At 37.2% G+C, this 230,686-nt stretch carries 207 protein-coding genes, 1 rRNA gene, 15 pseudogenes, 1 riboswitch and 1 other annotated feature (2 of these 225 cut by a window edge); of the genes and pseudogenes, 106 read left to right on the forward strand and 117 right to left on the reverse strand.

What is annotated here, in order from left to right:
• On the reverse strand, positions 1-139 hold the 5' portion of the coding sequence (locus QF028_RS00650) for a hypothetical protein (protein WP_429463727.1). Its footprint begins 23 nt before the window's first position; the window shows 139 of its 162 coding nt (coding positions 1-139); it begins with the start codon at positions 137-139; its stop codon lies beyond the left edge, outside the window.
• On the opposite strand from QF028_RS00650, the gene QF028_RS00655 reads away from it, so the two are divergent.
• The gene (locus QF028_RS00655; protein WP_429463325.1) at positions 66-572 is read left to right on the forward strand and encodes a transposase; all 507 of its coding nucleotides are present in this window, start codon (positions 66-68) and stop codon (positions 570-572) included. The genes QF028_RS00650 and QF028_RS00655 overlap by 74 nt on opposite strands.
• A 1,089-nt stretch (positions 573-1,661) precedes the next feature.
• On the opposite strand, the gene QF028_RS00660 is transcribed toward QF028_RS00655, so the two are convergent.
• The 40 genes from QF028_RS00660 to QF028_RS00855 all read right to left on the reverse strand — a co-directional run bounded on the left by QF028_RS00660 (position 1,662) and on the right by QF028_RS00855 (position 43,762).
• The gene (locus QF028_RS00660) at positions 1,662-1,874 is read right to left on the reverse strand and encodes a hypothetical protein (RefSeq protein WP_429463327.1); all 213 of its coding nucleotides are present in this window, start codon (positions 1,872-1,874) and stop codon (positions 1,662-1,664) included.
• Between the two features lie 53 nt (positions 1,875-1,927).
• The gene (locus QF028_RS00665; RefSeq protein ID WP_429463328.1) at positions 1,928-2,899 is read right to left on the reverse strand and encodes an ROK family glucokinase; all 972 of its coding nucleotides are present in this window, start codon (positions 2,897-2,899) and stop codon (positions 1,928-1,930) included.
• Positions 2,900-3,043: 144 nt separating this feature from the next.
• Positions 3,044-4,228, reverse strand: coding sequence for a Gfo/Idh/MocA family protein (locus QF028_RS00670; RefSeq protein ID WP_429463330.1), 1,185 nt, complete (start codon positions 4,226-4,228; stop codon positions 3,044-3,046).
• Between the two features lie 70 nt (positions 4,229-4,298).
• Entirely contained in the window at positions 4,299-5,120 is an 822-nt protein-coding gene (locus QF028_RS00675) for a sugar phosphate isomerase/epimerase family protein (protein ID WP_429463332.1), read from the reverse strand.
• A 439-nt stretch (positions 5,121-5,559) separates the two neighbouring features.
• A complete protein-coding gene (locus QF028_RS00680) occupies positions 5,560-6,360 on the reverse strand; it encodes an SDR family NAD(P)-dependent oxidoreductase (RefSeq protein WP_429463334.1) in 801 nt (266 codons plus the stop codon).
• A 145-nt stretch (positions 6,361-6,505) separates the two neighbouring features.
• Positions 6,506-6,799, reverse strand: coding sequence for a putative quinol monooxygenase (locus QF028_RS00685; protein WP_429463336.1), 294 nt, complete (start codon positions 6,797-6,799; stop codon positions 6,506-6,508).
• Between the two features lie 39 nt (positions 6,800-6,838).
• Entirely contained in the window at positions 6,839-8,119 is a 1,281-nt protein-coding gene (locus tag QF028_RS00690) for an MFS transporter (RefSeq protein ID WP_429463338.1), read from the reverse strand.
• Between the two features lie 55 nt (positions 8,120-8,174).
• Positions 8,175-9,146, reverse strand: coding sequence for a sugar phosphate isomerase/epimerase family protein (locus QF028_RS00695; protein WP_251565817.1), 972 nt, complete (start codon positions 9,144-9,146; stop codon positions 8,175-8,177).
• Entirely contained in the window at positions 9,143-10,321 is a 1,179-nt protein-coding gene (locus tag QF028_RS00700) for a Gfo/Idh/MocA family protein (protein WP_429463341.1), read from the reverse strand. Before QF028_RS00700 ends, QF028_RS00695 begins: the two co-directional genes overlap by 4 nt.
• Before the next feature lie 468 nt (positions 10,322-10,789).
• Complete coding sequence (locus QF028_RS00705) at positions 10,790-11,800, reverse strand: LacI family DNA-binding transcriptional regulator (RefSeq protein ID WP_429463343.1); 1,011 nt, start codon at positions 11,798-11,800, stop codon at positions 10,790-10,792.
• 613 nt (positions 11,801-12,413) lie between these two features.
• A complete protein-coding gene (locus tag QF028_RS00710) occupies positions 12,414-13,544 on the reverse strand; it encodes a GerAB/ArcD/ProY family transporter (RefSeq protein ID WP_429463345.1) in 1,131 nt (376 codons plus the stop codon).
• A gap of 36 nt (positions 13,545-13,580) precedes the next feature.
• Positions 13,581-14,633 carry a Ger(x)C family spore germination protein gene (locus tag QF028_RS00715; protein ID WP_429463347.1) on the reverse strand — a complete coding sequence of 351 codons (1,053 nt, stop codon included), beginning with the start codon at positions 14,631-14,633 and terminating at the stop codon, positions 13,581-13,583.
• Positions 14,634-14,641: 8 nt separating this feature from the next.
• Positions 14,642-14,782, reverse strand: a complete 141-nt coding sequence (locus QF028_RS00720; RefSeq protein WP_429463349.1) for a hypothetical protein — start codon at positions 14,780-14,782, stop codon at positions 14,642-14,644.
• Positions 14,783-16,390 carry a spore germination protein gene (locus QF028_RS00725; protein WP_429463351.1) on the reverse strand — a complete coding sequence of 536 codons (1,608 nt, stop codon included), beginning with the start codon at positions 16,388-16,390 and terminating at the stop codon, positions 14,783-14,785.
• Between the two features lie 239 nt (positions 16,391-16,629).
• On the reverse strand, positions 16,630-17,331 hold the full coding sequence (locus tag QF028_RS00730; RefSeq protein WP_429463353.1) for an aldose epimerase family protein: 702 nt from the start codon (positions 17,329-17,331) through the stop codon (positions 16,630-16,632).
• A 15-nt stretch (positions 17,332-17,346) separates the two neighbouring features.
• A complete protein-coding gene (locus tag QF028_RS00735; RefSeq protein WP_429463355.1) occupies positions 17,347-17,988 on the reverse strand; it encodes a Gfo/Idh/MocA family protein in 642 nt (213 codons plus the stop codon).
• A gap of 88 nt (positions 17,989-18,076) precedes the next feature.
• Positions 18,077-19,270: a substrate-binding domain-containing protein gene (locus tag QF028_RS00740; protein WP_429463357.1), complete on the reverse strand. Its 1,194-nt coding sequence runs from the start codon at positions 19,268-19,270 to the stop codon at positions 18,077-18,079.
• A gap of 117 nt (positions 19,271-19,387) precedes the next feature.
• Positions 19,388-20,203: a sugar phosphate isomerase/epimerase family protein gene (locus QF028_RS00745; RefSeq protein ID WP_429463358.1), complete on the reverse strand. Its 816-nt coding sequence runs from the start codon at positions 20,201-20,203 to the stop codon at positions 19,388-19,390.
• 46 nt (positions 20,204-20,249) lie between these two features.
• Positions 20,250-20,675, reverse strand: coding sequence for a GlcG/HbpS family heme-binding protein (locus QF028_RS00750; RefSeq protein ID WP_429463729.1), 426 nt, complete (start codon positions 20,673-20,675; stop codon positions 20,250-20,252).
• A 52-nt stretch (positions 20,676-20,727) separates the two neighbouring features.
• The gene (locus QF028_RS00755) at positions 20,728-21,621 is read right to left on the reverse strand and encodes an aldo/keto reductase (RefSeq protein ID WP_429463360.1); all 894 of its coding nucleotides are present in this window, start codon (positions 21,619-21,621) and stop codon (positions 20,728-20,730) included.
• A gap of 37 nt (positions 21,622-21,658) precedes the next feature.
• Positions 21,659-22,897, reverse strand: a complete 1,239-nt coding sequence (locus tag QF028_RS00760) for an NAD(P)/FAD-dependent oxidoreductase (RefSeq protein ID WP_429463362.1) — start codon at positions 22,895-22,897, stop codon at positions 21,659-21,661.
• A gap of 12 nt (positions 22,898-22,909) precedes the next feature.
• Positions 22,910-23,230 carry a MocE family 2Fe-2S type ferredoxin gene (locus tag QF028_RS00765; protein ID WP_429463364.1) on the reverse strand — a complete coding sequence of 107 codons (321 nt, stop codon included), beginning with the start codon at positions 23,228-23,230 and terminating at the stop codon, positions 22,910-22,912.
• A gap of 73 nt (positions 23,231-23,303) precedes the next feature.
• A complete protein-coding gene (locus QF028_RS00770; protein ID WP_429463366.1) occupies positions 23,304-24,458 on the reverse strand; it encodes a fatty acid desaturase family protein in 1,155 nt (384 codons plus the stop codon).
• Between the two features lie 291 nt (positions 24,459-24,749).
• Positions 24,750-26,387 carry an alpha/beta hydrolase domain-containing protein gene (locus QF028_RS00775; protein WP_429463368.1) on the reverse strand — a complete coding sequence of 546 codons (1,638 nt, stop codon included), beginning with the start codon at positions 26,385-26,387 and terminating at the stop codon, positions 24,750-24,752.
• A gap of 497 nt (positions 26,388-26,884) precedes the next feature.
• Positions 26,885-27,697 carry an AraC family transcriptional regulator gene (locus QF028_RS00780; protein ID WP_429463370.1) on the reverse strand — a complete coding sequence of 271 codons (813 nt, stop codon included), beginning with the start codon at positions 27,695-27,697 and terminating at the stop codon, positions 26,885-26,887.
• 135 nt (positions 27,698-27,832) lie between these two features.
• On the reverse strand, positions 27,833-28,633 hold the full coding sequence (locus tag QF028_RS00785) for an SDR family NAD(P)-dependent oxidoreductase (protein WP_429463372.1): 801 nt from the start codon (positions 28,631-28,633) through the stop codon (positions 27,833-27,835).
• Positions 28,634-28,911: 278 nt separating this feature from the next.
• Positions 28,912-29,211: a putative quinol monooxygenase gene (locus QF028_RS00790; protein WP_429463374.1), complete on the reverse strand. Its 300-nt coding sequence runs from the start codon at positions 29,209-29,211 to the stop codon at positions 28,912-28,914.
• Between the two features lie 31 nt (positions 29,212-29,242).
• Positions 29,243-30,076 (reverse strand): TIM barrel protein, encoded by an 834-nt coding sequence (locus tag QF028_RS00795; RefSeq protein WP_429463376.1) that lies wholly within the window; start codon positions 30,074-30,076, stop codon positions 29,243-29,245.
• Positions 30,077-30,184: 108 nt separating this feature from the next.
• Entirely contained in the window at positions 30,185-31,267 is a 1,083-nt protein-coding gene (locus QF028_RS00800) for a zinc-dependent alcohol dehydrogenase (RefSeq protein ID WP_429463378.1), read from the reverse strand.
• Position 31,268: 1 nt separating this feature from the next.
• Positions 31,269-32,093, reverse strand: coding sequence for a TIM barrel protein (locus QF028_RS00805; protein ID WP_429463380.1), 825 nt, complete (start codon positions 32,091-32,093; stop codon positions 31,269-31,271).
• A gap of 272 nt (positions 32,094-32,365) precedes the next feature.
• Entirely contained in the window at positions 32,366-33,535 is a 1,170-nt protein-coding gene (locus QF028_RS00810; RefSeq protein WP_429463382.1) for a substrate-binding domain-containing protein, read from the reverse strand.
• Positions 33,536-33,720: 185 nt separating this feature from the next.
• Positions 33,721-34,563, reverse strand: a complete 843-nt coding sequence (locus QF028_RS00815; RefSeq protein ID WP_429463384.1) for a sugar phosphate isomerase/epimerase family protein — start codon at positions 34,561-34,563, stop codon at positions 33,721-33,723.
• A 57-nt stretch (positions 34,564-34,620) separates the two neighbouring features.
• The gene (locus QF028_RS00820; RefSeq protein WP_307198116.1) at positions 34,621-35,655 is read right to left on the reverse strand and encodes a zinc-dependent alcohol dehydrogenase family protein; all 1,035 of its coding nucleotides are present in this window, start codon (positions 35,653-35,655) and stop codon (positions 34,621-34,623) included.
• A gap of 37 nt (positions 35,656-35,692) precedes the next feature.
• Positions 35,693-36,664: a sugar phosphate isomerase/epimerase family protein gene (locus tag QF028_RS00825; protein WP_429463386.1), complete on the reverse strand. Its 972-nt coding sequence runs from the start codon at positions 36,662-36,664 to the stop codon at positions 35,693-35,695.
• The gene (locus tag QF028_RS00830; RefSeq protein ID WP_429463388.1) at positions 36,661-37,839 is read right to left on the reverse strand and encodes a Gfo/Idh/MocA family protein; all 1,179 of its coding nucleotides are present in this window, start codon (positions 37,837-37,839) and stop codon (positions 36,661-36,663) included. Before QF028_RS00830 ends, QF028_RS00825 begins: the two co-directional genes overlap by 4 nt.
• Positions 37,840-37,964: 125 nt before the next feature.
• Positions 37,965-38,945, reverse strand: coding sequence for an ABC transporter permease (locus QF028_RS00835; protein WP_429463390.1), 981 nt, complete (start codon positions 38,943-38,945; stop codon positions 37,965-37,967).
• Positions 38,926-40,422, reverse strand: coding sequence for a sugar ABC transporter ATP-binding protein (locus QF028_RS00840; RefSeq protein WP_429463392.1), 1,497 nt, complete (start codon positions 40,420-40,422; stop codon positions 38,926-38,928). Before QF028_RS00840 ends, QF028_RS00835 begins: the two co-directional genes overlap by 20 nt.
• Before the next feature lie 59 nt (positions 40,423-40,481).
• Positions 40,482-41,654 (reverse strand): substrate-binding domain-containing protein, encoded by a 1,173-nt coding sequence (locus tag QF028_RS00845; protein ID WP_429463394.1) that lies wholly within the window; start codon positions 41,652-41,654, stop codon positions 40,482-40,484.
• Between the two features lie 193 nt (positions 41,655-41,847).
• The gene (locus QF028_RS00850; RefSeq protein ID WP_429463731.1) at positions 41,848-42,843 is read right to left on the reverse strand and encodes a LacI family DNA-binding transcriptional regulator; all 996 of its coding nucleotides are present in this window, start codon (positions 42,841-42,843) and stop codon (positions 41,848-41,850) included.
• Between the two features lie 202 nt (positions 42,844-43,045).
• Entirely contained in the window at positions 43,046-43,762 is a 717-nt protein-coding gene (locus tag QF028_RS00855) for a LytR/AlgR family response regulator transcription factor (RefSeq protein WP_335401805.1), read from the reverse strand.
• A 225-nt stretch (positions 43,763-43,987) separates the two neighbouring features.
• On the opposite strand from QF028_RS00855, the gene QF028_RS00860 reads away from it, so the two are divergent.
• Complete coding sequence (locus tag QF028_RS00860) at positions 43,988-46,552, forward strand: substrate-binding domain-containing protein (protein ID WP_429463396.1); 2,565 nt, start codon at positions 43,988-43,990, stop codon at positions 46,550-46,552.
• Between the two features lie 235 nt (positions 46,553-46,787).
• Positions 46,788-47,090: a hypothetical protein gene (locus tag QF028_RS00865; protein ID WP_429463397.1), complete on the forward strand. Its 303-nt coding sequence runs from the start codon at positions 46,788-46,790 to the stop codon at positions 47,088-47,090.
• 258 nt (positions 47,091-47,348) lie between these two features.
• Here the strand turns inward: QF028_RS00865 and corA are convergent, their stop codons facing one another.
• Complete coding sequence (corA, locus tag QF028_RS00870) at positions 47,349-47,996, reverse strand: magnesium/cobalt transporter CorA (protein WP_429463399.1); 648 nt, start codon at positions 47,994-47,996, stop codon at positions 47,349-47,351.
• A gap of 443 nt (positions 47,997-48,439) precedes the next feature.
• Here corA and QF028_RS00875 point away from each other — a divergent pair.
• Positions 48,440-49,227: pseudogene (locus QF028_RS00875) on the forward strand (transposase); the annotation flags it as partial.
• Between the two features lie 103 nt (positions 49,228-49,330).
• Here QF028_RS00875 and QF028_RS00880 read toward each other — a convergent pair.
• The 9 genes and pseudogenes from QF028_RS00880 to QF028_RS00920 all read right to left on the reverse strand — a co-directional run bounded on the left by QF028_RS00880 (position 49,331) and on the right by QF028_RS00920 (position 63,347).
• Entirely contained in the window at positions 49,331-50,797 is a 1,467-nt protein-coding gene (locus QF028_RS00880) for an NCS1 family nucleobase:cation symporter-1 (protein ID WP_429463401.1), read from the reverse strand.
• 192 nt (positions 50,798-50,989) lie between these two features.
• Positions 50,990-51,739, reverse strand: a complete 750-nt coding sequence (locus tag QF028_RS00885; RefSeq protein ID WP_429463403.1) for an aspartate/glutamate racemase family protein — start codon at positions 51,737-51,739, stop codon at positions 50,990-50,992.
• 75 nt (positions 51,740-51,814) lie between these two features.
• Positions 51,815-53,233 (reverse strand): NCS1 family nucleobase:cation symporter, encoded by a 1,419-nt coding sequence (gene ncs1, locus QF028_RS00890; protein ID WP_429463405.1) that lies wholly within the window; start codon positions 53,231-53,233, stop codon positions 51,815-51,817.
• 128 nt (positions 53,234-53,361) lie between these two features.
• Positions 53,362-54,606, reverse strand: a complete 1,245-nt coding sequence (locus QF028_RS00895) for a hydantoinase/carbamoylase family amidase (RefSeq protein ID WP_429463407.1) — start codon at positions 54,604-54,606, stop codon at positions 53,362-53,364.
• Positions 54,607-54,630: 24 nt separating this feature from the next.
• Positions 54,631-56,412, reverse strand: a complete 1,782-nt coding sequence (locus QF028_RS00900; protein WP_429463409.1) for a hydantoinase B/oxoprolinase family protein — start codon at positions 56,410-56,412, stop codon at positions 54,631-54,633.
• A 3-nt stretch (positions 56,413-56,415) separates the two neighbouring features.
• Positions 56,416-58,488, reverse strand: a complete 2,073-nt coding sequence (locus tag QF028_RS00905; protein WP_429463410.1) for a hydantoinase/oxoprolinase family protein — start codon at positions 58,486-58,488, stop codon at positions 56,416-56,418.
• Positions 58,489-58,683: 195 nt separating this feature from the next.
• Positions 58,684-60,387 carry a sigma-54 interaction domain-containing protein gene (locus tag QF028_RS00910; protein ID WP_429463412.1) on the reverse strand — a complete coding sequence of 568 codons (1,704 nt, stop codon included), beginning with the start codon at positions 60,385-60,387 and terminating at the stop codon, positions 58,684-58,686.
• A gap of 644 nt (positions 60,388-61,031) precedes the next feature.
• Positions 61,032-61,445, reverse strand: a pseudogene (locus QF028_RS00915) (recombinase family protein); the annotation flags it as partial.
• A gap of 739 nt (positions 61,446-62,184) precedes the next feature.
• Positions 62,185-63,347 (reverse strand): IS3 family transposase gene (locus QF028_RS00920; protein WP_429463414.1). Its coding sequence is split into 2 segments (ribosomal slippage): positions 62,185-63,071 and positions 63,071-63,347, totalling 1,164 coding nucleotides; the frame shifts between segments, so codons are not numbered across the junction.
• 274 nt (positions 63,348-63,621) lie between these two features.
• Between QF028_RS00920 and QF028_RS00925 the strand changes: the two genes are divergently transcribed.
• Together QF028_RS00925 and QF028_RS00930 are read left to right on the forward strand one after the other, a co-directional pair.
• Positions 63,622-63,885: a hypothetical protein gene (locus QF028_RS00925; protein ID WP_429463416.1), complete on the forward strand. Its 264-nt coding sequence runs from the start codon at positions 63,622-63,624 to the stop codon at positions 63,883-63,885.
• Positions 63,886-64,096: 211 nt separating this feature from the next.
• Entirely contained in the window at positions 64,097-65,314 is a 1,218-nt protein-coding gene (locus QF028_RS00930) for an IS110 family transposase (RefSeq protein WP_429463418.1), read from the forward strand.
• Between the two features lie 243 nt (positions 65,315-65,557).
• On the opposite strand, the gene QF028_RS00935 is transcribed toward QF028_RS00930, so the two are convergent.
• The 3 genes from QF028_RS00935 to QF028_RS00945 form a co-directional block, all read right to left on the reverse strand.
• Entirely contained in the window at positions 65,558-66,688 is a 1,131-nt protein-coding gene (locus tag QF028_RS00935; RefSeq protein WP_429463420.1) for an NtaA/DmoA family FMN-dependent monooxygenase, read from the reverse strand.
• Positions 66,689-66,932: 244 nt separating this feature from the next.
• Positions 66,933-68,108, reverse strand: a complete 1,176-nt coding sequence (locus QF028_RS00940) for an MFS transporter (protein ID WP_429463422.1) — start codon at positions 68,106-68,108, stop codon at positions 66,933-66,935.
• A 340-nt stretch (positions 68,109-68,448) separates the two neighbouring features.
• Positions 68,449-68,874: a MarR family winged helix-turn-helix transcriptional regulator gene (locus QF028_RS00945; protein WP_429463424.1), complete on the reverse strand. Its 426-nt coding sequence runs from the start codon at positions 68,872-68,874 to the stop codon at positions 68,449-68,451.
• 492 nt (positions 68,875-69,366) lie between these two features.
• Between QF028_RS00945 and QF028_RS00950 the strand changes: the two genes are divergently transcribed.
• The 11 genes and pseudogenes from QF028_RS00950 to QF028_RS01000 all read left to right on the forward strand — a co-directional run bounded on the left by QF028_RS00950 (position 69,367) and on the right by QF028_RS01000 (position 78,529).
• The gene (locus tag QF028_RS00950) at positions 69,367-69,546 is read left to right on the forward strand and encodes a hypothetical protein (RefSeq protein ID WP_429463425.1); all 180 of its coding nucleotides are present in this window, start codon (positions 69,367-69,369) and stop codon (positions 69,544-69,546) included.
• Between the two features lie 678 nt (positions 69,547-70,224).
• Positions 70,225-70,362 (forward strand): hypothetical protein, encoded by a 138-nt coding sequence (locus QF028_RS00955; protein ID WP_429463427.1) that lies wholly within the window; start codon positions 70,225-70,227, stop codon positions 70,360-70,362.
• A complete protein-coding gene (locus QF028_RS00960; RefSeq protein WP_429463429.1) occupies positions 70,343-70,564 on the forward strand; it encodes a hypothetical protein in 222 nt (73 codons plus the stop codon). The genes QF028_RS00955 and QF028_RS00960 overlap by 20 nt, the downstream gene beginning before the upstream one ends.
• A 52-nt stretch (positions 70,565-70,616) precedes the next feature.
• The gene (locus QF028_RS00965) at positions 70,617-70,790 is read left to right on the forward strand and encodes a hypothetical protein (protein ID WP_429463431.1); all 174 of its coding nucleotides are present in this window, start codon (positions 70,617-70,619) and stop codon (positions 70,788-70,790) included.
• On the forward strand, positions 70,787-72,190 hold the full coding sequence (locus QF028_RS00970) for a recombinase family protein (protein WP_429463433.1): 1,404 nt from the start codon (positions 70,787-70,789) through the stop codon (positions 72,188-72,190). The genes QF028_RS00965 and QF028_RS00970 overlap by 4 nt, the downstream gene beginning before the upstream one ends.
• Positions 72,187-73,671, forward strand: coding sequence for a recombinase family protein (locus QF028_RS00975; RefSeq protein ID WP_429463435.1), 1,485 nt, complete (start codon positions 72,187-72,189; stop codon positions 73,669-73,671). The genes QF028_RS00970 and QF028_RS00975 overlap by 4 nt, the downstream gene beginning before the upstream one ends.
• Positions 73,672-73,894: 223 nt before the next feature.
• On the forward strand, positions 73,895-74,056 hold the full coding sequence (locus tag QF028_RS00980; RefSeq protein ID WP_429463437.1) for a hypothetical protein: 162 nt from the start codon (positions 73,895-73,897) through the stop codon (positions 74,054-74,056).
• A 32-nt stretch (positions 74,057-74,088) separates the two neighbouring features.
• Positions 74,089-74,888: pseudogene (locus QF028_RS00985) on the forward strand (recombinase family protein); the annotation flags it as partial.
• On the forward strand, positions 74,886-75,536 hold the full coding sequence (locus QF028_RS00990) for a zinc ribbon domain-containing protein (RefSeq protein WP_429463733.1): 651 nt from the start codon (positions 74,886-74,888) through the stop codon (positions 75,534-75,536). The pseudogene QF028_RS00985 and the gene QF028_RS00990, both read left to right, overlap by 3 nt.
• 1,541 nt (positions 75,537-77,077) lie before the next feature.
• Entirely contained in the window at positions 77,078-78,025 is a 948-nt protein-coding gene (locus QF028_RS00995; RefSeq protein ID WP_429463439.1) for a DNA-directed RNA polymerase subunit alpha, read from the forward strand.
• 309 nt (positions 78,026-78,334) lie between these two features.
• Positions 78,335-78,529, forward strand: coding sequence for an IDEAL domain-containing protein (locus tag QF028_RS01000; protein WP_429463440.1), 195 nt, complete (start codon positions 78,335-78,337; stop codon positions 78,527-78,529).
• 96 nt (positions 78,530-78,625) lie between these two features.
• Here the strand turns inward: QF028_RS01000 and QF028_RS01005 are convergent, their stop codons facing one another.
• From QF028_RS01005 to tnpA, 14 genes are all read right to left on the reverse strand, one after another.
• Positions 78,626-79,468 (reverse strand): conjugal transfer protein TrbL family protein, encoded by an 843-nt coding sequence (locus QF028_RS01005; RefSeq protein WP_429463442.1) that lies wholly within the window; start codon positions 79,466-79,468, stop codon positions 78,626-78,628.
• A gap of 13 nt (positions 79,469-79,481) precedes the next feature.
• The gene (locus QF028_RS01010) at positions 79,482-79,973 is read right to left on the reverse strand and encodes a hypothetical protein (RefSeq protein ID WP_429463443.1); all 492 of its coding nucleotides are present in this window, start codon (positions 79,971-79,973) and stop codon (positions 79,482-79,484) included.
• A gap of 1 nt (position 79,974) precedes the next feature.
• The gene (locus tag QF028_RS01015) at positions 79,975-81,564 is read right to left on the reverse strand and encodes a VirD4-like conjugal transfer protein, CD1115 family (protein WP_429463445.1); all 1,590 of its coding nucleotides are present in this window, start codon (positions 81,562-81,564) and stop codon (positions 79,975-79,977) included.
• Between the two features lies 1 nt (position 81,565).
• Entirely contained in the window at positions 81,566-82,000 is a 435-nt protein-coding gene (locus QF028_RS01020; protein WP_088090626.1) for a hypothetical protein, read from the reverse strand.
• Positions 82,001-82,040: 40 nt separating this feature from the next.
• On the reverse strand, positions 82,041-82,637 hold the full coding sequence (locus tag QF028_RS01025; protein ID WP_429463447.1) for a hypothetical protein: 597 nt from the start codon (positions 82,635-82,637) through the stop codon (positions 82,041-82,043).
• Between the two features lie 12 nt (positions 82,638-82,649).
• Positions 82,650-83,705 carry a lysozyme family protein gene (locus tag QF028_RS01030; RefSeq protein ID WP_429463449.1) on the reverse strand — a complete coding sequence of 352 codons (1,056 nt, stop codon included), beginning with the start codon at positions 83,703-83,705 and terminating at the stop codon, positions 82,650-82,652.
• 5 nt (positions 83,706-83,710) lie between these two features.
• On the reverse strand, positions 83,711-84,940 hold the full coding sequence (locus QF028_RS01035) for a type VII secretion protein EssB/YukC (protein ID WP_429463735.1): 1,230 nt from the start codon (positions 84,938-84,940) through the stop codon (positions 83,711-83,713).
• Entirely contained in the window at positions 84,900-85,055 is a 156-nt protein-coding gene (locus QF028_RS01040) for a hypothetical protein (protein ID WP_429463451.1), read from the reverse strand. Before QF028_RS01040 ends, QF028_RS01035 begins: the two co-directional genes overlap by 41 nt.
• Before the next feature lie 12 nt (positions 85,056-85,067).
• Positions 85,068-87,038, reverse strand: a complete 1,971-nt coding sequence (locus QF028_RS01045) for a VirB4 family type IV secretion system protein (RefSeq protein ID WP_429463453.1) — start codon at positions 87,036-87,038, stop codon at positions 85,068-85,070.
• Positions 87,039-87,059: 21 nt separating this feature from the next.
• Positions 87,060-87,719, reverse strand: coding sequence for a TrsD/TraD family conjugative transfer protein (gene trsD, locus QF028_RS01050; RefSeq protein ID WP_429463455.1), 660 nt, complete (start codon positions 87,717-87,719; stop codon positions 87,060-87,062).
• Complete coding sequence (locus QF028_RS01055) at positions 87,712-88,110, reverse strand: hypothetical protein (RefSeq protein ID WP_429463457.1); 399 nt, start codon at positions 88,108-88,110, stop codon at positions 87,712-87,714. Before QF028_RS01055 ends, trsD begins: the two co-directional genes overlap by 8 nt.
• A gap of 14 nt (positions 88,111-88,124) precedes the next feature.
• Positions 88,125-88,454 carry a CagC family type IV secretion system protein gene (locus tag QF028_RS01060; RefSeq protein ID WP_256942603.1) on the reverse strand — a complete coding sequence of 110 codons (330 nt, stop codon included), beginning with the start codon at positions 88,452-88,454 and terminating at the stop codon, positions 88,125-88,127.
• A gap of 16 nt (positions 88,455-88,470) precedes the next feature.
• The gene (locus QF028_RS01065; RefSeq protein ID WP_429463459.1) at positions 88,471-89,577 is read right to left on the reverse strand and encodes a hypothetical protein; all 1,107 of its coding nucleotides are present in this window, start codon (positions 89,575-89,577) and stop codon (positions 88,471-88,473) included.
• Positions 89,578-89,722: 145 nt separating this feature from the next.
• On the reverse strand, positions 89,723-90,118 hold the full coding sequence (tnpA, locus tag QF028_RS01070; protein ID WP_429463461.1) for an IS200/IS605 family transposase: 396 nt from the start codon (positions 90,116-90,118) through the stop codon (positions 89,723-89,725).
• A 1,309-nt stretch (positions 90,119-91,427) separates the two neighbouring features.
• Here tnpA and QF028_RS01075 point away from each other — a divergent pair.
• Both QF028_RS01075 and QF028_RS01080 read left to right on the forward strand, forming a co-directional pair.
• Complete coding sequence (locus QF028_RS01075) at positions 91,428-91,724, forward strand: hypothetical protein (RefSeq protein ID WP_429463463.1); 297 nt, start codon at positions 91,428-91,430, stop codon at positions 91,722-91,724.
• A 643-nt stretch (positions 91,725-92,367) separates the two neighbouring features.
• A complete protein-coding gene (locus QF028_RS01080) occupies positions 92,368-93,594 on the forward strand; it encodes an IS110 family transposase (RefSeq protein WP_429463465.1) in 1,227 nt (408 codons plus the stop codon).
• A 165-nt stretch (positions 93,595-93,759) separates the two neighbouring features.
• Here QF028_RS01080 and QF028_RS01085 read toward each other — a convergent pair whose 3' ends face one another.
• Positions 93,760-94,119, reverse strand: coding sequence for a hypothetical protein (locus tag QF028_RS01085; RefSeq protein ID WP_429463467.1), 360 nt, complete (start codon positions 94,117-94,119; stop codon positions 93,760-93,762).
• A gap of 339 nt (positions 94,120-94,458) precedes the next feature.
• Here QF028_RS01085 and QF028_RS01090 point away from each other — a divergent pair, with 339 nt between their 5' ends.
• Together QF028_RS01090 and QF028_RS01095 are read left to right on the forward strand one after the other, a co-directional pair.
• Positions 94,459-95,463, forward strand: a complete 1,005-nt coding sequence (locus tag QF028_RS01090; protein ID WP_429463469.1) for a DUF3231 family protein — start codon at positions 94,459-94,461, stop codon at positions 95,461-95,463.
• A gap of 148 nt (positions 95,464-95,611) precedes the next feature.
• Entirely contained in the window at positions 95,612-95,824 is a 213-nt protein-coding gene (locus QF028_RS01095; protein WP_429463470.1) for a hypothetical protein, read from the forward strand.
• A gap of 147 nt (positions 95,825-95,971) precedes the next feature.
• Here the strand turns inward: QF028_RS01095 and QF028_RS01100 are convergent, their stop codons facing one another.
• The 9 genes from QF028_RS01100 to QF028_RS01140 form a co-directional block, all read right to left on the reverse strand.
• Positions 95,972-96,406, reverse strand: a complete 435-nt coding sequence (locus tag QF028_RS01100) for a hypothetical protein (protein ID WP_429463472.1) — start codon at positions 96,404-96,406, stop codon at positions 95,972-95,974.
• 106 nt (positions 96,407-96,512) lie between these two features.
• Positions 96,513-96,761, reverse strand: a complete 249-nt coding sequence (locus QF028_RS01105; RefSeq protein WP_429463474.1) for a hypothetical protein — start codon at positions 96,759-96,761, stop codon at positions 96,513-96,515.
• A 205-nt stretch (positions 96,762-96,966) separates the two neighbouring features.
• Entirely contained in the window at positions 96,967-97,707 is a 741-nt protein-coding gene (locus tag QF028_RS01110; RefSeq protein ID WP_429463476.1) for a double-CXXCG motif protein, read from the reverse strand.
• Positions 97,708-97,778: 71 nt separating this feature from the next.
• Positions 97,779-98,201 (reverse strand): hypothetical protein, encoded by a 423-nt coding sequence (locus QF028_RS01115; protein WP_088088121.1) that lies wholly within the window; start codon positions 98,199-98,201, stop codon positions 97,779-97,781.
• Positions 98,202-98,485: 284 nt separating this feature from the next.
• Positions 98,486-98,689, reverse strand: coding sequence for a cold-shock protein (locus QF028_RS01120; protein ID WP_214713511.1), 204 nt, complete (start codon positions 98,687-98,689; stop codon positions 98,486-98,488).
• Between the two features lie 288 nt (positions 98,690-98,977).
• Positions 98,978-99,448: a stage III sporulation protein AH gene (locus QF028_RS01125; RefSeq protein WP_429463478.1), complete on the reverse strand. Its 471-nt coding sequence runs from the start codon at positions 99,446-99,448 to the stop codon at positions 98,978-98,980.
• A 270-nt stretch (positions 99,449-99,718) separates the two neighbouring features.
• Positions 99,719-99,931 carry a hypothetical protein gene (locus tag QF028_RS01130; RefSeq protein WP_429463480.1) on the reverse strand — a complete coding sequence of 71 codons (213 nt, stop codon included), beginning with the start codon at positions 99,929-99,931 and terminating at the stop codon, positions 99,719-99,721.
• Positions 99,932-100,111 (reverse strand): terminase small subunit, encoded by a 180-nt coding sequence (locus QF028_RS01135; protein WP_429463482.1) that lies wholly within the window; start codon positions 100,109-100,111, stop codon positions 99,932-99,934. It lies immediately after the preceding gene.
• A 422-nt stretch (positions 100,112-100,533) separates the two neighbouring features.
• Positions 100,534-101,814, reverse strand: a complete 1,281-nt coding sequence (locus QF028_RS01140) for an efflux RND transporter periplasmic adaptor subunit (protein ID WP_429463484.1) — start codon at positions 101,812-101,814, stop codon at positions 100,534-100,536.
• A gap of 103 nt (positions 101,815-101,917) precedes the next feature.
• A riboswitch (cyclic di-GMP riboswitch) is annotated at positions 101,918-102,007 on the reverse strand.
• A gap of 147 nt (positions 102,008-102,154) precedes the next feature.
• Between QF028_RS01140 and QF028_RS01145 the strand changes: the two genes are divergently transcribed.
• Positions 102,155-102,307: a hypothetical protein gene (locus QF028_RS01145; protein WP_429463486.1), complete on the forward strand. Its 153-nt coding sequence runs from the start codon at positions 102,155-102,157 to the stop codon at positions 102,305-102,307.
• A gap of 299 nt (positions 102,308-102,606) precedes the next feature.
• Here the strand turns inward: QF028_RS01145 and QF028_RS01150 are convergent, their stop codons facing one another.
• The 3 genes from QF028_RS01150 to QF028_RS01160 all read right to left on the reverse strand — a co-directional run bounded on the left by QF028_RS01150 (position 102,607) and on the right by QF028_RS01160 (position 103,455).
• On the reverse strand, positions 102,607-102,753 hold the full coding sequence (locus tag QF028_RS01150) for a DUF3231 family protein (RefSeq protein ID WP_429463488.1): 147 nt from the start codon (positions 102,751-102,753) through the stop codon (positions 102,607-102,609).
• A gap of 179 nt (positions 102,754-102,932) precedes the next feature.
• Complete coding sequence (locus QF028_RS01155) at positions 102,933-103,145, reverse strand: hypothetical protein (RefSeq protein ID WP_429463490.1); 213 nt, start codon at positions 103,143-103,145, stop codon at positions 102,933-102,935.
• 7 nt (positions 103,146-103,152) lie between these two features.
• Positions 103,153-103,455: a transposase gene (locus tag QF028_RS01160; RefSeq protein ID WP_429463737.1), complete on the reverse strand. Its 303-nt coding sequence runs from the start codon at positions 103,453-103,455 to the stop codon at positions 103,153-103,155.
• A 1,284-nt stretch (positions 103,456-104,739) separates the two neighbouring features.
• Between QF028_RS01160 and QF028_RS01165 the strand changes: the two genes are divergently transcribed.
• The 4 genes from QF028_RS01165 to QF028_RS01180 all read left to right on the forward strand — a co-directional run bounded on the left by QF028_RS01165 (position 104,740) and on the right by QF028_RS01180 (position 106,939).
• Entirely contained in the window at positions 104,740-105,540 is an 801-nt protein-coding gene (locus tag QF028_RS01165; protein ID WP_429463491.1) for a ParA family protein, read from the forward strand.
• Positions 105,506-106,198: a hypothetical protein gene (locus tag QF028_RS01170; RefSeq protein WP_429463493.1), complete on the forward strand. Its 693-nt coding sequence runs from the start codon at positions 105,506-105,508 to the stop codon at positions 106,196-106,198. Before QF028_RS01165 ends, QF028_RS01170 begins: the two co-directional genes overlap by 35 nt.
• Positions 106,199-106,611: 413 nt before the next feature.
• Positions 106,612-106,758, forward strand: a complete 147-nt coding sequence (locus tag QF028_RS01175) for a ParA family protein (protein WP_429463495.1) — start codon at positions 106,612-106,614, stop codon at positions 106,756-106,758.
• A complete protein-coding gene (locus tag QF028_RS01180) occupies positions 106,751-106,939 on the forward strand; it encodes a hypothetical protein (RefSeq protein ID WP_429463497.1) in 189 nt (62 codons plus the stop codon). The genes QF028_RS01175 and QF028_RS01180 overlap by 8 nt, the downstream gene beginning before the upstream one ends.
• 2,775 nt (positions 106,940-109,714) lie before the next feature.
• Here the strand turns inward: QF028_RS01180 and QF028_RS01185 are convergent.
• A pseudogene (locus QF028_RS01185) lies at positions 109,715-109,882 on the reverse strand (DUF1259 domain-containing protein); the annotation flags it as partial.
• Between the two features lie 831 nt (positions 109,883-110,713).
• Here QF028_RS01185 and yhfH point away from each other — a divergent pair.
• From yhfH to QF028_RS01200, 3 genes are all read left to right on the forward strand, one after another.
• Positions 110,714-110,848, forward strand: coding sequence for a protein YhfH (yhfH, locus tag QF028_RS01190; RefSeq protein WP_429463498.1), 135 nt, complete (start codon positions 110,714-110,716; stop codon positions 110,846-110,848).
• A 1,498-nt stretch (positions 110,849-112,346) separates the two neighbouring features.
• Positions 112,347-112,799, forward strand: coding sequence for a hypothetical protein (locus QF028_RS01195; protein WP_429463500.1), 453 nt, complete (start codon positions 112,347-112,349; stop codon positions 112,797-112,799).
• The gene (locus QF028_RS01200) at positions 112,783-113,409 is read left to right on the forward strand and encodes a hypothetical protein (RefSeq protein WP_429463503.1); all 627 of its coding nucleotides are present in this window, start codon (positions 112,783-112,785) and stop codon (positions 113,407-113,409) included. Before QF028_RS01195 ends, QF028_RS01200 begins: the two co-directional genes overlap by 17 nt.
• A gap of 265 nt (positions 113,410-113,674) precedes the next feature.
• Here QF028_RS01200 and QF028_RS01205 read toward each other — a convergent pair whose 3' ends face one another.
• Positions 113,675-114,094 (reverse strand): hypothetical protein, encoded by a 420-nt coding sequence (locus QF028_RS01205; RefSeq protein ID WP_429463505.1) that lies wholly within the window; start codon positions 114,092-114,094, stop codon positions 113,675-113,677.
• Positions 114,095-114,381: 287 nt separating this feature from the next.
• Here QF028_RS01205 and QF028_RS01210 point away from each other — a divergent pair, with 287 nt between their 5' ends.
• The gene (locus tag QF028_RS01210) at positions 114,382-114,606 is read left to right on the forward strand and encodes a helix-turn-helix domain-containing protein (RefSeq protein WP_429463507.1); all 225 of its coding nucleotides are present in this window, start codon (positions 114,382-114,384) and stop codon (positions 114,604-114,606) included.
• Positions 114,607-115,985: 1,379 nt separating this feature from the next.
• Here the strand turns inward: QF028_RS01210 and QF028_RS01215 are convergent.
• Positions 115,986-117,641, reverse strand: a complete 1,656-nt coding sequence (locus tag QF028_RS01215) for a helix-turn-helix domain-containing protein (protein WP_429463508.1) — start codon at positions 117,639-117,641, stop codon at positions 115,986-115,988.
• Between the two features lie 5 nt (positions 117,642-117,646).
• Entirely contained in the window at positions 117,647-118,126 is a 480-nt protein-coding gene (locus QF028_RS01220; RefSeq protein WP_429463510.1) for a hypothetical protein, read from the reverse strand.
• A 1,914-nt stretch (positions 118,127-120,040) separates the two neighbouring features.
• Here QF028_RS01220 and QF028_RS01225 point away from each other — a divergent pair.
• Positions 120,041-121,159, forward strand: a complete 1,119-nt coding sequence (locus tag QF028_RS01225) for a hypothetical protein (protein WP_429463512.1) — start codon at positions 120,041-120,043, stop codon at positions 121,157-121,159.
• Positions 121,160-122,078: 919 nt separating this feature from the next.
• Positions 122,079-122,624, forward strand: coding sequence for a hypothetical protein (locus QF028_RS01230; protein ID WP_429463514.1), 546 nt, complete (start codon positions 122,079-122,081; stop codon positions 122,622-122,624).
• A gap of 1,104 nt (positions 122,625-123,728) precedes the next feature.
• Here the strand turns inward: QF028_RS01230 and QF028_RS01235 are convergent.
• Both QF028_RS01235 and QF028_RS01240 read right to left on the reverse strand, forming a co-directional pair.
• Positions 123,729-124,013, reverse strand: a complete 285-nt coding sequence (locus QF028_RS01235) for a hypothetical protein (RefSeq protein WP_429463516.1) — start codon at positions 124,011-124,013, stop codon at positions 123,729-123,731.
• A gap of 1 nt (position 124,014) precedes the next feature.
• Positions 124,015-124,281, reverse strand: coding sequence for a hypothetical protein (locus QF028_RS01240; protein ID WP_429463518.1), 267 nt, complete (start codon positions 124,279-124,281; stop codon positions 124,015-124,017).
• Positions 124,282-124,496: 215 nt separating this feature from the next.
• Between QF028_RS01240 and mobQ the strand changes: the two genes are divergently transcribed.
• From mobQ to QF028_RS01260, 4 genes and pseudogenes are all read left to right on the forward strand, one after another.
• Entirely contained in the window at positions 124,497-126,512 is a 2,016-nt protein-coding gene (gene mobQ, locus QF028_RS01245; protein WP_429463521.1) for a MobQ family relaxase, read from the forward strand.
• A gap of 604 nt (positions 126,513-127,116) precedes the next feature.
• Positions 127,117-127,501: pseudogene (locus QF028_RS01250) on the forward strand (VOC family protein).
• A 130-nt stretch (positions 127,502-127,631) separates the two neighbouring features.
• A pseudogene (locus tag QF028_RS01255) lies at positions 127,632-127,894 on the forward strand (tyrosine-type recombinase/integrase); the annotation flags it as partial.
• Between the two features lie 813 nt (positions 127,895-128,707).
• On the forward strand, positions 128,708-129,415 hold the full coding sequence (locus QF028_RS01260) for a DUF421 domain-containing protein (protein ID WP_429463523.1): 708 nt from the start codon (positions 128,708-128,710) through the stop codon (positions 129,413-129,415).
• A gap of 480 nt (positions 129,416-129,895) precedes the next feature.
• Here QF028_RS01260 and QF028_RS01265 read toward each other — a convergent pair whose 3' ends face one another.
• Together QF028_RS01265 and QF028_RS01270 are read right to left on the reverse strand one after the other, a co-directional pair.
• The gene (locus QF028_RS01265) at positions 129,896-130,192 is read right to left on the reverse strand and encodes a hypothetical protein (RefSeq protein WP_429463525.1); all 297 of its coding nucleotides are present in this window, start codon (positions 130,190-130,192) and stop codon (positions 129,896-129,898) included.
• 82 nt (positions 130,193-130,274) lie between these two features.
• Entirely contained in the window at positions 130,275-130,580 is a 306-nt protein-coding gene (locus QF028_RS01270) for a hypothetical protein (protein WP_429463527.1), read from the reverse strand.
• Between the two features lie 262 nt (positions 130,581-130,842).
• Here QF028_RS01270 and QF028_RS01275 point away from each other — a divergent pair, with 262 nt between their 5' ends.
• Complete coding sequence (locus QF028_RS01275; RefSeq protein WP_429463529.1) at positions 130,843-130,968, forward strand: hypothetical protein; 126 nt, start codon at positions 130,843-130,845, stop codon at positions 130,966-130,968.
• A gap of 430 nt (positions 130,969-131,398) precedes the next feature.
• Here QF028_RS01275 and QF028_RS01280 read toward each other — a convergent pair whose 3' ends face one another.
• From QF028_RS01280 to QF028_RS01295, 4 genes are all read right to left on the reverse strand, one after another.
• Positions 131,399-132,637: an NAD(P)/FAD-dependent oxidoreductase gene (locus tag QF028_RS01280; RefSeq protein ID WP_429463531.1), complete on the reverse strand. Its 1,239-nt coding sequence runs from the start codon at positions 132,635-132,637 to the stop codon at positions 131,399-131,401.
• Positions 132,634-132,966: a (2Fe-2S)-binding protein gene (locus QF028_RS01285; protein ID WP_429463533.1), complete on the reverse strand. Its 333-nt coding sequence runs from the start codon at positions 132,964-132,966 to the stop codon at positions 132,634-132,636. Before QF028_RS01285 ends, QF028_RS01280 begins: the two co-directional genes overlap by 4 nt.
• The gene (locus QF028_RS01290; RefSeq protein WP_429463534.1) at positions 132,959-133,234 is read right to left on the reverse strand and encodes a (2Fe-2S)-binding protein; all 276 of its coding nucleotides are present in this window, start codon (positions 133,232-133,234) and stop codon (positions 132,959-132,961) included. Before QF028_RS01290 ends, QF028_RS01285 begins: the two co-directional genes overlap by 8 nt.
• Positions 133,235-133,311: 77 nt before the next feature.
• The gene (locus tag QF028_RS01295) at positions 133,312-134,925 is read right to left on the reverse strand and encodes a sigma-54 interaction domain-containing protein (protein ID WP_429463536.1); all 1,614 of its coding nucleotides are present in this window, start codon (positions 134,923-134,925) and stop codon (positions 133,312-133,314) included.
• 213 nt (positions 134,926-135,138) lie between these two features.
• Between QF028_RS01295 and QF028_RS01300 the strand changes: the two genes are divergently transcribed.
• The 18 genes and pseudogenes from QF028_RS01300 (at position 135,139) to QF028_RS01385 (ending at position 155,045) form a co-directional block, all read left to right on the forward strand.
• The gene (locus QF028_RS01300) at positions 135,139-136,314 is read left to right on the forward strand and encodes an NAD(P)/FAD-dependent oxidoreductase (protein ID WP_429463538.1); all 1,176 of its coding nucleotides are present in this window, start codon (positions 135,139-135,141) and stop codon (positions 136,312-136,314) included.
• Positions 136,314-137,350, forward strand: a pseudogene (locus tag QF028_RS01305) (proline racemase family protein). Before QF028_RS01300 ends, QF028_RS01305 begins: the two are co-directional and overlap by 1 nt.
• Complete coding sequence (locus tag QF028_RS01310) at positions 137,347-138,300, forward strand: proline racemase family protein (protein ID WP_429463540.1); 954 nt, start codon at positions 137,347-137,349, stop codon at positions 138,298-138,300. The pseudogene QF028_RS01305 and the gene QF028_RS01310 overlap by 4 nt, the downstream one beginning before the upstream one ends.
• Positions 138,301-138,331: 31 nt before the next feature.
• The gene (gene dapA, locus QF028_RS01315) at positions 138,332-139,225 is read left to right on the forward strand and encodes a 4-hydroxy-tetrahydrodipicolinate synthase (RefSeq protein ID WP_429463542.1); all 894 of its coding nucleotides are present in this window, start codon (positions 138,332-138,334) and stop codon (positions 139,223-139,225) included.
• Between the two features lie 20 nt (positions 139,226-139,245).
• Positions 139,246-140,748 carry an aldehyde dehydrogenase family protein gene (locus QF028_RS01320; protein ID WP_429463544.1) on the forward strand — a complete coding sequence of 501 codons (1,503 nt, stop codon included), beginning with the start codon at positions 139,246-139,248 and terminating at the stop codon, positions 140,746-140,748.
• Between the two features lie 322 nt (positions 140,749-141,070).
• The gene (locus QF028_RS01325) at positions 141,071-142,675 is read left to right on the forward strand and encodes an APC family permease (RefSeq protein WP_429463546.1); all 1,605 of its coding nucleotides are present in this window, start codon (positions 141,071-141,073) and stop codon (positions 142,673-142,675) included.
• A gap of 384 nt (positions 142,676-143,059) precedes the next feature.
• A pseudogene (locus tag QF028_RS01330) lies at positions 143,060-143,308 on the forward strand (Tn3 family transposase); the annotation flags it as partial.
• 637 nt (positions 143,309-143,945) lie between these two features.
• Positions 143,946-144,398 (forward strand): JAB domain-containing protein, encoded by a 453-nt coding sequence (locus QF028_RS01335; protein WP_429463548.1) that lies wholly within the window; start codon positions 143,946-143,948, stop codon positions 144,396-144,398.
• Positions 144,399-144,454: 56 nt separating this feature from the next.
• The gene (locus QF028_RS01340; protein ID WP_429463550.1) at positions 144,455-144,646 is read left to right on the forward strand and encodes a hypothetical protein; all 192 of its coding nucleotides are present in this window, start codon (positions 144,455-144,457) and stop codon (positions 144,644-144,646) included.
• A 57-nt stretch (positions 144,647-144,703) separates the two neighbouring features.
• The gene (locus QF028_RS01345; protein WP_429463740.1) at positions 144,704-145,414 is read left to right on the forward strand and encodes an SDR family NAD(P)-dependent oxidoreductase; all 711 of its coding nucleotides are present in this window, start codon (positions 144,704-144,706) and stop codon (positions 145,412-145,414) included.
• A gap of 245 nt (positions 145,415-145,659) precedes the next feature.
• The gene (locus QF028_RS01350) at positions 145,660-146,370 is read left to right on the forward strand and encodes a FadR/GntR family transcriptional regulator (RefSeq protein WP_429463551.1); all 711 of its coding nucleotides are present in this window, start codon (positions 145,660-145,662) and stop codon (positions 146,368-146,370) included.
• A gap of 391 nt (positions 146,371-146,761) precedes the next feature.
• Positions 146,762-147,733, forward strand: a complete 972-nt coding sequence (locus QF028_RS01355; RefSeq protein WP_429463742.1) for a zinc-dependent alcohol dehydrogenase — start codon at positions 146,762-146,764, stop codon at positions 147,731-147,733.
• 313 nt (positions 147,734-148,046) lie between these two features.
• The gene (locus tag QF028_RS01360) at positions 148,047-149,381 is read left to right on the forward strand and encodes an MFS transporter (protein WP_429463553.1); all 1,335 of its coding nucleotides are present in this window, start codon (positions 148,047-148,049) and stop codon (positions 149,379-149,381) included.
• Positions 149,382-149,640: 259 nt separating this feature from the next.
• Entirely contained in the window at positions 149,641-149,772 is a 132-nt protein-coding gene (locus QF028_RS01365) for a GapA-binding peptide SR1P (RefSeq protein ID WP_429463555.1), read from the forward strand.
• A gap of 751 nt (positions 149,773-150,523) precedes the next feature.
• Positions 150,524-150,691: a hypothetical protein gene (locus QF028_RS01370; RefSeq protein WP_429463557.1), complete on the forward strand. Its 168-nt coding sequence runs from the start codon at positions 150,524-150,526 to the stop codon at positions 150,689-150,691.
• Positions 150,692-150,859: 168 nt separating this feature from the next.
• On the forward strand, positions 150,860-152,458 hold the full coding sequence (locus tag QF028_RS01375; protein ID WP_429463559.1) for a spore germination protein: 1,599 nt from the start codon (positions 150,860-150,862) through the stop codon (positions 152,456-152,458).
• Positions 152,409-153,686, forward strand: a complete 1,278-nt coding sequence (locus tag QF028_RS01380; protein ID WP_429463561.1) for a Ger(x)C family spore germination protein — start codon at positions 152,409-152,411, stop codon at positions 153,684-153,686. Before QF028_RS01375 ends, QF028_RS01380 begins: the two co-directional genes overlap by 50 nt.
• Positions 153,687-153,935: 249 nt before the next feature.
• Positions 153,936-155,045 carry a GerAB/ArcD/ProY family transporter gene (locus tag QF028_RS01385; RefSeq protein ID WP_429463563.1) on the forward strand — a complete coding sequence of 370 codons (1,110 nt, stop codon included), beginning with the start codon at positions 153,936-153,938 and terminating at the stop codon, positions 155,043-155,045.
• Positions 155,046-155,219: 174 nt separating this feature from the next.
• On the opposite strand, the gene QF028_RS01390 is transcribed toward QF028_RS01385, so the two are convergent.
• Positions 155,220-155,618, reverse strand: a complete 399-nt coding sequence (locus QF028_RS01390; RefSeq protein WP_429463565.1) for a rhodanese-like domain-containing protein — start codon at positions 155,616-155,618, stop codon at positions 155,220-155,222.
• Positions 155,619-156,310: 692 nt separating this feature from the next.
• On the opposite strand from QF028_RS01390, the gene QF028_RS01395 reads away from it, so the two are divergent.
• The 7 genes from QF028_RS01395 to QF028_RS01425 all read left to right on the forward strand — a co-directional run bounded on the left by QF028_RS01395 (position 156,311) and on the right by QF028_RS01425 (position 162,239).
• Entirely contained in the window at positions 156,311-157,144 is an 834-nt protein-coding gene (locus tag QF028_RS01395) for a transketolase (RefSeq protein ID WP_429463567.1), read from the forward strand.
• Complete coding sequence (locus tag QF028_RS01400; protein WP_429463569.1) at positions 157,144-158,094, forward strand: transketolase family protein; 951 nt, start codon at positions 157,144-157,146, stop codon at positions 158,092-158,094. The genes QF028_RS01395 and QF028_RS01400 overlap by 1 nt, the downstream gene beginning before the upstream one ends.
• 31 nt (positions 158,095-158,125) lie before the next feature.
• The gene (locus tag QF028_RS01405; RefSeq protein ID WP_429463571.1) at positions 158,126-158,884 is read left to right on the forward strand and encodes an SDR family NAD(P)-dependent oxidoreductase; all 759 of its coding nucleotides are present in this window, start codon (positions 158,126-158,128) and stop codon (positions 158,882-158,884) included.
• Positions 158,885-159,017: 133 nt separating this feature from the next.
• Positions 159,018-159,683 carry a FadR/GntR family transcriptional regulator gene (locus QF028_RS01410; RefSeq protein ID WP_429463573.1) on the forward strand — a complete coding sequence of 222 codons (666 nt, stop codon included), beginning with the start codon at positions 159,018-159,020 and terminating at the stop codon, positions 159,681-159,683.
• Positions 159,684-160,550: 867 nt separating this feature from the next.
• Positions 160,551-160,910, forward strand: coding sequence for a hypothetical protein (locus tag QF028_RS01415; protein ID WP_429463575.1), 360 nt, complete (start codon positions 160,551-160,553; stop codon positions 160,908-160,910).
• A 111-nt stretch (positions 160,911-161,021) separates the two neighbouring features.
• Positions 161,022-161,726 (forward strand): MFS transporter, encoded by a 705-nt coding sequence (locus tag QF028_RS01420; RefSeq protein ID WP_429463576.1) that lies wholly within the window; start codon positions 161,022-161,024, stop codon positions 161,724-161,726.
• A 204-nt stretch (positions 161,727-161,930) separates the two neighbouring features.
• Positions 161,931-162,239 carry an MFS transporter gene (locus tag QF028_RS01425; RefSeq protein ID WP_429463578.1) on the forward strand — a complete coding sequence of 103 codons (309 nt, stop codon included), beginning with the start codon at positions 161,931-161,933 and terminating at the stop codon, positions 162,237-162,239.
• 340 nt (positions 162,240-162,579) lie between these two features.
• Here the strand turns inward: QF028_RS01425 and QF028_RS01430 are convergent, their stop codons facing one another.
• The gene (locus tag QF028_RS01430; protein WP_429463580.1) at positions 162,580-162,789 is read right to left on the reverse strand and encodes a hypothetical protein; all 210 of its coding nucleotides are present in this window, start codon (positions 162,787-162,789) and stop codon (positions 162,580-162,582) included.
• Between the two features lie 272 nt (positions 162,790-163,061).
• Here QF028_RS01430 and QF028_RS01435 point away from each other — a divergent pair.
• A pseudogene (locus QF028_RS01435) lies at positions 163,062-163,495 on the forward strand (IS3 family transposase); the annotation flags it as partial.
• Positions 163,496-163,816: 321 nt separating this feature from the next.
• Here the strand turns inward: QF028_RS01435 and QF028_RS01440 are convergent.
• Entirely contained in the window at positions 163,817-164,113 is a 297-nt protein-coding gene (locus QF028_RS01440; protein WP_429463582.1) for a hypothetical protein, read from the reverse strand.
• Between the two features lie 1,456 nt (positions 164,114-165,569).
• On the opposite strand from QF028_RS01440, the pseudogene QF028_RS01445 reads away from it, so the two are divergent.
• A pseudogene (locus QF028_RS01445) lies at positions 165,570-166,483 on the forward strand (tyrosine-type recombinase/integrase).
• Positions 166,484-166,753: 270 nt separating this feature from the next.
• On the opposite strand, the gene QF028_RS01450 reads toward QF028_RS01445, so the two are convergent.
• Both QF028_RS01450 and QF028_RS01455 read right to left on the reverse strand, forming a co-directional pair.
• Positions 166,754-167,374 (reverse strand): aminotransferase class I/II-fold pyridoxal phosphate-dependent enzyme, encoded by a 621-nt coding sequence (locus QF028_RS01450; protein ID WP_429463584.1) that lies wholly within the window; start codon positions 167,372-167,374, stop codon positions 166,754-166,756.
• A gap of 44 nt (positions 167,375-167,418) precedes the next feature.
• Positions 167,419-168,332 (reverse strand): annotated as a pseudogene (locus QF028_RS01455) (IS4 family transposase); the annotation flags it as partial.
• A 212-nt stretch (positions 168,333-168,544) separates the two neighbouring features.
• Between QF028_RS01455 and QF028_RS01460 the strand changes: the two are divergent.
• From QF028_RS01460 to QF028_RS01470, 3 genes are all read left to right on the forward strand, one after another.
• Positions 168,545-169,249: a FadR/GntR family transcriptional regulator gene (locus tag QF028_RS01460; protein ID WP_429463586.1), complete on the forward strand. Its 705-nt coding sequence runs from the start codon at positions 168,545-168,547 to the stop codon at positions 169,247-169,249.
• A gap of 482 nt (positions 169,250-169,731) precedes the next feature.
• Positions 169,732-171,063 carry an MFS transporter gene (locus QF028_RS01465; RefSeq protein WP_429463588.1) on the forward strand — a complete coding sequence of 444 codons (1,332 nt, stop codon included), beginning with the start codon at positions 169,732-169,734 and terminating at the stop codon, positions 171,061-171,063.
• A gap of 350 nt (positions 171,064-171,413) precedes the next feature.
• Positions 171,414-172,382, forward strand: coding sequence for an aldo/keto reductase (locus QF028_RS01470; RefSeq protein WP_429463590.1), 969 nt, complete (start codon positions 171,414-171,416; stop codon positions 172,380-172,382).
• Positions 172,383-172,761: 379 nt separating this feature from the next.
• Here the strand turns inward: QF028_RS01470 and QF028_RS01475 are convergent, their stop codons facing one another.
• From QF028_RS01475 to QF028_RS01485, 3 genes are read right to left on the reverse strand one after another with little or no spacing between them, the layout of a single operon-like run.
• On the reverse strand, positions 172,762-173,859 hold the full coding sequence (locus QF028_RS01475) for a GerAB/ArcD/ProY family transporter (protein ID WP_429463591.1): 1,098 nt from the start codon (positions 173,857-173,859) through the stop codon (positions 172,762-172,764).
• The gene (locus tag QF028_RS01480; protein WP_429463593.1) at positions 173,856-174,998 is read right to left on the reverse strand and encodes a Ger(x)C family spore germination protein; all 1,143 of its coding nucleotides are present in this window, start codon (positions 174,996-174,998) and stop codon (positions 173,856-173,858) included. The genes QF028_RS01475 and QF028_RS01480 overlap by 4 nt, the downstream gene beginning before the upstream one ends.
• Positions 174,961-175,347 carry a spore germination protein gene (locus QF028_RS01485; RefSeq protein ID WP_429463595.1) on the reverse strand — a complete coding sequence of 129 codons (387 nt, stop codon included), beginning with the start codon at positions 175,345-175,347 and terminating at the stop codon, positions 174,961-174,963. Before QF028_RS01485 ends, QF028_RS01480 begins: the two co-directional genes overlap by 38 nt.
• Before the next feature lie 400 nt (positions 175,348-175,747).
• On the opposite strand from QF028_RS01485, the gene QF028_RS01490 reads away from it, so the two are divergent.
• The 10 genes and pseudogenes from QF028_RS01490 to rpe all read left to right on the forward strand — a co-directional run bounded on the left by QF028_RS01490 (position 175,748) and on the right by rpe (position 184,513).
• Positions 175,748-176,590, forward strand: coding sequence for a transketolase (locus QF028_RS01490; RefSeq protein WP_429463597.1), 843 nt, complete (start codon positions 175,748-175,750; stop codon positions 176,588-176,590).
• Positions 176,590-177,543, forward strand: coding sequence for a transketolase family protein (locus QF028_RS01495; protein ID WP_429463599.1), 954 nt, complete (start codon positions 176,590-176,592; stop codon positions 177,541-177,543). Before QF028_RS01490 ends, QF028_RS01495 begins: the two co-directional genes overlap by 1 nt.
• A 24-nt stretch (positions 177,544-177,567) precedes the next feature.
• Positions 177,568-178,326, forward strand: a complete 759-nt coding sequence (locus QF028_RS01500; protein ID WP_429463601.1) for an SDR family NAD(P)-dependent oxidoreductase — start codon at positions 177,568-177,570, stop codon at positions 178,324-178,326.
• A gap of 87 nt (positions 178,327-178,413) precedes the next feature.
• Complete coding sequence (locus tag QF028_RS01505; RefSeq protein WP_429463603.1) at positions 178,414-179,124, forward strand: FadR/GntR family transcriptional regulator; 711 nt, start codon at positions 178,414-178,416, stop codon at positions 179,122-179,124.
• A gap of 381 nt (positions 179,125-179,505) precedes the next feature.
• Positions 179,506-180,836: pseudogene (locus QF028_RS01510) on the forward strand (MFS transporter).
• A gap of 69 nt (positions 180,837-180,905) precedes the next feature.
• Entirely contained in the window at positions 180,906-181,862 is a 957-nt protein-coding gene (gene pfkA, locus QF028_RS01515) for a 6-phosphofructokinase (RefSeq protein ID WP_429463605.1), read from the forward strand.
• Positions 181,863-181,936: 74 nt separating this feature from the next.
• Positions 181,937-182,083 carry a GapA-binding peptide SR1P gene (locus tag QF028_RS01520; protein WP_429463607.1) on the forward strand — a complete coding sequence of 49 codons (147 nt, stop codon included), beginning with the start codon at positions 181,937-181,939 and terminating at the stop codon, positions 182,081-182,083.
• Between the two features lie 36 nt (positions 182,084-182,119).
• Complete coding sequence (gene rpiB / locus QF028_RS01525; RefSeq protein ID WP_429463609.1) at positions 182,120-182,563, forward strand: ribose 5-phosphate isomerase B; 444 nt, start codon at positions 182,120-182,122, stop codon at positions 182,561-182,563.
• 180 nt (positions 182,564-182,743) lie between these two features.
• The gene (locus tag QF028_RS01530; protein ID WP_429463611.1) at positions 182,744-183,601 is read left to right on the forward strand and encodes a class II fructose-bisphosphate aldolase; all 858 of its coding nucleotides are present in this window, start codon (positions 182,744-182,746) and stop codon (positions 183,599-183,601) included.
• 258 nt (positions 183,602-183,859) lie between these two features.
• On the forward strand, positions 183,860-184,513 hold the full coding sequence (gene rpe, locus QF028_RS01535) for a ribulose-phosphate 3-epimerase (protein ID WP_429463613.1): 654 nt from the start codon (positions 183,860-183,862) through the stop codon (positions 184,511-184,513).
• 250 nt (positions 184,514-184,763) lie between these two features.
• Here rpe and QF028_RS01540 read toward each other — a convergent pair whose 3' ends face one another.
• Entirely contained in the window at positions 184,764-185,429 is a 666-nt protein-coding gene (locus tag QF028_RS01540) for a cyclase family protein (RefSeq protein WP_429463615.1), read from the reverse strand.
• A gap of 31 nt (positions 185,430-185,460) precedes the next feature.
• Between QF028_RS01540 and QF028_RS01545 the strand changes: the two are divergent.
• The 12 genes and pseudogenes from QF028_RS01545 to QF028_RS01600 all read left to right on the forward strand — a co-directional run.
• A pseudogene (locus QF028_RS01545) lies at positions 185,461-186,688 on the forward strand (MFS transporter); the annotation flags it as partial.
• 204 nt (positions 186,689-186,892) lie between these two features.
• Positions 186,893-187,744: pseudogene (locus QF028_RS01550) on the forward strand (transketolase); the annotation flags it as partial.
• A complete protein-coding gene (locus tag QF028_RS01555; protein ID WP_429463617.1) occupies positions 187,744-188,697 on the forward strand; it encodes a transketolase family protein in 954 nt (317 codons plus the stop codon). The pseudogene QF028_RS01550 and the gene QF028_RS01555, both read left to right, overlap by 1 nt.
• A 24-nt stretch (positions 188,698-188,721) precedes the next feature.
• Positions 188,722-189,480 (forward strand): SDR family NAD(P)-dependent oxidoreductase, encoded by a 759-nt coding sequence (locus QF028_RS01560; protein WP_429463618.1) that lies wholly within the window; start codon positions 188,722-188,724, stop codon positions 189,478-189,480.
• A 67-nt stretch (positions 189,481-189,547) separates the two neighbouring features.
• Positions 189,548-190,258, forward strand: coding sequence for a FadR/GntR family transcriptional regulator (locus QF028_RS01565; RefSeq protein WP_429463620.1), 711 nt, complete (start codon positions 189,548-189,550; stop codon positions 190,256-190,258).
• A 357-nt stretch (positions 190,259-190,615) separates the two neighbouring features.
• Positions 190,616-191,947 carry an MFS transporter gene (locus QF028_RS01570; protein WP_429463622.1) on the forward strand — a complete coding sequence of 444 codons (1,332 nt, stop codon included), beginning with the start codon at positions 190,616-190,618 and terminating at the stop codon, positions 191,945-191,947.
• Positions 191,948-192,012: 65 nt separating this feature from the next.
• Positions 192,013-192,969 carry a 6-phosphofructokinase gene (gene pfkA / locus QF028_RS01575; RefSeq protein ID WP_429463623.1) on the forward strand — a complete coding sequence of 319 codons (957 nt, stop codon included), beginning with the start codon at positions 192,013-192,015 and terminating at the stop codon, positions 192,967-192,969.
• Positions 192,970-193,036: 67 nt separating this feature from the next.
• Positions 193,037-193,183, forward strand: a complete 147-nt coding sequence (locus QF028_RS01580) for a GapA-binding peptide SR1P (RefSeq protein ID WP_429463625.1) — start codon at positions 193,037-193,039, stop codon at positions 193,181-193,183.
• A gap of 28 nt (positions 193,184-193,211) precedes the next feature.
• The gene (gene rpiB, locus QF028_RS01585; protein ID WP_429463627.1) at positions 193,212-193,652 is read left to right on the forward strand and encodes a ribose 5-phosphate isomerase B; all 441 of its coding nucleotides are present in this window, start codon (positions 193,212-193,214) and stop codon (positions 193,650-193,652) included.
• Positions 193,653-194,299: 647 nt separating this feature from the next.
• Positions 194,300-194,803, forward strand: a complete 504-nt coding sequence (locus tag QF028_RS01590) for a hypothetical protein (RefSeq protein ID WP_214718304.1) — start codon at positions 194,300-194,302, stop codon at positions 194,801-194,803.
• Positions 194,804-195,157: 354 nt separating this feature from the next.
• On the forward strand, positions 195,158-195,379 hold the full coding sequence (locus QF028_RS01595) for a hypothetical protein (RefSeq protein ID WP_168244597.1): 222 nt from the start codon (positions 195,158-195,160) through the stop codon (positions 195,377-195,379).
• Positions 195,380-195,426: 47 nt separating this feature from the next.
• Positions 195,427-195,654 carry a DUF2187 family protein gene (locus tag QF028_RS01600; protein WP_088090879.1) on the forward strand — a complete coding sequence of 76 codons (228 nt, stop codon included), beginning with the start codon at positions 195,427-195,429 and terminating at the stop codon, positions 195,652-195,654.
• Positions 195,655-196,254: 600 nt separating this feature from the next.
• Here QF028_RS01600 and QF028_RS01605 read toward each other — a convergent pair.
• The 4 genes from QF028_RS01605 to QF028_RS01620 all read right to left on the reverse strand — a co-directional run bounded on the left by QF028_RS01605 (position 196,255) and on the right by QF028_RS01620 (position 198,805).
• Positions 196,255-196,413, reverse strand: coding sequence for a hypothetical protein (locus tag QF028_RS01605; RefSeq protein ID WP_429463630.1), 159 nt, complete (start codon positions 196,411-196,413; stop codon positions 196,255-196,257).
• Between the two features lie 110 nt (positions 196,414-196,523).
• On the reverse strand, positions 196,524-196,721 hold the full coding sequence (locus QF028_RS01610; RefSeq protein WP_429463632.1) for a YolD-like family protein: 198 nt from the start codon (positions 196,719-196,721) through the stop codon (positions 196,524-196,526).
• Positions 196,722-196,726: 5 nt separating this feature from the next.
• Positions 196,727-196,861, reverse strand: coding sequence for a hypothetical protein (locus QF028_RS01615; protein WP_429463635.1), 135 nt, complete (start codon positions 196,859-196,861; stop codon positions 196,727-196,729).
• Between the two features lie 693 nt (positions 196,862-197,554).
• A complete protein-coding gene (locus QF028_RS01620; RefSeq protein WP_429463637.1) occupies positions 197,555-198,805 on the reverse strand; it encodes an MFS transporter in 1,251 nt (416 codons plus the stop codon).
• A 546-nt stretch (positions 198,806-199,351) separates the two neighbouring features.
• Between QF028_RS01620 and QF028_RS01625 the strand changes: the two genes are divergently transcribed.
• A complete protein-coding gene (locus QF028_RS01625; RefSeq protein ID WP_429463640.1) occupies positions 199,352-200,365 on the forward strand; it encodes a LacI family DNA-binding transcriptional regulator in 1,014 nt (337 codons plus the stop codon).
• Positions 200,366-200,457: 92 nt separating this feature from the next.
• Positions 200,458-200,695, forward strand: a sequence feature (23S ribosomal RNA rRNA prediction is too short).
• A gap of 104 nt (positions 200,696-200,799) precedes the next feature.
• Positions 200,800-200,930, forward strand: a 5S ribosomal RNA gene (gene rrf, locus QF028_RS01630).
• 25 nt (positions 200,931-200,955) lie between these two features.
• Here the strand turns inward: rrf and QF028_RS01635 are convergent.
• The 4 genes and pseudogenes from QF028_RS01635 to QF028_RS01650 all read right to left on the reverse strand — a co-directional run.
• Positions 200,956-201,135, reverse strand: a pseudogene (locus QF028_RS01635) (SOS response-associated peptidase family protein); the annotation flags it as partial.
• A gap of 273 nt (positions 201,136-201,408) precedes the next feature.
• On the reverse strand, positions 201,409-202,587 hold the full coding sequence (locus QF028_RS01640; RefSeq protein ID WP_429463641.1) for an NAD(P)/FAD-dependent oxidoreductase: 1,179 nt from the start codon (positions 202,585-202,587) through the stop codon (positions 201,409-201,411).
• A 40-nt stretch (positions 202,588-202,627) separates the two neighbouring features.
• Positions 202,628-203,086 (reverse strand): DUF1641 domain-containing protein, encoded by a 459-nt coding sequence (locus QF028_RS01645; protein WP_429463643.1) that lies wholly within the window; start codon positions 203,084-203,086, stop codon positions 202,628-202,630.
• 290 nt (positions 203,087-203,376) lie between these two features.
• Positions 203,377-204,549, reverse strand: a complete 1,173-nt coding sequence (locus QF028_RS01650; RefSeq protein ID WP_429463644.1) for a M24 family metallopeptidase — start codon at positions 204,547-204,549, stop codon at positions 203,377-203,379.
• 308 nt (positions 204,550-204,857) lie between these two features.
• Between QF028_RS01650 and QF028_RS01655 the strand changes: the two genes are divergently transcribed.
• From QF028_RS01655 to QF028_RS01705, 11 genes are all read left to right on the forward strand, one after another.
• Positions 204,858-205,892: a LacI family DNA-binding transcriptional regulator gene (locus QF028_RS01655; RefSeq protein ID WP_429463646.1), complete on the forward strand. Its 1,035-nt coding sequence runs from the start codon at positions 204,858-204,860 to the stop codon at positions 205,890-205,892.
• 17 nt (positions 205,893-205,909) lie between these two features.
• The gene (locus tag QF028_RS01660) at positions 205,910-207,394 is read left to right on the forward strand and encodes a sugar ABC transporter ATP-binding protein (RefSeq protein ID WP_429463647.1); all 1,485 of its coding nucleotides are present in this window, start codon (positions 205,910-205,912) and stop codon (positions 207,392-207,394) included.
• Between the two features lie 12 nt (positions 207,395-207,406).
• A complete protein-coding gene (locus tag QF028_RS01665; RefSeq protein WP_429463649.1) occupies positions 207,407-208,396 on the forward strand; it encodes an ABC transporter permease in 990 nt (329 codons plus the stop codon).
• 115 nt (positions 208,397-208,511) lie between these two features.
• The gene (locus QF028_RS01670) at positions 208,512-209,609 is read left to right on the forward strand and encodes a substrate-binding domain-containing protein (RefSeq protein WP_429463651.1); all 1,098 of its coding nucleotides are present in this window, start codon (positions 208,512-208,514) and stop codon (positions 209,607-209,609) included.
• A 39-nt stretch (positions 209,610-209,648) separates the two neighbouring features.
• The gene (locus QF028_RS01675) at positions 209,649-211,139 is read left to right on the forward strand and encodes an aldehyde dehydrogenase family protein (protein ID WP_429463653.1); all 1,491 of its coding nucleotides are present in this window, start codon (positions 209,649-209,651) and stop codon (positions 211,137-211,139) included.
• A 49-nt stretch (positions 211,140-211,188) separates the two neighbouring features.
• Positions 211,189-212,403, forward strand: a complete 1,215-nt coding sequence (locus QF028_RS01680) for an iron-containing alcohol dehydrogenase (RefSeq protein WP_429463655.1) — start codon at positions 211,189-211,191, stop codon at positions 212,401-212,403.
• A gap of 83 nt (positions 212,404-212,486) precedes the next feature.
• On the forward strand, positions 212,487-213,290 hold the full coding sequence (iolB, locus tag QF028_RS01685; RefSeq protein WP_429463656.1) for a 5-deoxy-glucuronate isomerase: 804 nt from the start codon (positions 212,487-212,489) through the stop codon (positions 213,288-213,290).
• A gap of 87 nt (positions 213,291-213,377) precedes the next feature.
• Entirely contained in the window at positions 213,378-214,880 is a 1,503-nt protein-coding gene (locus QF028_RS01690; protein WP_429463658.1) for a UxaA family hydrolase, read from the forward strand.
• 30 nt (positions 214,881-214,910) lie between these two features.
• The gene (locus tag QF028_RS01695; RefSeq protein WP_429463660.1) at positions 214,911-216,383 is read left to right on the forward strand and encodes a tagaturonate reductase; all 1,473 of its coding nucleotides are present in this window, start codon (positions 214,911-214,913) and stop codon (positions 216,381-216,383) included.
• 11 nt (positions 216,384-216,394) lie between these two features.
• Positions 216,395-217,339: a sugar kinase gene (locus QF028_RS01700; protein WP_429463663.1), complete on the forward strand. Its 945-nt coding sequence runs from the start codon at positions 216,395-216,397 to the stop codon at positions 217,337-217,339.
• A gap of 10 nt (positions 217,340-217,349) precedes the next feature.
• A complete protein-coding gene (locus QF028_RS01705; protein ID WP_429463665.1) occupies positions 217,350-218,024 on the forward strand; it encodes a bifunctional 4-hydroxy-2-oxoglutarate aldolase/2-dehydro-3-deoxy-phosphogluconate aldolase in 675 nt (224 codons plus the stop codon).
• Positions 218,025-218,305: 281 nt separating this feature from the next.
• Here the strand turns inward: QF028_RS01705 and QF028_RS01710 are convergent, their stop codons facing one another.
• Positions 218,306-219,337 (reverse strand): type II TA system antitoxin MqsA family protein, encoded by a 1,032-nt coding sequence (locus QF028_RS01710; RefSeq protein WP_429463667.1) that lies wholly within the window; start codon positions 219,335-219,337, stop codon positions 218,306-218,308.
• A gap of 78 nt (positions 219,338-219,415) precedes the next feature.
• A complete protein-coding gene (locus QF028_RS01715; protein ID WP_429463669.1) occupies positions 219,416-219,838 on the reverse strand; it encodes a type II toxin-antitoxin system MqsR family toxin in 423 nt (140 codons plus the stop codon).
• A 292-nt stretch (positions 219,839-220,130) separates the two neighbouring features.
• On the opposite strand from QF028_RS01715, the gene QF028_RS01720 reads away from it, so the two are divergent.
• Together QF028_RS01720 and QF028_RS01725 are read left to right on the forward strand one after the other, a co-directional pair.
• Positions 220,131-221,123: a DNA-methyltransferase gene (locus QF028_RS01720; RefSeq protein ID WP_429463671.1), complete on the forward strand. Its 993-nt coding sequence runs from the start codon at positions 220,131-220,133 to the stop codon at positions 221,121-221,123.
• Positions 221,116-222,045, forward strand: a complete 930-nt coding sequence (locus QF028_RS01725; protein WP_429463673.1) for a DEAD/DEAH box helicase family protein — start codon at positions 221,116-221,118, stop codon at positions 222,043-222,045. Before QF028_RS01720 ends, QF028_RS01725 begins: the two co-directional genes overlap by 8 nt.
• A 478-nt stretch (positions 222,046-222,523) precedes the next feature.
• Here QF028_RS01725 and QF028_RS01730 read toward each other — a convergent pair whose 3' ends face one another.
• The 4 genes from QF028_RS01730 to QF028_RS01745 all read right to left on the reverse strand — a co-directional run bounded on the left by QF028_RS01730 (position 222,524) and on the right by QF028_RS01745 (position 225,807).
• Complete coding sequence (locus tag QF028_RS01730) at positions 222,524-223,318, reverse strand: putative hydro-lyase (protein ID WP_429463743.1); 795 nt, start codon at positions 223,316-223,318, stop codon at positions 222,524-222,526.
• Positions 223,319-223,470: 152 nt separating this feature from the next.
• Positions 223,471-224,940 carry a sodium:solute symporter family protein gene (locus QF028_RS01735; RefSeq protein ID WP_429463675.1) on the reverse strand — a complete coding sequence of 490 codons (1,470 nt, stop codon included), beginning with the start codon at positions 224,938-224,940 and terminating at the stop codon, positions 223,471-223,473.
• A gap of 16 nt (positions 224,941-224,956) precedes the next feature.
• The gene (locus QF028_RS01740) at positions 224,957-225,616 is read right to left on the reverse strand and encodes a carcinine hydrolase/isopenicillin-N N-acyltransferase family protein (protein WP_429463678.1); all 660 of its coding nucleotides are present in this window, start codon (positions 225,614-225,616) and stop codon (positions 224,957-224,959) included.
• The gene (locus tag QF028_RS01745; protein ID WP_429463680.1) at positions 225,598-225,807 is read right to left on the reverse strand and encodes a hypothetical protein; all 210 of its coding nucleotides are present in this window, start codon (positions 225,805-225,807) and stop codon (positions 225,598-225,600) included. Before QF028_RS01745 ends, QF028_RS01740 begins: the two co-directional genes overlap by 19 nt.
• A 165-nt stretch (positions 225,808-225,972) precedes the next feature.
• Between QF028_RS01745 and QF028_RS01750 the strand changes: the two genes are divergently transcribed.
• Together QF028_RS01750 and QF028_RS01755 are read left to right on the forward strand one after the other, a co-directional pair.
• A complete protein-coding gene (locus tag QF028_RS01750; protein WP_429463681.1) occupies positions 225,973-227,628 on the forward strand; it encodes a sigma-54 interaction domain-containing protein in 1,656 nt (551 codons plus the stop codon).
• A gap of 798 nt (positions 227,629-228,426) precedes the next feature.
• Complete coding sequence (locus QF028_RS01755) at positions 228,427-229,185, forward strand: IclR family transcriptional regulator (protein ID WP_429463683.1); 759 nt, start codon at positions 228,427-228,429, stop codon at positions 229,183-229,185.
• A gap of 162 nt (positions 229,186-229,347) precedes the next feature.
• On the opposite strand, the gene accC is transcribed toward QF028_RS01755, so the two are convergent.
• A protein-coding gene (accC, locus tag QF028_RS01760) for an acetyl-CoA carboxylase biotin carboxylase subunit (protein ID WP_429463685.1) crosses the window boundary here: on the reverse strand, positions 229,348-230,686 show its 3' portion. Its footprint extends 20 nt past the window's final position; only the last 1,339 of its 1,359 coding nucleotides appear in the window; its start codon lies beyond the right edge, outside the window — the gene reads right to left on this strand; it ends in the stop codon at positions 229,348-229,350.

Raw genomic sequence — 230,686 nt, forward strand, 5'->3', positions numbered from 1 at the left:
AATTGTTCTTGACAGAAGGATAAAACCATAGGAAATTAAACACGCAAAATATATGATACTCACCATTGATCACACCAAACACAAGATACAGGGTTTGGATTCCTTGCTCATTTAAACGAGTACGAGCATCTAACCGCAGTTTGCCGACCAGTTTATTAAACTGCTCTTATTACGAATGGCATACCCAAAACATTAAGACCTATGATCAGGAAATCGAGCGTATTTTTGTTGAGACAGATGGTTTACTTCTCCTAACGTTTCCAGGTATCGGACTAGTAACGGCTGATGGCTATTATGGCCGTATTTCCAAGCAAGGAAATTCAAATCTACGAAGAGCGATTTACATGGCTGGACGTTCCCTTTCTGCTCACAACAATGCTCTTAAACCCTTTTATTCCGGATTAAAAGATAGAGGAAAAAAAGCAGGTAAAATATACATCGCTATGGGAAATAAGTTCTTAAAAATCGCTTTCGCAATGCTAAAAAATCAGTCACCGTTCAAGTGGGACAATCCTACTTTTAATTACAAAGATGAAGTTACAAAAAAACTAACGTTTCCTCGAGTTGCTTAAAAAAATATAATAGATAGGCGCCATTCTTTTGGTTCGGGTGGAGATCGGATGTTCTTTCCTGAGGCCCTGACCTCGCCTTAATGGCTTTATCCCACTCGGCCTGTAAATGCGAATCAGTACGTTAATTCTAATTTGGACTCAATGCCAGAATGCATCAATGCAGACCAAGAAGCGAGCTAATACCCATTTCTGAATCAAGAAAATGGCGTCTATTTCATTAAAACTTGGTTAATTGTTACTTGTAAAAAAGGAAATTACAGTAAGTGTATTTGAGTTACCTTTAAACTTGAAAAAAGTTTTTGACATTGTACTCTATTAGTTGATTTTGTTTGTCTTGCATTTTAAAATTCATAGTAGGGCTTCCTCCTTAAGACTCTGAGTTAGATTGGACTCCAAATCTAAATTCGGTCATAACAATTCTTTAGATTTACTTACCACTTTTATACCCGTTTCTATTAGATTATACAAAATTCGTTTTAAAATAATTAGGGAAAACTGTCACCATTAAGAACTCTGTTAAGAGATTGCGGTGTGTAAACAGCGTAATCTTACAAACTTCGGCAACATTTGCTCAGAGCTTTTCTTAATTAAACGTTTGATTAAATATCCTTAACCCCTGATATAAGAGGTTACTAAACACATCAAGTAAAAAAGATTGTCGGTATTTACAATTAAATTTTTTATAAAATGAAGCCATTATTTCCTAGAAAATGAGCAATTTCTACTTTTCCTCCATTTTTCGTCTTTTTTTAGCTTTTTCACCATTAATTAAACGTTTGATTAAAAACAGCCTCATCCCTTTTAGATACTGGTTTGTTGAATCCGAAAACAGGAAAAAAATGTCGAGGAGTGTGGCTAATATTCAAGTGGAATGGGTTTGTTTAACAAGAGGCTTAATAAAACTTGATCAACTGGGTACTATCGGAAAAAATAAAAAAGAAGTATTACAATCACAAACCTATTAACGCAAAATCAAAAGGCATGAGCGGTTTAATACCGTACTCATGCCCAGGAAGCTGAAAAAGTGTTAGTTATAACACCGATATGTCGCAAAAAAAGGGACAATCCGTCGCCCCAAACTAATCCATATCAATATAATTCATTACTAATAATCTGGGAAGTATTTGCTTTACCATCCAGTTTTTTCACAACCTCAGGCCAACTTAATTTTAACCTACGGCATATGGTTGTACTTAAAACTTGCCCTTTTCTCTTCAACAAATCATAATCTCTCTGGTTAGTTGAACCAATCCGAAGTAATTCTCTTTTTAAATCTATAAGGGTTTCTTCCTTTGATTTCAATAAAACCACCCCCCATTTATTCCGACTAATCATTGGACATATTGGAGTTTAGACTAATTAATTAGTTTCTCTTTCGCCAACCATGCTCCTCCAATTACCCCTGCATCATTGCCTAGTGTGGCAGTAACAATCTCTAAACCTTGGGCCACTCTTGGAAAAGCAAACGGAAAAAATTCTTCTTTTAAAGGTTTCACCAATGTGTCGCCTGCTTTTGAAACGCCGCCTCCAATGACAATTTTTTCAGGATTTAAGCCATTGGCCAAATTCGCCAGCGCCAATCCTAAATGGAAGGCAACCTGATGAATGACTCGCTTGGCGAGTTCATCCCCTTCGTTTGCAGCATCAAAAACTTGCTTGGCAGTTATCGTTTGATGCTTCTCATAATAGTCTCGTAATTGACTTATAGAATTGGAAGAAGCTAATTCCTCAATTGCCAAGCGGACAATTCCTGTTGCGGATGCTACCGTTTCCAAACATCCCGATTTCCCGCAATTACAAGGTGCTCCGTCTTTAGGAACTGATGTCATATGGCCAATTTCACCACCGGCTCCATTTACACCATGCACAACCTCGCCATTGACGATAATTCCGCCTCCTACACCCGTTCCTAATGTTACACAGATTAAGTTTTTAGCTCCTTTGCCGGCGCCTTTCCACATTTCACCGATTGCCGCAATATTGGCATCATTGTCAACAACTACTGGCAAGGATGTTTCCCGCTCAAGAATAGCTTGTAAAGGGAAGTGCTCCCAGCCCAAGTTTACAGCCACTTCAATGGAACCGTCCTCCGCATTAACAGGACCCGGCGCTCCGATTCCGATACCGATTAGCCGATTTTTGGTATGATTTAATTCGGTTAACTTTTGATCAATCGATTTTGCAATAGAAGTGGGGATGTGCCGACCGCTATCCATTTTGTCCGTATCGATTTCCCAGCTATAAAGGATATCGCCACTGAGACTGATAAATGCCATTTTAATCGTGGTGCCGCCTATATCGACACCTACTAACCATTTTTCTTCCATAACCATTCACTCTTTTCCGCATTATAATAGTGATTTTCTACTGTAGCTAACTAAAAAGAACCTAAAATCCACTTAGGATTTATTAAGATTCCTTTATTCATTTCTACAAAAGAGGCTCCTCGATTGAGAAGCCTCTTTTCGTTTTTATTTGACAGCTGCTGTTTTTTCAAGATTAACCCATTGTTCTTTTTCAGCAGATTCAAGGATCGCATCTGCAATTAGTTCTATTTGGTATCCATCATTGAAGTTTGGTGAAAACTCTGTATCTTCAGCGATTGCTTTAAACAAATCATATGTTTCAATGATTTTTGTTTCGCCGTAACCTATACCTAGAGCAGGGATTGGCCATAATCCTTCACCGTATGGAGTGGCAGGTCCTGTATAAACCGTTCTGAAGCCTTTTGCATCGCTTGGATCATCGGCGAAGCAAACTTGAAGCTCGTCACGGCGCTCATAGTTAAAGTATAGAGAACCTTTTTCACCATGAATTTCAAAGGTTAGGAAGTTGTTGCGGCCCCATGCATTACGTGTTGCTTCAATCGTTCCAATGGCACCATTATCAAACTTGACCATCGTAATAAATTCATCATCTACATCAACGGCAGCTTTCGGTACATCATTTCCGCCATTTTTCACTGTACCTAATTTGTCAATACCGCCAGTTTGAATTGGTCTTTCTGGAATCCATGTTTTTGTCATTGCATTTACATCTGTAATTTCACCAACAAGGTAACGGGCAAAATCAACCACATGTGTTCCGATATCACCTAGAGCACCTGAACCAGCGATTTTCTTTTGGAAGCGCCATGATAATGGTGAATTTGGATCAGCAGACCAGTCTTGTAAATACGTTCCGCGGAAGCTTAGAACTTTTCCAATTCTTCCTTCTTCAATATACTTTTTCGCAAGAGCAACGGCTGGTGTTCTTCTGTAGTTGAAGGCAACCGCATGTTTTACACCTGCTGCTTTTACCGCTTCTAGCATTTCCTTTGCTTGTTCAGCACCTAATGCCAATGGTTTTTCACAGATAATATGTTTTCCAGCTTTTGCTGCTGCAATCGCGATTTCAGCATGCGTATTATTTGGAGTCACAATATCAATCACATCAATTTCCGGATCGTTAACAACAGCTCTCCAATCTGTAGAATAATTGTCAAATCCCAATCTTGCTGCAGCATCTTTAGCCAATTGTTCGTTAACATCTACTACTGTATGGCGATGCGGAATCGCTGGTGCCGGCCAGAAAAACATTGGCATTCCTGCATATGCAAGTGAATGCGCTTTACCCATAAAGCCTCCGCCAATCATACCTACGTTTAATTTTTTCATTTTAGTTTCCTCCCACTATTATCTTCTTGGTTTTTAATGAAGTCTTTGCTATTCCTAATGGATGTAACTTTTATGCTTGATTTACTTTATCGAATTGAGTTAAATAGCTGCGGCTGATTTTTGCCCCTTGCTTCGGATCTGGGTAGCTGTCTAACTCTACCGTAATCCAGCCATCATAGTTTGCCTCTTCTAACGCTTTAACCATTTCATCAAATTTTTGATGACCTTCGCCTAGAGGTAAAAACTCTCCATTTGCATAATCTTTAAAGTGAACATATTTAATGCGATCTACATATTTTCTAATTACCGCAACAGGATCTCCACCGCCGGCTTCAATATGCGCCGTATCCGGGCAAAGATTAATTGTTGTTAATGGCATTAATTTATCTAACTGTTCAGGAGCCTGAACGTTCGTTCCCAAATGAGGATGATAACTTGCAATAAGATTATATTTTTTAGCAATTTCTACCACTTTATTAAGTGCATTACCAAGAGCTGAATAATCGCTTTCAAGGATGCCGTTTGTGCGTACAGCTCCGCCGCCGACAACAAGATGCTCAGCCCCTACTTCTGATGCGAATGCCGCTACACTTTCAATTTTCAATAATTCTTCTTCTAAAATATCCGGGAAAATAAAATTCCCGCCTGTATATACGCCGACCAAAGTTAAAGAGTGATCATTCATTAATTTTAAAAACTCATCTTTTTTATCCTTGTATTGCATCAAGTTTCCATCGAAGATTTCGAAGCCTTCATAGCCAGCTTCCGCAATATCCTTTAATGCTTCTTCTGTTGATCCATAGGCAAGGTAGTAAAGATCCTTAACAGAAGTAACACCTGCTGGATGACCAACTACGCCGCCCCAAGTATTTGTTTGATATCCTAATTTCATGTGATTACCTCCATATATATTGGAATTTAGTATGCCATATTTCATAGTAGATAAATCGAAGCAAACTCACCTCCAAGAATAGTAATCGATTACATTTTTATTAAAAATATCTTTCCGCACTTCCATAAATAACAGTATTTTATACATCTTTAAAGATATCTAGCAAACAATTAAAATGTAATCCATTACATTTTTTCTTAAAGATTAACACTGCTTTCTAAAGGACACAATGATTTAATCTCTCTTTAATTCTAGGAAATAATATCATCTGGCAAGAATAAAAGATTTTGTATCCCTTACACAAATTATTGTAATCGATTACACCCAAAAATGCAACCCTATTTTTCGATTGTCACAGATTGTTCACCAAACATTTATATAATTCGAAATAAATCAGACGACATACTTTTCTTGTTAGGCTCTAAGTATCCTTTTTATCTTAGAGGCTGGCAACTGATCCACCATCAACTCGAAGGTTTACACCATTAATAAAAGAAGCCTTGTTTGATGCAAGGTAAACGACAGCAGAAGCAACTTCCTCTACTGTCCCTGGCCGTTTTACTTCAACATGAGGACGATTTTCCTTTAGAAATTGTTGAATCGCTTCACTGTAACTTATATTCAGCTTTTCCGCGTTATCTTTTAACAAGTTCTCCAGCATACGTGTCATGATAAATGCCGGCGATACCGTATTGGCGAGAATTCCATCTGCAGCATACGCCTTTGATAAGCTTTTTGTAAAATTAATAAGTGCGGCTTTGGAAGCATTATAATGAGGCATGAACCCATCTGGCTGAATACCTGATTCTGATGAAATATTAATGATACGACCAAATCCTGTTTTTTTCATAAAGGGAATAACTGCTTTTGTTACACGTACTGCTCCAAATAGATTTACATCAAATAGATGTTGCCAGTCCTCTATATCCAATGATTCAAAGTCATCAAATCCACTTGCTATTCCGGCATTATTAACAAGAATATCAATCGTATTGTAGCGATTAACGGCTGCAGAAACAAGATAATCCACATCTGCTTGTTTCGTTAAATCCGCTTGAACAGCAAGCACGCTCCCGCCTATGTTCTCAATATCTATAGCAGAGTTATTCAAAGCTTCTGCCTCACGAGCACAAATAATAACATTCGCACCTTCTTCCGCCAACGCTATTGCAATTGCTTTTCCAATACCTTTACTGCCACCTGTCACAAGTGCTGTTTTATTTTTTAATTCTAGATTCACTTTATATCGATTCCTTTCTAAGTAACTTATTATGATAGTAACTCATCTTTATTTTATTCCGATGATATGCTTAAACAATTAACATGACCAAATAAGGATTAACTCTAACCGATACTCGGCTGAATTAATCCTTTACCTGTCCAACTTATTTTTTTACTGATGCCTCAAACAATTCTTCATGTATTGGTTCAGAGATTATTGTTTCAATTTCCTTTACAAATTTCTTAAAGTGCGAGGTTTCCTGATGCTGTTGAATGGCTTGTTCATCCTTCCATTTCTCAACAAAGATAAAGGTATTTGCCTCTTCCGGATCTTCATAGTAATGATAACTAATATTTCCCGACTCAGCTTGAGAAGGTTTTGTTACAAGTCTGGCCGCTTCAAGAAATGTATCGCGATACCGTGAACTCACTTTAATGTTTGCATGAATAATAATCATGTCCATCCCCCTTGACTTGTTCCCTTTATTCGAAATAATTTAACCTGCTTGTTTCTCCACTAGAATTTCTCTTTTATTTTGTTTCTCTTCAGAAGGAAGCTTCATAAATTTCATTAAATAGGCACCTAGGAAATACATACCTGCGAATATCCACATAACCCCATGAACACCAATAATTCCGATGAATAACCCAACGATTGCCGGTGCGATAAAGTAGGACATTCCTGCACCAAAGCTTACAATGGCCATCGCAGATCCTTTTTTCTCAGGTGCCAACGATGCTACAAGAGCTGAAAGTGGGACGAAACCACAAAGAGTAATCCCCATTAGAATACCGACAATATTCAAGGCTAAGAAACTGCTGCCAAAAACCTGCGGCGTGTAAAGCATAACTAATAACATGACACCCATGCCGAAGCTGCCAAGCCATTGAATTGTTTTGCGCCAGCCTAACCATTTATCACTAATGTAAGGAATGATCAGGTTAAAGATGATATTCGCAAACCACATCGTTCCCCACATTTGCAAAAACTGTTCAGTCGTGAATCCATATTCAGAATGCAAATAAAGAGGGAAAAAGATTGGCAGTGAACCGATACCTGTGGAATTGATAATTCGGACCACGCCGCCAATTGCCACTTTCGGTTGTTCGATACAAATGGTAAATCCACTCAATAGGCTTTTTAGTTTTTCCTTCGGATTTCCTTTTTGTTCTTTTCTCATATCATCTTTCACTACGATACAGCCAATAATTCCACCAACCAATACCCATGCCACCGCACTCCACAACAACCCAATATAACCGATCTTCGGAAGCATGTAGGCAGGGAAAAAGCTTCCTACAACATAGAGCCCGCCGCTCCAAGCAGCCCAAAACAATCCAACAGCTGTCGCCAAAATGCGATCAGGACTGCGATACGTAACCCACACTAAGAAGGAATAACAAAATAATGGATAACCCAATCCTCGAATACCATAAGTTGGTAACATAATAGCGTAACTGTTTAGCTTTAAACCATATTCAATGAATAGAACCTGACCGATTAACCAAGTGACCAGTCCAATAAGCATTACTTTCCTTGGACCCCACATTTCGGTGAGTACACCAGAAAAGTAAGATGCAATGGCCAACACGGCTCCATATACTGCAAAAAGAGTGGCAGATTGTTGAACGGTCAGACCCTTTTCAATAAGATACGGAGACAACCATGCGTGTTCAAGACCGTCACCAGCCATAAAAATTAATGTTGCAACAAATCCCCAAACCACTCCCATAGGAAGGCCGCCAAGAGTACGTTCCTGATCTAAAACCGTTTTCATTTTCAACACCTCTATTTTATAATGTTGGGGGATTAAGAGGAAGATTAACTCCTACTTAAGCCCACCACATTTCCGATACTTTCTCTTTAAACAACGTTCCTTTTAACAGTGTGATGGCTTTCATTAAACCTTCATCGGTAGACGCAAGCATATCCTCATGTTCAATGGAAACAACGTAATCATATCCTACAGCCCGAAGTGTACTGATGATGTCCTTCCACATTTTTTCATTATGGCCATATCCGACAGAGCGGAATGTCCAAGAGCGATCCAACACTTTACTGTAATGCTTGGTATCAAGAACACCATTCACCTTAATATTTGCCTGGTCTAAATACGTATCTTTCGCATGGAAATGGAAGATTGCATTTTCCCTGCCTAATTTTTTAATAGCTTCGACTGGGTCGATTCCTTGCCATACCAAATGGCTTGGATCGAAGTTGGCTCCGATGTTCACTCCTGCTTGTTCTCTTAGCTTTAGTAGTGTTTCCGGATTATAGACAACAAATCCCGGATGCATTTCGAAAGCAATTTGATGAATCCCATGCATTTCAGCGAATTTCGCTTCTTCTTTCCAGTACGGAATAACGATATCATTCCATTGCCATTCTAAGACTTCTGCATATTCTGGAGGCCAAGAGCAGGTCACCCAATTTGGAAACTTGGCACCCGGATGATCCCCTGGACATCCAGCAAAACCATTGATAACTGGTACCTCTAACTGTTCAGCCAGTAAAACCGTTTTTCTCCATACATCATGCGCCTCTTTGGCAGCCTTTACATTAGGATGTAGAGGGTTGCCATGGCAGCTTAGTCCGCTGATGGTTAGTCCCCTGCTTTCAATCGCCCGTCGGAACGATTTGATTTTATCTGGATTCCCTAACAATTCATCGGGATTACAATGACTATTCCCTGGATAGTTACCGGTTCCTAACTCAACGGCCTCTACTCCTATTTGGGCTAATTTATCTAACATGGCTTCGAAAGGAAGATTTTGATATAGAACTGTAAACACACCTAGTTTCACACTAAAGCCTCCTTATTCGCACGAACCTTCACCCATTTTTGCTGTTCATGACTTTCCAGAATGGCATCCGTAATCGCCATTGAAGTATGACCGTCTTCAAATGTGGCGAAATTCGGTTTATCCTGGAGCAGATCTTTGCCTTCACGAATAAACGTATAAACATTGAACATCATATTTTTCAGAGCGTCCGGCCAGCCTTCATTATGTCCGCCAGGATGATGGATGGCTGATTTTGCTTCCGGTGAGAAGAGCGCTGGATCGGCAAGCAGGATTTCATTCGGCTTATCCCTGTGTCCCATCCATAATTTTTCAGGCTCTTCTTGATTCCAGAAAGCAGAGCTTTTGCTGCCATTGATTTCAAAGCTTAGTCGGTTTTTCCGTCCTGCACTAACTTGTGAAACGGTAAATACTCCTCGTGAGCCATCCTCGAAACGAACGAGTACGGATGCATAGTCTTCTGTATTGATTGAAACATCTTCATATTCTACATCTTCAGTACTTTGTGTGCTGAAAGTGGCCACACTTCCAATTGCTTTCTTTCTAACTGGAATGACCGTTGCTAAATCAGCAAATACTTCTACAATCTTTTTACCGGTAACAAATTGAACGGTGTCACACCAGTGAGACCCGATATCTGCTACTGCGCGAGATTTTCCGCCGACTTCCGGTGCTAAACGCCAGTTAAAATCCGTTTCATATAGTAACCAATCCTGCAAATAGCTTCCGTGAACCAAATTCACTTTCCCAAGGTCACCGTTAGCAATTTTAGCTCGCAGGTTTTGCACACTCGCATGCTGTCTGTAATTAAAGTTCACACCATGTACAACACCCTGTTTTTGAGCCAATGCCAACAATTCCGCTGATTCTTCACTATTCATCGCAAGCGGTTTCTCTGAGATCACATGTTTACCTGCTAAAATAATTTCTTTATTGATCGCAAAGTGCACATGGTTTGGGGTACAATTATGAACTACCTGAATTTCGCTGTCACGCAGCATTTCACGGTAATCTCCGTATGCTTTCGGAATTCCAAGTTCAGCTGCCTTTCTTTCCGCTTGTTCTTGACTCGTCTCGGCTAATGCTACGACTTCCACGAATCCAAGTCTTCTGATTGCTTCAATATGTGTCGGGCCAATGAAACCTGTCCCGATGATTCCTACTTTTATTTTTTCCATCTTAACTCATCCTCCAAATCTTAATTTTTTTAGAGCCGGGTAACGAGTAGAACGCAATATATAAATGCAATCGATTACACTTAATATCAAAATAGAAATTAAATAGAATGAATAGAGATATTGAAAATTAGTGTAATATTCATAATGAAAATTTAGTAATCAAACCTCAAAATGTAATGGATTACATTTTGGTCGAAAAAATTTCTATTTGTTATTGAGCAAATATGAATTTTTTCTCTTTTTTTCGACACCCTTATTGTAATCGATTACAGAATATAATTCAATATTTTTTTTAACTTCCCTGATTCTTTTTTGTAAGTAGGCATCAAAATCTGTTCTGGAATGATTCAAAATCGTTCCCCATACTGTAATAAACCAGCAAAAGGGAGCAATCCCTTTTCAAGAATTACTCCCTTTTGCTTTTCATATAAATCTTTACTTTTTTAGCTTCTAACAAAAAAGAAAGAACTATCCTTCTATGGTAAGTTCTTTGCATGAATCACGGACAATCAGTTTATCAGGAAGAATAAATTGATATTTATTATCTAATTCTTCATTATTAATTATTCTTAGCAGTAAATGCATCGCTTTTTGACCCATAACGAACGTTGGCTGGGCAATCGTTGTTAGGGCAGGTTCAAAGATAGAGGCAAATTTAATATCATCAAAGCCAACAACAGATAAATCTTCTGGAACTCTAACACCTTTAGATTTAGCGGCTTTAACGGCTCCCATTGCCATTTCATCATTTCCGACGAAAATGGCTGTAGGAGGTTCCTCTAGTGACAAAAATTTCATCATTAAATTAAATCCACTTTCAAAAGTGAATTCGCCTTCCTGTACCAAACTTGGATCAACGGATAGGCCGTGTTTTGCCATCGCTTGATGGAATCCCTTACATCGGTCTCGGCCAACTACAACACTCAAGGGTCCACAGATATGTCCTATTCTCTTGTGGTTTAAGTTAATTAAATATTCTGTTGCCTTTCTTGCACTGCTGACATTATCAATGGAAACCGTAGGCAGCTGGGAGCCCTCATAGTATTCACACGCCAATACTACAGGGTAATCCTGGGATAAATCTTCTAATATTTTTTGATCGGTCCTTGCCGTTAATAATATCAACCCATCTGCTTTTTTCTGACCTAATATCGTTAAAAAACTAGTTTCGCTTTCGACATCGTTTCGCGCATCTCCTAGAAGTACTTGATATCCGTTTTCGATGGAAACGGATTCAATTCCGCGCAGCACCGCAGAAAAGAAAGTATTGGTTATATCAGGAACCACCACAAGAATTGTTTTGGTTTCAGATCTTCTCAATTGTCTTGCCAGCATATTAGGCTGGTAATTTAATTTTTTTATGGCTTCTAAAACTTTTTCAGCTGTTTCTTTTTTTACAGTCCCTGCATTACTTATGACTCGGGATACTGTGGCCGTTGAAACATTTGCCATATTTGCAACATCCGCAATTCTGACCATGTATCTCTTTCCCTTTCAGTGTTCGTTTACATTTATTGTAATCGATTACATGTGGAAATACAATAATTTTTGAAATTTAAATTAAATGTAAAAAAGCCCTTAAGAATTGGGCTTTCGTAACATAAACATCTATATTGTATAAAAAAGCATGAATTAGAAAAGTTTACTAAAGGTGAGGCTGTTTATTATATCTTAGAAAACTCGCCAATTGGCGAGCCCCTAAGGGCGAAGACAGAGGCGTAGTTGCCCTTATGCCTGATAGGAAAGTTATACTTTCCTATCAGCAAAAAAGAATATCTTTTGAGAAAGAATGCATTTTAAGTCCCTTTTGATATTCCATTGTTTTGAACAACTTTTTAAAGGTGGAACTAATACCATGAAAATAGTCTACATCTTTTTCCTATATCTTTTATTAACTATCACTTTTAATTTCGTAATTAATCTTCTCATGGGAATCAACTTTTCAAATGCAATTCGTAATTTAAAAAATCCCTTCTGGGTCATGACATTTCCTGAATACCTAATCATTTTCTCCTTACTATCCACCATGATCATTCTACCTATTGTTTCATTTTTTAAAAATAGGAAGAAAACAAGAAATGTGTGAAAATGATTACTTACTTTTTTCATCAGTGTCAATATTAACGGGTTTCGGTCCAAATCGTTTACGAATCAGATCCACCACAAAAAGTAACACGGGGATTACAACACAAAACAAAGGATAAACAAAAGTAATAAGGAATTTCCCTTGCTCAACTTGCTCTGTCCGACTATTTGATACGATCATTGATATGTAAAAGACCACGATTCCAATCGGCAGCACCAGCTTTTCTTGATTTGGAATCTTGAATAAATCGGCAGAGACAATGATAGCAGCATAACAAAAAATGGCGATCTTAAAAAAAACGCCGATAATCAAAGTGAGGATGACAATGGCATCCACACGTTGCAAGAAATCGGCTATGCTCACTTGGCTGATAGTGTCCAATAACGGAAAGGTAGCCCGTTTATACATATTAGACCCAAGAACAGAGATTTCAACAGCATGTGTAAAGGTTAATACGAGGCCGCTGAACATGATAGCCATGACACCTGTTCTCTTTCCTAAATTGGTTTTATTTAAATGGGGGAGAATCGTTGTAAAACAAATAAACATTTCTGCGAATGGAAATATGAATATATTTGGATAGGCCGATTTCAAAATCGGCCCCCATCCTTTATCTACTATAGGAAACAGATTCTTAATATCGATTATGCCGGAAAATAGAACTAATAAATTGCCTATAACACCCAAGCCAATTAAAATCAACAAGTAGATCTCAGCCATTCTTGCAAACACTTCTATCCCTTTGTACAGTACATAAACAACCGCAATCATCATTAAAACACTTATGAAAAATAGCGGCGTCTGGTCATATAAAGCCGTGACTAATAGGTCACTCCCATCCCTTAAGTTTCTTGCAGCGGTATGTATAAAATAAGGAATATATAATAAACTAAGCGTCCATCCAATATATTTACCGAGAATTTTTCTGGAATAACCACTTAATGTCATACCGGGATATTTACAATGAAAATAGACAATAACTTGATATAAAACCACTGCCCCGAATAAGGAAATTAATATTGAGAGCCAGACACTCCGTATCCCAGAAATTCCAATTGGATAAAGTAGTGACGTACCAGTTGCAAACAACACCATTAAGGCAAACAATTGACTTGGACTAATTCTTTCTTTTTCCATGTTTCTACGATTCACCCTTCTCCGTGACCCTTAGTTCTATTTTTGTTCTAACGGGTTGTTTCGCTTGCCTGAAAGCCGGATGAAAGCTTCCACCTTGACATCTACGCTAATTTCAGCAAACGTCTTGTTCCAATCTTTGTTCATTTTTTCCCAAGCTTTTGGGTTTTCCCGATTCACGGCTTCACCGAAGCCAAAGATGTCGCTTTTCTTACTCTGAGCGGCTTTCACAGCCTCCATGACTTGTTTTTTTGTCTCTCTTTCCCATTCTTTTTCAAGTTTCGTGATTTCCTCTTTCTTAGTCAAATCAATTGGGCATTCCACCTCGCCTAAATACCCTTCTTGTCGTATATTGATATGGATAATGGGTTTCCCGGCTAGTACTTCCGCGGTAACACCAGTTTTTGCTCGGCCAATTTCAATGCTAATGGCCTCTTTTTCATCTTTACAATCAGTAGTAATAATGCTGCTCTCTATTTTATTTTGAATCCATAAGAGACCGCGTACCTTATCTCCATCCAGCCAGCTCTTTAACTTTCCCTCCTTGAAAAGGGCAACCCCTTTGATCTCTGCCGAGGCCGCCATGTCAGTCTGTTCCAAATTGGAATTCTTTTTTCCTTCTTCCAGGTCTCCGACAATTTTTACCCCGCTGATAATCGGCTCTCTTCCCTCGCTTTCCAACGCTTTTACCACATCAATTATTTCGATATTAACGTTTTCTGCCCATATTTTTTCTGCTAACTCATTTTGTTTAGCAATACCATTTGCCGGAATTTTTTCCACTGGAGTAAGGATTTTCAACATAGTTCCCGCTTTAACGTCTCTCGTTACAAATACCTTTGTAGTCATACGAGTTTCTGGATTCCTTTCGAAGAAATCAAATAAATCCTGGATTCCTTCCTTTGCGATTGTCTCTCCAATGATCAGCAGCTGTAAATGTGCAAAAAAAAGCTGCCGCGGCACTTTTTGCGATGTTTTTCGAACCGCTTTGAATATGGTTTTTTCGGTTCCAGAAAAGACTGTAACTGGTGTAGTATTTCCACCTGACCCTCCACCTGTTGCTCCTGTTGCGACAGCCCCCGGATTGACCACTTGGAAAGTTACCCGATATTCACCTGTTTTCTTCGACTTTGTCTATCCCCATTGCCATAACAATGGCCATCTCGTTCAGTTCTCTTTTGTTCCAGCAGCCTGTCAAAAGAGACACCATCCACAAAAGCAAGAATGTTCGAATTACCCATTTAGCTTTCATCTGTATTCCCTTTCTTTTGCTTAGGAGGTAAAGGCTGTTGATCACGCTCCATTCGAGTTATTTTCTTTTGACTAACCAATCGCGGGCGAGTAATAAGTGACCAAAAGGGAAGACGCACTAGGGTGTCCTTCTGATCTGATGGAATAAACGGGGCTAAAGGAGCCATATAGGGAATCCCAAAAGAACGAAGGCTGCACAAGTGAGCGATCATAATCATGTTGATGACCGCAATCCCATAAAAACCGTACGTCGCCGCGCAAATCGTGAGCAAAAATCGGAGCAGACGCACGGAAATCGCCATATTGAAAGTTGGAGTGGAAAAACTGGCAATCCCCGTAATAGCGACCACGATCACCATCGCTGAAGATACGATACCCGCTTGCACTGCCGCCTGTCCCAAAACAAGTGCCCCAACGATGGATACCGCTTGACCGATCGCCCGCGGCATACGAACACCGGCCTCGCGCAATATCTCAAAACTGCCCTCCATTAATAAAGCCTCGACAAATGCAGGGAAAGGCACACCCTCCCGTTGCGCAGACAAACTGATTAATAAAGGAGTCGGAATCATTTCCTGGTGGAACGTAATGGCCGCGACATAAATGGAAGGCCCGAATAATGAAATAAAAAAAGCAAAAAACCGCAGCAAGCGAACTGCTGTTGCAATATCATAGCGTTGATAATAGTCTTCCGAAGACTGGAAGAACATAAAAAACGTAGTCGGCGCAATGAGGACAAATGGTGTTCCGTCCACCAAAATGGCGATTCGGCCTTCCAATAGATTTGCAGCAACACTATCTGGGCGCTCCGTATTGTAAACAGTTGGAAATGGGCTAAATGGTTGGTCCTGAATCAAATCTTCAATATAACCCGATTCCAATACGCCATCAATTTCAATATCATTTAGCCTTTGTTTTACCTCTTGCACTAGTTTATCGTTAGCGATTCCTTTGATATACATGAATGCTACGTCTGTTTGTGTAACATCGCCGATTTTCATGGTCTCCAGCCATAGATTAGGACTTTTAATTCGACGACGAACGAGGGATACATTGGTCCCTATGGACTCCGTAAAACCATCCTTAGGACCGCGGATGACCACTTGTGAAGATGGTTCCTCAACCCCTCTCGATTCCCCCCCTCTCGTGCTGCCACTAATAGCTTCCGCCCAACCTTCAATTAAGATAATCGTATCACCGGACAAAATGGATAACATTAATCCATTCCAATCCTTGATTACCTTTACCGTTCCGATCGTCAAAGCTTTATCCTTAATAACATCAAAGACATTTTTATCCGATACTTTGGAAGTCCCTTGAGAGATATCAACCATCAAGGAACGCATGACAAAATCATCGACTAACTTCTGGTCAACCAAATTGTCGATAAAAACTGCAGCCGCTTGTAATTGCAGGCCTCCAATCTCAAATTCACGGATAACAACATCAGGACTGTTTCCAACCTCCGTCCTAATATGTTGAAGGTTGTCTTTTAAATTCCGATGAAGGAAACTACTGCCATTTTCCTTTAAAATTTCTTTATTTATGCTTAGTTTTTTCGCTTCCTTTTTTTTATCAAATACACGCCTAAAGGACATATTTATCCCACCTTTATATATGCATTTATTCACAGTAATACTTGCTTTTATACTAATAAGAGAAAATCGTCGAAAAATGTCTCCGTAATAATCTACCACAGCAAAAGAGGCTGCCCCTATGATACCTTTGGGACACCCTCTTTTTTCAAATTAATAAATTAATTATTAATTCTTTCGTTTTCTTCTATACCGAACCTATATTTTGTTACTGATGTATACTCCTCATTCTTGTCTAAAATTCATGATGGGAAATGGGAATGATGAATGGCATCAGGCAAACCTTGTGTTTCTAAACAAATTCCAAGGTGTTTCCGGGATGGGACACCACGGATTTCACCCTCTGAGCTTAAGGAATTTCCCGTGTAAATTACGACACAAACCTCATCCGTTTCTATTGTTAGTGTTCGTCCACTTTCTTGATCTTTAAGAGTAATTTCATTGTCATGATTTGTTTTTAATAGAAAGGGATGATCGTACCCGTTTCCGGCAAGTAAGTTTTGCGGATAATCAGAAGCTGCTCCTGATTTAATCAACCTTTCATCATTAAAATCGAAAGGGGTATTTTCAACATCCAAAAGGTTCCCTGTTGGAAGAAGCTCATTGTTTAACTCTAGGAATTTATCACTCTTAATTGTTAATGAATGATTTAAAATATCTCTTTTTAAATTTCCACTTAAGTTAAAATAAGAATGATTTGTAACGTTTAACAAAGTTTTTTGATCAGTTTGACCATAATAATGAATGGAAAGCTCATTTTTATTATTTAGCGTATACGTTACTTTTATGGTTAAATTCCCAGGATATCCTTCTTCACCATCTGGGCTAATGTACGAAAATTGGATTCCAACCTCCTGCTCGTTTTCAATCATTGCTGCATCCCAAACCACTTTGTCAAACCCTTTTATTAACAGTGGCCCATTGGCCTTTTTCGGCTGATTCAAGGATCGCAACTGCAATTAATTCAATTTGATAGTCATCCTGGAAGTTTGGTGAAAACTCGTATCTTCAACGATAGCTTTAAACAAATCATATGTTTCAATGATTTTTGTTTCGCCGTAACCCATACATAGAGCAGGAATTGTCCATAATCCTTCACCATATGGAGTGGCAGGTCCGGTATAAACTGTTCTAAAGCCTTTTGCATCACTTGGGTCATCAGCGAAGCAAACTTGAAGCTCGTCAAGGCGCTCATAGTTAAAGTATAAAGAGCCTTTTTCACCATGAATTTCAAAGGTTAGGAAGTTGTTGCGGCCCCATGCATTACGTGTTGCTTCGATGGTGCCAATCGCACCATTATCAAACTTAACCATAGTAATAAATTCATCATCCACATCAACGGCATGCTTAACACTTGCAGCCTGAACGGCTTCTAACATTTCCTTTGCTTGTTCAGCACCTAATGCCAATGGTTTTTCACAGATAATATGCTTGACGGCTTTCGCTGCGGCAATCGCAATTTCAGCATGAGTATTATTTGTAGTCACAATAACAATGATATCGATTTCCGGGTCGTTGACCAATGCTCTCCAATCGTTTGAATAATGTTCAAATCCCAATCTTGCTGCGGCATCTCTTGCTAATTCCTCAGTTACATCCACTTTACACATTCTTGTGAACCTGAAAAAAAGCTCTAATCTTCCCGTTTTTTTGGAATGATTAGAGCTTTTTAAGTAACGTTATATAAAATTACTTAGCAGAATCTTGAATAACTTTCGGTGCATCAGCTTGATAAACAGTCTTCCAAGAATCCAAAATATTATCTTTCGTCACTTTAAGAGCTGGTACGGCAACATAAGCAGGCGTTTCTTTTCCAAGGAGTGAATAGCCGGCAAGAATAGCTTCGGCAACGCCTTGGTCGTACGGTAATTGCGCACCTAGTCCCTTGATCAAGCCACCCTTCGCAATTTCAAGACCGACATTTGTTCCCAAATCGATGGTAGAAATAGCGAGATCGTTTTTACCTGCCGTACGTGCAGCTGCCATCGCACCTTCCGCTGGAGAATCCCATACTACAAACATACCTTTCAATTTAGGGTTTTTGGTCAGCATAGCCGAAGCAACTTTCTCACCATCGTTCGGTCCCGTGATGCCGCCGCGTGCAACAATTTTGATGTCTGGATACTCTTCTTTTATCGTTTTTTCAAATGCTTCTGTTCTTTGTTTTGTCACAAAGAAATCCGCATCATGGTAAATGACACCAATATCACCTTTTTTACCAATCGCATCTGCCAAAATATGTGCAGCTTCTACACCATTTCCATAATTGTCTGCTGAAACAACAGAGACATAGTCTTTTCCATGTTCAAAACCTTGTGGTTTATTGTCCATAAACACAAGCTTCGCTCCACTTTCGGCTGCCTTTTTGAAAGCTGGTGCCGTTGAAACTGGATCAACAGGAATAGCAACAATGATATCAGGTTTTTTGGCCATAATCGTTTCAATATCGGATACTTGCTTTTCCGATTTGAAGTTAGCATCTGTCTTAGCTACAATTTTAATCCCCATCTTTGCAAAGGTTTCCGTAAGGCCTTTGATTTGTGCAGCAGACCAATCGTTACCCTGATAGTGGAAAGAAACAGCGGCAGTGTAATTTCCTTTTTTGATTTTTTCAATTTCTTCCGGAGTCAGCTGCAAGGTTTTAGCAGAAACTGCACTTTCTCCATTTGGACCTTTACTCAAAATCTCTTTATCTGGCAAATTCAGATTAATCGTTAATGGCCCATTAACAGTAGTGTTTTCCGATTTATTAGTATCAGTAGAAGCATTTCCTTCTGAACCAGCCGAATTACTTCCTCTTGTTTGATCGCTCTTTCCACATCCGGCTAAAATAATTCCAAAAATGAAAAATAATAAAAGTAGTCCTGACCCAAATTTTTTCATGATCGATAACCCCCAATATAAATTGATATTGCTGTTGATAGAAATGCTAATGTTGCTTCTCTATAAAAGTGCCTGTCCATTCAGACTGCACTTATAGACATGGATTATCAAAAACTTTCATTCACAAATTTGTTCCAAACGTTTCTTCATCCATAGGCAAACCTGCCACAAATCAGCAACCGGCTGGTTCGTGAATGGCAGCCTTGGCATATAAGGCGGCGGACCAAACTCTGGTGTGAAAGTTAGCTGGGTGCCTGCAAGCGCTTGTGCTTCGGCAATTTGTTTCCACCAGTGTTCGTGTGAATTTAGCTCAAGCGAGTATTCCGGAGCACCTGGATGAGGAACTTGCGGGCCTTGCGCATAACCTACCCTTGTATGGATATGAATCGTACGCTTAATCGCCATCTCCAGATGTTCCTTCTGATCCTCCAAAAGCGACTCACAAACACATACCCAGTGGCTGAAATCTGCCGTAAGCTTCAGTTCCGGAAATTCACGAAGGAGAGCCCCTGTTGTCCATGGGGTAAACATGGCTCGTCCCCTATGGGTTTCGTGGCCAACTGGAATTCCCACCTTCTGCTCGACGGCCAGAGCTTGTTCGAAAAATTCTGCCTGTTCCTCGAAAGTCATGCTATCCCTGGCACTATGCGAATTAATCATGATCGGGGCCCATTCTGCGGCCCGTTCAACCTGGTCGATAAACGATTGGGCATGATTGATGCCATCAGTGAATACCATCGCAATATACTGCAGACTGTACTGTTCCAACAGCCTCCGAAACTGCTTCTCGTCTGCAGGGAACCCAAAGAATTTTTCGATCATGTTTGGCAGCGGGCTTTCGATGCCGTCGTAACCGGCGGATGCAATGAGCTCAAACTGACTCTCCAGTGATCCTTCCATCCCCCAAAGAGACTTGATGCTTTTTACCTTCATCTATATGCCCCCCTCCGATTATCCTGAAAAGTACTAGAATGATTGCTTATAAATCTACTAGAAAAGCGTTCAAAGCAGTCTGCGCACAAAGGATATCCTGTTCCCCAGTCCCGCCTGAAACACCTATACTTCCGATCAAATGCGTATCATGATAAATCGGTAAACCGCCACTCAAAATGACCATGTCATGAACATGCACAAGACCGTGTAACAACTCCGGCTCATCCTTTATTTTTGGATACCATTCGGAAGTCGGCACCCCGAATCCAACAGCAGTGTAAGCCTTGCTCTGAGCAATTTTCATACACATTAAGGAGGCATCATCCATCCGAAGAAAACCTTTCAGATTTCCCCCATCGTCCATCACAGCAACACTAATCGCAATGTTTAATTCGTTAGCCTTCTGGATGCTAGTTTCCATTAGCTTCATTACCATATCCTGTGTTAATGTTGGTTTTTGTCCTGGTAACACCAAGCAAAGCCCCCCTAAGTCAGTATTCTCGATCCGATTTGATCAGGTTCCTTTATGCATTGCCAATCCAATCAGGCTCTGCAACCGCCTTCCATCTTGCCCTAATAGCTTGGTAAAGCTCCTCAGATAACCCTTGATCCAGCAATTTCGCATTTTCAGCCCACCGCTCCGGTTTAGTAGTACCTACGATTGCCGTATGTACTCCTGGGACGGATAAAGTGAAGTTTATTGCTGTCGCTACGGAATCCTTAACATCCGACTTAAGAAAGTCGTAGTCCAATTTCTGAATGCGGTCCCAATAGACAGGGGTATAAGGATCTGTCGGTCTGCTTGAATTTTTCCAAACTACGTTTGCGATTGGGCGTTTAATGACAATACCCATCCCCCGTTTTGCCGCTTCCGGAATCGTCAATTCAATGGCCTCTTGGTCCGCAATGCTCAGGGAAGTCTCAAGCGAATCGAAGGCTCCACATTGTACGGCATACAAGGCAGCCTTATGATCACCGCTGTAACCGATAGACCTTGTAAGTCCTCTCTCTTTGGCACGCTGCAAGACTTCGATGACTTCGCCACGTCGAAGCATTTCTTCAGAACAGGTATGCAAATAAACACAATCGATATAGTCCGTTTGCATTCGGAATAAACTTCTTTCAATGCTTTGTTCTAATAGCTTGGGATCCCAATCCGGAAGATCAAAGCCAGATGCATGGCCGCATTTTGAAAATAAATAATACTCATCCCTGCGATGGGAAACGGTCCGTCCGATCAATTCCTCACTAATGTTGTAACATTCAGCAGTATCAATCACGTTTAGTCCTGCATCAAGCGCACTGCCAAGCAGCCTTTCAACTTCCCCTACATCAGTCATATTAAAGCCGATTTCGGCTCCGCCGAAGCCAAGTACGCTGACATTCATGCCAGTGTTTCCAAATAATCGTTTTTCCATGCTCTGTCCTCCTATTGTGTAAGTACGTTGATCTTTTTCACCTATCTTTTAACAAGGATTTTAGTTTTACATCAGGTCTTTCAAAAAGCATGAAATCCAGTATTTTTTGCTTTTCAATTAGCATTTCTGCAATCCGGACTTCCTTGGAAATGGCTGTTGTTCCAATCCCGCTTGCCGCTGCCAGCTTACCGTCTTCAGTGAAATGAAAGAATAGCTGACCAGCGTCTCCTAAGTCGCGAATAACCGTTTTCTCCCCACTAATCGGTAAACCAGTGACGTATAGGGTTAAATCATACTGATCGGACCAAAACCATGGAACAACTTCAAATGGTTCATTGAAGCCCAGCATATTGCGTGCTGCTTGAATTCCCTGATCCTGGGCATTCCGCCATGCCTCCACCCGAATTCGCCTTCCATCAAAGAGACGATGAGGAAAAGAACAACAATCACCCGCAGCAAAAATATAGGGATCACTCGTTCGGAGACTTTCATCCACTCGGATCCCATTTTCAATCTCAAGCCCGCAATCTGCAGCTAAAGATGTTTCTGGAATAGCCCCGATTCCAACAATAATAGAATCGCAATGGACGAGTGTCCCATCACCTAGCGTTATGGTTTGTCCGTCAACGTTGTTGTCTATTTTCTCGATGGAGACACCAAACTTAAACTCCACCCCGGCAGCAAGGTGGCGGGCCTCTACTATGTCAGCAATTTCCTTTGGAACAACCCGCATCAGAATACGAAGTCCATGCTCGATAAGAGTGACTGAGCAGCCTTTCTCGATGGCGCTCGCTGCCGCTTCTAGACCGATAAACCCCCCGCCAATTATGGCAATGTGATGACCGGGCTTTAAATTTTCTCTTAAAGTAAGGGCATCTGAAAACGTACGTAAATAGAATAGTTTTGCCGTTTCAGAACCTTTCAAGGTTAGCTTTCTCGCACGGGCTCCCGTTGCCAGCAAAAGGCGATGGTACTTTATCTCTCTTCCGTTATCTAACTGGACTGTACAGTTATTTCTGTCAATCCCCACGGCGGAGGATCCGGACAATAAGTCAATGTCGTACTCTTCCAGCTTCTCGTTGTCGAGAATAAACACCGGCGATGGCTCTTCTTCCGTAAACAATAACCTTTTTGAAAGAGGCGGACGTTCATAGGGAGCCAACCTTTCTTCTCCAATTAGCGTAATGGGGCCGGACCAGCCCTGTGTTCGCAATTCTACAGCGGCCCGGGCACCCGCCTCACCCGAACCAATGATGACCATCCTGCTTTCTGTCATGATACTCCCACCTTAGTCTATTTTAATAAAGACCTTACCCGACTCAATTTTAACGGGATAAGTCTTAATCTTCGCACAAATCGGGGCGCGCTTAGGTTCACCAGTTTTAAAATCGAGCCGGCCATTATGTTTCGGACACTCAATTTGATTCCCCATCACGAGACCATCTGCCAAATGTACCCTCTCATGTGTACAATATCCATCGGTCGCAAAAAACTCGTTTTTGTCCGTGCGATATATTGCAAAGCTAAAGTCTTCATAATCAAAGCGAATGACATCCTCTTCTTCAATATCATCGACAAAACACGTTTCAATCCAATCCATAACTTTCATAGGTTCTTCCCTCCATATGATGTTCAAATATTATGCAGATGTTAAATAATGCCTTCCGCCAAATGGGCGTATGTTATTGGACAGGTATATCGCGCCCAACAGATTCATGTTTTATTAATTTTGATTCTTGTGAAGGCGTCCAGTCTGGAGCCACTGTTCCAAAAGGACTTGGGCCATATAGATATGGACGTGCAGTCTCTGGAAGCTTGCGAACAATCGTATACGTTGGATCTTTACGCTGCTTAACAAGTGCACTAAAGACCTCTTTTAAGGCAGCCGCAATACTTGGGCTTGGCTCAGGGCAATCAGGCTTCATCTCTTCATGGAGAGCTGGCAGCGCATGATACGGTACCATTGGAAACATGTGATGCTCGATGTGATAATTCATGTTGCAATATAAGAATCGAATAAATGGATTCATGTAGACAGTCCGCGTATTCAAACGGTGGTCCAGAACATCTTCATTCAGACCTAAATGCTGTGTCCAGGCAATAAGCATAACGGCGTAAAAACCGAAAAAGGTAGGAAGACCAATAAACATTGCAGGCAAAATGCTTCCGGTGTACACACAGGCTGCTACTACTGCCGCAAAAATGAGTAACCATACACGCGCTTCCCAATAACATTTTTTGAACTCTGAAGCTGGAATATAGTCCATCTCCACTTTATCCATCTTCCCAAAGGCATGCATTACGACTCTCTTCAAGTCTGTTAATCCACCGATAGCATGGAACAATTCTGCCGCTAGTACTCTCCAAACTGGAGGTCTTGGAGCGTGAATCTCTGGATCCAGGCCGACAATATAAGTATCCGTGTGGTGACGAACATGACTCCATCTCCAAGGCGTTGCCGGAAATAGGTTCATAAAAGAGGCAATCTGATAAACTACTTCATTCATCCAACTAGTTTTGAACATCGTTCCATGGCTTGCCTCATGCCATCTGGAGTTCCCAGTCAGCGCATAAACACCGCCATATGCAGCAAATGCCGGGACTGCCCACCATGTTCCCCAGCTATAAAAAGCAATTATGCCAAGGACAATCAGTAAACCAAACCAAAGGATACTATCCCGAATTGCCGGACCGTCCTTCCGCTTCATCAGCTCCTTCATTCTTTTACGAGGAATCGGAGAAGCGTACCATTCAGCTGATGCAATTCCTTTTTCCTGCGCCAATCTACTCTCCGTGCCATTTAGGCTATAGTCCCTACTATTGATCTTTGCAGACATGATTTTTCCCCCTTCTGTCAAGCTTTGTTAGCAAATTCTGTAACCGATTACATTTATTTTTGAAATAGTATTTTCTACCTGTCCTTCAACTGATAGAAAATACTATTTACACCTTTATAATACTTTTATTTCAGTTGATTAAAAATTAACAAAATTGCGAATTGAAATACACATTTTTGTTAACGTTTACAGGATACCTCTTAAAAAACAACATACAAAAGCAATCCTTCTTAATGAAGAATTGCCTTTGTAACGGTTCCTTTAAATCCGTGCTTATTATTCCACTACCGGTTATGGGATCGGTGTAAGTTCTGCCTGCTGAATAATTTTTTCTCCCTCTTCCGGCTCAAGCCAGCGTTCCTTTTGCAGCTTTTTGACCGAGGCCTTCACTTGATTGACATAATTTTGATGTGGTGCGACAGTTCCATAAATTTGCTGCAGTTTCTCGCTGGAGAAATCGTCCTGATGGCCAAACGACCATGCGTACGGATACCCCTCTTTTAACGTCGCATACTCGTAGTAAGTAGCAGTTGGAACGTCAACATATGGGCTGCGGACGCCGCCAAGAACGTTCCCATATTGATCCTTTACAAACGATGCATTGAAGGTCTCTCCAGAAAGACTTTTCGAGGTTCCGACTCCTTCTTGTACCTTCAACGGTTCTGCATGCGGAGGAAGAATGCCGTCAATGACCCAGCGCTCCATATTTTTGTACATTGCCGTCTCTATATAATGGCGCGGCAATTGGTTTGCCTTCGGCTCTACTCCCCCGTAAGCATATGGCACTTGGGTAGGAAGGTTTCCTGCTTTCACGATTTGTTCGGCAGGCGGCTGATAATTTACAATGTAGGCCGGACCATGAGGAGCACTAGCAATTTCATACATACGATAGCCCGCTTTTGGCGAGTCATTGTCGGCTTGGCGCCATTTGTAGCTGGACAACTGGAAGATATCACCCTGAGCATCGATCCTCATAAATGGTACATGCTTGCTCGGTAATTTGCTTCGTGGATCTTTTTCATCTGTTGCCGGTACACATTGATTAATCGGTACAGTCCTGCCCGCCCCAGAAGCGGAGACGAAGCCATCATAGACTGTTTCGCCATTCGGAAGTTTTGCATTTTCTGCAAAATTAGCTGCATACGTATTAAGGTAGAAGCCAGTTTGGGACTCTCCTGTCCCGAATACGTGTTTCACCTTGTAATTGTGCAGCGGGTTGCTTTTATCCTTGCTTTGAAGCAGGGTTCCCACTTGGGTAATCATATCCCATGCAAGTCCGTTCTCATATAACTTGGAGAGGTTTTCATCATAACCGGGTTCGCCAGGCAGTTTACCGCATACTTGCTGCTCAGGCGGAAGCGGGTTTGCCATCGATAAAGGGGCATACCGTTTTGGATCGATTCGCTCCAAAGAAGCAACGACATTTGGTTTAACAGTCAAAGACACCCAAATATCCCCGTCACGCATCGCCTTCTCTTGAACGACAGGCCATTGTACTTCAACATCCCATCCTCGAGATGGGTTATTCAGTTCTACCCAGACATTGCCGCTGTACTTTTTAGGATTTTCCGGTTTCCTAACGATGATTCTAGTGGTGTATGGTGCATCTGCAGTTCGTATCCGCGGTGTCAACGCTTTCCCATCAGCTCCCCAGTCATATATGTTAGCATTACCACTAATAAAATACTCGTCCAAACGATAACCGTGACCTTCAAGGTCTGTTCCCCCTACAGTAAATGGCTGGGAATCTTTAGTCACGGAAATTGGTCCAGTGACCTTTGGAATGGCAACTACTGTCCTCTTCTGGGTTGAAGGAGCTTCCTTAGAACTTTTTGTCGATGCCTGGGCCCAATCAACCGAGAAGATAGATGTTGTTAACACCAAACTAGCAGCTACCGGCAGCCATCTCTTTTTAAAAGAATTTCTCATTTTTTTACCTCCAGAGTGATTAGTTTCTTTTCAAAGAATACCTTCTAAAATAGAAACCTATTAAATTCCTTTAGCTGATTTCCCCCCTCCTTAATGAACTATGTATAAAAATCAATATTCAGGAAACCACCTCCTTTAAGGATTTGTCTAGCATTCGGACTATCTCCAGGCAATTCCTTCTGGCCCTGTCCGAATAAGACTCCCCTTCGGACCCTCTCCTGGCATTTCCTTCTTACCCTGTCCGAATTAGACTCGCCTTCGGATTCTCTCCAGTCAATTCCTTCTGGCCCTGCCCAAAAATGTAACCGGTTACATTTTATGAGATATTCTTTCTCCTTTTCATCTGCAAATGAGAAAATATTATTTTCATAATTTATTTTATATTAAATATAATTATTTAAAAATTAATAAGATTGCGATAAAAGATATACTTTATTGTTAAAATCAGCAATAAAAATGCTCTAATCTTTCCCTAAAGGTTTAGAAAGATTAGAGCATTAGGTTTTTATTTTTCTGAATTTGCCTGGCGGATTACCTGTCATTTTTTTAAAAAGTAAATTGAAATAGTTTGGATTCTCATAACCAATGATGGATGCAATTTCTCTTACAGAAAGATTGGAATGCTTAAGTAATCGTTTTGCTTCTTCTATACGGCAATGAATCAAATATTGTATGGGGGGCAATCCCACTTCTTCTTTAAAAACATGAACTAAATGGTAGGGGCTTACATATACTATATTAGCTAAATCGTTTAAGGTCAGCTCTTGCCGAAAATTTTCTTCAATATATTTTTTTACTTCAAGGCACACAGAAGAAAGGTAAGGATGATGATTGGCATTTTTCAATAGACGAGTAACTTTAATCACTACCGTTTGTAATATTGAGGAAATGATATCTTGGTAACCCGCATGCTTTGTATTATATTCGCTTAATATTACCTTTAAATAACTATGTATCTCCTTTTTTTCTTCCTGCAAATGAATAATAGGGAGATCAGTAGAATCTGTTAACCAGCCTTTATCGTTACCATTGATATGCAGATTTGAAAAACAAATAGAAATCCCTTTAATGGGATCATCGATACAAGATTTTCCTTCGATATGACAAAAAGGATGAAAGATAATAAGATCTCCTTCTTGTCCGATAAAAGGTTTTTCTTCAAAAATAAATTCCCCACTGCCCTCTTGGATGTAGATAATCTTAGTATATTTAGCATGGTCATGTTGTTTCAACCAATTAGGATTATTTTCATTGATTTCTATTGCACTAATAAATAGAGGAGTACTTAATAAAATAGTGGATTTCCCCACGCTGTATGCCTCCTTATAGTAACTAGTTATAAAAATTAAAAGCTCAGCGGGCAAAATCATTTTTTGCTATACCAACAAATAGAAAAGCTAGTATCTTAGAATGAGCATATGCCCGCAAAGGTTATACGTTGTTAGTTATACACTCGCTACAGCGCCGCCATCCACTCGAAGATTTACCCCATTAATGAAAGAGGACTGACTTGATGCTAAATAAACGACAGCTGAAGCCACTTCTTCTACTCTTCCAGGTCTTTTTACTTCCACATGAGGGCGATTCTCCTTTAGAAATGCCTGCATGGCTTCATCAAAGCTGATATTCTGCTCCGCTGCGGAATCATTTAACAAGTTCTCTAATAATGGTGTCATGATAAATGCAGGGGAAACGGTATTGACTAAAATTCCATTCGCTGCATACGCTTTTGATAAGCTCTTTGAAAAATTGTTAAGTGCCGCTTTGGAAGCATTATAATGTGGTATAAACGCATCAGGCTGCTCTGCGCATTCAGAAGAAATATTGATGATTCTCCCATATTCCGCCTTTTTCATATAAGGGATAACAGCCTTTGTTACTCGTACGGCGCCAAAAATATTGACTTCAAAAAGCTTCTGCCAGTCCTCTATTTCCAAAGATTCAAAATCATCGAATCTATTAACAACACCGGCATTATTAACTAAAATATCAATGGTTTTAAAGCAGTTAACCGTTTCAGACACAAGGCGCTCTACATCTTCTTGGTTTGATAATTCTGCTTGTACGGCAATCACCTTTCCTCCAACTTGTTCGATCTCATTTCTTGCTTCAGATAATGCCTCTAATCCTCGGCCACAAATGACAACGTTAGCTCCTTCTGCTGCTAAAGCATTTGCTATTGCTTTCCCTATTCCCTTACTGCCTCCTGTTACGATGGCCGTTTTATTTTTTAATTGTAAATTCATTTCTGATCATTCCCTTATTTAGTAAATTCTCCAAAAGATTCTATCGTTCGTAATGTACTAACTTAACCTAACGTAATGTTAAATTATTAATACTATAAGAAAAGGATTAACTCTTGCTCACACATAAGTAGAGAGTTAACCCTTGTCCTTTATTACCAAACTTTCAAATTAAGAAGTGACTCTTGAGTCTTAACACTGTTGGGGGGCAGATGCCCACTGAGGTTACGTTTCACCGTACTAGGGGTCAGACCCCCACTCAATTAACGCTTTACTTTGAGTTAGGCACCTTTTATTTCGGTCGCTTCAAATAGTTGTACTTGGATTGGTTCGCTTATTAGTCCTGGGACAGCATGGATAAAGTTTTGGAAATAAGCGGTTGCTTCATGAACGTCAATTGCCGCTTGATCCTTCCACACTTCTACAAACACAAAGGTATTGGCCTGTTCTGGATGTTCGTAATATTGATAGCTAATATTGCCTTCTTCCTCTTGAGATGGTTCCGTTACTAGTTTAGCTTCGTCCAGGAATGATTGGCGATGCCCTGGACCCACTTTAAAATACGCATGAATGATAATCATCTATAATTTCCACCTTTATACTTAATCTCTTTTATGATATTGCTCCAACAATTTCTTTCATATGTTCGATAGATTGCTTCGTGAAGTCATCAAAAATAGTAGATTCACCTTGAAGGCCTGATGCTACGTAAGGATTTGACACGGCAGGAAGGAACTCCATCGTAATATAGCCCTTATAACCTAGTTCTTTAAGTAGCGAAATGACTGGTCTAAAATCCGTTTGTCCTAGCCCCGCTGCTTCCCTTGTGTTATCAGCAATGTGTACATGGGCAAGATAACGTGAAATTTTGTTTATCGATTCAGTCATACTACGTTCCTCTATGCTCATGTGGAACAGATCAGCCATGATCCCCAGACCTTCTACATTGATTTCCTCAACAAAACGTACGGCTAAAGTCAAATTATTAACTAAATAGGTCTCATAACGATTCAATGCTTCAATGGCAAGGGTAATTCCTTGTTCCTTCGCATATAGCGCTGCCTCTTTCACACTCAAAATCGCATTATTCCATTCCTCCTCAAGAGTCGTTTCTGGACTTAGTTTACCAACACATGTAGGGACGACAATAAGGGTTGAAGCATTTAAAGCTTTAGCTAAATCAACCGATTTTTTTACATATTCCACAGCATTTTTTCTAATTTCATCATTTGATGACGAAAGATCTCTTTCAGGAGTAAAAATCCCACAAATGGAGCTGCATTCCAATTCATATTTATTTAAAAGTTCTTTGGTTTCCTCAACATCAATGGTATACGGCTCACCAGCTAGTTCGACACCCTGATAACCATATTTTTTCAGCCTTTTTAAGCTATCTTTTAAACTTTCATTTCCGAATATCCATTGTGTAGTACTATATTTGAACATTCTGATAATCGCTCCCTATAACGTAAAATTTTGACAATGCGGAATAAATGAAAGGGATAAAAACTTATTTATCCCTTTCATTCGCTAGAAATATTCCCAGTCCATTTATTATTCAATTTCAACCAAGATTTTAATCGTGTCTTTGTTTTTATCTGCCTCTACAATACCTTCTTCTAATTGATCTAATTTAATTGTCTTACTGAAGATCGCTTTTGGATTAAATCTCTTTGATGAAAGTAATTGAATCGCTTTAGTCCAAGTTCCATAAGTACCTGCATATGAACCTACAATGGTAAGTTCCTTACTAAAGATTTCAAATGGCTTCACATCTAGTGTTGCATCAGCAGGGGCTGCACCGTATGCTACGATTGTCCCGCCTTTTCTAACCATTTGGAAAGCTTGTCTATAAGTTGGCATTGCTCCAACTACTTCGAATACAACATCAGCACCTCTTCCTTCCGTCGCATGAAAGACTTCTTGAATAGGGTCCTTTTCTGATGCATCAATAACAACGTCTACTCCCAGTTCTCTTGCTTTCTGAAGACGCGCTTTGTTCATTTCAGAAATAATTACCTTACTTGCACCATTTAATTTTGCCATAACAGCATGCGCCAGACCCATTGGACCTGCACCAATAATCGCGACGATATCTCCCATGACTACATTTGCCCGCTCCTGCCCGCGAATAACACAAGCTAGCGGTTCAATGTAAGCACCTTCCTCCCAAGACATTCCTTCTGGTAACTTATAAGTATTATTTTCCGGCGCTTTTACAAATTCAGCAAATGCTCCGTTTGTATGAACACCAAGTTGTTTAATGTTCTCACAGAAAAGCTTTTGGCCTGTACGGCAATAATAACAATTTCCGCAGCTAATATTAATATCAGCAGTTACTCGATCACCAACTGCTACACTGGTAACGGAAGCTCCTATCTTGACAACTTCGCCAGCAAATTCATGACCTTGGATTAATGGCATAGGAGCAGGGAAATGACCGTTGTAAATATGTGGGTCTGTTCCACAAATTCCACAAGCTTTAACCTTGATGAGAACCTCGTTATCGTTAATTTCTGGAACAGGTACCGTTTCAATTTTTAAGTCATGTGCTGCATAAGTTACTGCGGCTTTCATTTCTTTTTGATCAAACCCTGAATCTATACCTTGATTGTTAACTAATGTGTTCTGAGCCATTTTATTCTTCCTCCTTAAATAATTTTTTTAGGAAAACGATTGACTCTTCTGTATATTGATCATAAAACTCTTCACATCTTGTTCCATTAAATGGATCTGCAAACGGAGGCAATAGCTCCATCGTTAAATATCCACTATAGTTAATATCGCGCAAAGCCTGAGCGATTGGCTTAAAATCGATATGTCCCCTGCCTGGTGCCGCTCTATTACTGTCAGCGATGTGAAGGTGATATAATTTATCTCCAACCATTCTGATGGTATCCGCAATATCGACTTCTTCAATATTCATATGATACGTATCACCCATAACTCCTACGCTTGGCAGATTAACACGATTAACCAGCTCAAGTGATTGCTCTAATCGATTGATTAAATAGTTTTCGTAGCGATTCCATGCTTCTACTGTCAACCTGACACCATGTTCTCCTGCATAAATACCAGCTTCGCGTATTCCTTCCTCAGCCCACTTTAGCTCAGTTTCTCGATCGGCCTCTCCATAAATTTTCATACAGGCAGTTGGAGTCAGCGAGATTCCTTTTGCTCCGATTTTGCTGGCAAAATCGACGCAGCTTTTTAAATAATTGACTGCATTTTTTCTAATATTTTCATTGCTGGAGACTAAATCTCTTTCAGCGTTATAAATGGCACAAATTGTGGAAGCTTCAATATTATATTTAGCCAGTAATTCTTTAATGCGGTCAGCATCCATTTGTTCTGGCTCGCCAACAAATTCCACACCGTTATAACCAAATTTGGCAAGTCTGGCAATACTAGTTTCAATATCTTCTCCTGCATATACTAGCGTGTTGTAAGAGTACTTAATCATACAAACATCTCCTTAATCACCAATTTTAGATTTTCTACGATAATTGCATTAATTTATGAAAATCCCTTCCCCTAGATCGACAATGACGTACTACATCCACCACATCTCGGTAAAATGTTCCTTGAACATAGCCCCTTTTAAGAGAGAGATCGCTTTTTCAAAACCATATTACATTCTTTAATAGAGGCCGCATGTAAAAGCGGCCTCTATTAAGTTTTTAGTTCTCATTCAGAGAGTTTAGTAATCTACTTTTCTAGTTTTCTAATTGATCATTATTTTGCTGCTTTTTGAATAACTTCTGGTGCATCTTGACGATAAGCCATTTTCCAAACCTTTAAGACATTTTCTTTTGTTACTTTCATCGATGGAACAACATAATATGGTTCTAATTGCTTGCCAAGTAATGAATATCCGGCTACAAGCGCTTGGGCAGCTCCATTTTCATAAGGTAACTGTGCTCCAAGACCTTTTACATTTCCTCCAGAAGCAATTTGAAGCGCTACATTCGTTCCCAAATCAACTGTCGTAATGACTAAATCATTTTTCCCTGCTGTACGAGCTGCAGCAAGTGTTCCTTCCGCTGGTACATCCCAAATCGCGAAAATGCCATCTAAATCAGGGTTTTTTGTTAACATACCAGAAGCTACTTTTTCAGCATCGTTAGGAGTGATAATTCCACCGTGTGCAACAATTTTAATATTTGGATACTTTTCTTTAATCGTTTTTTCGAATGCATCTTTACGCTGGTTATTGACAAAGAAATTAACATCGTGGAAAATAACACCGATCTTGCCTTTTCCTTTTAGTTCTTCACCCATGATTTCGCCGGCAAAGATACCGTTTCCATAGTTATCTGAAGAAACAACGCTTACATAATCTTTTCCAGCTTGGAAACCTTTTGGCACATTATCCATAAATACTAATTTTACACCTGCTTCTGCAGCCTTTTTAAAAGCGGGAGCAGTAGCAACTGGATCAACCGGCAAAGCTACGATAACATCTGGTTTTTTAGCCATGATGGTTTCGATATCTGAAATTTGTTTTTCAGGCTTAAATTGTGCATCAGTAACGGCAACAACTTCTATGCCCATTTTTTCAAAAGTATCTTTCACACCATTGATGATGGCAGTTGAGAAATCGTTTCCTGCATAGTGCATGGAAATAGCGGCTTTAAATTTACCTTCTTTAATTTTCTTTACATCCTCTTCAGACAATTGCAAAGTTGCTGCAGGAGTGGCTGTTTCTCCATTTGGACCTGTACTTAAAATTTTCTGATCGCTTGGTATTTCCGGGTTAATGGTAAGAGGATAAGTAACTTTTTCTGATGCTGCTTTTTCATTTTTTTGCTGCCCCGAAGTATTGGCACTTTGTTTTCCACAGCCCATAAGAGCCAAACTGCTAATTAATAGTATCGTAACGATTAATGAAGTAAGTTTTTTCATGATAGCCTCCAATAATTGATTAATTTAATAATGTTGAATTTTAATATTGATTTGGAAATCAAATAATAGTATTTTAATGCCCTTGCAAAGTTAAAATTTCTTGTTCAAGCGGGCCAACCTTGTAGAATTTTAGTATCTAGGTCAGCCCCGTTATCAATTCATCTTAAAAATTTGAGGTTTAAAGCTTACTTACAGCCAATTTCTTTTAATTTTTCTTTCAAGTAATCAATGGATGTTTTCGCATACCAATCAGGATCCGCTTTTCTGGTACCAAAACCAATTTCCATGGAGAGGTAGCCCTTGTAATCGATTTCCTTTAATGCTCTTAATACGGAATCCCAATTTACGGTTCCTTGTCCAGGCGGTAATCGATCGTCATCCGAAATATGAACATGATGCAACTTATCTTTCATTTTATATACATAATCACTCGGTACTTCACTACGGAATAGGGCATGGAAAGTATCAAACATCACTTTCACATTGGATTCACCTGATTCTTCTGCCAGCTGCAAAGCATCATCCGCGGATTCGATTAAATTACAATCAGCTGCCTGAGGTTCAACTACTAAGGTGATTCCTAGATCTTTCGCATATTTTGCGACATCTTGCAAACCCTCCAGGCTATATTTCCATGCCTCTTGCTTGTTCATTCCAAAACCGAACCAGCCGGCAAGCCACATAACAATTGGACATTCCCAGTCATGTGCCAGGCGAATGACTTCTTTATAATGTTTTATCGTAAATTCACGCTCTTCTTTTAAAGCCGAGGATGGATTGACTCCAGGTCCTCCCCCAGGTGCGGGAAGCATAGCCGCAACATTAAGATTGTTCCGTTTTAAATGTTGAGCTATTTCTTTTCTTCTCTCATTGGAGAGATAATCCGGCCAAGCATGGGGACTCGCACAACCTATTTCAATTCCATCATAACCAAATGCAGCGATTCGATTAATCGTTTCTTCTAATGGATAAAATGGCAACATAGATGGAAAAGAATTATAAACCCAAGTATTAAATGCAAGCTTCATTCATTTATCCTCCTCAAAAATCAAGTTACAACTACTAGTTTTGTTAATCGTTGGTGATTATTCCCAAACAAATACTGCTTTTTCTGTTTTTCTTTCATCAAACATTTGGAATGCAGTTTCCGCTTCTTCCAATTTAAATTGGTGAGTAACTAATTTTTCAACAGGGAGATTTTTTCTGACAATAAACTCAGCAATCTCATCGAACTCTTGAATTGGGAAGTACCATGAACCCATCACCGAAATTTGTTTACGAATTAACTGCTGACTAGGCTTAATCGTTGTCTCTTTGCTTTCGCCGATAAAGGCCACACGTCCATGTGCTCTCACACAATCTAATGCATCATTTTCAGCATACGGGCTTCCGGAGCAATCGATCGCTGCGTCTGCACCGGCACCATTTGTAATACGGGCAATTTCTTCTTGAACATTCATCGTTTTCCCATTGATGGTGTAATCTGCACCTAATTCCTTCGCAAGCTCCAAGCGCTCATCCAGCATGTCAACCGCGATAACCGTTGCACCTAATCCTTTAGCAATCATCACACCGGCACCGCCCATAGGGCCCATTCCAAAAATGACAAGATAGTCTCTGCCGGAAATCCCTAATCTCTTTTGTGCGTGATACAGGGTTCCTACTGCATCTGTTGAAACGGCAGCTGTTACAAAGCTCATGCTATCCGGAAGTCTCATGCAGTTTTCAGCAGGAACTACCATATACTCAGCGTCGCCGCCATGAGAGTCAAAACCAATGCACTTAAATTCCTTACAGAACATTTTGTATCCGCTCTTACAATGAGCACATTCACCGCAGCCTAATGCTAAGTAAACAGCAACCCGGTCACCCGGCTTGAAATTAGATACACCATTACCTACTCCTGTAATAACACCAGCCGGCTCATGTCCAGGAACCGTGCATCCGCATTTTGTTCCTTCAAAAACAGATGTTCCATAGTACAAGCTCATATCACTGCGGCAAATAGCAGACGCCTTTAATTGAATGAGTACTTCTCCTTGTCCTGGTGTTGGGATTTCAACCTGACGAATTTCTACCTTTTTGTCTCCTGGAAAAAATACAGCTTGCATTGTTGTCATCGTACTGCCTCCAATAAGTTAGTTTGAATCACAAAAATTAAGCCCACCACATATCAGTTACTTGTTCCTTAAACATGGCGCCTTTTAATAGAGATATCGCTTTCTTTAATCCCTCGTCCGTTGAAGCCAGCATGTCTTCATGTTCAATGGAAATGACATAATCATAACCAACCGCTCTTAAGGCACTCACAATGTCTTTCCACATTTTTTCATCCGAGCCATATCCTACAGATCTAAATGTCCATGAACGGTCTAAAATTTCGCTGTAATGCTTTGTATCTAAAACACCATTCACACTAATATTGGTTTGATCTAAATAAGTGTCTTTCGCATGAAAATGGAAAATCGCTTTTTCACGGCCAAGGTTTTTAATCGCCTCGACCGGGTTAATTCCTTGCCAGATTAGGTGGCTTGGATCAAAGTTGGCGCCAATATTTTCTCCGGCATGCTCCCTTAACTTCAGTAATGTTTCTGGATTATAGACCACAAAGCCGGGATGCATTTCAAAAGCAATTTGATTAATGCCGTGCTGTTTTGCGAATTTCGCTTCCTCTTTCCAATAAGGAATCACGACTTCGTTCCATTGCCAGTTCAACACGTCTAAATATTCCGGCGGCCATGAACATGTAACCCAATTTGGATTCTTGCTGCTTAGATGATCACCCGGACAGCCGGAAAAACCATTGATAACAGGAACTTCTAAATGTTCTGCCAGTAAAACGGTTTTTCGCCAAACGTCATGTGACTCTTTGGCTATTGTTACATTCGGATGCAGCTGATTTCCGTGGCAGCTTAAACCACTGATGGTTATTCCCCTTGTTTCAAGCGCTCGCAGGAATGCTCTGGTTTTTTCAGGTGAGGCAAGCAATTCATCCGGATTACAGTGATGGTTGCCGGGATAATTTCCTGTCCCCAATTCAACGGCCTCAACACCCATGCCTGCCAGTTTATCCAGCATTTCTTCAAATGGCAGATTCTGATACAGCGGGGTAAATACACCTAGTTTCATGAAAGTACCTTCTTTCCTGCAGAAACCTTTACCCATTTCTGCTGCTGGCTGCTTTCCAAGATGGCGTCTGTAATACACATCGAAACGTGTCCATCTTCAAATGTAGCAAACTTAGGCTTATCTGTTTTCAGGCTCTTGTTATCGCGAATAAAAGAGTAGAAATTCAACATCATATTTTTCAATGCATCCGGCCAGCCTTCATTGTGTCCGCCTGGGTGGTGAATCGCAGACCTTGCTTCTGCCGTAAACAGGGAAGGATCCGCTAACAGAAGTTCATTTGCTCGATCACGATGACCAATCCAAAGCTTTTCCGGTTCCTCTTGGTTCCAGAAAACAGAGCTATTGCTTCCATTAATTTCAAAGCTTAATCTATTTTTCCGTCCGGCACTTACCTGAGATACGGTAAAGACTCCTCTTGATCCATCTTCAAAACGAACAAGAACGGATGCATAATCTTCTGTATTAATTGGAACATCTTCATATTCCATATCTTCTATAGTCTGTGCCCCAAAAGTAGCTACGTTTCCTGTAGGCTTCTTTCTTACTGGAACAACAGTTGCTAAATCAGCAAATACTTCCACAATCTTTTTGCCTGTTACAAATTGGACTGTATCACACCAATGGGACCCAATATCCGCTACCGCCCGTGATTTTCCGCCTACTTCCGGCGCTAAACGCCAGTTATAATCTGTTTCATACAATAACCAATCCTGCAGGTAGCTTCCGTGTACCAAATTCACTTTTCCAAGGTCACTTTTTGCAATCATCGCTTGTAAGTTTTGGACACTGGCATGCTGTCTGTAATTGAAGTTCACCGCATGGACAACGCCGTGTTTTTCTGCTAACTCCAGCAATTCCGCTGATTCTTTACTATTCATTGCTAGCGGTTTCTCTGATACGACATGCTTTCCTGCTAAAATGATCTCTTTATTAATTGCAAAGTGAAGGTGATTTGGTGTGCAATTGTGCACGACCTTAATTTCGGGGTCCTGGAGCATTTCACGATAATCACCATACGCCTTTGGAATTCCAAGCTCCGCTGCCTTTTTTTCCGCCATTTCTTGACTAGTTTCCGACAAACCAACTACTTCTACAAAGCCAAGTCTTCTGATGGCTTCAATATGTGTTGGCCCGATAAAACCGGTACCAATGATACCAACTTTAATCTTCTCCACTTCGTTTCCTCCTGTACATAAGTTTTCTCATGTTGTAGTAACGTACTTTTTAAGAGTGTTACCTCATGCCATTGATTCTTTTTTATAACTAATTGAGCATGAGGTAACTTTAATTTTATAAAAACCTATCGCTTCATCGCTTTCTTACCAAATGCCACAGCCAAGATGATGATAATTCCTTTGATAATCATTTGCTGGCTGACATCCAGACCCATAATAATCAAACCGTTGTTGATCGTACCGATCATTAACGAACCAACCAGTGTTCCGATAATCGTTCCTACACCGCCAAACAAGCTTGTACCACCAAGAATAACCGCAGCGATAACAGAAAGCTCATCCCCTTCACCGAAGGAAAAACGTCCTGCATTCATACGGCCCGCATAAAGAAGACCTGCTAGACCAGCCATTAAACCAGTTCCAAGGAAAACGATCAGCTTAATTTTCATCGTTTTAACACCTGAGAATCTTGCAGCATTTTCATTTCCGCCTGTCGCAAGAATCTGACGACCAAATGCTGTTTTACGAAGTAACACATGAGCAATGACAGTAAATACGATAGTCCAAACAAGAAGAACCGGAATTGGACCAATGTCACCAGATCCAAAAATAAAATTGAAATTAGCATCTACAATCGGTACAGGTGCCGTGTCGGTTACCCACATGGCAAGACCCTTTATAGCTCCCATTGTTCCCAGCGTTACTAAGAAGGATGGAATCGCTACTTTTGTTACAAGCAAACCATTGATTAAGCCAACCACAAGTCCTGTACCTACACCGCCAATGAGTCCTCCCACAATGCCATAACCGGCTTGGATTGCCAATGCACCTACTAGGGAAGAAAGAGCGGCAATGGAACCGACAGAAAGGTCAATTTCTCCTGTACTGATAACAAATGTCATCGCCAACGCCATTAAAGAAATGGTTGCTGTTTGTCTAACAATATTTAATAAGTTTCCTGAAGTTAAAAAACCTTCATTACTTAAGCTGAGAGAAAAATAGATTAATACTCCTACGAAGGCAAAATAGACAATATAATTGCGCCACTCGAAACCTTTCAATACTGGAGTTGCTGGCTTTTGTATATTAGAAACCTTGGATTGCATATTGTAATTCCTCCTCTGATTTAATCTCCCTGCGGGTCATCTCCTTTTTAATTTTCCCATCATGCATGACGACAACACGGTCACTCAAGGCAAGCAGTTCTGGGAGTTCGGAGGAGACCACAAGGATCGCCTTGCCGCTTTCGGCCATTGCTCGAATAATTTCAACGATTTCCGTTTTTGCACCGATATCGACGCCGATTGTTGGTTCATCCAACATGAGTACGGTAGGATCATTCGCCAGCCATTTGGCGAGAACGATTTTTTGCTGATTACCGCCTGATAACAACCTAGCTTGTTTAAAAATATGATCTGTTTTAATATTTAGCTTCCGTACAAAATCCTTACTAATTTCATTGGATTTTTTATCATCAATAAAAGTTCCTTTTTTAACCTTCGAAAGAATTGGAAGAATCATATTATCCTTGACACTATGTTCAAGGACCAATCCTTGCATCCGGCGATCCTCTGGAATCAAAGCTAGACCCGCATCGATTGCATTTCTGGCATTTTTAATGGATTGCTTCTCACCATTTACGTAGATGTCTCCACTGTCAATTGGATCAATCCCAAAGAGACTTCGAAGCAATTCAGTTCTGCCGCTTCCCATCAACCCGGCAATTCCGACAATTTCGCCCGGCTGAATTCTAAGATTGATATCTTGAACCTTCCCCGCACTTAAGTTTCTTACTTCAAAAATTGGCTCTGCCTCATGGGAGTAAGAACGCTCCTTCCATTCAAAGGCCTGGTCAAACTCCATGCCAACGATATGCTGAATGACCGTGTCAAGATTGGTTTCACTGCATGTTTCTGTTGTAATATATCGGCCATCCCGTAAAATCGTAATTCGGTCACATATTTCAAAGATCTCATCCATCCGGTGTGAAATATAGATGATGGAATATCCTTTTGCTTTCAATTTGTTAATAAAGCTAAATAATACTTCTGTTTCATTTTTGGTTAAGGAAGAGGTTGGCTCATCCATAATGAGAATTTTCGCTTCTTGGGAAAGTGCTTTGGCAATTTCCGTCATCTGCCAATAGCCAACGCCAAGATTTTGCACAATATCAGTTGGTTTAATATCTACGCCTAATTCCTCTAACAGTTTTTCCGTTTTCTTTTCACAATCTTTGTCATCGAGCAGTCCTAATGAGTTTTTCTTCTCACGTGTAAGATAGATGTTTTGGGCAACGGTAAGGGTTGGAATTAAGCTAAACTCTTGGAAAATCATCGATATATTATTTTTTTGTGCTTCTTCATAACTTTTAATACTCACAGGTTTTCCGTCAATCAGAATGTCGCCGCTATCTGCGGTATAAACACCTGTTAGAATTTTCATTAACGTCGATTTCCCGGCACCATTTCCCCCCATCAAGGCGTGAACTTCACCTTTTTTCACGGAGAAATTAACATCTTTTAATACGGGAATCCCGTTAAATGCTTTACTAATATTTTTCATTTCTAGAATAGGTTGTTCCATCCAAGTTCACCTTCTTTTCGTGATAGAGGCTGCTTTTCGGGCAACCCCTATCCTATTTTTTATTTCATTGCATCTTGAACTGTTTTTGGTGCTTCTGTCCCGTAGATAAGCTTCCAAGAATCTAATACATTATCTTTTGTGACTTTAATCGATGGCGAAGCAACATAAGCTGGTGCTTCCTTACCTAATAGTGCATAACCTGAAAGAATCCCTAGTGCAACACCTTGGTCATATGGCAGCTGGGCTCCAAGTCCTTTTACGATTCCATCCTGTGCAATCGAGATCGCAACGTTTGTGCCTAAGTCAACAGTTGTAACGACTAAATCATTTTTACCCGCAGTACGTGCAGCTGCCATAACACCTTCAGCTGGTACATCCCAAGGGGCAAAGATTCCATTTATGTCAGGGTTTCTTGTAAGCATTGCAGAAGCTACTTTTTCCGCATCGTTTGGACCGGTAATACCACCTTTTGCTACAATCTCAATATTTGGATATTTTTCTTTCATTCTTGCTTCAAAGGCATCCGAACGATTTTTGGTTACAAAGAAGTTTACATCGTGATACACAATACCAACTTTACCTTTTCCACCAAGTTTTTCAGCCATAATGTCCGCTGCTGTTGCTCCGTTACCCATGTTGTCACCCGACACAATACTAATGTAATCTTTTCCAGGGACAAGACCTTCTGCAGCTCCATCCATAAATACTAATTTAACCCCTTGTGCAACTGCTTTTTTATAAGCTGGTGCCGTAGAAACGGCATCAACCGGAACAGAAATCATGATGTCAGGTTTTTTTGCTAAAACCGTTTCAATATCATTTACTTGCTTTTCTGCTTTGAACTGTGCATCTGTAACAGCAACTACTTCAATGCCCATTTTCTTAAACGTATCTTGCATCGCACCAACTGCAGCATTCATATAGTCGGTACCAGAGTAATGCATAACAATCGCCGCTTTATATTTTCCATCCTTAATCTTTTTAAGCTCTTCTTCTGTTAGTTTTAATGATTTTGCCGAAACAGCTTGTTCGCCATTTGGTCCTTTATCTTTTACTTCTAAATCCGGAATCGCTGGATTAATCGTTAATGGACCTGATGCTGTTTCCGAATAGTTTTTATTCTTTGGTTGCTTTGCTTGTTCACCTGAAGTGGCTTTATTGCCGCCACAACCGGCTAGGACGATACTTAAAATCAATAATAATAAGATCGAAATTGAAAAACTCTTTTTCATTTAATAACCCCCACTATGTTTGTTATTTAGTTGAAGCTCGTTATTTTGTTGGCACCACCTTACAATCTTAAGTGTGGCACCACCCCCTTTACATAAATTAAAGTTTATTGAATTTTGACTAGTAATCGTTTACATTCGAGAAATTTCATGAAATCCAAAAAATGTAAAGGATTACATGTCTTTTTAAAAATTTTTAAATACTTCTTACCGACTCCCTTACAACCAACTGGTCAGCTAAGATAATTTGCTCGCGTTTGACTTCCTCTTTGCTGATGAGCTTCATTAGTAATTCCATCGCGTTCTCTCCGATTTCGAATGCCGGCTGTGCAATCGTTGTAAGACCCGGTTCGAATATGGAGGAAAATTTCAGATTATCAAAACCTAGAACCGAAATATCCTCAGGCACATTAAGACCCCTAGATTTAATCGCTTTAATCACGCCCATTGCCATTTCATCATTTGCAGCGAATATCGCCGTTGGGAGTTGGCCAAGGGCGAAAAACTTCATCATGAGATTAAAACCGCTATCAAATGAGAAGTCACCCTCTTGGACTAACACGGGGTCAACGATAAGGTTTTTCCTTGCCATCGCCTGATAAAATCCTTTGAGGCGGTCTCGGCTCAACACGATATCGAGAGGTCCAGTGATGCAGCCAATTCTTTCGTGTCCCAAGTCGATTAAATATTCCATTGCCTTTCTGGCACCACTGATGTTATCAATCGAAACAGTTGGGATGCTAGAGCCTTCAATATACTCACATGCCAGCACCACCGGAAACCTTCGGGCCACCTCTTCAACAGCTGCTGCATCCATTCTGGCGGTTAATAAAACCATTCCATCTGCTTTTTTTTGCTGCAGGATGTTTAAATACCCCTTTTCTCGTTCCAAATCATTGCCTGTATCGCCGAGTAAAACCTGATATCCATTTGCAACAGCGACAGCTTCAATACCCCTTAACACCTTTGAAAAAAAGGGATTTGTAATGTCCGGGACAACGACTAGGATCGTTTTCGTTTCGAGCCTTCTTAACTGGCGTGCTAGGATATTAGGCTGATAATTCAATGCTTCAATCGCCTTTAACACTTTTTCCGCCGTTGTTTCCCTTACTGTTTCAGGCTTGGTTAATACTCGGGATACTGTGGCAGTAGAAACATTAGCCCTTTTTGCTACATCTACAATCCCAACCATCTTTGTCCTCTTTTCCTTTCCAGTTTCTATACTCAGATTGTAAACGATTACAAATTTGTCGTCTAATCGCCTCCAGACAAGCTTTTTGTCCATTTGACTGTTAATTTCATTCACCCAGAAAGCCCTTTCATTCATTCGAACAAAAAAAGCATTTAAAAAAAAAAAATAAGACCCAGTAATTTTTCATTACTGAGCCTTACTTTTACAACGATTTACATTTTTGCAATTCAACTAGCTTATGCTTAGAGACCCTTGCTGTTTCTTCGTAATTTTTAAAATGTGCTATATACGTTTGACCAGCCACTTCTATTCCTGTTAAATACTGCAAATTAATAATAAAAGAACGATGAGAAACAACAAATCGCGAATCAAGGAGCTCTTCGAGATTCGTTAACGCCTCATTTAATTCAATTTTTTTATCAATCGTATGAATGACGGACTTTCGTTCTGCTTTTTCAATAAAAATAATCTCGTCTAACGGAATAAAGGAATATTGATTGTGCTGCTTGATCATTAAATCTTTTTTGACTGGAGCAGGAGGCGGAACCGTGCCGGTTTGCTTCGAAAGGGCTGCTGCCCGCTCTAAAGCGGAATAAAGCCTGTCCCGTTCAATCGGTTTAACAATGTAATCAATTGCATTTACTCCAAAGGCTTCCAGCGCGTATTCATCATGGCCTGTGATAAAAATAACCTGCAAGGTTGGCAGAATTTTTTTACACGATTTAACCGCTTCCATTCCGTTCAATAAAGGCATGTTAATATCAACTAACACGATGTCAGGCTTTTCCATTAACACCTTATTGATTAAATCCTCACCATTTACTGCTTCTCCGACAATTTGATAGTTCGGAACAAATTTAATCAGATGCTTTAACAATTTTCTAGATGCCGCATTATCCTCTGCAATCAAAACTTTCATAAATCATCCCTCATGTAATTGAAGTTTGGTTAAAACTATTATCACATCGATTGTTACGGAACCTTTCTACGTATTAACTAGATAATATGTGAGAAAATGATGATAAATAGCCCCTTATTATTTATTTAATTTGCAATCGTTTACGAACCTTAACTACTTACAGTATAAGACAGTTCATCTAGTTAACAAAGTTTTTTTGAATCGAAAGGGATTGGTGGAGAAAAAATGAAAGTCAACTATAGGGATAATTTATATAAGGAAGTTCTTCGGACCATGTCCGAATGTGTCATGATTCTTGAAAAGTCGGGGAAAATGGTTGCCTTAAATGAAAATGCAGAAAAAATACTGGGCATTAAATCAGAGTTCTTAACTAAATCCAGCTTAATGCAACTAGAATATGTTAAAGAAGACGGATCACCATTACCCTATTCCCAGTTACCAGGAATAATAACACTTAAACACGGTATTCCTTTCTATAATTTCATATTGGGTATTAACAACGGGAATAGTTATATAAAATGGATTTCAGTAAATTCAACACCTCTTAAAATTTGTGATAATGAAGAACAGGCTGCCCTTGTTACAATTTCTGATATCACCGAATGGAAAAATACGGAACATGATTTAATTCGAGCTAAAGAAGAGGCAGAAAAAGCAAATATGGCCAAATCCGACTTTCTGTCTAAAATGAGTCATGAACTCCGTACACCATTGAATGGAATCCTTGGTTTTGCACAGCTATTAGAAATGGATGAAACCTTAAATAAAGAACAGGGTGATTTTGTCCAAGAAATTTTAGGTGGTGGAAGACATTTATTAAGTTTAATTAATGATATTTTGGATGTATCAAGAATAGAGACAGGCCAATTAAAAGTTTCGATTGAAGAAGTTGATCTGCTGACCATTATCAATGAATGTATCAATATCGTGCAACCGCTGGCCAAGAAAAAAAGAATCAGTATTCATAACCAATTGGATCAATGGCAAACCGTCTTCGTTCTTGCCGATCCCATTCGCCTTAAGCAAATCCTTCTTAATCTTCTCGATAATGCGATTAAATATAACCGGGAAGGCGGAAAAGTCATTATTTTCTCTTATTTGAAAGGAAACGATCAATTCATTCATTTTGTGGATACTGGGGTCGGACTTTCAGATGAAGAATATCAAAAAGTGTTTATTCCATTTTATCGAATTGAAGGGACACAAGAAGAAGGTACAGGCATTGGATTGTATTTAGTAAAACAGCTCGTCCAGCTAATGGGGGGCAACATTAGTGTAACGAGCCAAAAAGGAGTAGGCAGTGATTTTTTCTTTAGTCTGCCGCTTCCGAATGATTTAAAGGCTGTCATGAGATGGGGTGAAGAGGTTGTACTTACTGAGGGAAATTTCCGGAAGGCAGATTGCTACCGTTTGCTGTATATTGAAGATAACGAGTCGAACTTGAACTTAGTAAGGAACATTATGAAATCGCAGCCTTCCTATACGCTTTTATCAGCTCGTACAGGAAAAGAAGGATTAGAAATGGCAGCGAATGAAAACGTGGACTTGATTCTGCTTGATTTAAACCTCCCGGATATCCATGGTTATGAAATATTTGATATGTTAAAAACAATGAAACAAACAAAAGATATTGCGGTAATTGCTGTAAGTGCCAATGCGATACCGCAGGATATTCAATATACATTAGACAAGGGGTTTGATAATTACGTGACAAAACCCTTTAATGTAAAAGAGTTTTTGACCATCATAAGAGAGACGCTGAATAGTACTATTAATCAAAATATTCCGGATGATAAAATTTTAAGCACTGGGCCGCATGGAGAGGAGGCTGTTTCAGCCAAAACACTCCAGTTATCTTTGAAAGACCTGAAAAAGCTTAAGGAAAAGAATTATAAGGCGGCTATTGCGATGCACTATACAGAAAATGATTTTTCAACTGCGATCATTAGTGGTTTGAAAGATACTTTTGAAAAAATGGGTATTGAAGTTGTTGCTGTTACGGATGCACAATTTAAGGTTGCAAAACAAATTTCAGATATCGAAATAATCATGGCTAAAAAACCAGATGTTATCGTAAGTTTACCGGTTGATCCAGTTGCAACTGCTCCCGCTTTTAAAAAGGCTGCAGAAGCAGGAATCAAACTAATCTTTATGGATAGCATGCCTGCAGGATTAGAATTTGGCAAAGATTATGTAAGCGTTGTATCATCCGATAACTATGGAAATGGTACATTTGCCGGCGAGATCATGGGTAAAGAACTTAAAGGAAAAGGTAAGATTGGTGTTATTTTCCACAATATTGATTTCTTTGTAAATAATCAGCGTGTAAAAGCATTCGAAACGACGATTAAAGAAAAATATCCAAATATTAAAATTGTTGCACGTGTTGGAATTACAACTCCAACCGATGCTGAAAAAGTAGCCTCTGGTATGTTAGCAAGAAATCCAGATTTAGATGGTATTTTTGCAATTTGGGATGAACCAGCGGAAGGAGCACTAGCTGCAGCTCGTAAAGCAGGGATAAATGATATAGTCATTACTACAGTTGATTTGGGAAGTAATGTGGCGCTTCAAATTGCTTCTGAAGGAAATATAAAAGGTCTTGGAGCGCAATTACCTTATGAAAATGGAGTTGCTCAAGCAATTATTGCGGGATATTCATTACTTGGTAAGGAAGTAGCTCCATTCTATGTTGTACCAGCAATGAAAGTAACAAAAGAAAATGTCTTAAAGGTTTGGAAACTGGCTTATCGTCAAGATCCTCCGGATGCGATTCAAAAGTACTTTTAATTAGTTCGATTATACCGGTGACAAGAGTCATCAACCCCAATATTACCGTATATGAATTTTTTTATGGGAGAGGCCGGATTCACGCTGAAGCCGGCCTCTTTTCATGGTGACCGTTTTCTCTTTTCGAAAATTTATTTTTGCACCAGAGCCAAAAAACTTACTATTTAGTCTGTAAGGATCAAATTTAGCTTTCAGAGGAGAAAAATCAATATCGGATGAAAGAAATGAAGGAGCATTGGCTGCGGCCCGTGCTGCAGGAAGAGATGATTTGGTCATCACGACGATTGATTTAGGTGCTACTGCAGCTTTAGAAATGGCCAAAGATGGACTTATCAAGGGATTGGGCGCCCAAATGCCATACCATCAGGGAGTCGCCGAAGCAATCTTGGCAGGGTATGCGCTGCTTGGCAAACAAGCACCTGCCTATGTAGCTGTCCCTGCTCTAAAAGTAACAAAAGAAAATCTCCTTGACGCTTGGAAACTGGTTTATAACCAAGATGTTCCGGAAGTCATTCAAAAGTACTATGATAACTACTAAAACCTACAGAGGCTTATAAAAAATGGCTCTTTTCGTAAACTTTGTTGCTTTCTGTACTAATTTTTGCATACTTTAAAGACTCATTCGGACAGGTTTGGTGAATCCAAGGGCAATCCTCTCTGGGACAATACCTCCGTGTGGGACTGGGAACGTGTCTAAAGTGATTCGCGGTCAAAAAGACCGAAGCCAGTTATCCCCAGTTACTTGATGACCTTTCCTTAAAACCAACAAGCTGAGTGGGTCTGACCCCTATACTCGTTACTTTATAAATAGCCAGCCTTTTTTGTTAAACCAAAAAATCATGACTATGACAATGATCGCCATTACCCCAAGAGTGACAATATACCCGTATTTCCAATGTAACTCTGGCATATGATCAAAATTCATTCCGTACACGCCCACGATAAATGTAAGTGGCATAAAAATGGTTGTTATAACAGTAAGTGTCATCATGATGGAATTCATTCGATTGGATTGAATGGACATATAATTCTCCCTCATATCAGAAGTAACATCTTGATTAGAAGCCATCATATCCGTTAACTTCATCAAGTGATCATAGATATCGGAAAAATAATGGTGAAGTTGCCTTGTGTCCTGAATCCGCTTCGAGTTTATCATCCGGTATAACAAATCTCTCATAGGAGCGATCGTTTTTCGCAAACGAATCAGATCTCTGCGAATCTCATAAACCTCATCGATGATTTTTTTGCTGCTTGCTTCCTTCTCTTCATATTCATTAAGTTTGTCCTCAATTTGATGTATTATCGGAAAATAGCAATCAACTAATTCATCTATTATGTTATGAAGAATATATAACGGACCAACCTTTTCCATTTCTTCACTGACAAATAATTTCTGTTTAACCATGTCTTTTGCCTTATCCTTCTCTTTATGGAAAGACACGACATAGTTATCTCCTACAAAAACATCTATCTCCTTGCACCTAATGTTTTACTTAATGAATGAAAAATAAAGAAAAGTACTCCATCATAATAATTCATATTGGGACGCTGGATAAAGTGCAAACAATCTTCAATGGCCAATCTCAATCTTGGTTTACAGCTGAACCTAGACATGTAATTAAATCGAAAAAAAATGTAAAAACAAAACTCTAATAGCTCCAACTAAAAATTTATTTAATATAAAGGAGATCTTTTAGTTCATTTTCCACTTATTTAATCTATAATTAAACTAATACCCCCCTGAGGAATTACTACATACTTTGGACCCCCAAAATCTTGGGGGTCCAAAGTATTGTTAACCAGTAAGTCTATTTTTTAGCTTTTGCTTCTATTGATAAAAGTTTTAGCTGGACTAGCTGGATTCGAACCAACGATCAGTACATGGAAAAGAAGATTGAAGAACAATTGCCCATTAGCCTTGAGACCTTACTAACTGAGGTTCCGTTGGAGCCAAATTGGGGCATCAAGAAAAATAGTGAAGGTAAGAATACCTTTTGGTTCGGATTCAAGGCACATTTAGCAGTTGGAACAAACAGCCAGTATATCTTACAATCTATGATGACTTCCGCTAGTTTGAACGATGGAAAAGCAGCTATTCCTCTTCTTAAAGGGATCAAGGAAAGTCTTCCTTCGCTACCCATTCGTTATGGTCTTATGGATGCTGGTTATGACTATGTACCAATCTACCAACAGCTTCTGAATATGAAAGCTTATGGAATCATTGCTTATAATAAGCGCAATGAAGGAGAATTGATTGGCTTTGATGAACATTTTGCCCCGACATGCGTGAGAGAACATTCTTATCAATACGAAAGATATGATGAAAAGTATCGTTCCTTGAAGTACGTACGACCAAAAGAGTGTGATACCTGTCCGTTATCCAAGGATTCTCTTTTTCAGAAGGTCTACAAGGTGTAGATTGAAACAGATATCAGAAAATATACGCTCCAGGACGAGGTTCTGAAGCTTGGAAAAAACTTTATAAACAAAGAACTGCAGTTGAACGTGTTAATGCATATTTAAAAGAGTTTTTCCAATTAAAAAATGTTCGTTACCGCTCTGGTAAAAAGGCTAAAGTCCATTTTGACTTAGTTACTTTAGTGTACAATTCAAAAAAACTAACTGTAGATCGAATCAACAAGCAAATGAAAGAAATGAAACTAGTGGCCTAATTTTTTAAAAAAAATAACAAATAAAATTGAGCTAATATAAAAATTACAATTAACCATTATGAAATTGACTCAACTATTTGAATCTAACATTTATTTGTTCCATTTATTTTATAGAAGCTTTCTCCTCCACTAAAGATTCAACAAAATGACCTCGTTTTACGGACATTAATAGTAGGTAAGAAAGGCCACCTACTGCTATTCCTAAAAACCAGTTATAGGTATAGAGTGTTTGTAGAGAAGGTATGATTAGTCCAATTAGAGCCACAATTACACCTATTCCCATAGCGATAAACGCCCGTGGGTTCCAACCGTTTCGATAAGTATACTGCCCATCTTTAACAAAGAAACTATTAAGATCATATTGACTACGTCGAACTAAAAAGAAATCAACAATCATGATGCCGGAAACTGGTCCTAAAGTTCCTCCAATAGCCCCCACTATATTAAATATAGTGTTAGCGTTGTTAAACCAGAGCCATGGAGCAAAAAAAACACCGATCACGATTGAAATAATTCCTGCTTTCACAAAATTGAGCTTACTCGGAATTAAATTTATTAGATCATATGCAGGCGATACAACGTTTGCAACCACGTTAACGGAGAGAGTAGCTATTAGTAAAGCGAATGCACCAATCAATACGACAACTGGATGATCCTGAAATTGAAGTAAAAGTTGTACTGGATCGGTTATTGGCTTTCCAAAAGCAATGATGGTTCCTGCAGTGATCATTATGCTCATAAAGGCAAAAAATGTCATCATTACGGGTAATCCTACGGCCTGACCAATAACTTGATCCTTTTGGCTTCGAGAAAAACGGGTAAGATCAGGGATATTTAAAACTAAGGTAGCCAAAACACCAATCATCCCGGTAACGGAAAGGAAGAAACTTTTCCAAAATTCCCCACCATGAATTTTAGAAGGGACTGAGAAAAGTGGACCGAAACCATGTGCGATATTTACTGCCCAATAAACTAACCCTAACCCTAACACAATAACAAGCGGACCTGCCCACATTTCAAAACGTCTTACTCGTTCCATTCCATGTGAAATTACCCAGGCATGAAGCAGCCAAAAGGTCCCAAAAGCAATCCAATCATTTAGTCCCATCCCCAAAAATGTATAGGCACCAAGGGAAACCCATTTAGGATAAACAACAGTTAAAACTGCTCCAACTGCCTTGCTGCCAGCATAAGCCTGAACAGCAAACCAAAAAATCGCCACGAACGCCCGAATTAAGACAGGGACATGGGCCCCTTTGTATCCAAACGAGGCTCTTATCAAAACAGGGAATGGTAAACCATATTTGGCACCCCCAACACTGTTCAAACAAATAGCCACAATCAATGCTATGTTTGAGAGTATAACAGCCCCGAGTGCCTGCCATACACTCATACCCATTGCAATTAAGCTTCCTGCAAGCTCATATGAAACGATGTTGTGGATCATTCCCATCCAAATCATGGAATACGATCCCCACCCCCAATTTCTTCTTTCTCTTGGCACCGGTGCAAGATCTTCATTGTATAATGAAGGATCTGGATTAATAATATTGATAGAATTTGTATCCAAAAGGATCACCTCTCCATTTACGTTTCCTTAATGATTAAATTTTGATAGATGAACAGTGTGTACCCCAAAAAAGAGAATTACATGAAATAGGGCAACTTCACGTGGAGTGATTCTGCCCCCAAAAATTCATTATTCCATACTTTTCATATCATAGTTCTGCGTAAAGTTTTGTATACCAAATAATAAAACTAATTATTTTATTGTTACTTGATCATGCCCAAAATTCTTTAGCACACCAATATATTCTTTTTTCTCTGGATATTTATAGGTTTTTAATTTACTGGTTTTCTTTCCTAGGTCAACAATGGATTCCGCAAATTTTACAGCTGCAACCACTCCATCTATAACTGGAACTCCTAATTCCTTTTCAAGGCTATCAGCAAATTCCGCCATACCTGCACAACCAAGTAAAATTGCTTCTGCATTGTCTTCCTCTACCGCTTTTTTTCCTTCCTGCCTTAACATTTCAATACCTGCTTCTGGATCTCTCTCAAAATCCAAAACACCCATAGGTGTTGTACGTATATTGAGAACACGCTTATGCATTCCATAGGAGTCAACAAGTTCTTCTAACATGGTTTTAATTCTTGGTAAAACTGTAACAACGGAAAATCTAGCAGCAAGAATGGATGCTAGATATACAGAAGCCTCAGCAATTCCTACAACAGGTTTGTCTGTCACTTCTCTAGCAGCATGTAAGCCTGGATCACCATAGCAGGCTATAACAAATGCATCTACACCTTCTTCTTCTCCCTTTTTGACTTCCTCAATAACCCCAGGGATACTTAAATATTCATCATAAAAAGATTCAATTGATACAGGACCCATTTTAGGACTTACTGCAAGAATTTCCGTTTCTGGACGTGCTGCAGACTTTGCAGCGTGTTCAATTCCTTTTGTCATAGCTAATGTCGTATTTGGATTGATTACTTTAATTTTCATAAATGTCTTTCCTCCCTTAATGGAAATACTCTTAAACCTAAAAATTTGATTTTTGATTTTTTTATGAGTTGAGCCTTATGCATCATTTTTAACTACTTGACTTTCAATACTAAAATTTGCATTTGTAATTTCAGGCTGATCATAAACATTGCAAATCCAAAATTTCATTAAGGTATAGTACAAGACGATTGATATTAGCAATGCAGAAACAAATCCATAATCTGGGAAAAGAAGGACAGACAAGCCAGCTGGTATATAAGCAATTAACGCAGCAGGGTTCACGTTTTTCCAATATTTATATTGGCCGTCTACTTTGTACAGTTCATCTACATTCAATCTTCTTTTTCTAAGTAAATAATAATCTGTAAACATAATGCCTACGATTGGTGCTAGTGTTGCTGTTATAACTAGTAATATTTGAGGAACAAACTCCGCATAATTCCAGGGTTGAATAAGCAATCCTATTACTCCGGCAATAATAGCCCCTCTTGCAAATGTAATTTTACGCGGGAAAAGGTTTACGATGATGTATCCTGGAGGTAATAAGTTTGCACTTATGTTTGTAGACCATTGAGCTAATATCACAAAAGCTAAACAAACAATTAAAAGGAATGGATTATCTTTGCCCATCGTTTTGACCATAGCATCAATTGGATTCCATGTACCCGTTGCTACACCACTAGTTAAACCGATAATCGTAAACAATAACATGGATCCTACCAAACCAATTGTGTGAGCCCAAAAGCTACCTTGATTCAATTTCCACCATGTATGTTCATTTCTATCAGACTTTGATTTTAAGAAACGTGTGAAATCTGGGGCATTTAAAGCCATGGTAATATAAGTCCCCATCATAACGACAACAGCATACCCCATTGAAACGCCACCATCTCCTCCATGGGAGAAAATCTCACTGAATGTTAAATGATTCTGTTTCATAATAAACACTTGCAAAACAACACCAATAATTAAAATACTAGGAGATGCCAGCCATTCAAATTTTGTAATAGCCTCCATTCCCATAGCTGTATTAATAATTTGTACCGTACCAAATAAAATAATTAATAAGGTAAGATTCGAGTACCCTGTTAACGTCTTCATGATTACATCTAAAGCATACGCACCCATCCATGTTTGGAAACCAAACCAGAATACTGCGGGAATTGCACGAATCAGAGCAGGAATATGTGTACCTAAATAACCAAAGCATGCCCTAATATAAACTGCATAAGGTATTCCATATCTTACACCAATATCTCCTAATAATGTTAAAAGAACAGCAACGATTAAATTACCAAGAATACAAGCAATAATAATTTGCATAGGGGATAATGCAGGGTATAGCTGAGCTGCCGTAATGGGAGTTACTAATTGTACAGCAATCCCTACCCATAAAACTAGGTAAGCTAGTGATGACATTTTTCTTTCACTGCTCGAAGTGGGCATGATATCCTTACCGATTAAACTAATTCCTTTTTCGTTATCTTGATCCAAGAAAATACCCCCTATATACTTTCATTTATATTAATCGTATCTTTACCGAAAATAAATAATATTCAGAATTATTTATTTGTATACAATCCCTTTGTATGGCAGTCAAAGAAGACCGCCATACTGTGAAATCAGATGTGCTTTAGAACCGTTTCATAGAGTATTTTTGTAGCTGTGAAAATATCATCAATCTCTGCCCACTCTTTTGGACTGTGGCTTATCCCATTACGGCACCTTACAAACAACATACCTATATCTGTTATTTCTGCTAATAGCATGGCATCATGTCCAGCCCCGCTAATCATAATCGGTGCATCGATCCCTAGTTCCTTACATGATTCCTTTAAGGAATTTATAAGATTTCCAGAACATTTGGCTGGTACTGCGTCCACATTTCTTTCAATCTCATAAACTAACCCTCTGGATATACTTACTTGTTTAATTTTTTCTTCAATTTTCTGGATAATATTATTCCGTCTCTCCAAATCGATATCCCGAATATCGAGGGAAAACTCTACTGATTCTGGAATGATATTGCTTCCTCCAGGAAAAGCAGTGATTCTTCCGATAGTCCCAACAGTAGGAGCTTTTGGGTCCATCATACATAGTGTTTCTACTTCCTTAATTACCTCTGCTGCTCCTATCATTGGGTCTTTTCGGAGATTCATTGGAACAGTTCCAGCATGGCCGGCTTCTCCTATAAGCTTTATTTTGAACCACGAAGGTCCGGCTATTCCACTTACTATTCCCACTGGGTAATTATTCTTTTCTAAAAATGGACCTTGTTCAATATGCAACTCGAAATATGACTGAATATCTCCAATACCGCGTACTGATAGTTCAATACAATCAGGATTAATATCAAATCCAAAGGTTTTAAGGGCCTGATATCTTGAGACATTGTTGTCGTCTACTTTTTGTAAATCCTCTTTTTTAATTTTTCCAACCATACCCCTGCTTCCAAATAACCCATCATTAAACCGTGAGCCTTCCTCTTCACAAAAAGCTACCACTTCAATTGGATGATCATGGATAATATTGGACTCGTTAATTGCGTGAACAATTTCAATCCCTGCTAATACCCCGATAACCCCATCAAATTTACCGCCATTTCGTACGGAGTCAATATGAGAACCGATCATAACAGGCGAGAAGCAGGGATTCTGCCCCTCTTTTCGCCCAATTAAATTACCAAAATGATCATGTGTGACAGTGAGTCCGGCTTCTTTCATCCATTTAGAAACGAGCAAAGTAGCTTCTCGATCTTCATTACTCAATGCAAGACGTTGAACGCCGTTATCAATTGTTTCCCCTATTTCCCCCAATTGATCAATATGAGTCTTTAATCTTTCTTTGCTGATGGTTACTGTTTTCATACCGTCCTCCATTTTTTTGAAACATTAACTTTTTCTTAACTCAATTGTTTTCTCGTCATCTACTTTTTCTGAATCAGTAATGACAACTCCATATTCCATAGAGGATTTTTCTTTGGAAATAAATCCGTCTAAGTAATCGGACAGCACCTTTTCCGGATCCCTTTCGAATGGATTGCCGTATCCTCCACCACAAGGACCAACTAATTGAATGGTACTTCCAGATTTTGCGTGTCTGTTCGGAAGTTTAGAAGGCAGTTTTACAAGTTCATTAGTTTCTTTGTCTAAGATAGACAAGCTTCCAACAGAACCTGATTTCCCTTCATCAAAGCCCCAAGGTGCAAATTTATAGCCGTCTGCTTCCACAGAAAAACTTCCATCAGCTAAGAAAGTGACTTCTCGGATAGACCCAATTCCACCACGCCACTTACCAGGAGCACTTTCGTTATCTCTTAGCTCATAACGATTTACTCTTAGAGGGTAGTGGGATTCAATATCTTCAATTGGGTTATTTCTAGTGTTTGCGTATAAAGTATCAACGGCATCCATTCCATCTTTTCCATAGCGGCCGCCGTAGCTTCCTTCCATAATATCCATGTAAACCCAGTAATTTTCATCCTCATTTTTACCACTAAAAGCAACCACTTGAAGGTTACCTACCCCTGCACTTACCTGATGTGGAACCACCTGGGCTAATGCTTTCATTAAAGTATCAGCTACAATATTTCCTGAGTTGAAACGAGCAATAGTTGGCGCCGGAAAAATAGGATTACATAATGTACCTTTAGGAGCTACAATCTTTATTGGCCGTATTAACCCAGAGTTTTGCGGGAAATTCCCATAAACCGTTGAATCTAGTAAGATGGAACGTAAAGTTAGATAGATAGCAATATCCACAGTTCCTACTAAAGGCATATTGATTGGCTTATCTGTCACTTGAGGGGCAGTTCCGGTTAAGTCAACAGTCAAATCACTTCCTTCAACCTTCACTGTTACCTTTATTCGTAAATCTTTCTTGGTAGGATCATCACTGTCTAAATATCCATCTAAAAAGCCTTCGGCACTGTATTCTCCATCTGGGAGCTTTTTAATCGCATCCCTCATCATCTTCTCTGAGTAATTCATTAATTCTTCACTGGCAGCTTGAACAGTTTCTAACCCATATTTCTCAATAATCTCGATATACCTTTGTGCTCCAATTTTAGCGGAAGCAATTTGTGCCTCCATATCGCCGACGACTAATTTCGGTGCACGAATGTTATCCATTAATAAATCCCAAATATAACGATTTTTTACTCCTTTTTCATACACCTTTATGGCTTTAAATTGAAGGCCTTCAGCATATGCATCAACCGCGTCTACAATTCCACAGCTTCCTGGTGTGGATGCTCCAATATCTAGATGGTGTGCAGTGGTAACGGAAAAACCAATCAGCTCATCCTTATAAAACACAGGGATGCAAAACCCAACATCGGGGCCGTGGGAAGCTCCGTGATATGGTGAATTATGCATAATGACATCCCCAGGATTGAAAGTATCATTCCGCTCCTCCATAATTTGACGGATTCCTTTTACATACCCTGGAATAGGTCCGGATTGAAGCGGAGTACTATGTGAAGACTCACATAACTGCTGTCCTTTGATATCTACAAGCGCACAGCCAAAATCTTCAGATTCTCGAATAATACTGGAATAAGACATCCGGGCAAGCTTATGCCCCATTTCTACTGCAACATTTTCTAAAGCACCGAGGACAACCTGAACAGTAATCGGATCGATCTTTTTTACTTGGGTACTAATTTGTGTCATCGCCTATACACCTACCTTGATAATCATATTTCCGTATTCCTCGATATAAGCGGTACAGTTGGGAGGAATGACAGTGGTTGTATCTTTTTGAAGCACGATACACGGACCATTAAATTCCTTACCGACAGGAATCTTTTCTCTTTGATAAAATTTTGTTTCTACTTTTTCAAGGTTTCCCTTGATATTAAAAATCGTTTCACCTGTTTTTAATAAGGCGTCTTCCAACTGATAATCGTGATGGATCGCCTGCTTTTCAATTTTTGGCATATAACCCAAACCAGTTACGCGTATGTTAACAAACTCAATTGGGCTTTCAAGGAAGTTATGTCCATATTCCGCTTTATGACTCTCGTGAAAATTATTCAATGCTTCAATAATTGTTTCTTGGTCAAGCAGCCCACTTGGCAAATCAACCCGAAGTTCATATCCCTGACCTGCATATCGGCAATCAGCACTTCGCAGCACCTGAATATCCGTCTCTTCAACACCGTCTTCTTTTAATTGTTCAATCAATTGATTTTCTAAAACAGTAAAATCTTCATTCAGCGTAAGGAAATCTATATTTGTGCTAAACATAAATTCAGTTTTAATCACGTCATACTTTAAATCAGTCGTTAATAGACCGGTGGCAGAATTAATTCCTGGATATAACGGGACAATGACCTCTGGAATATTCAATATTTGAGCGACATCCACAGCATGCAGCGGACCTGCACCGCCAAAAGCAACCAATGAAAATCCCCTTGGGTCCTCACCTTTTTGAATGGTTTTTTCTCGAATGGCATTGGCCATGTTGTTATTCATGATTTGAAGGATACCTTCTGCTGTTCTTTCTCTGCTAAGCTCTAATTTCTCAGCTAATTCATCAATTACCTTGTATGCGGCATTAGTATAGATTTTCATCTCTCCGCCAAGGAAGTTATGCTCATCAATTCTTCCGAGCACGACGTTTGCATCACTTACTGTCGGCTTTAAACCGCCATGACCATAACATGCAGGGCCCGGACGAGAACCGGCGCTTCTTGGTCCTACCTTGAATGCTCCACCTTCATCAAGGTGAGCGATACTGCCACCGCCAGCCCCAATGGTATGAATATCAATCATAGGTACCATAACAGGATAACCGGCAATCCATGTGTCACGAGCGGAGGATTCACTATAACCACTATCTGTGATAATTCCAATGTCGGCACTAGTTCCTCCAACGTCAAAGGTAATCAACTTTTGACGGTTTGTTAATTCTCCGGCCCACGCTCCTCCCAGGATGCCTGCTGCTGGACCTGATAACAGAGTATTGACAGGCTTTTCAGAAACAGTTTTTGGTGTTGCCACACCACCATTTGAACACATGATATGAAGTTCTGCAGAAACTCCGGAATCCTTCAGGCGCTGTTCTAGGTTTTGGATGTAGTTTTTAACTTTTGGCCCAACAAATCCGTTAATGGAGGCTGTTGTAAAACGTTCAAATTCACGAAATTGCGGTGAAACTTCAGATGATACAGTGATAAATGCTTCTGGATAATCTTCCTCAATAATTTCCTTTACTCGTTGCTCATGTGCAGGATTGATATAGGAAAATAAGAAGTTAACAATGATAGAATCAACCCCCTTTTCCTTTAACTTTGCGACTGCTCCTCGAACTTGGTCTTCTTCTAATGGGGTGATGACTTGGTCCTTAGCTGGACCCATTCTCTCGGCAACCGCTAAACGATTTCTTCGTTGTACTAACGGTCGATCCTGCCAGGGAATTTCCTGCATGATAGAATAATTTTGAGGTCGCTGATGCCGCCCGATATGTATGATATCCTTATAACCCTCTGTTGTAATCATTCCGGTTTTAGCCCCGTCGTACTCAAGGATCGCATTTGTAGCAATTGTTGTTCCATGAAAAACATGATCAATTTCAGTTCTATCAATATTTTGACGCTCACAAAGTTCAAGCATTCCTTGAACAACGCCTGTGGATGGATCATCCAAGGTTGTTGGTACTTTGTGAATAGCTGTCATTCGTTTTTCGGTATCGTTATAAATTACATCTGTAAAAGTTCCACCTACGTCTACGCCAAATAATTTCATAACACTTCTACCTCCTTTGTAATGTCTTCAAACTTTATAATGCAAGAACCGTGCCAAAATAAAATGCGGATAAAACAAGAGATTATTGAAGGAATCTAATTATAAAATTGCAAAACTGCAATTTAAAAATAAAATAAAGGGTGTTTATATTCGTAAAATTCATAAAAATAAAACTAAAAAAGAAATATTGCAAAATCACAATAAGAATTGCAATTTTGCAATATTAATGTTGTACTTTTGAACTTTTCGAGTAATGGTAGACGCATCTACCCCTAATTTTTTACTTGCCTCCTTCATTGTTGATGAAGTTTCTAATGCTTGAATGATCATTTGCTTCTCAAATTGCTCGACTTCATGTTTTAAATTTAGAGTTTTAGCTACTGAACCAGTTGGTTTTCCGGTGGACATAACAAGCTTATCTGGTAGATCCTTTAACTCTATATGCTTTGTTGATGATGTAAGAACTAGTCTCTCTATAGTGTTTTGTAATTCTCTTACATTTCCTTTCCATTCATAATCAATAAAAAATTGTATAACTTCCTTATCAAGTGTTTTATATAATTTATATTTTTGACCAAATGCTTCTAAAAAATGGGTGATCAAGAATGGGATATCCTCTTTTCGTTGAGATAAAGGGGGTATCGTAATAGGTATGACAAATAAACGATAATATAAATCTTCGCGAAAGATTCCCTGTCTTACCATTTCCTCTAAATTACGATTGGTGGCTGCAATAAATCGAACATCTACCTGAACAGGTTTTGTTTCTCCAAGCGGAGTAAATTGTTTTTCTTGTAATAATTGAAGTAATTTAGCTTGTAAATTAAGCGGTAATTCACCAATCTCATCTAAAAATAACGTGCCTTTATGTGCAGCAAGAGCTAACCCCTTTTTGCCATCTTTATTTCCACCGGTAAAAGTACCTTTTCCATAACCAAAAAGCTCAGATTCCATAATGCTTTCTGGGATTGCTCCACAATTCACTTTTATAAATGGTGCATCTTTTCTATTACTCAAATTATGAATCGTTCTGGCTAAAACTTCCTTACCTACACCGGTTTCACCATTCAGAAAAATGGTTGCATCAACATTTGCAACTCTGCATGAAAGCTCATAAATTGCTTCCATGGACTTAGATTTAACAACGAATTCTTGATCTTTCTTTTGGAGAATGCTAAGTTCCTGTTGAAAATAGTCAAGAATATTTTTCGTTTCTTCTAATTTTTTTTGGAGGTTAGATACCTCCGTTACATCTTTAGAAATATTGATGATCTTGCTTAACGTCCCATCTGAATGAAAAATAGGATGTCCTTCAACTATTAACCTACGTCCAGATTTTGTCGTTTGATTCATAGTAATCTTGCGTTTATCCTGAATGACATGCTTGGTTGAGGATTCATCAATCACTCCATTTTTCTCTAAAACGGAAGCAGATCTGCCGACAAGATCAGATTCCTTTACACCAAGAATTTGTTCACAAGCGTTATTAACCCGCAATACCATTCCATTTGCATTCGTAATCGTAACTAATTCACCACTCAAATTCATAATCGCTTCCAGTTCTTGTTTAAGTTCAATTACTTTTGTAGAGTTATTAATAAAGGTCTGATAGATCTTTTTTTCAAAGAAAAGCACCCCTCCGAGTTTTCCTTTTACTAAGCAGCTGCTCCATAAACACATATCAATATTAGAGAAATTATTAGTTATCTCAACATTACCATCTTTGATTAATTTAATAATATTACTACCCGGTAACACATCCTGTATAAATTTCTTGTAAGGCTTTTGCAGATTGAGAATCTTTTCACATAATGGGTTTGCAAAATGGATTACACCTTTGAAATCTACCAATAGAAGGCCGAAGGGAAGATTTTTACCGATCTCCTGCAATGAAAACAAATTGACATCCTCCTTTTATCTTCTAAATATCGACATGGGTAAACATATACATTTAAAATTATATTTGTTCAATAATTCTGCTAAATTCGAGAAAAATCCTTTTTATTTCGGTCTAGATATTTTGTTAATGTTTACCTATAGACTGCTTCTCTTTAGAAAACCAATAAAAAAACGACCTTCATAGTACAAGAATCGCTAAAATTCGTAGAAAACAAAGTTTGAATTTTTAAAAATTTCTCTTAGTTTTTGATATTCCTACCTCTCTATTTTATATGGAATTGTCCATTCTTTTCCCCCCTGGTTTAAAAAAATTTAAATTGCTCTTTACAAATTTGGGAAGAAAAAAATAATTTGTAAACTCCTTTCCTACCTTTAAATGAATTACTAATTAGAATTCAGTTAAAAATTTCTATTCTTTAATTAAGATTCATGCTGAAATCCGCTCTCTAGTGAAATAGAATGTTATTTGGTAGGTAATTATTCACATTCAAAAAATCAACACTTCGAATTTTAAAATAGATATATATATTTAAAACTGGTGATAATAATAATGTATTCCCCATTGTAAATAGCCTTTGCTCCCGTTGAGCAAAGGCTATTTTTTTCGAGTTCTATTATACATTGGTACTTTTCAATTTTATTTCTTACTCCTTAACTAACTTATAAAAAGTGGTTTTTTTAACCCCTATTTCTTGCATGGCCTTCACAGCTGTCATCTCTCCGGATTTCCATTTATGATAAACTTGTTTAAACTCTTCGGTAATTACAGATTTCGGTCTTCCAAAAGCTACGCCATTTTTCAAAGCCACATCAATGCCTTCACGCTGTCGTTTTCGAATTGGATTGCGTTCGTCTTCTGCCTTCCAAGAAAGAATTTGTAATACCAGATCTGCAATGAAGGTGCCTAGACTGTCTTTAAACTGAGTGGTATCCAATAGAGGCATATCCAATACCACAATGTCAGCCTGAGTATTTTTCGTAATGTCATTCCACTCTTGTAAAATTTCTTCTTTGTTCCGACCAAAGCGATCAAGCGAATGAATATAGAGAACGTCCCCACAGAGGAATTAAAGAAAGTTTCTTAAAATTGTTTTATGTTAATAGGTCTTATATAGTATAAAGGATCTTCCAGTCGAAGATCCTTTTATACTGCTTGTTAAACTAAACGTATCCTTAAGCCACCCGTGCATCGCACGCTACACCACAGAAAATGAAATTGGGTACCCTCGGACTATTCTTTTATAAAGATCGGCAAAGCATGTCGTTACATTTTGGTGCCTTAGAGCTCATGTAAATGATAATTAAATATCATTTCTCGAATACATTCTAACATTTCATTTTTTGTTTTTGACATCAAAAAAACCTCCTACATTTTTTAATAATAGAAGGCTACAGACTAACTATATTCACACGGTCTTGTTAAACGGTCTCAACGGACTCGTCAAAAAAGTACAAATAAATCGTTGTGAAACTTATCCGACCAATATGTAAGAAACATTGAGTTGGCGGGACCGCCTGAGAATCGAACCCAGCTAACCTGGCACGCAGGTCACTAGCGGTTTTAAGTTAGATGGCAGTATCTTTTTTGGGATTTAGTGTTTCTAGTAGTTTAAAGTCTTGACTTAACTCCCTTTTTAACTGGTGAATATCATTAAATTATATCTTGTAAGATTAAAAAAACATCTATTCCGTGACCAAAAATGTGGTCATTTTATTGAAAGGTTAGGTTGCTATCGAACAAAGCACCCTACACAATAGACTGTCCTAGTCATTTGAGACAGAGATAAAACACCCTTATTAGGCTGCCATACTCCCAAATTCAATGGGGGTTCGGTAGCCTAATTTTTCTTGAATGCGTTCTTCATTATAATGTTTAACGTATTCATTTACATGATTTCGTACGTCCTTTAAGCTTATTGAGTTGAACTTAATATATTGGAACTCCTCTGATTTCAAGTTGGAGTGAAACGACTCAATAACTGCATTATCCCAACAATTTCCACGTCTTGACATACTACTAATCAGGTTACTCTCTTTCACAAACTTCTGAAAGGCATATGATGTATATACACTTCCTTGATCAGAATGAAGGATGACTCCGGATGGGTTTCTACGTGCACTTAAAGCTGCTTTAAGTGTATCCAACACAAGTGGAGTCTGTTGATGATCATATATCTTATATGCCACAATTTGATTGTTATACAAGTCCACAATAGTCGACAAATACAACGTAGATGGACCATATTGTAGGTAAGTAATATCGGTGACCCACTTTTGATTTGGAGCACTGGCTGTGAAATCTCGTTCTAAAATATTGGGTGCAATAACAACGGATTCTCCCTGCGATTTCCACTTTCGTTTCGGCTTTACACGACATTGTAAATAATGTTTTTGCATAATACGTTGAACAGTATTACGATTCAATTTAATCTTATAGTCACGATATAACATAGCCTTTATCTTACGGTGCCCGTATCGATATTTTGTTTCTTGGCATATAGTTATGATGATTTCTTCCTCTTTAGTTAATACGTCCTTTCCCGCTTTTGCCCACCGATAGTAGGTAGCACGCGGCAAGGATAGGGCAGATAAAATCGCCGTAACCGTGTACTTCTTACGGAACTTTTCAACGATCTGTAGGACTACTTGTTTTTCAACTCCTTTACCATCTCCAAATACTTTTTTAAGATTTCATTCTCCTGTTTCAAGTGAGTAAATTGCCGATCTTTCTTTTCCTCTTCACTCACATTATCTGGTCCAAGCCCGTACGAATATTGTTTGCCAATCGGCTGATCAAAACGATGTATCTCATTCTCTCGGTACCATTTCATCCATGTCTTTATCTGAGAGACATTTTTAATTCCGTACTTCTCCATAATCTCTTGATTAGTTAACTTCCCTGACATCTTATCCTTCACCACTGCCCATTTTGTTTCACTAGAATATACGTTTTTGCCCATGCAAAAACACCTCCGATTTTAGTACTTAATTTCAGTGTACCATTTCGAAGGTGTTTTATCGTGTCTCATTTTATTAGGTTAGTCTACAACTAGAGGCAGTTTTTAATAAACTCCCTCTTTTAAGGAAGTAAAATTAATTGGGGTAATACAGGTTTTCCACCGTTTTGTTCCTGCACTCCACATGTGCGGAGTGTATGTGGCAACACATAGGTGCTGGTGAGTTCGATATTAATAAAGAAACCCTTCATACCAATCGGCTTGAAGGGTTTCTTACTTGGTAGCTTCTACTTTGATAAAAGCCACTGCACTTTATGCAATCTCATTATACCATTTAATGGATAATTTACAAATTTGTATTCGGCAATTAAAAAATGCTATAAATGGCAGTATCTTTTTTGTATGTAAAAAGAGCCAAAATACGCAAGAAATGCATAAAAACTTGCATATTTTAGGCTCTTTAATTTTGTTCCTTATTGTATTAAAGCACCCGTTAGCCATCCATGAAGCGCAAAAATCGGCGCTTCACCACAAAGAATGAAAATATATTGAATCCGGCGATAATGTTCCTAAGGCTGGGAGAGGAAGGTCGATAAACTATGGTGCCTTAGAGCCCATCCGTTAGTCTGACTCCAACGACCACGGTGCACCACAAACTGTCGCTCCCTTACGGGAAGCACTCATGGTAGATTAATCCTAATTCTGATTGTTGCACCAGCCTCCAATATACAAGCCTAGAAAGGAAGTTTTCAATGGATGTAATCATTGAAAGAGCATGTGGTTTGGATGTCCATAAGGACAATATCACTGCTTGCATTATGACTTCACAAGGAAAGGAGATTCAAACATTTTCTACTAAAACGGTTTTTATTTTAAAGTTATTGGACTGGATTAAGGAGAATAATTGTACTCACGTAGCTATGGAAAGCACGAGTGTTTATTGGAAACCTATTGTTAACTTATTAGAGTCCGAAGGAATCGAATTTTTAGTGGTAAATGCCCAACATATGAAAGCTCTCCCAGGACGCAAAACTGATGTTAAGGATGCAGAATGGATTGCCCAACTTCTTCGCCATGGACTACTTAAAGCTAGTTTCATTCCTGATCGGAACCAACGAGAACTGCGGGAACTGGTTCGCTATCGCCGTAGTATTATTGAAGAACGCGCCAGACAACACAATCGGATTCAAAAGGTTTTAGAAGGTGCCAATATCAAACTTGGTTCTGTTGTATCTGATATTATGGGAGTTTCGTCGAAGGATATGCTTCGAGCAATCGCAGATGGTGAGAATGATCCTGAAAAACTAGCAAACTTCGCTCGTCGTTCAATGAAAAAGAAAAAGGAAGAACTTGAATTGGCACTTCAGGGCTATGTTAACCCACATCAACGCTTAATGTTAAAAACGATTTTAACTCATATTGATTTTCTAAGTGAGCAAATTGAAATGTTGGATCAAGAGATAGCGCAAAGAGTAAGCTCTTATCGGGAAGATATAGAACGACTCGATTCTATTCCTGGTATCGCCACAAGAATGGCTGAGCAAATCTTAGCTGAAATTGGTACGGACGTTGGAAATCAATTCCCGACTGCCGCACATTTATGTTCATGGGCAGCCTTGGTCCCTGGTCACAATGAGAGCGCAGGTAAAAGGAAGTCTAGCAGATCTAAAAAGGGAAATAAGTATTTAAGATCCGCATTAACAGAAGCAGCTCAATCAGTAAGAGGGTCAAAAAATTATCTCGGTGCACTGTATAGACGTACAGCTGGACGAAAAGGAAAGAAGAAAGCAGCAATTGTAGTCGCTCATGCGATTTTGCGAATCGCATATTATCTTCTAACCCGAAAAGAAATGTATGTTGACTTAGGCGAAGATTATTTCGATAAACAAAAACAAGTTTCTATTGTACGCCATTCAGTTCGAAGACTAGAAAACTTAGGTTATACTGTGACAATTACCGAAGCATCCTAATCCATTATTCATAGTCCATAAACACCCTGATCAGGCGCTCCTCTCTTTTTTAAAAAATGAATAAGCTGCGTCTATTTAAGTATTGCCATTTTCCGGTTCTCACAGAAGTTAATTTTCATGGTAGTTTAAGTGTAATACTTCACAAAGTTTACATTATATTTGCTAGGTAATATTAAAGTGCCTCTCCCCAAAAGGGTGAGCCACTTTTAATGTTAACCAATCAATTTTCTAAGAAAACAGCTTTTAAATTGAGTATCTATTTTCAGGATAAGGTAGACCCAAATTACCACGTAAAGTGTTTGATTCATATTCCTTACGAAAAATTCCTTTTTCTTGCAAAATAGGAACGACTAAATCAATAAAGTCATCAAATCCTGAAGGATGTTCCTGTCTGATTTTCAATAGGTCCATCGCACCTGCCTCGTACCAGTGTTGAATTTGTTCTGCCACTTTTTCTGCCGAACCAAATAATTTCGGTTTTGGTATTCTATACCCATATGGCATTAAGCTCTCTAACTCCTGAAATTTTACTTCAGCTTCTCTTTCTGTCCTTCCTACAATCGGATTATGTGAGAGTGTAATTATGAAATCATCAGGCGAACGCCCTTCTAATTTCACCCTTCTTCTTAACTCTTTACTGAATGATTTAGCTTCCTCTAAGTCATCAGAAGGGATAAATGCACCGTCTGCATGCTTAGAAGCTAGATTCATGAAATCCGAAGAGGTGCCAGCTTGGAAAATAACCGGTCTTCCTTGTCTGGAACGGCTAATATTCAACGGACCATCCACTGAAAAGTAATTTCCTCTATAGTCTAGAGCATGCATTTTTTGTGGATCAAAGAATACACCGCTTTTTTTATCCCGTATAAAAGCGTCATCCTCATAGGAGTCCCAAAGGCCTTCGACAATCTCTAAAAACTCTTTTTTCATTGGATACAAATCTGCTTTTGAAAGATGGGTGCGGCTATAATTTGCCAATCCTCCCGGATTCGAAGTGATCGCATTCCAACCTGCACGGCCATTACTAATTTTATCTAAAGAAGCCATCTGTCGGGCCACGGTAAATGGGTCTGCATAGGAAGTGGCAATTGTTGCAATAAGCCCGATTGAATGAGTCACCATGCTTAAGGCAGACAGAATAGTTACACCTTCAAACATGCTGAGATAATGTGGAATCATACCAGGTCCAATATGGCTGACATCAGTTAAAAAGATGGTGTCAAACTTTCCTTCTTCTAATCTTTTAGCTTTTTGTACATAGTAATCAATGCTTTCACTTGCATTAGCTGGCATATCTGGGTGACGCCAACCCATGTAATTCCAGCCTACTCCATCTATAGTACCACCTATTTTAAGTTGTTTTTTCTCTGTCATTTATATCTTTTCCTTTCTATGATTTGGTTAGTAAATTAGCGCTAGGGTACATTCTTCACCTTGTAATTATTGTTTAACAGTTGGTGGAAGGCTGAAACATAATAATCATGTTTCAGCCTTCCACTGTTCCACCTCTCTAGTGCGGTTAAGTTTTAAACAAAAAACCTTTATCGGCGAATATGCGAACGACTAAGCCAGGTATTTTTGTTTCAATATGTGGATATTACCCTTTTAGATAATGTTTTCAATTGCTGGTAACTTTGGTCTTGGAACGTAACTGACCTAATGAAATCGCCAAAAAACTAATTGCAATCACAACCGAAGCAGCAGCTATCCAACTGATTGATTGAATTGAAAATCCACTAGTGACGAGTCCTCCGATACCTGCACCAGTGGCATTTCCAAGTTGCAAGAAGGAGCTGTTTAAGCTAAGTACAATTCCGGATGCTCCAGGAGCAAGTGATACGACGTTGAATTGCAAGGTTGGCCCTGATGTCCAAGAGGCAATCGCCCAAACCATAAGTAAAACAAGAGTCATAATATGCGGCCCTGCTATGGTGGAGAGCAGTATAAGGGCGAAGACGTTGACAGACATGCCGAAAAACAGTGAACGGGTAGAGCCTAAACGATCAGTCATAAACCCACCTAGCTTGGAGCCAATTAATGTCGCAATCCCGAAAACTAAGAGAGTAAGACTCACTGCTTGTTCGCTCATCGGCGAGACGTCATTCAGGAAAGGCGTAATATACGTATAAAACATCGAGTATCCGATAAATAAAAAGAATGTCACGCTGAGAGCCATAGCAATCTTGGGATTCTTCAAAAGTGCGAGTTGTTTACCTAAAGGAACTGGCGTTTCTCCTTTTGTTGTAGGGATCATTTTAGCAACGGCAAAAATAGCTAGAAGGCATAAGAGACCGATACCCCAAAAGATTACCTTCCAATCGAATGAAGCAGCGATGATACGGCCTATAGGGACTCCCAGGACAAGAGAAGCACTAAAGCCCATTGTCACAGTAGCAATGGCACTTGCCTGATGACCGGGTGGAGCTATTTTTGTAGCGAGAGAATAAGCAGTGACGACAAAGACGCCCGTTCCTATTCCAAGTACAATGCGCGATACCATCAAAAAGCCGAAACCAGGAAGAGCGGCTGTCATGACACTTCCGATTACGATGAAGCAGAGAGCCATTAGCAACTGCTTACGTTGATCTAACTTCGCTGTTGCTAATATAATGATAGGCGTACCTATTGCATTAGCGAATGCGAATAAAGTAATTAGCTGCCCAGCAGCAGACTCCGTTACACCAGCATAATCAGCAACTTTGTCTAGAATACCCACAAAGACATTTTGCGAAGTACCGGCTATAAGGCTGATCAGAGTCAGCAAGTATATTTTCAGTTTCCAAGATTTATTCACTTTATTTCTCCACCTTGTATTAAATATTTTACAATTCTGTATTTGGAAATTTAGTTTGAATTATGATTACTTGAATCTTCATCGCATTCCCCAATATAAAAACAAACTTTATATACTCATGCGAGAAGGACTGCATGCTTCTTACAAGTGATCCTCAATATGATTTTTTACATCCCCTTTACTTTCTTCACTGTGAAAGGCGCTTAACAGGCCGAACCCGTAAGCGGTTGATACTGCTTAACAAACATTACTAACAATTGAGATAAAGGGAAGAAACTCAAATCACGAAAATATTTAGTATGCTAAATATTAGTATGCTAAATATTTATAAAGAGAAAACTTAGGAAAAGTTTCTCTCCATTCGCTTCATTAGTTGACTTAATACTAAGCGTTCTTCCGGTAAAATTGAATTGAGTAATTTTTCTTGCTGCTGTTTCCATTTTAAATGAACCGGCATCTCTAATTCTTTGCCTTTGTCGGTTAGATAAATTCTCATAACTCTTGCATCTTGTTTATCACGTTTACGGTATATAAATCCGTTTTGCTCTAGTGATTTAACCATATTTGTTACCGTAGGCGGTTCGCATTTTAAATGTTCACATAGTTGCATTTGTGTTACCCCATCGCCTGACCACAAACGAGAGAGTAACTTATCTTGGCCTACATAAAGATTAAGTTCTCCTAGGCTTTCATTATAATCTCGACGCATCTGAAATGAAATTTTATCTAACGACTGACGAATATCGCAATCAACATTATCGTTCATAGATAAACCTCCACTAGATAAAGATATATTTAGCAAGCTAAATATATCATGGTGAAATCTCGATGTCAACTTATCTTGGGACCTATTAAGATGAATTACGTCTTCAACTAAACTGCCCAGTTAGCACAGTAAGCATCGCTTCACAAATATGAATAAATATTAGTGTGTATACAGGTTTACCCCTAAGTTATGATTCAGAAAGATTTATAAACATACTGCCAAAACATACATCAGTCAATTGCCAGAAACATTACAAATTTCCTCTTATTAACTCCTATAATTAAAAACCCTAAGTAAAGTCTTGCAATAAACTTATGAAAAGGTTTTATTAATATCACAACAAACGAGATAAACCCTTAATATGATCAGAGAAGCTTCCTCTGTCAAAACGCTATCGCTTGGTAGTTCCGATATGAGTGAAACTACAGAAAAAAATAACCGTGGGAAATGCCCTTAAGTCACGCTAAATAAGAGGTCAGGTGAGCTGAGCCAATGCGAGAAAGAAAATCAGCACTAGCAATCATTAGTCAAGGTCTTTCTGCTGTTTGGGCCGGATTGCTGGAGAAGGAGCGGGAACGGCTCCTTGCAAGTAACGGTTTCGGTGGAGTTTCGATTGGCTACGGTCAATGGTGCTTGTCACGATATATGCGGGCGAAACTGCATATGCTTTAAAAGCAAATGACAAGGTGAAGAAATTCAGGTATTAAACAGCAGCATCATCCGGGTTCCCAGCTTCGCACTAAAGTATATACCCATGATAGATACCACTCCCCCTGTAAAGAATATCCGTATTCGATATTTTTTAACCTACAGGGGTGGGGTATTTTCATAGTCAGTAACCCGCATAACCTAAAAGTATATATTCCCTCCAATCTATTTTGGAAGGATCATTACGACCAACAAATAAACACTCCTACAATGAAAAGTGCATAAGGAAATCATCTTCCCTTACATATTAGCCACTTGTACTTAGCTCGATTTATAACATCTTCAATAGCCTTTGATCCTTTGATCAGTTGATAGCCATGTTTATGGAGCACCTCCAAATTGAATATACCAAGAGTCACTTAACCCTCCTATCTTCTTTCAAACAACTAAAACACATATGTAGGACTATTAAATTAAATAATTACTACAACTGTCCATATCTTCCTCTCATTCTACATATTACCTCTTGAATTTATTTCTCTAATGGTTATGTTTCTTCCTGTCGGTGGATGAACTACCGAAACAAAAACCAAAATGCAGGAGGAATTACACCATGAAAATGACAATCAAGACCCCTTCAAATAAAATCCGCAACAATACTGAGAAGGCTATCAACCACCTTCAGGAAAGGGGGCTTGCATCATGAGCACAAAACAGCCTCAGTACATCAAGAAGCTCCGACAATCTGTTCAAACTGGAAGTTTATCGCCCTTTATTTTCAATAGCTTCCAAGAATACCAGAAACAAAGGAGGGAACGAAATGGATCAAAAGCTAGATAAGACACTCTTTCCTGGCCAAAAGAAAGGTTTAATTCATGTATTTATTAAACGAGACCAACAGGAACAATTTGCTCAGTCTCACTTTCATTTTTTTGAAGATGATTTGTCAGCAACCAAACCTAAACCAAAAGTGAGCTTGGTCAAAAAGAAGGTATATGAAGACCATTCAGAGCAGTTAAGCTTCGATTTATTTGATGATTAACTAGTATAAAACCAGCCTTTACCCGTCAAAGCTGATGGGTGGAGGTGAGTAGATGAGGAAAAAGATAAAAATCCAAACCGTTTCAGAAAGCAACGGAGCCACGGACGTATGGATTCAACATCTGATCAATCGATTGATTTTAGAACAGTTGTATTTGCCACATCGTTTGCAGGCAAAGCTGCTTTATGAAACATTGCCAAAAATCAAACGAGGTGAATTGAAGTGAATAACGAAAAATACCATGTCTTCTTCCGGCGTGTCAGCACAGCAGGACAGGATCTTGCAATGCAATCTTCGGCGGATGCACCCTATCGTGAAAAATTATTGCCACAAGAAATCGTAATTGTTGACGAAAACGCAATATCGGCTAATAAGCTCTCTGTTTACGAAAGACCCGAAATGCAAAAAGTCATTTCATTGATCAAACAAGGAAAGGTTCATACTTTATACGCGTTTGACCGCACTCGCTTATTTAGAGACTCTTATGAAGCGCAGGAATTTCATGATTTACGAACAAAACATGATGTTCATCTGGTCTATACCTCTGTTGGAAATGGACATATTCAGGCAACGGAAGACGTTTTTCTTGAAGGCTTATTGAACATTTTTAGTGATATTGAAGGAAAAAATATTGCTAGAAGAACAAGGGAGGCAATAAGAAGGTATCCTCCTAAAAAATTTGGATACGAGAAGATAAAAGAAACAAAGCATTTTCGGCATGCTACCAATAAAAAGGAAATATTGAACCAGTTTTTCAATGAATTATTGGAGATTTCCACAGTTGATGAGCTCGCTGAGCTACTCAACAAATATCGGAAAATACTGAAGCGCTCAGATGATGAAATAATTAGAATAGCTCGGGATCCATTTTATGCAGCATATGACCTAAGCAAGGGAGAAAACAAGCTTCATCATGTAGAACCCTACTTAGACCTTTCGACTTTTAATCGTATTCAGGAAAGGTTAGGTTTGGTCTTTAATTCTTATTTAGAGAGAATCGGGAAATTGGCAGCTCAAAATGCTTTCACACCCATTTGCGGATCTTGTCAACAACCAATGAAATACCATATAGACAAAATCAATAATACTGGTTTTTACTCCTGTTCAAGAAACCATGCCAAGGTCTGCATTACTTTTGTTGATCTGGCTAAAGTCGTTCAAATGGTATTAAGCGAGATTGTCCATCATTTAGATTCAAGAAAACTTTTAAATGAATCACTGTTTCGTTTTCGTGAAATACGAAAAGAACTAGAGGCTGAAATGGATACGATTGAAACTCAGCTTAACGAAGTTATGGAAAAAATCATTCTCAATATGGACGATTACTCTAAAAACTGGAAAGAAGATCCTCAATATGCGAAAATGACTCAATTAAAAAATGAAAAAGCGTTTTTGTTAGAGGAACTTTCAGAGAAAGAAGACTTGTTAGAGGAAAACAAGACGACTGTTAAAGCTGTTGAAGACTACCTCCTTCATCAGTCAGGTGCCAATCCTGCTCTTCTTTACACCTTGTTTATTCATAAACTCTATGTTTATCAAAGCCAAATTGATATAGAGGTTACAATGTTCGATTACCTGAAAGACATTCATACTGATTTTATCTATCAAGGAGATGAGATTGCTTGACTACCTTAGCTTTTGGCTATATTCGCCGATCATCCTATAAACAACAAGAAAATAGCAGCGTAGAGATTCAGAAAGCACACATTCAGGAATTTGCACGACGCAAAGGAATGGAAGTGCCTGATGACTTTATTTTTATTGAAGATGTAACCAGCGCCTTCTCCAAGCGTGCCAGCAAACGAAAGGAACTGATGCGCATGCAACAAATGATGATTGAGTCCAATATCCCGCGTGTCATCTTTTATGAAGAATCTCGTATGGATCGCACCGGCTATACCTTTGTATTGGATTTTTATCGCCCGCTAAGTGAAAAGTTGCCCAATATTGAGGTATACACCACGAATTCTGACGAGCCGTTTAACCCGGACCATCCACAAACAAAAATTTCGCTTCTCTTATTTCGACAAGAATCCGAAATCAAATCAGAGCGTGCACTTGGCAGTTTGGTTGCTGACCTTGAAGGTGAAATGGATATTCGCCCCGGCTCAAAGGTGCCTTATGGATACGATCAGATTGGAAAAAAGCTAGTTCCGAATGAAAAGGCTGAAATTGTCACGTTCATTTATTTCTTGCACAGCTGGGGTACATCTATGGCGAAAATTGCTGCTATATTTAACGAAGCGGATATCCCTTCTCCGCAGGGAAAGTATTGGCGCTCCAGCTCAGTTGAAAAGATTCTAAAAAATCCAGTTTATACTGGAAACCTTGTGTGGACGGTTTATAAGGGTAAGAGTAAAAGCAAATCCTACGAGTTTCAAGATTTTCATGAACCATTAATTGATGATTTCTTTTTACACCTAAATGCCAACAACGCAAGACTACAAAATGAATTTGGCCGCCTGGATACTCCTTTTCTCTTTCTTAATAAACTCTCCTGCCAGCATTGTCACGACAAACTCCAAACACAAAACGGAACAACAACCAGAAACGGAAAGAAATATTACTATCAGTACTATGTATGTAAAAACTGCAATTACAAAATAGACATCAATGATATTCACGAACAGCTATTGCCGAATGTCTTTAAGCATGTTCACATTCTGGCATCAAGTGAGGATATTAAAGCCTCTGCCATTAAGTACCTTAATGAAATTGAACTTGCCTTAAATGAAAATATAACCAATATGATTGAACGTATTGACAATTATTCGGCAAAGGGTTGTATTGCAAAAGAACAAGGAGACAGAGAGCTTGAGGTAATGATTGAAAAACTACAATCTCAAACCTTGTCGACTCTGCAATCACTTCAAGACAGCCGGCAGATTCTTGATGAACTAAAAAAAGCTGTTCAATCTGATTTGTTTTTTGAACGGTTCAAGCAAATGCTTCATTTACAGCTTGGAGAATCAGAAAAACGCCTGATCATCCTCTATTTCGTTGATAAGATTCTGGTGTCTCCTGAACAACCATTGCAGGAATTATATCGGCAGAATGTTTTTGAAAGCTTTGGGTTACTTCCTGCTGGACAAAGTACCGAATCTTAAAACTGATTTAGTAGACGGATTACCGAAAATTACTCTACCTTCCATAAAAATCAAATATACGTTACTCAAAATCCCTTTTTTAAGGGATTTTATAAAGGGGTTGTTCGGTAATTCACCCATATTGGTATACCAATATGGATAAATAACAGAAAAACATTCTTAGTATGGTCAAAGTACCGAAAATTATACATCATAGACAAACATCGAGGGAGAGGAAAACAACATGAAAGTCATTCGATCTTATGCTTCACCAAATAAAGCGGTGAATGTGCAGCGGATTCTTCAACAACTCATTGAATTAGAAATGGAAAAAATCGTTAATACTAACCATGTAAACTCACCAGCATCTCATGAAAAAATTGCTCTAGGTGGTGATTGTGCATGAGATGTGCAGTATATGCTCGTGTTTCAACAGAAATGGATTCACAGAGAACATCGATTGACAACCAAATTGACATTTACACTAATTACGCCGCCCAACAAAATTGGGAAATCGTTAAGGTATTCACAGACAAAAAATCCGGTACCAAAAGAAACCGACCCGGTTAAGAGCTTTAATTGAAGCCGGAAAAGCAGGAATGTTTGACGTCATCGTAACAAAAGAATTATCACGGATAGCTCGGAACGGGCAACTTTCCTATGAACTTTGGAACTTATGGCAGGAAAATGGCATTCATTTGGTTTGTCTGGACGGCTCTATTAACAGTGTGGAAGGAAATGTTCAGAACTTCGGATTATTTGCTTGGCTTTATGAAAACGAATCAGCTAACAGCAGCCGCCGTAACAAACAAGCTAAAAAGGTAAAAGCACAACGGGGACTGTTTGTCGGCTCAAATGCTCCATACGGATACAATTGTGAAAATGGGGTTTTAAAAATAAGAAATGATAACTCACCAGACATTGTCCGCCGGATTTTCCAAGAATATTTAGACGGTACTGGAATGGATACAATCGCGAAAACATTAACAACTGAGGGTGTCCTTACTCCTTCACAAGCAGCTAATAAGACGAATGCCTCAAACTTATGGCATGCTTCCAGTATCAAGAATATCTTGAATAACCCCCATTACTGCGGTGATCTTGTCCAGAATCGGACAGAAACGATTTCCGTGACCTCTTCTAAACGGAGAGAGTTAAGCGATGAAAGTGTCGTGATTATCGAAAATACCCACGAGGCGATCATTCCAAAGGAGACCTTTAATGCCGTACAGGTGATGATAGAAAACCGTACAAGAACAGCTACCGCCCCAAAGAAACACCTTTTTACCAACATTCTTTATTGCGAAGAATGTCAAAAAGGCATGTGGTTTAAAGCCAATCAAAAGGGCTACCGCTGCGGCGGAAATATTAGACATGGTGATACTTTTTGTCTTAACAAGGTGGCCGTTCGGGAAAAAGAGCTTATGCATGTGATTATGGAGGACTTAAAAGCACTGTTTAACTCTCTAAAGGAAGAGACCTTCTTAAACTCTTTATTAAATAAGCTTAATGTAAAAAAGCGAAACATTTTAAAAGAGCTAGAAAAGGTCCAATCCGAAATAGAAAAATTAAGAAACAAAAAGCTGGAATATGTAGACCTCTATACTGAAAATATCATTTCAAAAGAAGATTTGGTTGAATATCGGGAATTAACGGACAACAAAATTAAAGACCTTCAAATCAAAAAGGCCGAACTTAATGAGAAACTACAGGAATGCGACAACGAGGACTTCGCCATTAATATCGGCAAAAAATTGAAAGATGTCCTAAACCTAAAGGAATTAACGCCGCATGTCCTTCATTCTCTAGTTGAGAAGGTCACTTGTAAGAATGATGGCACCGTCCATATCCAATACAGCTTTGTAAATCCGTTACAAGACACATAAAAGGCAACTCCCAGTTGGGTTAGTTGCCTTTCTTTAAAATGAGTTGCGAGATACACTCCACATGTGTAGAGTGTGGAAACAAATACTCAAATCTAACTAACCAATAGAATCGACCAGAAACCTATATTTACTTATGGTACGGTTCACCGTAACGGCTCTAACAGCAAATATGTGAACAGAGGAAGGTAGAAGCATATTTGAAAATGAATGCATTTTGGGACCCAAATGCCTCGGAAAAAGTCAAGGAATCTTAAACGGAAGGATTAAGATCAATCATCTTTCGAGTGGCGTGCCTAATAACAATGACCATTATGCTGAATGGTAATCTCCGAATAATTCTCCTAGCCTATATAAATATTGTTATAATCTACAAATTGATTGAGAGGCTTGGCCCAGAAGTCGTTGTTTTATTTGCCGTAAGGTCGCCAGCCAAACATTTCTATTTCTGAGGCATTAACCCAAGAAACTTTCACACCTTCGACATAATATAAATCAAACAAAAAATTTGTACTTCGACCAGTTATTTTAAAAGACATTTATAAACTGCTGCTTTAATTAAGTCAGTTTATATAGTGTGGTGTAATTTAGTCCTACTCCCTCTTTTTAGCAGCAATAAAAGAAGCTAAAATAAAAAGGCGTTATTTTCTTGCTCTCCAAAGAAGATTACTACATGCTGTGGACTCCCAATAACGGGAGTCCAATGTATTTTAGTAAATAAATTGTTTGGGCCTCTTCTCCAAAAATATACCTCCCAAAAGCGATTGGCACAAAATCAAGGAATATACAATTTTTATTTAAAAAGCCATTTGCTCCTAAAACGGATGGCCTTTTTCTTTGGGTTCATTGAATAATTTGAACAAAACTGATGGTTCTTATATATCACTAATATCTTTAATGTCTTGTACACAAATATGAAAATGTACTCTTTATGTAACTTTTTATAAAAATCTTCGAGTTACAGTTTGCTGCCTCCCATAGCACCTAAAGTTACTCTGTCATACTACGGTGAATGACTTATGCTCTATGAAACGTCATGATGAAAAAATGATTTGGTAACAAACCAATGTTACATTTTAAATAAATAAAAGGTAAAGAGACCCTTTTCAAAGGACTTCTTTCCCAGTAAAAGTGCATATCGCATATCCTGTTACTAAAAGAAAACGTTGTTCAAAAAATCATATATTATTATCAATGAAATAAAAAACAACTTATATTATTTATCATAAGTTAAAATTGACATATATGTTGAATTATATTTTAAATAATTGTTTAATTTTAGGAATCGGAAAACATGTACAAACTTGCTTTTCCGATAACTTGACTTCAAAGAGTAGTATTTGAGGGATAAAAAGAAGGGCGACCATCACATCCACTCTTAACTCACGATCCCTCTCTAACTTCCCTGCAGCTGAACAGGAAAAACAATCGTTAAATACATTTTTTACCCGTAAAATTAGCATTCATTATAGTACTAGGAGTATATTAACTAAATATAATAGGTTGTTTTTTGAGTTAATGACTAAAAGGAGTGTATAATTCGGATGTTAAAAATTGAAGTGCCGAGAATTGAAAAGGTTATGATTAGCAAGGATAACAATTATGGAAAGTTTGTCGTTGAACCTCTCATGCGAGGATTTGGAACGACACTTGGCAACACATTACGTCGTATCCTTTTATCTTCACTCCCCGGTGCCGCTGTCACTTCCATACAAATAGATGGGGTACAGAATGAATATTCAACTATTGAAGGGATAGAAGAAGATGTAGCAACCATCATTTTGAACATAAAAAAATTATCTTTGAATATTTTCTCTGACGATGAGAAAGAATTGATGATTGATGTACATAGAACCGGTACAATAACAGCTGCTGATATTTCTCATGAAGGTGATGTAGAGATCTTAAATCCCGACTTACATCTTGCTACACTTGGAGAAAATGTTCATTTTAGAATGCGCCTAACTGCAAAACGTGGACGTGGTTATGTTCCTGCAGAGCAAAACAAACGTGAAGACCTTCAAGTAGGAAGCATACCAATCGATTCAATCTATACACCGGTTTCACGCGCCAGTTATTTGGTTGAAAACACTCGTGTCGGTCAATTGGCTAGTTTTGAAAGGTTATCTTTGGAACTTTGGACAGATGGGAGTTTAGGACCCAGCGAAGCCATTTCTGAAAGTGCAAAAATGTTTAATGACCATCTTTCTATTTTAGTAGGACTTAATCCTGAATCACAAGATAACCAAATTATGATGGAAAGGGAAGATGTATCAAAAGAAAAAGAAATGCTTAACCTGACTATTGAGGATTTAGACCTTTCTGTTCGTTCTTTCAACTGTCTAAAACGCAATGGGATTAATACAATTCATGACTTAGCTAATAAGTCCGAAGAAGATATAAGAAAATTACGTAATTTAGGACAAAAGTCTCTAAAAGAGATCATAGATAAATTAGAAAGTTTGGATATAATCGTACGCAAAGATGATTAAAATCCATCATTATTTTCCTTGTGATTTCCCCTGAAGCAAAAGTTCACCGGTATCTCGAAGAAAGTACTAATGGGCGGTAGTTATAAATGATTTTAAATGTAGTAAGTAGGTGATAATTAATTATGAATACCTACTTACTGCATGGACAGTGCAATTATGTTTTCCTCCATACTCATGAATTGATTCGTAACCAAATATGCATATAAAGTATGTTTCATTTTGTTTCTCTCTCAAATTACCAATTTCAAATATTTGAATAGTCAGAAAATTATTAGTATAATAGAAAAAAGGTCAAGGAGTTGATTTCTTATGGAAAAGAACTTGCTTAATTCACCACAACCTGAAGTAAATGTCATGGATTCTCTATTTGCTGAAATGGTGTTAGACAAAGCCCTGCGTGATTTCCGAAAAGAGAAAATTCAAAAGAAAATCGACCAGTCCTTACGAGACAAAAATAAAGCAGAATTCCTACGATTAACAGAGGAATTAAAGAAAGTTTCTTAAAATTGTTTTATGTAATCGTTCTTAAAAGGATCTTCCAGTCGAAGATCCTTTTATACTGCTTGTTGAACTATTATTGGACTCGGTGTCGCCTTTTTTTTACCTTTTTAATAGAAATCTCCTAGCTACCAGTTTTGTTGTACCACCCATTGCCCCCATCATTCCTCTTCCAGAACCCGTTGAATACCACATGTTCCTAAGTACGGACGGACTCTTAATAAGGAGAATACAACATCCCATGAGTAAAAGAAAATTGAGAAACGTTATATTTTCATTGATTAATATACTTAGAGCTACAACAAATAAAAAGATTTTTGCTATAATTGTTACAATCTGACTTAATAATTCGCGCCACCAGACACCTAAGTATTCATTATCATCAGCAATGACTGATACACAAGCCAAGGGAGATAGTAAATATAGGAACATGATGTCTGCATGGAATACAGCAACTGAGAACAAGAATGCTATAAATGCGACTGCAAATACGGCTAATAAGATAAGAAGTGCAGCACCTTGAAAATGGAGTGTATCAAAGTTATTTGGATCAAACATATCATTGATTTTTTCCTTGCTAACCTTACTTCCTTCTCCAATCATCCAGTTTCCCATATTATAAGCGACTTGTTCTAACAAGATCTTTTGAATAAAAGGCATTGCAGGTAACAGTAAGGCGCTTTTTAAGGTATTTACTATAACAGGTCCGTATGAAACGGCATCTCCTGCAGCATTCCTTGACATAACCTCTATAATCTTATATAAAATAATGGTTACAGCTATTGTGGAGGTTAAGGCTAGCAAGAAATTATTTACTGTAGTAAAGAACTGAATTTCAGGATTTTGTTTTAATAACAAATCATTACACATTAGAAGAGCCCATTCAATGAAATCTTCTAACATACCTTGGATAGCCTCAACAATTTTTTCCTTAAAATTAAACAAGTTTACTCACCTCTTATTCAGGGTCCTCAACTCTTACAATTTTCCAAACATGTTCCTGCTTTTCTAGGGTGATTAATTTATGATCAATCTCGTATCGTTCCATATCAAAAGTGAATCTTTTTTCAGTTTCATTTAAACTGACACTTTTAATTTTTGCACCTTGACTAAATAGTAAGTTTGATTTTGTTTGCCCGTTTGGTAAATCTTCAGCTTTGTTTACAGTCAATATATATAATAGTAGTTTTTGACCATCTTTGCTTAGATCCTTAGAGATTGCCTTAGCATTTTTTTCTTTAATTTTCGCCCATGCAATTTGATTTGCTTCATCACGTGTTTTTGCTTCAGCTAACTTTTCTTCATCATCAAAGGAATTTAAAACACTGTTCATTACCTTTGTTGCTTTTTCTTGCTCAACCTTTGGATTAAATTGATTACCACTGCCATTACATGCAGTAAGAAATGTACATACCATTAATACAAATATAAGCATTACTGTTTTTTTCAATTTAATGACTCCCTTCTTTTGATGGATTAACATCAGTATTTGAATTCATTTGAGAAAAAAAGCTCATGGCAAGTTCTTCCTGGTTTTTAGCCTCTTGCTCAACTTGTTTTTTCTTTATTTCATGCCATTCATCCTCAGCTTTTTGTAAAGCCACTTTTCGATCATAGGAATGAATGTATTGTTGATAGTCTTCTTTTTTCTCTTCAAACCAATCTAAAACCTCTTGTGACGCACTATTTTGATAGTCTAATTGACTAACATAGTATGAGTTCGTAACATTTGGAAACAAGCGATATTGATAAGCTTTTTTCGCTTTTATGGGGTGTTTTCCAGTAATGATAATAATACAATCATCTTTATGCATGGTTAGAATCTCATCTTCATTCATTAGGTTCCGTGCTGTGTATGAGTAACTTGATGATGAAGAAGTACTTGATGATTTCCCTTTTGATTCTGAAGATGATCCTGTCTCTACTTTGGCGGTTGTTTTCCCCATTAACTGTGAAAAGTATTTTGCGGTTGTTTCGTTTACATTACCTAAGCAAATTTTTGTTCCACAGTTACCTAAAATGGATTCAGCTTGTTCCCGCCCATACTTTTCTTGCAATTGAGTAATGTTTTGAACAATTGTTAGAACCCCAATTCCATACCCCCTGCAGGTTGCTAAGAACCTTTCATAGTCCGGAAACTTCCCTAAGTTCGGGAATTCGTCTAAGATAAAAACCACTGGATGAGGGAGTTTTGCCCTGTTTTTAGCACCTACTTTATACAACTCCTGAAACATTTGATTAAAAAACAAATTAATTAGACCTTCCCATGTAGAATCCATTACAGGAATAATGACATATAAAGCTATTTTCCTTTTTCCCACATCTCCTAAGTAGAAATCTGAGAAACTCGTAAACCGTGAAACCGAACTGGAAGTAAAGTCTCCAATTGTTGTCAGCAAAGAGATGATAATGTTTGCGCGAGTTTTTTCTTGGGACTTTTTAAATCCTAACTCATATGCTCTTCTTGCTGGATGCGATTTATCTAGTCTTAAAAATTGCTCATCTAATTCACTAGCACCATCATTGCTTTCCTCTGGATCAAATTCTTGTAAAAAATCCAAAACACCTTTCATGTTCCGTTGATTGGGCGGCAACTCGTGAACCGCATACAAGATTAATGCTTTTAACAAGCTAAATTGAGCATTGTACCAAAAGTCTTTTCGTTTTGGATCATTTTTAGAAGCAACAATCGCATTGGCTACCGTGGATGCCTGGATTTCCTCCCTGACATAATCAAAAGGATTATAGCGATCAGAGTACTCCATTTCTGAAAAATTCACCACGTGTACTTCATAACCTTGCCTTCGTTTAACCTCAGACGTCATTTCATAGACCTCACCTTTGGGATCTGTAACGACTAAGGAACACTCTTTTTCGTGTAACACATTCGTTACCACATACCCTTGTGTTTTGGAGGATCCTGGACCACCGGCTACAAAGTGATTTCTGTTGGGAAGGTTTGAATTTGTAGGCTGGACAATAACCGCATGATTCAAAATACCAGCTATGATTCCGTTATTGTCCATGTAATTTACAGCCATTTTACTTCTCCCCTTTCGTATCTAGCATACTTGCTTCAAGATCTTTCATAAGTTGTTTTATTGGAACCCTAACTGTCTCGCCATGTTTAAATATTTCATGCTTGTGAGCGAATCTACTTGATCCATGAACACCGTATTTGTCTGCTAACTGATATTTACCTTTAGCACCTTTCATAAAAAAAGCAGCATAGAAGGATAAAAGGAGCACTGCCACACTACCTAAGAAGAAAAGCGGATTTTTCTCTTCAATCATAAGCGTAGAACTCTCAATCGGATGCAGCAGGTTTTCTGTTATGAATTCCTGGTATGGGGCACCAGAAATATTTGCCTTGTGTGCTGCAATAAATGGGAGGATTCCAGCTAAATTGATTACGATCAGTTCAAGAAGGACCAATAAAAAGATCGTTAACAATAGTCGAATACCAAACATTTTCATGGGTTTCTCTCCTTTTGCATTACCGTTGATGACTGCTTACTTAGTTCTGTTCAAAGGGTTCGAAAGATCCCATTAATTCTAATTTATCAAGTAACCATTTATCCCCATTTTGAACAAGTGTAACCTCATATATTTGATTTTTTCTTGGGAACTCGCTGCCACCCACCGAGTATTGTGTTTCCATGTTTACAAGAGCTTTTGCTTGGTCTTTTTCTACAGCACTTAGATATACATTTAAAGCCTTCACTTTATTACTAAATTCAATTTGTGTACTACCCATTTCTCCTGAAGCCATAAGTTTTGAAATGACTGACTCTGCTAATTTGTTGCGGACCAGATCAAAACGTGCAGCATAAGTTTTGTTATCATAATTAAATAGTTCTTTAAAGGTTTCATCTACAAAACGTTTAACCTCTTCACTATGTTCAATTTCATAGTAAGATTCATTCTGTCGAAAGGTGGTAAGGGCTTTTTCCTTTTTATGTGATTCGTCTTTTAACTGAACCATCTGCTTTTTTGATTCTACGGTTTTTTCTTCTGCTTGGGAGACCGTTGCTCTTTGACCAACGTACATTAAACCCAAGATTACATTTGCCAGAATGGATATCCCTAAAAAGACAGCCAATACTTTATTCAAGGTGTTTCCCTCCTAATCTGCTACTCTACCAAAACCAACCAGATGGGATTTCCAATAAGGAGAATCGATATCATGCATTCCAATGCCTGAACCATTTGAATCAAACATTTTCCCGTTCCCCATGTAAATTCCAACGTGCGTGATATAATTGTCTGTCTCATATGTACCCGTATAAAAAATAAAGTCACCTGGCTTTGCTTCTGCTGGTGGGATTTTAGAAGAAACATCGAATTGTTCTTGAGCAGTTCGTGGCAACTTTATACCAGCCTTCGCAAATGTCCATTGTGTAAAGCCAGAACAGTCAAATCCTGTACCAGGGTTAGCACCGGCCCACATATAAGGCCAGCCTACGTATCTTTGTGCTTCTGAAATAATCGCTTTAAATGCCTGCTCCCCCATCGGAGAAACATTCCTCCCCCCCACAGCAATATCTAGAGGCATGAGGTTTTTCATTACTTTTTGTACATACGTATAGTCACCGTAACAGTAAGGTGCTCTCCAGTCGGAACAAACCCACTCTTGTTTGGATGCTTCATTCAAAGAAAATTTTCGAGCTAAATCCACTGAATGTTTACCACCATTTGAAGCAACAAAGTTTATGTATCCAGTACCGAAATTGTAAGATTGAACGATCGTAGCAAAATCAACTCCATCTTTTTGCCCTTGTTTTAACACTGATTTAAAATGTTTAACACCAAAATTGACGGACATAACAGGATCTTGTATAGAGTTCGGTGGCAGCCCAGCAGATTCGGAACTTTGCATAATATCTAACGTTTGAGAATTCCCTAATTCTTGATACATAAGAGCTAGAAGGAAATCTGTGTATTCTGGTATTCCATACTTGCTCGTATATTCACTAACTAATCCTCTCCATTGCGCAATATTTGGTGGGACATCAGCTGCACCAAATGGTGAATTAATGTTCTCAATCGGCTGTTGTTCAGAGGTATTCATTCCAAGCAGCAAACCGGCCATGAGTATGAAAGCGAAAACAACTCCTACTGTGATTTCCTTCCAGTTCCTAACAACAAAAACAGTCCCCTTTACAGCGGCTAATGCTGCCACTTATTTCACCACAATTCTTTATTAATTTTCTCTATCTCGGCTATCGCGTTTTTAAGTTCCTTGTTTTTGAAATCAAGCTCTTTTTGTTTGTCTTCTGGTTTTACGTTTTCGTTAATCTCTTTTATTTGTTGTTCTAACGTAGCAACTTGATTTTCCAATTCCTTTTTTCTAATAGTGATCTCTAACTCTTTGCTTTTCAGCTTTTCATTTAAACTTTTAGCATCTTCAAGATCTCCATGTTCTGTAAAAGCTTTGCCCATACGAAGCTGTTGGTCTTTATCTTTTGCAAATGCTTGCATCGATAACAAAGTGCTATAATCATATCTTAGTATTTTCTTTTCAATCTCCAAATAATCACTTTCAGCTTTTAACCCTGGTATTTCATCCTTTTTATTCGCTTTATATAAGGCCTCCACAGTGGGTTTAATTAAACGTTTATCGGTATCAATTGCCTTTTGATACTCACCTTTTTCAAGGTACACCTTCGCAATCTCCTTATTACTGCCATTATTTTTTTTCAAAAAGGAAATGGCTTCATCGAATTTTTCTTCACTTAGCATTTTATAAAACTTAGATTCTTGTTCAGCCTTTTTAAGTTCCATCGCATGGACCGATTGAATTCTATTTACTGCTGATTTGTTAAGAAAAAGGGCTAAAACTAAGGCAGACGCACAAATCCCAAACGATATACCCGCCATGATCCTCTTTTGCTTCTTGGTTTTTTGTTGTTCCGTTTCCAATCCGATGAAATGATTGGTTTCTTCCTTCTGCAGTTTCTTGGAAATCAATCCTTTCAAATCCTCAACAGATTCAGCATTGTCAATTCTAAATAGAAATTCATCTTTTTCCTTTTTTAAGAGATTACCTTTTTCTCGTTTATATTTTTCATAGGTGAAACGTGAGAACATAGAGATAATTAAAATTTTGTACTGTTCCAGCTTTTCTATATGGTCATCATAGGGTAACCATTGATTGCTTCTATATAGGAACTTTAGTGTTTTCATATCTTTAAAGAAAATGTTTCTGGGATGAATCAATACTATCTCTTTTGCTTTATTTAACGGATCCATCTCCAACAACTCGTTTACTAAGGCCAGACGCAATACACTTGAATATTCTTTTGCTGTAATGAGTGATTGGTAATCTTCCTCCATCACATAGTTGAGAATAAATCGATCGTTTTCTTTTTTTATATCACGTAGAGTAAAGAAATAAGGTGAATCTTTCTTGAAGATCTTTTACATCTTCTGATCTTTCGGCCAACACCTTTCTTGCAGGTATTTCCAAACGATAGTGGTTATTTTGATGAATAAATAACGTTCCGAATTCGAATAATTGGATTTTCACCATTATGTCCTTCCTTTACAGAACAAAATTTCGTACTTCCTCTTTTTCAATCGGAGTCATTTCGTTCCTAGCTTCATAGTCTGGGATTTCGTCGGGATCTAACCCATACTTTTCAAAATATCGTTTTTTATTCCAAAGACGAAGTTCTTCTTGTGTAAGCTCCACCCTGATAAAAGCACGTTGAGATCCATATGTAATTAACGCTTCTCCTTGTCGTTTAGCACGTAATAAGGAAATCTCTTCATCAGAAAAGGATAGATTAATCTTTTTCACTACATCGTCTACGCCTTTATTGTCTAGACCAAAAAATACCTTTGTATGACTGTTTTCAATCATGGCTGCCCCCAGGTTATCAGTGGTATCGAGAACATCGATAATTTGTTGTGTTCCTGCAATCGCTCCAGCATTGTATTTCCTAAACCGTTTGTACGCTTGATAGAAAAACCTCATAGAATCAGGATTTTTGGATAAGAAGTGAAACTCATCAATAAATAAATAAATTAACTCATCTTTTGTTTTTGTTACTTCGTCCCATAAGAAACCGAAGATATTAAAGTAACAGGCCGCCTGAACATCTACTTCATTTTGAAGTGATTTTAAATTAAAGGAGAATAAGGAATTATTGATATTCACGTTCGTGTGACCATTAAATAATGAGTTTGAGCCATGAACATAACTTTCCAATATAAAATAAAAATCTTGGATTTTTTCATACCGTTCGATATCATTTTCCTTTAGTTCCCCTAAGTCACTGTAAAAATCTTGTAGAATGGGATAGTCAGTGGCTTTCAGATTTTTAAAATCAATCTCCTCATTGATTGAAAAGCGATTATAAAGATGGGTTAGTGTCTTGTCTAAAATACTAGATTCAACCTGTGTTAAATCAGCTTTTAACACTTTAAAAAACGCCTTAAGACGTTGAACCTTCTGTTTCACAAGGTCTCTGACGAATTCTGCATCCGTATTAAAATCTTCGGTGTCTGTAATTTCTGTAGAAAATATCTCTAAAGGATTGATCTTTGTTGCACTATTACTGCTAAGGTGTACCACTTCTCCACCGAGATTTTTCACGATATGGGAGTATTCACTTTCCGGATCAATAATATACACTTTGATCCCCATTGCGAAGCAACGAAGAATCTTCTGAACCATAAATGTGGATTTACCAACACCGGATGTTCCGATAACGACCATGTTTTGGTTTAATGTGCGCTGCGTTTCTAAATAATCAATTGCTACTAAGGAATTGGTTGTCTTATTAATCCCTTCCACCTGAGCCATTGGTGATAGGTAACAAATTTCGGAATCATCAAATGGAAAAAAAGAAGAGGCTGTTTCACTGTTGCACATCTGATAGGTATAATCTTTTAATTGATTATCCCCTAAGGGTAATGCGGACCAGAAAGCCATTGGCGTAGCATAATGAGGGTTTAAAGCTTTCATTCTTAATTTTGTGCAAATCCTTTGGACATTGTCCTCTAAGGTCTTCAAATCTTCTAGGGTTATCGCTTGAATGAAAATGTACGTGTAGAGATACATAAAGTTAGAACGGTTGGTTAACACCTGATTGAGTTGGTATCTGGCACTATCAAGTTCTGATTGTAATCTGATACGCGTAGCTGGATCTCTTGTTTTTAATAGTTCAGCATCCTTATTTTTAATAGAGTCATTGTAATAACTAATCATTCCCTCAGAGTTAGCAGGTTCTAAATATTGGACAAAAGAAATGTTTCCCTTCAAGCGTTTCAAGTCTGATAGCCAGTTGCCTTTTTGCTCTTTGGGATAAGAAACCACGGCCAGCACTTTAATGAAGTTCCCTCCACTTTCTATGAAACTCTTATTTTCCTTCCAAACAAAGGGATAGATAGAATTAAGTTCCTCTGTCTCTAAAACCCCTTGCAGAAGGTCTGGGGATTGTTGCATCTTTTCTTCTTGTTTATTTTCACGTTTTTTCAATGGAAAAAGTGTTGCTAAAGAAAAGGGCATGATTTTCTCCTTCCCGGGTGGTTAAACGTAAAGTTTCGACATTTCAAAATCAAAGTATCGGTAAAGCAGAGTTAACGTATCTTTTTCAGATAATTTTCTTATCGCTATATCGTAGGCCTCGAAAGTAGATTGTAAAGAGTTTGATATTTCCTCCACCTTTTTTGTTAAAATACTTTCCGCACGTTCTAAATCCTGAAAAGTACGTTTGTTCATTTTCTCCCTTATAACAATAAAGTGTTGTTTGGTGGACATTTCATCTTTAACCCTGATACCTTGGAAGTGATCTATATATGAGGCGATTAATTTTCTCTTATAATCATTTCCGGCATTCTCTTTATTTTCAAGTTCTTGAAGATATCGTTTTTTCCAACCTAAGTTGTACGATCTCAAATCCACAGGTACAGTCATAGAGATGGTTTGTAATTGATCGTGGACTTGGCTCATTAAAAATGATCCATAGTCTTCAAATAAGCGATTCTGTTCATACTCAGCTAATAAATCCATATTGATTCCACTTACTTGCAAAATGGATGCTAAGTACCCATTTTTCAGAAGTACATAATCCTTATATATACCTTCTATCACGCTTAGATCTTGAATCGTTCTTTGTCCTTTATTTACAAGGGTTTCCACTTCAAAGTCAAACTCTGTTCTATCTATTTTCTTTTTATGGCTAGCCATGGAATTCATCCCTTTTATTCGATTTCATAAAGAACAACTTCTGTCTACTGTTGTAATTAAAAATTAGTTTCATATAGTTACTGTAGGTTATATTTGGACGAGATGTAATGGGACGTAAAACTGCAAAAATAAAAGAGCCTAATAGCAACAATGCTACAAAGAACATTTTGACCATCATAAACCCTAATGAGTAGGGTGGAATAAGAATGATTCCTGCCGCAATGACAACTGCCGGCAAAATAAATTTAAAAAAGTTTCCAATCGATAAACCTTTCACTATGTTATAAGATCGGTTTACATTGTCAGGAAAAACAAACGTTTTCCCCTTTCGATTATCTTCTTGCCCTAATAATTCTTTAAGTACTTCTTTCACATCTTCTTTTGTAGTCATACTTACCACCTCGATTAAGCGAATAACCCATATACCCACGGGACAATCCATACAAGAGCCGATGCTAACCCGACCCCTGCAAGTGCCATTCCTACCCCTCGGAACATTTCATTTTTCGTATGCGGATCGTCTACGCCAGGTAATTTTTTAATGATAATCCAGACTCCAACGCAGATACCAACGATCACCACAATGCCAGTTAAAAATGCTTGAATTTGTTTTAGCCCTTCCTTCACCTTCGCCTCCACCTCCCCAGCAGCAAAAGCATGCTCCGGTATGAGATAGAGTCCTACCATAAGAGCTGCAAACAAAAGTATTGGTTGTAATTTTTTTTGTGTTTTCACTATTCCTCTTCCCCCTTCATTGTTTCTCACTTCTACCCATGAATTTGATGGTCGGACCAGATTCTTTATCTATGTATCTTTCATTCTGTATTTCTAATTGAATATATTTAGTCAAATTTTCTAATTGTTTCTTTGCCTCCTCTTCAAAAAAGTAAGGTGATAGTTTCTTTACCCTACCATTCCCACTTAACTTCCCAATGTACGAACCTTCTGCATTTGAAATCACTTCAAAATCATGCTGCCTTGTTTGAAGCTCTTTATTTATATCCATACCATAAAAGGCAAGAAAACCTTCCCCAATCGAACAACTATCCATTATAAGTTCATCAAACGCTACTCTCATTCTGGGATTGTCCCTTACTCTTTCCATCCATTTTTCAGCAAGGTCTGGTAACCTGATGTTCCTTTCTTTTTCAGCTTCTTCAAAGGAGATTCTAATGCCTTCATCATCTTTCGATATTCTGTTTAACGTGACAGTCTTCCCTATAAGATCAGAGGGAATATGATATTTCTCTAATGTTCTACGAAGAGATTGTATCCTTAATTTCGGATCGGTTTTCAGTTCTTCTTTAACAACAAAGGATCGAGCTTGTTCAATACTTTCATAGAATGATAGGGTTTTATAAGGTTTTACTAAATTGAGTCGAAATTGCTTATTATATTGAAGAGAAAAAGCCTTCCCATCTTTCGAAAGAAAGAACGATAGCCCTCGGAACTTTTCGAACTCGGAGGTTCCCAACGTGCTCCCAAGCACTTCCTCTTTGGATTGAAAATCATGAGTGACTTTGTGAGCTTCTTGGGACTCATGCTTATAAACACCATAAAATTGACCATTTTTATGAAAAATCTGAAGAAAACTTTTATCTTTTTCGACGGAAAAGGATTCTACCAAGTCTCCCTTTACTTTAAATAGATCTGGTTGCCTTTCTTTAATTAAAGCATAATACAGTTCGTACTCAGCTTCTTCCCTTTCTTCATTCAATAATGAAAGGTCATCGCCAACCGCGAGCCTTTTTATATCTAATTCTTGTTGCCTTTTAGTCTGTTCGATCATTTGCAAAATGTAATCGGCGATAGTGAGCATGGAATCATTAACGGATCTTTCGATAGAATCGTTTCTCAAAAGATAATCCCCTTTCTGATCAAAACTGATGCTATAAAGGGTCTATAAAAATTGGTCATGTTTGAAAAAGGATAACTTCATAAAGTTATGATTCAATACTGTTCTTATTGAAGTTTAAACCCGACTTATATTGGATTCTTCCTTATTAAGAAAGGCTTTTTTCATCCTTGTAGTCCTGTACCAAGTTATCTAGCAGCCGATTGTCAGTTGAGATAAAATATCTTTGATCCCACAGACTACCACCCTTTTTTATTTTTGTTTCCGGAAACTCCTTATATAAAAACCTTGCTGTTCCACCTTTTAGAGCTTTCATGAGATTGGGTATGTAATGAGTCGTTTTGCAATTGATAACTAGTCTAACGCTGTACCCATGGATCTCCATTCCCACGATTTTAAATTCATGACGAGTGGAGACGTTTCTAAAATAGGACTTTATAAAGTCTATTTCCTCTTTCTCTAGCACTATGTAATTATTTGTAAAAAATGTAATATGATATTGCAAACAACTCACGTGGTATTTGTTTGAATCAATCTCATACATATGTATTTTTCTCTCAACTCCCTTATATGATATTGTTATATAGTACGAATATTTGTTCTATTTAGATTTTAACAAAAATATACTATTTTCGATATATTCAGATAGTACTATCTTAAAACTATATTAAAAATGAGTCATTAGCTTTGAATATGGTAAAAAAGCCCAACAATAGTTGTTAGCTTTAGCAGACTTTAGTCATATTGTTTCGGGATTACTTTTTAACAACCTTTTTTCTTACTTCTATCTATTTCTATTCGTTTTACTTTTAATAGCTACCAACCTTTATTAGCTCTCGTCACCTTAGGTGACTTTTTCTGGACCTTCAGGTTGGCGAATTTTGGAATAATTACAGTATTTGAAATCGGCAAAAATCCTGGCTGAATGCTATATAGACAAAAACTCTAACCGCGATTTTGGTTAGAGTTTTTCTATTTACCTATTCTTCTTTCATTATGATTCGTAATCATCTTGTTAAGTTATTAAAGGGCCAGTACTTTTTTTACATAACAATCGGAATATATGTTTTTTAAGATCCCTTCTCAAGAAAAGAACTATAAATTGTATTAACCACTTATCTGTTGTAGTAAACAATAAAATTAGAGATGATTTTAATAATAAATTATATATTAATATATATGATGATATATGTTTTGATTTTAATACAAATTATGTTTTTATATTATATTTTTACTCAGTAGTTGAAACCCTGGCGTCCCCCTTTTTCATTTGTCATTTGCCCTTTTATATAAAAATTACTAGAATATTATCCCGGGTTTTGAGGCATTTAATTGAGACACTATAAATATATTTCTGCCGTGAGCTGCCAGAGGTCTCATTCGGGTGTACCTAAATGAAACAGTTTTTTCAAAAGGGCTCTGTTAATTTATTGTTGATTATTCACCAAAGAAAAAAGACCAATTTTAGATTGGCCTTGAGTAATGTCTTGTTCAACTAAAGCACCCGTTAGCCATCCATGAAGCGCAAAAATCGGCGCTTCACCACAGAGAATGAAAATGGTTAGGAAGTGTCAATACTGATACTGACCTTAATCCAGTCAACCCTAATCCATAGACTCATTAATTATCGCTCTCCTCTTTTTTTTAACGATTGAGCAGGGTCTTCTTAAGTAATGTCATTTTCTAATCTTGAAGAAACTTATTTTCATGGTAGTTCAACAAGCACCTTCTCATGTATTGCATCATTGGTTCGTAGTGTTCATAAAACGATTGATTGGAATTAATATACACTTGTCTATTGTTTCTCCCTCTTTTAAACTAAATGTATTCATATCAATTAGTGGAGAAAAAACATGAACAGAATACTTGCATTTTTAGCTACTTTTTCGTTATTAATGGCTCTCAATTTTGGTGCAGCACTTCTTTTTCATGCTAATATTATTGACTTAACTTTTCCAGTAGGTATGCTTGGAATCTTAGTTACAGCACCGAATAATCCAATGACCGATTTATTTAACAGCCAAACCTACATGGAGATTGAGGGTAAAAGGCATATTAAATTTGGAAAAATACCAATCTATGCCTCCATTGCTTATACTTTATTTGCGATTATAATCACATTCTTTTATTACAAAAGCTACTTTTTATAGTTCAATAAAATTTTTCTTAATGTGTTGCTATCTTTAGCAGCACTTTTTGTTTTATTACGCAATATGTGTCAAATGCGACATAAAGGAGTCATTTTTCTCTTCAAGTAAACTGCTTACGTTACTTGAATAAGAAAATGGCATTACCCCATTGTTGAAGTAATGCACCCGTTAGCCATCCATGAAGCGCAAAAATCGGCGCTTCACCACAGAGAATGAAAATGGTTAGGAAGTGTCAATACTGATACTGACCTTAATCCAGTCAACCCTAATCCATAGACTCATTAATTATCGCTCTCCTCTTTTTTTTAACGATTGAGCAGGGTCTTCTTAAGTAATGTCATTTTCTAATCTTGAAGAAACTTATTTTCATGGTAGACAACCATGCCGCACTGCGGCACCATCAAATGAATGAAAATGGTTCATAATCCCGTCTAGTTTTCATTGTACCTGTCAATCCTTTTTATAGGCTGGCGAAGGTAGGTCGTTCAACTATGGTGCCTCGAGCCCGCATGGTAGACTGATTTTTAACGACCAGGTGCACCACAAATTGTCGCTCCCTCACGGGAAGCACGCAGGATAGATTAATCTTATATGGTTGTTGCACCAGCCTAATTTACTTCAGCCCGTAGAAAGGAAAATAATAATGGATGTTGTTAATGAACGATGTTGTGGATTAGATATTCACAAGAAGAGCATTACCGCTTGTGCCATTACTCCAAAAGGAAAGGAGATTCAAACATTTGGTACGATGACACACGATCTGATTCAATTAATAGATTGGATTAAAAGTAAATGCTGTTCTCACGCTGCTATGGAAAGTACCGGTGTTTATTGGAAACCAATATACAACCTTCTCGAATTAGAAGACATTCAACCCATGGTGGTCAACGCTGCTCACATCAAGGCTGTCCCTGGACGTAAAACCGACGTTAAAGATGCAGAATGGATCGCAAAATTGCTTCGTCATGGTCTTCTTCAACACAGCTACATTCCGAATCGAGATCAAAGGGAATTACGGGAACTTGTTCGATACCGCCGAAGTCTTATTGAAGAAAGAGCAAGAGAAATAAGTAGAATTCAGAAAGTGTTGGAAGGTGCTAATATCAAACTTTCCTCCGTTGCAACAGACATTATGGGTGTGTCCGGACGATCAATGATTGAGGGACTCATCAATGGGATCGATGATCCTCAAGTATTAGCTGGAATGGCAAAAAGAAGTATGAAAAAGAAAAAGGATGATTTGGAACGTGCCTTATTCGGATCCGTCGGACTCCATCAAAAGATGATGTTAAAAACTCAGCTTTCACATATCGACTTTTTGGATCAACAAATCAAAATGTTAAGTGAAGAAGTCCAACAACGCATGCAACCATATGAAGAAGATATTGAATTACTAGATTCAATTCCAGGTATAGGTAGAAGCCATGCGGAACAACTTTTGGCTGAAATAGGACTAGGAAAAGAAATTGCGAAGCAATTTCCTACGGCAGCCCATCTATGTTCATGGGCTGGGATGGTTCCAGGTAATAACGAAAGTGCTGGGAAAAAAAAGTCCGGTAAAACCAGAAAAGGTAATAAAAAGTTGCGAGCAGCACTTGTTGAAGCAGCACATTCGGCGGCAAAAACCAAAAACACTTATCTCTCTTCTCAATATCAGCGCTTGGCAGCAAGAATTGGAAAAAAACGTACGGCAGTTGCGGTTGGACATACCATTTTAACGATTGTTTATCATTTGTTAAACAAAAGGCAACTTTATGTTGAGTTAGGTGCAGATTACTTTGATCGACGAAAAAAAGAAATAGTGATCAAACAATCTATTAAACGACTAGAGATCCTTGGTTGTAAAGTAACGGTTGAAGCTATAGCCTAATGAAGGACAACATACATTGTAAATTAAGAGCCCAGATCCTTTTTTTTAACGGATTTTAATGGGTCTAGTTTCGTATTGCCTAAAATTCCCCACTGCAGTTTTTATTTTCAGGATAGTGAAAGAAGAACATTTCAACATCGTCTCAGGGTTTAAGATACAAATTTGTCATTTTTCCCGATAAGCTGAACAATGTTCATCGGAAATACGGTAATTTTCCATGCCTGTTAAAGCTGCTACTTCCACTAATTTATGACCGAGACTGTCCCATACCGCAACTGCATTCAAGGATACCCATTCAAGATTTCCCCGTGCAAGCCGAAAGGAATAATAATCATTATCTGTTGTTACCAAGACTTCTTTATAAGTAATCTGCTTGTTTTTTCGGTTTTGAATCACCAAAACAAAGTCTAGCTTTTCTTCTTCTTTGGGTCTCTGGATAATCCGTGCTACAAACATTCCATTAGGGTTCTTCTTTGTTTTATAAATTTTTTCTGCTTCTATTTTTAGTTCTGGTCTGCCCTTCATAATCTCTCCCTCCATACTTATATTTTATCCGATGATTTATACAAATTCCCAGCCAGTAATGATAATCCACTGTTCAACTAAACTGCTTCTTTAGTTGAACAAGAAAAAAGCCTTACCCCTTATTGAAGTAAAGCACCCGTTACTTTAAGTGTAATTCTTCACAACCTTTAAATTAATTTTAGCGTAAAGTAAAATTATTCTTGGAAAAATCGCAAGTGAAAAATCGGCTAATTATTCTAAATTAAACTTTACATCTAATCTTAAAACTGGTCATCTTTTTATAAATCAGAAATTCATATCTCTTGGTGAATTGGTAAATAATATCCAAGAGGTGACAGGATGGAAAAGGATAAATTAAAACTCACATCTTCCGAAATAGGAACTTTGTGGGGAGAGTATGTAAATGGAACAGCCGTTGATATTGTAAATAGATATATGGTTACTATTATTGAAGACGAGCCAATAAAAGCCATTTTTGAGGATGCTATCAAGACTTTCGAAAAGCAAAAGCAACAAATGGTTGCTTTTTTGGAGAACGAGAAATTTCCTATTCCCATTGGATTTACGGAATCCGACCTTTTTAAAGGTAAACCGAGATTGTTCACTGATATTTTTTGCTTAAATTATTTACACATTATGACTTTACACGGTTTGCTAGGACACTCCACTTCATTGGGCGTTTCTGTCAGAGAGGACTTAAGGTTTTTTTACGACTCGTGCGATAACGATGGGAAAAGGATGTATCATCAAACAATTGATTTATTGCTTGAAAAAGGAAGTTTTCAGAGAGACCCTTTATTTTATCCTGCTGAAAACCCTGAATATGTTTCCAGCCGAGATTTCGCAGATGGATTTTTCGGAAAGGGTAGAACGTTAGCAGCGACAGAAATCATAAGTATTTCTTTCAACCTAAAAAAAAGTATTATGGCAAAAACTCTTGCAATTGCATTCAGTCAAGTCACACAAACAAAAGAAGGAAGAAAATTTTTAGAGTATGCTGAAAAAATAGCTAATCAACAAATAAAAGATTTTTCAAAAATTATGCAAACGGATAATTTACCAGTTCCTAAGTCGTGGGAGACTGAAATTACAACTTCAACAGACTCTCCTTTTTCCGATAAGTTAATGTTGTATCATACTGGTTTCTTATTCCAAGCTGCACAAGCGTATCACGGGGTAGGTTTAGCATCTGCAATGCGAACAGACCTTGTATCTACTTACGAAAGCACCATTCTACAAAATCTTATGCTTACTAAAAAGTGGTTTAATATTATGGTGCAAAATAAATGGTTAGAGCAACCTCCACTTGCACCTAATAGAACAGAAATTGCAAAAGAAAAATAATAATGATAGTATTTTGCTTATACAGAAGGAAAGATTTTTACTGCAAATTCCTTTGATAGAAGATATAATCATTTAATTTTAAGAAAATAATTGACTCAAAGGAAAAAACCTCCTTTATGTCTAAAGAATAGATAAAGGGGATGACCCAATGAATAAAGTTGGATTATTAAAAAAACTAAACAATGCCAGTCGAGGTAATTTTTTTTCAATAGAGATTCCTAAGGCTACAAAAGAAGATGAAAAAAAGATTGAAGAATTGGTTGGAGAATTAGAAAGAGAAGGAAAAATTAAATTAAGAGAATGTATACAAAGGGAATACTCCGTTTATTTACATGGAATATGTAAGTATGTATCCGATTAATCGGGTGCATTTTTATTGGGTTGGGTGAAACACGAGTGTACTTCCGAATTCTTCAGCTAACCTGCCACGTTAGTGAAACAAGAAAAAGAGCCGCAGCAGCAACTCCTTTGCTAAACTCTTGCACCCTTTAGTTGAAGAAGAAACCACTCAATACTCAACTAAATTTAGCCATTGACCATCGGGACCAATGGTTATATGAGGAACCTTATTTAATTGAAACATTTTGTAAATGTCCAAATTCCTTTTTGTTAATTTACTTAATTGTTCTGATACATCAGTCTCGGAAAAAATCAGATAATCTATTGTAGTAGACCGTAAATAAAATTCGTAAATATATCGTTTTTGACTGTCCTTTACATAACCCACATAGCCCATTTCCAATGGAAAAGTACGTGGTAACGGGAATTTATTAACTTCAATAAAGTCGTTTGAAATTCCATTTAATAGGTCTTGTTCATATTCAGGAATAATCGCATAGATATAACAATCTTGCTTGTAGAAGCTATTAATTATGCTAACAAACTCTTGTTCATCAATTTCTTCATCGAGTAATATTTCCTGTTTTTTCGGAATGCTTCTCAAAGCCAATCACCCCTTTTTTATGATTATACAATTAGACTGGAGATGTTTCCTTCTTCAAGTAACCTGCGCCGTTAATGCAATAAGAAAAAGGGATCGCCCGCACCTATTATTTCGAATGGTGTATAGCTTCATTTGCCTTGTTTATTGTGTCTCTGAGTACAAATATTTGATATGAGGCTGAAAATCCTTCTCCTCCTCCATATCCACCGCCAAAGCTAATAGTTTTTGTTTTATATTTAATCCCTTTATTATCAAGTCTTCCAAGCATTGTAAAATGCTTAGTAGCGTCCTGGGTTGAATAAACCATTTCCCATTTAACAAATAGACTTTTAATAATTTCTTTGAGTTTGAACATAACCATTTCCCTCCAATGTGAAAATTTGGATGTACAATAATATAATATTTCTATGCTGTTGCGACTCTTTCCTTCTTTCACTAACCTGCTTCGTTAGTTCAATAAATAAAGGCTGCCTTAATTGCAGCCAGTTCTGGAGGAAAAGCAGCTCAAAATTTCCAACCTAGCCTAATTCGTTTTTTATATAGCGGAAAATCCAAACTCATTAAATTGCCTTACAATCGAAATTAGTAAACTTTCCATAATCGAGTATCTCTTTTACCTTCTCAGTAACAATGACTATGTTTGGATTATCGTCTACATAAAAGACATCACTGCCCTCCCAACGGGTTTTATCCACCTTCGAATTCTTTCCCCTAAGAAATTCTTTCCTTCCACACATTGAACAAGCAGTTATCGTTTCAAGGTTACTACCTTCAAGCCACGCTTTTCCATTTACAACGATTTCCCACAGTTCAGGTACAGCTTCTGTGGAATTCTTCATTTTACCAGTCCATTTTAGATTTACTTTGATAAAGGTTATTCCTTGTAGTTTAGCCTCTTCTAAGCTAGCTTTTACTGACTCCTTAACCCATATCAATCCTGGAAAAGGATGCGTAAAATCTTTGACTTTTGTATTCCGAATTAGTCCTTCTGGTGGACATAAATCAACTCCAGGCTCAAGCATTTTTAATGGAATGTTCGTTGCTAATGCTATCTCTTTACAAAGACTTTGGAATTGGTCCAATGGAACTCCAAAGTCTGGGAGATTGTGACTTTGAAGAATATCTGATACTTGTTTGGACACAGTTTCGTTTATTCTAACTCTTGAACTACTTGCCCATAAATCATTACATTTTGGGCAGTATATTCCAGGTAAAAATACAGGATTTATATACTCAACTGGATTAGCTCTAGACATTGCTACGTCACTTGAATAAACAGGTGAACCTAAATTATAAAACACTTCATTTATCTCCAATCATCTGTTATTAACCTAACCCGTTTTTGTAGGGTTAGCCTAATATGAACGTTAATTTAATTGAAATTATCTAAATAAAAATGAAACCAGTTTAACCCAACGATAGATGAAGTTGAAACATAACCCGAAAATTCTACTTGTTCATTCTCATATAATAAAGGACCAACAACTTCTATATCGTGTCCTAATTGATTAACCAAAACAAGAACTTCGAATATTGCTTTTTCTGGTTCACACACCTGAAATGAAGATTCACAATAAACTTCAAAGAGCGAATTGTCTTTCCAATATTGTTCTAATAAACTAATTTTTAATTTGCCGGTAACATTTTCAATTCTCTTTATAACATTTTGAGCTTTTTCTTCAGTTTTTGCATTTATGTAAAACCGCCAACCAATGGTCTCAAACATCGTTATGCCTTCAGCCTCCTTCAATAAATTAAAGAATTCGCTGTTTTTTGTTACTTCTCCTTCTTGCACTAACCTGCTCGATAGTCCAATAAGAAAAGGCTGCCGCAGCAGCCAATCCTCTTAAATTCAAGCACCTGCTTAATTGAATTACACCAAAAAAGATTGACAATTTTAGCCACTCTAAGTGTTTATTCAAATGTAATTAGGAGAATTAGTGATTATGTGATCCACTTTGTTTACCATTTGATTTACTGTTTACATGTGCCCTACTTATTCGTGAGTAGGGTTCCTTGCTTTTAAGGTAAATAAAAAAACAGACTCTATAAAGAGCCTGCTTGAGTTTGGTTTTATTATTAAGCTGCTTTACGCACGTTAGCTGCTTGAGCTCCACGTTGACCTTGCTCAACGTCAAAAGTAACTGCTTGACCTTCGTCTAAAGATTTGAAACCTTCGCCTTGGATAGCTGAGAAATGAACGAATACGTCTTCTCCGCCTTCACGCTCGATAAATCCGAAACCTTTTTCTGCGTTAAACCATTTTACTTTACCTTGTTCCATTTTGTTTCCTCCTGCTGTGTGCTTTGCACACAATGTGTTACTATCCTTGCACTCAGTGATCATCAAGACGAAAAGTTAATCTTAGACTATCCTTTACACCGAACAAAAATAATTCTTCTAAATTTTAACATTTTTCAAAAGTATTTGCAAGAAGAATAAACACAACCATTTTTGCCACTCCTGAATTTTCATATCTGGTTTTCGATTCTTATGTTGTTCTTATTCAAGTAAAGCACCCCGTTAGTTTAAGAACATTTCTTCACAATCTGTCCTACACGAATGTCACCCTCATATATGTTTCAATCTAATACCCATCATTCTTAATTCACTTTTTTCTTCATTACTAACCTTTTCCATATAAAGTTCTTCTTCGTGTGCAGTATTAGATACCCATAATATATTTTCTTCTTTATAAAAAGATAAATCCTCCAACAATCTTGGCTGCTGCCAATCAAACATATTATTAGCATACTCCACTAAAATGGACTCACACTCCTTATGAGAGTGATAGTAAAACACATAGGCACTACTACCTCTAAGTTGTGTATTCGCCCAACTTTTTTGCTTTCGAACATTTATCAGATAGGGTTCTAATTTCTCTAATAACTCATCGATTGTATCACCACAAGGCATATCATTTCTTTGTACAAGGATGAAATAATCACTCTTCTCTATAGCAAAATGAATAAATTTTTTGTATTGTTCCCCATAAATTTCTTTTATCTGATAATTCCTGTAATTTTCAAATATATTGTTCAACAAAGCTCATTCCTTTTTAATATGATACTAATTAAATTCACCACAATTTTATCATTTACCTTCTTGTGCTAAACTGCCACATTAGTTTAAGTACATTTCTTCACAATATTTTTTCTTTATACCTTAAAGTCTCATCCTCATGTTTGAAAAGTCGTACACGTGAGGCAACAACCATTCCAATTACTGTTGCGCCAATTGTACTTATTTCAACAAAAAGCTCAGCAATTATTGCTAGGCTGAATTAAATAACAACAAGCTCGATATCTCCCCTTAATTATCTTCTACGGATGGATCTAAAAATGAGAACTCAATTTTACTGTTGAATCCACCTTGCAATTCCTTTTTCTCTACAAATGCCCCATTCGTTTTGGCAATGAATTCCGATGCTTTTAACCGGTCCTTCATATCCGCATTTCCATCCCTCATAATTTCCGTCCAATACCGCTTTGTTTCCGTAATATCCGCAATAAATTCCACATCCAACTATTCATTCCGCTCAATAATATACTCCAAAACCTTAGCATTTCCTAGCAGGCGGCTGGCGTTTACTTCGGCAGCATTTCCTTCGGATTCATAACCCGCTCTCAAATAACTGGCTGTAGCATTGCCTGTTTCAATGTAATAGTCCGCGAATTTCTTTTGCTTTATATTTAACTCACCCATTAGTAACACCATCCCCACTGTCATATTTCTATTAAAAGAACACGCGTTCCTATGTTTATTTATCACAAGAGCACATAAAAATATTTCTGACTGAATAAAGACAAATAACCGTTAAAGAAAAAATATAAGCCTCCCTGAAAATCAGAGAGACTTTTTTACACACACGGCCAGATCATTTATTTGTCTTTTAATACCAGTAGTGAACAGCACTCCACATGTCCAGAGTGTATGTGCCAACACATGGGTATTGGTGAGTTACTTTGATAAATAATACTATATAAAAAAACAAGCCAGCTAATATTACACTGGCATGTCCATTATACTTGCTTTTCTTAATGTCTAATTTGAAAAATAACATTTGTGTCTACAGCAATATTTTGTTCTTTTTAATCCAATCACTACCATAATTTACCTGTGAAATACTAATCAAAAAGAGAAGTACCAAAGCGAACAATCCAGGATGGATTTTCTTCTAATTTGTCTTCTTCCTTTAACCCCGTAAGTATGGCAACCCATTTGCCTTCATTTTGACCAGTTTCTACCTTTTGTTTCTGAATCTTTCCTTTCTTTTGTACATATACATAGGTCGATTTTCCAAAGCCCATGATGCTCGTTTCAGGAACTGCTAACAACTGCTTTGACTGTACTACTACATCAAGCGTGGTATAGTAGCCAGGATATAGGCCCTTTTGTGAATCTAGACTTGCTTTAAAGGAATAGTATGGAATAGTTTCTTGTTGTGTATCTTTATCCTTATTTGCAGTTGTTTTATATGTAGGATAATCACTAACCTCCGCAATTTTCCCTTTCCATTTCTTATTTGCTACTACTTTAGAAGTTACTGTAATAGATTGGCCTGATGTAATTTTTGCTTTTTCTACTTCTGTGAGCTTTCCTTCAATTTGAAACGGATCATTAGAAGCGATTTGCATGATTGCTAGTTGCTGATTTTCTTTTGCTCGAAAACCTTGACCTACATTTTGGTTCAGGTTTGATATTACACCTGCAGTGTTGCTGATGACAGTTAATGTTTCGAGCTCAGCTTTTAGCTTTTCAGCCTGCAACGTATTTTTTTCTACTTTTAGTTCTGCTGTACGGAGCTCAGCTTTTGCTTTATTTAGTTCAGCTTGAAGTGACTGGATCGTGATAGCTTTAGTAGCTATGTTAGCTGAATCAACTGCATCAGTTGTATCAGTTGTATCAGTTGTATCAGTTGTATCAGTTGTAGTGGTTGTATCAGGTGTAGTGGTTGACACAGCTTCTCGTATATCCTGCTCTAATGAAGTGATTTGCTCTTTCATCTGAGTAACACTTGTTTCTGCTAGCTTTTTATTTACTTCTACTTGTCCAAGCTCAGCCGCGACTGTTGAGCCTTCATAAGAAAAGAGCTTTTGTCCTTTTGTAACTGTTTCCCCTTCTTTTACAAAAATCTCTTGTATAGATCCTTTTGCTGCATTTAAATAAATCGTTTCAGCATGACTTTGTACAACACGACCTGACACTGTTTTTGTTTTAGTAAAATTTTTTTCTGTTGGATTTATTAACACTAACGGCTTAGATTTACTTTTTTTAACTTCTATTACAGCTATGCTTAACATCACAGAAATGAATAAAAGAACAAGGATCCCAAGTAAAATCCATTTCTTCTGACGCGAGGTACGTACTTGTTCATTTTCTATACCAATTCTTTTTGCTGTTTCCATAACCCTACCCCCTACTGTCATCCTTCCAACTAATTGTTACTATTTGCGTGTCCATTATATATGTCCCCTTCAAATTTTATTCATAAATCGTAAGAGACCTGTATTCGGTAACTGGCGGGCATAATCATCCAACATGATTTTAGCCCCTATAGTTTTGCGTCATCATTTTTCAATGATTTTGCCTTTATCGTACAATTTATGGATTATACTAGTATTATAGATAATATTTACTGATATTAGAATTTTTTTGAACTTTGTTCCCATTATTATTTTACTATCGAGACCCTTAAACTTATAATTTTAATAAATAAATATCTGTCCTATTAGAAAGGATATATTCATGAATGATATAAAACTGATTTTATCGGAAGAAATAGGTCGACTAATTGATGAATTATACAAATGTAAAAATGAAACCTTAAAGGAAAAAATTTTAAAGGAAATTCTTCAATTAAATGACGCTATAATGCTTTCAAATGACTATGATTTTTAGAATGGAGTGTAGTACGCAATATGGGTCCTATGTGACATAAAAGAGAGATAGATTTTCATCTTTCTTCTTCTACTAAACTGCCCCGTTAGTGGAACAACGAAAAAAGGCTGCCGAAGCAACAAAACCGTTCTTGAGCTAACGCCCCCGATAGTTTAAGTGTAATATTTCACAATCTTTCTTGTGAAATAAGAAAAAGGCAACCTTCATCTTGAAGAATCGCATTCGTTACATAATAAAATAAGAAGAATTTGATTAAAAAACACTAGTGGAAAATTTATATCTCAAGTGTTTTAGGGCTTTTACTTTTTAATTATTTGCTTTCGTTCTTCCATTTGAGGCGGTTCTTCCATCCAACCATTTTTAATCATTATTTTTGCACCTTTATGGGAATATTCAAAAATGTCTTTCATAAAAATAGACATTTTTGCTGGTAAATCATTTTGCATACTAAATGCTCGCCACCGAGCTGCCTCGGACTAACGGCGCACATTCAGTCTTTAAACCTAGTGCATAGTTGAACATGAGGGTTCTCCTTCCCGGAAGTTTGCCTTCGAGCCAAATCTTCAATTTTCAATCAAAAAGTTACTACTCAATAAATTTCATCTATGACTTACTTTCAATCTACTTAAGCAACATTAAATTCACTTATTTGTTTCTCCTCAATAGAACAAGCAATAGCCCAAATAAAGCCTAGTAATTCTCTAGCAACAGCAACAACAGCTACTTTTCCACCTTTTCCTTTAGAAGAGATGCGATGATATTTCATATGAAGACGGTGTTGAGCCTTCCAAGCAATACGTTTTGCCTCTGGATCTTGATTTTCTTGACGTTTAAGCAATTCACCTTTAATGAGATGGTCGGTGACGATAAGACCAACAAACTTCTACTATGGAACGACGAATTTGAGAGTTTCCGGTTTTGGTAATCGAACCTTGCCAACGACTTGACCCACTGGAATATTCTTTCGGGACGAGACCAGCATATGACATTCGTTGTCTAGGATTTGAAAAGCGAGAGAATTGTCCAATTTCAGCTACTAAGGTAACGGCAGTTACTTCTGCAACTCCTCTTAATGTTTGAAGTGCTTGAATAACAGGAGCGTGTTCACTTTGAAGAGCGCAACTAACAACAATTGTATCTATAGATATATTGTTGAATTATGAATTGAATTCATTGATAGAAACAACGCTAAACTATTATTCAACATATATAATGACATATATATTAATCGTATTTGCTAATTTATATTTTGTTTACTCGAATCATTTCTAAATTATAGAATTGGAAATCCATTTATACATATATATTAATATATATGATAAATTAATTATTAAAAATATTACTATCTTATATTATAATATATATATCAACATATGTTTTAAAAAATATTATCCAATATTTATTTTATCTCAAATATAGGAGATCCAACTTTAAATCCTTGCATATATTGATGTAAACTTTAACAGATATAATGTTATTTTCAATGAAAATAAAGATAAATCATATCATGAAATATTTAATAACATATGTATTAACATATACTTTAAAGTTATTATTAAAATATTTATTTTATCCCGAATACAGAAGGTGTTCTTCACGATCTTTTCATTTAAAAACGATTTATAGGTATTTTATTTATTAGATTTATCTCTCAAAATAATTAGATATAGAAATGACCATATCCTCAACGAAATTAAATTTAATTTATATTTAAAACACTTTACATCATATAAATTAACATATACTTTAAATTCATTTTCAGAATATAAGTGTTTCTCCCTAAATGTGATAATGATTACCATTCTAATCATTAATGGATACATTGGAAACTATTAAAATAATCCTTTCTAAAGACTAAAATAGTGTTCTATATTAATCTTTAATGAATAAAATCAAAAAAATTACCATTGATACAATATGCATTAATATATATAATGACATATGTTTTAAATATATTAATAGAATATATTATTCTCCAACAAGGTGTTTTATTATTATGTACCTCAAATTAAATATTTATACTCGCTATCTCAAATTTTTTTAGTTAATATCTTTTGTATTCACCAATAAAGATAAAAACAATTTATACAACATAATATAAGTTAACATATATAATTATCTCTTATTAATGAACTTAATTAAAAAAATCATTTCTGACATCCAATTTACTAGGGGAAGTTCCTTAAAAGTAGAATTATTTCTTGTTAGCAAGAGAATATATTTATTTAAATATTATCGACGATAAAAATTATGGCTCATTAATAATACATATTTTAATATATATATTGACATATGTTTTGCAAACTCTATCAAATTATGTAATAACATAAAATATAATGTTGTTAATAGCATCTTTTTATATTAGTACAATCATGCTAAAATAGTTAAAGATTTAATATATAACAAAATATACATTGATAGAGGTGAAAGTGTTGACAGCAAAAATAATAACGTTTGGAATCAGTAAAGGCGGCTGCTCCAAGTCGACTAGCAGCGGCATCACTTCTTTTCTCTTAAGTAAAGATGAAAAGGTTTTGGCCATTGACATGGACGGTCAAGGAAATTTAACTAGTTTCCTAACAGGCGAATATGACATATGCAATGCGTTTGAGGAAAAGACCGTTCTTGAGGCCATATTGGAAGAAGATGCTAGGTCTTATATTATCAAAATCAAAGAAAATCTCGATCTGATTCCCTCAAACGATTTCCTTGCTACTCTGCCTAGAAAAATGTTTGAAAAACATCTCAGATTGGATGCTTTGCAGAAAGCATTAGAGCCGGTAATGGAAGATTATGATTGGATCATTATTGATACGCCTCCGGCACTCTCAGAGCAAACTGTAATGCCTCTTAGTACATATTCAGAAGCTGGAAGTTTCGCTGTAGTCATGTTTGATGGTTCTATGTTTGCTTATTATGCCATTCCAAAATTTTTGGAAATTATCGAAGGAGCCAAAGAGCGCTATAACCCTTCATTAAAAACAGCAGGTATCCTATTCTCTTTAATTGATTCAAGAGCCAAAGAAAATGAAGTTATGTTAGAAGCAATTGAGGAGGATTACCCTAATGTGAAATTCAATACGATCATAAAAAGAAAAGCTTCTACTAGACGTTTAGCAATCGAAGGTTTTGAAGGAAATGCAGAATTAAGAAACGCCCTAGAATATTACTTTCCCTTTGTAGAGGAGTTGAAAGAACGTGTCAGCCAAAAACAGCCTCAAGGATCGAATTAAAAAGCCTAATCCTACCCAAGCGTTCTTTAATTCATATGATAAAAATGAAGATGGCACTAGCAAGGTAGATACCAATGAAAACGAAAACAAAGTTATTAATGTTGATGAAAACAAAAACGTTAATAAAAATAACATTAATAAAGATGTTAATATTAAGGATAATGATAAAACATATGTTATTGATGACAATAAAAACAACAATATTGTTGTTGATAATGATGAAGACGAAAACAAAGTCATTAATGTTGATGAAAACAAGAACTATGACAATAAAAACAAAAATATTGTTATTGATAATGATGAAGACGAAAACAAAGTCATTAATGTTGATGAAAACAAGAACTTCAATAAAAACAACAATAATAAAAATGATGATATTAATGATATAAATAAAACATATGTTATAAATGACAATAAAAACAAAAACATTGTTGTTGATAATGATGAAGACGATGATTATCTCCGAGATTTAGCTTCCGGAAAGAAACCTACGAAGAGAAAAAACAAGAAGGTTTTTACCTCCTTTTATATGGATCCAGACTTAGCTATGGAAGTGGACAAAATCGCTTCCAGGGGAGAAAAAGGGGATAAATCCAAACTAATTAACATGGGAATAAGAAAATTGTTAGAAGAGTACGGTGTTATTGAAAAAAAATAACTTTCGAATCACCTTTATATTGCATTTAACCTAACTCAGGTTTAAAAAAGTGAGCCGTTTCCCGGAAACTATTTCTCTTAAGCTAAACTTTCATATTGATAGCAATAAAAAGCTAGACCTATTCACAAAAATAAATAGGTCTAGCTTTTTTTACTCTAAAAATCCATGACTCGCATTTGTAAACACTCCTTTATTCCTCCTATAAATTAAAAATAACTGGTACCATATACCATATCAATAACAACGAAAGTACTACCTTAGATTTAAAAGCATTGTGTAATCATAAAAACAACAAAACGCTAATAATAACGATAACATATGTTATTCATAACATTATGATAAGTCATTTGAGCGATGGTCTGTTTTCCAAGCCTCTTAGTACATATTCAGAAGCTGGAAGTTTCGCTATAGTCATGTTTGATGGTTCTATGTTTGCTTATTATGCCATTCCAAAATTTTTGGAAATTATCGAAGGAGCCAAAGAGCGCTATAACCCTTCATTAAAAACAGCAGGTATCCTATTCTCTTTAATTGATTCAAGAGCCAAAGAAAATGCTTGAGGAGGATTACCCTAATTTTAAATTCAATACGATCATAAAAAGAAAAGCTTCTACTAGACGTTTAGCAATCAAAGGTTTTGAAGGAAATGCAGAATTAAGAAACGCCCTAGAATATTACTTTCCCTTTGTAGAGGAGTTGAAAGAACGTGTCAGCCAAAAACAGCCTCAAAGATCGAATTAAAAAGCCTAATCCTACCCAAGCGTTCTTTAATTCATATGATAAAAATGAAGATGGCACTAGCAGGTAGATACCAATGAAAACGAATACAAAGTTTTTAATGTTGATGAAAACAAAAACGTTAATAAAAATAACATTAATAAAGATGTTGATTTTAAGGATAATGATAAAACATATGTTATTGATGACAATAAAAACAATAACATTGTTGTTGATAATTATGAAGACGAAAACAAGGTTATTAATGTTGATGAAAACAAGAACTTCAATAAAAACAACAATAATAAAAATAATATAGATAAAACATATGTTATTAATGACAATAAAAACAATAACATTGTTGTTGATAATTATGAAGACGATGATTATCTCCGAGATTTAGCTTCCGGAAAGAAACTTACGAAGAGAAAAAACAAGAAGGTTTTTACCTCCTTTTATATGGATCCAGACTTAGCTGTGGAAGTGGACAAAATCGCTTCCAGGGGAGAAAAAGGGGATAAATCCAAACTAATTAACATGGGAATAAGAAAATTGTTAGAAGAGTACGGTGTTATTGAAAAAAAATAACTTTCGAATCACCTTTATATTGCATTTAACCTAACTCAGGTTTAAAAAAGTGAGCCGTTTCCCGGAAACTATTTCTCTTAAGCGAAACTTTCACATTGATAGCAATAAAAGGCTAGACCTATTCACAAAAATAAATAGGTCTAGCTTTTTTTACTCTAAAAATCCATGACTCGCATTTATAATCACTCCTTTATTCCTCCTATAAATTAAAAATAACTATGGTACTTTTATTATTCACTTTTATTTATTGATAATAAAACAACAAAATTGTTAGAACCGCTAAAAGTACATTTCTTAGTTCTTTTTTCTCTGCTATAATTTCTAATTTTTAACTCGCTTTAACTCCAAGAATGCTAATATTCCATTTGAATTGTTGGACGACACACTATGTATTATAGATTATTCCAGTAACGGCGGGAAAAAACTCACAATATATTTGACCTAATAGCTGTGAATGATCAATCTGTAACAGAGCAGCACATTGATTAAGAAATGAAAAGCCTGGGTTTCACCATATGGAATTAGACGGAAATGAAGGAATAGGATTTTTGAAAAAAAAGAAAATCGTCAAATTATGGACGGTTTACATAGAGGGATTTCCAGATGCCTATAATAGACGAAAATTATTTTTTATCACTGGAGACAGTATCCTTTGTTTCATAAGGAATCTTTTCTTCTTGTTGTTCTTCGTTTAGGTCTTCCATAGGGATAGGATCCACATTTCTCCCACTTTCAAATTTATCAAACAAACTTTGATTGGATGTTTCATATTTTTCAGGTTGATCCATTTAATTTGTTTTAAGTGTTTTGCTACTCTCTTTATTTTCCATCCTAACACTCCTAGTTCATTTTCTAATGTTTACCCTGCTTAAAAAAAATAGGCTGATTTTTTGACAAACCACTAAAAATTATTTGTTCTGGGTAACCTAATGAGTCAATATATAAGGTTTAAATGAAGAAAAGATTGAAAATCCCAAAAGATTTCAAAAGCACCAAAATTATACATCATATACATTAACAATATAAAATAAAACAACATTTATAATAACAAAATATATATTTTGACATTAACAATAAAATATATCTCGTCGTTGACAATAATATATATGTTTATTATAACATTAATTATAAATTATAAATTTTCTTTATTATTATCAATAAGACAGTGATTGCCTTAGTATTAGTTTCCGGTAAATAATTTACAATAAAAAGTAAAAAAGTTCGAGAATAAGAATAAAAAATATCTCAAAAGGATTGTCTTTATCTTTTGCGTTTCTTTCTATAGGGGTAGTTTATTTTAATGTATACCCTTTAAACAACTGTGTCCTAAAAGTGTCGTGTCGATATAATACATAAAGTAACATACTTCGAAGCATTATAACTAAGGAATCTTCGGATGCTATAAAAATTTTAAATACGTACTTTTCAATAAAATATTTTATTAATTTGTATGTATAAAAGTTAAATAGATTGGGAAACATATAGATAAGGAAGATATAAAAAGGGGGTAAAAATATCGTTTTTAGAACATAAACCTCTACTATCTAAATTTATTCATGAAGATCGATTTAAGCTAAACCGATATCTTACTTATTTTTTACCAATGTAACAATTCTCAAGTGAAAAGTTGAAAATTATTCGGATAAAAAACAACTAAAAGAAAGAAACCTATAAAAGTAAATAAGGAAAATGTAAGCAGCTAATTTATTTCATGTGAATAAATCAGTTGCTTTTTCTTTTCTCTATTAAAGAACACCCTTAGCGTTATTACCTACTGAAGGAAATATATATATATGTATTTTAAGATATATATTGAATTATATTTTAAGTTTTATCGTAAATAATTCGTTAAATTTACTGGGCTTAGTTAGTTCTATCATATACACCCCATTTTATTTCGTTTGCCTCATTTTAAATGAATTCAGACTTATCATCGGAAGTTGATAAAATAGCTGCAAAGAGAGAAAAAGGGGAGAATTTAAACTGATTATCAAAGAAATAAGAAAATTGAGTAAGGACTTATTGAGGAAAAATAACTTCATACAGTTTCAATAAGGTATGAGTTATTAACTTAGATTATCTCTTAGTTTTAAGAAAAAGGTCAAATGAACAATAGTGTTAAAATTGTATTATATGTTAAAACATGTATTAACATATAATTTATCATATTTATATACTTATTGAACGGTTAGCTTCATTACGAACTCCGTATTAACCAGCTTGCACACCACCTGTTTTCCAACTGAAGAACTCTATTAGTGCATATTCTGTTCTAAATTTCCTTGCGAAAACTAGTGGGTCATCAACCTCCTCGATATTAACATGAATCAAATTCGGCGCATCAAACAACCATTCATAGTGAACAGATGAAACTAATATTCATGGATCGTTACAAATCGCAGCAACTAATCGATTACTATGGTTAGTCAGTTCTAAACATATAACACAACGGTCCTTGAAATTAACATTAATATATATGTTAATTTATAAGTATTTTTATATGTTAATATTGTTTTATATTTTTCTTCAAAATCTTCATTCACCCGATGTATTGAAATTTTAACCTAGGATCATTATGTTAAAAGATCGTTTCAGATAACATAGAAATTATCAATATATTAAATTAGCCAATTAGATGAAAATTGATTTACACATTCATTTTTCAAAGTTCCGATCAAAGCTACTTTTTTCTGTTGCCCATCCTTAATAATTAAATTGAATTTATTTAATAAGTCCCTCTAGAAAAAGTTTGGTAACAAATTACTCAATTATTAAGTATAACCAAAACAGTCAAGTAAAAATAAAGATGTCACGACTGATAAAAAACACATTTACATTCATATTAAAACCAATATCAAAACATATGTTATTAATGACAATAAAAATAATAATGTTGGTGTTGTTAATGGTTAAGATAATCATTATTTCTGAGATATAGCTTCTGGAAAGAAACATTGGAAGTAAAAGAAAGAAGATTTTGTCCTCATTTTCTATGGATCCAGATTTATATGTGGAAATGGAGCAAATTGATACCGGGGAGAATAAGGGGATAAACCTAAAACAATTAACATCTGAAAAAGAAAATTGTAAAATTAAGAATTAAAAAATCTTATTTTTAAAAAAGGTCTACTCATTTTTCCATTTTTCGTTTATACTGTATTATAACAAGAGAAATAAAAACTAACTGTATTAATAAAGGAGGAGATTTAAATGTTAGTTAGTCCGGTTGAATTTTTCCGCAATTTGCAAAAAAAGGAATGTCCTGAATGCAGGCAGCATATGCAAGAGCAAGCAGAAAGTTATTTGATTGAATGTGATCACTGTTTATCCAAAAAAGAAGAGTAAGTTTGTTAACTCTCCAGCATTGCTGGGGAGTTTTTAATTTCATATCAATAAATTACCGTTTAGAGAGAATTAGATAGGTATAAACCCTATGCTGCAGGCAAAACCTTAAATAAGTTTTTTCATAACTTAAAGATTTTGAAGACACAATAAATTAAATAGTGGTGCGCAGCCTTTTTCTGTTTCACAAACAAAGGAAGTTAGTGGATTAAGATTTCCTGTAAAAGAACTATAAAGGAACATAATTAACCGCGTTAAATTAAATTATTTAGAGGTTGGGATTTCAACTAATCTAAAGGGAAATTTTATAAATAAGAACAATATAAAAAACCATGTTGATAACAACAATAAAATATATGTTAATGACACTATCAATTTCTATCAACAGGTTTATTTTTAATGTTTACAAATTGTATACTTCGAACAATATTGATCTTAAAAGTCCAAATATAAAATTTTTATATAAAAAATTACAGTAATGTATTACGAATAACGGATTTCCTAAAAAACCTTAGTATCATGGGCAAACGATAAAAATCATTGTGATAAAAACAATTAATTGAAGGAATCCGGAAAAATGTAAGCAGCTTATTTATTCCATGTGAATAATTCTGTTGTTTTTTAAAATTAAAAGATCCGATTACCTTGAATTGGAGATGTATGGGATGTCCTAATCCGACAAACTGACGTCTTTGCATGAAAAGCTATAAAAATTTTCTAAACATGATGGATTTACTAGCACTAAAAGCTTTTGAAAAATCGGATACCTCAAAGATAAACTCAAAAGTCAGGGGATAACAATAACCAGAAAAAAGTCTTTTTAGGTCTTAATATTAACCCTGATATAAAGAGTTTATATTTTTCAATAAAGGCCTATTCGCTCTTTATTTTGTAAACCTCTGCTCTTTAAATTGTTAAGAATGGAAGGAAAATTCTATGACGTCATTTTAACCAAACACCGATATAATAGACGTTTGAAACATCCACTTGTAACTTGAACCAAAGGTTTAACTCCTTCTAATATATTTATAAAACCGGAAATGTGGAAAAAGAGACATAAAATTGATGTTTCTAAACTAATCTATTTAATTATTAAACAACCTCTTCAAATCTAATCTTTTATTCAACTCTATAATCAATCAAGAATAGGGCAATAATCCTCCTTTTAGCAGATGTTTTCCCTGTGTTTATCTCAAATCTTTGAATTCCTTATCGCACTTCCACTTTAACCAGTTTCACGCCCGCCTTTTTTGCATCTTTGACTGCTTTTTTTAACTGCTTTGATACACTTTTATCCTTCTTTTTATTTGACATGTTCATCTTTCCTTTCTAGAAATTCGTAGTAGCCAGTATTCCCTTATTCTAAAAAAATATACAAAAGAGTTCTAAATTCCCCCTTCCCTCACTATATATCTAATAAAACATGGAAAAGTGGAAAAGTGACCATGAGCTAGATTGAAAAAGTAAGAGGGGGAGAAGGAAAGTGGAGAGCTTAAACCCAATGTTTCAAAACAATCATTCAAAAAAAATTATTTCAAAAAAAGATGAACTAGAAAGTTTCCCTAAGAAAAGACGACAACCTCGTTCGGATAAATGCCACAATATTAAATTCCCTGTAACACCTATCATGCAGATGAAATTGCGCACCCTCTGTAAGCAAATGGAGAGATTTATTCAAACTAAAGAGGGACAACCTTTAAGCCAGACCGCATTTAATACTACCCTCTTAAAGTTCGGGTTAAGTCATATCGATATAGTGGATTGGGTTCAGGATTATAAAGATACCAAAACCTATATGCATACCATGCTGAAAGAAAATAGTTACAAAGTGATTGGAGGTCCGTATGGACTGGCCATTCAAAAACAATCATCAGAACGGAAGGTCGTTTTCCTTATAATGGCAAGCGTCTTGCTTTGGATTGAAAAGGGTGGTTCTCTTGAAGAAATCCTATAGTAAGTTGAATCTCCTTCAAAAAAAATTACAAGGCCTCTCTTCTCCAAAAGGCTTTTTTGACTATATATTAGGAAACCGAAAGTACCTAACCATTGTCACCGGTTACTACGATTATATAAGAGGTGAGGTGTTTATCGATGACATGTTCGATATATTTGATGATGTGCCTCGAGGATTTGATTTAGCCGTCCTGATTCATCTGCTTTATAAGGATTTCCTTACCCAGATCAAAAAAGGTAATGTAAACAAGCAGGTGGCAGGGTTCCTGCTGTCTGGAAAAGCACGATATTTAGGAGAAAAGAAAGCAGAAAGACGAGTGATGAAGGCATTGACAGAACATGTTTTTACGTTCGAGTCCATTGAAGAAGAGATCATCGAGGAATCAGATAAAGAGAAGAAAGCATATATTACGATTCAAATGAAGGAATCTGAAATACTAAGGGGAGAGATCTTTTTACACGACCTCACCCCATATCTTAACAACCAGCATGTAACAATTGAGGATTTGTTGACAATCCTTTATTTGGAATTCATTAACCAGATCAAAGAACAGGGGAATTCAGATAAAATACAGAAAAATATTCTTTCTCACCTGAAATCGGCCCTTTAGAACGATATCAGGTGGGAAACCCTCAAACGAGAACCTTAATTGTAGAATAACTCAAAACTTTTTTTCAATACATATTCTTTGAATACAGCTAGAGTGCTTACAATATAAAAAATTGAACGTCATCAAACAATAATCAGTGTCTTCCTTTTAAAAGCGAGTTCTAAGTTTGCAAGTACCCGTCGTTATATGTAAGATCCCCTTTAATATCCTTCCATTAATCCACCGTTTCTCTTTGAAATAAGCAGCTTATCCTATCCTTTTAATTCTAATCCAGTGTAAAAACCAAGCCTCCTGTAATCTTAATTGGTTCGGAAGGAATTTTAGCCTGTTCAAATCGGATATACCGTTTTTTTTCACTTTCGGGAACTAGTCTCATAGTGTTTTCATTATCCTTGATTATTTCTTCTGCTTTTGTCTGCTCACCATAGACGTCCTTCCCTCCAGTGTTTACTTTAGGGGACTGCTGTAGCCATAAACTGTTCTGTTCTAGCGACCATAAAGGAGAAGGTAGAGGGACGTCACCCCTTTGATACGGCTTTATTAAATCATGAAACTCTTTTGAATGGACAGCCGTAAATAGAGCTGCCCTTATAATCTGATTCCGATCTAAATGAGTAGCATGAAAGAGGGCATCCACATGGGTTCTGAATACTTCATCATAACGAATGGTAGGTCTATATACCATAAGAAAACGCCACCTTTTCATTTTTAGGGTAAGGATACTTGTAATTAATTGAACATCCATAACATTCATTCCTATTAATAATCCATTCGATTTCCATATCCATAAATCTTTTCCGTTCAGTAGTGACCATATAAATCCCCCCTTTAATGACGTCTCTTGACGTCATTAGTACAAGGTATGAGCAATAGCTTGTCCATTATTCCCAACTTTTTTGGAATCAATCGAATATTTTTGGGATTAGGGGTCAAGACTGGGGAATAGGATGAATTAGAAGGGAGAAATAAAGAATGTGGGGTATAGGAAAATCACGGAGTAATCTGGGGAAGTGGTTAGATCAAAAAGGATTAGAACAACAAGATCTCGCCAAGATCGCTAACGTTAGTAAAAATACAGTTACTAAAGCATGTAGCGATAAAGACTACATTCCACGCCAGGACGTCATGAAAAAACTATTAAAAGCGATACGTAAAGTGGATCCACAAGCGAAAATGAGCGACTTTTGGGATATGTGAATGTAAAAGCCTCCCTTTAACCCCAGTGATTCACTAGGGTTTTTCGTTTTTTGAATTATATAGAGGAATAGAAAAATGCTACGATTTTAGAATAAACATAAAGATTAAAGTCATTCTACCGTTTTCCTTATATTCTAATGACAATAAAAGATAACAACAAGTCCAATAATGATGTTGTACAAAACATTATTAAATTACACAATGATAACGAAAATAGCAACAATATATATGTTAATCTTAACACTAATAATGATATATGTTTTAACACATCTAACATTACAAGGGATAAAGAAATTAGGTCAATCAGTTTCCTTCCTTATCCACATATTTGTTAGCATTTATTTATCATCATTGGTTACAAAATAATATTTAACCATCGTCCTTATACCCGTTTTCTGTATTTTCAAAATGTTAATTAATAATTGCAACAAAATAGATTCTTTTATAAAACAACTAATCAATTAATGATGTTATACAAAACATAAATAAGGTATACAATATTATAAATAATAACAACATCATATATGTTAATGATAATAATGAAATATTTTTTCCCATTTACCATTTCAGGAATATGAAAAATAGGTCAATCAAATACTTCCTTATCCACATGTTGTTTAACATTTATTTATCATCCATTTGGTTTTGATAAATATTAAAGATTCTTCCTGATTTTAGTATTTTCAAAGAATAACAGTTAAAAATAAAAATAATGTAGATCAACAGAAAACTATAATTAACGATATTTTGAAAAACAATAAAAAAATATTATCAATGTTGATAACGAAATATATGTCATCCATAACAATATTATTAAATATAAAATCAATAATATTAATAACAATATAATTATTAATTTAGGCAATTAAAAACAAAGAAGAAAAACAAGAAAGAGGTGTAATGGAAATTACCTCTTAATCCGTAGCTCCCCAAAGAAATGGTATCCCTAGGAATAAAAGGAATACAACAGTGTAAATTAACATTATAGATAATAATTCATTAAGCATACATTACTCCTAGTAGGACGCAAAAAAGTCTTACAGACCCCGAAAAAAAGGTTGTCATGACAGTACTATTTTAACGCTATTTTTTCCGCCTTAAGGCGGTTCTTATAACTTAAGTTGGGTCAAAAACTCCGTCTTATATTTATCCTACCAATTGCTACCTTATAGATGGCGTTGATGGGGCTTTAAACCTTCTACCAACAAAGTATTTAACTAAACCCATATTGTTTCATCCCATAAATTTCATTATTCTTAATTCAAGGAGGAGGGGATTGTTGTAATTGTTAAAGCGAATGGAAAAATTCGAATAAATCACCTTAATGATAAATACTTGGAACAATTTTAAATAAAAAAATAAGCACCGAATTTCGATGCTTATTTTGAATTTAGCCATTCCTTCATTTTTTCTAAATTCTCGGTATACGGGCGTTTAATTAAGTTCCTTTCATACCGGGATAAGGTACTGTGGGAAATACCTATTTGATTTGCTGCCATTAATATGCTTAATCCTCGGTCATTTCTTTCCCTACTGATGTTTTCAGGAGTTACCAACTTTTCTTCGGCTGTTTCAATGGAAGCTGCAACCTCTAATTTCGTCAAACCCTTTAACATGGTCGAAAAATTCACCGTTTCATAATCATAGTCTTCAATCATCAATAAATCCCTGTCATCACCAATTCCAGTGATTTCAGTAGGTGGAATAATTTGAACACGGGCCTTCAACCAGGTGTTTGCAAACCAGTTTCGCTCCTGCTCAATTTGTTGTTCTAAGTCTTTTTCTTTATAGCTCCACTCTTTAATGATTCCGTCCTGCTGCAGAGTATCTAATATTTCTTCAAATTGCTCCTTAATTCTTGAACCATATCGAGGGTTTACATCCAAATCCATGACTTTTAACAGCCCTTTATCTCCACCAATATGATAGGCTCTTAGATAGTCTGCACTCTTTTGGCGAATCCTCCACTGCCAGGATAGATACCGTGATAACCGTTTATGGTACTTTTGCTTTGTTGGATGGTATTCGAGCGTCTTTAATGCTAAAAAACCACTGCTTTTTTGGGATCCGTACAAGAAGTTAGCAAGTATTTCCCCTGGACGAATACTGCATTCATAAATACCAATCGGATTTTCTCCCCGATAGGCAACGGTTACGCTATCAATCAAAAACAGGGGATTGAATTGAACTTGCCCTATTTCATCAAAGTTACCCTGATCCTCATTGATGAACCTCAAATTTTCTCGTTCAATCCTGATCCATATGGTCGTCAGTGCTGCCAACCTTTTCATAATATCATCCCGTTCTTTTTTCCGATACGAGGTTTGATAGCCGTCAGACTCTTCGCTCCGCCCTTGCAATCTCCTTAGATTCAAGGCGTCATCCGTGTGGAAATGAATCATTTGATCTTTATGAGTGGCCTGCTGCATCCACAGAATCGAAACGATATCGAAAATGTCTGCCGTTAAGTCATCCATCGAGGTTATGGCTTGAGAGGTGAGATTTTTCCATTGTTCAATCGCTGCATTGGATTTCATTTTTAGATAAGCATTTTCGGATCTTACTTGGGCAGTGGCTTCTAATGCCTTCTCCGCAATCTTTGCAGTGGGTATTTCTGTTGCAATGTCAAATTCATTTTTACTGATGGTCTCCCTTAATTTATGAAATAATAAAGCTGAACCGGACTCTGCAAAATTCTGATTTAACAAAGAATTTATTACTTGCCTATTGCTAGACTTTAAGGAATAGGGGACACTATCTTCCCCAACGATCCGAATGTATGGAAGGACAAAATTTCTTATCTCGTCTTTATAATCTTGGACCCAATTTTCCATACTCTCAAATTTCAATTCATGATCTTTTGCTAAACGATCTATGATCACGAAAAACGCCTTTAAGGATTGGCAAGGTTGATAATCCACTTGACTTGCCATAAGATGACCGATATCATCGGTCCACTCGTCAAAGAGTTGAGGATGATCTGGAAAAATCGTTTTCGTAATTTTTAAAAAATTATTTTGCAAGGTATTTAACATGATTCTTAATCCCGTCCTTCCCTAGTCGGCCCTATGTATTCATATGAGTACTTGTGGATGTAATCATGGAAAACATCCGAATCCAAAATACCCAAATCATGTAGATAGCTGATGGATTCAAAAGAAAGGAACTGAGCAATCGGTTTTTTTTCCAGAATGGCACTTATCAGTTGTTGGATGTCCTTTTCCTGATAAACAATATAATTACCCATACATTCTTTAATTTCTTCAGGTGAATAGTTTGTTTCTTTCATAGGATAATTATGTTTGCATTCATATACTTTTTCTTCATCAATATAATACGTAGTTACACCCAACTCTTTACTAGTCTTATAATATTCAATCTGTTTCCGAAGCCAAATGGGACCACTTGATAAGTTGATTACTGGCTTAGGCAGCACACCACGCAGATGATAGGTAGAGACCTTTCTCCGATCCCAACCAAGGATTTCCCCCGCCTCTTTAACACCTACTAAAAAACCCATCTCTTATTCCCCTTATTTACTAGTCTAAAGTTATTATGATTGAGGAGTGTTGCATTTGTCAACATTCTTTTTCCCTATCTCTCCATTCAAAAAAACTTTTCTTCATCATGTATACCCATTGGAATGTGCAACTCTTTCTTGCTTTGACCTTTCCTCTCACAATGTGCACAGCCTTTTAAAGAACTTTTATTTTAGAATAAAGGAGATATCTACTCACCTTTTATTGGTAGTGCACTTATTTTGTCTACTTTGACGTTTCCTTTCACAATGTGCACAGCCTTTTAAAGAACGTTCATTTTAGAATAAAGGAGATATCTACTCACCTTTTATTGGTAGTGCACTTATTTTGTCTACTTTGACGTTTCCTCTCACATGTGCACAGCCTTTTAAAGATCATTCTTTCTGAATAAGAGATATGCACACCTTTTACTGGTAGTGCACTTATTTTGTCTACTTTGACGTTTCCTCTCACAATGTGCACAGCCTTTTAAAGATCATTCTTTCAGCATAGAAGAGATATGCACACCTTTTACTGGTAATGCACTTATTTTGTCTACTTTGACGGTTCCTCTCACAATGTGCACATTCTTTTAAAGATCTTTCATTCAACATAAAAGAGATATACTTATCCTTTACTAGTAGGTCACTTATTTTCTACTTTGACGGTTCCTCTCACAATGTGCACATTCTTTTATAGAATTTTCATTTTAGAATAAAGGAGCTATCTGCTCACCTTCTACTAGTTGTGCACTTATTTTGTCTACTTTGACATTTCCTCTCACAATGTGCACATCCATCATCTTAAAGATCCTTCATTCTGAATAAAAAGAGATATACCCATCCTAAACTAGTTGTGCACTTTTTTTTACTTTGACGTTTCCTCTCACAATGTGCACATCCTTTTAAAGATCCTTCATTCAGCATAAAAGAGATATACTCATCCTTTACTAGTTGTGCACTTATTTTCTACTTTGACGTTTCCTCTCACAATATGCACACCCTTTTAAAGATCCTTCATTCAGCATAAAAGAGTATCCTCATCCTTTACTAGTTGTGCACTTATTTTTTACTTTGACGGTTCCTCTCACAATGTGCACACCCTTTTAAAGATCCTTCATTCAGCATAAAAGAGTATCCTCATCATCTACTAGTTGTGCACTTATTTTCTACTTTGACGTTTCCTCTCACAATGTGCACAGACTTTTAAAGATCCTTCATTCTGCATAAAGAGATATACTCATCCGTCTAATAGTGCACTTATTTTCTTCTTGACGTTTCCTCTCACAATGTGCACAGAGTAAGCCTAAATCATGTGAAACCTTTCTTTACTCCAAGCGACCTGGTCATTATTAAATGATTGACGATCCCTTTCACGGCAGTACATTAAAAATCCTGTGTGCAACTTTTTTTGCCTGACGTTTGCTCTCACAATGTGCACAAAACCTTCAAAAGACTACATTTTTTGTCTGAATGAACATCCTTGGTTGAATAGTGAAAATTCATTAATTTCTTATAAAAACACAAATTACTGCAAAGTTTGCTCTTTCTTGTGTTTGAAAATGAAGGATAATGACGTTTCCTCTCACACAAACTAGCAAAGATTTCTGTGCAAGTTTTTTAGTTCTGCTTTTGTTTTAATAGACTCTTTTAAAAAAACGTTGATATATCAACGTTTCTCCCAATCCATTAATCAATCAGGTATGACGTTTCCTGTCACAATATGCACAAATTATTAAAAACAATGACGTTTCCTTTCACATAAAAAATTTTAAAGTTTTTTTCAACCCCTTGGGGGACAAGGGATTGACGCCTGTTGTGCAACTTTGAAAATCCCTTAATAAAGGGCATCATTTCCTCTATTTCCATTCTGCTATAATTCAAACTAGGAAAATAGACGAGAGGAGGGCCCCTGGAATGAACAGTAAAATGAGAATCGACGGTTTTCGAATGCATCATGCCATATTGGAAGAATTTCGTTTTCTACGTGATGAGTCATTTGAGCGCCCTCCTGCATCTGCCTATGTTGTATATATGACCATGTTAAAGCAATTGGAAGTAGAACAGAATCAACGCGGCATGCTAAAAGAATATAATCTTTCTTCATGGGCTAAGAAACTTGGAATCTCTTATTCTACTCTTTGGGGAGGAAAGCGATTTCTAGAAGATCATCATTTTGTGAAAGAGGAAATTCACGAAGGATTACCTGTTTTAGTTCTAAAAGATGTCGAAAAGTATAATACACCTGAACATAATGGTGGGGTTCTCAACTACCTGATCATACCACATGGCCTTTTTGACACAAATATATTAGCTGAATTCGTACGCACTTCAAATCCTGAAGGGATCGAATTACTCTTATCCTTGCTTAACCAATTTCGTACTGGTATGTCTTTTAGCAAAACGGGTGAAGTGGAGAAAGTAAAGCAAGAAAGGACGATGAAAACACTCAAGTTTCAATTGAACAAAAATGCAAAAGGAGTCCGAAAAACATTAAGTGTTTTAGAGGCTCTATTTTCCATAGAATTTACTGGGATTGAAATTCGTGGTAAACAAATATGGATTAAGAAAGTTGGCTTTTCCTTGAAGCCGGAATGCGTGGAAGAGAATACAGATGAATTCAACGTGAACCCGCTTATGGCAAAATTATCAAAAGAGCTAACCTACTTCTTGGATGGACATCAAATTAAATATAAACCAAGAGACCAAATTGATGTCATGCTTTCTTTTAAACAGGAAGTAATGAATAAAATGAACTATCTAAAGGATGAAGACAAAGAGAGCTTCACCTTGCGTGATCGTTTCATGAAGAATTTCTTTTTAGAAACAATCGATCAAATTGGAGTCTTAATACATAAAGAAAAACAACGAACCGGAACGTTTCATTTTTACTCAATCGGTGCTTTTTTCAGGATGGCTTTCAGAAAGTATCTTCCTGGTGCTTTAAAAAAGCTGCCTTATGAACTAATCTTTGAAGCCAAAATTAGGGAATTTACTTTAACTGGTCAAGAACCAGCACTTTACAATCTAATTTAATAGAAATAATCAGCCTTGTGAAAAAAATGGACCCTCACAGGGCTCTTCGTATTTGACAAAAATTAAAATCATAGTTCAATTTTTTAAAAAATTCCTTTCTTTTTTCTTCTGTCTTCATCTTTGACAGATTTTCCAAGAAGGAATTATTTTTTTGAGTAAGAGGTTCCGAATATATACTTGTGTATTTGTTGATTTTTAAAATAAACCCTTGTGAATATGTAAATAGTTTAAAAAAATACTTGTGGAGATGTGAATTCTATTTTGTGATCTTTGTGTAATAGTGGAAACTATGTTATTACTACTCTCTTAAAAGTCTGAAACCCTTCTCCCACAACGGCTATACCCCGAAATTTTAAAATGCCTATTAATATTGTTTCTCTTATTAAATATGTATTTTTTACTAACTATATATATTCTTATTAAATATAATTTTTACGATAGAAATCCATGACTATAAAATTCCTGTTAATTTAATACCATTAAATTTATTCCTGCATTAATAAAAACATGAGAGCTTTTAAAAAGAACACAAATGAATTTGCTTGTTCAAAAAATAATATTTTTTGTTAACCTTACCTACTTCTTTAGCATACTTATAAATTAAAAATCGCCTTTAATACCAACACCAATTTGTTTCAAAGCTCGCCTAACACTAAGCAGCCTGCCAAGGCGTGCTTTTTTTCCTTTAAGAAGGTGATGATAGGAAAATTGCTAATCATTCATCGTTAGAACCAAAACAGCAGCTAGATAAAACTCAAAGAAAAAGCAAAAGAAAAAGAATATTCTAGAAAAAAGAATGTTGAGGAATGAATGAGTTACACCGTGATACTTATATAAGAGGATATGGTACTGTAAGAAGGAAATAAGCAGGATTTACTTTCCTTTTATCGAAAAAGTAATGATGAAAGGAAGGATGCAAATGAATTTAGATTCAGAAAATTTGATTAGATGGGGAATACCTGGATGGATGTTCCTGGCTCTATTAATTTCCTATTTTACAATAAGTGATTACGGGGCGATAAAAACGTTCATATATAGTAAGGATGTTCCGATCATTATTTCTTCAATTACACTTTTTATTGGGACTGGAATTATTATAGGTAATTTAATACATCAAATTAGTCTTAGTTTTGGTTTTCTTATTTGGTTAAACAAGAAACAATACTATAAAAAAGAGTATGAGATGGATTTAATAATTATTAAAAATCAGTTCGGAAAAGAAATCCAAAGGATTTATAGTTACAGACTTGGGAATGTTCATGCTTTAAGAGCTTTATCTACTAGTTTATTCCTATCATTATTAATCTTGGTTATATTATCTCTAACGATTACTTTTTCGCTAAAGATAGGTATCTTACTTCTAATAGTTCTTGGGCTTAATTGTATTGTGTTTTATAACTGGATTTATTTTCAAAACAACTTGAATTATTTTATAAAGAAAATTAAGTCTGATTTTGAATTATAGGTTATGGCATCCTTCGGGATGTTTTTTATTTATTAAAGTAAGCTGCTATGTTAGAAAGCTTGTAGATTCTTAATAAAAAATTAGTTCAAATGTAGAATGAAACTTAAGAAAAAAATAGAAATTTAGCATTAAGGATATTGAGATAATGATGAGTATTAATAAGGCGACAAATATTAGAAAAATGGATTCGTGATGAGAAAATTGTTTACTTAAAATTAACAATTAATTAGCAGGATAAAAATCTTTATTTGCTGAAATGTGACGAGGAAGGATAGTGATAACTTTGAAAGACTATGTAACCATGTACGTTCCATCAATTGGTTAATACGCGATTCAGAAGAATTGAATAGAGTAATAGGGGTCTATGCTGAAAACAACTATATCCTTCATTCTGTGGTGCCTAAAATTAGTGAGGGTGATACTGAAGGATATATTATAATTTTTGTCACAAACGTAGCTGGATTTGATCCATCCTTCGTAGTGTATTTTTTTATTTCAAAACAATACCAAATTTGAAATGCATGACTTTTTATTGTATTCTTCTGCCTTGTCACTTCAAATCATCTCTATCATCTTTAAATGAAATAGAGAAAGAACAAAATGCAGAAAGAAGAGAAAAACATGATGGTAGAATAAATGCCAATAACGGAAGACGCTTTTGATAAAAGTTCGAACAATTGAAAAATATTTCTAGGTAGTAGAAGATGTGAATTTCTTAACATAAAAGTTCCTTCTGTTGATGGAGAATCATTCAGATTTTAACAATATTCAAATGAAAATGCTTCCAGGATTGACGGTGCATTCGAGATGTTAAAAGTTTATTTATCTGTGAAAAAACTAGGATATTGATGGAAGTAGAAATTATCGTCAAATGTATTTAAGAATTTTTAAAAATAGTAAATACCTATAAACATAATGATCTGTATAATATTCTTAAAAATTTTTTAGGATTTTACCGGAATAAAAGAATTGATCATTTAGGGGAATAGGTGAAACACTAAATAGATTTTCTTATAGAATTTTTGAATGGATTTCACCGAAGTGGAAAGTGGAGGAGTAATAAAGGTGAGAAAAAAAGCGCATTAACAATTTGTAGAATTTAAATTAATGCGCTTCTCGATCTTCCTGCATGTTTTGAATTTTTCTATCAATATATTCTTTATTTTTATTTTTAAACTCAGCTAAAATTTTCAACAAATCTTCGGTGTCCTTTAGGGATACATTTTCATTTTCATTTTCTAAGTACTTTTCTAAAAGTGCTCCTTTTTGGATCAATCTTCTAGTTCTTTCTCGCCGATCTTCATTAGAAATTTTGTATTCTAAGGCTTTCTTTTTTTGCTCCAGGACTTTTATTTTGTCCTCAAGTTTATGTAACTCTTCATTTGTCATATTAATCACCCGATAGGTTTATATTGATCGTCTCTTCCTCTTTTTGCTCTTCGTTGGATGATGCAACCTCGGAATATACCTTTACTTGATCCTTAAACAAATCTATTAATGTTTTTGCTTCATTTACATCTTCAATTCCCCATGTGTCCATTAAGTACTTACCAATCTCTTTTTGGGAATTGGTTAGAATACGTTTTTGTTTTTCTTTCAGTTTTTTAATTTGTTCTTCGATATCGTTTATTTTTCCCTTTGTATTGTGTTTTGGCATTTTAGCACCCCTTTTGGATAATTTACTATATTATAGCATTTGAACCAAAACATGGGAAGTGATATAATTATCCCGAAAACGAAGTTCAGGGCGCACTTATATACCACTATCGCGGTATTGTGCGTTGAGCCCTTCTCCGAAGGACCCAAATCCGTGAAGCGTCTGAAAAATTCGCTGTGCTCATGTCATTAAAATAAGTTGAGGTGTCTATAACTATGGCAATCTATCATTTCTCTAATCAGATCCTTTCAAGAAAAAAGCAACAAAATACCATAGCAGCTGCAGCATACCGTTCTGGTGAAAGATTGATAGATGAAAGAACGAATGAAGAAAAGTTTTATAAAAGAAAAGTGAAACCGATTACTCATATCCTTGCGCCTAGTCATGTACCTGAATGGGTTTATGATCGTCAACAATTATGGAATGAAGTGGAGAAAAAAGAAAAACAATGGAATGCTCAACTCGCTCGTGAAATTAATGTAGCCTTACCAAAAGAATTATCCCACGCCGAACAAGAGCAATTAGCCATTGAATTTTGTACGGAAATTTTTGTTAATGATGGGATGGTTGCCGATTTATCCATCCATCGAGATGATGAAGAAAACCCTCACTTTCATGTGATGTTAACGATTCGCCCCTTTAATGAAGATGGTTCATGGGGAAATAAACAAATGAAAGTGAAAGAATTGATTGACGGAAAACTACAAGTTAAAGCTTTACATATAACAGATTGGAATACGAAAGAAAAACTGGTTTATTGGAGAGAACAGTGGTCTCATTATGCCAATCGTTTTCTAAAGAAAAATGGGTTTTCTGAAAGAATCACTCATTTATCAAATAAAGGTCGAGGGATTGAAACACTGCCAACGATTCATGAAGGTTTTGTTGCAAGGCAGATGCAAAGCGAAGGTAAAGAATCCGATAGGATTAAAATGAATAATGACCGAAAAGAGTACAACAAAACGGTCATTGAACTTGCAGAAGCGAAGAAAGAAAAACAGATAAAAGAAAGAACAGACAAGTATGTTCGTCGCTTTACTCCTTTAGAGAAAAAGCAATTACGTGAATCAGCAAAACTGTTACGGATGTTTGTCAACTATGAAAATATTAATACTCGAAGATTACAATTAGGAAAATGGAAATCCCGACTTGAGTTCCATCAGGATTCCATTGGTAAATATAAAAAAATAAGCCGGATAGAAAAAGAAACAGAACTATTAAATCAGACAGAAGAAATCTTAAAAATTGAAGCAAATAGATTCTTAGATAAATATTATCCGGATTTAAATAAGGAAGAACTATCTACAGATCAAAAAATTGAAGTTGTTGAAACCACTGTTTCTCAAAATAAATTGTTGAACACCAATGATATCAAAAAAGTACTTAGTGAATTAGAGAAAAAGCATATTGAAAAAGATCTGCATGTTTTATTGAATAATAGACCAAAGTTCGTTTTATCTTTGCAGCAAGAAATACAAAATGCAGAGCACCAATTTGAACATTTACGAGTTAAAAATGGAATTAACTTCACTGATCCATCTACCATAAAGAATGCTTCTGATAAAGATTTAAACCAAATGCAGTTTTTATTAAAACAAAAAGAAAATATGAATAAATCGTTAGACTTAATGGATCAGCTTTATGATCATCAGCTACAAGGTATGTATCTTAATTGGGATGGACGAAATTATTTAACAATTGAACAGAAAGAATTCTTTTTGATGGCAGAAGAGTTTTATGGAAAACCCATTTTGCCAACAGATTTCTCCAACCCACCAAGAAAGTATTCAAAACAGGAACAAAAAGAAATTGTTTTCTCTTTGTATTGCATTAAAAATGTTAAAACTAATTCATCAAATAAGGATAAACATTATGATATTTTACGCTATAAATATCCTGATTTCCAAATTGATAATCAATCTTATATGAAAGTCTTTTATCATGAATGCCTGCGTTATTCAGATGAAATTGGCCCAGATAAAATTAATCAGCTTCACAGTGCGTTTAATGTTCAAACTTTTGAAAATGTCGAAGAATCATCATTTAAAGCTCCTAACACCTTTACACCACATCCTAATCATTATCTAGGTTCTATATCTCCTGATGGAACGGATTTCTTCTCGATTCTTGAAAGTGCAATCCGTGAAGCAGACCGCAAGTGGAGGGAAGATGAATTCGAACAGTATCACAAAAATAAAAAGAAGAAACGACAAAGAGGAATAGAACGATAGAAAGAGATTGAATGGATGAAAAAAGATAGTAACCTTTATAAAAAAAAATCGCCAGCAATAAGTAATTTTATTGTGCAAGCACAAGCTAACTTTATAAGGATTGGAGCTTATGAAGATGGTTGTATATCATTATGAACGTAACTTTAATTTGAAGCCATTGAGAGCTTTGAAAATGTCTTTTTTTTAACTTAATAAATAAAATAATCCTATTACAAGGAGAGAGCCCACTGATTGTGCCAGGATTTTATTTTTTTGACTTCATTTTTCCGTGTTACTAAGGTGTATGAATTAAAAAATTTTTAAGATGAAAGAACCTCTTCTAGTCCTTTATTGAGTTGAGTAAGATAAGTCAAGACAGGCACCATAATAGTGATTTTCTTTAAGGAATTGAATTTGAGTAATAGTGTAAAGGAGAATTCAGGCGGAAAGCTTAAGAAAAGTGAATTGAAAAAAACAACAGAATCTTGGCGTTATTTGGCTTTAGAGGTTGGCAAAAAAGCATGAGTCTTTATGGCAATTAAGAATCAGATATCGCTATCCTAAGTTATTCTATATTTACCTTTAAGAAAAATGGTTGCTAAACACTCTCATAGGGGGTTAGAAAATGACTAGAAAAAGGATTGACCATGTAGGAGTTATGGTACGAAACTTAGAAAATTCCATTAAATTTTATAAAGATGTTGTAGGTTTAACATTAAAAGGCACACTTCTCCATACAAATGGAATTATCCGATTAGCATTCCTTGGGTTTAATGAATCAGATGAAACTGAATTGGAGTTAATTCAAGGCTACAATGATCAACTACCTGTGGAAGGTAAGGTCCATCATTTCGCTGTTACGGTGGACAATATTGAGGAAGAATTTAAAAGTATTCAAAGCTTAGATGTAGAATTAGTGGATCAAGAAATTACTTCATTACCTTAATGGACATCGCTACTTTTTCGTATACGGCTCAGAAGGGGAATGGGTTGAATTTTTTCAACGCTAAGAATTTACAATATCATTAGCAGAAAGAAGAGATTCTTCTTTTCTGCTAACGATATTGTAAAAAACACTCCCATTTAGTTAAGACATTAATCGGTTTCAAAGTTAATCCAGAAAAGATCTTCTATAATATCTACTTGTTTTATAGCCAGCGTTCCCCTAATTTACGGTTCGTGGAATTCAGACCATGATTGAAAGTTACAGCTTGCCGAAGAAAAAATTAACACCCCATATGTTCAGGCATACATTTTGTAAATGGATGTTAAAAGCAACGAATAATGACATTGAAAAAGTTCGAAGATTAGCAGGACATAGTAATATTTCGACTACAGCACGAAATTTAAGAGATTCCTATAGTGATTTGGCGGATGCTGTTGAAGCTATGCCGAAATTTTAATTCTACGAGAGATGACAGTTTTGAAGGCGATGCAAGAAATAGGGGTTAAAAAGTCAACTTTTTATAAGCTATTTAATTAGTACGAAAGAAAATTGAAAAGTATCAATATATATATAGAAGGAACCCATAAAAAAATAGCCCTTGCTCAACGAGAGCAAAGGCTATTTTCAAAGGGGACGCCTTATTATCATTACCAGTTATATTAGATTATATATATCTATTTTAAATATTTATAGCTTAGCGATTATATGCATAGTTAATTTCCTTACAAAATTTATTTAAATGGAGTGGAGGTTTGCTGCTAAAGAGGGAAATTTGTATTATTCAATAAAACGGGCATTTTATTGTAAGAGGGTTGCATAAAATTCCCCTTTCTTATGCAGTTACCAGGCTTCTGAAGAAGCCAAAAATTTTGATTTACCAACGATGTATAAAAACCTATATAAACGATAAAAAATGAATAAACGCCAATCCCTTGGGAACGTAAGGGATTGGTGTTTTTGCTACCTTCATATAGTTATGTTTATGTAAACTAAGAATGAAATGGGTATACAGTATAAAAGCGAGTAAGTTAACGGTTGGTGGTAGCTAGGTACATTTTTAATCACCATTTCATTTATCCCGTTAATTGGTGTAATGATTTTGTTCTTTAAATAATTCTCCGAACAAAAATTGTTTTAGCGTATATTTTCATTAAAAAGTGGGTGATACTCTAAAAAGAAAATCTTTTAACATTAAATGGAATTAACCTTTGTGATGTAAATACTATTGTTGTTGTATAAAAAAACAGTAATTTTTGTAGAGGAAAACCAAATGAATGATATCTTGGAAATTTTAATTAGGACTATTTGTGCAATCGTCTTAATTATGATTATTGCTCGAATGCTTGGAAAACAAACCATCGCTCAAATGACTTATCATGATTTTGTTGCTGCAATAACTTTAGGTGCCATTACAGCAAATTTGGCCTTTAACATAAGTTTGAAATCTTGGAAGCTTGTGTTTTCTTTAATAACATTTAGTGGTATCCTTTATATTCTTACATTGGTCGCTTTAAAAAGTCGAAAAGCAAGAAATTGGATTTCTGGAAAACCAACGGTTATTGTTGAAAATGGCAAAATACTAGAACAAAATTTAAAAAAATTAAAACTGACATCAGATACTATAAATCAGGAATTAAGGGAAAAAAATATATTTGATATCGAAGAAGTCGAGTACGCGGTGCTTGAACTGAATGGAAGGGTTTCAGTATTACGAAAACCTGAATATCTTCCAGTAATTAGGAAGGATTTGGGGATCTCTTCATCGAGTAAAACAGCTTTTCCTATCGAACTAATTATGGACGGTAAAATAATTTTTGAAAATTTAAAACAAAATCAACTAACCGAATGGTTTTACGAAGAACTAACTAAACGAGGATTATCAGTAGAACAAGTATTTTACGCTGTTAAAAGTACTAATGGGAACCTATTTCTCGATCTATATGAAGATAACATTCAACGACCGATTGATAAGGAATAATTTTGCTCACTAAAGCTTAATTTATTGACGTTCGTTGACGAAGCAATATAAAGGATCTTCCGGTGGAAGATCCTTTTTTGCCAATAAGAAGCTTTATGTAAAATATGCAGAAAAAGAAATATGTTATTCTTATTCCGTAATCGGGCGCTATTGTTGAAGAGCGATCAATAAAAAAGTCGATTCCTTATGGTCTTAAGAACTTTTTGTGCTATAGAAGTCCTTTTCTGTTTGGGAACCTCCTAAAGGAATCCAGCATTATTGCCACTTCCTATAAATTTCTCCTTTTATTAGGTATTATTGATAAATACTATTTGTCATTTAAATGGTTTCAATTTAAAGCATTCTCTTATACATAATTGTTATTTTGTATGTTTTTTGCGTTTTTTTGCTCATTTTTATTAATTTTTGTATCTTTTCAATACCACCTTTCTATTGGTGAATTTTGATTCTGGATTCAATCTAAAACAACAAAAAAAGAGCTCAATGGCTCTCAATTAGCAGATATTCAGCTGCTTTCAAGTAGGAATTTAAAGCTTTACGATGTTTCCAAAGAAAACCAATAATTTCATTCTCATGTATGGGGTGCTCCTTCATATCCCAAAATGAATTGTTTTTTCTGTAAAAGGTAAATCCTTCATTCGGATAACTCATAAGGGTGAGGTAGCCCTTATTTTTCGTATCTTCAAAGGTAAGATAATGTTTTGTGCCGTCCCATTCTGAAAAAGCTTGAAAGTGACTTAGGAAGTCTTCAATGTCAGACTTTTTTTTAATAACCATGTGTCCACTCCCTTTCAATTATTTAATTTCAAATTCGACTTAATTGTTGTATGTTCCTGCTTTTGTGGGACAACTTTCACTTTTAAGGTCTGTAAAAATTCAGTGAAAGACGTTGCTTGCATAATTCTAAAGGGGTATGAACCATCAATGGCATAACGTTGATCTGATAGGATGAGGAGGGCGGGAAGACTTTTTTATCTACTGGCTGCAAAGGTTCGTTTTCGATAATCCTGCTATCAAATAAATCTAAATAGCTATTCATTTTAACCTTCATTTGCTTCTCGGAATAGATGCTTTTCTTCACTTCAATAAAAAATGGAGTTCTCCTGTATATACAAAATACATCAGGTTCTGCGGTACCTTTGTTTCCGTATTTCGGTTCTATCAAGAAGGTATTTAACTCCCCAAGTTTGCTTAATCTCCTTGTAAATTGCAACAATAGCTAAGAAATGCCCGATTTTTGCACTGTTTTTCTTCATACTCACTTCCGGTCCAAAGTAAACATAAGGCACAAAGGCTGTAGATAGTTGAACATAACCTTCACGGTGCAGTCTTAATAATAATAAAATATTTAATATCCTCTTTCTTATATAGGTAACAGTTTATACCAATATAGAAAGGGGTTTTATTATGATTTCAAGGGATTTGTTTTGTTTAACACAAAGGAATTTTTAGACCTTTTTTGTTTTGAATTAAGTGAAAGAGATCAAAAGAAAGAAGAAAATCGTGGTCAAAGAAGAAAAGACGGAATAGACCAGGATGATTTATTTGGATAATATCTATGAGGAATTAAATGAGTATATAATTTGGGTTTGTTGGCTTTTTTAGTTTATTTGGAGTGCAATACACATCGCCATATCCTCTTATAGGTTTTGTGTTGTTCTTCTTTCTTTGAGGTGGTGTAGTGGATTTATTCTTAAAAATAAAGAATTAAGCTAATCAAAGGGGGGAAAACAAGATGGCAAAAAGTGTATATGAAATCATTACAGAAAAAATCATCGAAAAATTAGAAAAGGGCATTGTACTTTACCCCTTTATGGGAAATTAACTGCTAAAGAAAATCTGGTGTCTATATAAATGAAGATGGCAATGGAAGAAAGCTTACATCTTTCCCTACAGAGCTTATTCGGATTGGCTAGACTTTTATAACTTAGCAATGAAAAGAACTGCAGTCATTTTGGCTGCAGTTCTTTGCTGGATTTTCTATTATCCTATCTTCTGTAAAGAATCCTGTTCGTTCCCATAAAGATCGTCCCAAAGCTCATAAATTTTCCTGCGTCCGTTTGCAATTTCAGGATTGAATTGGATGGCAGCGTTTTGACGGACAGTATGAACGTTCTTCATTGCCTGTTCAAGCTTTTCGTTGATATCAGTGCTACCTTTTCCAGCGTGTTTAGCAATCGAAATGCCGGCTGTTGTTCCTTGGGCCATGGCGATTTTCCCGCTTTCGATGCCAGTGATATTTCCAGCAACAAATAATCCTTCGAGCGGAGTTTCCATTTTTTCAGAATGATGCGGAACATGTCCACCAAGTTCTGGAACGTATTTGAATGGGCAACCGGCAACTGCTGTAAGCTCTGCTAACGGATACAAGCCACCTGCGATACATACGAAATCTGCTTCATAAATTTTTTCTGTACCTTTGATCACATTTCCATTCACATCAATATCTGCAGTGAGGACGCCTTCTACCTGATCCTTGCCAAGAATTTCAAGAGCTGCTTTTCTAAGCTGCAATGGTGTGCCATTCACCTTAACGCCGCTCTTAGGGAAAAACTTCATTCCTAATTTGCGGAATCCTTCATTTTTCATAAAACCACTACCGAAACGCAAGATTGGTGACGGGGCAAGGTGGGCCGCATTTAGAAGCGACTTCATGACTTCCTCTGGTTCTCCGGCATTTTTGCTGAGAGCGCTCTTTTTTGGCAGAACAATGCGTTCCACATTAATTCCAGCTAATTGCAGCTCGTTTAAAATTGCAAATGCTAGAATGTTAGCACCAATGATGATGCCTTTTTTGCCGACCTCGACACGATGAACATTGGTCATGACCTGTGCAGCCCCAACGGACATAACGCCTGGAAGTGTCCAGCTTGGTACAGGAATTGGGAACTCGGCTGCACCAGTTGCCACTAGCACATAAGGAGCTGTTAATGTCCCTATATTAGTATGAACATTCCATGAATCCTCGTCTTTTTCAAGGTTGTATACAGAAACGCCGCAGCGGATATCTATTGATAGTTTTTGAGCTTCATTGTGCAGACGCTCTGATTCTTTTATTCCATTCCACCATTCACCAGACGGTTCCTGGTGCAATTGGCCGAGTAATCTTCCACCGGGTCTGACAAATTCATCAATGACGGTTACTTTCAAGCCATTTTCAGCACAGGATATGGCACCAGCTAAACCGGCTGGTCCAGCTCCAATTACGATTACATCAATCATCGTTCCTCCACCATCCTTTTAACAATATTAGGATGCTGTTTCCCACTTTCAACAACCATATTTTCCTTCACAACAGTTAAACAGGCTCTTACATTGGCCTGACCATTTACATTTACACGGCATTCCATACAGTGGCCAATATTGCAATAAATCCCTCTTGGTGTTCCATTTCCCTCATGAACACGCAGTGTTCTCACACCGTTTGCCAGCAGGGCTGCTGCAATTGTTTCATTTTCATGTGCCTCATATTCTTTTCCCTCAAATGTGAATGGAATCTTTTGTCTATCATCTAATTTTCCTAAAACTGGATGATCTATAATTCTATTCATGATTTTCACCTACCGTTCCAAAAGTTACAGGGCGAATTGGAGGCTGATATTTTAATGGGATATCTCCTTCTTCTGTATTAGGTACGATACTTTCAATGATCCGATCGACCATGACTCTGCAAGTGCGTCCTCCACAAAAACCCATTCCTGCCCTTGTTCTAAGCTTTAGTTCCCTGGATGTGCATTGATGTTCTTTTGCTGTTGTGAAAACTTGTCCATAGGTAACCTCTTCACAACGACAGATCACAAGTGCTTCTTTGTTATTCATTTGGAAAATCCCCCTCTTCAGCTATATGTTAAAATGTAATGCAAGAATCGTACCAACTTTGAAGTCTATATTTTAAATTAGCTTAAGCTGAGGCGTTTTAGACGATTGTAAAGGGTTGCTCGGGTGATCCCTAGCTTTTTCGAGCATTCTAATTTGTTGCCATGGGTTAATGCTAATGCTTTTTCGAGTACCTTTTTCTCGTGCTGATCCATTTCCTCCTGAAGTGGCAAAATGGTCGTGTTCAATTCAATATTGTTTTCCTGAAGGTCCGTATCAGATTCATCTGGATAGCTCATTACTGAATGAAATGGCAAATATTCTTTTCGAATGACGCCATCTGTCGCAAAAACAACAAGGCGTTCAACGACATTACGCAGCTCTCGGACATTGCCTGGCCAATTATATTGAAGCATCTCTTGCATAACTTCCTGTGAAAAATGGTGGACCGGTCGCTGATAGCGTAGTGAAAAATCCTTTAAAAAATGATAAATCAGTTCAACGATATCTTCGCGACGATCTCTTAATGGAGGAATTTTTAAACTGACGACATTCAGTCGATAATATAAATCCTCACGAAATTGGCCTTCTTTTATTAATTCTTTTAAATCCCTATTTGTTGCGGCAATTACCCGGAAATCAGCCTCAATTTCTTTTTCGCCGCCAACCTTGTAATACTTTCTTTCCTGAAGTACGCGAAGCATTTTGACCTGCATTTCTAAAGGCATTTCGCCAATTTCATCAAGAAAAAGAGTACCGCCTTTAGCGAGTTCAATTTTTCCTTTTTTACCTCTATGATCCGCACCGGAAAAGGCACCGCGTTCATAGCCGAATAATTCACTTTCAAATAATGATTCAGGAATGGCACCGCAGTTGATTGAAATAAATGGTGCGTCTGTCCCTTCGGTTGCCTCATGAATGGATTTGGCAAAGACCTCTTTGCCGACCCCACTTTCTCCTAAGATTAATACAGTTGATCGGACAGAGCACACCTTTTTCGCCATTTGCACCGTTTTTTCCATCGCAGCGCTTTTCCCCTTAATGTCATTAAAGGGATCTAAAGGCCTGTATTTCGCCATCTCCTGTTCTAAACGGCGAACCTCTGTCGACATATTAAATAATTTTTCATTAAGAACAACCTGGTTTGTCACATCGGTTTCCGATACAACTGCCCCGATAATCCTTCCATTAAAGTAAACAGGGTTTGCATTTATATGAACAAATAGATTAGATCTTGCTTGGTGATCCTTTCCCCGAATTCTTTTTCCTTTGTGCAATGATTCCAAGATTTCTAGATTCTGATGTTCAAAGAATTCTATAATTGGTTTGCCTAAAATCTCATCTTTTTTAACGGAGAAAATTTTTTCTGCTCCTTGTGTCCAAGTGCGGACACGCTCATTAGCATCAATCACTGTCACTGAGGCGTCCATCGTTTCAATGACAGTTTCATAGAAAGCCCTTAATTGATTGTAGGAATCATGCAAAAAATCAATGATTTGTTCATTTGTAATGCAGCCAAGGTCTTGACCGCTTGAATCTGTGACGGTAACGGCTGGATAGTGCTTGCAAACATCAGCTAGTACAGAGAAGGAATCATGGAAATGAACCCTTCCTAAAGTGCTTTCATTATCTACTTGGTTTAGGTGGATAAAATTATTTTCAATTATTTCTTTGACTGACGGTAGTTCAAACATAACAGCCTCCTTAATATGTAAAAATATTTTTACACTGTTTAATATTTTATACACTAGTTTATCAAAAAATTTGACAACTACAAACGGATACAAAGAGAATATTCGGAATAATTGTAAAAATAGTTTGGAATTTGTTGTTTTTAGCATTTACAAAAGTTGGCACGCAACTTGCATTAATAGAATTATATAAGAAAACGAAGGGAGGTTGGTTTTGTGGGAAATCATTGTGACGTTTTGGTTATAGGTGGGGGAATCATAGGTTGTGCAATTGCCTATTATACTTCTAAATCTGGACGAGATGTAACAGTTATAGAAAAAGGAGAATTTGTCAGTGGTACTTCATCCCGCTGTGATGGAAATATTTTAGCTATTGATAAAGACCCTGGCTTTGATAGTCAAATGTCACTTGTCAGTCAGAAATTAGTAGATGAATTAAGCAGAGAATTGAAACAACCCTTTGATTATCGTGCTCCTGGGAGCATTCTTGTCTGTGAGACAAAAGAAGAAATGGAAGCCGCACAAAAGTGGGTTGACCGTCAGAAGGAGGCTGGTTTGCCGTTCAGGATGCTGGACCGTCAGGATATTCGCCAAGATTCCAAGTATTTTGCTGATGATTTATTAGGCGGTTTAGAGTGTGCAACAGATTCAACAGTTAACCCATATCTTCTTGCCTTTAACCTTCTTGAGGGTGCAAAGAAAATGGGTGCTAAAGCCCATAAACAAACTGAGGTTACTGGAATGAGAAGGGAGCCGGACGGTACATTTACTGTCGAAACATCTAATGGAGTTTTTACCGCAAACCATGTTATTAATGCTGCAGGTGTATGGGCTCCATATATTGGCGAGATGCTGGATCTGTCCATTCCAATTAAACCAAGAAAAGGCCACATTATTGTCGCATCACGCCAGGAATTTGTAGGGCCAAGAAAAGTTATGGAATTTGGCTACTTAATATCCAAATTTGGTGGCAAGCGCCAGGTTGATCCGATTACTGAAAAATACGGCGTAGCCCTTGTTTTCGAACCAACTGAGAGTCAAAACTTCTTGATTGGAAGTAGCCGTGAATTTGTTGGATTTAATACAAAGATAAACAATGAAATTATTAAATGTATTGCTAATCGTGCAATTAGATTTTATCCGAAAATGGCTGACATGATGGTCATACGTTCCTATGCGGGCTTACGCCCTTGGACGGAGGATCATTTGCCAATAGTGTCAGAAGTTGAGGGAATTCCAAACTATTATATTGCGGCCGGTCATGAAGGAGACGGAATTAGCCTTGCCGCTGTAACTGGAAAAGTGATAGAGGAAATGATTAATAAAAAGGATACTTGCATCCCAATTGAACCGCTGAGCTTTTCCCGATTTAAAGAAAGGGTGTTGAGCTGATGAAGGCAAATCGAGTTTTTACAACAATTGATACACACACGGGCGGAAATCCGACAAGGACATTGATTAGTGGACTCCCAGAGCTAAAAGGAGCAACAATGTCCGAAAAAATGCTACATATGCAAAAGGAGTATGACTGGATTCGTAAGCTGCTGATGAATGAACCAAGAGGACATGATGTGATGTCAGGTGCACTGTTGACAGATCCATGTCACCCGGAAGCAGATATCGGTGTTATATATATCGAAACCGGCGGATATTTGCCAATGTGCGGCCATGACACAATCGGTGTTTGTACAGCATTAGTTGAAGCGGGGCTAATCCCTGTTCAAGAGCCAGTTACTTCAATCAAACTTGATACACCAGCAGGCCTTGTTGAGGCAGAGATTAAGGTAGAGAACGGAAAAGCAAAAGAGGTTTCCTTCTGCAATGTCCCTGCCTTCCTGTTAAAGAGTGTTTCTGTTGATGTTGAGGGAATTGGAATCGTGGATGCAGACATTGCTTATGGCGGCAATTTCTATGGAATCATTAATGCCCAATCTGTTGGCTTAGAGCTGATACCGGAGAATGCATCAAAAATCATTGAAAAAGCTATCAAAATTAGAAATACGATTAACGAAAAAACGGATGTCGTTCATCCGCAGTATCCATATATTCGCGGTTTGACCCATATTGAGTTTTTTACTGAGCCAACCCATGAAGAAGCAGATGTGAAAAATACGGTTATTGTCCCTCCAGGCGGGATTGATCGTTCACCATGCGGTACAGGTACATCGGCCAAATTATCTGTCCTCTATTCCAAAAAGGAGATAGGTATTGACGAAGAATTTGTGCATGAGAGTATTGTCGGCTCTTTATTCCGTGGACGAGTCCTTGAAACAACAGATGTTCAGGGTGTGGAGGCTGTTATTACAAGAATCACTGGTTCAGCATGGCTAATGGGAATGCACCGGTTCTTTTATAACGAGGAAGATCCGCTTAAAGAAGGCTTTTTACTTATACCCCCAATGAACATGAAATGGAGGATGTGAAATGAAAATTCAAAAGAATTACACAGCAACCGATGTACACGTAGCAGGCGAGGCTTATCGTATTATTAAGGATGCGCCATTTGTTCATTATCAAAGTTTAAAAGAGCTGAATGAGCAATTTCTGCTTGTCTATGAGGAGGAAATTAAACTTCTTTTAAATGAGCCCCGCGGATTTGCCGGACTGAATGGCTGTTTGGTCGTTCCGCCTTTTAAAAGCGGTGCCGATGTAGCTGTTGTCTTTTTCGATCATAACGGAACCGTTCCAATGCAATATGGTGGAATTGTTGCTGTCATAACCGCATTGCTGGAGTGCGGCCAATTAAAGGCAAAGCCTTCAAATGAATACAGTATTGAAACAGTCCGTGGTGTTGTTACTGTTACTGCTGTTTTGAAAGACGATGAAGTGAAATTAGTTGAGTTAAAAAGCGAGCGATGCCAGGTTGTACAGACCCATGTGGCAGTGTCTTATTTAGATTTACAGACAGAAGTTGCTCTAGTTCAAGCCGATCAGCTTTATGCGATTTTTGATAAAGTAGAGCTGCCTTTTGAGATTGAAATGGAGAACCTTACTGACATTAATCAATGGGGACAAAAGGCGATTAAAGCCTTAGAAGGCCAACATGCTGTCAGCCGAGTGATCCTGCTTGATCATTCGCAAAAAAGTGAAGGCAAAATCAAAACGGTAACATTCCGTCCGGATTGTTATATTGTGCGTTCTCCAGGATTTGGCACTGTAGCTGCCTGCAGCACCTATTTATTAGGAAATGGCGATATATCTGCAGATAGCCCAATTGAAAATGAAAGCATTTTTAATGGCAAATTGACAGCAGAACTTTCAGCACAAATTGAAACCGGTTACGAGTTTAGTTTTTCAGCCCGCGGATTTATTACGGGTATGCAGACATATTTATTAGACCCGACAGATCCATTATTCGCAGGGTTTTTATTAAAATAAAAAACTATTAAATATACAGGAGGAAAATAAAATGACTACAATTAGAGGAGCTTATCCAGTATTAATTACACCAATGACACAGGTACAAGAAATCGATTGGGGCGGAGTAAAGAATAATGTTAATTACTTCGTGGATCAAGGTGTGGCAGGTATCGTCATCAATGGGAGTACTGGTGAATTTGTCAGTCTATCAAAAGAAGAAAAATACCAAATGGTAGAAACTGTTATGAAGGAAGTAAACGGCCGCACCTCTGTTATTGTGGGTACTGCTGCTGAAACAACAAAAGAAACAATCGAGAATACAAAGCAGGCTGAAGCACATGGAGCTGATGGTGCTCTAATCATTAACCCTTATTATATGAAGCCAAAGGAAAATGAAATCTACCATCATTTCAAAGAAGTATCTAGTGCTGTTAATCTACCAATCATGCTTTATAACAACCCATTTACTTCTGGCGTTAATATGAGCACAGATTTAATGCTTCAGATTGGTAAGGATTGTGAAAATGTGACCCACATTAAGGAATCAAGCGGTGAAATTGGCAAGGTAAGAAATCTTGCAAGAAAAGGCAAGGGAGACTTTGAAGTATTCTGCGGCGCTGAAGAGCTTGTAATGGAGTCTTACTTAGTTGGAGCAACTGGATGGATTTCTGTTGCAGGAAATATCGTGCCAAAGCTTGTTACAGACATGTATAACCATTTCCAAAACGGTGAGTTAAAAGAAGCATGGGCAATCAATGATCGTATTTTACCGCTTTGTGCGTTCCTTGAAGGATCTGGAAAGTATGTGCAGATTGTGAAGAGAGCCATGGAATTAACTGGCCAGGCTGGAGGCCCTTCGCGTTACCCTCGTTTAGGTCTATCACCTGAGGAAGATCAAAAGCTAAAAAGCCTTCTTGCAAGTTTAGAAACAGTAAATAACTAAAATAGTGAAGGAGAGAGAACATGCAAGCGACAAACTACAAATTGAAACCAAAAGTGCAGGAATTTTTAGAAGATGTAAAAGGACTATATATAAATGGTGAATATGTTCCATCGATTGGAGGTAAAACGTTTTCCGTCGTTAATCCTGCAAATGAAGAGGTCATTGCGGAAGTAAGTGAGGCGCAAGAGGAAGATATTAATGTTGCGGTAGCTGCTGCAAGAAAGGCATTTGATGAAGGGGAATGGACAAAAATGGATGCGGCTGAGCGCTCCCATCTAATCTATAAATTTGCCGATCTATTAGAAGAGAACCGAGAAGAGCTTGCACAGCTAGAATCATTGGATAATGGAAAACCATATAAAGTCGCTCTGGCAGATGATATCGATGGAACCATTCAGCATTTTAGATATTATGCAGGTTGGGCAACGAAACTATTAGGTAAGACAACTCCTATTTCAAAGGATTATGTAACCTATACTGTACATGAGCCGGTTGGGGTTGTAGGCCAAATTATTCCATGGAACTTTCCACTTGCCATGGCTGCTTGGAAGCTCGGATCCGCACTTGCTGTTGGCTGTACGGTTGTTATTAAGCCAGCAACTGAAACACCGCTATCTCTTCTATATGTAGGAAAGTTATTTAAAGAAGCTGGTTTTCCAGATGGTGTTGTGAATATTGTGCCAGGAACAGGAAGAATTGCGGGAGAAGCGATCATCACTCATAAAGATGTTGATAAAGTAGCATTTACTGGTTCAACGGCTGTCGGAAAAGAAGTCATGAAAAAGGCTGCAGATCAAATTAAAGGCGTTACGCTGGAGCTTGGCGGAAAATCACCAGCCATTATTTTAGAAGATGCCAATCTTGAAGAAGCAATTGAAGGGGCCTTTAACGGAACGATGTACAATCATGGGCAAAACTGTAGTGCTTGTACACGTGTATTTGTACAGCGGAACATTTATGATCGTGTCGTAGAAGCTTTATCAGAGCGAGCAAACTCCCTGAAGGTTGGGCCAGGTATGGATCCTGAAACAGAAATGGGGCCGCTCGTTTCAGCTAAACAGCAAAAAACCGTTCTTAATTATATTGAACAAGGGAAAAAAGAAGGGGCGCGCCTTGTGGCTGGCGGTGAAAAAGCATTTGAAAAAGGATATTTTGTACAGCCAACCATTTTCGCTGATGTGGAAGATCATATGGTTATTGCTCGTGAAGAAATCTTTGGTCCAGTCATGTCAATTTTCGTTTTCGACACGATTGAAGAGGTAATTAAACGGGCAAACGATAGTGACTATGGCTTAGCTGCAAGTATCTGGACAGAAAGTATGAAAAAGGGCCATTACATTGCAAACAAGCTGCAATCAGGTACAGTCTGGATTAATGATTTTGGTCTTGAATGGGAAACAATGCCTTTCGGTGGCTACAAACAATCAGGAATCGGCCGCGAAATGGGAGGAGAGTATGGCTTACAAAACTATACGGAAGTGAAAAGTGTATTTGTTAACATCAAGCAGGATGAATTAGTCTAAGGAACAACGGGACAGACCCCTTGTCCTATCGGATAGGAGAGGGACAGCGGGTCTGTCTTCCTATATTTACCATTATCTAACGTATAAGGGGGTAAGTGTACATTCTTTTAAAAATAAGTAATAGCGTTTCATATGTGCTGTAAAATGAAAACGCTAAGGTGCATGTGTAAAATTTGCAAAAAAGAAAGGCAGCGGGATAGGAATATCGTAAAACGTAATTAATGTTTTACATATGGAGAAATGCCAACGCAACGAGGACTTTTGATACTCAGAATGTTCTGACTTTTCAAGGGAAAGTAATAATTATGGGAGAGTGATGTTTGTGTCAAGCAATGGCAAATTTAAGAAGCAGCTTTCTTTGTTGGATCTCACGTTTATTGGTTTTGGGGCGATTTTTGGATCAGGTTGGCTTTTTTCCGCGAGCCACGTAGGTTCACTTGCCGGCCCTGGAGGAATAATTTCTTGGATTATTGGCGGTATTGCAATTCTTCTGCTTGGTTTGGTTTACTGTGAACTTGGTGCAGCAATTCCCCGTGCCGGAGGAGTTGTTCGCTATCCTGTTTATTCCCATGGCCCATTAATCGGCTATCTTATTGGTTCGATTACGGTTATTGCATACTCAAGTTTGATTGCAATTGAAGTAGAAGCCGGGCGCCAATATGCAGCGGCCTGGTTCCCAAGCTTAACTCAACACGGGTCAAGTTCACCGACCATTGCTGGATGGCTTTTTCAGTTTGCATTATTAGTTATCTTTTTCCTTCTGAATTATTGGAGTGTTAAAACATTTGCAAAGTCAAATACGATTATTACAATCTTTAAGTTTTTTGTCCCTGCCCTTACAATAATTGTTCTTTTAACGCAATTAAAATCAGCCAACTTTTCAGTTGCCGGATTTGCGCCACAAGGTTTTCAAGGAATTCAAGGTGCTATTTCTGCCGGGGGCGTTATCTTTGCCTATTTAGGCTTAACCCCAATTATAGCAGTTGCCAGTGAGGCAAAAAATCCGCAGCGAACAATCCCGGTTTCCCTAATTTTGTCTGTTGTATTATCCACGATTGTTTACGTTTTATTGCAAGTCGCATTCCTTGGCAGCATTCCAACGGATATGTTGAAAAATGGGTGGTCTGGTGTTGATAAAGTATTCAGCCTTCCATTTAAAGATATTGCGACTGTTCTAGGGCTAACGTGGCTGGGTGTTTTCATTGTTTCCGATGCCATCATCTCTCCGAGTGGAACGGGAAATATTTATATGTCTACCACTCCTCGGACTATTTACGGTTGGGCACGCGGTGGAACTCTATTTAAAATTTTTACAAAGGTTGATGAAAAGTCGGGGATTCCACGTCCGGCTGTTTGGTTATCATTTGTCTTGGCAACTTTCTGGACATTGCCATTCCCGTCATGGGAAACTTTGATCAGTGTCGTTTCTGCTGCCCTTGTATTCAGTTATGCCGTAGCACCAATTTGTGCTGGAGCTTTCCGCAAAAATGCTCCGGATCTGAAACGACCATTCTACTTAAAAGGAATGAGTATTCTTGGACCACTGTCATTTATTATTGCGTCGCTGATTGTTTACTGGTCAGGCTGGAACACTATTTCCTGGCTGTTTGGAACCCAGATTCTAATGTTTGTCATCTATTTATTCTTTAAAAAATGGGTTCCAACTAATACAGTAAGTTTTGCACAGCAAATTAAATCTTCTTTATGGCTAATATTCTATTATGCCTGCATGATGGTTGTTTCTGGTTTAGGGGTATTTGGAGGAAATGGTACTCTTCAACAACCTTGGGATCTTATCATTACCGTAATCATTTCCCTTGTGGCTTATTACTGGGGAACTACCTCATGTTTACCAAAAGCGATTATTGATGATGATGACATCGAATCTGATACATTCGACACTATTTCAAAAAGTGTTGGATTATAATAAACGAATAGGTTTCATCTGAAAAATTAATATTTCATTTTAAGTCCTCCTTGGTTCAAGCTAGAGCTCTGACGCTTCGCAATTCGCCAAGGGGACTTTATTTATTCCAATATTATTTTACTTTAATTATTCCAAGAGGAATTAGGCTCAATCCTACCTCCCCCTTTAATTTTACAAACAGGGACAAGGACTTGTTCATTGGAACTTTCAATAAAATTATAGAGATCTCCTTGAAAGAAATGGAATTAAAGTAGTCTCAGAGGAGAGAATTACTGATTTTCTTGAGGAGAAATTAAAAACTTCTTAAGCGAACATTGGCATTATAAAATGATCAATTTTTTAAAAAACCAAAATTTGCAATGAATACATGTAATCGATGTTCGTGGTGAATTTAGAGAGCGTGGCATACAAGATCAACTACAAAGAGCCAGTGCATTAAATATATTAATCAATGCAATAAGTGTATGGAATACTGTGTATTTGACTGAAGTGACAAAGGAACTTAAGAAAAATGATGTCCTAAAAGAAGAATTACTTCCACATATCTCACCATTAGGATGGGAACATATTAATTTTCTTGGAGAATATAAATTTGATTCAAATAGATTACCAGCTAATTCACTAAGACCCTAAAGCTGCGATTTTTCTTCAGAAATAAGGACTTTTTAATTTAAGTTAAAGGCATACCGAACGACTTTGGGCGGCAGCACTACGGACTGATCAGAAAGGAAAAGACACCCTTTCTGTCATTCCGTACGTGTCGCTTCGGCATTAAATGGACCGATAACCACGGTCTGTACGGCTCACGCCTACATTCCGTAGGTTCCTGTTCCATTTACGGCTATCGCCGCCATACCGAACGAGCCGAAAACCGGAACATCAAAAGATTAAAAGAATAAAAGAATAAAAGACAAAAGGAGAGCAGCCGAAGCGGCTGCTTTTATTATTGATTTTTCCCTTTTGCCTTCCGAATCGTAAAACAGCGCAAGCTTTCTAACCTTCCAGCCGGCAGGACACCCGAACCTTTCCGGCTGGAAGCTAAGAAAGCCAGTCAATCGGTCAAGGGGCAAAAAACTTTTTTGCTTAAAGGCGCTATCGCAACAGCAAAAAACTTTTTGTGCGAAGAGCGCCCTTGACCCATAGCCTATGCGTGTTTTTCGTTCTACTTGCAAAAGGGGAAAAATCATCCCCCTTTGGGGAACGGATTCGATTCGGAACCCAAAAAGAAAAAATGAATGAAAAAACTAAAAAAGAAAGGGAGTTTTGAAAAATGGAATTTATGTCTATCTTTGAAGTCGTACGAATCAAACAAGAAATTAAGGAATCCTCTGAACCGTTTGCACAATATATCATTCGTTCACCGGAAGATGCTCAAAAGTTAGCTGCCTCTTACATTGCGGATGAAGACCGAGAAGTGCTTCTAGTTATGATGCTCAATACTAAAAATCAGGTAGTTGGGTTACATAGAGCTCATGTAGGAAGCTTGAACGCTAGTATCATCCATCCTAGAGAGGTGATGAAATGCGCTATTCTCAATAATGCGGCATCCATTATTGTTAGCCACCAGCACCCAAGCGGAGACCCAACTCCAAGCAAAGAAGATATAGAGGTTACTAAAAGACTTGCAGAAGCAGGGAGAATTTTAGGTATCGACGTCCTTGACCATGTAATTGTCAGCCATACCGGTAAGCATGTCAGCCTAAAGGAGAAAGGCTATCTATAAAAATACCAAAATAGCAATGGGGAGATTTCCCCTTTGCTTTAAAGGGGGGAGTTATCATGACAATTATCGTATCTAATTTTTATAAAGATGAGGCACAAGCAATTGAAAAGGCAGGTCTGAAAGAGGAAATCGAATATCATTTATTTGAATACGGTTGTAAGCCAAAGAAAATCTATATCCTGCCATTTTTTGAGGCATCGAATGAAAAATATAAACCCACAAAAACTACGTTGATTTTATCCGTGTAAAAAATGAAACAGAAACAACATCGGCTGGATCAGCGCCATGTAACAACTTTATTTGTAATGAAACAAATTGGTCGCACAATTGCTTTAACACTTGCAAAACAGGGAGCAGCGGTTGTGGTCGCTGATATTAATATGGATGGAATTCAGGATACCGTTAATGCGATTACAGAAGCTGGTGGAAAAGCTTTAGGGGTAGAATTAAATGTAACCAGCAAAGAATCAAATGAGGCCATGGTGGAAAAGGTTCTTCAAACCTATGGAAGAATTGATATCCTTGTTAATAATGCAGGGATTTCACAAAAAGTCACGGTTCAAGATATGACAGTAGAGGATATAACAAGAGTATTTAATGTTAGCATGTTTGGACTGTTCTTATGCACCCAAGCCGTACTAAAAACGATGAAAAATCAAAAGTATGGCCGAATCGTTAGTCTTTCCTCCGTTTCCGCCAAACGAGGAGGCGGAGTATTTGGAGGGCCACACTATTCCGCTTCAAAGGCTGCCGTATTAGGATTTTCTAAAAATCTTGCTCGTGAAGTTGCTCTTGATGGAATCACCGTAAACTGTGTGGCACCAGGTCTTGTTAATACGGAAATATGGAAGTCACTTCCTGAAGATCAGGCGAAGAAAGTGATCGACGGAATTCCAATGGGAAGACCAGGTGAGACTGAAGAGATTGCCGCAACTATTGCTTTCTTAGTTTCAAAAGAAGCATCTTATATTACAGGTGAAGAAGTAGATATTAACGGTGGTTCACATATGGATTAGTTTATATAATCCCTTACTGTACAGGCATTCCAATCAGGGATGCCTGTATACTATTATAAAGGAATAAGGAAGATTCCATGAATAAAATGAGTTTGCTTAGATTTTGTTGAAAACTTTTCCGTTAAACAATGGTTGATTCTTTAATATATTAAGTTTATTGCCCTTTTAAATAAATTTCTATATAATTAGACATTATACATGTCTAATTACTTACTTAGAATACAAAAAACACAATATGGAAAGAAGTGGTTATTATTAATTTTAATCCAGTATCTAGTAAGAAATTGTATTTGCAAATTTATAATCAAATTCTTTCAGAAATCCAATCGGGATCATTTAAAATAGGTGATAAACTGCCACCTGAAAGAGAGCTATGTGAACAGTTTGGTGTAAGCCGAGCTCCTATTCGACAGGCCCTTAGTGCATTGGAATTGAATGGTATTATTTATTCCCGTCAAGGCGAAGGTGTTTATGTGAAAAGCAATCAGATTGCCCCTGAAAATTCTGAATCAGCCATTTTCTTTAAATCTATATCCCCAGAAGATATTATTGAAGTAAGGATGAATATAGAGCCTCTTATTATAAAATTTGCAGCTCAAAGGGCTACTGATGAAGACATAGAGGATCTTCGTTTGACCATCAAAGAGATGGAGAAAGAAACCAAGGCTGGCGTATATGTACCAGAAACAGACGAGAAATTACATTGTGGTATTGCAAAGGCCTCTCATAATGATTTGTTTATTAACATCATGGCGGCTATTAGTAATGCAATGAAACAACAAGAAATGTGGAAATTTATTCGAGATCGAACCGTAACTCGACCAGACTATCGAGATGTTAATTTTAAAGAGCATGAATTACTAATTAAAGCGATTGAGAATCACAACGAAAAAGAAGCAGTGGAAATCATGACTAAACATATGCAAAACTTATATGATCGGTATTGGAAGGATTAGACTAAGAAATATTGCCACAGAAAGGTAGTTTGAAGGGCATTAAAGAAGCTTAAACAGTATGTAAATATAATCTTACACTCTAAATTCCCGCATCGAAATAATGATGGGGAATTTTTTATTTTTTATCGGTTTAATGCTTCACTGTGATACCAGCTCATGCATCATGCTTGCTTTTTATAGTTATTAGATTGTTTCAAAAACGTATTGACAAATAAAACTAGTAAAAGTATATTAAATATATAACGCACCTTAGTATACAACCATACAAGAATATAAGAATACAAGAACTGTGATAGGGCTGGAAGATTTTATTCGTTCAAAATAGGGAGGAGATTATATTAGAGCAGCAGTCATTGATAAACCATTCTCAGTAGAATTACAAGAGGTCGGCATCCCAGATATCAAGCAAGCGAATGAAGTCAAGATTCAAGTCAAGGTAACTGGAATATGTGGTTCGGAAATTCATGCTTACCACGGAACCCATCCTTTTCGAATTCCACCTGTCATCTCAGGACATGAGCTTGCAGGTGTGGTAATCGAAATAGGTTCAGAAGTAAAAAGTGTCTCGGTGGGCGATCGCGTCACTGTTGAGCCCCATTATGGCTGTGGGGTTTGCAGACACTGTCAAGCCGGAAATTATCATATTTGTAAAGAAAAGAAGGTTTTAGGTACACAGGAATGGATCGGTTCCTTTGGTGAATTTATTGTTGTTCCGGAAAACACAATCGTAAAGTTGCCTGATAATGTATCCTTTGAACAGGGAGCCCTGATTGAGCCGCTTGCTGTTGGTGTCCATGCTGTCAGAAAGGCTAGAGTAGGTCTGGGCGATAAAGTGGCGATCCTAGGAGCAGGTCCAATTGGGTTGGGTCTCTTGCTAGCAGTAAAAAACTCAGGCGCAACCAAGATCTTTATAACAGATGCTGTGGATTTTAATTTAGATATTGCCAAAAAATTAGGAGCCACTTCTCCCATCCATACGATTCATGAGGATGCAGTTCAAAGAATTCTGGACGAGACCAATGGTGAGGGTGTAGATACTGTATTTATTGCGGTTGGAATCCAATCCGTGCTAAATGATTCTTTCAAAATGGTTAGAAGGGGCGGAAAGGTTTCTGAAGTTGCTCTTTTTGGAAAGAAACCAGAGATTGATATTTCCTACATTCAAAATAAGGAAATCCAATTAATCGGTTCCAATATGTATGTGAGAGATGATTTCGAGATTGCTGCGGAGGCCATAGCAGCCAATATGTTTGATACGTCTTTGCTCATTTCAAAGGTTGTGCCCATTGAAGATATCAAGAATGCCATGAAAATTGTTGATGAAAAATTAGAAAATGTGGTAAAAGTATTGCTGAAATTCTAATCTATCCTATACTGTATGCTTTACATACCTCTTGGTCTTTACTTTATCGTATAGTAAGATAAAAGTTATTATGGGAAAACAGTTGAGGAATCGATCGGACATACCCCATCTTTTGTTTCGCTAAACCGAGTGGAATAAAAAGTATTTTTTGAAAGCGTTTTATGTAAGGGGTTGCGATATTTTTAATTCTCGAAATTTTTAAACCTTTTCAGGGAGATTCGTAGCTTCATTGTCAAAAGGAATTTGATAGACCATCAAACTCTAAATGAAAGCTTGTAAAAAGGAAGGCATGAACACATAAGGGGGAATTATTTTGGATCTACTACAATTAGAGCGTTCAACTACTAAAAAGGTTACGTTAAGATTAATCCCATTTCTATTTCTATGTTTTACAATATCGATACTTGATAGGGTAAATATTGGATTCGCTGCACTGCAAATGAACGAAGATTTAGGTTTTTCAAATGCGGTTTTTGGATTTGGAGCAGGGATCTTTTTCCTTGGTTATTTCCTTTTAGAGGTACCAGGCAGCGCCATTATGACGAAAATTGGAGCTAGAAAATGGATTAGTAGAATCATGGTGACATGGGCTATAATTGCCATTTTAATGGCCTTCGTACAAACTCCGATGCAATTTTATACAGCACGCTTTCTTTTAGGGGTTGCTGAAGCTAGTTTTTATCCATGTATGGTTTTTTATTTAAGTGGTTTTTATCAAACGAAACATCATGCCAAAGCGATTGCAGGGTTTATGGTGGCGATACCAGGTGCGAATGCCTTAGGTGCTCCACTCTCTACTTTCTTACTAGGAGTCGACTGGTTAGGTCTGGCTGGCTGGCAATGGCTGTTTATTATGGAAGCGATTCCAGCGGTCATCTTAGGTGTAGTATGTTTCTACTATCTTGATGATAAAATTGAAGATGTAAAATGGTTGAACAAAGATGAGAAAAAATGGCTAATTGACGTTACAACAAAAGAGAAACTTGAAAAACAGCAAGTAAAACACTACACTTTCTGGCAAGCTTTAAAGGATCGTGACGTTCTCATCTTATCGGTAGGGTATTTTTGCTGGATGATTGGTTATTACGGAATTGTCATGTTTTTACCAACCATTTCTCAAGGATTAACGGAGAAAACATCACTAAGTACCCAATCTATGGGGTGGGTTTTAGGGCTAATGTATGTTTGTGCCATGGTGACGATGATTCTAGTTGGTAACCATTCCGACAAGAAGAACGAGAGACGTTGGCATGTTGCGGCATGTTTAACAACAAGTGCCGTTGCAATGGTTATTAGCAGCTTAGTTGCAAATACCAGTATTGTATTATCCTTTGTTTTCCTAACAATCGCTTTATGTGGAGCATTTGGTGCCTACTCTCCATTCTGGTCCATTCCGCCATCTTTCTTAACGGAGGCCGCTGCAGCAGGGGCAATTGCACTCATCAACAGTGTAGGAAATCTTGGTGGATTCTTTGGACCATACATTGTGGGATATATAAAGGATACAACAGGGTCCTTTAATACAGCAATGATTTTCTTAGGTGTCAGCATGATTATTAGCTCCTGTATTATTGTTTTCTTGGTAAAACAGTCGGGAAAGTCTCTAAGTAAGAATGTCGAAAAAGAGTTGGAAAAAAAATCTAGTTAAAAAAGTCTATCAATACATGATTCAACCTTAAATAAAATTCCAGCAGCTTTATTTAGGTGGCTAAAGAATGTAGTACAAGCTGAAAAATATGTAAACGCTATCTAACTGGTTATGATTTGGATTCCTAATCTATTAGGGTGCTATTTACCGCTTTATGGTGAAAGTTAGATAGTGTAATATATCCAACTCTATTGTTTCTTCGATAAATAATAAATTTGAATATCATGAACAAGTATCAGGAAATTAAGGAGTGTAAAAAATGGACAAACAAATAGACCTAAAACAAGGCACTGTTGTATGTCAGGTATGTGGGAAAGTGATTGCCATTATTGACACTAAAGGAGTAAAAACATGGTACGGGCAGTGTCCTAAGGATTGTTCTAAAAAATAGAATTTGTTAATGAAGAAGGGATTCGGTAAGGTTTCTTAATTGGTTCCGTTCTGGGGTGGAAAACACTAAAACACACCATAAATAACAAACTAAAACACACTATAATTACAGTGTAATTAGTAACGCAATTAGCATTAGAAATATTAAAGAACTTTGGAACATTCCAAGTGGTTCTACCCCTGTCAAGTAGACAGCACAAAAAGGTCTAAACAGCCAGTATATTCCGGCACTCTACCGGGGTACACTGGTTTAATTTTTTCTGGAACCGTTCGTGATTGTGTATTGTTCAATGGTATCTAACAGTTCTTACTAGTTTGAGTGGTAAATAGTCTTTTATCATATTACACAGAGCCTTATACTCGCTCAGTTCCTTTTTCCGCTTTCGCAAAAGTAACTCTCGCATTTGAAACGAGGTGGAAGTACAAGCTAGGATTCGAATGGTTGACCGTAAATTTGAGTTTTAATCTGGAAAGGAAGTATGCTCTCTTCTCATCAATCTCCCGAAAGTCCTCTAATGAAAAGTAACAAGGTCTCCTATGCGAAAATCGCCTTTTTATAAGGATTCGATACACTTTGAAACATATACCTGGTCATTTTCTTTCCCTTCGCCTACATGCTAATGAAGCACCTCTCCACTTCATATGTCACACATAATCACGCGATTTAGAAACAAATTGAATAAAGATAAACTAATTGGCTAAATTAACTAAAATATACAAAACAAACATTCAAAACTTGGAAGTTGAAGAATTTGAAAGTGCATGCTCGAATAGTCATTGAAGCAGATCCAGAGGTTAAGAAAATGGTAAACCAACTTAAACAGGTTACTGGAAAATCCATCAAAGAAATCGTTGAAAAATTAATTTGCCAAGAATATAAACGGCTGCCTAAGGTAAGCAGACCCAAAGATTGGATTTAAGCGTAGAAGGTGTATCATTTTTTATTGTTGCTGGTTTGATTACACTGGTTTTCATACTGTTCATGCTTAAATGGTTAGTTGGAGGGAAATAATGTCAATTTGGTAAAATAAAAACTCTCCAGGCGTCGAGAGAAATGGATAACGATTGAGGTGTAAATAGGAGATGATATGCTTTTGGGTATGTTCAAAGTGATCCAGAGAATATTTAAATCTAATTTAAACCCCAATAATCAACGTATAAGGGAAAAAACACCTTTGCAAACTAATCTCCAGGAAAACATTCGAACGATTATGGAACTAGTGGGAAATAGTCCAGATGTTGTCATAAGGGAATTTGGCATCGGAAAGAAAAGGCAGATTAAAATAGCTCTGGTCTTTACAGAAGGTTTGTCTGATGCTCAATCTGTCAATCAATTTATCATGGAATCTTTAATGTTGGATATACAAGAAAGTGATGTGAATTTAGACCATTCATCCAGGCCCTTTACTTTTCAACTACTGAAAGAACTTCTTCCAGTGGGGAGCATCAAGGATGTTTCGGATTTTGAAACCTTGCTTCCATCCATCTTATCAGGGGATGCTGCCATCCTATTAGAGGGATATTCTCAAGGTCTGATGGTCGGTTTGAAAGGATGGGAAGATCGCGGTGTTCAAGAGCCTTCCTCTCAAACGGTCATTCGCGGTCCGAAGGAGGGCTTTTCTGAAAACATACGGACGAATACCGCATTGGTCCGGCGAAAAATTAGAGATCCTAACCTTTGGTTGGAGAACCTAACCATAGGAAGGGTAACCAAAACTGCTGTCAACATCATGTACATTCAGGGGATTGCGAATGGAAAAATCGTTGAAGAGGTACGGAAACGGCTTACCCGGATTGAAATAGACAGCATTCTGGAAGGCGGCTATATTGAAGAATTGATACAGGATGAAACATACACCATTTTTCCAACGGTATTTAATACAGAAAGGCCTGATGTCATTGCTGCCGGGCTTTTGGAGGGACGGATTGCGATCTTTGTGGATGGAACCCCTTTTGTCCTTTTGGTACCGGTCATCTTCTCGCAATTCTTTTCTGCAGCGGAAGATTATTATCAGCGGTCAGACATTGGTACACTCCTGCGTTTGCTGCGTTATTTAGCTTTCTTCATTGCCTTACTGGCACCGTCTTTATATATTGCGATTACAACTTTTCATCAAGAAATGCTGCCCCCCGGACTGTTATTTAGTCTGATGGCTCAACGGGAAGGGGTACCTTTTCCAGCATTTATTGAAGCACTACTAACGGAGGTAATCTTTGAACTGTTGCGGGAGGCTGGGATTCGAATGCCAAGAGCTGTAGGACAGGCGGTATCAATTGTAGGGGCCTTAGTGATTGGACAAGCAGCCGTAGAAGCGGGAATCATATCAGCTTCTATGGTAATCGTAGTATCTCTCACAGCTATTTCCAGTTTCATCATTCCTGCCTATAATTTGGCCATTTCTGTCAGAATTCTCCGCTTTGGAATAATGGGGTTGGCTGCTTCCTTCGGGTTCTTGGGTGTTATTGTAGGGATTATTGCTATCATTCAACACTTATGTCATTTGCGTTCTTTTGGAGTTCCCTATATGGCGCCATTTGGCCCTATGGTGATGTCTGATCAAAAAGATGCGATTTTTCGTGCACCTTGGTGGGGAATGTTCTCTAGACCTCGATTTGTGAGTCAAAAGAATATCAGCCGTGAAGATAATCCTTCTACCCCGCATCCTCGGAAAAAACTTAGAAATTGATACAGAGGAAGGAGGAATAATTACGAAACAAAAGTCGGTCGTATGGTTACTTTCAATAACTATTTTGTTTACACTTACCGGATGCTGGAATCGGGTAGAATTGAACGAACTTGCGGTCACCGTAGCCATGGGGTTGGATAAAAAGGGGAATAAAATTTTGCTTTCTCAACAAATCGTCAATCCAGGAGCCATCGCTGCCAAAGGAGGTGCTGCTTCGAGTGATGCTCCTGTCACTTTGTTTAAAGAAACGGGGAACTCTTTACAGGAGGCTGGTCGAAAAATGACAACTTCGAGTACAAGAAAAGTTTATACGGGACAACTTCAGATGCTTATTATCAGTGAGGAATTGGCAAAAGAGGGGCTAAGCGACGTATTGGATCACATTTCCAGGGACCATCAATATCGAAAGGATTTTTTTGTTGTTATAGCTAGGGGTACAAAGGCTGAGAACATCCTTAAAGTGTATACCCTCATAGACCGAATTCCCCCCAATAAAATGAAGCATTCTCTAGATAACTCATCTAAGGCTTTGGGGACAACAGCCGCTGTCAAAATGGATCAGTTTATGTCAGATATCATTAATAAAGAAAAAGAAGCCGTACTCACAGGCATTAAGGTGTACGGAAATCGTGCGTTGGGTGAAACTACAGAGAATGGGCAACAAATTGATCCCGGTGCTAAGTTACAGTATCACGGCCTTGCCGTGTTTAAAAAAGATCGGCTGGTTGGTTGGTTAAATGAAGAGGCAAGCAAAGGATATAACTATACTCAGGGTGAGATACACAGCACGACCGTTGAATTTCCTTGCCCCCGAGGGAAGAAGAAGATAAATGTGGAAGTGCTTCGTACGCAAGAGAAGACCCAATTCAAGAAAATAAACGGCACACCTCAAATAGATATCAAAGTTAGTCTCGAAGGCAATGTTGCTGATGCGCAATGTGATATTGATTTATCGAGACCGGAAACGATTACTCAGCTAGAGAAATTAACAGAAAAGGATATAAAAAGGACCATTGCAGCAGCACTAAAAGCAGCGCAAAAAAAATACAAATCTGATATTTTTGGATTTGGCCATGTAATCAACCATACCAACCCTAAATATTGGGAAAAGATACAAAAGGATTGGTATCATGAATTTCCGAATTTACAGGTCAATGTAGAAGTGAAAGCCGATATTCAACGCATATTTTTAACTAAAAAATCATTTCGGGAAAGGATGGAGGAGTAATTTGGATGTGGTTCATTGCGGAAATAGTAGTGATAGGGATTATCATCATGTTCATCGAAGTCCCTTCCCTTTTGAAGAAAAATCATAGGAAGGATCTCTGGGTATTTTCTTTTCTACTTCTTCTGGGTATTGTACTAAATATTTTGGAGCATATGGAGGTGAGTATTCCTAACCCATTCAAGGGAATTACAGCCATCTTCCAGCCTTATAGCGAGGTTATTTCCGACATATTCAAGTGAAAAGGTGATAATGATGCAGGAGAACGGTAAAATTGCACCCCGCCAGTTTATGATTTTCATCATCTTATTTATCAATGGCAGTTCCATTCTCTTATTGGCAAAATTTATTGCTGTAGAAGCAAAGCAAGATGCTTGGATAACAGCTATAATCCTTGCAGGATTAGGTCTTTTGCTGGCATGGTTATACAAAGCGTTAGGAAGTCTTTTTCCAGATATGACCTTGGTTGGATATAGCCAGAAAATTTTAGGGAAATGGATGGGAAAAATAATCTCGCTTTTATTCTTTACCTACACATTTTTCCTTTGTGCCATTACACTCCGGCAAATAAGTAATTTTTTCACATCGACGATGATGCCGGAAACGCCGATTGAGTCGATACATATCCTTTTGTTAGGCATTGTCATTATGGGAGTGCGATACGGCTTAGAAAATATAGCCCGTACTTCTGAAATCTTCTTTCCCTGGGTGTGTATTCTTTTTTTTACGATAGTTCTCTTTGTTTCTCCTCAAATAGAGTTTGAAAAAATTCAACCTGTATTTGCAAAAGGGGCAAATCCTATCCTTCAAGCTGCTTTTATGCAACTGGGTTCTCCTTATCTGGAGCTTGTTTTGTTTTTGATGATCTTTCCCTATGTAAACCGGATTAAGAAAGCAAGTAAAGCTTTTTTGGCAGGGAGCCTGATTGGGGGAATCATCCTCTTCTCAATTATCATGCTGACTATACTAGTTTTGGGAGCCGAAGCAACTGAAAATGAACTTTTTCCTAGCTATATACTGGCTCAAAAAATAGACGTCGGTAGGTTTTTCCAAAGGGTAGAAGCCGTTATGGCCGGATTATGGATTATTACTATCTTTTTCAAACTACAGATTTGTTATTATGTATCCGTATTAGTGATCGCTCAAACGTTGGAGATGCATGATTATCGCCCACTGACTCTTCCATTCGCCATGATCCTGATGGTCCTATCCATTGTGATAGCACCCGATATGAGTTATTTGATTAACTTCATCGCAAACATTTGGACACCCTATTCTTTAGTGTTTGGTCTTTGTCTGCCATTATTTCTTTTCGTGGTGGCCAAGGTTAAAATAACGTTTTTGGAGAAGGATAGAAGTTGATATTCTAAATGTAAAATATCTGTGTCTACTCTATTTACTTAATATCAATTACATAGCACCCGAGTTAATTCCACATCCAAACAATAAAAAGAGGAGCAATGAACTCAGCTCCTCCACAATTGGTTTTCATTATTAGGGTGAAGAATAGCGGGCAGTTCCCCTGACAATTTCACCTTATTGTGTGGACTCAACCTCAAATCCAGCAGACTTCCATGCAGTCGTTCCACCTTCAATATAGGCAACATCTGTGAAGCCCATTTGTTTCAGAACATACGCTCCAAGCGCAGCCTGTCCACCAGCACCACATGTCACTAATACAGGACGATTTCGATCAGCTAACTCTGCATTCCGTAAATGATCTGGCAACTCAAGGTCGGCACGGATAGGCAGCATCCCTAGTGAAATATTAACACTGCTTGGAATTAATCCGCATGCGCCAGCATCCGCTGCGTCCTGCACATCGATAACCAATGTGTCTGGATTTTCCTGAATCTTCTCACGTGCTGCAGCTGAACTGATACCTGGTACATCCTCACGAGCTTCTGCTACCATTTGAATAAATGTTTTTGCCATTTTGTAAACCCCCTATGTAGAATATTATCTCATAACACCCTTATGGAAAATAAAACCTTAACTACTTGTCTATTAAGTCACCTTACGTGTTTAGTATACTTTTGCTATTATTGTTTGTCAATGCAATTACGGAACTATTCTAAACCTTAAAGTAGAAAAACATAAACATAGGTAACCATAATATGTATCAACTAAGTTATAGAAGTTAATATCTTTTGTTGGTTATTAGAAAATGTAGGAGAAATAATCTTGAGCAGGGAAGTCCCAACTTACAAATAATAAAGAGAATGTTTGTATTTATTTGGTAAAAAGGCAGTCTCCAATATCCTAACCCCTAGCCGACTCAAACCTCCGGAATAACAAAAACTTTGTTATCCGGAGGTTTTTTATTCTTTAACATGTAACCATGTCCTTTAGTGCCATCTGGTTTGTATATGGACCCAGACTTGTAGTAAGTGATTCCCTCTTTTCCTTGTTAATTCCTTAAGAGAATGACTTTTTAGCGTGCGAAAGCTGAGCTACTTAAAAATAAGGCAATATGATTAATTTAAATAAAATTCGGGTTGACAATTATTAAATTGCAGGTATACTAAATCCATAAGGCCTCTTGGTAGACAAGTGGACAATGTAACAACAAGGTGCCTTTAGTTAAAATCTAAAATGGCAATTCATAATTTAATGAGGTGACTGTTATGAAAAATAGTAGTGTTGAAGAATTAAAACAAAAAGCAATTGAGCTTAGAAAAACAGCTCTGACGATGATTCACGAAGCGCAATCTGGGCATCCAGGGGGTTCTCTATCCGCAGCGGATGTAGTAACAGCACTTTATTTTAGTGAAATGAACATTGATCCTACGAATCCCCAATGGGAAGACCGTGACCGGTTTGTTTTATCAAAAGGGCATGTTTGCCCTATACAATATTCAGCATTAGCTTTACGAGGGTATGTACCATATGAAACCGTTTACACCTTAAGGCAATACGGTTCCCCTTTCCAAGGACATCCTGACATGAAGAAATGTCCTGGAATCGATATTTCAACAGGATCACTTGGTCAAGGTTTATCTTGTGCAGTCGGAATGGCATTAGCTGGAAAGCGTGATGAGAAAGATTACCGCGTATTTGCCATGGTTGGTGACGGAGAAGCTCAAGAAGGTCAAATCTGGGAAGCTGCTCAATCAGCTGCCAAGTATCAACTAGATAACTTAGTTGTATTCGTTGATGACAATGGTCTTCAAATTGATGGTACAACCGAAGAAGTTATGCCAAACCACGATTTAGAAGTTAAATTTGCTGCATTCGGTTTTGAAACTAAGAGAATCGACGGACATTCAATGGAAGAAATCGTAGCTACGTTAGATGAGATTAGAGGTTCAAAGAACGGTAAGCCAAAAGCGATTATTGTAAACACAGTAAAAGGCCGCGGCGTTTCATTCATGGAAAATGTTGTTGATTGGCACGGAGTTGCTCCAAACAAAGAACAATATGAACAAGCAATCGCAGAAGTAGCAGGAGGGTTAAGATAATGACAGTTTTAGCAAAAGATATCCAAACAAAAAAAGCTACTAGAGAAGCATTCGGTGACGAAATTGTAGAATTAGGGAAAAAGAATAAAGACATTTATGTTGTGGATATTGATATCGGTAAATCATGTAAAACAACTAAATTTGCTAAAGAACTACCAAACCAACACGTAAACGTTGGGATCGCTGAACAAAACGCTGCGGGTTTAGCTGCTGGTCTTGCGACAACTGGTAAAATTCCATTCATCAGCACATACGCTGTATTCGGTTCATTACGTATGACTGAGCAAATTCGTCAAGAAGCTTGTTATCCAAACTTAAACGTTAAAATCGCTTGCTCTCACGGTGGATTAACTCCAGCGAATGACGGTGCGAGTCACCAAGCAATCGAAGATATGGGTGTATATAGAACAATTCCGAACATGACTGTGGTTATGGGTGCAGACTATAACTCTACTAGAAAATTAGTCGCTCAAGCTGCCGAAATCCAAGGACCTGTATATCTTCGTTTCACAAGAGACGCCATGCCATTCATCTATGATGAAAGCGAAGAGTTCGTAATTGGAAAAGCAAAAGAAATCCAAAACGGAACTGACGTTGCAATCATCGCAAACGGTGACACTGTTCGTCTTGCGTTAGAAGCTACTAGAGAACTAGAAAAAGAAGGCATCTCAGTTAAGCTATTAGACATTCACACTATTAAACCACTTGATAAAGAAGCTGTGTTAGAGTGCGTAGAAATCGGCAAAATCGTAACAGTAGAAGACCACAACATCCTTAATGGCCTTGGAAGTGCAGTATGTGAAGTAGTGGCAGAAGAAGGAAAGGGTATCGTGAGAAGAATAGGAGTTCAAGATCAGTTTGGACAATCTGCACCATATGAAAAATTGTTAGAGCTTAATGGAATTACGATAGAAAATATTGTAGCAACAGCGAAGGCAATGCTTAAGTAAGGAACTAATAAATCCTAAGGAGAGAAGATACATGTTTGAATTAGATAATAGAGTAGCGATCGTGACTGGAAGTGGTTCAAAAAAAGGAATTGGTCGCACAATTGCTTTAACACTTGCAAAACAGGGAGCAGCGGTTGTGGTCGCTGATATTAATATGGATGGAATTCAGGATACCGTTAATGCGATTACAGAAGCTGGTGGAAAAGCTTTAGGGGTAGAATTAAATGTAACCAGCAAAGAATCAAATGAGGCCATGGTGGAAAAGGTTCTTCAAACCTATGGCAGAATTGATATCCTTGTTAATAATGCAGGAATTTCACAAAAAGTCACGGTTCAAGATATGACAGTAGAGGATATAACAAGAGTATTTAATGTTAACATGTTTGGATTATTCCTATGTACCCAAGCTGTACTAGAAACGATGAAAAAACAAAAGTATGGTAGAATCGTAAGTCTTTCTTCCGTTTCAGCCAAACGAGGAGGAGGCGTATTTGGAGGGCCACACTATTCCGCTTCCAAGGCTGCCGTATTAGGATTCTCCAAGAACCTTGCGCGCGAGGTTGCACTTGATGGAATAACGGTAAACTGTGTGGCACCAGGACTTGTTAATACGGATATATGGAAGTCCCTTCCCAAAGACCAGGCAAAAGAAGTTATAGCAGGAATCCCTATGGGAAGACCTGGTGAAACGGAAGAAATTGCCGCAACCATTGCCTTCTTAGCTTCAAAAGAAGCATCTTATATTACAGGTGAAGAAGTAGATATTAACGGTGGTTCACATATGGATTAGTTTATATAATCCCTTACTGTACAGGCATTCCAATCAGGGATGCCTGTATATTATTACTTAAAACATAATAAACACAATATGGAAAGAAGTGGTTATTATTAATTTTAATCCAGTATCTAGCAAGAAATTGCATATGCAAATTTATAATCAAATTCTTTCAGAGATCCAATCGGGTTCATTTAAAATAGGTGATAAACTGCCAGCTGAAAGAGAGTTATGCGAACAGTTTGGTGTAAGCCGAGCTTCTATTCGCCAGGCCCTTAGTGCATTGGAATTGAAGGGTATTATATATTCCCGTCAAGGCGAAGGTGTTTTTGTGATAAGCAATCAGATTGCCCCTGAAAATTCTGAATCAGCCATCTTCTTTAACTCGATATCCCCAGAGGATATTGTTGAAGTAAGGATGTATTTAGGGCCTCTTATTGTAAAATTTGCAGCTCAAAGAGCTACTGATGAAGACATAGAGGATCTTCGTTCGACCATCAAAGAGATGGAGGAAGAAACCAAGGCTGGAGTATATGTACCAGAAACAGACGAGAAATTACATTGTGGTATTGCAAAAGGCTCTCATAATGATTTGTTTATTAACATCATGGAGGCTATTAGTAATGCAATGAAACAACAAGAAATGTGGAAATTTATTCGAGATCGAACCGTAACTCGACCAGACTATCGAGATGTTAATTTTAAAGAGCATGAATTACTAATTAAAGCGATTGAGAATCACAACGAAAAAGAAGCAGTGGAAATCATGACTAAACATATGCAAAACTTATATGATCGGTATTGGAAGGATTAGACTAATAAATATTGCCACAAAAAGGTAGTTTGAAGGGCATTTAAAGAAGCTTAAACAGTATGTAAATATAATCTTACACTCTAAATTCCCGCATCGAAATAATGATGGGGAATTTTTTATTTTTTATCGATTAAATGCTTCACTGTGATACCAGCTTAAGAATCATAATTTTCTATAAGGTTTAGAATAATCCCATATTCGTATTGACAAACAAAACTAGTAAATATACACTAAATATATAAGATAACCTAGTATACAAGTAGTCAAGAATACAAAAAATACAGAGAGGGTGAATGGGAAGATTTAATCGTTCGAAAAAGGGGATATTATGTGAGCAAAGTCATTGATGAACCAATTGAGATACCTATCTTTTGTTTCGTTATACCGAGTAGAATAAAATTATTTTTTGAAAACGTTTTATGTAAGGGGTTACAATGCTTTTGATTTGTAGTTTCACTGTCAAAAAGAATTTGATTGCATTGTAACCTTCAAACTTCAATGAATTAAAATTTTGAATAAAGGAAGTAATGATAACTTAGGAGGAATTATTTTGGATCAACTTCAGTTAGAGCATTCAACTACTAAAAAGGTTACGTTAAGATTAATTCCGTTTCTATTTTTATGTTTTACAATATCCATACTAGATAGGGTAAATTGGTTTACTATCTCCCCAGGTCACCAATGAATTTTCCCCTACCGTTATTCCCAAAACTGCGATACCATTTTTTGATGTTTTAGGTAAATTTGTCTTTTGATGAACTGAAATTAATCCTCCGCCGTTTGGATTTTTGTGCTTAGCACTAGTTAATTTCCCATTATGAGGATCCAAGTAAATCATATAGATGGAGATTATCTATTCCTGGTGACATGCAAATAACTGATTTAGTTCCAATAATACAAGGAGATAATAATTATCCAGAAATCTCTGTGGCGTTTTATCCAGATATGGTATCTCCTCAAAACAGCGATGCAGAAAGTGCACTTAAAAATTTCCATACAGCAATTCAGAAAGTAGGTTTTGGTGTAGATATTGCACCGGGTCGTCTTATTTATGTAAATAATAGATTCACACTTCATTCACGTGATCAGTTTATTCCTACCTTTGATAAAAGGGGAAATGCTCTTCGATGGGTACAAAGAGTTCTTGTTGCACCAGATTTATGGAATGATAGAAATCTAAGACAGGTTAAGAAAAGGGTTTTTACTCCTGTTACTGTAATAATATAATTCATTAAAGTCTTCCAAAACATATTTTGATATTTTGGAAGGCTTTATATAAATTATCTACATAAGATAAATAATTAAATAAAGATTTAAGTGTTTGAGGAAGGATTAATTATGATATGTAAACAGGGAAGATATAAATGGATTATTTTATTAATAGCAACAATAGCTCAAATGTGTTCTACATTTGTCACATATGGTATGGGTCCCTTAGCAACTTTTTATCAAAAGGAATATAATTTATCTCATTTTGAAACTGGATTAATTGTATCTGCTGTTAATATTGGACCTATACTTTCTATGATTATATTCGGAAATTTAATGGATAAATATGGAGAAAAGTGGATTGTGGGTATAGAAGCAATTATATTAGGAATAAATGTTTTTGCTGTTAATTTAACAGATAAATATCTTATTTTTCTTGGAATTCTTACCTTAGTAGGCATATGGTATGGTACGGCTCAACCTGGTGGTAGTAGTGCAATTGTTAAATGGTTCCCTAAAAAACATAGAGGGGTTGCTATGGGTATTCGACAAACCGGAATTCCTATCGGTGGTGCATTGGCTTCAGCTATACTACCATTCTTTTATTATAAATTTGGATTATCTTCAGCAATAATTGTCCAAGGAACAACTACCATTATAGGTGGTTTAGTATTTTTAATCTTTTATAAAGATTTAAAAATTACAAAAGAACAAAAAAATAGTTATACATTTATAACAAAAATTAAGATCATTAAAAATAATCATGAACTGTATCCTATATTTTTTGTTGGTGGAATAATGGTTTCATTACAACTAATCATTGTTGCTCATTAAATGAACTTCTTTTCGAAAATCTTAGACATTAATTTATCATCTTCTGGACCTCTACTTAGTATTTCATTATTAGGTGGAATGCTTGGAAGAGTGACACAATTTTCAAAGGAAATAGAAGTATCCCTTTACAATTAACAATGTGGATTACTGTAGCACTTATTATATCATTAGCTATAGTTCCTCCCTATCTACCTTTGTGGGCAAATGGATTATTATCTTTCTTTTATTGGTTTTTTTGGCATGGGGTGGTTTAGTCTATTTATAGTGCTTATTTCTGAAAAATCCAATGAGAATTTTATCAGCTTGACGGTCAGTGTTGCATTAACTATAAATCAATTTTTTATAGTAATTGCTCCTTCTTTATTTGGAATATTAATTGATATTTTCAAAGGATATAAAGTACCTTTTTTTCTAGTAGCAATTTTAATTTGTATAGGAAGCATATGGTTAAAAATAAGCGAAAACATTAAGGAAAATAAAGTTAGCCACACAGACACAGACTTATCAAACTAAAAATAAATACACCAAATTTTACCCGTTTGGAAAAGTACACTTTTACGAACGGGGTATTTTTACTTTAAATCGACTGTTTACCGCGTTCGTAAAATTTAAAATACGAACGTTCACTCATTTTCATACACTTTGATAGGCGTAAAGAAGACAACTTTTTATAAGTTGGTTAGGGAGTATGAGGGATCTTCGAAATAAATCGATTATATAATAGAAGAAACTCGTCAAAAAAGAAGCCTTTGCTCAACGAAAGCAAGGGCTTTTATCAATAAGGAGATTCTTTTATTTTTCAACAAACGGGCCAGATTGTGGAGGATGTGGATTTGAAATAAAGTCACGATATTTATAAAAAAGATGCAAAGTTTTGAATAAAGTCGCGACGCCCTTGGATACGCAATTGCTTCGTTAGTTTTCGATAACCATAGGCAAATCCGTTACTTGAGATTTCTTCAAGCAACCATTCTTTTTTTTGTTCATCTGAGATTTTCTTTCCGTTCTCTTGGATAGAATAACCTGGTGCTGGATGCCCCTCACTAACTTGCTTTTCTTCCACGCGGCCATTTTTTTGATAATAGTAGGTTGACCGAGAATTCCTAGAATTTTAAGCACTGTAAGTTTTGCATAGCCTTTTTGGATCCTGCTGTCAACTATTTCAAGTTTTTTCAGTAAGTGAGGGTTTTTCTTTTTTATAAGATCACGAAGAATAGCAATCTCTAAGTCTTTTTCACCTAATAGTTTTTTAGCTGATCGTTTTCTTGGGATAACTTTTTCGTTTCCAGAGGAGTAGAATCAACCCCTAAGCCCGAATTATCATATTTACCGAAGCATCAACATCCAGTAAGTGAAAACGTCTTGGATCGCCAGTTTAAAGCTTGTAAACCAAACCAGTTTTGGGTAATGGATAAAACCATGACAAAGGAATTGGTTATCTCTGCATTAAAGATGGCTTACAAACGTCAAAAGCCTGGAAAAGGTGTTATTCACCATTCAGACCGGGGTGTTCAGTATGTCTCCTATGAATAGACAGGCGCAGCATGAGCCGAAAAGGAAACTGTTATGACAATGCTTGTATTGAGTCATTTCACGGTATTCTTAAACGTAAGCAAGTGTATCAAACGAAGTATAAAACAATAGAAGAAGCGAAGAAATCATTGTTTGAGTATATCGAGTTCTTCTACAATTCCAAGCGAATCCATTCGACTTTGGGCTACTATACTCCTAATGAATTCGAACGTATGTATGGAAATTCCGCAGCTTGATTTCACCTTCATAAAAAAGTTTAAATCATTCTTTATTTAAACTTTTTTATGAAGGTCACCAAGCGAAAGCGCGGTAGAAAATCTGTGTCTATTATCTTGACCGTAGTATCAAACAATCAATTTTCTGACCGAAGTTAAGCTATGATTGAGGCATTTCAAAAGGCAGCTCAATCTATTGTATATAATAAGTCGCCATAATGATTATGAAAAATTGATTGATATTCTAGTAAGACCCTAAAAAAGGTCCTAACTGCTTTAAAGCAGGGATCTTTTTTTAGGGGTCCTACAATAAACTCCATATATTACGCTAAGACGTTTTTATTAATGTTTTGGATATGAATAAGAAGATACGGGTTGTATAAATGGCTGCTGTACTCCTACTTGGGGTTGCCAAGGTTGTTGCTGAGTCCCTATTTGGGACACGCGTTGAACTTCTTGGCTTAATTGAGTACATAATTGGCTAAGATGTTGAATTTGCTGAACAGCAGAAGCTTCATGCTGAGCAATTTGTTGAAGTTGATTAGAAAATTGTCTTAATTGAGACGCATTACTTTGTTCTGAGCTTTGCATTTGTTGTAACGTGCTTTGGATTTGAGAAATGACTTGTTGATTGTACATGAGTGATCACTCCTTAGTAAGTTTAAGTAGGGCTAAACCCTAAAAATTATTATGTGTAGAAATAAAAATAATATGTTCAATGTTAAAAGAGTAATATTTTACCTAATGTGTTAAATTATGATTATGAATAATTTGAATGATTTAGCTCATTATATTAATATCGGGTACGTAACGGTTGAGCCAAGATCTATATAAGCTCTTTTGGGGTGTATATAGGTCGGCCAAAGATTGTATATAGGCCATCTAATCATGGTTTGTGTATAGTCGGAGGGAAGATTTTATATGGTAGAGAAAGGTTTTATTGTAGTCGTACCTCTAGAAGGTATTATTACAATAAGGTCCCAATTTATCATATAGGGTCGAGCGAAGATCGTATCGAGTGCCGCAGACTAAGTTGAGTACATGACTCAATGAAGTTAACGTTCATATATAGCCGAGAGGTTATATATGGGTGTACAGGTATTTTGTACGGTCGAACGAACCATTATTATGGGTGGTAAACTGTTTATTTATGGTCGAAAGATGATAAATAGGTAATCAGCTATTCATGATAGTGCTAGGTAGATCGTTACGTGCTCGTACTAATCAATATAAATTAATTCCTTCACAAAAAGGAAAAATATATAACCAACATGAAGCACTTGGATTTTTATCCGTGTCCATTTTGGTTATTTGTAGGCATAAATAGAAATGAAATGTTCGTAAAAGATAAGCACCAATATTTAAAAATGTAAACTATATTATAAGAAGAGTTTTCAATTCGTATAAATCAAAAAAGAAAATATAAATCACTTATAAAGTAAAAAAACATAAAAACCTTTTTCCTCTATATTAACTTTACACTTATTATTTTTCCACTCATTTATTTTCAAACATGCGATCTATTAACCATTGAAAAACACTTACATCCTCTGTTAATAAAACTGGTAGTAGCGTGATTATTAAGCCTATTAAAATAAATGGTAAAATAGTATAGTTAAAAGTGCTTTTTACGAATGTCATATTAAGTTTAATAAGTAAATGTTGTTCTAATAACTAAAACTAAGAATGAAATTAATCCTATATTTTTTATTTTTTTCATTTTTCGACATCCTCTCTATTTTCCTTGAATTAAATATATAACTTTATGAATCTTCTGTGAACATTTTCGTCAGAATATCTGACAAGGTTTTTCATTTAATAGTTTTGGAGCTTGCCACCACCCGAAATATTTAATCGAAGTAGATAATAAAAAAAATTAAAGTATTCGGTAGTGTCAACCGTCATTCCCATCATGCATTTAATTATATAGGTCTAAAAAGAGCAACCCTTAAAGGTTACTATATGCGCTTGAATTTAACTTAGAATATAATATACATTATATTCATTTAAACTATCAAAATCCTATGTTATACTCGTCTGTGATTTTATGCGTTTTTTTGGTTAAACTCAGCATATAAGTTAAGAGGTGAGGTTCATGCTAGAAGAATATATTGTTAGTCTTGAAAAAAAAGATAAGTCTCCAAAAACCATTATTTCCTATCGGAATGATATACATATCTTTTTGGAATATTTACATATTCAACCGGAACAATTCGTTACAGCGACGGATGTAAGAAAATGGATCAGTAGAATGTTAAATCCACAAGAAGGAAAATCATTGGCGATTACTACCATTAATCTAGGTTAAACGCTTTGCGAAGTTTTTATTCCTGGGCCGTTAAACATAAGAAGCTGCAGCATAACCCAATGGAAGAAATCAATGATTTAAAATCTGCCGATGAAGATTCTGAAAAAATTATGTGGCTCACGGAAGAAGAGTTTGAAGATCTATTGAATCGTGTCAGAAAGACACCGGTCAAAAGCAGAGGAGTGGATCCCGAAGAAAAGTACCGTCGGGATCGGGCCATAATTTATTTATTGACGTACGCAGGTTTGAGGGTGGATGAACTATCCAACTTAAAGCTAACCGACCTTGATTTGGAGTTAAGACGTATTCGGATATTGGGGAAAGGACGAAAGCTTCGAACTTTGCCAATATCAAATACCTTGTGGCAGGAACTGTACGACTGGTTAATGTTTAGGGCAGAAATGTCAAACAAGAAACCCCATGTGGAAGAGTCAACCTATGTGTTTTATAGCCAGCGGTCACCCAAATTTACCGTTCGTGGGATCCAAACGATAATTGAAAATTACAGCTTGCCGAAGAAAAAATTAACACCCCATATGTTCAGGCATACTTTTTACAAATGGATGTTAAAGGCTACGAATAATGACATTGAAAAAGTCAGGAGACTCGCCGGTCATAGTAATATTTCGACAACAGCAAGATATTTACGAGATTCCTATAGTGACTTGGCGGATGCTGTTGAAGCTATGCCGAAATTTTAATTATGCGAGAGATAATCTTTTCGTTATGAAGTAGGAATTTTTGTTAGATACAACACAGTATAAGGATAGCTTAGGTAAATTTGATGGCCAGCTGGACGTGGAAAGGTCCAGAATTGGCGTAATAATAGTCAAAGGATAGGTCTAAATTTTGCTCTTACGAGCAAAAATCCAATAAAAAGGCATCCGAATTTGCTCATTCGAATGCCTTTTGTCTACAATCTGAGCCATACAATATTATAATTGGATGGCAAACAATATTTATTTCACATATCAAAACATTTCAATAATTTTTCTAAGTATAATAAGAGCTTTTTCAAGTTCCTCTCTCGATTCTGGAGCACAAATCCCCAAACGTACGGCATTTGCTGGCGCGACATTACCTACCGCAAATCGCCCTCCACTATAAACTTGTACACCTTGTGCTGCAGCTATTTGTTCAAATTGGTCACCTGTATAATGATTCGGCAGATGTAACCAACGAAAAATCCCTGTTGCTTCACCTAAACAGTTCTCCTTAACTAAATAATGATTGACCAATTGATTGCGAGCTTTTGTTTCCTCTTTATGAAGTGCAACAATGTTTTCAAACTGATTCGGTACAATTATTCGTGCTGTTAACTCCGCAAGTAGTGGCGATACGGAAATATTTAAGTTATAAAGAGCTTTTCGAATCGAATCCAGGAATTTGAAAGGAACTGCCACATAAGCAAGACGGAGTCCAGTTGCCATCGATTTCGATAAACTCGCTATATAAATCGTATGCTCAGGTGCATATGTCGCTACGGCCGGTAACACTTTTTCTTGGATTAAATGATACGTTCCATCTTCAATAATAAATAAATTATACTTAATGGCAATCTCAGCAATAGCCTTACGAATTTCAACGCTCATCGTATAAGTCATCGGATTCTGGTAATCCGGAATAATATATAATCCTTTAATCGGTTGCGAACAAAAACTACTTTGACTGGAACATCATTAGCTTGGATCGTATGAATGGAGCGAAGAATTCTCTTTTTCCCTTGAATTGGTGCTGCTAAACGATAGAGTTCTTTTAAATTCACTGGATCACCGTCTACAAGGTAACGTTGCTTTAAATTCTTAACCATGCCAATGACATCAAGTCATTGTTCTTTGATGTTCTTAATAAGTGGTTGATGGGTAAACCAAGTATCCATCAAAACATAAGAGGCATCAACCCCAGCGTACATAGCACGCCGAATCATATCAGGAATTTGTTCTGGTGCAGATTGTAGACCTTCATGACGGCGCTTGTAACCAGAGCTACGCTTATCTATCTTTGTAGATTCCGTTGATCTGACTCGTTTTTGAGCTCAATAAAGAAAAGTCTACTGGGATAAAAGTAGCTCTATCAGACCAACCGAGCGTAAGCATGCGAAACCCTTTATAGAAACGCATTTTTTGATAAGCATGATCAAAACAACGAGCGAGTAACTCTACCGCTTTACTACGATTTCGATCATACAAACAAAGAATCATCTAAAATCAATACTTTCGGACGTTCGTAATTGGTGAGTTTTGTTACTTTTCCAATCGTATCAGTACTAAAGAATGTTAAAAAACGTCTCCAAGAATAATTAGACTGATTTAAGAACCGATATACAGCATCCTTGGCAGGAAAATCGGTAGATTTCTTACTTTCAAGCGTACGAAACCAGTTCTTGTTTTCAAAGATTAAACAATAAATCACTTGAAAAAGGTACGCACAGGAAAAACCGAAAGACTTTGTAATACCAGCTTTTCTTAGATGTTTCAACACCTGTAATTCCTTAAATGTTGAAGTTAATTCATTTGGTAGTTGCTTATTTAGATGATTATTAGTTATCATATAGGAGACACCTCTTTTGTATGTTTTGTGGATTCTCGACAAATCAACTATACCAAACGATGGGGTGTTTTTTCATGCCTATTTATTTGTAAATGACCATACTTCAACAGCTACTAACCATTACAGCCCGTTGAACGAACTACATTTTTCTAATTGCGAAAGTTGAGTTACTTAGAATACAATAAAAAAACAATAAAGAAAGAGGTGGTTATATGAATTTTAATCCAGTATCTAGTAAGAAATTGTATATGCAAATCTATAAGCAAATTCTTTCAGAAATCCAATTGGGTTCTTTTAAAATAGGTGATAAATTACCGGCTGAAAGAGAGCTATGTGAACAATTTGGTGTAAGTCGAGCACCTATTCGGCAAGCTCTTAGTGCGTTGGAGTTAAATGGTATTATTTATTCTCGTCAAGGTGAAGGTGTCTATGTAAAAAGCAATAACATTACACCTGAAAATTCCGAATCAGCCATCTTTTTTAAATCTATATCCCCAGAGGATATTATTGAAGTAAGGATGAATGTCGAGCCTCTTATTATAAAATTTGCTGCTCAAAGAGCAAATGATGAAGACATAGAGGAACTTCGTTCGACCATCAAACAGATGGAGGAAGAAACCAAGGCTGGGGTATACGTACCAGAGACTGACCATAAATTACATTATGGCATTGCGAAAGCATCTCATAATGATTTATTTGTTAACATCATGGCGGCTATTAGTAATGCAATGAAACAACAAGAAATGTGGAAATTTATTCGAGATCGAACCGTAACTCGCCCCGACTATAGAGACGTTAATTTTAAAGAACATAAATTACTTATTAAGGCGATTGAGGATCACAACGAAAAAGAAGCAGTGGAAATCATGACTAATCATATGCAAAACCTTTATGAACGGTATTGGAAAGAAGATTAGAGGTAAATAAAATATTGCTCCATTAGAAAATTAAAAATGCTTAAAGGTTAAGTGAAAATCTTACATTCTAATCTCCCTCCATCCTGAAATGGAGGGTTTTTTATTTTTCATAGGTTTGATTCAATGCTGTTATTCTGGCTTAAGGATCATGCGATTTCCATAAGATTTAGAATAATTTCGTAATCGTATTGACAAATAACACTAGTAAAAGTAAACTAGTAATGTAAGTTACTTAGTAGACAAGTATCTAAGAAAGCAAAAACATAAAAGGGGTGAATGGAAAGATTTTAATCGTCGAAAAGGGCAGATTAGAGGAAGATGGCCATTAGAATCAATAAGCATAACTTTTCTTTTGTTCAGTGAACAGAGTAGAAAAAAACAATTTTGAAAGCGTTTAATGTAAGGGTTTGCAATTTTAGAATTTTATTATAAATAATAGTTTGAAAAAGGGAAAACATGATAACCTTAAGGAGGTATTTATTTTGGATCAACTTGCATTAGAGCGTTCAACTACTAAAAAAGTTACGTTAAGATTAATTCCGTTTTTATTTTTATGTTTTGCAATTTCCATACTAGATAGGGTAAATATTGGATTCGCTGCACTGCAAATGAACGAAGATTTAGGTTTTTCAAATGCGGTTTTTGGATTTGGAGCAGGGATCTTTTTCCTTGGTTATTTCCTTTTAGAGGTACCAGGCAGCGCCATTATGACGAAAATTGGAGCTAGAAAATGGATTAGTAGAATCATGGTGACATGGGCTATAATTGCCGTTTTAATGGCCTTCGTACAAACTCCGATGCAATTTTATACAGCACGCTTTCTTTTAGGGGTTGCTGAAGCTAGTTTTTATCCATGTATGGTCTTTTATTTAAGTGGTTTTTATCAAACAAAACATCATGCCAAAGCGATTGCAGGGTTCATGGTGGCGATACCAGGTGCGAATGCCTTAGGTGCTCCACTCTCTACTTTCTTACTAGGAGCCGACTGGTTAGGTCTGGCTGGCTGGCAATGGCTGTTTATTATGGAAGCGATTCCAGCGGTCATCTTAGGTGTAGTATGTTTCTACTATCTTGATGATAAAATTGAAGATGTAAAGTGGTTGAACAAAGACGAGAAAAAATGGCTAATTGACGTTACAACAAAAGAGAAACTTGAAAAACAGAAAGTAAAACACTACACTTTCTGGCAAGCTTTAAAGGATCGTGACGTTCTCATTTTATCGGTAGGGTATTTTTGCTGGATGATTGGTTATTACGGAATTGTCATGTTTTTACCAACCATTTCTCAAGGATTAACGGAGAAAACATCACTAAGTACCCAATCTATGGGGTGGGTTTTAGGGCTAATGTATGTTTGTGCCATGGTGACGATGATTCTAGTTGGTAACCATTCCGACAAGAAGAACGAGAGACGTTGGCATGTTGCGGCATGTTTAACAACAAGTGCCGTTGCAATGGTTATTAGCAGCTTAGTTGCAAATACCAGTATTGTATTATCCTTTGTTTTCCTAACAATCGCTTTATGTGGAGCATTTGGTGCCTACTCTCCATTCTGGTCCATTCCGCCATCTTTCTTAACGGAGGCCGCTGCAGCAGGGGCAATTGCACTCATCAACAGTGTAGGAAATCTTGGTGGATTCTTTGGACCATACATTGTGGGATATATAAAGGATACAACAGGGTCCTTTAATACAGCGATGATTTTCTTAGGTGTCAGCATGATTATTAGCTCCTGTATTGTTGTTTTCTTGGTGAAACAGTCAGGAAAGTCTAAGAGCAGCGATCTCGAAAAAAAATTAGAAAAATCAAGTTAAAAAAGGCTATCAAAAAACTATAAAAAATCTTGTTCAAATAATAATAAAGGGTTCCGTTTAGAGGTGCTTATATAGTAAATGACATAGGAAATGGCATATAAATTGACATATGTCATTTCCTTTTATATTGGGCTTTTTGGTCGCATAAATAAAAAATGACACAAAATGTTTGGAGTTTTCCAATGTTAACAATAATTGTTGTACAATAAGAACTCGATACCAATTAGTATGTCAATTTGAACGTCATTTAGGGGGGCAATATGAATTTTATTCAACCTAATAACCGTATTGGTAAAAACTGATTGGTCCTTTTGGGATCGTTCAATAGTCAACATTAAGAGGTGTAGAAATTGAAATATAAAAAATTGGGCAAAGCGGGTTTAGAAGTTTCAAATTTATGCTTAGGTACGATGGCATTTGGAAGATGGATCGATGAAGAATCGTCAAATTTGATATTAAGTACAGCAATAGAAAATGGTATTAATTTTGTTGATACCGCTAATTTTTACGGCAAAGGTCAGGACCAGGAATTCAAACACGGTACAGGCGAATCTGAGGAAATTCTGGGACGTGCTCTTAAAGGAAAAAGAGATCAAGTAGTGTTAGCGACTAAGGTAGGTATGCAGATGGGCCAAGGGAAAACTGAACGAGGTCTTTCTAGAGTCCATGTTATGAGGGAAGTTGATAATCAATTACGCCGTTTGCAAACAGATTATATTGATTTGTACCAGGTGCATATATTTGATCAGAATACATCATTAGAAGAGACATTACGCACATTGGATGACTTAGTTCGTCAAGGTAAAGTGAGATATATTGGGTGTTCAAATTATGCTGCTTGGCAAATTGCTAAATCTCAAGGAATCAGTGAAAAGTTAAATATAGAAAATTATATTTCAGTCCAACCTCAATATAACTTACTTTCTAGGGAAATCGAACAAGAATTATTGCTATTTTGCGAATCGGAAGGTGTAGGAGTTATGGTATACAGTCCAATGGCGAGGGGGATGTTATCCGGGAAGTATAAGAGTCCAGAGGATGTTCCAGCTGAAAGTCGTGCAGCCCACGGAGAAAAATTATTGAAGAATTATTTTACTGAACATAACTTTCAAGTGGTGGAATATTATCGAACATTAGCTGAAAAGTATAGGGTTAATTTATCTCAATTTGCACTTTCCTGGGTATTAAATCAGCCGATAGTTACTTCAGCAATTATTGGAGCAAGTAAACTACATCATATTACTGATGCTGTGAAAATTAGCGATTGGAATTGGTCGCAGGAATTATTAGACGAAGTAAACACAGTTAACGTGTTCTAATTTTAAACAGAGGGCGTTAATCTGTATCCTTCTTTTAATATAACGGCGTGTTTAGTAAAACAAGCGAATACAACTTCTTCGTCGTGAAAATGGCGTGCCAAAACTGTTGTCAGTTTGCCTACCATTACTACTGCCGTTTATATGTTAAGCACTTCAAAACATAACCCCTTATTCGAACAGGAAGTTTTTTTGTTGTGAACAACAATTTCAAGATAAAGAAAAGTAATTAATAAATTTAGACTAAACTATTGTGAATGGATTTCAAAACGACGAAAAAGGTTATATCCTACATATAAAAGAAAATTTCTTTTGAACGGCTTGTATGCACTAACATCTTTTTCATGTCCGTGTCACCCATAGTGAATGCCAATTAAAGTTGTTACTCGTTTTTTCTTCCATTGATTCTTCGAATTGCAGCTAAAGCTAGTAAAAACACCGGTATTCCGATATAGTTTAATGGAAAGAGAAATGGAATCAAAACCTTTTTTGGGAACTCTAGAGCAGCCTCATCAAAATTGTGGAACAACAATGAAATCGTAAAGATAATCGGTCCCACAAACCATATAGTACCTTTCCAATTTTTCATATTCAGCCACTGTGCGGTTCCATAACTAGCCGCGAACAAGAACAGTGATAACTTTACAAAAACACATAATATCCAGAATATTATCAGTAACATTTCCAAATTTTGAATAAACTCTACTGCTGAAATAAAACGAACTACCTCATAAAAGGGAAAAAACATTTTACTGCTCAGTCCAGGACCAAAGGTCAAAATAACCAATAGTATAGAAATCACAAGATACATTGTTGAAAGGAACAGTCCCCAAAATACGCCTAATCCACCTTTCTTTGGTTCATTGATAAAACCAGTCAATAATAACACTATGGTAGAATCCCCTAGAAAACTTAAAGGAAAGATAGAACCTTTCAGTATATTCTTCCAGCCGGAATCCGCATAGATCGGCAGCATTTTGGAGATATCGATGTTGTTTAAACAAAATAGTACAATAATAAAGAAGATGCCATATGTTATAGGTCCAACAAGTTCGCTAAAGCGTCCAACTGATTCTATTCCGCCGACAAAAGTTATATAAATCACGGGAATCAGCATCAGGACAATGACAACGACTATAGGTGTCCTTTTAAATAAGGTTAGCATAATCAATCCTGAAGATTGACGTAGGGTAACAGCAATTCCTAAATACCAGTGAACCAGTAAGGGAATAACGATGATCCTGCCGAGCCATTTACCCAAGATCATCCGGCTGTATTCAATAATTGTTTGATTAGGAAAATGACAACTTAAACGGATAGAGATAAAAGTAATCATAATACTAAAAGTTCCTGCAATTAACATGGAAATCCAAGCATCTTGTTTGGCTTCTGTTATCGCCGGAGAAATAGTGAATAATAAAGTTGTTGCTAATTCGAATGTAGCTGTAAGCCAAAAAATCTGCAACGCATTTATTTTCATGATGCTTTCACACTTTCTTTGATATGATGCGGAATCCCATTTAGCCCTGGATGTTTAATCCCTAATTTAACTTGTACAGTAACATGAACGGTTCGAAATTTGGTATCCCAATCCTGCTTCATTGTTTTCCATTGGTAAGGAAAGTTTCGGTGAAAAGTCTTACCGAAACCGAATATATCTACTCCATATTTTTTTTGAGTTTTTTGAATTAGACTAAGTATTTCTTTTTCCTTGGCAGTATTAAATGATTTTTCCAGTAGCTTTAAATTTTTAGATTGTTTTAAATCTAAAGCCCCTTCATTTTCCTTTACGATCCCCCTTGACGAAAGGGTAATGAGCATCTGAAGGTCGTTCCCGTTAATTTTAGGTTTCATTCTGCATTTTAAATTTGATGCTTCTACACTTACATATCCATGTGATGTAGGAATATATTGAACAAACACCGATTTCTTCAAATAATTCATCAGCCAATATCTGGAGGATGATTCCTTCACATTTAGATAACCCAGTAGCTTTAAATCTCGATTAAAAATCGCGTTACCGTAATAGGAAATAGATGCCTTACTTCTCTCCCCGTTGCTTTTCTTATCAGTCTTAAGAACAGGTAATACAGGAGAACTTACGTCTTCGTTTAAATCTATAAGAAATTCTTTCAGTGATTTATTAACGGGGCCACCGGTATTCTCATAAATTTTAAATGCCGCAATGGATGAAACTCCATCTAACGGATATGAAATTTCCAACAAATCTTTAGCCGATCCTCCTTTAACAATAAACATGTCTGTACGAAGCCTAACATCCGGATTTCTGCTGTATTCATCAACAAATTTAGAAAAACCACTTTTTGCTAACCTTTCGCCTACAAAAATACCTTTGCGGTTTCCGGCGAATACTTCACGCGAAAGTTTGGTTTGAATATTCGTGGTTATATCTAGTAAATCCCTCCCCTTTCCAGATACCATGAAACTCTGTTCCTTCGAGCCTGAACTCCTTTCTCCTCCGCTTCTGGAAGGAGATACTACCTGAGCACTGCCTTCATAATCTCCAGCTTGTGTTAGATCCATTCCCCAGCCTAACACAAACGCACGATCATTTAATTCTTTACGATCCCAGCAGCCTGTTAAAACAAAGGTTAGCAAAAATAGTGCAGCAAATCCCGTCGATAACACCGCGTATTATTGATTCGGTTTGAATTTGTGCAATAGGTACAAGTTTTTGTCTCACAACACGTGAAAAGAAATCTCCCCTAAAATCTTTATCAAGATTTTCAAAAATCAATGGCTTTAATACTGCCTCATCCAGTGCCTTGGTATCACATAAACCATCTATAAAAATGAGGAAAAAGGTTGTTTTTGAGTTTAAAAACAGGGGCCTATATACAATATCAGAGCAATTTTCTAGCTGTTCCTTGATTATTGAAACGTTTTCTGTAAGATCCGACGATAAAGAGTCTAGGTGTTTGCTTCCTCGATTTCGAAATATAGGCATGTTCAGTTTTCTCCCCAAAAGAAAAGTCTAATGAAAGATTTCCCGATTAATGGAACAATTATACTGGAGTGCTTACATTCAATGCAGGTTACCGATCGGGTATAATGCATTTTAATTAAATTAAGCTTGAATGAAATGGTTATGAATATTAAATTATTGGGATAAATATGAAATCGTAAAACTCTTAATTTTTTTGATTACAAACGAAATTGTAAAAATGCTTATTAAGAAGATTATAGGGTTTACAAAACTTTCGGATGATTATCTGGAGGTTTTTTTATTTATAAATAAAATCTAAGTTGACAAATATTAGGCTGGTGCTATACTAAGAGTGTAAGTTAACTTAGTAGACAAGTAGACAATAAAAAGTTGATTAAACTATAATTCAAAATTAAATGAGGTGACTGGTATGAAAGATGTTGGTATTGAAGAATTAAAACAAAAAGCAATTGAGATGAGGAAAACAGCTCTCACGATGATACACGAAGCGCAATCAGGGCATCCAGGAGGCTCCTTATCTGCAGCTGATGTAGTAACGGCACTTTATTTTAGGGAAATGAACATTGATCCGAATAATCCCCAATGGGAAGATCGTGATCGGTTCGTTTTATCAAAAGGGCATGTTTGTCCGATCCTATATTCAGCATTAGCTTTACGAGGTTATGTACCTTATGACACTATTTACACGTTAAGAAAGTTTGGTTCTCCATTCCAAGGACATCCAGATATGAAAAAGTGCCCAGGTATTGATATTTCTACAGGGTCTTTAGGACAGGGGCTTTCTTGTGCAGTTGGTATGGCACTGGGAGGCAAAAGGGATTCAAAGAATTATCGAGTTTTCGCTATGTTAGGCGACGGAGAGTGTCAAGAAGGCCAAATATGGGAAGCTGCACAAAGTGCTGTTAAATATCAGTTAGATAATTTAGTAGTATTCGTTGATGATAATGGATTGCAAATTGATGGTACAACCGAAGAAATTATGCCAAACCAAGATTTAGAAAAGAAATTTGCGGCATTTGGTTTTGAAACGAGAAGAATCGATGGACATTCGATGGAAGCGATTGTTGAAACATTGGATTATATTCGTGAAGCTAAAAATGGAAAGCCAAAATGTATCGTACTTAACACGGTAAAAGGTAAGGGAGTATCTTTTATGGAGCATTCAGTTGGATGGCATGGTGTTGCTCCGAATGATGTCGAGTTTCTGAATGCAATCGAAGAAGTAGCAGGGGGGTTAAAATAATGAGTTTAATGGAAAAGAATATTGTAGTTAAAAAGGCGACCAGAGAAGCATTCGGTGATGAAATTGTCCGTTTAGGGAAAAAAAATAAAAATATCTATGTGGTTGATATTGATATTGGTAAGTCATGTAAGACAACAGAATTTGCAAAGCAATTTCCAAATCAGCATGTAAATGTTGGTATAGCTGAACAAAATGGGGCTGGATTAGCGGCAGGACTTGCGACAACCGGAAAAATCCCCTTTGTAAGCACTTACGCCGTATTTGGTTCGTTACGAATGACGGAGCAGATCAGACAGGAAATTTGTTATCCAAACCTAAACGTAAAAATAGCTTGTTCTCATGGAGGGCTTACTCCAGCAAATGATGGGGCAAGTCATCAAAGTATCGAAGATATGGGTGTGCTAAGAACCATTCCAAATATGACCGTCATTATGGGAGCTGACTATTATTCTACCAGGAAATTAATAGAACAAGCGGCAGAAATGCATGGTCCTGTATACCTTCGTTTTACAAGAGATACCGTTCCGGTTCTATATGATGAAAACGAAGAATTTACGATTGGAAAAGCAAAGCAGATCAAGGATGGGGAAGATATCGCGATTATTGCAAACGGTGACACGGTCTACCTCGCCTTAGAAGCCGCAAAGCAATTAGAAAAAGAAGGTATTTCAGTAAAACTATTAGACATGCATACAATAAAACCTCTGGATCGTGAGGCAGTCGTTGACTGTCTAAATATTGGCAAAATTATCACGGTTGAAGACCATAATATTTTAAATGGTTTAGGAAGTGCAGTATGTGAAGTAGTTGCTGAAGAAGGCAAGGGGATTGTAAGAAGAATTGGAGTTCAAGATCAGTTTGGACAATCTGCCCCCTATGAAAAATTGTTAGAGCTAAATGGTATTACGATAGAAGATATTATAACTACAGCAAAAGATCTAGTAAAAAACTAAAAAATGATTAAGGGGAGAAGAAACATGTTTGAATTAGAGAATAGAGTAGCGATCGTAACAGGCAGTGGTTCAAAAAAGGGGATTGGACGCACAATTGCTTTAACCCTTGCAAAACAGGGAGCAGCAGTGGTGATCGCTGACCTTAATATGGATGGAATTCAAGATACCGTTAATGCAATTAAGGAAGCTGGAGGAAAAGCTTTAGGAGTAGAATTAAATGTAACCAGTAAAGAATCGAACGAGGCCATGGTAGAAAAGGTTCTACAAACATTTGGCAGAATAGATATCCTGGTCAATAATGCCGGAATTTCACAAAAGGTAACGGTTGAAGATATGACGCTCGAAGACATCAACAAAGTATTTAATGTTAACATGTTTGGACTGTTCTTATGCACTCAAGCTGTGCTAGAAGCGATGAAAAAACAAAAGTATGGCCGAATCGTTAGTCTTTCCTCTGTTTCCGCCAAAAGAGGAGGAGGAGTATTTGGAGGTTCCCATTATTCCGCCTCAAAGGCTGCCGTATTAGGATTCTCCAAAAACCTTGCCCGTGAGGTTGCCCTTGATGGAATTACAGTAAACTGTGTAGCACCAGGCTTAGTTAATACGGAAATATGGAAGTCACTTCCTGAAGATCAGGCGAAGAAAGTGATCGACGGAATCCCGATGGGAAGACCGGGTGAGACGAAAGAAATTGCCGCTACCATTGCCTTCTTGGTTTCGGAGGAAGCATCCTATATTACAGGTGAAGAAATAGATATTAACGGTGGTTCACATATGGATTAGTTTATATAATCACTTACTGAGCAGGCATTCCAGTAAAGGAATGCCTGTCAATTTTATTAAATCATAATAAACACAATATCGAGAGAGGTGATTATTATTAATTTTAATCCAATATTCGGAAAAAAGTTGCATGTGTTAGTTTATAATCAAATTCTTTCGGAGATCCGATCGGGTTCATTTAAAATTGGTGATAAGCTGCCAGCTGAAAGAGATCTATGTGAACAATTTGGTGTAAGCCGTACTTCTATAAGACAAGCCCTTAGTGCATTGGAGTTAAATGGTAATATTTATTCTCGTCAAGGTGAAGGAGTTTATGTGAAAAGCAATCAGATTGCACTTGATCGTTCTAAATCGGCCATCTTCTTTAACTCGATAACCCCAGAGGATATTGTAGAAGTAAGGATGAATATTGAGCCACTTATTGTAAAATTTGCGGCTCTAAGAGCAACTGATAAAGACATAGAGGAACTTCGTTCGACCATCAAACAGATGGAGGAAGAAAGTAGGACGGGCGTTTATGTACCAGAAACAGACGAAAAATTTCATTGCGGAATTGCAAAAGCCTCTCATAATGATTTATTTATTAACATCATGGCGGCTATTTGTAATGCAATGAAACAACAAGAAATGTCGAATTTTATTAGTGATCGTATCGTAACTAGACCAGACTATAGAGACGTAAATTTTAAAGACCATCAATTACTTATTAAAGCGATTGAGGATCGCAATGAAAAAGAAGCAATAGAAATTATGACTAATCATATGAAAAACTTATATGAACGTTATTGGGAAGATTAGAACAGTAAAGTAATGCTTCGGTGTGAAATAGGCTTAACAAGCATCCAATTTCAATAAGATTTAGTATAATTCCAAAATCGTATTGACAACCGATATTATAATAGATATAATCGCTGTGTAGTACACTTAGTATACAAGTGGACAAGAATACAAGAAAATAAATAGGAAATTTAATTGTATCTATTTTGCTAAATCAAGTAAAAAAGTATTTTTTGCAAGCGTTTGATGGAAAGGGTTACAATATTTTTAACTCTAAGTAATTTTTAAATCTTCTCAGGGAGATTAGGACTTTATTGTAAAAATGCATTTTATACAATTTTAACTTTTTAATGAAATGAAAGCTTGGAAAAAAGAAAAAATAATAACATAGGAGGGATTATTTTGGATCAACTTGCACTAGAGCATTCAACTACTAAGAAAGTTACGTTAAGATTAATTCCATTTCTATTTCTATGTTTTACAATATCGATACTTGATAGGGTGAATATTGGATTTGCAGCACTTCAAATGAACAAAGATTTAGGCTTTTCAAATGCTATTTTTGGATTTGGAGCAGGAATCTTCTTTCTTGGTTACTTTCTTTTAGAAGTGCCAGGCAGTGCCATGATGGCGAGAATTGGAGCAAGAAAATGGATATGTAGAATTATGGTTACATGGGCTATCCTTGCCATAGTAGTAGCTTTCGTCAAAACGCCCATGGAATTTTATATTGCAAGGTTTCTCTTGGGAGTTGCTGAAGCTAGTTTTTATCCTTGTATGGTTGCCTATTTAAGTGGTTTTTATCAAACGAAACATCATGCAAAAGCGATCGCAGGATTCATGGTGGCAATACCAGGTGCAAATGCACTGGGTGCTCCACTCTCTACTTTTTTACTGAGTGTCAATTGGTTAAGTTTGGCTGGCTGGCAATGGCTGTTTATTTTGGAAGCGATTCCGGCATTTATCTTAGGAATTGTATGTTTTTTCTATCTTGATGATCAAATTGAAGATATAAAATGGTTGAACAAAGAAGAGAAAAAATGGTTAATCGACGTTACAACAAAAGAGAAACTGGAAAAACAGCAGGTAAAACACTACACTTTCCTGCAGGCTTTAAAAGATCGAGATGTTCTTATTTTATCTATAGGATATTTTTGCTGGATGGTAGGCTACTACGGTATTAACATGTTTTTACCAACTATCTCGAAAGGTTTATCTGAGTCTACATCTCTTAGTACTCAAAGTATAGGCTGAATTTTAGGACTTATGTATGTTTGTGCCATGGTGACAATGATTTTAGTTGGGAACCACTCTGACAAGAAAAACGAGAGGCGCTGGCATGTTGCCGTATGTTTATCTATAAGTGCCATTGCAATGATTATTAGCAGCTATATTGCCAATACAAGCATTGTCTTATCATTTGTATTTCTTACCATTGCACTATGTGGAGCATTTGGGGCGTACGCTCCATTTTGGGCCATTCCACCTTCTTTCTTAACTGGTGCTGCTGTTGGAGGTGGCATTGCTCTCATCAACAGTATAGGAAACCTTGGTGGATTCTTTGGTCCATACATTGTGGGATATATTAAGGACACAACAGGCTCCTTTCATACAAGTATGATTTTCCTGGGGGTAAGTTTGATAATAGGCTCTTGTATTGTTGTCTTCCTAGTAAAACAATCAGGAAAGGTTCAAAGCATTATGACGAAAAAAAACTGAAAAAAACTAGTTGAAAAATTCTATCATTACAGGGATTTAAATATTAAATTAAAATCTGAATTCACGTAGGAGGTGTAATGGTCATGAAAAAAATAGGGGTCCTAACAAGTGGCGGAGATGCCCCGGGAATGAATGCCGCGATCAGGGCAGTAGTAAAAACAGCATATCATTATGATGTGGATGTAATGGGCATACAGTGTGGATTCCAAGGTTTAATAGATGGTAAAATCCATCGATTGATTTCTCAAGAGGTTGAGGATATTGCAGATCGAGGAGGAACGATTTTAAAAACGTCAAGGTCCATAGAATTTATGGAGGAAACAGGAAGAAAAAAGGCTCTTGAGGTATTAAAAAACTTTGATATAAATGCTTTGGTTGTTATCGGTGGGGAAGGATCATTAAAAGGAGCCGAGAAATTACATGATCTGGGTATGAAAGTGATTGGTATACCCAGTACGATTGATAATGATTTGGCCTATACAGATTATTCCATTGGATTTGACACCACTTTAAATACGGTATTGGAATGTATCGGTAAAATTAAAGATACTGATTTTTCTCATGATAAAACAACGATTGTCGAAGTAATGGGAAGATATTGTGGTGATCTAGCCTTATACTCTGCTTTGGCAGGTGGAGGAGAAATCATCTCTACTCCTGAACAACCATTAGATTTATATACGATATGTTCAAAATTACGTTCAAAAATGAGTAGTGGAAAAAATGATAATCTCGTCATCGTAACAGAAAGAATGTACGATTTGCAGGAATTGCAGCAATACATTGAAGAGAAGTTAGACATTAGTGTAAGAACAACGGTATTAGGGTTCATACAAAGAGGGGGAAATCCATCAGCTTTTGATCGGGTATTAGCAAGTAATATGGGCGTTACTGCTGTAGAATTGCTGATAAATGGATATTCAGGACTAGCTGTTGGAATAAAAGAAAACAAAATCATTCATAAAGAACTTGAAAACGTAAATGTAGAGATAGCTGATAAACAGGAGAAATATAGATTATTAGAAAAGCTTTTATGCTAGTTAAAATCATTTTATTCCGTTATGTATATCAATCAAAAGGGTTTTTATTAAATGAAAATTTCTGGGGGTAGAGAATGATGGTTGAGCAACTAAAAGTAAAACAAGGTACGGTTATTTGTCAAGTGTGTGAAAAAGTAATTGATATTGTTGAAAGTACAGAAGGCGTTAAAACGTGGTATGGAAAGTGTCCGGATTGTTCCCAGGAGAAGAAAGAAGTTTAATGTCAATTAAGTTTAAACAGGATAGGAGAAATTAAAATGAAAGTAGCAATTGCATCTGACCATGGTGGGTTGAATATTCGCAAAGAGTTGATCTCATTGTTAGAAGAGATGAACATTGAGTATGTCGATTTTGGGTGTGAGTGTAACACCTCTGTTGATTATCCAGATTATGCTATTCCTGTCGCAGAAAGGGTAGCGAACGGTGAAGTGGATCGAGGTATTTTAATTTGTGGTACAGGGATTGGTATGAGTATTGCGGCAAACAAGGTAAAAGGAATTCGCTGTGCGCTGGTACACGATACCTTTAGTGCAAAGGCAACAAGAGAGCATAACAATTCAAATATCCTTGCGATGGGAGAACGTGTCATCGGTCCCGGATTAGCCCGCGACATTGTGAAAATATGGTTAGCTACCCCTTTTGAAGGCGGAAGGCATGAAAATCGTGTCAATAAGATAAAAGTGTATGAAGCAAGTAACTAATTAGTAGAAACATACCTATATGAAGATATGACACATCAAAACATGTGAAATAAACTTTTTACCTATAAAAAATATGGAACCGTGGTTTATATGCAGGTATTGAATAGGATGCCTGCTATAACCTAAGTTCCGTTTATATAAATTATTCATAGTAAATCAATATGTTTAGGGGGAATAATCATGGGGTTAACTTCTATGAAAAAAATGCTAAGTACTGCATTAAAGGAAGGTTATGCGGTTGGGCAATTTAACATTAATAACCTGGAATGGACACAAGCTATTTTAGGAGCTGCAGAGGAAGAAAAGTCACCAGTAATTCTTGGGGTTTCAGAAGGGGCAGCTCGTCATATGGGTGGATTTACTGTAGTTACAGCTATGGTAAAAGCACTTATGGATGAAATGAAGATCACGGTTCCGGTTGCAATCCATTTGGACCATGGATCTAGTTTTGAAAAGTGCAAAGCGGCGATTGATGCAGGATTTACATCAGTAATGATTGACGCTTCCCATCATCCATTTGAAGAAAATGTGAAAATAACGAAGCAAGTAGTTGAATATGCACATGAACGTGATGTATCAGTGGAAGCGGAATTAGGGACGGTTGGCGGACAAGAAGACGATGTAATTGCTGATGGTGTTATCTATGCAGACCCAAATGAATGTAAGGAGCTAGTAAAACAAACAGGTATTGACTGTTTAGCACCAGCATTAGGATCTGTTCACGGTCCTTACAAAGGGGAGCCAAACTTAGGATTTAATGAAATGGAAGAAATTTGTAAAACTATTGAGCTACCGTTGGTCTTACATGGTGGAACTGGTATTCCGACCGAACAAATCAAAAAATCAATCTCATTAGGAACGGCAAAAATTAATGTAAATACGGAAAATCAAATTGCTTTTACGAAAGCAGTCCGTTCGATATTAAACACTGATCCTGATGTATATGACCCTAGAAAATACATAGTTCCGGGTCGTGAAGCTATTAAGGAAACGGTGATCGGAAAAATGCGTGAATTTGGTTCTTGTGGTCGGGTTTAATTTTTTTGCTCTGTTAAATTTTGTTGTTGATCTTCACTCCATCAACACTCAGCAAAATCAACAATGTCCTTTAACAGAGCTTTTTTTTTAACATAAACAAAAATAGATATTTTCTTGGAGTGGTGGGTATGGCAGGTTTTTGGTTCTACATAATCCAACTGGTCAGCCTTGCTAAGACCTAACATGCTCCATAAACTCCAGGTCATACAGTCCTAATTACAGAAGGAAATAACAAAGGAAATCGAGGTATAAAAAAAGATGATTAAAATCGCACCTTCCATTTTGTCCGCTGATTTTGCCAAATTAGGAAATGAAATCAAAGAAGTAGAGGAGGGGGGAGCAGATTATATTCACGTTGATGTAATGGATGGCCACTTTGTTCCGAATATCACAATTGGCCCGCTTATTGTGGAAGCGATTCGTCCTGTCACAACTTTACCGTTAGATGTTCATTTAATGATTGAAAATCCTGATCAATTTATTCCTGTTTTTGCGAAGGCCGGAGCTGACATTATCTCTGTTCATGTTGAGGCATGTCCCCATTTACACCGCACTATACAGTTAATTAAACACCATGGTATTAAAGCTGGTGTTGTACTGAATCCTGCTACATCAGTTGATCAGATTATGCATATTCTTGAAGATATTGATTTAATTTTATTGATGACAGTGAACCCGGGATTTGGTGGACAAGAATTTATTAAAAGTGTATTGCCTAAAATAGAGCACATTTCAAAAATGATTGAAAAGCGTCGATTGTCCATTGAAATTGAGGTGGATGGTGGCATTAATACAGACACAGCTAGACTGTGTGTACAAGCTGGGGCAAATGTACTCGTAGCTGGTTCTGCTATTTATAATCAACCCGATCGAAAAGCGTCGATAAAAGCTATTAAAGAAACGGTTATTTAAAATCGTGAAATGGATTCCTGCAATACGCAACTTTTTATACATGTAACTGCAAACTAGATTAACGGCTTTAGTCTATTAGATTAAAGAGCTAAAGCCGCCAATTTACTTGTTGTCACTGTCTACTATAAAGTGCACTCTTGTAGAAATTTTGAGATACTTCCTTTTAAAAATCCCTCTGCTTTACTTGTATGCTTTGATATTCTTTAAAAGTATTATTGAAAATATTTTCTCAATTACAACATTATATGAATTAGTCTTCACAAATAAATGCGATGGCTCGTCCAGGTCCTCCGCCGCAGCCTTCAAGTTTAATTGGTAAGAAGATAAAATCCCATCTATCATATTCTAGCAATTCTTTAGGAAGGAAGAGTTCTTCGGCCAACCAAATCTCAACTCCTAAAAGAAATTCATGCTGTTCCAGTCCTTCCCCGTCTCTTGGTCCACCAATACTTAAGGAATCAATAGCAATTCCTTTTACTTTTCTGTCATAAAGCCATTGAGCTCCATCTACTCCAAGATAAGGCCAATTATCAACATATTCTGTAGTCCAATTTCTTTTATATCCCCAGCCTGTACAAAGAAGCACAATGTCTCCTTCTTTAATTGTATCTGCATATGGTTCAAGATGCTCTACACCAATTGCAGTATGTGCTTCAATATCGAAAAGATCAATTACAACAGCAGAACCTATATAGCTTTCTACAGGTGTTTGGGCAATTGTTTTTCCATTTGGAAAATGATGATATGGAGCGTCTACATGAGTTGATGTATGAGTATTTAAACTAATCCTTTCTGATGTGTAACCATCCTTGGCTTTTAATGTTTCATAATTTATTTCCGTAAGATGATAAGGAAGATAGCCGGGATTATTGTGATAAAAGGTTTGTGATAAATCTAGTAGTTTTTTGATTTTCATTGAAATTCCTCCATATTTCTTAAAATAGTAAGATTTAGGTTTTTCTAATTCGGTTTTTGGATTTGGGGCAGGGATCTTTTTCTTTGGTTATTTCCTTTTAGAGGTACCGGGCAGTGCCATTATGACGAAAATTGGACCAAGAAAATGGATGAGTAGAATCAGGTTACATGGGCTATCATTGCCATTTTTATGGCTTTTTAAAAACTCCCATGCAATTTTATACAGTACGATTTCTTTTAGGGGTTGCTGAAGCTAGTTTTTATCCATGTATGGTATTTTATTTAAGTGGTTTTTATCAAACGAAACATCATGCAAAGGCAATTGCAGAATTTTTGATTGCTATTCCAGGTGCTAATGCATTAGGTTCACCACTTTCCACTTTCTTGCTAGGAGTCAACTGGTTAGGATTGGAGGGCTGGCAATGGATGTTCATTATGGAAGCGATTCCAGCTGTGATTTTAGGCATCGTATGCTATTTCTATCTTGATGATAAAATTGAAGATGTAAAATGGTTAAATAAAGACGAGAAAAAATGGTTAATTGACATCACAACAAAGGAGAAACTTCAAAAACAGGAAGTCAGACACTACACTTTCTTGCAAGCTTTAAAGGATCGTGATGTTTTAATCTTATCTATCGGATATTTTTGCTGGATGATAGGCATTTACGGAATTGTCATGTTTTTACCAACCATTTCAAAAGGCTTAACGGAAGCAACCTCCCTTAGTACTCAATCAATGGGTTGGGTTTTAGGATTAATGTACGTTTGTGCAATGGATACAATGATTCTAGTGGGTAACCACTCCGATAAAAAGAACGATCGACGCTGGCATGTTGCAGTATGTTTAACAACCAGCGCCATTGCAATGATCATTAGCAGCTTGGTGGCAAATACTAGTATTGTTTTATCATTTGTCTTTTTAACAATCGCTCTTTGTGGAGCATTTGGCGCATACTCTTCATTCTGGTCGATTCCTCCATATTTCTTAATGGAAGCTGCAGCTGCAGGGGCCATTGCACTTATTAACAGTGTAGGAAATCTTGGTGGATTCTTTGAACCTTACATTGTTGGATATATTAAAGATCTAACAGGATCATTTAATGCTAGTATGGTTTTCTTAGGTGTAAGTTTGGTAATAGGCTCTTGTATTGTTGTTTTCTTAGTGAAACAGTCAGGCAAGGTTTTAAGGACGAATGTCGAAAATAAATTGAAAAGTTTAGTTGAAAAGTTTATTAATCTATATCTTCTAGCTATCTAGAACCTTCGGATAACAATTTTTGTTGACCGAGGTTTTTTTTGTCTTTAGATATCAGTTTTTATAGATTTGCCAATTGGTTAATTTTATAAAAATCCTTATTGACAAATATGAAAACGGTGTTATACTGTGTTTATAAGTTAACTTAGTATACAAGTAGACAATAGAACAACAAGGCAAGCTTAAAGCTTAAAAAGGTTATCAAAATTAAATGAGGTGACTGGTATGAAAGATGTTGGTATTGAAGAATTAAAACAAAAAGCAATTGAGATGAGGAAAACAGCTCTCATGATGATACACGAAGCGCAATCAGGGCATCCAGGAGGCTCCTTATCTGCAGCTGATGTAGTAACGGCACTTTATTTTAGGGAAATGAACATTGATCCGAATAATCCCCAATGGGAAGATCGTGATCGGTTCGTTTTATCAAAAGGGCATGTTTGTCCGATCCAATATTCAGCATTAGCTTTACTAGGTTATGTACCTTATGACACTATTTACACGTTAAGAAAGTTTGGTTCTCCATTCCAAGGACATCCAGATATGAAAAAGTGCCCAGGTATTGATATTTCTACAGGGTCTTTAGGACAGGGGCTTTCTTGTGCAGTTGGTATGGCACTGGGAGGCAAAAGGGATTCAAAGAATTATCGAGTTTTCGCTATGTTAGGCGACGGAGAGTGTCAAGAAGGCCAAATATGGGAAGCTGCACAAAGTGCTGTTAAATATCAGTTAGATAATTTAGTAGTATTCGTTGATGATAATGGATTGCAAATTGATGGTACAACCGAAGAAATTATGCCAAACCAAGATTTAGAAAAGAAATTTGCGGCATTTGGTTTTGAAACGAGAAGAATCGATGGACATTCGATGGAAGCGATTGTTGAAACATTGGATTATATTCGTGAAGCTAAAAATGGAAAGCCAAAATGTATCGTACTTAACACGGTAAAAGGTAAGGGAGTATCTTTTATGGAGCATTCAGTTGGATGGCATGGTGTTGCTCCGAATGATGTCGAGTTTCTGAATGCAATCGAAGAAGTAGCAGGGGGGTTAAAATAATGAGTTTAATGGAAAAGGATATTGTAGTTAAAAAGGCGACCAGAGAAGCATTCGGTGATGAAATTGTCCGTTTAGGGAAAAAAAATAAAAATATCTATGTGGTTGATATTGATATTGGTAAGTCATGCAAGACAACAGAATTTGCAAAGCAATTTCCAAATCAGCATGTAAATGTTGGTATAGCTGAACAAAATGGCGCTGGATTAGCGGCAGGACTTGCGACGACAGGTAAAATTCCTTTTGTAAGCACTTACGCCGTATTTGGTTCGTTACGAATGACGGAGCAGATCAGACAGGAAATTTGTTATCCAAACCTAAACGTAAAAATAGCTTGTTCTCATGGAGGGCTTACTCCAGCAAATGATGGGGCAAGTCATCAAAGTATCGAAGATATGGGTGTGCTAAGAACCATTCCAAATATGACCGTCATTATGGGAGCTGACTATTATTCTACCAGGAAATTAATAGAACAAGCGGCAGAAATGCATGGTCCTGTATACCTTCGTTTTACAAGAGATACCGTTCCGGTTCTATATGATGAAAACGAAGAATTCACCATTGGAAAAGCAAAGCAGATTAAGGACGGAAAGGATATCGCCATTATCGCAAATGGTGATACTGTCTATCTCGCCTTAGAAGCCGCAAAGCAATTAGAGAAAGAAGGTATATCCGTAAAACTTTTAGACATGCACACAATAAAACCTCTAGATCGTGAAGCAGTGGTAGACTGTCTAAGTATTGGAAAAATCATTACAGTTGAAGACCATAATATTTTAAATGGCCTTGGAAGTGCAGTATGTGAAGTAGTGGCGGAAGAAGGCAAGGGGATTGTGAGAAGAATTGGAGTTCAAGATCAGTTCGGCCAGTCGGCGCCGTATGAAAAGTTGTTAGAGCTTAATGGTATTACGATAGAAAATATTGTATCAACAGCAAAAGATCTAGTAAAAAACTAAAAAATGATTAAGGGGAGAAGAAACATGTTTGAATTAGAGAATAGAGTAGCGATCGTAACAGGCAGTGGTTCAAAAAAGGGGATTGGACGCACAATCGCTTTAACCCTTGCAAAACAGGGAGCAGCAGTGGTTGTTGCTGACCTTAATATGGATGGAATTCAGGATACCGTAAATGCGATTAAAGAAGCTGGCGGAAAAGCCTTAGGAGTAGAACTAAATGTAACCAGTAAAGAATCAAATGATGCCATGGTAGAAAAGGTTCTACAAACCTTTGGCAGAATTGATATCCTTGTCAATAATGCTGGAATTTCACAAAAAGTAACAGTTGAAGATATGACATATGAGGACATCAACCGAGTATTTAATGTGAACATGTTTGGACTGTTCTTATGCACCCAAGCCGTACTAAAAACGATGAAAAATCAAAAGTATGGCCGAATCGTTAGTCTTTCCTCCGTTTCCGCCAAACGAGGAGGCGGAGTATTTGGTGGACCTCACTATTCCGCTTCAAAGGCTGCCGTATTAGGATTTTCTAAAAATCTTGCTCGTGAAGTTGCCCTTGATGGAATCACCGTAAACTGTGTGGCACCAGGTCTTGTTAATACGGAAATATGGAAGTCACTTCCTGAAGATCAGGCGAAGAAAGTGATCGACGGAATTCCAATGGGAAGACCAGGTGAGACTGAAGAGATTGCAGCAACTATTGCTTTCTTAGTTTCAAAAGAAGCATCCTACATTACAGGAGAAGAAATTGATATTAATGGCGGGTCACACATGGATTAATTTTATCCTTACTGTACAGGCATTCCAGTCAGGAATGCCTGTGTAATTTCAATGAAAAGTGAGAGGAGTGGTTGTTATTAATTTTAATCCAGTGGCCAGTAAGAAATTATATATGCAAATTTATCATCAAATCCTTTCTGAAATCGAATTGGGTTCATTTAAAAAAGGTGATAAACTGCCTGCCGAAAGAGAGCTGTGTGAACAATTTGGTGTAAGCCGTGTTCCCATTCGACAGGCTCTAAGTGCATTAGAATTGAATGGAATTATCTATTCCCGTCAAGGCGAGGGAGTTTATGTGAAAAGTAATCAGATTACTCCTGATCATTCTGAATCCGCCATTTTTTTTAAATCGATATCCCCAGAAGATATTGTTGAAGCAAGGATGACAATAGAGCCTCTCATTATAAAATTTGCAGCTGAAAGAGCAACTGATGAAGACATCGAGGAACTTCATTCGACCATCGAAGAGATGAAGAAAGAAACAATGGCTGGTGTTTATGTACCAGAAACAGACCACAAATTACATTTTAGTATTGCAAAGGCCTCTCACAATGACTTATTTATTAACATTATGGCGGCTATAAGTAATGCAATGAAACAACAAGAAATGTGGAAATTTATTCGAGATCGAACTGTCACTCGACCGGATTATCGAGACACTAATTTTAAGGAGCATCAACTACTTATAAAAGCCATTGAGGATCACAACGAAAAAGAAGCAGTCGAAGTCATGAATAAACATATGAAAAACTTATATGATCGGTATTGGAAGGATTAGACCTATTAAGTTTTCAATCCTAAATCGTATTGACAACCCTTACATGCAAGGATATACTTAATGCGAAAAAAGGGAACTTAGTATACAAGTGAACAAAAGGTATAGGGAGCGACTATGCAGAAATTTTATATTTATATAATAGAAGAATATGAGAGTCGCCATATCTATTTGTGTTGACGGAGTAAGTTTAAAGTTTTTTGGAAGCGTTTGATGTATGGGTTTACAAAAGTTTCAAAATTAGTAATTTTAAATCTTTCTTAGGGGAACTACTTTTTCAAGGAGAATTTAATTCCCTCTAACCTTTAATGAGATGATGGCTTGGAATAAGGAAGGACAACAACATAAGGGGGAATTATTTTGGATCAACTTGCACTGGAGCGTTCAACTACAAAAAAAGTTACGTTAAGATTAATTTCATTTCTGTTTCTATGTTTTTCGATATCTGTACTAGATAGGGTGAATATTGGATATGCTGCCCTGCAAATAAACAAAGATTTAGGTTTTTCGAATGCTATTTTCGGATTTGGAGCAGGGATTTTTTTCCTTGGCTACTTCCTTTTAGAGGTACCAGGCAGCGCGATGATGGCAAAAATTGGACCGCGAAAATGGATTAGTAGAATCATGGTTACATGGGGCATCCTTGCTGCTTTAGAAACTTTCGTCCATACTCCCATACAATTTTATACAGTACGATTTCTTTTAGGTGTTGCTGAGGCAAGTTTTTATCCATGTATGGTATCTTATTTAAGCGGTTTTTATCAAACGAAACATCATGCAAAAGCGATTGCTGGATTTATGGTGGCAATACCAAGTACAAATGCTATAGGTGCTCTATTATGTACTTATTTGCTAAACGTTAACTGGTTTGGTTTGGCAGGATGGCAATGGTTGTTTATTTCTGAAGCGATTCCATCTGTAATCTTGGGTGTTATATGTTATTTCTATCTTGACGATCAAATTAAGGAAGTAAAATGGTTGAACAAAGACGAGAAAAGATGGTTAATTGACGTTACAACAAAAGAGAAACTTGAAAAGCAGCAAGTGAAACACTACACTTTCCTGCAGGCTTTAAAGGACCGTGACGTTCTCATTTTATCAGCCGGATATTTTTGCTGGATGATTGGCTATTACGGGATTAACATGTTTTTACCAACCATTTCGAAAGGTTTATCTGAAAAAATATCTCTTAGTACTCAAAGCATGGGCTGGATTTTATTTCCTATGTATATTTTTGCCATGGTGACGATGATTCTAGTTGGCAACCATTCAGATAAAAAGAATGAGAGACGCTGGCATGCTGCTGTATGTTTAATAATAAGTGCGATTGCGATGATTGTTAGCAGCTATATTGCCAATGTAAGCATTATTCTATCATTTGTATTTCTAACCATTGCACTATGTGGGGCATTTGGAGCATACGCACCATTTTGGGCCATTCCACCTTCTTTCTTAACTGGAGCTGCAGCTGGAGGCGCCATTGCCCTTATCAATAGTATAGGAAATCTTGGTGGATTTTTTGGACCTTACATTGTGGGTTATATTAAAGATACAACAGGTTCCTTTAATATTAGTATGATTTTCTTAGGTGTGAGTATGATTATAGGTTCTTGTATTATTGTTTTCTTGGTAAAACAGTCAGGAAAGGTCAAGAGTAGGAAATTCGAAAAAAAACTGAAAAAAATAAGTTAAGAAAATGAATCCATACTAAATTGAAACTTTCTATAAATTGATATCGTGTAAGAGGTGTATTGGTCATGCAAAAAATAGGGGTCCTAACAAGTGGTGGAGATGCCCCGGGAATGAATGCCGCTATAAGGGCAGTAGTAAAAGCAGCAGGTCACTTTCATGTGGACGTAATGGGGATACAGTGTGGATTCCAAGGTTTAATTGATGGTAAAATTCATCGACTAACTTCCCAAGAGGTAGAAGGTATTGCTAATAGAGGTGGAACGATATTAAAAACGTCAAGATCCTTAGAATTCATGGAGGAAACAGGACGAAAAAAGGCTCTTACTATATTAAAAAATTTGGATATAGATTCCTTGATTGTCATAGGTGGGGAAGGATCTTTAAAAGGAGCCGAAAAATTACATGAACTAGGTATTAAAGTGGTTGGAATACCTGGAACAATTGACAATGATTTAGCTTATACAGATTATTCAATTGGATTCGATACCACTTTAAATACGGTATTGGAGTGTATCGGTAAAATTAAAGATACTGATTATTCTCATGATAAAACAACTATTGTCGAAGTGATGGGAAGATATTGCGGCGATTTAGCTTTATATTCTGCTTTAGCAGGTGGAGGAGAAATCATCTCTACTCCAGAAAAACCATTAGATTTATATTCCATCTGTTCAAAATTACGTTTAAGAATGAGTAGTGGAAAAAATGATAACCTCGTCATCGTTACAGAAAGAATGTATGATTTGCAGGACTTGCAGCACTACATTGAAAAGAAGTTAAACATTAGTGTAAGAACTACCTCATTAGGGTTCATCCAAAGAGGGGGAAATGCATCCGCATTTGATCGGGTATTAGCTAGTAATATGGGCGTTAAGTCAGTGGAACTGTTGATGAATGGATATTCGGGTCTAGCTGTTGGAATGAAAGGAAATAAAATGATTCATAAAGAACTGGGCTACGTAAATTCCGAGATAGCGGATAAGCAGGATAAATATAGATTACTAGAAAAGCTTTTAGGTTAGAAAAAGTATATCCCTTTATTGTTGCGTGGAGATAAGTTTTTATTTAACAAAAGTTAAGGGGGAACGAATGATGGGCGAGAAGCTAGTTGAAAAACAAGGTACGATTATATGTCAAGTGTGTGAAGAAGTAATTGATATTGTTGAAAGCACAGAAGGCGTTAAAACGTGGTATGGAATGTGTCAGGATTGTTCAGAGGAGAAGAAAGAAGATTAACGTCAATGGACTGTTGGAGGGAAGTAAAATGAAAGTAGCGATTGCATCTGATCATGGTGGTATAAATATTCGTAATGAGATCATCTCATTGCTAGAAGAGATGAAAATTGAGTACTTAGATTTAGGGTGTGATTGTGACACCTCTGTTGATTATCCTGATTATGCTATTCCTGTTGCGGAAAAGGTAGCAAGTGGTGAAGTAGAACGAGGTATCTTAATTTGTGGCACGGGAATTGGAATGAGTATTTCGGCAAACAAAGTAAAGGGAATACGCTGTGCACTGGTGCACGATACGTTTAGTGCTAAGGCAACAAGGGAGCATAACAATTCGAATATATTAGCAATGGGAGAGCGTGTCATCGGTCCAGGCTTAGCTCGCGAAATTGCAAAAATATGGTTAAGAACCCCCTTTGAAGGTGGTAGGCACGAAAATCGTGTCAATAAAATAGCGGTGTATGAAGGGATGTAACATAGGAACGGTACGGTTTTTGTACACTTTTAAAAAAATTTATACAAATGACAAAGAACTGTTCCTATAAAATGGTATTTTTATAACAATTCATTATGAGTTTAGTTTCATTGAAAGAGATGTTAAACACTGAAATAAAGTAACGTTATTAACAGAGACAGAGAAGAAAAACTATACATTGTTTAATAAACAAAAGGAACAGATGTTGAAGCCTTTCTACGACCAGAGGAACAAGCAAAGATTCAGTTTGCCAAGTAAGCATTTTGAGGCAATTAATGCAGATGTAGTATTTGAAGGCCCAGAAAAATGATGTTAATGAATTTATGTTGAAAGTATCATCTAAATAGATTCATAGATAAACTTTTAGAACTTCAAAAAAAGTAAAGACTAAATAAAAGTAATGCCAACGCTGAATATTACAGGATGAAAGCTGAAGGTAAAATGTAGATTCAAAGGAGAGAACCTTCTTCTTTGTTTTTTCTTATTTTGTATAATTTCCTCTTATTTAGGCATTGCCCCCAATAAGGCGGCTGCATCTATTCTGCGCATGAATGCAACTAAAAAACAATATATTGACTGTTTTGATGTTGACTAAGTCAACATTTTATTTTATGATTGTGTTGACTTAGTCAATAGGAGGGGATAGGATGAAACGCTCCACTAAACGAATCATTGAAACGTTTCCGAAATTTAAAAGTAAGTTAAAAGCTTATGAGAACATCTTATTGGTGGAAGAAGCAATGAAAGGATTAACAGATGTTGAAGCTGTATTCCTCAAATTAGCTTGGTTTTTTGAAGCTCCTGAACAGGAAAGTTTTAATATCGGATTGTTGTATCACCATTTAGAGAATGATTGGCTTGAACTCGCGTTAGAATTAGTGACCCAGTTCTTTCAAGAAGATACGTATTTAATTCAAAAACCTACCCATTCCATTCTTCGAGAAACGCCCGATGATTATTTTAATCAAAAGCAGTTTGCTGATTTCTTATCAGAACATGGCTTGAATTATGATAAACGGAAATTAAATGTGTATTACAGTCGAGGAAAAATACCGAAAGCGGATGTTGAACTTGCAGGTACCCCCTATTGGAGTAAATCTACAGTCGAAACGTATTGCGAACAGGAGAAGAAACGAACGAAAAAGGAATAAGGTAGGAGCTGTTAACAGCAATGTAGCTTGGGTTTCCAAGCTGTTTTTTTCTTCATATTGTATTGTGAATGAGTCGGTGAACTTTTTGTGAATAAACCAGGGATTTCATATACGGTTTACTGTTTGGTAAGGATGAGAATACACAAGTTAAAGTAAAAGACGATATTCCACACTTTTTCTTCAATTATTTCGCAATTCAAAATAAAACCTACATTCTATCTATCTCAATATCCATAGTTTTGGTAAAATACTTATAAAAGCTAGTTTGAAAGAATCGTAATTAATATCATCATAATGGGTTCGTCATTTTTGATATTTTGCCAATAGGTTGCATTATCAAAAGGGGATTAATACATGTGGATTTGGATTATTGTTTTTGTTCTGTTTATCGTCCTATCGATCGTGATTAAGGAGGCAGGCTATTATCTTTTTAATCAATATTTATACGGGTCTAAATATGAAAAGCAACTAAAATGGAAGAAAAGAATGATGACCCTTTTCACTTTATTTAAGAAAAAATTACAAATAGATATACATCAAACGAAGAGAGCAAGAGTTCATAAGGAAATCATGTAAGAAAGAAAAAGTAATAGGCTAACTGTACTTTTCTGTGGAGGGGAAAAATGATATTCAAGGCAAAAGAAATAGCAGAAGTGGGAAATCATATTCTTTTTAAGAAAGCAATCAAAGGGATTGTTGAGAAGGTAAATGAAAATTCAGTCATTGTGAATATAACCGAAAATAAGACGGAATTGAAATTTGAAGGAAATAGAACCGTTGTGGCACATAAAAATTACAAGATTTTGGTTGTGCATGATGTGAATGAAAACGTCATATATACTCAATTTTAAATGAATGGATTCCTTTTTTGGACAATAATTCGGTTTTTCCAGAGAAGATAAAGGGAGGATTTTGCCCATTTAAATTAACAGTAAATATATAACTATAAGAAAATTTTTCTGAAAATTCAATTTAAATTTGAAAATGTAAGCGTTTTCTATTATAATAAATAGTGGGTTGGATGGCACGCGTGGCCGTCAGCGTATCTGGCGTAGGTGGGGCCGATACTAGGGACAGATGTAGATTGTCCTTATAATAAAATACTTAAATGTTCGTTAAATATGTGGAAAATGGGTGAAGGAGAATAATAAGAAAAACTTCATATCAATAATACGTACTGGATCGATTAAATCGCTATCCAGTTTTTTATTGGGAATTAATACTTCGATATTTAGAAACGACTTTTACGACACCGTTCATTCGCTGAAATTTTAAGATATGAAATGGGAAACGCTTGAAATGATTACCCTCTAATTGTCGATATTATTTGTTATGATTGCACTCGTCCATATAACAGCCCTTCTCAGCTTAAGCGTATGTACTCCACATTTTGCTGGAAGGGCTAAAATATTTTAACTAGCGGAAACACTGAAAACTGTTCACCGTGTCATTCATTGTATTTCATTCATTTTTTCGTTTTGTTCCATTTGATTTAATTTACTCCTTGTGTATCTATTGGAGAAAAATAACACTAGGATGAAAAAAATCAAGCATCCACCCATAATCAACAAGAAATATTGCAACCCTGAAACGAGAACTGAAAACTCCATTCAAATCCCCCTCGTATAATGACTTGTCTTCTATGTATTTCTATGAATGTAAAAAAAATCCTGTCGTTAAAGCGCAATAATGTAAAATTTGGCCTTTTTATGGTAAGTATTTATTTGACTATTACATTGGTTAAGGAAAAGAAATCAAGATTGATGGTGGATTTAAGTTCATCCTGAATTTGAATTCTTTTATTTAGAGGATCAATTTTTGTTACAAAGCCAACGCGTGAAGTAAAAAAACCGTTTGTCCATGTCGTAATTTCTAATAGCATTTTGGTGTCCATGCTTTCAGATAATAGCCGTTCCATCTCTTCTATTTTGTTTCATTGAGATGTGGTCTAGGAGTTTTATGATCATCCTCCCAAAGATCATTCAACATTTTTATGGTTTCGGGCATGAAAAAGCCATTCCATTTCTTCATACCACGATCTTTATGATCTCTATTCATTAAAAATTCCCCCTCTTCTATATATAATAGGAACATTTGTTCTTATAGTTCGAGGAGTATGTTACAAAAATTTTTGATATCCTACATCCCCCTGCAGATTTTTGCCAGTCATGCAGCCTTAAGGCTGCGATTTTTCTTAAGAAAAAAAGGACTTTATTATCCTAAGGTTAAAAGCAAACAGAACTACTTTGGGCGGCAGCACTACGGACTGATCAGAAAGGAAAAACATCCTTTCTGATCAGTCCGTACGTGTCGCTTCGGCATTAAATGGACCGATAACCACGGTTTGTACGGCTCACGCCTACATTCCGTATGTTCCTGTTCCATTTACGGCTTACGCCGCCAATCCGAACGAGTTGAAAACCGGAAAATCAAAAATTGAAAGATCAAAAGAATAAGAGACAAAAGGAGAGCAGCCGAAACGGCTGCTTTTGTTGTTTATTTTTCCATTTTACCTTCCGAATCGTAAAACAGCGCAAGCCTTTTGACCTTCCAGCCGGAAGGTCACCCGAACCTTTCCGGCTTAAATTTAAATAAAATGTCCTGTTGGATATGGAAGAAGCTATACCCCACAGGCTTATTTTAAAAAAACAGAAATCCCTAATTCAAAACTTATTTTTGACCTGGGGTTTGTCATCAGTCTGAAACCACAAGTCCTTAAACTGTTACACAAGGTACTTTAAGATCTTTGGTTTATGATACAACCTGATTGTCATCTTTAATCCCTGAATTTTTTGGACTAATCGTTCGACCATAAAGGTACAGTATAAACCCACTAAGAATTGCTATGAAGCTAATAACTGTAAAACCAGGAATGTAAGATCCAGTATGTTTAAACAAAAGACCGACAATAAAACTCGAAATTGTTCCCCCGAGTCCTACTCCAATTCCGTTAACAATTCCGATGACGGGACCAACATAGCTTCGAGACACACTAGATTGAATGATAGCCCAAATGTTTACTGTGTAAGTGCTAATGAGAATTCCTAAGGATAGCGTAATTAGTATTATCTTTCCCACAGGGCTATTGACCTCTGGGAGGAAAACCAATAAAATACCGGAGATGATTAAACCTACAGTCGCAATTAAGACACGTTTTCCAGTTCGATCACTGATTACGGACATCGGAATAGTTAAAATCACTGCAGCCATGTAAGGCAATCCACTGACGAATCCCTGTGTTAGACCATCATTAAAACCTAGGGAATTGACCGCTAGAGGGATCCAAAGAGTAATCCCCCAAAAAAGCATATTTTGACCTAAGTGAGCACCTATCAACAATAGAAAGCGAGAACCACCTAAAGAATGAAAGGTCAACCTTTCTTGGGAACTTTGTTCCTCTTTGGGCTTGGCTTGAACTCCCTCAGGCTCTTTTTTGAGCAGCCATAAATAAAGAGGTACAATAATAACCAGTCCTGCGGCTCCTAGAATAAAAAAAAGTGGTTTCCAACCAAACGCTGAATTTATAGGTATAAGTATCAAAAACCCTAAACCAAGGGATAAAAATTGACCATAGTGCTGAATGATAGTATTAGCTACAGTTAGTTCTTTTTTAGTAAACCACGCTTCCGCAAATCGAGATTGTTGCGGCCAGTAAATACCCTCTCCAATTCCGAGAATGAGGCGGAAGAAGATTAAAAGTTCTACTGAATTTACCCAGCAGGTTAAAAGCGTAGCAATTGAAAATAATGCATACACGACGATTACAACCGTTTTAGGATTCATTCTATAGGTTAAAATACCACCAAAAAAGTTCGCAAAGCCATAACCAATAAAAAAAGAACTTAATGCCCAGCTGGATGTGACTGAAAAGTTAGATCGTGAGAAGCCAAGGTCTTTAGACATTCCCTGTATCCCTACAGATAAATTAGATCTGTCCAGGTAAGCTACAAACAATCCAAACATAAGCGGGAGGGCAATTCTTATCCATTTTGATTTGAGCATATTTATCACATCCTTCTCTCCGGTTATCACTCATAACAGCGTTATCGAAATTTAACACATGCACCGAATTAAACGAGTCCAATTGTAAATTGTTACTATCGCATATATTATTTTTACGCTGCATTGGTCTCCATGTTGGAAGATTGGTATGACCAGGCCCGGAACTACTAAGTAAGCGGATCCGATTTCGCCGCCGCGGGAATGCGTTACATACTCACCGATTGTTGATTGTTCTATTTCTGTTTTTCCGACTGGCAGTTGTTTAAGCACAGTCAGAATACTGTCATCGGGTAGTAATTGACTTCTAGTCTGATTAAATCTAATTCAGCCTTACTTGTATATAGTCATCCTGTACCACGATATGACCAGCCTCTACAATATGTAAAGCAAGTGATGAATTAAACATTATGTCATGTATCAAGGTTTAGTATATATAATTTCGAGAAAATTTATTTTTGAAAAACTGTATTGACAGCTTGATAGAGTAACTGTTAACTTAATTGTTAAACTGATGCAAGCGTTCACAAAAGAAGGATATGATATGAAATGAAAAAAAAGCTAACGATTATGGATATTGCAAAAATGGCTGGTGTATCACGCCAAACAATTTCCAGAGTTTTAAATAATAAACCAGAGGTGAATGAAGCCACACGAAAACAAGTACTGCGAATTATTGAGGAACATGGATTCCAACCGAGTCTTCAAGCAAGAAGTATGGTTACAAGAAAAACCAATATGATTGCTTTATTACTACCTGATATTTCAAATCCGTTTTTTGCGGAAATTGTACGTGGGATTGAACGTACTCTTCGAGAAAATAGCCTAAATGTCTTTCTCATGACGACAGAAGAGGATGTGGAACTAGAAAATTCGTTTATTCAACTGTCAAAGAATTACAATGTGGATGGAATGATCTTATGCAGTCCAAGACTTGACGATGCGAACCTAAGGAAATTGATACCTGGAATATCACCGGTTGTACTTTTGAACCGTGATGTTGACACAGATGGAGTGGCTTGCGTCGTTGTGGATGCGCATTATGGCGGGTATGCAGCAACCAAATTCTTAATTGAACAAGGACATTCCAAAATTGGAATAATTGTAGGTCCCTCGCGAGCTTACAGTAGTATTCAAAGATTGGAAGGATATAAGAAGGCTCTGGAGGACTTTGGTATTCCTTTAGACAAAGATTTGATCATTCAAGTAGAAGTCGATAATAAAGACATCCATAAAATGACGGAGCAATTGATAAAGAAAAACGTTACTTCGATTACGACCTATAACGATTTAGCGGCCGCACATGTCATTCAAGCATGTACAGATTTGAATTTGAAAGTGCCTGAAGATATATCAATAATCGGTTTTGATGGAATAGCTATATCGAATTTTACGAATCCAACTTTAACAACAATGTCATTACCGCTTTTTGAAATGGGAGAGACAATTGCTAATACTTTGGTGAAAATGATTAAAGGAAATGAACCCTTTGAAAGACTCACAATGGTATATCCTATCTTAAAAAAAGGAAATTCAACTAGATCGGTTAGTTTTTCTAATTGAAAATATCCAAGTGGGTTCTGTCGTGGAGGGAGAAAATTAACTGCAATTACTCATCACTGATGGAAATACGAGGAATCAGTAAAACTTTTTCCGGATATTAGAGGTCTTAAATATATACTTGAGGCTTTTGCTACAATCAGAATTAGGATTAACCTACCATAAGTGCGGTGGGTAGCGGACGGGATAAGTGTTGAAAGGTCTAAGCATGAAGCCCTCCTCAAGATGAGATTTCCCATAGCGTCAAGCTAGTAAGATACCAGATGATCAGGTTGATAGGTAAGAGGTGGAAGTTGGGTACATGTGGTGTGCTGACTGATACTAATCGATCCATCGAGGACTTAACTAAGCCATATTTTATATGGACAAGGTGAAGGCATTCAAACAAACTCTTGTACATTATATAGTTCTAAGAGAATAAGACTTCAAGTTCATAGTCAGGCAGCAATGACGAGAAGGTCACACCCGTTCCCATACTGAACACGGAGGTTATGTTTCTTAGCGCTGATGGTATTGGAAATTTGTCCTTGAAATAGGATTATCAGGAAGGGGTGAGGAATTGCAACATTTATTAGAAAAGGCGACTTCAAATGTTCCCATTGATTAGCCATCGCAAACATGTCATCAGATTTAAGTTTAATACGCATTGGAGTTTTCGTTTTATCATCATGTCGTTTCCATTCGTAGAAACAAACTGCTATTACTAAGCAATGCCTTTTTTTATAGACATCACGATAACTAGGCTTTTCATTTAAAGTTTCAGAAGAGATGATTAGGTTAGGATTTCAGCATAAGCCTTTAAAAGAGGGAAGAAAGGCTTTATTTGAAGAGTGGAGCGTGATAGGATGTCTGTATGGTGAAAGGACTACAATCCCTCATGTCTCTTTCGCAAAACATCAGGCTCTCAGAGGCTCCATCCCAAGCCACTTTGGGTATCAAGATTACAAAGAAGAACTTAACTTTGTCTAAAATATTGACTTTAATCTATATGTTAATAATTTTACCACTAAAAAAGTGGTGTTTTTGTTTTTATTCCATACAGTTAATCAATAAGCCAAACTAAATAGACCTTTGATATGAGAAAGATAACGAACATTACCTGCTTCCTTCATTAGTATTGCAGGCAAACCTTTCAGTTGGGTTTTGTTTTCACCGATTGTACCAATTGCGTCTTTTCGGCCAAGACTACCCAGTGTACCAGAGAATACCGGTACAAACTGTTCCATTGTTCCTCCTTTAATAGCAGCGGAGATATTAAATCCGATTGCTTCCCCCATTTGCCACGCCAATTGTGCTGTAGGTGGATAAGGGCGTCCTTCAGGCCCCATAACAACTGCACTATCACCTGCTACAAACACGCCTTTATGGGATAAAGATTGTAGAAATTCGTCCACCATCGCACGGCCGCGATTCACTTCAATTCCTGAATTGGCCACAACAGCATTACCCTGGACACCACCAGTCCATACCATTGTGTTTGTTTCAATGCTTCGACCATCCTTCAAATGAACTATAGCTTGTTCCATTTGTGTAACAGGTGTACCGGTGATGAACTCTACACCGCGAGCGGATAAGCTTGTTTGGGCACGTTCTACCAATTCAGCCGGGAATCCTGGCAAAATAGTCGGGGCTGCCTCGACACAATACATAGAAACATCATTAATATCGACAGCGTATTTTCGGCACAATTCAGGCAATAGATCAGCAATTTCACCAGCAAGTTCAATACCAGTCAGACCGCCGCCTCCAACAACGAAAGTGGCATCACTTTTGTTTTGTGTTTTGCTATATTCGCGGATACGGGCTTCAATATGATAACGTAGACGATTGGCATCATCCACTGACTTAAGAATGAAGCTATGTTCTTGTAAACCTGGTATACCAAAGTAGGCTGTTTCACTACCTAGCGCGACAACTAGGTAATCATAACTGATACTTGTACCATCCCCAAGCGTAATCTGGTTGTGATCAGGGGAAATCTTTTCGACATTAGCAATCTTTAACTCAATATCTTTGCCTTTTAACAGCTTTTCCAATGGTAGGGCAACTGCCTTTTCAGACAAATAACCCGCTGCTAAACGGTGTAGTTCTGTAATGATTTGATGGGTAGGAAACCGGTTCACGAGCGTAATAGAAGCCTCATTCATTCCTAAATATTGACGGACAGTTAAAGCACTCAGTAAGCCACCGTAGCCGCCGCCTAAAATTATAATTTTTTTCTGCATAATCAATCCTCCGTTCACACTTAATCGAAACTTATCGTTTTTACTGTTCCTTTTGTTTTTCAGCCAGGATATTTAAATAGGCCTGTCCAAAGCGCAACATTTTCTGCACCTGTGGGTCCTTGAGCATTTTTATCAAACCAAATACACCTATTGTCGCTTCCGTGTTATCATCTGCGCGGTCATTTGCTTCAATAGCCGCAGCTGCATATTGCTTCACTTTACCTTCTACCGGTTTTACGAATGCCTGGATACCTGTAACGAAATCATCAACCAACAGGCGATCAGTAAGGACGGACTGTGCCACATCATAGGTTTTTGTGAGAGTGTTAACCATCTCTGTTAGTTTCGGCAAGTTTTCTACGAGCATGGTCAAAGAGTGCTGTACATCTGGTTTCAGCAGTTGATCAAGCAAATCTAATTGCTCTTCCATGGCTCTGGCTTTTTTTTCGGTCCAAACAGCTTCCTCAGCAGGGGAGGATTGAAACGTTAATACTGTCATACAATAAACCTCCTTAGATTTTCATAGTTAAACGAGGGAAAAAAGCAGCCAAGTACTTTTGAATGAGTGCTTGCTGCTTCTTGTTCCTTATTTTAGAAGTAGAAATAGTTTCTATATTTTTTTCACTGATAGGTAAGTGGCAATCTAATTGTGAAAGAATGATTGCTCATCAATTCAGACATAACAATTGTTTGGGGATGGACTCATATTCATAAGTATATATGAGGTAGAGTCTACCAATTTTATGTAGCAACCAATAGACAGTCCACAATTTGATTAAATTGATAACTTTATTTAAAGTTAGATTCGTATTTAGCTTTCATTCCTCTGAGATCATTCACTGGCTCTGCACCATTTTCAGTAATGATTACTGTAGGTTCAACTCGAACACCGCCAAATGGGAATCCGTGAAGGTCGAATTTAATTCCAAAACACATATTCGGTTCGAAAATGAAATCGCTGTTAGGTCCTAAGTCTGGTGTTTCTACTACTTCTAGACCAACTCCATGGCCAATTGCTCTCATTCCTTTTGTATATGGAAGGAAGTAGTCAGCTAAACCAGCATTTTCACAGATGCGAAGGGTTTCCTGGAACAATTGTTTACCTGTCATTCCTGGTTTTATGAATTCAACCATACGTTGATTTGTATCATAGGCGAAATTCATGATTCTAATCTGTTCAGCTGAAGCACCCTCCATGGCGACTGTAATACCGGTATCGGAACAGTATCCCTCCACCATAGGATTAAAATCGAACCATACATACTCTCCACGTTCAATTTTACGCTCCATTGGTCTCCAAGTCGGTAGATTAGTATGGTCAGGACCTGATACTACTAAGTAAGCAGAACCAATTTCACCGCCGCGGGAACGTGTTACATATTCACCGATTGCAGATAGTTCAATCTCTGTTTTTCCAACTTCCAGTTTTTCAAGCGCAGCTAGGATACTGTCATCAGCTAATTTTCCTGCCTTACGGATTAAATCTAATTCAGCTTTACTCTTATATAGTCTTTCCTGTACGACAATATGACCTGCATCTACAATGTTAATGCCATCTTTAACAAACGCTTTTTCCATCTCACGGTATAAAGAGATCGGGAATAATTCTTCACCAACTACACCAACTGTTTTGACTTCATATGGAAGCTCGCTCACATATTTCGGTAAAAGCGCTTCCATTTCATAAATGTTATTAACATTCTTAATCCAAGAGAAACGTTTTGCAGCGAAACGGTTTAGGTTTCCTAAGAAAGCTTGGATTTCACCTTCTAAGGGAATAAAAAGGGCATGTGCAGATTCTTCAATACAGTTAATTGTACGGAAATTTGTGTAATAGAAAGAATATCCTGGGTGGTACTCATCACTATATACGAAGAGAACGTCGATACCCTGCTTCTTCATTTGTTCCCTTGTACGTGCCAACCTTTTTTCAAATTCTGTAGCTAGAACTCCAACTGTCATCACTAATTCCTCCATTCATTTTGTCAATTCCAACTGAAAATTGCATTTTATAAAAGATGAATTCCGCTTAATGTGAACGTTCACAATTTAACCTTATGTGATATACCAGGGGAAAGTCAATATGTTTTTTAAAAATTTATAAAAAATAAAATATTATAAAAAATCGTATTGACACTTCCAAATGTTTAGTGTTAATTTAATTCCATACCCATTGTGAGCGTTCACATTAATCAGCATCCTGTAATGCTATTGTGTAAGGTTTTATGATTTAAATTTATGATAACGCTCACAAAAAAGGAATTGATGCTATGGGAAAGAAATTAACGATTAATGACATTGCAGAGATGGCTGGTGTTTCACGTCAAACGATTTCCAGAGTATTAAACAATAAGCCGGAGGTGAACGTAGCTACCCGAAACCATGTTCAACGTATTATAGAGAAACACGGTTTTCTGCCCAGCCTTCAAGCAAGAAGTATGGTAACAAGACAAACGAATATGGTCGCTGTGTTGCTGCCGGATATTGCAAATCCGTTCTTCGGAGAAATAGTACGCGGTATCGAACGAACACTTCGATCAAATAAACTGAATGTTTTCCTCATGACGACAGAAGAGGATGCTGGATTAGAAAACTCGTTCATTCAGCTATCTCAAAACTACAATGTGGATGGAATGATCCTTTGCAGCCCGAGACTCGATGAAGCGAACCTGAGGAGGATGATCCCTAAGATATCACCGGTTGTACTTTTGAACCGTGATGTTGACACAGATGGAGCTGCTTGCGTCGTTGTTGATGCAAATTATGGAGGCTACACGGCAACCAAGTATTTGATAGAACAGGGCCATACTAAAATTGGAATCATTGTCGGTCCCCCACGTGCTTACAGTAGTATCCAGAGATTAGAAGGCTATAAGAAGGCTTTGCAGGAATTTAATATTCCATTAGAAAGAGATTTAATCATGCAGGTAGAGGCTGATAACAAAGGCGTCCATCAAATTACAGAGCAGCTGGTCAAGAAACAGGTGACTGCTATTACAACCTATAACGATTTGGCGGCCGCACATGTAATCCAATCATGTACCGATTTAAAGAAAAGCGTCCCTGATGACATTTCCGTGATCGGTTTTGATGGGATCGAGATTTCGCAGTTTATGAATCCCACCTTAACTACCATGTCCTTACCGCTATTTGAAATGGGTCAGACAATCGCGAATACTTTAATCAAGATGATTAAAGGAAATGAAACCTTCGATAAGATCACGACGGTATATCCGATCTTAAAGGAAGGAAGGTCTACAACATCCTTTAAGGCTCTTGGAAAAAAACTTAGAGCAAGTAAGTAAATAAGGGGGGGATTAACATGACAGACTCTCATGAAGTACTTTTAGAAATGCGTGGTATAGGAAAAAATTTTCCAGGCGTAAAGGCACTAAGTAATGTTGACTTTTCGATTCGTAAAGGCGAAATAATCGCTCTTTGTGGGGAAAATGGTGCTGGTAAATCTACGATGATGAAGATTTTATCGGGAATTTATAAGCAGGATGCGGGAGAAATTGTCTTTGAAGGTGAAGCTGTTAACATCACTAAACCAGATGTAGCTCAAAAACTTGGCATCGCGATAATACACCAGGAGTTAAGTTTAGTCTCTGAATTAACGGTTGCGGAAAATATTTTTATTGGAGATTATCCTCAAAAGTTTCCTGGTGTAGTTGATTGGTCAAAGATGAGGAAAAACGCTCAAGCTGTTTTGGAAGAAATGGGTTTCAAAATGGATGTAGACCAGCGTGTTGGAGATCTTGGAATTGCTAAACAACAAATTGTGGAAATAGCCAAGGCTCTTCATAAGAAGGCAAAAGTGGTCATCTTAGATGAACCAACTGCCCCACTTGCCAATCAGGATGTTGATCGACTCATTGATTTAGTACTTAAATTGCGTAGTGAAGGCCTAGGGATTGTATACATATCACATCGACTTCCAGAAGTTTTTCAAATCTCAGACCGAGTAACCGTTCTTAAGGATGGTCAGGTTGTTTCCACGAAAGATACTAAAGATTTGGATCGTGACCAATTAATCAAATTAATGGTTGGCCGTGATGTTTTAAAAATGCGGATGGGATCGATCGCTAACAAGAAAAGAAAAGTTTTATCGGTCAGTGATTTAAATACTCCTAAGCTTCTGAGGGATATAAATTTTGACTTATTCGAAGGCGAAGTTTTAGGGATTGCAGGACTGGTCGGAAGTGGAAGGACCGAATTGGTCAGGGCCATTTTTGGGGCAGATCGTTGTATAGCAAAGATGGAGCTATTTGGTAAACCATTTCATGTAAAGTCTCCTCGGGATGCCATAAGGCAAGGGATTGCGTTATTACCGGAAGACCGCAAACACCAGGGTTTGGTGCTAGGGATGTCTGCCCTGGAGAATATGACAATTTCCGGCCTGGATAACTTTTCAAAATTAGGAGTAATTAATAGAAGAAAAGAGCAAGAAGATGGAAATAAGTTAGTTAAAAAACTTCAGGTCCGTGTAAGCGGTTTATCTCAGGAAACAAGAACTCTGAGTGGCGGAAATCAGCAAAAATTGATTATTGCACGCTGGTTATTTAAGAATGTTAAAATTCTCATTTTTGATGAGCCAACACGGGGAATTGACGTGGGAGCGAAAGCTGAAATTTATAACCTTATCAATCAATTTGTTAAGGAGGGAGGTTCTGTGATAGTTATTTCCTCTGAACTTCCTGAAGTTCTCATGTGTGACCGGGTGTTAGTTATGGCGAGAGGAAAAATAGTAAAACAGCTTTCACACGAGGAAAGCTCTGAGGAAAATGTAATCCAATATATGCTATAAGGGGTGAATGGATTGAAGGCAAATTATGAAACATTAAGTGCGCCGGTCTTTAAATCAAAATATTCATTTTTGAAAGTGTTTATAAAAAACTATTTATTTATTTTTCTGTGTTTACTTGTTATTTTCTGCTCGTTTTTATCGTCTAAGTTCCTAACATTCGATAATTTGAGTAACATTCTTCTTCAGAACTCAGTTATTTCTATTTTAGCATTAGGACAATTGATGGTTGTAATAACCGGGGGAATTGACCTGTCAGTGGGTTCGATTGCAGCTCTAGCCAGTGTGTTATCTGCCTCACTTCTAGGGGCGGGGTTTGATCCTATTTTAACCATCATTTTAGTAATGGCGCTTATGGCAATTGCAGGATTAGGAAATGGTCTAGCCGTCACTTATGGTAAAATAACTCCTTTTGTTGTGACACTTGCAACATTAACGATTTATAGAGGATTGGCGTATATTTTCCAGGTGGGATCTTTAGTTACGATAGAAAACAACACATTTCTAGCCATTTTGGCGGGTAAGACAGAAGTTGGAGGAATTTACACTCCTATCATCATTCTCTTTTTAACCCTAGGTATATTTATCTTCATACTGAAGATGACGACATTTGGAAGAAGGCTTTATGCAATCGGTGGAAATTCAGAGGCTGCAAGATTGGCCGGCGCACCAATCAACAGAGATATTGTGATTGCATATGCCATTAGTGGTGCATTAGCAGGGCTTGGCGGATTGATGACGACAGCAAGATTAAGTACAGGCAGTGCCTTATATGGACAAGGGTATGAACTTGACGCAATCGCTGCCGTGGTGGTAGGGGGAGCTTCACTCATAGGCGGTAAGGGCTTTGCTCTAAATGCTGTTCTTGGAGCTTTTTTAATCGGGATTATTCGAAATATACTGAACCTTACTGGTGTTGCGTCATACCCGCAAATGGTAATCCAAGGGTTAATTATTCTAGTAGCAGTTTTACTAACAACACTGGCAGCAAGGAAGAAGGCCTGAAAGAATACCAGTTTAGAACTTAGCACTCTATGATTTTTTTCTTATCAAATGATAGATGTACAGTATTTTGTTAATTCTTGTTATTACTACTTCTAAATGTGTGGGGTGAGGAACTATGAAAGGTAGAACAATTTCTGCAATGAAAATCACGGCTCTGTCTCTTTTGTTAATCGTATTTTTTCTCACAGGTTGTGTCCCAATGAATGGGTCTACCACTACTGTTGCAAAGGAACAAGGAACTACTAAGAATACTAACCAAGAATCAACCTCCAAAAAAATTGAGCCCGCAAGAAAGAAAAATGGTGAAAAAATTGTAATCGGTTTCTCACAAAGGCGGGTAGCCGGAAGTGATTGGTATACCAACCTAATTAGAGGAGCCGAAGAGGAAGCAAAAAGACAGGATGTAAAGTTAGTCGTATTAGATGCCCAAGGTGATGTAGCAAAACAAGTATCTGGTGTTGAAGATTTAATTGCACAAAGTGTCGATGCAGTTATCATGAACCCTCAAGATCCTTCGGGTGTTATACCTGCAACTAACCAGTTAGCACAAAAGGAGATTCCATTAATCGCGGTTAACAGTAACGTTGACCCTAAAGCGAATCCTGTCTCCTTTGTTTCTGACGATCCGAGAGACACTGGATATAAAGCAGGTTGGGAACTAGCTAAAGCTGCTTCAGAAAAATTTGGCGATAAAATAATAAAAGCGGCCATGGTTAGTGGATATCCGAAAGAATTGGTATCCCAATATCGTCGGAATGGTATGATTTCAGGTTGGACAGATTTCATGTTAGAAAAATACGGGAAGTCTAACTTGGAGTTAGTTGCAGAACGTTTTGGTAACTGGGTACCTGATAAGGCTCTTCCGGAAATGCAAGACATTGCAACATCCCATCCTGATTTACAAGTAGTATTTTGTATGAGTGATGTTATGTTGCCTGGTATTTTTACAGCATTGAATAATACGGGTCTGAGCGAGAAAGTGCTTATTGGATCTATTGATGGTACAAAGGAGGCGATTAAAAAAGTTTCAGATCCAAAATCAGGTTTAGTCGTAACAGTTAGTAATGATCCTCGGGTCCAGGGTGCTGATGCTGTAAAAATGGCCATTAAGGTGGTACAAGGGGAACAAATTCCTTCCCTTCATTATATTGCGAATCCGGTTATTAACCGGGGGAATGCAGAGAAAATGTATGATCCAAATTCCTCTTACTAAAATATAATCCTTCAATTTGAGGGTGAAAAGGGTGATTTTATGACAACAAAACAATTAGTGAAAAGTTATCAGTTATTTATTAATGGAGAATGGTCAAACTCTGCTAACGGGGAGACTTTCGTTAGAAGGAATCCGGCAAATGGCGAGATTGTAGCTGAACTAGCAAGAGCTGGAGTTGAGGATGCCAAAATGGCGATTTCAGCAGCACGCCAGGCATTCGACAAAGGCGAATGGCCGAAGATGTCAGGTAGTGAGCGATCCGCGCTTCTATATCGCGCCTATTTAAAAATCGTAGAAAAGACAGACGAAATCGCTGAACTGCTAAGTAAAGAAATGGGTAAACCATTATCTGAAGCTAAAGGGGAGGTTGGTGCTGCTGCAAATATCTTAAACTACTATACAGGATTGGCCAGATCTATTTATGGCCAGACTTCGAACCAAGTCCAAGACGGCCTGCTTGGTTTGACACTGCGGATTCCGGTTGGTGTTGTTGGGATCATTACACCATGGAATTTCCCTTTAGGCACTCTGATGCAAAAACTGCCTGCAGCACTGGCAGCTGGTTGTACAGTAATCATTAAGCCCGCAAGTGCGACGCCTATTACGACTGTAGAGTTCGCAAAAATCTTTGATGAAGTTGGTTTCCCTAAAGGTGTGGTGAACGTCATCACCGGACCAGGCGGAGCAGCAGGCCAAGAGCTTGCAACCAATCCAGACGTTGATAAAATTGCGTTCACAGGGTCTACTGAAATTGGACAGGAACTAATGAGATTGTCATCAAATACATTGAAAAAGCTGTCCATGGAATTAGGCGGAAAGTCTCCTAATATCGTTTTTGCAGATGCTGATCTAGACGATGCTCTAGATGGTGCACTCTTTGGCAGCTTCTTCAATCAAGGAGAGGTGTGTACCTCGGGATCTCGCTTATTAGTACAGGATGAAATTTATGATGAGTTTGTTGGAAGATTAGTTGCTAGAGCAAGCGAAATTAAAGTTGGAAATCCTTTGGACGCTGATACCGAAATGGGAGCTCTTATAACAGAATCACATTTACTCACTGTACTTGGCTATGTTGAAAAAGGAATTTCCGAAGGAGCTAAGCTGCTTACTGGGGGTAAACGTTTGACTGGAGGTATTTATGATCAAGGGTTCTTCATGGAACCAACTATTTTTGGGGATGTATCCCCTGATATGACTATTGCAAGAGAAGAAATTTTTGGTCCTGTGTTGTCAGTCATTCGCTTTAAGGACTTTGATGAGGCGATGGAAATTGCGAACGATTCAATCTTTGGTCTTGCTGGAGCAGTTTGGACAAAGGATATTGATAAAGCATTACTTGCAGCTCAAACGATTAAAGCGGGCACGCTATGGGTGAACCACTACATGGAAGCCCACTCCGAATTGCCGTTTGGCGGATTTAAGCAAAGTGGTTTCGGAAAAGAGCTTGGCACACTTGGCTTAGATGGATTCTCTGAAGTGAAGACAGTGCAAATTCATGTTGGCAAAAGAAATAATTTTTATAAATGGTAAAAACAAACAAACTATTAAAAAACTAAAACTTATTAAGGAGAGGATCATTATGTTAGAAAATTCTCAATTTCTTTGCGCTACTAAAATCGTTTTTGGTAAGAATGCATCACTACAGGCTGGTGAAGTATTAGCTTCAAGAAATCATAAGAAAGCCATGATTGTTACAGATAAGGGAATCATTAATGCTGGCTTATTAAAAGGGATTCTAGAGTCCTTAACTAGTAATAATATCGAATACATCATCTTTGACGAAGTTCCACCGAACCCACCATCTGCAACAGTGGTAAAAGGTGTGGAGGTTTTCCGCTCTAACCGATGTGACTCCTTCATTGCCGTTGGGGGAGGCAGTGCAATGGACGCTTGTAAAACAATCAGTATGATGACGGTTAACGAAGGCGATATCAACGAATATGATATCGGCGGAAAAGAGTTCACTAAAAAAGGTCCAGATGTCATTACAATTCCTACTACTTCTGGTACAGGAAGCGAAGTTACTCAATGGGCTGTTATTACAAATGAAATCAAGAATTGGAAGTCTAGTATTGGCAGCCCTTTGATGGCACCAGTAGTTGCTTTGGTGGATCCAGTAATGACTCTTGGTTTACCACCGGCCATTACTGCAGCTACTGGAGTAGATGCTCTTACACACGCTATCGAAGCCTATACCACTAGAGATGCTCTAAATGGTGCATCCCCGATCGCTGATGTTCTTAATCTAGAGGCAGTGCGCTTAATTGGTGCGAACCTTCGTGAAGCCTATGCTCGCGGCGAAAACTATGAAGCTAGAGAAAAGGTAATGCTAGGCAGCACGATGGCTGGTGTAGGATTCCCACAAGTAGGTCTAGGTAACGCGCACGCGCTGGCGCATCCACTTGGTGGGCATTATGATATCCCTCATGGTGTTGCCAATGCGATTTTGTTACCGTATGTCATGAAATTTAATTTAATTGCTTGTCCAGGTCGCTTCGCGGACATTGCTGTTGCTATGGGTGAAAACATTGACGGTTTATCTCCAATGGAAGCTGCTGAGAAAGCAGTTGTAGCGGTACAAAGATTAGTAAAGGATACAAATATTCCATCACTAAGATCATTTAACATTAAAGATTCTGACTGGAGCATTTTAGCTGATGATGCGTCAAAGGATATGAACAGCCAAACAAATCCGAGAAAAACAAGCTACCAAGATCTTCTTAACCTGTTCCATGAAGCAAATAATGCTGGGGTTACCGAAGAACAGAAAACTCCTGTCGCTCAAACTGTGTAATAATACCAAATTGGGTTTGGTCATTTACTCGAACGCTATTACAGCATGCTAACAAATAGCATAAGCGGAAGGAGAATTCATAGATGGAACGTTTTTATAAAGCGAACGAAGTGGAAGGATATCAAGAAATCTTCCAGGAAGATAGCCCACTTTTAAAATATTTAGCCTTCGGGAAAATATTGCTAAAAGCAGGTCAGGAATACACAAGCGGAACAAACGACTTTGAAACTGCCCTTGTTCTTTTAAAGGGTACTGCCGCCATATCTTGTGAAGGTCAGACATGGGAGGAGTTAGGCGGACGCGAGAATGTCTTCAGCGGCAAAGCAACAACTGCCTATATCCCTTGTTATTCAGAGTATGTAATCAAGGCAGAAACGGATTTGGATGTTGCTGTTTGTAAAGTTAAGGCAGAAGAAAAATTCGAGCCTTTTGTCGTCAGACCAGACGATGTCGTTATCCATCAGCGTGGAAAAAACAATTGGAAACGCGAAGTTCACGACATTATCGCTGATAATGCGGATGGCAGAGTGCAACGGATGATCTTAGGCGAAACGTTCAATCATGCAGGAGAATGGTCCAGTTATCCACCTCACAAGCATGATGGTGAGCATTATCCTGAAGAGCTCAACCTGGAGGAAATCTATCATTATCAGGCGAATCCCAAACAAGGATTTGGCGTGCAGCTTCATTACACAAAAGATGGCAGCATTGATGACGCTTATATCATTCGTAATGGCGACAGCTTCGCGATCGATAAGGGTTATCACCCCGTAAATGCTGCAGGAGGCTACCAGGTTTACTATTTGTGGTTCATGGCTGGAGAGGAAGGAAGAACCTTAAGGCCATATGATGACCCAGATCACAAATGGGTTCATTCTCTAAATTAAATATTTAGGAAATTAGACAATAGACATAGCTAGACTTATCCGGCTATGTCTATTGTTTGTCCAAATTCTATCGAAAAGAGTGTAATCATGAACGATAAAACTACTTATCTACTTATTCATCCAGATGATTCGGTGTGTGTCGCTTTGCAAGATTTACCTGCAGGTGAAGAAATTTTAATCAATAGTAAAAAAATTACCCTGAAAACAGATGTTTCTTTTGGACATAAGATTGCCATCAAAAAAATTCTAATTAACGATAATATCCTGAAGTTTGGATACCCCATTGGCTCGGCCAAATCAGATATTGAGGAAGGAGAATGGGTTCATACGCATAATGTTCAAACCAATTTAGGGGAGAAATTAGATTATCAATACAATCAGAAATCAAACGAAGAAGTCAAAGTGCGGGCTTCTGACTGCACCTTTCAGGGATATGTGCGAACTAATGGCGAGGTAGGCATTCGCAATGAGATTTGGATAATCAATACAGTAGGCTGCATTAACAAAACAGCTGAGCTTCTCGCGAAAATGGGTACGGAAACCCATAAAGACCGTGATATAGACGGAGTGTTTCATTTTCCTCATCCGTTCGGCTGTTCCCAGCTTGGAGATGACTTGGTCAATACACAAAAAATACTGGCCAATCTTGTCAATCATCCGAATGCTGCGGGAATTCTGGTATTGGGCCTTGGATGTGAGAACAATTATGTGGACCTATTTAAACAGTCCATAGGGGAATATGAGAGTGCACGTGTAAAATTTTTAGAAGTCCAAAAAGCTGACGACGAATTGGAAGAAGGACTGACTCTTATTAGTGAATTGGTCGATTATGTGGAAGGATTTAAACGCCAGCAGGTTCCAGTTTCTAAGCTTAAGGTAGGTCTAAAGTGCGGAGGGTCAGACGGTTTTTCTGGGATAACCGGTAATCCGCTTGTCGGGGCTTTTTCTGATCTGTTAGTGGAACGAGGGGGAACGACGATCATGACGGAAGTACCTGAGATGTTTGGGGCAGAAACAATACTCATGAACCGTGCTACGAATGAAGAGGTATTTTTGAAAACGGTCAATTTAGTTAATGACTTCAAGGAATATTTCATCCGTCATGACCAGGTGATATACGAGAACCCATCGCCAGGAAATAAAGCAGGCGGAATTACAACCTTGGAGGAAAAATCACTAGGCTGTGTTCAAAAAGGCGGATTTAGTGAAGTAGTGGATGTTTTACCTTATGGAGAACGGGTTACCAAAACAGGATTAAATCTGGTGGAAGGTCCTGGAAATGATTTGGTATCTGTTACGGCATTAGCGGCATCTGGGGCCCACATCGTTTTGTTTACTACGGGCAGAGGGACTCCCTTTGGCGGTCCGGTTCCAACTGTAAAAATTTCAACAAATACTGCGCTTTTCGAGAAAAAGAAAAATTGGATTGACTATAATGCGGGGCAGCTAATTGAGGGCACAGATATGGATAGCCTGAAACACAATTTCTTTGAGTATATCGTTAAGCTGGCTTCTGGTGATATCCGAACTAATAATGAACAGTATGGGTTTAAGGAAATTGCCATCTTCAAAGATGGTGTCATTCTCTAAGATAAAAGATTCGGGGGAGAGAGTTTTCTCATGAAAAGACTAAGTAAACAATGGTTTACTGAACATAATCAAATGGATCAATTACCAGAACGTATCATTCAGTTTGGGGAAGGGAATTTCTTGCGTGGTTTTATCGACTGGATGGTCCACCAAATGAACAAACAAGGTTTGTTTAACGGGAAAATAGTTGCCATTCAACCAACTCCACACGGGAAAGTGGTTCCGAAGCTGAATGCTCAAGACGGTCTGTATACGGTAGCACTTAGGGGAATGGAAAACGGAGAAATTATCGATGAAGTTGAAGTAGTTTCTTCTATTAGTAGAGGAATCAATCCTTATATCGATTGGCGGGAAGTATTAAAGGTAGCGGAAAATAAGGATATCCGTTTCGTTTTTTCCAATACCACCGAAGCAGGCTTAAGCTATTCGGTAGAGGAATACAATCCAGATGAATCACCGCTTTCGTTTCCGGGAAAATTGACAGCTTTTCTCTACCATCGTTACCAGGTGATGAATGGTGAAGCAGAGGCAGGACTTGTGATTTTTCCTTGTGAGTTATTGGAGGACAATGGGGATCTATTAAGAGAAATTGTCCTGCGCATAGCGAACGATTGGAAGCTGCCGGATTCATTCATTGAATGGGTTCAAGCAAGTAATAAATTTTGCAATACACTTGTCGATCGCATCGTCACAGGTTATCCAAAAAATGGTGTTTATGAGTATCGAACTAGATTAGGATATGAAGATGAATTGATTACGGTAGGGGAGCCTTATCATTTGTTTGCAATTGAAGCCGATGAAGAGACGGCTGAAGCCATACCTTTTCACAAGGCTGGATTGAATGTGTTCTGGTCAGATGTAAGGCCTTTCCGTGATATCAAGGTTAGGATCTTAAATGGCGCACATACGATGATGTTTGCGGCAGGATATCTTTCTGGAAAAAAGACGGTGCTCGAGACAATGGAGGATGAACTGTTGCGAGAATACGTCGGACGTGGGATTTATTCAGAAATTCTTCCAGTAATCAAGATGAATGAGTTTCAAACAAAAGCGTTTGCGGATTCGGTTATCGAGCGTTTCTCCAACCCGTTTAATCAGCATTTTCTCAGTGATATCGGTTTAAATGCGATATTTAAATATAAGAGCAGACTTTTTCCTACACTGGAGGATTGGACGAATCAAAAGAATAAACTGCCCGAAATCGTATCGTTCTCGCTTGCGGCTCTATTCGCCTATTACCAGCCAGAACGATTACAGGGCAGCAGTCAGGTCATCCGTGATCAACCAGAAGTGATTGAATTGTTCATGCATGGCTGGAGTCAACTGAACAATGGAAACGCACGTTTAGAAAACATGGTAAAGACGATCTTATCGACTCAATCCTTATGGGAAAGAGATTTAACTGAAATTGATGATTTACCTGAAACCGTATGTCGTTACCTTTCTACGATTGTGGAGTCAGGAATGGAAAATGCCATAGCTATACTAATAGAAAAGGGATAGGGGTTTAGAATATGGATGTCGTAACATTTGGGGAAACGATGGTATTGTTCGTACCTACAAAGGTTGGTCCGCTCCGGTTTACAAATGAATTTGAAAAAACGATTGGCGGTGCGGAAGCAAACGTAGCAATCTCTTTAGCTAGACTAGGCCATCAGGTCAGTTGGATGAGCCGTCTTGGTAACGATGAATTTGGTTTATTTGTCCGTAACTTTATTCGTGGAGAAGGTGTGGATACCTCACAGGTGAAATTCGATGATCATCATCAGACCGCTGTCTTCTTTAAAGAAAGACAGGTTATGCAAGATCCCAAAATCTATTACTACCGCAAGGGGTCTGCCGCCAGCTATATGACATCTAATGATCTGGATGAGTCGGTTATTTCTCAAGCAAAATTCATGCATCTCACTGGCATTACTCCGGCATTAAGTCATTCATGCAAGAAAATGACACATCATGCCATTACATTAGCGAAACAAAACAAAGTGACAGTTGTTTTTGATCCAAATATTCGTTTGAAGCTTTGGAGCAAGAAAGAAGCACGGTTCGAGCTGATGGACATTGCAAGTAAATGTGATATCGTCATGCCGGGGATCGAAGAAGGAGAAATTCTGACAGGGGAAACGACTCCAGAAAGAATAGCGGATCGCCTTCTGCAGAATGGGGCCAGTGTCGTCGTGGTCAAACTTGGAGAACGGGGAGCCTTTTATGGGACGCCTGAAAAAGCAGAATATATTGAAGGTTTTCCGGTTCAACAAGTTGTTGATACTGTAGGGGCCGGTGACGGTTTTGCCGCAGGATTTTTATCAGGCCTGATTCGTGGCTGGTCTTATGCCGATGCTGTTAAACTAGGAAACCGTGTTGGAGCGTATGCCCTAACAGTTACCGGTGATGTGGAAGGATATCCATTCTGGTCCCAAATTTCACCGGATAAAATTACACAGGAAATTTTACGATAGGAGGCCTTCCATGCTGCCAAAAGTAAGATTAATAGAAAAATTAGTGGATTGTGGTGTTATTGCGGTCATTCGTGGCATCCCAGAAGATAAAATGATGAAAGTCGCAGAAAGTCTAATCGAAGGTGGCGTAACAGCACTTGAAGTGACGATTGACACGCCAGGATCCTTCAAATCTATTAACAGACTCTCGAATCTTTTTAAAGACCGGGCCATCATAGGTGCAGGGACAGTGCTAGATAGTGAGGGAGCACGACTAGCCATCGACAGTGGAGCAGGATTTGTCCTAAGTCCGAGTCTTCACCAGGATGTCGTCCGTACCACATTGAGGTATGGCAAAATTGCCATACCGGGGGTCATGACACCGACTGAAATGATTAATGCCATTGAATCGGGAGCAGATCTTGTCAAAGTGTTCCCGGCAACAGGATTAGGGGTGCAATATATTAAAGATGTAAAAGGGCCCTTTTCCCATGTCCCAATTATTCCGACTGGAGGCATTCATCTGGATAATGTAGCTTCATTTATTGAGGCAGGTGTGGCTGCAGTAGGAATTGGCGGGAATCTAGTAGACCGTAAAGCCATCGCAGCCTCTGACTTTACGAAAATTACCCGTACAGCCAGGGAATATGTATCAATTATCCAGAATGCGCGAGCAGATAAATATGCAGCAACGGAGAAGCGATAGGAGTTAACCACTGATATAATGGAGCGTATAATTGCTCAAAAACCAATTGTTGCCGTCACTGTAACTTCAACCATAATCTTTTAGCATTTCCGATAACAGAGCTCGAACACAACCGGTGCAAGAACAACCAAAAAAGGTCACAAATCCTAACCAAACAATTTGCTTGGGTTGGTATAAAGCAATGTAGTATGTGTAAGACCATAATATAAGCTGTGTGTGTTAGTTAAGTTAAATTGTTAGGCTAAAACAAATCCCCGTATTCATTAATACGGGGATTTGTTTTAAAATTCTTTAATTTTTCCGGCTAGACTATATGGGATGATTTGATTATCTTTTGTATATATATATGCTTCTTCTTCGTGCATATAGTCACTAATTTTTCTACTCCCTACAGTATCAAATTTTCTTATTACTTCATTTAATACATCTAATTCTTCTTCGGATAAATATGAAAGATTAACAGGAGTTTTACTTTCTATTCTATAAGCTATATAGTCGTCAAAATATTCTTCATGAATATTTATTGCATCTCTACTTATATCAAGTATATCCTCGTGTGCAATAGGCACTGCTCCTAAGGGTAGATGTTTATATACTAATCCAGTAATAGAGTTACCATATCTTTTATAAGCTAAAGCATCTGAGTACCATAATAACTTCATTAGTTTAACTTTGTATAATCGAGAACTAAAGTGGGCCAAGTAGTGAATAACATCTTTAATTTTATCTAGGTTTAATCGTGTTCCACCGTTGCTATCTGAAGGCTCATTATAATCTACATAAGAGGCATATACAATTTGTTCTTTATGATATTTAAGTGATTTTTTTTTTATCAAGTCAGTTATCTTTTCTTTAATTTCTAAATATCTTTCATAGTCAAATTTTTCTTCATGTTTTTCCAACTCCTTTAAGGCCATTTGAGGATTTTCGTAGATTAATCGCATCTTTTGATCATAAGTTTCATCTTGTATAGTTTTGGATTCATATCGTTGAACTGTTACATCTCCCCAACCCAACAAATTAGCAAATTCTTTTTGTGTTAGTCCAAACATTTCTCTAATGTCTCTAATTTTTGATGAAGGTAGACGACCTATATTTACTCTATAAGCATCACGAGCTGCTAATAAATTTTGATTCATAACTTTTGCTGGGGTAAACTCTTCGTCCTCATTTGGACAATAATAATAAGTTTCCTCATGCTCAACAATAGTTCCCTCGATTAAAGATTTTGTGTCTTGTACATAAACCTCAACTTCATGATATTGGTCACATTGTGGGCAGTCATAATTGATTCTTTTTACCAAATTAGCCATTCATGTGACTCCTTCCTAATTATTATTGATTATATTCTTTTTATTTTTGGGGTATATAAAGAGGATAGTTAATCCTCTTTATATACCCTCTGCATATGGTTTTTTTGTGATTGCCCATTGTGGAAAGTGAAAAGACATACAATAAATCTTTTTGTTTTCTTCGTTACGGATTTTGAATTTGATGTAGACACTCCGGTTTTGGATAGTCTTTTCAAAAACCCAAAATTCTGGACTTTCTGGTCTTTTTGTATCAATAGTGGTCTTACAATAGTCTTGAAGTTGTAGCGACATTATCTCATTAGCTACATCATCCGAATCGTATTTCAAGGCTAAAAGCGTATTCTTAGTTGAAAATGGGTCAAGAGGATCTTCGCCTTTTCTATTTCTTTGAATGTCCAGGTCGTAATTATCGGAATTTAATATATCCCGCGCCTTTTTGATTAGCATTTCCACTTCATCGATCGGGGCAATTCGATCTCTAACCAATTGATCCTCTGACATCTTATCATTCCCTTACATATTACTGTATTCATTATAACCATCAATTGATTGTTTATTCAAGAAAAAACAATCAATTGATTAATTTTTATTTGAATAATAATAACCATTAGAACAGAAGCATTACGTTGCCCAAGTTCCATTTAGAATCATTAACCATGTTTTAAGTATAAAAAATCAAAACAAAACACTTTATTGGGAAAATCAGTGGAGTGCTTTAATTTTCAATTTATATTTATATCAGTAATTAAAATCGATCCAGGCCGTGTAAACGCTAAACGATGAAGATGGAAAAGTGATTTACATTGAATCTACACATAAAACTGTAGATGATGTATGGCGATTATCCATGTTACAACCAGCAGATAAAATTGAGCCTACGGGCTATCCTACTCAAAAACCTGAGACAGTTATTGAACGCATAATAGAAGCCTCGACTAATCCAGGTGATTTAGTTTTCGATTGTTTTATGGGGTCAGGAACTACTCCAGCAGTAGCTCTAAAAATGGGAAGGAAATTTATTGGGGCAGACATTAACTTAACGGCAGTTCAAACTACTACTAAGAGATTGTTAAATCTTCTTCCGACCTCTGACTGTGGGTTAGAAATATACAATGTTAATAACTATGATATATTTAAGAACCCTACTCAAGCAAAGGACTTATTGTTAGAGGCGTTAGAAATACAGCCTATAAATAGTAGTGTTTATGACGGAGAAAAAGACGGGCAGATGGTGAAAATTATGCCAGTTAATAGAATTGCGACAAAAGCAGATTTAAATAATCTTATTACAAATTTAGATTATAAAACTTTAGAGCAACGCCAAAAGGACAATCCTAATCAATATGTAGAGGATATTCTATTAGTATGTATGGGGCATGAGCCAGATTTAGCAGCCACTCTCAAAAAAGAAGTTCCATATAAACTCAATGTAGAGATAGTTGATATCTTGCGTGATAGAGCAAATATAGAATTTAAGCGTGATGCAGAAGCTTTGATTCGAATAGAAGATAACGAACTAATCATTGAAAACTTCTATCCAATGAATTTGTTACAAAAATTAAGCATTATGAAAGACAATGTTACTGATTGGAAAGAACTTGTTGAATCTGTAATGATTAATTGGAATTATGATGGTGCAGTTTTAGAACCAAAAGAAATAGATGTGCCATCTAAAAATGATTTTGTTAAAGGTGTGTATGTAATCACGAAAGAGGCTGGTACAATTCGAGTGAAAATTACAGACTTATTATCTGAGTCGCTAGAGGTGAGTTTTGAGAGTGAGTAAAAAGAAAGATTTCGCCTTAGATTTCGCATTTTATACGTATCTGTGGGAGTTTTATAATCAAAATAAGAAAAAAATCCGTTCAAAATATAAACTGCTATCTAGAAAGTTTCTAGATTTCAATGATTATAAAAATCCAAATGCATTTTTACGTCAGCCTCAATTTGAAGCTTTAGAAGTATACATCTTCTTAAAAGAGTACCAAGATAATAAAAAGATCCATGAAATTTTTACTGATTGGTATGAAAAGAAAGATGGCTTCGAGAATCGTGGAGATTTAGGTTTAACTGAAGGGGAACAATATTCTTTATTTACTGTGGAAATTGAAGAATACAAGAGTGTTTTCGCTAGAATGAAAAAGTTTGAATTAGATTACTCAAACTACATTTTTTCTTTAACAATGGGTACAGGTAAAACAATCTTAATGGCTACTTGTATATTCTACGAGTTCTTATTAGCAAATAAGTTTCCGAAAGACAAACGTTTCTGTCATAACGCGATTGTATTTGCACCAGACAAAACGGTTTTAGAGTCTTTACGTGAAATCCAAACATTTGATAAATCAAATGTTATTCCACCAGAATATTTAGCTTGGCTAGATAGTAATTTAAAGATCCACTTCTTAGAGGACACAGGTACAACATTAAACACGATAGATCGTTCAAAATATAATATTATTATTTCAAATACGCAAAAGATTATTTTAAAACGCCAACATAAAGAAAAATCAAAAGTTGAAACGCTATTTGAATATTCATCATCAACTGGTTCAGCTTATGATCAACTTGGAGATTTATATGGCTTTGATGAACCTTCTGAAGAGGGAGAATTATTAAGTAATCAGCGATTCTCCAAATTGACGCGCTTAGGTAATCTAGGAGTATTTATTGACTTAAAAGACAATCATTTCCTACCTAATTGTTGACTAAGTCAACGTTATGATGGTGTTGACTAAGTCGACAGGAGGTATAGGATGAAACGCTCAACAAAACGAATCATTGAAAGGTTCCCGACATTTAAAAGTAAATTAAAGGCTTATGAAAACATTTCAACAAATTCTAACGAATTCAAGCCATTCATTATCTAAATGGTGATACAATAATCCGATATTAAAACTTTCATAATCCGGAGCATCAATAAACCAAGCTAATTTTAAGAATACAGCTTCAACGTCTGTTTCCCAGGATTCTTCCTTCGATAATAATTAGATATAAATAATCAGTATGGCCCACCAAATTAATTAAAGAAGAGAGTGCCAAAATTGACACTCATTCCCATAAAAGATTACAGTTTTATCTTTTTAAGTAGGAAACAGATATTTAAGGATTGTGCTAGTTCAATAGAATCTGTTTCTCCACTTTTATTAGAATGATAGGTTCTTTATTTATCTGTCGCATTCAATCCTAAAGAATCGAATAAATACTATCCTTAACATCAGTAATAAACATATGCCCAGGAGCATGTGTAATCATTAAATCAGGTTTACTGGACATGGCAACTGATTGAGGTGTTACACCGCAAGCCCAAAATACAGGAAGTTCGCCTTCTTTTACCGTAACGGAATCCCCGAAATCCGGCTTAGCAAGGTTTTGTATTCCAATTTCTTCAGGGTTGCCAATATGAACAGGTGAGCCATGTACGGCAGGGAATCTGGATGTTACTTCTACGGCGCGAATAGCGTCAGACGCTAAAAATGGGCGCATACTAACGACTAAATTTCCTTGAAACACACCTGCTGGTTGACAAGGAATATTGGTGATATACATCGGAACATTCCGGTTTTCTTCAATATGCCTGATTACAAGGCCATTTTCAATTAAAGAATTTTCAAACGTGAAGCTGCAGCCGATTAAAAAGGCTACCATATTGTCTTTCCAATATTCCCCGATATCATTTAATTCCTCAACAAGAACACCCTTTTTATAGATCCGATATTTAGGTAAGTCAAAACGTAAATCTGCGTTTGGTGCTGTCAGCTTAGGAACAGGTGAGCCACTATCGGTTACTTCAAGCAGTGGACAAGATTTAGGGTTCCGTTGGCAAAACAGTAAAAAGTCATAAGCTAGGTCTTTAGGCAAGATTACCAGATTTGCTTGCGTATGCCCTGGTGCGAATCCGGCGGTTGGACCAGTAAATTCATTTTTTCGTAATAGACTGCGTAATTCTGTAAGTTCTAGATTTTTATCCAATTCAGTCATCTCCATTGTTCAATCTGTTTTCTATGTTCGTTTTAAGAAACCTAGAACCCAATCTTTAAAACAAAAGAAGACTAAAGTAAGATTTGAGACAATAAACCAGGTTAATAAGGTGTATGTGACAAAAACAAATCCGCTTTCGCTTAATACCATGATTAGATTCCTCCTTTACTGACTTTACTGAATGCTGCTTGATACTGGAATTCATGATCAGGTGCAAACAATGTCCCAAGTAACGGAATACCTGCAGCAATAATATGTGAAATGAGATAGCCAATCCATAAAGGAACAATTGGTTCAATGAGTCCAGCCCCAGGAAGTACAGCTAAAATTAGAGCTGAAACCGTCCCGATAATCAAGCCCCAAAAAGCAGCATTTTTATTAAGATTCTTCATGAATACAGATAGGACGAACGGCCACGTCATGGCAAGTGTCAATGCTCCTACAGCGTAATTCAGATACAGTATGGAGAACTGAGCTAAGCTGAAGAGTGCAATACCTAACCCGCAGACGATTACGACGATACGTGCAACTTTAATTTCTTTATTTGGATCCATAGGTTTATTTTTTCGTATATAAGGAAGGTAAATCTCCCGAACAATAAGCGTGGATAATGCATTAAGACAGGAATCCGTTGTTGACAAAATGGTTGCAATCATAATGATGGCCATTGCGTAAGCTCCCCAAGTACCAAGCAGCTCACCGACAACAGCAGGAAATATCTCGGAAGGATTCACTTGAAATCCCTTAGCCAAACCAATCATACCGATTAGTCCTGCTACGGCTGGGATGGGTAACCATAATAATGTCGTCCCAAGAATCAACTTGGATTCAGTTCCTCTTTTGCTTGCGTACACACGTTGCCATACACTTTGATCAATAATCGCGTAGTTAATAAAAGAAAGGATACTAACCAGCAGCCATCCTGTAACGCTTTCTTTTGTATAGAGCATTGTTGCTGTTTTAACAGATGAATGGGCAAGCCCTTGATAAATTTCCGCTGGACCTCCAGCCACCCACAACGTAACAGGGATAACGATTGCAAGTAAAATGAGCAGCATGCAAAACTGAACAACATCTGTACCGATCGATGCTCTTAATCCTCCAATTGCAACATAGATAGTAACAATAAGTGCACCTATTATTACAGCCGCTGCATGAGGAATACCAAACAACACATTCATGACCAATCCGATTGCCGTAATCTGAAGCACTGCCCAAAAGAAGGATTGCAAAATACCAACAATAGCAAAAATTAAATGAGTTCGTGTTCCTAATCGGATTTTCATAAATTCAGGTAAAGTGCTGATTGATGGGGCGATTTTACGTACTCTTTTAAAAATAGGCCATGCAATCAGAATAGATGATAAAAGAACAGAGACACCGTACATATAAAAACCTGCTACCCCAAATTTAAATGCTCCTTCAGCTGCCCCCATGAGGGAACTGCTCCACACCCATACGACAACTAAAGAACTCATTGTAACAGGCAAGCTCATGCTTTCTCTCGCACTTAAAAAATCATCGAGATTATTTTTTCCTTTACGCTTCATATAAGTTGCGACTGCAACCATGATCAATCCAAAAATAATCATCATGGCATATCCAATGAAACTGTTTAACATAATATAGCCCCCTTGTTTAAAATTTTCCATCTAAGGTAGTTATTTCACCCTCGCTCCAGTTGTTCAATTTGAAGGAGACGTATTGACCCCATCCTTGCATGGTCTTACCGTTTCCACACGGTGGACCATAGCAGTAGAACATTTCCTTGTTTAAAGGATCGAGTATTTCCGAACTTACTGTTCCAACTGTTTCCCCATGGTTACACGTCGAGCTTCCCCAATCAGATCCATGCTCCTCAAGATGATGATTGCAAAGAATTGCGTGTAAAAAGAGAAAAGCATCCTTTTGGTCTCCTAGATTGATTGCATTCAGCCCAGATTGATAACGAAGAATCGAACACGTTTCAATGATCTCCTTATCGTTCGCGTATGGCAGATTCAAGAAATGATTTGTGCGGACCACTACTTGTTCAGGGTTCCATTTAAAATACTTCTCTGTAGGATAAATCTCGCTAACTAGTAGATTGCCTAGATCATCAGCAAAGAGAAAATTGCCGTGAACCTGGACGGGTTTATTTCGTAAATAGTCTTCAATTTCACTGAGAGTTTGAAAGCTACCTAGAATGTGATCGCCAAAATCCTTAAAGCCAATTCCGCCCTCATATAAATCAGAATCACAATCCACATAGGCAAAGGTAAAGCTAATTCCCTTCTCATTTATTCCTCTGGTAACCATATTGGACCAGGGCAGGTTATCATCCGGACAAATGAGCTCCCCCCCCCAAAGCCCGTACCGATAAACTTAAAATTCTTTCCTTGCTTAATCCGAACTCTTGTCCTCGTATGCCATGGATTATCGCTGTTGGATGCTAATAGATAGCGCCCATTTTTTCGTATAGCAATAATCGTACATCCTGGTTTAAACATTTACTCACCCCCTACCAATTTTAATTGCAAGTATCGTGCCAATATTATTCTTTTATGAATTATCGTAAAATTCTAATACTTATGATATAATTTAAGTCAGATTTGACTCAGTTAAGTCGAAAGGGAATTTCAATTTCGACTTAACTGTGCATTGGAGGAAATCATTTGATTAACTATCTAGTAGAAAATTACCCCTACTTCGATATTACTAAAAATGAATACAGTAGGGATATAAACTATTGCCATACAACCATTCCTCATGTCCAAAAAGGTGAATATATTGGATTAGAAGTCAGAGACGGAGCTGGGGCGCGGTTTGTTAACGTCCGCCCCCTTATACTCGGTCAGAGCATGGAACAAATTAAAATCATAGATGATGTCTTCTATTATCCTTTAGTAGAACTTCAAAAGGGTCGGGCAATTTATTTAGGTGTTGTATCCCTAGTAGACTTGTATCGTGTTATCCAAAACAATTTGAAAGAATTAGATGCGGTCATCGAAAATTCTTATGATGGAATCTATATTTCTACTCCTGAAGGGATCAATCTACGAGCCAATCAGGCAATCGAACGACTAACCGGCATTAAGAAAGAATTTTTTGTCGGGAAAAGTCTAGAGGATTTAATTTCAATGGGGGTATTTAATGATGTAGTCACTCTTAAGGTGGCGGATACAAAAAAGCCTTATAGTACGATTCAACGAGTGAACACAGGAAAAGAAACACTTGTTACCGGCAGCCCAGTGTTTGATGAGCAGGGGAGATTATTCCGTGTCATTACCAATGTAAGGGATTTATCCGAGCTATTTCAATTGAAGCATGAACTCGAATCAGCGGAAAAAGAAAAAACTCGCCTTGTAAATCAATTAAAACAAACGAATGCGACGATCTTAAATGAAAATTTAATAGCCCAGGATCCGACAATGCTGAAAATGATTCAAATCATTTCAGAAATTAGTCATTTGGATATATCTGTCTTAATTACTGGCGAATCGGGCGTGGGTAAAGAAGTAGTCGCTGAACAAATTTATAAAATGAGTGGCCGGAACAGGACAGGCAGTTTTCTTAAAATTAACTGTGCCGCGATTCCCAAAGATTTAATCGAATCAGAACTGTTCGGCTACGAAGAAGGTGCATTTACTGGAGCAAAAAGGGGAGGGAAAATTGGATTATTTGAGGCTTCCGATAAAGGCACACTTTTTCTTGATGAAATTGGGGATCTTCCACTGGACATGCAAGCAAAACTATTACGAGTACTTCAAGATCAAGAATTTCGACGCATCGGGGGAATGAAGAATATAAAAACCGATTCTCGAATCATCGCAGCTACCAATCATAATTTAAAGCAACTTGTGGAAGAAGGGAAATTCCGGCGAGATCTTTTTTTTAGACTAAACATTATACCGATAGAGATTCCACCGCTAAGAGAAAGAAAAGAAGATATCGCTGTATTAGCTTCTTATTTTCTTGATAAATTCAACAAAAAATATCATAAAAATATTTCACTTCCATTTGATGTTCTAACGCTATTAAAAAACTTCACTTGGCCCGGAAACGTTCGTGAGCTTTCTAACTTAATAGAACGATATGTCGTGTTAGGTGGTGGAAAAGATATTTTGTTGGATTATGTATGTTCTACGGATTATGCAATGATCAATATCGACAACATCACCGATCTTCGAAAAGAAGTCGATTATTTTGAACAAAGAATTATCATAGATGCATTAAATAAAGAAAGAAGCTCCTATAAAGCAGCTGGAAAATTGGGAGTTTCTCAATCGTATATTGCACGAAGGTTGAAAAAGTATGGGGTGGAACAGTGAACGTTCAGTGGTGAGTTCACTGATTAATAAATTTGTATAGATTTAGGATTTATAATGATCATACCAAACAGCTTGGGTAACCTTAGTTATGTTTTCAGATGCTAAAAAATCTGGGATTGAGCTATATGGAGATTTGGGGTACCGCTCTTATAGCCGGTAAAAGGCTTTATAAAATACTAAAGTTAGTCGGGTAGGAAAGGAAATAGCTTCCCAAGCGGATGCAGTACCTGGGCTGGCTGTAAACAAAGGCCAAGAAGACGAGTATACAGTTTTGATGGCCATTAATCCTAAAGTAAATTATTATGTGAAAAGCTTCGCATTTCTGTTGATACCTATTATAGGAATATATTTAAGTGGTAATAAATTCGCAATTGTATGGACTCTAATGTTTAATGCGGGATTGATACTATTCTTTAGAGTGGCTAAATCAAATAAACAGGAGGCTCAAACAAGAAGGAACCAAAAGCAATCAGCTTAACCGTTACGGGACGGCTACAATAGGGTTCATTGTAAATCGAATCGACTTTAATAGTCCTCTATAAAGGAATGTTTCATGTAATTGTAAAATTCATGTGGAATTACGTGCTGCTTTCCATTGACCTGGAAATGTAAAAAAGACTAAGACTTGAGACGTATTTTTAGGCCTTTAGAGCTTCCACCTGATATAGGAAGCAACGAATTAAATATTGTTGATTCTACCTACAATCCCTGCCTAAAATTTGATATTATAGTAAAAAAGCAGAGTAATGGAATTAAAAAAGAAGCTCATAGCTTTTATTTTTAATAAGGAGCTACACTATGAACCATAAAAATAAAACGGTTGTCCGTTCGATGGATATTTTAAATTTATTTAAAGATTATGCAGCATTAACCTTTCAGGAAATAATTGATTTGTCAGGGATTCCGAAAACTTCCGTTTATCGAATGTTAATGTCATTAGAGGAAATGGAGTTTTTAGAAAAGGGGCCGGATAACAAATATCGCCTAGGGCTGCTCTTTCTTAAGTTCGGTCATCTCGTTTCATCCAGGCTGGATATCCGAAAAATTGCCTCTCCGATTATGCAAGAGCTCCATGATGATGTAGGGGAAGCCATCAACCTCATTATCAAGCAAGGGAATGAGGCAATCTATATTGAAAAAATTGATACAAACCAAAAGGTTCGTTTATATACCGCGATCGGCAGAAGAAGTCCGTTGTATGCGGGTGCTTGTGCACGCGCTATTCTATCTTTTTTACCTGAGCAAGAAATTCACACCTATTTAGATTCAGCTGAGTTCAAATCTTTTGCGAAGGGAACAATTACGGAAAAGGATGAGCTGTTTAGGACCATTCGCCAAGCTCAAAAAGATGGATATACGATTAGTTTTTCGGAATTAGAGGAGCATACGGCGGCGATTGCGGCACCGATTTTTGACCATAAAGGTGACGTCATTGCCGGCATGAGTATTGCGGGCATTGAAGCCAATTATCAAAACGAAAACATCCCTATTTTTGCAGAAAAACTAAAAGCAGCGACAGAAGAAATTTCCAAACGGTTAGGGTATAGTCAAACGTAGAAAAGCGGAAGCGCCCTGCACTGGAGCTGGACAATTCTCAAAGTCGAATGTTATACTTTCATATTTTAAAAAAACATCCTCTATGTACCTGGTTTTCAGGAAATAGAGGATGTTTTTTTAATAGATTTGTGTCCAGCCCCCTCGACTGATGGAGGCGGTTATTTAACTTTCTTCTATCTCTAAAGAATAGGTCTCAAGGAAATTCGTATTAAATTCTCCGCTGGTAAAAACCTCATTTTTTAGCAGTGCATTATGGAATGGAATCGTTGTTGCTACGCCTTTTACTATAAACTCTTCTAAAGCACGAATCATTTTCTTAATCGCTTCGCTTCTTGTCCGGCCATGGACAATTAATTTTGCCACCATTGAATCATAAAACGGCGGGATTTGATAGCCGGCATAAATGGCAGAATCAACCCGTACCCCAAAACCGCCCGGTAATCGATATTTTTCTATTTTACCTGGTGAAGGCATGAAGTTTTTAGCGGGATTTTCAGCATTAATTCTGCATTCAATCGCCCAGCCGTTAATGGTTACATCTGCTTGCTTCATCCACAGTGGTTCACCTGATGCAATACGAATTTGTTCTTGAATCAAATCGACACCTGTAACCATCTCTGTAATCGGATGTTCTACTTGAATCCGGGTATTCATCTCCATAAAATAGAAGGTATCTTCCTTGTAATCATAGATAAATTCAACCGTTCCCGCGCCGACATAATCAACCGCTTTTGCCGCTTGAACAGCCGATACCCCCATCTTTTCCCGTGTTTTCGCTGAAATTGCTGGGGAAGGGGTTTCTTCTACGAGTTTTTGCATTCTCCGCTGAATTGTACAATCCCGTTCACCTAAGTGGATGACATTTCCGTGTGAATCTGCGAGGACCTGAATTTCAATATGACGAAAATCTTCAATAAATTTCTCTATATAAACTTCTGGATTCCCAAATGCCGTTTTCGCTTCCTGTTGGGTCATTTCAATTCCTTTTTTTAATTCTTCTTCGGTGTATGCGACCCGGATTCCTTTTCCGCCCCCGCCTGCGGTTGCTTTAATAATAACCGGAAAGCCTATTTTTCTAGATATCTCTAAACCATCCGCAATATCTTTTATTGTTCCATTTGAACCAGGTACAATCGTGACACCGGCGTTTTTCATCGTGTCTCTTGCGACATCCTTGATGCCCATTTTTCGAATCGATTCTGGAGAGGGGCCAATAAATTCAATATGGCACTTTTGGCAAAACTCAGCGAAATCCGCATTTTCGGCGAGAAATCCATACCCGGGATGGATTCCATCCACTTTTGTTAAGGTGGCAATACTTAAAATATGGGCCATATTCAGATAGCTTTCTTTTGAAGGGGACTTGCCAATACAATAGGCTTCATCTGCAAGCTTCACATGGAGCGCTTCTCGATCTGCTTCTGAATAGACAGCAACCGTTTGAATGTCCATTTCTTTGCATGCCCGAATAATCCGGACAGCAATCTCCCCACGATTAGCA

Source organism: Neobacillus sp. B4I6 (genome assembly GCF_050434045.1).
Taxonomy (GTDB): Bacteria; Bacillota; Bacilli; order Bacillales; family Cytobacillaceae; genus Neobacillus.

Bases quoted from the DNA above. Each gene is read 5' to 3' on its own strand.
- QF028_RS00815 (WP_429463384.1), bottom strand. From the start codon at position 34,563: ATGAAGCTTGCATTTAATACTTGGGTTTATAATTCTTTTCCATCTATG.
- QF028_RS00675 (WP_429463332.1), bottom strand. From the start codon at position 5,120: ATGAAATTAGGATATCAAACAAATACTTGGGGCGGCGTAGTTGGTCAT.
- QF028_RS00905 (WP_429463410.1), bottom strand. From the start codon at position 58,488: ATGAAATTATTTGGCGTAGACGTAGGTGGAACTTTTACAGATGTAATT.
- QF028_RS01650 (WP_429463644.1), bottom strand. From the start codon at position 204,549: ATGACAGTTGGAGTTCTAGCTACAGAATTTGAAAAAAGGTTGGCACGT.
- QF028_RS00895 (WP_429463407.1), bottom strand. From the start codon at position 54,606: ATGAAAACAGTAACCATCAGCAAAGAAAGATTAAAGACTCATATTGAT.
- QF028_RS01385 (WP_429463563.1), top strand. From the start codon at position 153,936: ATGATGCAGGAGAACGGTAAAATTGCACCCCGCCAGTTTATGATTTTC.
- QF028_RS00965 (WP_429463431.1), top strand. From the start codon at position 70,617: ATGAGGAAAAAGATAAAAATCCAAACCGTTTCAGAAAGCAACGGAGCC.
- QF028_RS00825 (WP_429463386.1), bottom strand. From the start codon at position 36,664: ATGAAACTAGGTGTATTTACCCCGCTGTATCAGAATCTGCCATTTGAA.
- QF028_RS00795 (WP_429463376.1), bottom strand. From the start codon at position 30,076: ATGTTCAAATATAGTACTACACAATGGATATTCGGAAATGAAAGTTTA.
- QF028_RS00760 (WP_429463362.1), bottom strand. From the start codon at position 22,897: ATGACAGAAAGCAGGATGGTCATCATTGGTTCGGGTGAGGCGGGTGCC.
- QF028_RS00850 (WP_429463731.1), bottom strand. From the start codon at position 42,843: ATGGTTGGGATTGTAGATGTAGCAAAAAGGGCTAATGTTTCTACTGCC.
- QF028_RS01680 (WP_429463655.1), top strand. From the start codon at position 211,189: ATGTTAGAAAATTCTCAATTTCTTTGCGCTACTAAAATCGTTTTTGGT.
- iolB (WP_429463656.1), top strand. From the start codon at position 212,487: ATGGAACGTTTTTATAAAGCGAACGAAGTGGAAGGATATCAAGAAATC.
- QF028_RS01740 (WP_429463678.1), bottom strand. From the start codon at position 225,616: ATGGTTACCAGAGGAATAAATGAGAAGGGAATTAGCTTTACCTTTGCC.
- QF028_RS00835 (WP_429463390.1), bottom strand. From the start codon at position 38,945: ATGCAATCCAAGGTTTCTAATATACAAAAGCCAGCAACTCCAGTATTG.
- QF028_RS01375 (WP_429463559.1), top strand. From the start codon at position 150,860: ATGCTTTTGGGTATGTTCAAAGTGATCCAGAGAATATTTAAATCTAAT.
- QF028_RS01645 (WP_429463643.1), bottom strand. From the start codon at position 203,086: ATGACAGTATTAACGTTTCAATCCTCCCCTGCTGAGGAAGCTGTTTGG.
- QF028_RS00950 (WP_429463425.1), top strand. From the start codon at position 69,367: ATGCGAGAAAGAAAATCAGCACTAGCAATCATTAGTCAAGGTCTTTCT.
- QF028_RS01390 (WP_429463565.1), bottom strand. From the start codon at position 155,618: ATGGCAAAAACATTTATTCAAATGGTAGCAGAAGCTCGTGAGGATGTA.
- QF028_RS01715 (WP_429463669.1), bottom strand. From the start codon at position 219,838: ATGTCAGAGGATCAATTGGTTAGAGATCGAATTGCCCCGATCGATGAA.
- tnpA (WP_429463461.1), bottom strand. From the start codon at position 90,118: ATGTATGAGATTGATTCAAACAAATACCACGTGAGTTGTTTGCAATAT.
- QF028_RS01590 (WP_214718304.1), top strand. From the start codon at position 194,300: ATGAAACGCTCCACTAAACGAATCATTGAAACGTTTCCGAAATTTAAA.
- QF028_RS01735 (WP_429463675.1), bottom strand. From the start codon at position 224,940: ATGTTAAACAGTTTCATTGGATATGCCATGATGATTATTTTTGGATTG.
- QF028_RS01135 (WP_429463482.1), bottom strand. From the start codon at position 100,111: ATGGGTGAGTTAAATATAAAGCAAAAGAAATTCGCGGACTATTACATT.
- QF028_RS00690 (WP_429463338.1), bottom strand. From the start codon at position 8,119: ATGAAAACGGTTTTAGATCAGGAACGTACTCTTGGCGGCCTTCCTATG.
- QF028_RS01415 (WP_429463575.1), top strand. From the start codon at position 160,551: ATGCAAATAACTGATTTAGTTCCAATAATACAAGGAGATAATAATTAT.
- QF028_RS00840 (WP_429463392.1), bottom strand. From the start codon at position 40,422: ATGGAACAACCTATTCTAGAAATGAAAAATATTAGTAAAGCATTTAAC.
- QF028_RS00755 (WP_429463360.1), bottom strand. From the start codon at position 21,621: ATGGAAAAACGATTATTTGGAAACACTGGCATGAATGTCAGCGTACTT.
- QF028_RS01520 (WP_429463607.1), top strand. From the start codon at position 181,937: ATGATGGTTGAGCAACTAAAAGTAAAACAAGGTACGGTTATTTGTCAA.
- QF028_RS01180 (WP_429463497.1), top strand. From the start codon at position 106,751: ATGCTTGAGGAGGATTACCCTAATTTTAAATTCAATACGATCATAAAA.
- QF028_RS01075 (WP_429463463.1), top strand. From the start codon at position 91,428: ATGAACAGAATACTTGCATTTTTAGCTACTTTTTCGTTATTAATGGCT.
- QF028_RS01265 (WP_429463525.1), bottom strand. From the start codon at position 130,192: ATGGTTATTAAAAAAAAGTCTGACATTGAAGACTTCCTAAGTCACTTT.
- rpiB (WP_429463627.1), top strand. From the start codon at position 193,212: ATGAAAGTAGCGATTGCATCTGATCATGGTGGTATAAATATTCGTAAT.
- pfkA (WP_429463605.1), top strand. From the start codon at position 180,906: ATGAAAAAAATAGGGGTCCTAACAAGTGGCGGAGATGCCCCGGGAATG.
- QF028_RS01705 (WP_429463665.1), top strand. From the start codon at position 217,350: ATGCTGCCAAAAGTAAGATTAATAGAAAAATTAGTGGATTGTGGTGTT.
- QF028_RS00725 (WP_429463351.1), bottom strand. From the start codon at position 16,390: ATGTCCTTTAGGCGTGTATTTGATAAAAAAAAGGAAGCGAAAAAACTA.
- QF028_RS01405 (WP_429463571.1), top strand. From the start codon at position 158,126: ATGTTTGAATTAGATAATAGAGTAGCGATCGTGACTGGAAGTGGTTCA.
- QF028_RS00995 (WP_429463439.1), top strand. From the start codon at position 77,078: ATGTTAAAAATTGAAGTGCCGAGAATTGAAAAGGTTATGATTAGCAAG.
- QF028_RS00790 (WP_429463374.1), bottom strand. From the start codon at position 29,211: ATGATTATCATTCATGCGTATTTTAAAGTGGGTCCAGGGCATCGCCAA.
- QF028_RS00710 (WP_429463345.1), bottom strand. From the start codon at position 13,544: ATGGAAAAAGAAAGAATTAGTCCAAGTCAATTGTTTGCCTTAATGGTG.
- QF028_RS01175 (WP_429463495.1), top strand. From the start codon at position 106,612: ATGTTTGATGGTTCTATGTTTGCTTATTATGCCATTCCAAAATTTTTG.
- QF028_RS01210 (WP_429463507.1), top strand. From the start codon at position 114,382: ATGTGGGGTATAGGAAAATCACGGAGTAATCTGGGGAAGTGGTTAGAT.
- QF028_RS00885 (WP_429463403.1), bottom strand. From the start codon at position 51,739: ATGAAAATTAAAGTAATCAATCCAAATACGACATTAGCTATGACAAAA.
- QF028_RS01090 (WP_429463469.1), top strand. From the start codon at position 94,459: ATGGAAAAGGATAAATTAAAACTCACATCTTCCGAAATAGGAACTTTG.
- QF028_RS01655 (WP_429463646.1), top strand. From the start codon at position 204,858: ATGGGAAAGAAATTAACGATTAATGACATTGCAGAGATGGCTGGTGTT.
- QF028_RS01095 (WP_429463470.1), top strand. From the start codon at position 95,612: ATGAATAAAGTTGGATTATTAAAAAAACTAAACAATGCCAGTCGAGGT.
- QF028_RS01235 (WP_429463516.1), bottom strand. From the start codon at position 124,013: ATGACAAATGAAGAGTTACATAAACTTGAGGACAAAATAAAAGTCCTG.
- QF028_RS01145 (WP_429463486.1), top strand. From the start codon at position 102,155: ATGAATGATATAAAACTGATTTTATCGGAAGAAATAGGTCGACTAATT.
- QF028_RS00900 (WP_429463409.1), bottom strand. From the start codon at position 56,412: ATGACACAAATTAGTACCCAAGTAAAAAAGATCGATCCGATTACTGTT.
- QF028_RS00935 (WP_429463420.1), bottom strand. From the start codon at position 66,688: ATGACAGAGAAAAAACAACTTAAAATAGGTGGTACTATAGATGGAGTA.
- QF028_RS01690 (WP_429463658.1), top strand. From the start codon at position 213,378: ATGAACGATAAAACTACTTATCTACTTATTCATCCAGATGATTCGGTG.
- QF028_RS00740 (WP_429463357.1), bottom strand. From the start codon at position 19,270: ATGAAAAAATTTGGGTCAGGACTACTTTTATTATTTTTCATTTTTGGA.
- QF028_RS00930 (WP_429463418.1), top strand. From the start codon at position 64,097: ATGGATGTAATCATTGAAAGAGCATGTGGTTTGGATGTCCATAAGGAC.
- QF028_RS01660 (WP_429463647.1), top strand. From the start codon at position 205,910: ATGACAGACTCTCATGAAGTACTTTTAGAAATGCGTGGTATAGGAAAA.
- QF028_RS01085 (WP_429463467.1), bottom strand. From the start codon at position 94,119: ATGAAGGGCAGACCAGAACTAAAAATAGAAGCAGAAAAAATTTATAAA.
- QF028_RS01105 (WP_429463474.1), bottom strand. From the start codon at position 96,761: ATGTTCAAACTCAAAGAAATTATTAAAAGTCTATTTGTTAAATGGGAA.
- QF028_RS01555 (WP_429463617.1), top strand. From the start codon at position 187,744: ATGAGTTTAATGGAAAAGGATATTGTAGTTAAAAAGGCGACCAGAGAA.
- QF028_RS00845 (WP_429463394.1), bottom strand. From the start codon at position 41,654: ATGAAAAAGAGTTTTTCAATTTCGATCTTATTATTATTGATTTTAAGT.
- QF028_RS01560 (WP_429463618.1), top strand. From the start codon at position 188,722: ATGTTTGAATTAGAGAATAGAGTAGCGATCGTAACAGGCAGTGGTTCA.
- QF028_RS01260 (WP_429463523.1), top strand. From the start codon at position 128,708: ATGAATGATATCTTGGAAATTTTAATTAGGACTATTTGTGCAATCGTC.
- QF028_RS00990 (WP_429463733.1), top strand. From the start codon at position 74,886: ATGATAGAAAACCGTACAAGAACAGCTACCGCCCCAAAGAAACACCTT.
- rpiB (WP_429463609.1), top strand. From the start codon at position 182,120: ATGAAAGTAGCAATTGCATCTGACCATGGTGGGTTGAATATTCGCAAA.
- QF028_RS00770 (WP_429463366.1), bottom strand. From the start codon at position 24,458: ATGTCTGCAAAGATCAATAGTAGGGACTATAGCCTAAATGGCACGGAG.
- QF028_RS01620 (WP_429463637.1), bottom strand. From the start codon at position 198,805: ATGCTCAAATCAAAATGGATAAGAATTGCCCTCCCGCTTATGTTTGGA.
- QF028_RS00765 (WP_429463364.1), bottom strand. From the start codon at position 23,230: ATGAAAGTTATGGATTGGATTGAAACGTGTTTTGTCGATGATATTGAA.
- QF028_RS01460 (WP_429463586.1), top strand. From the start codon at position 168,545: ATGAATTTTAATCCAGTATCTAGTAAGAAATTGTATATGCAAATCTAT.
- QF028_RS00805 (WP_429463380.1), bottom strand. From the start codon at position 32,093: ATGATTAAGTACTCTTACAACACGCTAGTATATGCAGGAGAAGATATT.
- QF028_RS01215 (WP_429463508.1), bottom strand. From the start codon at position 117,641: ATGTTAAATACCTTGCAAAATAATTTTTTAAAAATTACGAAAACGATT.
- QF028_RS01410 (WP_429463573.1), top strand. From the start codon at position 159,018: ATGCAAATTTATAATCAAATTCTTTCAGAGATCCAATCGGGTTCATTT.
- QF028_RS00670 (WP_429463330.1), bottom strand. From the start codon at position 4,228: ATGAAAAAATTAAACGTAGGTATGATTGGCGGAGGCTTTATGGGTAAA.
- QF028_RS01045 (WP_429463453.1), bottom strand. From the start codon at position 87,038: ATGCCCTTTTCTTTAGCAACACTTTTTCCATTGAAAAAACGTGAAAAT.
- QF028_RS00800 (WP_429463378.1), bottom strand. From the start codon at position 31,267: ATGGCTCAGAACACATTAGTTAACAATCAAGGTATAGATTCAGGGTTT.
- QF028_RS01425 (WP_429463578.1), top strand. From the start codon at position 161,931: ATGGATTATTATCTTTCTTTTATTGGTTTTTTTGGCATGGGGTGGTTT.
- QF028_RS01080 (WP_429463465.1), top strand. From the start codon at position 92,368: ATGGATGTTGTTAATGAACGATGTTGTGGATTAGATATTCACAAGAAG.
- QF028_RS00945 (WP_429463424.1), bottom strand. From the start codon at position 68,874: ATGAACGATAATGTTGATTGCGATATTCGTCAGTCGTTAGATAAAATT.
- QF028_RS00685 (WP_429463336.1), bottom strand. From the start codon at position 6,799: ATGATTATTATTCATGCAAACATTAAAGTGAGTTCACGGTATCGCGAT.
- QF028_RS01595 (WP_168244597.1), top strand. From the start codon at position 195,158: ATGTGGATTTGGATTATTGTTTTTGTTCTGTTTATCGTCCTATCGATC.
- QF028_RS01670 (WP_429463651.1), top strand. From the start codon at position 208,512: ATGAAAGGTAGAACAATTTCTGCAATGAAAATCACGGCTCTGTCTCTT.
- QF028_RS01580 (WP_429463625.1), top strand. From the start codon at position 193,037: ATGATGGGCGAGAAGCTAGTTGAAAAACAAGGTACGATTATATGTCAA.
- QF028_RS00860 (WP_429463396.1), top strand. From the start codon at position 43,988: ATGAAAGTCAACTATAGGGATAATTTATATAAGGAAGTTCTTCGGACC.
- QF028_RS00960 (WP_429463429.1), top strand. From the start codon at position 70,343: ATGGATCAAAAGCTAGATAAGACACTCTTTCCTGGCCAAAAGAAAGGT.
- QF028_RS01290 (WP_429463534.1), bottom strand. From the start codon at position 133,234: ATGAATAACAAAGAAGCACTTGTGATCTGTCGTTGTGAAGAGGTTACC.
- QF028_RS01120 (WP_214713511.1), bottom strand. From the start codon at position 98,689: ATGGAACAAGGTAAAGTAAAATGGTTTAACGCAGAAAAAGGTTTCGGA.
- QF028_RS01040 (WP_429463451.1), bottom strand. From the start codon at position 85,055: ATGGTGAAAATCCAATTATTCGAATTCGGAACGTTATTTATTCATCAA.
- QF028_RS00785 (WP_429463372.1), bottom strand. From the start codon at position 28,633: ATGAATTTACAATTAAAAAATAAAACGGCCATCGTAACAGGAGGCAGT.
- QF028_RS01755 (WP_429463683.1), top strand. From the start codon at position 228,427: ATGAACCATAAAAATAAAACGGTTGTCCGTTCGATGGATATTTTAAAT.
- QF028_RS01205 (WP_429463505.1), bottom strand. From the start codon at position 114,094: ATGGTATATAGACCTACCATTCGTTATGATGAAGTATTCAGAACCCAT.
- QF028_RS01540 (WP_429463615.1), bottom strand. From the start codon at position 185,429: ATGAAAATCAAAAAACTACTAGATTTATCACAAACCTTTTATCACAAT.
- QF028_RS01150 (WP_429463488.1), bottom strand. From the start codon at position 102,753: ATGCAAAATGATTTACCAGCAAAAATGTCTATTTTTATGAAAGACATT.
- QF028_RS01475 (WP_429463591.1), bottom strand. From the start codon at position 173,859: ATGAAAATAAATGCGTTGCAGATTTTTTGGCTTACAGCTACATTCGAA.
- QF028_RS00705 (WP_429463343.1), bottom strand. From the start codon at position 11,800: ATGGTCAGAATTGCGGATGTTGCAAATATGGCAAATGTTTCAACGGCC.
- QF028_RS01730 (WP_429463743.1), bottom strand. From the start codon at position 223,318: ATGACTGAATTGGATAAAAATCTAGAACTTACAGAATTACGCAGTCTA.
- QF028_RS01605 (WP_429463630.1), bottom strand. From the start codon at position 196,413: ATGGAGTTTTCAGTTCTCGTTTCAGGGTTGCAATATTTCTTGTTGATT.
- mobQ (WP_429463521.1), top strand. From the start codon at position 124,497: ATGGCAATCTATCATTTCTCTAATCAGATCCTTTCAAGAAAAAAGCAA.
- QF028_RS00810 (WP_429463382.1), bottom strand. From the start codon at position 33,535: ATGAAAAAACTTACTTCATTAATCGTTACGATACTATTAATTAGCAGT.
- QF028_RS01345 (WP_429463740.1), top strand. From the start codon at position 144,704: ATGAAACAAATTGGTCGCACAATTGCTTTAACACTTGCAAAACAGGGA.
- trsD (WP_429463455.1), bottom strand. From the start codon at position 87,719: ATGGCTAGCCATAAAAAGAAAATAGATAGAACAGAGTTTGACTTTGAA.
- QF028_RS01400 (WP_429463569.1), top strand. From the start codon at position 157,144: ATGACAGTTTTAGCAAAAGATATCCAAACAAAAAAAGCTACTAGAGAA.
- QF028_RS01285 (WP_429463533.1), bottom strand. From the start codon at position 132,966: ATGAATAGAATTATAGATCATCCAGTTTTAGGAAAATTAGATGATAGA.
- pfkA (WP_429463623.1), top strand. From the start codon at position 192,013: ATGCAAAAAATAGGGGTCCTAACAAGTGGTGGAGATGCCCCGGGAATG.
- QF028_RS01055 (WP_429463457.1), bottom strand. From the start codon at position 88,110: ATGACTACAAAAGAAGATGTGAAAGAAGTACTTAAAGAATTATTAGGG.
- QF028_RS01310 (WP_429463540.1), top strand. From the start codon at position 137,347: ATGAAAATTCAAAAGAATTACACAGCAACCGATGTACACGTAGCAGGC.
- QF028_RS01625 (WP_429463640.1), top strand. From the start codon at position 199,352: ATGAAAAAAAAGCTAACGATTATGGATATTGCAAAAATGGCTGGTGTA.
- QF028_RS01335 (WP_429463548.1), top strand. From the start codon at position 143,946: ATGGAATTTATGTCTATCTTTGAAGTCGTACGAATCAAACAAGAAATT.
- QF028_RS01340 (WP_429463550.1), top strand. From the start codon at position 144,455: ATGACAATTATCGTATCTAATTTTTATAAAGATGAGGCACAAGCAATT.
- QF028_RS01530 (WP_429463611.1), top strand. From the start codon at position 182,744: ATGGGGTTAACTTCTATGAAAAAAATGCTAAGTACTGCATTAAAGGAA.
- QF028_RS01615 (WP_429463635.1), bottom strand. From the start codon at position 196,861: ATGAATAGAGATCATAAAGATCGTGGTATGAAGAAATGGAATGGCTTT.
- QF028_RS01015 (WP_429463445.1), bottom strand. From the start codon at position 81,564: ATGGCTGTAAATTACATGGACAATAACGGAATCATAGCTGGTATTTTG.
- QF028_RS01485 (WP_429463595.1), bottom strand. From the start codon at position 175,347: ATGCCTATATTTCGAAATCGAGGAAGCAAACACCTAGACTCTTTATCG.
- QF028_RS00955 (WP_429463427.1), top strand. From the start codon at position 70,225: ATGAGCACAAAACAGCCTCAGTACATCAAGAAGCTCCGACAATCTGTT.
- dapA (WP_429463542.1), top strand. From the start codon at position 138,332: ATGACTACAATTAGAGGAGCTTATCCAGTATTAATTACACCAATGACA.
- QF028_RS00700 (WP_429463341.1), bottom strand. From the start codon at position 10,321: ATGGAAAAAATAAAAGTAGGAATCATCGGGACAGGTTTCATTGGCCCG.
- QF028_RS01695 (WP_429463660.1), top strand. From the start codon at position 214,911: ATGAAAAGACTAAGTAAACAATGGTTTACTGAACATAATCAAATGGAT.
- QF028_RS00775 (WP_429463368.1), bottom strand. From the start codon at position 26,387: ATGAGAAATTCTTTTAAAAAGAGATGGCTGCCGGTAGCTGCTAGTTTG.
- QF028_RS00745 (WP_429463358.1), bottom strand. From the start codon at position 20,203: ATGAAGGTAAAAAGCATCAAGTCTCTTTGGGGGATGGAAGGATCACTG.
- QF028_RS01000 (WP_429463440.1), top strand. From the start codon at position 78,335: ATGGAAAAGAACTTGCTTAATTCACCACAACCTGAAGTAAATGTCATG.
- QF028_RS00720 (WP_429463349.1), bottom strand. From the start codon at position 14,782: ATGGGTAATTCGAACATTCTTGCTTTTGTGGATGGTGTCTCTTTTGAC.
- QF028_RS01745 (WP_429463680.1), bottom strand. From the start codon at position 225,807: ATGTTTAAACCAGGATGTACGATTATTGCTATACGAAAAAATGGGCGC.
- QF028_RS01500 (WP_429463601.1), top strand. From the start codon at position 177,568: ATGTTTGAATTAGAGAATAGAGTAGCGATCGTAACAGGCAGTGGTTCA.
- QF028_RS01320 (WP_429463544.1), top strand. From the start codon at position 139,246: ATGCAAGCGACAAACTACAAATTGAAACCAAAAGTGCAGGAATTTTTA.
- QF028_RS01240 (WP_429463518.1), bottom strand. From the start codon at position 124,281: ATGCCAAAACACAATACAAAGGGAAAAATAAACGATATCGAAGAACAA.
- QF028_RS00855 (WP_335401805.1), bottom strand. From the start codon at position 43,762: ATGAAAGTTTTGATTGCAGAGGATAATGCGGCATCTAGAAAATTGTTA.
- QF028_RS01640 (WP_429463641.1), bottom strand. From the start codon at position 202,587: ATGCAGAAAAAAATTATAATTTTAGGCGGCGGCTACGGTGGCTTACTG.
- QF028_RS01495 (WP_429463599.1), top strand. From the start codon at position 176,590: ATGAGTTTAATGGAAAAGAATATTGTAGTTAAAAAGGCGACCAGAGAA.
- QF028_RS01675 (WP_429463653.1), top strand. From the start codon at position 209,649: ATGACAACAAAACAATTAGTGAAAAGTTATCAGTTATTTATTAATGGA.
- QF028_RS01295 (WP_429463536.1), bottom strand. From the start codon at position 134,925: ATGTTTGAACTACCGTCAGTCAAAGAAATAATTGAAAATAATTTTATC.
- QF028_RS00820 (WP_307198116.1), bottom strand. From the start codon at position 35,655: ATGACAACAATGCAAGCTGTATTTTTTCCAGGAGACAAAAAGGTAGAA.
- QF028_RS01140 (WP_429463484.1), bottom strand. From the start codon at position 101,814: ATGGAAACAGCAAAAAGAATTGGTATAGAAAATGAACAAGTACGTACC.
- QF028_RS01225 (WP_429463512.1), top strand. From the start codon at position 120,041: ATGAACAGTAAAATGAGAATCGACGGTTTTCGAATGCATCATGCCATA.
- QF028_RS01600 (WP_088090879.1), top strand. From the start codon at position 195,427: ATGATATTCAAGGCAAAAGAAATAGCAGAAGTGGGAAATCATATTCTT.
- QF028_RS01440 (WP_429463582.1), bottom strand. From the start codon at position 164,113: ATGTACAATCAACAAGTCATTTCTCAAATCCAAAGCACGTTACAACAA.
- QF028_RS01195 (WP_429463500.1), top strand. From the start codon at position 112,347: ATGTTTCAAAACAATCATTCAAAAAAAATTATTTCAAAAAAAGATGAA.
- QF028_RS00665 (WP_429463328.1), bottom strand. From the start codon at position 2,899: ATGGAAGAAAAATGGTTAGTAGGTGTCGATATAGGCGGCACCACGATT.
- QF028_RS01395 (WP_429463567.1), top strand. From the start codon at position 156,311: ATGAAAAATAGTAGTGTTGAAGAATTAAAACAAAAAGCAATTGAGCTT.
- QF028_RS00980 (WP_429463437.1), top strand. From the start codon at position 73,895: ATGAAAGTCATTCGATCTTATGCTTCACCAAATAAAGCGGTGAATGTG.
- QF028_RS01420 (WP_429463576.1), top strand. From the start codon at position 161,022: ATGATATGTAAACAGGGAAGATATAAATGGATTATTTTATTAATAGCA.
- QF028_RS01450 (WP_429463584.1), bottom strand. From the start codon at position 167,374: ATGAGCGTTGAAATTCGTAAGGCTATTGCTGAGATTGCCATTAAGTAT.
- yhfH (WP_429463498.1), top strand. From the start codon at position 110,714: ATGTTAGTTAGTCCGGTTGAATTTTTCCGCAATTTGCAAAAAAAGGAA.
- QF028_RS01710 (WP_429463667.1), bottom strand. From the start codon at position 219,337: ATGGCTAATTTGGTAAAAAGAATCAATTATGACTGCCCACAATGTGAC.
- QF028_RS01700 (WP_429463663.1), top strand. From the start codon at position 216,395: ATGGATGTCGTAACATTTGGGGAAACGATGGTATTGTTCGTACCTACA.
- QF028_RS01230 (WP_429463514.1), top strand. From the start codon at position 122,079: ATGAATTTAGATTCAGAAAATTTGATTAGATGGGGAATACCTGGATGG.
- QF028_RS01365 (WP_429463555.1), top strand. From the start codon at position 149,641: ATGGACAAACAAATAGACCTAAAACAAGGCACTGTTGTATGTCAGGTA.
- rpe (WP_429463613.1), top strand. From the start codon at position 183,860: ATGATTAAAATCGCACCTTCCATTTTGTCCGCTGATTTTGCCAAATTA.
- QF028_RS01220 (WP_429463510.1), bottom strand. From the start codon at position 118,126: ATGGGTTTTTTAGTAGGTGTTAAAGAGGCGGGGGAAATCCTTGGTTGG.
- QF028_RS01280 (WP_429463531.1), bottom strand. From the start codon at position 132,637: ATGATTGATGTAATCGTAATTGGAGCTGGACCAGCCGGTTTAGCTGGT.
- QF028_RS01610 (WP_429463632.1), bottom strand. From the start codon at position 196,721: ATGGAACGGCTATTATCTGAAAGCATGGACACCAAAATGCTATTAGAA.
- QF028_RS01020 (WP_088090626.1), bottom strand. From the start codon at position 82,000: ATGAAAATGTTTGGTATTCGACTATTGTTAACGATCTTTTTATTGGTC.